At 55.4% G+C, this 230,686-nt stretch carries 167 protein-coding genes, 1 tRNA gene, 1 other RNA gene and 1 pseudogene (1 of these 170 only partly in view); 77 read left to right on the top strand and 93 right to left on the bottom strand.

The window, feature by feature from the left end; genetic code table 11:
- The 12 genes from AC5S26_RS07670 to allB form a co-directional block, all read right to left on the bottom strand.
- Positions 1-2,500 carry the 5' portion of a carboxypeptidase-like regulatory domain-containing protein gene (locus AC5S26_RS07670; RefSeq protein ID WP_494184257.1) on the bottom strand. 959 nt of this gene lie to the left of the window's left edge, so only the first 2,500 of its 3,459 coding nucleotides appear in the window; the start codon lies at positions 2,498-2,500; its stop codon lies off the left edge, out of view.
- Positions 2,501-3,082: 582 nt separating this feature from the next.
- Positions 3,083-6,154 (bottom strand): TonB-dependent receptor, encoded by a 3,072-nt coding sequence (locus AC5S26_RS07665; RefSeq protein WP_494184256.1) that lies wholly within the window; start codon positions 6,152-6,154, stop codon positions 3,083-3,085.
- Between the two features lie 444 nt (positions 6,155-6,598).
- Positions 6,599-7,846: a M20 family metallo-hydrolase gene (locus tag AC5S26_RS07660; RefSeq protein ID WP_494184255.1), complete on the bottom strand. Its 1,248-nt coding sequence runs from the start codon at positions 7,844-7,846 to the stop codon at positions 6,599-6,601.
- 1 nt (position 7,847) lies between these two features.
- The gene (gene allE / locus AC5S26_RS07655) at positions 7,848-8,582 is read right to left on the bottom strand and encodes a (S)-ureidoglycine aminohydrolase (protein WP_494184254.1); all 735 of its coding nucleotides are present in this window, start codon (positions 8,580-8,582) and stop codon (positions 7,848-7,850) included.
- Complete coding sequence (locus AC5S26_RS07650; protein ID WP_494184253.1) at positions 8,575-9,867, bottom strand: allantoate amidohydrolase; 1,293 nt, start codon at positions 9,865-9,867, stop codon at positions 8,575-8,577. The genes allE and AC5S26_RS07650 overlap by 8 nt, the downstream gene beginning before the upstream one ends.
- Complete coding sequence (gene pucL / locus AC5S26_RS07645; protein ID WP_494184252.1) at positions 9,864-10,712, bottom strand: factor-independent urate hydroxylase; 849 nt, start codon at positions 10,710-10,712, stop codon at positions 9,864-9,866. Before pucL ends, AC5S26_RS07650 begins: the two co-directional genes overlap by 4 nt.
- 6 nt (positions 10,713-10,718) lie before the next feature.
- Entirely contained in the window at positions 10,719-11,057 is a 339-nt protein-coding gene (gene uraH / locus AC5S26_RS07640) for a hydroxyisourate hydrolase (RefSeq protein ID WP_494184251.1), read from the bottom strand.
- Positions 11,054-11,572, bottom strand: a complete 519-nt coding sequence (uraD, locus tag AC5S26_RS07635) for a 2-oxo-4-hydroxy-4-carboxy-5-ureidoimidazoline decarboxylase (RefSeq protein WP_494184250.1) — start codon at positions 11,570-11,572, stop codon at positions 11,054-11,056. The genes uraH and uraD overlap by 4 nt, the downstream gene beginning before the upstream one ends.
- A complete protein-coding gene (locus AC5S26_RS07630; protein WP_494184249.1) occupies positions 11,569-12,447 on the bottom strand; it encodes an FAD binding domain-containing protein in 879 nt (292 codons plus the stop codon). Before AC5S26_RS07630 ends, uraD begins: the two co-directional genes overlap by 4 nt.
- Positions 12,444-12,920 (bottom strand): (2Fe-2S)-binding protein, encoded by a 477-nt coding sequence (locus tag AC5S26_RS07625; protein ID WP_494184248.1) that lies wholly within the window; start codon positions 12,918-12,920, stop codon positions 12,444-12,446. Before AC5S26_RS07625 ends, AC5S26_RS07630 begins: the two co-directional genes overlap by 4 nt.
- The gene (locus tag AC5S26_RS07620) at positions 12,917-15,169 is read right to left on the bottom strand and encodes a xanthine dehydrogenase family protein molybdopterin-binding subunit (protein WP_494184247.1); all 2,253 of its coding nucleotides are present in this window, start codon (positions 15,167-15,169) and stop codon (positions 12,917-12,919) included. The genes AC5S26_RS07625 and AC5S26_RS07620 overlap by 4 nt, the downstream gene beginning before the upstream one ends.
- Before the next feature lie 141 nt (positions 15,170-15,310).
- The gene (allB, locus tag AC5S26_RS07615) at positions 15,311-16,654 is read right to left on the bottom strand and encodes an allantoinase AllB (RefSeq protein ID WP_494184246.1); all 1,344 of its coding nucleotides are present in this window, start codon (positions 16,652-16,654) and stop codon (positions 15,311-15,313) included.
- 475 nt (positions 16,655-17,129) lie between these two features.
- On the opposite strand from allB, the gene AC5S26_RS07610 reads away from it, so the two are divergent.
- The 9 genes from AC5S26_RS07610 to AC5S26_RS07570 all read left to right on the top strand — a co-directional run bounded on the left by AC5S26_RS07610 (position 17,130) and on the right by AC5S26_RS07570 (position 30,109).
- Complete coding sequence (locus tag AC5S26_RS07610; protein ID WP_494184245.1) at positions 17,130-18,149, top strand: YncE family protein; 1,020 nt, start codon at positions 17,130-17,132, stop codon at positions 18,147-18,149.
- A 204-nt stretch (positions 18,150-18,353) separates the two neighbouring features.
- Complete coding sequence (locus AC5S26_RS07605; protein WP_494184244.1) at positions 18,354-19,031, top strand: response regulator transcription factor; 678 nt, start codon at positions 18,354-18,356, stop codon at positions 19,029-19,031.
- A gap of 3 nt (positions 19,032-19,034) precedes the next feature.
- Entirely contained in the window at positions 19,035-20,477 is a 1,443-nt protein-coding gene (locus AC5S26_RS07600; protein WP_494184243.1) for an ATP-binding protein, read from the top strand.
- A 412-nt stretch (positions 20,478-20,889) separates the two neighbouring features.
- The gene (locus AC5S26_RS07595) at positions 20,890-21,435 is read left to right on the top strand and encodes a phosphatase PAP2 family protein (protein WP_494184242.1); all 546 of its coding nucleotides are present in this window, start codon (positions 20,890-20,892) and stop codon (positions 21,433-21,435) included.
- 144 nt (positions 21,436-21,579) lie between these two features.
- On the top strand, positions 21,580-23,142 hold the full coding sequence (locus tag AC5S26_RS07590) for a carboxypeptidase regulatory-like domain-containing protein (protein ID WP_494184241.1): 1,563 nt from the start codon (positions 21,580-21,582) through the stop codon (positions 23,140-23,142).
- Positions 23,099-24,040 carry a TonB-dependent receptor domain-containing protein gene (locus tag AC5S26_RS07585; RefSeq protein ID WP_494184240.1) on the top strand — a complete coding sequence of 314 codons (942 nt, stop codon included), beginning with the start codon at positions 23,099-23,101 and terminating at the stop codon, positions 24,038-24,040. The genes AC5S26_RS07590 and AC5S26_RS07585 overlap by 44 nt, the downstream gene beginning before the upstream one ends.
- Before the next feature lie 329 nt (positions 24,041-24,369).
- The gene (locus AC5S26_RS07580) at positions 24,370-25,728 is read left to right on the top strand and encodes a TolC family protein (RefSeq protein ID WP_494184239.1); all 1,359 of its coding nucleotides are present in this window, start codon (positions 24,370-24,372) and stop codon (positions 25,726-25,728) included.
- A 176-nt stretch (positions 25,729-25,904) separates the two neighbouring features.
- Complete coding sequence (locus AC5S26_RS07575; RefSeq protein ID WP_494184238.1) at positions 25,905-27,014, top strand: efflux RND transporter periplasmic adaptor subunit; 1,110 nt, start codon at positions 25,905-25,907, stop codon at positions 27,012-27,014.
- Positions 27,014-30,109, top strand: a complete 3,096-nt coding sequence (locus AC5S26_RS07570; protein WP_494184237.1) for an efflux RND transporter permease subunit — start codon at positions 27,014-27,016, stop codon at positions 30,107-30,109. Before AC5S26_RS07575 ends, AC5S26_RS07570 begins: the two co-directional genes overlap by 1 nt.
- 44 nt (positions 30,110-30,153) lie before the next feature.
- Here AC5S26_RS07570 and AC5S26_RS07565 read toward each other — a convergent pair whose 3' ends face one another.
- The 4 genes from AC5S26_RS07565 to AC5S26_RS07550 form a co-directional block, all read right to left on the bottom strand.
- The gene (locus tag AC5S26_RS07565; protein WP_494184236.1) at positions 30,154-31,584 is read right to left on the bottom strand and encodes a sensor histidine kinase; all 1,431 of its coding nucleotides are present in this window, start codon (positions 31,582-31,584) and stop codon (positions 30,154-30,156) included.
- Positions 31,577-32,260, bottom strand: a complete 684-nt coding sequence (locus tag AC5S26_RS07560; protein WP_494184235.1) for a response regulator transcription factor — start codon at positions 32,258-32,260, stop codon at positions 31,577-31,579. Before AC5S26_RS07560 ends, AC5S26_RS07565 begins: the two co-directional genes overlap by 8 nt.
- A 717-nt stretch (positions 32,261-32,977) precedes the next feature.
- The gene (locus AC5S26_RS07555) at positions 32,978-33,619 is read right to left on the bottom strand and encodes a PEP-CTERM sorting domain-containing protein (protein WP_494184234.1); all 642 of its coding nucleotides are present in this window, start codon (positions 33,617-33,619) and stop codon (positions 32,978-32,980) included.
- Between the two features lie 221 nt (positions 33,620-33,840).
- The gene (locus AC5S26_RS07550) at positions 33,841-34,377 is read right to left on the bottom strand and encodes a DUF4136 domain-containing protein (RefSeq protein ID WP_494184233.1); all 537 of its coding nucleotides are present in this window, start codon (positions 34,375-34,377) and stop codon (positions 33,841-33,843) included.
- Positions 34,378-34,526: 149 nt separating this feature from the next.
- Between AC5S26_RS07550 and AC5S26_RS07545 the strand changes: the two genes are divergently transcribed.
- From AC5S26_RS07545 to AC5S26_RS07530, 4 genes are all read left to right on the top strand, one after another.
- Positions 34,527-36,377, top strand: coding sequence for an amidase (locus tag AC5S26_RS07545; protein ID WP_494184232.1), 1,851 nt, complete (start codon positions 34,527-34,529; stop codon positions 36,375-36,377).
- 156 nt (positions 36,378-36,533) lie between these two features.
- Positions 36,534-37,301 carry an ATP-binding cassette domain-containing protein gene (locus AC5S26_RS07540; protein WP_494184231.1) on the top strand — a complete coding sequence of 256 codons (768 nt, stop codon included), beginning with the start codon at positions 36,534-36,536 and terminating at the stop codon, positions 37,299-37,301.
- 47 nt (positions 37,302-37,348) lie between these two features.
- Positions 37,349-38,116 (top strand): sulfite exporter TauE/SafE family protein, encoded by a 768-nt coding sequence (locus AC5S26_RS07535; RefSeq protein ID WP_494184230.1) that lies wholly within the window; start codon positions 37,349-37,351, stop codon positions 38,114-38,116.
- A gap of 58 nt (positions 38,117-38,174) precedes the next feature.
- Positions 38,175-38,606: a gamma-butyrobetaine hydroxylase family protein gene (locus AC5S26_RS07530; RefSeq protein WP_494184229.1), complete on the top strand. Its 432-nt coding sequence runs from the start codon at positions 38,175-38,177 to the stop codon at positions 38,604-38,606.
- Positions 38,607-38,650: 44 nt separating this feature from the next.
- On the opposite strand, the gene AC5S26_RS07525 is transcribed toward AC5S26_RS07530, so the two are convergent.
- From AC5S26_RS07525 to AC5S26_RS07510, 4 genes are all read right to left on the bottom strand, one after another.
- Complete coding sequence (locus tag AC5S26_RS07525) at positions 38,651-39,085, bottom strand: RrF2 family transcriptional regulator (protein WP_494184228.1); 435 nt, start codon at positions 39,083-39,085, stop codon at positions 38,651-38,653.
- 20 nt (positions 39,086-39,105) lie between these two features.
- Positions 39,106-40,344, bottom strand: coding sequence for an NO-inducible flavohemoprotein (hmpA, locus tag AC5S26_RS07520; RefSeq protein ID WP_494184227.1), 1,239 nt, complete (start codon positions 40,342-40,344; stop codon positions 39,106-39,108).
- 99 nt (positions 40,345-40,443) lie between these two features.
- A complete protein-coding gene (locus AC5S26_RS07515) occupies positions 40,444-40,983 on the bottom strand; it encodes an LOG family protein (protein WP_494184226.1) in 540 nt (179 codons plus the stop codon).
- 129 nt (positions 40,984-41,112) lie between these two features.
- Entirely contained in the window at positions 41,113-41,451 is a 339-nt protein-coding gene (locus AC5S26_RS07510; protein ID WP_494184225.1) for a hypothetical protein, read from the bottom strand.
- Between the two features lie 225 nt (positions 41,452-41,676).
- Between AC5S26_RS07510 and AC5S26_RS07505 the strand changes: the two genes are divergently transcribed.
- The 4 genes from AC5S26_RS07505 (at position 41,677) to add (ending at position 47,505) form a co-directional block, all read left to right on the top strand.
- Positions 41,677-44,532 (top strand): ATP-dependent helicase, encoded by a 2,856-nt coding sequence (locus tag AC5S26_RS07505; RefSeq protein ID WP_494184619.1) that lies wholly within the window; start codon positions 41,677-41,679, stop codon positions 44,530-44,532.
- A 49-nt stretch (positions 44,533-44,581) separates the two neighbouring features.
- Positions 44,582-44,737, top strand: a complete 156-nt coding sequence (locus AC5S26_RS07500) for a hypothetical protein (protein WP_494184224.1) — start codon at positions 44,582-44,584, stop codon at positions 44,735-44,737.
- A gap of 149 nt (positions 44,738-44,886) precedes the next feature.
- Positions 44,887-46,458, top strand: coding sequence for an amino acid permease (locus tag AC5S26_RS07495; protein WP_494184223.1), 1,572 nt, complete (start codon positions 44,887-44,889; stop codon positions 46,456-46,458).
- A 9-nt stretch (positions 46,459-46,467) separates the two neighbouring features.
- Positions 46,468-47,505 (top strand): adenosine deaminase, encoded by a 1,038-nt coding sequence (gene add, locus AC5S26_RS07490; protein ID WP_494184222.1) that lies wholly within the window; start codon positions 46,468-46,470, stop codon positions 47,503-47,505.
- A 143-nt stretch (positions 47,506-47,648) separates the two neighbouring features.
- Here the strand turns inward: add and AC5S26_RS07485 are convergent, their stop codons facing one another.
- A complete protein-coding gene (locus tag AC5S26_RS07485; protein WP_494184221.1) occupies positions 47,649-48,524 on the bottom strand; it encodes a universal stress protein in 876 nt (291 codons plus the stop codon).
- A gap of 30 nt (positions 48,525-48,554) precedes the next feature.
- On the bottom strand, positions 48,555-49,508 hold the full coding sequence (locus tag AC5S26_RS07480; protein WP_494184220.1) for a bestrophin family protein: 954 nt from the start codon (positions 49,506-49,508) through the stop codon (positions 48,555-48,557).
- 105 nt (positions 49,509-49,613) lie between these two features.
- On the opposite strand from AC5S26_RS07480, the gene AC5S26_RS07475 reads away from it, so the two are divergent.
- Positions 49,614-51,110 carry a sensor histidine kinase gene (locus tag AC5S26_RS07475; protein ID WP_494184219.1) on the top strand — a complete coding sequence of 499 codons (1,497 nt, stop codon included), beginning with the start codon at positions 49,614-49,616 and terminating at the stop codon, positions 51,108-51,110.
- On the top strand, positions 51,107-51,751 hold the full coding sequence (locus AC5S26_RS07470) for a response regulator (RefSeq protein WP_494184218.1): 645 nt from the start codon (positions 51,107-51,109) through the stop codon (positions 51,749-51,751). The genes AC5S26_RS07475 and AC5S26_RS07470 overlap by 4 nt, the downstream gene beginning before the upstream one ends.
- A gap of 3 nt (positions 51,752-51,754) precedes the next feature.
- On the opposite strand, the gene AC5S26_RS07465 is transcribed toward AC5S26_RS07470, so the two are convergent.
- The 5 genes from AC5S26_RS07465 to AC5S26_RS07445 form a co-directional block, all read right to left on the bottom strand.
- Positions 51,755-52,885 (bottom strand): VWA domain-containing protein, encoded by a 1,131-nt coding sequence (locus tag AC5S26_RS07465; protein WP_494184217.1) that lies wholly within the window; start codon positions 52,883-52,885, stop codon positions 51,755-51,757.
- Positions 52,886-52,930: 45 nt separating this feature from the next.
- The gene (locus AC5S26_RS07460; protein ID WP_494184216.1) at positions 52,931-54,055 is read right to left on the bottom strand and encodes an RluA family pseudouridine synthase; all 1,125 of its coding nucleotides are present in this window, start codon (positions 54,053-54,055) and stop codon (positions 52,931-52,933) included.
- Entirely contained in the window at positions 54,045-54,791 is a 747-nt protein-coding gene (locus AC5S26_RS07455; RefSeq protein ID WP_494184215.1) for a prolipoprotein diacylglyceryl transferase, read from the bottom strand. Before AC5S26_RS07455 ends, AC5S26_RS07460 begins: the two co-directional genes overlap by 11 nt.
- A 137-nt stretch (positions 54,792-54,928) precedes the next feature.
- A non-coding RNA gene (ssrS, locus tag AC5S26_RS07450) (6S RNA) lies at positions 54,929-55,116 on the bottom strand.
- Between the two features lie 80 nt (positions 55,117-55,196).
- Entirely contained in the window at positions 55,197-55,832 is a 636-nt protein-coding gene (locus AC5S26_RS07445; RefSeq protein WP_494184214.1) for an FMN-binding negative transcriptional regulator, read from the bottom strand.
- A gap of 511 nt (positions 55,833-56,343) precedes the next feature.
- Here AC5S26_RS07445 and AC5S26_RS07440 point away from each other — a divergent pair.
- Positions 56,344-57,975 (top strand): ankyrin repeat domain-containing protein, encoded by a 1,632-nt coding sequence (locus AC5S26_RS07440; protein ID WP_494184213.1) that lies wholly within the window; start codon positions 56,344-56,346, stop codon positions 57,973-57,975.
- Positions 57,976-57,989: 14 nt separating this feature from the next.
- Here AC5S26_RS07440 and AC5S26_RS07435 read toward each other — a convergent pair whose 3' ends face one another.
- The 7 genes from AC5S26_RS07435 to pheT form a co-directional block, all read right to left on the bottom strand.
- Positions 57,990-58,733 carry a TonB-dependent receptor domain-containing protein gene (locus tag AC5S26_RS07435; RefSeq protein WP_494184618.1) on the bottom strand — a complete coding sequence of 248 codons (744 nt, stop codon included), beginning with the start codon at positions 58,731-58,733 and terminating at the stop codon, positions 57,990-57,992.
- 94 nt (positions 58,734-58,827) lie between these two features.
- The gene (locus AC5S26_RS07430; RefSeq protein ID WP_494184617.1) at positions 58,828-59,643 is read right to left on the bottom strand and encodes a class I SAM-dependent methyltransferase; all 816 of its coding nucleotides are present in this window, start codon (positions 59,641-59,643) and stop codon (positions 58,828-58,830) included.
- A 135-nt stretch (positions 59,644-59,778) separates the two neighbouring features.
- The gene (locus AC5S26_RS07425; RefSeq protein WP_494184212.1) at positions 59,779-60,174 is read right to left on the bottom strand and encodes a TlpA family protein disulfide reductase; all 396 of its coding nucleotides are present in this window, start codon (positions 60,172-60,174) and stop codon (positions 59,779-59,781) included.
- A complete protein-coding gene (locus AC5S26_RS07420; protein WP_494184211.1) occupies positions 60,119-60,553 on the bottom strand; it encodes a hypothetical protein in 435 nt (144 codons plus the stop codon). Before AC5S26_RS07420 ends, AC5S26_RS07425 begins: the two co-directional genes overlap by 56 nt.
- Positions 60,554-60,631: 78 nt before the next feature.
- Positions 60,632-61,000 (bottom strand): cell division protein ZapA, encoded by a 369-nt coding sequence (locus AC5S26_RS07415; protein ID WP_494184210.1) that lies wholly within the window; start codon positions 60,998-61,000, stop codon positions 60,632-60,634.
- Between the two features lie 17 nt (positions 61,001-61,017).
- On the bottom strand, positions 61,018-61,275 hold the full coding sequence (locus tag AC5S26_RS07410; protein WP_494184209.1) for a hypothetical protein: 258 nt from the start codon (positions 61,273-61,275) through the stop codon (positions 61,018-61,020).
- Positions 61,276-61,619: 344 nt separating this feature from the next.
- Positions 61,620-63,746 carry a phenylalanine--tRNA ligase subunit beta gene (gene pheT / locus AC5S26_RS07405; protein ID WP_494184208.1) on the bottom strand — a complete coding sequence of 709 codons (2,127 nt, stop codon included), beginning with the start codon at positions 63,744-63,746 and terminating at the stop codon, positions 61,620-61,622.
- 130 nt (positions 63,747-63,876) lie between these two features.
- Here pheT and AC5S26_RS07400 point away from each other — a divergent pair, with 130 nt between their 5' ends.
- The 3 genes from AC5S26_RS07400 to AC5S26_RS07390 all read left to right on the top strand — a co-directional run bounded on the left by AC5S26_RS07400 (position 63,877) and on the right by AC5S26_RS07390 (position 66,967).
- On the top strand, positions 63,877-65,490 hold the full coding sequence (locus tag AC5S26_RS07400) for an amidase (RefSeq protein ID WP_494184207.1): 1,614 nt from the start codon (positions 63,877-63,879) through the stop codon (positions 65,488-65,490).
- A 244-nt stretch (positions 65,491-65,734) separates the two neighbouring features.
- Positions 65,735-66,385, top strand: a complete 651-nt coding sequence (locus AC5S26_RS07395) for an FkbM family methyltransferase (protein WP_494184206.1) — start codon at positions 65,735-65,737, stop codon at positions 66,383-66,385.
- A gap of 87 nt (positions 66,386-66,472) precedes the next feature.
- A complete protein-coding gene (locus AC5S26_RS07390; RefSeq protein WP_494184205.1) occupies positions 66,473-66,967 on the top strand; it encodes a nuclear transport factor 2 family protein in 495 nt (164 codons plus the stop codon).
- Between the two features lie 145 nt (positions 66,968-67,112).
- On the opposite strand, the gene AC5S26_RS07385 is transcribed toward AC5S26_RS07390, so the two are convergent.
- Positions 67,113-67,658, bottom strand: coding sequence for a pyridoxamine 5'-phosphate oxidase family protein (locus tag AC5S26_RS07385; protein WP_494184204.1), 546 nt, complete (start codon positions 67,656-67,658; stop codon positions 67,113-67,115).
- Positions 67,659-67,801: 143 nt separating this feature from the next.
- On the opposite strand from AC5S26_RS07385, the gene AC5S26_RS07380 reads away from it, so the two are divergent.
- Together AC5S26_RS07380 and AC5S26_RS07375 are read left to right on the top strand one after the other, a co-directional pair.
- Positions 67,802-68,152, top strand: a complete 351-nt coding sequence (locus AC5S26_RS07380) for a phage holin family protein (protein ID WP_494184203.1) — start codon at positions 67,802-67,804, stop codon at positions 68,150-68,152.
- A 66-nt stretch (positions 68,153-68,218) separates the two neighbouring features.
- Complete coding sequence (locus AC5S26_RS07375; RefSeq protein ID WP_494184202.1) at positions 68,219-68,962, top strand: bestrophin-like domain; 744 nt, start codon at positions 68,219-68,221, stop codon at positions 68,960-68,962.
- 146 nt (positions 68,963-69,108) lie between these two features.
- Here AC5S26_RS07375 and pheS read toward each other — a convergent pair whose 3' ends face one another.
- Positions 69,109-70,227: a phenylalanine--tRNA ligase subunit alpha gene (pheS, locus tag AC5S26_RS07370; protein ID WP_494184201.1), complete on the bottom strand. Its 1,119-nt coding sequence runs from the start codon at positions 70,225-70,227 to the stop codon at positions 69,109-69,111.
- A gap of 87 nt (positions 70,228-70,314) precedes the next feature.
- The gene (locus AC5S26_RS07365; RefSeq protein WP_494184200.1) at positions 70,315-71,805 is read right to left on the bottom strand and encodes a UbiA family prenyltransferase; all 1,491 of its coding nucleotides are present in this window, start codon (positions 71,803-71,805) and stop codon (positions 70,315-70,317) included.
- 218 nt (positions 71,806-72,023) lie between these two features.
- Here AC5S26_RS07365 and AC5S26_RS07360 point away from each other — a divergent pair, with 218 nt between their 5' ends.
- From AC5S26_RS07360 to AC5S26_RS07350, 3 genes are read left to right on the top strand one after another with little or no spacing between them, the layout of a single operon-like run.
- Positions 72,024-73,493 carry an efflux RND transporter periplasmic adaptor subunit gene (locus AC5S26_RS07360; protein WP_494184199.1) on the top strand — a complete coding sequence of 490 codons (1,470 nt, stop codon included), beginning with the start codon at positions 72,024-72,026 and terminating at the stop codon, positions 73,491-73,493.
- Positions 73,490-76,675 (top strand): multidrug efflux RND transporter permease subunit, encoded by a 3,186-nt coding sequence (locus AC5S26_RS07355; protein WP_494184198.1) that lies wholly within the window; start codon positions 73,490-73,492, stop codon positions 76,673-76,675. The genes AC5S26_RS07360 and AC5S26_RS07355 overlap by 4 nt, the downstream gene beginning before the upstream one ends.
- Positions 76,676-76,731: 56 nt before the next feature.
- Complete coding sequence (locus AC5S26_RS07350; protein WP_494184616.1) at positions 76,732-80,028, top strand: efflux RND transporter permease subunit; 3,297 nt, start codon at positions 76,732-76,734, stop codon at positions 80,026-80,028.
- 127 nt (positions 80,029-80,155) lie between these two features.
- Here the strand turns inward: AC5S26_RS07350 and glgP are convergent, their stop codons facing one another.
- The 6 genes from glgP to AC5S26_RS07320 all read right to left on the bottom strand — a co-directional run bounded on the left by glgP (position 80,156) and on the right by AC5S26_RS07320 (position 87,315).
- Positions 80,156-81,949 carry an alpha-glucan family phosphorylase gene (gene glgP / locus AC5S26_RS07345; RefSeq protein WP_494184197.1) on the bottom strand — a complete coding sequence of 598 codons (1,794 nt, stop codon included), beginning with the start codon at positions 81,947-81,949 and terminating at the stop codon, positions 80,156-80,158.
- A 250-nt stretch (positions 81,950-82,199) separates the two neighbouring features.
- Positions 82,200-83,579, bottom strand: a complete 1,380-nt coding sequence (locus AC5S26_RS07340; RefSeq protein WP_494184196.1) for a pyridoxal phosphate-dependent decarboxylase family protein — start codon at positions 83,577-83,579, stop codon at positions 82,200-82,202.
- A 15-nt stretch (positions 83,580-83,594) separates the two neighbouring features.
- The gene (locus tag AC5S26_RS07335; RefSeq protein WP_494184195.1) at positions 83,595-83,891 is read right to left on the bottom strand and encodes a hypothetical protein; all 297 of its coding nucleotides are present in this window, start codon (positions 83,889-83,891) and stop codon (positions 83,595-83,597) included.
- Between the two features lie 29 nt (positions 83,892-83,920).
- Complete coding sequence (locus tag AC5S26_RS07330) at positions 83,921-84,817, bottom strand: alpha/beta hydrolase (RefSeq protein WP_494184194.1); 897 nt, start codon at positions 84,815-84,817, stop codon at positions 83,921-83,923.
- Positions 84,818-84,954: 137 nt separating this feature from the next.
- Complete coding sequence (locus AC5S26_RS07325; RefSeq protein WP_494184615.1) at positions 84,955-85,263, bottom strand: hypothetical protein; 309 nt, start codon at positions 85,261-85,263, stop codon at positions 84,955-84,957.
- Positions 85,264-85,656: 393 nt separating this feature from the next.
- Entirely contained in the window at positions 85,657-87,315 is a 1,659-nt protein-coding gene (locus AC5S26_RS07320) for an adenosine deaminase family protein (RefSeq protein ID WP_494184193.1), read from the bottom strand.
- A 209-nt stretch (positions 87,316-87,524) separates the two neighbouring features.
- Between AC5S26_RS07320 and AC5S26_RS07315 the strand changes: the two genes are divergently transcribed.
- A tRNA-Phe gene (locus AC5S26_RS07315) sits at positions 87,525-87,599 on the top strand.
- Between the two features lie 136 nt (positions 87,600-87,735).
- On the opposite strand, the gene glgX is transcribed toward AC5S26_RS07315, so the two are convergent.
- The 16 genes and pseudogenes from glgX to AC5S26_RS07235 all read right to left on the bottom strand — a co-directional run bounded on the left by glgX (position 87,736) and on the right by AC5S26_RS07235 (position 110,434).
- The gene (glgX, locus tag AC5S26_RS07310) at positions 87,736-89,856 is read right to left on the bottom strand and encodes a glycogen debranching protein GlgX (RefSeq protein ID WP_494184192.1); all 2,121 of its coding nucleotides are present in this window, start codon (positions 89,854-89,856) and stop codon (positions 87,736-87,738) included.
- A gap of 75 nt (positions 89,857-89,931) precedes the next feature.
- Complete coding sequence (gene pflA / locus AC5S26_RS07305) at positions 89,932-90,762, bottom strand: pyruvate formate-lyase-activating protein (RefSeq protein WP_494184191.1); 831 nt, start codon at positions 90,760-90,762, stop codon at positions 89,932-89,934.
- A gap of 17 nt (positions 90,763-90,779) precedes the next feature.
- Entirely contained in the window at positions 90,780-93,035 is a 2,256-nt protein-coding gene (gene pflB / locus AC5S26_RS07300; RefSeq protein ID WP_494184190.1) for a formate C-acetyltransferase, read from the bottom strand.
- A 33-nt stretch (positions 93,036-93,068) separates the two neighbouring features.
- Positions 93,069-94,256: an acetate/propionate family kinase gene (locus AC5S26_RS07295; RefSeq protein WP_494184189.1), complete on the bottom strand. Its 1,188-nt coding sequence runs from the start codon at positions 94,254-94,256 to the stop codon at positions 93,069-93,071.
- Positions 94,257-94,263: 7 nt separating this feature from the next.
- A complete protein-coding gene (locus AC5S26_RS07290) occupies positions 94,264-95,193 on the bottom strand; it encodes a phosphate acetyltransferase (protein ID WP_494184188.1) in 930 nt (309 codons plus the stop codon).
- Entirely contained in the window at positions 95,190-96,485 is a 1,296-nt protein-coding gene (locus AC5S26_RS07285) for an MFS transporter (protein WP_494184187.1), read from the bottom strand. The genes AC5S26_RS07290 and AC5S26_RS07285 overlap by 4 nt, the downstream gene beginning before the upstream one ends.
- A gap of 79 nt (positions 96,486-96,564) precedes the next feature.
- Entirely contained in the window at positions 96,565-98,202 is a 1,638-nt protein-coding gene (locus tag AC5S26_RS07280; protein ID WP_494184186.1) for an L-serine ammonia-lyase, read from the bottom strand.
- 251 nt (positions 98,203-98,453) lie between these two features.
- Positions 98,454-99,461: a glycogen/starch/alpha-glucan phosphorylase gene (locus AC5S26_RS07275; RefSeq protein WP_494184185.1), complete on the bottom strand. Its 1,008-nt coding sequence runs from the start codon at positions 99,459-99,461 to the stop codon at positions 98,454-98,456.
- A gap of 7 nt (positions 99,462-99,468) precedes the next feature.
- A pseudogene (locus AC5S26_RS07270) lies at positions 99,469-99,594 on the bottom strand (glycogen/starch/alpha-glucan phosphorylase); the annotation flags it as partial.
- Between the two features lie 20 nt (positions 99,595-99,614).
- A complete protein-coding gene (locus AC5S26_RS07265; RefSeq protein ID WP_494184184.1) occupies positions 99,615-99,839 on the bottom strand; it encodes a hypothetical protein in 225 nt (74 codons plus the stop codon).
- A gap of 136 nt (positions 99,840-99,975) precedes the next feature.
- Positions 99,976-102,459 (bottom strand): phosphoketolase family protein, encoded by a 2,484-nt coding sequence (locus tag AC5S26_RS07260; RefSeq protein WP_494184183.1) that lies wholly within the window; start codon positions 102,457-102,459, stop codon positions 99,976-99,978.
- A gap of 17 nt (positions 102,460-102,476) precedes the next feature.
- Entirely contained in the window at positions 102,477-103,289 is an 813-nt protein-coding gene (ppk2, locus tag AC5S26_RS07255; RefSeq protein WP_494184182.1) for a polyphosphate kinase 2, read from the bottom strand.
- A gap of 411 nt (positions 103,290-103,700) precedes the next feature.
- Entirely contained in the window at positions 103,701-104,825 is a 1,125-nt protein-coding gene (locus AC5S26_RS07250; protein WP_494184181.1) for an ABC transporter permease, read from the bottom strand.
- A 2-nt stretch (positions 104,826-104,827) separates the two neighbouring features.
- Positions 104,828-107,614 (bottom strand): ribosome-associated ATPase/putative transporter RbbA, encoded by a 2,787-nt coding sequence (gene rbbA / locus AC5S26_RS07245; protein WP_494184180.1) that lies wholly within the window; start codon positions 107,612-107,614, stop codon positions 104,828-104,830.
- Between the two features lie 8 nt (positions 107,615-107,622).
- The gene (locus AC5S26_RS07240; protein WP_494184179.1) at positions 107,623-108,834 is read right to left on the bottom strand and encodes an HlyD family secretion protein; all 1,212 of its coding nucleotides are present in this window, start codon (positions 108,832-108,834) and stop codon (positions 107,623-107,625) included.
- Between the two features lie 28 nt (positions 108,835-108,862).
- Positions 108,863-110,434, bottom strand: a complete 1,572-nt coding sequence (locus AC5S26_RS07235; RefSeq protein ID WP_494184178.1) for an efflux transporter outer membrane subunit — start codon at positions 110,432-110,434, stop codon at positions 108,863-108,865.
- Positions 110,435-111,064: 630 nt separating this feature from the next.
- On the opposite strand from AC5S26_RS07235, the gene AC5S26_RS07230 reads away from it, so the two are divergent.
- From AC5S26_RS07230 to AC5S26_RS07165, 14 genes are all read left to right on the top strand, one after another.
- On the top strand, positions 111,065-111,757 hold the full coding sequence (locus tag AC5S26_RS07230; RefSeq protein WP_494184177.1) for an alpha/beta hydrolase: 693 nt from the start codon (positions 111,065-111,067) through the stop codon (positions 111,755-111,757).
- A 293-nt stretch (positions 111,758-112,050) separates the two neighbouring features.
- Positions 112,051-112,425, top strand: coding sequence for an NADH-quinone oxidoreductase subunit A (gene ndhC / locus AC5S26_RS07225; RefSeq protein ID WP_494184176.1), 375 nt, complete (start codon positions 112,051-112,053; stop codon positions 112,423-112,425).
- A 14-nt stretch (positions 112,426-112,439) separates the two neighbouring features.
- A complete protein-coding gene (locus tag AC5S26_RS07220) occupies positions 112,440-113,075 on the top strand; it encodes a NuoB/complex I 20 kDa subunit family protein (protein ID WP_494184175.1) in 636 nt (211 codons plus the stop codon).
- A gap of 18 nt (positions 113,076-113,093) precedes the next feature.
- A complete protein-coding gene (gene nuoC / locus AC5S26_RS07215) occupies positions 113,094-114,836 on the top strand; it encodes an NADH-quinone oxidoreductase subunit C/D (RefSeq protein WP_494184174.1) in 1,743 nt (580 codons plus the stop codon).
- Between the two features lie 21 nt (positions 114,837-114,857).
- A complete protein-coding gene (nuoE, locus tag AC5S26_RS07210; RefSeq protein ID WP_494184173.1) occupies positions 114,858-115,322 on the top strand; it encodes an NADH-quinone oxidoreductase subunit NuoE in 465 nt (154 codons plus the stop codon).
- Between the two features lie 7 nt (positions 115,323-115,329).
- Positions 115,330-116,604: an NADH-quinone oxidoreductase subunit NuoF gene (gene nuoF, locus AC5S26_RS07205; protein WP_494184172.1), complete on the top strand. Its 1,275-nt coding sequence runs from the start codon at positions 115,330-115,332 to the stop codon at positions 116,602-116,604.
- Positions 116,601-119,318, top strand: coding sequence for an NADH-quinone oxidoreductase subunit NuoG (gene nuoG / locus AC5S26_RS07200; RefSeq protein WP_494184171.1), 2,718 nt, complete (start codon positions 116,601-116,603; stop codon positions 119,316-119,318). Before nuoF ends, nuoG begins: the two co-directional genes overlap by 4 nt.
- Entirely contained in the window at positions 119,315-120,268 is a 954-nt protein-coding gene (gene nuoH / locus AC5S26_RS07195; protein WP_494184170.1) for an NADH-quinone oxidoreductase subunit NuoH, read from the top strand. Before nuoG ends, nuoH begins: the two co-directional genes overlap by 4 nt.
- 13 nt (positions 120,269-120,281) lie before the next feature.
- Positions 120,282-120,797 carry an NADH-quinone oxidoreductase subunit NuoI gene (nuoI, locus tag AC5S26_RS07190; RefSeq protein ID WP_494184169.1) on the top strand — a complete coding sequence of 172 codons (516 nt, stop codon included), beginning with the start codon at positions 120,282-120,284 and terminating at the stop codon, positions 120,795-120,797.
- A gap of 9 nt (positions 120,798-120,806) precedes the next feature.
- Positions 120,807-121,400, top strand: coding sequence for an NADH-quinone oxidoreductase subunit J (nuoJ, locus tag AC5S26_RS07185; RefSeq protein ID WP_494184168.1), 594 nt, complete (start codon positions 120,807-120,809; stop codon positions 121,398-121,400).
- Complete coding sequence (gene nuoK / locus AC5S26_RS07180) at positions 121,288-121,623, top strand: NADH-quinone oxidoreductase subunit NuoK (protein ID WP_494184167.1); 336 nt, start codon at positions 121,288-121,290, stop codon at positions 121,621-121,623. The genes nuoJ and nuoK overlap by 113 nt, the downstream gene beginning before the upstream one ends.
- A 1-nt stretch (position 121,624) precedes the next feature.
- On the top strand, positions 121,625-123,499 hold the full coding sequence (gene nuoL, locus AC5S26_RS07175; RefSeq protein ID WP_494184166.1) for an NADH-quinone oxidoreductase subunit L: 1,875 nt from the start codon (positions 121,625-121,627) through the stop codon (positions 123,497-123,499).
- A gap of 9 nt (positions 123,500-123,508) precedes the next feature.
- On the top strand, positions 123,509-124,996 hold the full coding sequence (nuoM, locus tag AC5S26_RS07170; protein ID WP_494184165.1) for an NADH-quinone oxidoreductase subunit M: 1,488 nt from the start codon (positions 123,509-123,511) through the stop codon (positions 124,994-124,996).
- A 2-nt stretch (positions 124,997-124,998) separates the two neighbouring features.
- Positions 124,999-126,447 carry an NADH-quinone oxidoreductase subunit N gene (locus AC5S26_RS07165; RefSeq protein ID WP_494184164.1) on the top strand — a complete coding sequence of 483 codons (1,449 nt, stop codon included), beginning with the start codon at positions 124,999-125,001 and terminating at the stop codon, positions 126,445-126,447.
- Between the two features lie 57 nt (positions 126,448-126,504).
- On the opposite strand, the gene AC5S26_RS07160 is transcribed toward AC5S26_RS07165, so the two are convergent.
- Complete coding sequence (locus tag AC5S26_RS07160) at positions 126,505-126,954, bottom strand: CBS domain-containing protein (protein ID WP_494184163.1); 450 nt, start codon at positions 126,952-126,954, stop codon at positions 126,505-126,507.
- A gap of 560 nt (positions 126,955-127,514) precedes the next feature.
- Between AC5S26_RS07160 and sdhC the strand changes: the two genes are divergently transcribed.
- Genes sdhC through AC5S26_RS07140 form a run of 4 tightly spaced genes read left to right on the top strand, consistent with a single transcriptional unit; the run spans position 127,515 to position 131,288 of the window.
- Positions 127,515-128,273, top strand: a complete 759-nt coding sequence (gene sdhC / locus AC5S26_RS07155; protein ID WP_494184162.1) for a succinate dehydrogenase subunit SdhC — start codon at positions 127,515-127,517, stop codon at positions 128,271-128,273.
- The gene (locus AC5S26_RS07150; RefSeq protein ID WP_494184161.1) at positions 128,270-130,006 is read left to right on the top strand and encodes an FAD-binding protein; all 1,737 of its coding nucleotides are present in this window, start codon (positions 128,270-128,272) and stop codon (positions 130,004-130,006) included. The genes sdhC and AC5S26_RS07150 overlap by 4 nt, the downstream gene beginning before the upstream one ends.
- 3 nt (positions 130,007-130,009) lie before the next feature.
- Entirely contained in the window at positions 130,010-130,765 is a 756-nt protein-coding gene (locus AC5S26_RS07145) for a succinate dehydrogenase/fumarate reductase iron-sulfur subunit (protein WP_494184160.1), read from the top strand.
- A gap of 16 nt (positions 130,766-130,781) precedes the next feature.
- On the top strand, positions 130,782-131,288 hold the full coding sequence (locus tag AC5S26_RS07140; protein ID WP_494184159.1) for a hypothetical protein: 507 nt from the start codon (positions 130,782-130,784) through the stop codon (positions 131,286-131,288).
- A 56-nt stretch (positions 131,289-131,344) separates the two neighbouring features.
- Here AC5S26_RS07140 and AC5S26_RS07135 read toward each other — a convergent pair whose 3' ends face one another.
- Genes AC5S26_RS07135 through AC5S26_RS07125 form a run of 3 tightly spaced genes read right to left on the bottom strand, consistent with a single transcriptional unit; the run spans position 131,345 to position 137,141 of the window.
- On the bottom strand, positions 131,345-132,784 hold the full coding sequence (locus AC5S26_RS07135) for an efflux transporter outer membrane subunit (protein ID WP_494184158.1): 1,440 nt from the start codon (positions 132,782-132,784) through the stop codon (positions 131,345-131,347).
- Positions 132,777-135,941, bottom strand: a complete 3,165-nt coding sequence (locus AC5S26_RS07130; protein ID WP_494184157.1) for an efflux RND transporter permease subunit — start codon at positions 135,939-135,941, stop codon at positions 132,777-132,779. Before AC5S26_RS07130 ends, AC5S26_RS07135 begins: the two co-directional genes overlap by 8 nt.
- A gap of 12 nt (positions 135,942-135,953) precedes the next feature.
- On the bottom strand, positions 135,954-137,141 hold the full coding sequence (locus AC5S26_RS07125; protein ID WP_494184156.1) for an efflux RND transporter periplasmic adaptor subunit: 1,188 nt from the start codon (positions 137,139-137,141) through the stop codon (positions 135,954-135,956).
- A 204-nt stretch (positions 137,142-137,345) separates the two neighbouring features.
- On the opposite strand from AC5S26_RS07125, the gene AC5S26_RS07120 reads away from it, so the two are divergent.
- Complete coding sequence (locus AC5S26_RS07120; RefSeq protein WP_494184155.1) at positions 137,346-137,915, top strand: TetR/AcrR family transcriptional regulator; 570 nt, start codon at positions 137,346-137,348, stop codon at positions 137,913-137,915.
- A gap of 287 nt (positions 137,916-138,202) precedes the next feature.
- Positions 138,203-139,123, top strand: coding sequence for a LysR family transcriptional regulator (locus AC5S26_RS07115; protein ID WP_494184154.1), 921 nt, complete (start codon positions 138,203-138,205; stop codon positions 139,121-139,123).
- A gap of 413 nt (positions 139,124-139,536) precedes the next feature.
- Here AC5S26_RS07115 and AC5S26_RS07110 read toward each other — a convergent pair whose 3' ends face one another.
- From AC5S26_RS07110 to AC5S26_RS07080, 7 genes are all read right to left on the bottom strand, one after another.
- Positions 139,537-140,535: an aldo/keto reductase gene (locus tag AC5S26_RS07110; RefSeq protein ID WP_494184153.1), complete on the bottom strand. Its 999-nt coding sequence runs from the start codon at positions 140,533-140,535 to the stop codon at positions 139,537-139,539.
- 87 nt (positions 140,536-140,622) lie between these two features.
- On the bottom strand, positions 140,623-141,267 hold the full coding sequence (locus AC5S26_RS07105; RefSeq protein WP_494184152.1) for an HD domain-containing protein: 645 nt from the start codon (positions 141,265-141,267) through the stop codon (positions 140,623-140,625).
- Between the two features lie 111 nt (positions 141,268-141,378).
- Positions 141,379-141,936: an OsmC family protein gene (locus AC5S26_RS07100; protein WP_494184151.1), complete on the bottom strand. Its 558-nt coding sequence runs from the start codon at positions 141,934-141,936 to the stop codon at positions 141,379-141,381.
- Between the two features lie 121 nt (positions 141,937-142,057).
- The gene (locus AC5S26_RS07095; protein ID WP_494184150.1) at positions 142,058-143,779 is read right to left on the bottom strand and encodes a tetratricopeptide repeat protein; all 1,722 of its coding nucleotides are present in this window, start codon (positions 143,777-143,779) and stop codon (positions 142,058-142,060) included.
- Between the two features lie 396 nt (positions 143,780-144,175).
- The gene (locus AC5S26_RS07090) at positions 144,176-145,075 is read right to left on the bottom strand and encodes an MBL fold metallo-hydrolase (protein ID WP_494184149.1); all 900 of its coding nucleotides are present in this window, start codon (positions 145,073-145,075) and stop codon (positions 144,176-144,178) included.
- A 409-nt stretch (positions 145,076-145,484) separates the two neighbouring features.
- Positions 145,485-146,408 (bottom strand): oxidoreductase, encoded by a 924-nt coding sequence (locus AC5S26_RS07085; RefSeq protein ID WP_494184148.1) that lies wholly within the window; start codon positions 146,406-146,408, stop codon positions 145,485-145,487.
- A 914-nt stretch (positions 146,409-147,322) separates the two neighbouring features.
- Entirely contained in the window at positions 147,323-147,883 is a 561-nt protein-coding gene (locus AC5S26_RS07080; RefSeq protein ID WP_494184147.1) for a DUF4136 domain-containing protein, read from the bottom strand.
- 726 nt (positions 147,884-148,609) lie between these two features.
- Between AC5S26_RS07080 and AC5S26_RS07075 the strand changes: the two genes are divergently transcribed.
- Both AC5S26_RS07075 and AC5S26_RS07070 read left to right on the top strand, forming a co-directional pair.
- On the top strand, positions 148,610-150,142 hold the full coding sequence (locus tag AC5S26_RS07075) for a DUF3300 domain-containing protein (protein ID WP_494184146.1): 1,533 nt from the start codon (positions 148,610-148,612) through the stop codon (positions 150,140-150,142).
- Between the two features lie 77 nt (positions 150,143-150,219).
- Positions 150,220-151,161 carry a DUF2950 domain-containing protein gene (locus AC5S26_RS07070; RefSeq protein WP_494184145.1) on the top strand — a complete coding sequence of 314 codons (942 nt, stop codon included), beginning with the start codon at positions 150,220-150,222 and terminating at the stop codon, positions 151,159-151,161.
- A 350-nt stretch (positions 151,162-151,511) separates the two neighbouring features.
- Here AC5S26_RS07070 and AC5S26_RS07065 read toward each other — a convergent pair whose 3' ends face one another.
- The 4 genes from AC5S26_RS07065 to AC5S26_RS07050 form a co-directional block, all read right to left on the bottom strand.
- Positions 151,512-152,615 (bottom strand): amidohydrolase family protein, encoded by a 1,104-nt coding sequence (locus AC5S26_RS07065; protein ID WP_494184144.1) that lies wholly within the window; start codon positions 152,613-152,615, stop codon positions 151,512-151,514.
- Between the two features lie 162 nt (positions 152,616-152,777).
- A complete protein-coding gene (locus tag AC5S26_RS07060; RefSeq protein WP_494184143.1) occupies positions 152,778-154,247 on the bottom strand; it encodes a hypothetical protein in 1,470 nt (489 codons plus the stop codon).
- Between the two features lie 257 nt (positions 154,248-154,504).
- Positions 154,505-155,485: a glutaminase A gene (gene glsA / locus AC5S26_RS07055; RefSeq protein ID WP_494184142.1), complete on the bottom strand. Its 981-nt coding sequence runs from the start codon at positions 155,483-155,485 to the stop codon at positions 154,505-154,507.
- Positions 155,486-155,634: 149 nt separating this feature from the next.
- Positions 155,635-157,119: a DcaP family trimeric outer membrane transporter gene (locus AC5S26_RS07050; protein WP_494184141.1), complete on the bottom strand. Its 1,485-nt coding sequence runs from the start codon at positions 157,117-157,119 to the stop codon at positions 155,635-155,637.
- Between the two features lie 298 nt (positions 157,120-157,417).
- Between AC5S26_RS07050 and AC5S26_RS07045 the strand changes: the two genes are divergently transcribed.
- The 4 genes from AC5S26_RS07045 to AC5S26_RS07030 all read left to right on the top strand — a co-directional run bounded on the left by AC5S26_RS07045 (position 157,418) and on the right by AC5S26_RS07030 (position 163,052).
- Positions 157,418-157,810, top strand: coding sequence for a response regulator (locus AC5S26_RS07045; RefSeq protein ID WP_494184140.1), 393 nt, complete (start codon positions 157,418-157,420; stop codon positions 157,808-157,810).
- 511 nt (positions 157,811-158,321) lie between these two features.
- Entirely contained in the window at positions 158,322-160,190 is a 1,869-nt protein-coding gene (locus tag AC5S26_RS07040) for a sensor histidine kinase (protein WP_494184139.1), read from the top strand.
- A gap of 178 nt (positions 160,191-160,368) precedes the next feature.
- Positions 160,369-161,040 carry a response regulator gene (locus tag AC5S26_RS07035; protein WP_494184138.1) on the top strand — a complete coding sequence of 224 codons (672 nt, stop codon included), beginning with the start codon at positions 160,369-160,371 and terminating at the stop codon, positions 161,038-161,040.
- A gap of 404 nt (positions 161,041-161,444) precedes the next feature.
- On the top strand, positions 161,445-163,052 hold the full coding sequence (locus tag AC5S26_RS07030; RefSeq protein WP_494184137.1) for a carboxypeptidase regulatory-like domain-containing protein: 1,608 nt from the start codon (positions 161,445-161,447) through the stop codon (positions 163,050-163,052).
- 20 nt (positions 163,053-163,072) lie between these two features.
- Here the strand turns inward: AC5S26_RS07030 and AC5S26_RS07025 are convergent, their stop codons facing one another.
- Both AC5S26_RS07025 and AC5S26_RS07020 read right to left on the bottom strand, forming a co-directional pair.
- On the bottom strand, positions 163,073-164,857 hold the full coding sequence (locus AC5S26_RS07025) for a CRTAC1 family protein (protein ID WP_494184136.1): 1,785 nt from the start codon (positions 164,855-164,857) through the stop codon (positions 163,073-163,075).
- A 58-nt stretch (positions 164,858-164,915) separates the two neighbouring features.
- Positions 164,916-168,680, bottom strand: a complete 3,765-nt coding sequence (locus tag AC5S26_RS07020) for an FG-GAP-like repeat-containing protein (RefSeq protein ID WP_494184135.1) — start codon at positions 168,678-168,680, stop codon at positions 164,916-164,918.
- Positions 168,681-169,045: 365 nt separating this feature from the next.
- Between AC5S26_RS07020 and AC5S26_RS07015 the strand changes: the two genes are divergently transcribed.
- The 9 genes from AC5S26_RS07015 to AC5S26_RS06975 all read left to right on the top strand — a co-directional run bounded on the left by AC5S26_RS07015 (position 169,046) and on the right by AC5S26_RS06975 (position 182,706).
- Positions 169,046-172,747, top strand: coding sequence for a TonB-dependent receptor (locus AC5S26_RS07015; RefSeq protein ID WP_494184134.1), 3,702 nt, complete (start codon positions 169,046-169,048; stop codon positions 172,745-172,747).
- 223 nt (positions 172,748-172,970) lie between these two features.
- On the top strand, positions 172,971-174,266 hold the full coding sequence (locus tag AC5S26_RS07010) for a tetratricopeptide repeat protein (protein ID WP_494184133.1): 1,296 nt from the start codon (positions 172,971-172,973) through the stop codon (positions 174,264-174,266).
- A gap of 113 nt (positions 174,267-174,379) precedes the next feature.
- Positions 174,380-175,453: an alkaline phosphatase family protein gene (locus AC5S26_RS07005; RefSeq protein ID WP_494184132.1), complete on the top strand. Its 1,074-nt coding sequence runs from the start codon at positions 174,380-174,382 to the stop codon at positions 175,451-175,453.
- 4 nt (positions 175,454-175,457) lie between these two features.
- Complete coding sequence (locus tag AC5S26_RS07000) at positions 175,458-176,666, top strand: hypothetical protein (protein ID WP_494184131.1); 1,209 nt, start codon at positions 175,458-175,460, stop codon at positions 176,664-176,666.
- 1,087 nt (positions 176,667-177,753) lie between these two features.
- Positions 177,754-178,152, top strand: coding sequence for a hypothetical protein (locus AC5S26_RS06995; RefSeq protein ID WP_494184130.1), 399 nt, complete (start codon positions 177,754-177,756; stop codon positions 178,150-178,152).
- A gap of 575 nt (positions 178,153-178,727) precedes the next feature.
- Entirely contained in the window at positions 178,728-179,462 is a 735-nt protein-coding gene (locus AC5S26_RS06990; protein WP_494184129.1) for a hypothetical protein, read from the top strand.
- Positions 179,463-180,129: 667 nt separating this feature from the next.
- The gene (locus AC5S26_RS06985) at positions 180,130-180,702 is read left to right on the top strand and encodes a chorismate mutase (RefSeq protein ID WP_494184128.1); all 573 of its coding nucleotides are present in this window, start codon (positions 180,130-180,132) and stop codon (positions 180,700-180,702) included.
- Between the two features lie 337 nt (positions 180,703-181,039).
- On the top strand, positions 181,040-182,062 hold the full coding sequence (locus tag AC5S26_RS06980) for an LLM class flavin-dependent oxidoreductase (RefSeq protein WP_494184127.1): 1,023 nt from the start codon (positions 181,040-181,042) through the stop codon (positions 182,060-182,062).
- 167 nt (positions 182,063-182,229) lie between these two features.
- The gene (locus AC5S26_RS06975; protein ID WP_494184126.1) at positions 182,230-182,706 is read left to right on the top strand and encodes a hypothetical protein; all 477 of its coding nucleotides are present in this window, start codon (positions 182,230-182,232) and stop codon (positions 182,704-182,706) included.
- 785 nt (positions 182,707-183,491) lie between these two features.
- On the opposite strand, the gene AC5S26_RS06970 is transcribed toward AC5S26_RS06975, so the two are convergent.
- The 11 genes from AC5S26_RS06970 to AC5S26_RS06920 all read right to left on the bottom strand — a co-directional run bounded on the left by AC5S26_RS06970 (position 183,492) and on the right by AC5S26_RS06920 (position 197,554).
- A complete protein-coding gene (locus AC5S26_RS06970; RefSeq protein ID WP_494184125.1) occupies positions 183,492-184,106 on the bottom strand; it encodes a GntR family transcriptional regulator in 615 nt (204 codons plus the stop codon).
- 645 nt (positions 184,107-184,751) lie between these two features.
- Positions 184,752-185,054, bottom strand: coding sequence for a hypothetical protein (locus tag AC5S26_RS06965; RefSeq protein WP_494184614.1), 303 nt, complete (start codon positions 185,052-185,054; stop codon positions 184,752-184,754).
- Between the two features lie 328 nt (positions 185,055-185,382).
- On the bottom strand, positions 185,383-186,426 hold the full coding sequence (locus tag AC5S26_RS06960; RefSeq protein ID WP_494184124.1) for a radical SAM protein: 1,044 nt from the start codon (positions 186,424-186,426) through the stop codon (positions 185,383-185,385).
- Positions 186,410-188,326: a methyltransferase domain-containing protein gene (locus tag AC5S26_RS06955; RefSeq protein WP_494184123.1), complete on the bottom strand. Its 1,917-nt coding sequence runs from the start codon at positions 188,324-188,326 to the stop codon at positions 186,410-186,412. The genes AC5S26_RS06960 and AC5S26_RS06955 overlap by 17 nt, the downstream gene beginning before the upstream one ends.
- On the bottom strand, positions 188,323-189,792 hold the full coding sequence (locus AC5S26_RS06950; RefSeq protein WP_494184122.1) for a B12-binding domain-containing radical SAM protein: 1,470 nt from the start codon (positions 189,790-189,792) through the stop codon (positions 188,323-188,325). The genes AC5S26_RS06955 and AC5S26_RS06950 overlap by 4 nt, the downstream gene beginning before the upstream one ends.
- The gene (locus AC5S26_RS06945; protein WP_494184121.1) at positions 189,789-190,472 is read right to left on the bottom strand and encodes a class I SAM-dependent methyltransferase; all 684 of its coding nucleotides are present in this window, start codon (positions 190,470-190,472) and stop codon (positions 189,789-189,791) included. The genes AC5S26_RS06950 and AC5S26_RS06945 overlap by 4 nt, the downstream gene beginning before the upstream one ends.
- 311 nt (positions 190,473-190,783) lie before the next feature.
- A complete protein-coding gene (locus AC5S26_RS06940) occupies positions 190,784-191,608 on the bottom strand; it encodes a class I SAM-dependent methyltransferase (RefSeq protein ID WP_494184120.1) in 825 nt (274 codons plus the stop codon).
- Complete coding sequence (locus AC5S26_RS06935) at positions 191,605-193,014, bottom strand: B12-binding domain-containing radical SAM protein (protein WP_494184119.1); 1,410 nt, start codon at positions 193,012-193,014, stop codon at positions 191,605-191,607. Before AC5S26_RS06935 ends, AC5S26_RS06940 begins: the two co-directional genes overlap by 4 nt.
- On the bottom strand, positions 193,014-194,492 hold the full coding sequence (locus AC5S26_RS06930) for a B12-binding domain-containing radical SAM protein (protein WP_494184118.1): 1,479 nt from the start codon (positions 194,490-194,492) through the stop codon (positions 193,014-193,016). Before AC5S26_RS06930 ends, AC5S26_RS06935 begins: the two co-directional genes overlap by 1 nt.
- 36 nt (positions 194,493-194,528) lie before the next feature.
- Positions 194,529-196,034, bottom strand: a complete 1,506-nt coding sequence (locus tag AC5S26_RS06925; RefSeq protein WP_494184117.1) for a B12-binding domain-containing radical SAM protein — start codon at positions 196,032-196,034, stop codon at positions 194,529-194,531.
- Positions 196,028-197,554 carry a B12-binding domain-containing radical SAM protein gene (locus tag AC5S26_RS06920; RefSeq protein WP_494184116.1) on the bottom strand — a complete coding sequence of 509 codons (1,527 nt, stop codon included), beginning with the start codon at positions 197,552-197,554 and terminating at the stop codon, positions 196,028-196,030. The genes AC5S26_RS06925 and AC5S26_RS06920 overlap by 7 nt, the downstream gene beginning before the upstream one ends.
- Before the next feature lie 515 nt (positions 197,555-198,069).
- Here AC5S26_RS06920 and AC5S26_RS06915 point away from each other — a divergent pair.
- From AC5S26_RS06915 to AC5S26_RS06890, 6 genes are all read left to right on the top strand, one after another.
- Positions 198,070-198,609: a cupin domain-containing protein gene (locus AC5S26_RS06915; protein ID WP_494184115.1), complete on the top strand. Its 540-nt coding sequence runs from the start codon at positions 198,070-198,072 to the stop codon at positions 198,607-198,609.
- 270 nt (positions 198,610-198,879) lie between these two features.
- A complete protein-coding gene (locus tag AC5S26_RS06910; protein ID WP_494184114.1) occupies positions 198,880-200,124 on the top strand; it encodes an MFS transporter in 1,245 nt (414 codons plus the stop codon).
- A 1-nt stretch (position 200,125) separates the two neighbouring features.
- Positions 200,126-201,607 (top strand): FGGY family carbohydrate kinase, encoded by a 1,482-nt coding sequence (locus AC5S26_RS06905; protein WP_494184113.1) that lies wholly within the window; start codon positions 200,126-200,128, stop codon positions 201,605-201,607.
- On the top strand, positions 201,604-203,067 hold the full coding sequence (locus AC5S26_RS06900) for an FGGY-family carbohydrate kinase (RefSeq protein ID WP_494184112.1): 1,464 nt from the start codon (positions 201,604-201,606) through the stop codon (positions 203,065-203,067). Before AC5S26_RS06905 ends, AC5S26_RS06900 begins: the two co-directional genes overlap by 4 nt.
- Positions 203,064-203,696, top strand: coding sequence for a histidine phosphatase family protein (locus AC5S26_RS06895; protein ID WP_494184111.1), 633 nt, complete (start codon positions 203,064-203,066; stop codon positions 203,694-203,696). Before AC5S26_RS06900 ends, AC5S26_RS06895 begins: the two co-directional genes overlap by 4 nt.
- An 18-nt stretch (positions 203,697-203,714) precedes the next feature.
- Entirely contained in the window at positions 203,715-204,758 is a 1,044-nt protein-coding gene (locus AC5S26_RS06890) for a 2-hydroxyacid dehydrogenase (protein ID WP_494184110.1), read from the top strand.
- Here the strand turns inward: AC5S26_RS06890 and AC5S26_RS06885 are convergent.
- Together AC5S26_RS06885 and AC5S26_RS06880 are read right to left on the bottom strand one after the other, a co-directional pair.
- Positions 204,751-205,398, bottom strand: coding sequence for a glycerol-3-phosphate responsive antiterminator (locus AC5S26_RS06885; RefSeq protein ID WP_494184109.1), 648 nt, complete (start codon positions 205,396-205,398; stop codon positions 204,751-204,753). The two genes, AC5S26_RS06890 and AC5S26_RS06885, sit on opposite strands and share 8 nt — an antisense overlap.
- 305 nt (positions 205,399-205,703) lie before the next feature.
- The gene (locus AC5S26_RS06880; protein WP_494184108.1) at positions 205,704-206,762 is read right to left on the bottom strand and encodes an aldose epimerase family protein; all 1,059 of its coding nucleotides are present in this window, start codon (positions 206,760-206,762) and stop codon (positions 205,704-205,706) included.
- Between the two features lie 240 nt (positions 206,763-207,002).
- Here AC5S26_RS06880 and AC5S26_RS06875 point away from each other — a divergent pair, with 240 nt between their 5' ends.
- From AC5S26_RS06875 to AC5S26_RS06860, 4 genes are all read left to right on the top strand, one after another.
- Complete coding sequence (locus AC5S26_RS06875; protein ID WP_494184107.1) at positions 207,003-210,512, top strand: TonB-dependent receptor; 3,510 nt, start codon at positions 207,003-207,005, stop codon at positions 210,510-210,512.
- Positions 210,513-210,959: 447 nt separating this feature from the next.
- Positions 210,960-214,304 (top strand): DUF5107 domain-containing protein, encoded by a 3,345-nt coding sequence (locus AC5S26_RS06870; protein ID WP_494184106.1) that lies wholly within the window; start codon positions 210,960-210,962, stop codon positions 214,302-214,304.
- 2 nt (positions 214,305-214,306) lie between these two features.
- Positions 214,307-215,737 carry a sugar porter family MFS transporter gene (locus tag AC5S26_RS06865; protein ID WP_494184105.1) on the top strand — a complete coding sequence of 477 codons (1,431 nt, stop codon included), beginning with the start codon at positions 214,307-214,309 and terminating at the stop codon, positions 215,735-215,737.
- Between the two features lie 56 nt (positions 215,738-215,793).
- Positions 215,794-217,800, top strand: a complete 2,007-nt coding sequence (locus AC5S26_RS06860) for a glycoside hydrolase family 97 protein (protein WP_494184104.1) — start codon at positions 215,794-215,796, stop codon at positions 217,798-217,800.
- On the opposite strand, the gene AC5S26_RS06855 is transcribed toward AC5S26_RS06860, so the two are convergent.
- The gene (locus AC5S26_RS06855) at positions 217,797-218,891 is read right to left on the bottom strand and encodes a LacI family DNA-binding transcriptional regulator (RefSeq protein WP_494184103.1); all 1,095 of its coding nucleotides are present in this window, start codon (positions 218,889-218,891) and stop codon (positions 217,797-217,799) included. The two genes, AC5S26_RS06860 and AC5S26_RS06855, sit on opposite strands and share 4 nt — an antisense overlap.
- Positions 218,892-219,050: 159 nt before the next feature.
- Here AC5S26_RS06855 and AC5S26_RS06850 point away from each other — a divergent pair, with 159 nt between their 5' ends.
- On the top strand, positions 219,051-221,291 hold the full coding sequence (locus AC5S26_RS06850) for an alpha-galactosidase (protein WP_494184102.1): 2,241 nt from the start codon (positions 219,051-219,053) through the stop codon (positions 221,289-221,291).
- 94 nt (positions 221,292-221,385) lie between these two features.
- On the opposite strand, the gene fdhA is transcribed toward AC5S26_RS06850, so the two are convergent.
- The 3 genes from fdhA to AC5S26_RS06835 form a co-directional block, all read right to left on the bottom strand.
- Positions 221,386-222,585, bottom strand: a complete 1,200-nt coding sequence (gene fdhA, locus AC5S26_RS06845) for a formaldehyde dehydrogenase, glutathione-independent (protein ID WP_494184101.1) — start codon at positions 222,583-222,585, stop codon at positions 221,386-221,388.
- Positions 222,586-222,725: 140 nt separating this feature from the next.
- Positions 222,726-225,239, bottom strand: a complete 2,514-nt coding sequence (locus AC5S26_RS06840; protein WP_494184100.1) for an amylo-alpha-1,6-glucosidase — start codon at positions 225,237-225,239, stop codon at positions 222,726-222,728.
- A 103-nt stretch (positions 225,240-225,342) separates the two neighbouring features.
- Positions 225,343-228,852 (bottom strand): outer membrane beta-barrel protein, encoded by a 3,510-nt coding sequence (locus tag AC5S26_RS06835; protein ID WP_494184099.1) that lies wholly within the window; start codon positions 228,850-228,852, stop codon positions 225,343-225,345.
- A gap of 209 nt (positions 228,853-229,061) precedes the next feature.
- Here AC5S26_RS06835 and AC5S26_RS06830 point away from each other — a divergent pair, with 209 nt between their 5' ends.
- Both AC5S26_RS06830 and AC5S26_RS06825 read left to right on the top strand, forming a co-directional pair.
- Positions 229,062-230,276 carry a hypothetical protein gene (locus AC5S26_RS06830; RefSeq protein WP_494184098.1) on the top strand — a complete coding sequence of 405 codons (1,215 nt, stop codon included), beginning with the start codon at positions 229,062-229,064 and terminating at the stop codon, positions 230,274-230,276.
- A 119-nt stretch (positions 230,277-230,395) separates the two neighbouring features.
- Entirely contained in the window at positions 230,396-230,665 is a 270-nt protein-coding gene (locus AC5S26_RS06825) for an acyl carrier protein (RefSeq protein ID WP_494184097.1), read from the top strand.
- Positions 230,666-230,686: the final 21 nt, after the last annotated feature.

Below are 230,686 nucleotides of genomic sequence, written 5' to 3'. Positions count from 1 at the left end.
TGGGGTAGTTGTACTGATGCGAGGTGAAGTTAAGAGGCGATGCATTGGTTCCTACACCGCCTGGGGTGTCTACATTGCCGCGGGTAACCGTCGAGGAGGGTTGGAACGGCGCGTTGCCTCCGACCTGCACGTTGTCGCTGATGCCGAGGCGCTGAACGTAGCGTCCTGCGCCGCCGCGAATGACCGTACCCGGCTGAATCTGGTAGGCAAAGCCGAACCGGGGTTGGATGTCAGTCCAGATCGTAGGATGATACCCACGAGGCAGGTCGTGGAAGTTCGCGGCGTATCCGTTGGAAAGGATGGCAGCAGGAACATGTCCCTGCGCCACACTGGGAAAGCCGTTGCCGGGTATAACGACACCATTAAGCGGCGTGCCGCCGGTGGTGAATCCGGTGGTTGGATTCACCTGGGGGGCTGCCGTCGGGTTGTAGTAGGTCGGGTTGAAGAACGATTGGTTACCCCATATGGCGTAATAGGGCGTATTGACGCTGTAGCGTGCGCCATATTCCAGAACGAGCTTGGAGTTCACGCGCCACTGATCCTGTGCGAAGCCTTCAAACATGTTGCTGCGGAACAGGGTGTAGGAGCGGGTGCCGATCTCGGCGTAGGTATCGAAGAGGCCGACCGCTGCATTGGCGGCGGCGACGTTGGTAGTAGGAACGGGCGCTGCATTGGATCCGCCGCGAGCGTCGGAGAAGACGAAGAAGCCGTTTTGATTATTGGTCGATCCGGGAATCGTGCTGGAGACGTTGATCTGGTCGAAGTTGTTCTCGCCGGAATACTCCCAAAGGCCGCCGAACTTGAGGGTGTGGTTACCCCAGACCTTAGTAACACTGTCGCCGAGGTCATAGACGATACCGCCGGAGTGCGAGGGATAAGGTCCGCCGTCGAGAGTGGTGAAGTTGGCGATCTGAATGGTGGGAATCTTATTGGGAAGCACCTTCTCGGCGCCATCGTAAAGGTAGGGATAGTTGATACCGTACTTCGTGCGGTCATAGAGACCGCTCGAGGTATCGATGCCGATGGTGACGTGATCAGCGGCGCCCGAGACATAGACATCGTTGACGATTGTCGGACTGATCGTCCAGGTCCAGTGCACGACACCGATCTGGTTGGGGCGAGACCAGACCTGAGGCGTAAGGTTGAAGTTGCCGTAGTGCGGGCTGACGCTGTTGTAGTTGTAGTTCAGCATGCTGAACCGGAAGTGATGCTTGTCGGTAGGCACGAAGTCGACAGTGACGGAGTCCTTACGTTGACTCTCGGTGTAGAGCGCGGTGTCCGTCCAGTTGCCGGAAGGATTTCCGGTAAGATTTGGATCCGGATACGCATTAAGCAGACCGACACCATTGGGGCTGAGCTGCGATTTAGGAATAACGTTGCCTGGATATTCCGCACCAGTTTTCGGATCCACAAGCTGCACCGGCGCGCCATAGAAGATGTTCGGACCCAGCAGTTCGCCGAAGTCACCTTGACGCATGCGCAGGGTGGGTACCTTATTTGCGCCGCTTGACGTGGCACTGGACCCTGCCGTGTCGTCGTGGTTGTACTTGATCCACTCCTGTCCGACCAGAAAGAATAGCTTGTCGTGATTCTTATTAAAGCCGCCGAAGAAGACCGGGCCGTTCACGTTCCAGCCGAATTGGTTGAAACGAAAGGCTCCGCGCGGCAGGCCATTTAAGTTGCGACTCCAGGTGTTGGCGTTCAGGGCGTTGTTGCGGATGTACTCGAAGGCGCTTCCGTGGAACTCTGAGGTGCCACTCTTGGGGACCATGCGAATCTGGCCGCCGGAGGTGCGGCCGTACTCGGCAGGATAGCTGGTGGTCAGGACCTGTACCTGCGAGGTGGAATCGACGTCGGCAACACCGACGCTTGTGCCGTTGGAGCGCGTACGCACCATCGGGACACCATCGAAGGTGATGAGGCTCTCCTGCGAGCGGGCACCATTGACGTTGATGCCATTGTCGAGGCCGAAGGAGAAGGCGGCCATGGAGTTGCTGCGAACCACGCCGGGCTCGAGTTGCGAGAGGTAGATCGGATTACGCCCGTTAAGCTGGATGTTCTTAACCTGCTCCTGCGTAATGAGCTGACCGACCGCTCCGCTCTCCGTCTGTACGGTGTTCGCATTGGCTTCAACGGTGATGGAGGTGGTGGTATCTCCGATCTTCATCGTGACGTCGACACGTCGACCGATGTTCGGATCGACACGCACATCGTTAAGAGTCGTGGCCTGGAAGCCTTGCGCCTCGACGTGCACATTGTAGCTGCCAGAGGGAAGATTGGTGATGTTGTAGTTGCCGCTGTCGTCGGCGGTAATGTGCAGTTCCGAACGCGTGGCGTTATTGCCGAGCGTGATTTTAGCCTTCGGTACCACCGCTCCGGAGGAGTCTGTGACCGTGCCGGTGAGCGACGAGGTGTCCTGAGCACCTGCGTTCAAAGCGGTGAAGAACAGAACACACGCGTACGCCAACATCGCAAAGATGTGAAAACGTCTGATATTCAATACTGACCTCCAAAGAGTGTTGCAGCTACCCAGATTGTTTTTCTATTTCGTTATCAGTGACCAAGTCCTGTCGTGCAGGCACAAGGTGTGGAATCACACAATCATCCGCAGTGATCAGTACGTACTCGCGTGGCTTTCCTTCAGCTTCTTTTGCGAAAGAATGGAAACCCAATGAGGAAGATCACTCAACATTCAGAGCAGATGCCGAGCTAGGTGTGGAGCAGAAAAGAGATAGACGTACGCCCGTGAACAAGCAGATACGAAGACGAAGCGGACAATTCATTACCCCTCCCAGACGTCAAACTAAGAACTATGACCAGATATAAAACCCGGTAGGTCATCTCGGAAGGAAAAGCAAAAAATCCTGAATCTTGTATTTCGTCGTCTATCCGGCACGCTTATTGAGGCCAGAAGCCAATGTAACGATGTGCTTGATCGATGTCAACTTACGGAGTTCGTGACGCCTATACGCCGACGCAACTGGCGTGGCTCGTATGGTCACGGAATCGACTCTGAAAGCCACCGCTCATCGATCACAGCCAAAGAAAAGCGCGCACCCACCAGGGCGGCTTTCTTCCGCTATCAGAACGTAAACCGGAGCGACAACTGCGCCTGGAGGGGATCACCTACGCCGACGCGAAGGAAGCCGTTGAAATCGAACAGCGCTGGAGCCGTCAACGGGTTGACATTATTCGCATTGTTGAACGTGTTGAAGAGCTCCGCTTTGGGAATAAGCTCGAACCGGTCGTGGAAGCGAAATGGCCGCGCGATTCCAAAATCCAAAGTGAAATACTCGTTATTCTTCCGAAGATGGTTGCGACCGCAATCGATCCCGTTCACGAAGCGGGTAATCGAGTTATCGGGGCTACACGGGGCACCTGTCCCAGTGCCGTTCACGTTGTCGGTAATAGGTTGTGCCGAGTGAGCTTGCATTCGAATATTTCCGGTAAACCCCCAGGGCAGGCCATCACTCACCAGGTAGAAGTTGAACTTGTGTCGTTCGTCGCGATCCGAGTTCGAATATTCAGCCTTCAGGTTGTAGAGGTTCCCGTAGCGGAAGGTAAACGGATCGCGCTCATTTGAGTCATCGTCTTTGTCGACCGAGTACACGTAGTTTCCATCGAACAAAAAGTGATGGGTCATCCGCTTCCTGAAACCAACAGTGAAACCCCTGTAGAGAGACTTTGCATTGCTGATTGTGTTCGTAACTGCGCCAAGATTGGGAAAGGGCGGCGGTCCGGCATAGCTCACCGTATCTGCGTTCTGAGGAATCACCACCGTCGATCCAACATTGGGATTGAGAAACCGCGTTAGATAAACGCCCTTGGAAAGTGTGAAATCGAGATAGCCCACAAGGTCGCCAAACAATTGCTGCTGGTAGCCCACGTTGGTCGTGTAGATGCGCGGGTTCGAATAGTTCCGGTCGAAGACGGTGACGCCAATTCCCGGGGGAAACCCCGTCTGCGGGGGCAGCGGCAGGATGTTGGGATAGGTCGGATTAACACCGGCGAACTGGGTGATCTGCTGGTTCTGCACTCCATTCGTCGTAATCGCTCCCACCTGCGTCAACATGTTCTGCCGGGCATTGAAGATTCCCCAACTCGCTCGAAATACAGAGGTGCCATTGCCAGTTAAATCCCAGGCAAACCCCACTCTAGGCTGAAACAGCTTTGTCTGATTTCGAAGGTAGCCGTCGGAAGGAAATGCGGGGTTATTCAGATACTGCCCATAGGCTGTCAGTGCCGGCGGGGTCACCGGGTTCGGGAATAGCTGCGACTCCCATCGCAAACCGTAGTTCAAGGTAAATCGTTGCGTCAGCTTCCATGTATCCTGCGCAAACAATGAGTACTCATCGTTCACAATGTTTGAGTAACCAGCCTCCTCGTTGGTCTCGCCCGCCTTCGTCGGTCCATTCTGCAGGTACAGCAATAACGGACTGCTGCCGGTACCCACGCAGGGAACCGTAGAGCTGTAAGTGCCATTCGGGCACTGTACCGTGTTCGGTCCATATCCATTTCCCAAGGATGCGGGCGACGCATAATGCAGAAATCCGGTTACACTCCCGAAGATAAAGCGACCATTGAAAAATCCAGGAAAGACCTGCACATTCCTGCTATGCAGATACTCGCCGCCGAATTTTATCGTGTGTCGTCCTTGTACAAGGGTAAAGTTGTCCTTCACGTCGGAGCGCGTGAAGACTTCGGAAGCATTTGCTCCGAGAAAAAATGGTTGCCCAAAGCGGAAAGACGGCGCAAATCCTATCCCCGTATCTCCCATGGCCGTGGGGGCGATCGGAAAGCGCGGTCGAGGCTCTCTGGCATACGTATAGTGGGCTTCATTCAACCTCTCCGCCGAGATTGTAGCGATCCAGTTATAGTTGACGGTCTGAATCTTCGATGGCCCTTCAATCCCATTCGCGGAATTTCCATACGTAGCCACGTCGAAGGTCTGGTTTGGATTTCGCGACCGGTCGAAGGTATAAGAGCCGTACATCAAATTTTTCGCATTCAGGTTGTAGTCGACCCGCCCAAACACCGAGACGTTGTTGATCTTGCGGTCTACCTGCAACCCTTCCTCCTGGTTGAAGTTCGTCCTATAAAAATTCAGGAGTGTCTGACGCTGGCAGTCGCCACTCGCATCGATCTGTGCATCTGTAATATTGCTGCGAAACACCGGGTTCGTCACACTGCAAGGCGTCCCTATGACCGCGCTCAAATTGGGGCGCGTCAGGTTCTCGTTGATACCCTCGCTCGCTGCGAGGAAGAACAGCTTATTCTTCACAATCGCACCGCCGATGCTGCCTCCAAACTGCTCTCGCCTAAAGCCCTCCAACGGCAAGCCATTGGAGGTGTTTGCAGACAATGCCTGCAGCCGCTGATACTCAAACAAGCTTCCATGCAGACTGTTTGTCCCTGACTTTGTGATCACGTTCACAACGCCCCCTGCGGTACGTCCGAACTCTGCATTTGCACCGCTCGCGACGACCTGAAACTCCTTAACGGCTTCAAGAGTAATGTCGATTGCCGCGCGTTGGCCACCCATCTGCTCGCCAAAGAATCCGTTGTTATAGTCGCCGCCATCCAGGCTGATGTTATTGAAAATGCCCCGTTGACCGTTGATGTTGATCTCATCTCCATCCGGCCCCTGCGAGATGCTTACGCCTGGCGTCAGCGTCAGCATGTCTTCAAACTTGCGGCCCAAAACCGGCGTCGTCGCGATCGTTATCTCATTCAGTGTGGAAGCCGACGAGACCGTCGTTGTCTCCAGTTGCGGCACAGCATTCACAACGATCGTCTCCGCCACGGCAGAGATCGTTAGCGGGATCTTCAGTGAGATCGCCTGGCCGACCGTGAGCACAATATTCTTCTGCACCGTTGTGGCATAACCCGGCTTGCTTACCGAAAGTTCATAGTTGCCCGTCTGCATCGATAGAAACGAAAAACTTCCATTGCCGTCCGACCTGGCAGTGCGGGTTGCATTTGTATCCAGGCTCCTTACCTCAATCAATGCGTCAGGAACCACTCCTCCGGATCGATCCGACACCTCCCCCTGAATCGTTCCTGTTGTGCTTTGCACCTGCGCCCACCCGCTCAGAGATGACACCATCGCCATGCCTGCCGCCAGACAGCATAGGAAACCTATTGTTTTACGCATCTCACTACCTCCAAAGAAAAACAGTTCGTAAAGCTTGCCCTGTGAAGCAAGAGACCGTTTTACTGTAGGTATCGAAAGGCCCTGAGATTCGTTTGTGTTTCTTCTATTTGCAGTCGAACATGCAATCGGTCGGGCCGGCTCTCCTCCGGCTCCCAACTCGCGCAACAAAGTGCTCGCTCAATCCGTGCAAGTACGATTCGATGCAAGCCCCGGAGCTACACCAGATACTGCGTCGCTCAGTGTTGAATCAAAACATTTCGGGCGAAATAATGAAGTGAACAATACCATGAATTCTCAACGGTTGCGAAGTATATTTACTTCCCGGGCTATAGTTTGAATCAAATAAGGACACAGCTTCAGAGCCTGTCCTGAGCAAAGCCGAAGAATCTCGGCGGTGCCCTGCTTGCACCATGGCTTCAGCCGCTGAGATACAGCGCTCCGCGGTCAGTCACCTTCGCGGGATAAGTCAGCCACCGCTCGTGCCAGGACCTCTACGCCTGCAGCTATGTCGGAGATGGCGGCGAACTCGTCCGGGCGATGGCTTATGCCGTCACGACATGGAATAAAGATCATGGCTGTTGGAGCAATTCGCGACATGAAGAGGGAATCATGGTAGGCACGGCTAACGAGTTCTCGCAAACTGACCGAGGTCTTTTCACCTGCCGCGCGAATCGCCTTCAGTACACGAGGCGAGGAAGTTGCTGGAGCGTCTGCGTTAAGCATCTCAAACTGAATTTCAACTTGTCTTCGGCGTGTGATGTCGTTCGCTACATGCCTGATTTCTTCGAGGATACGGTCGCGTCGGTTACCGTCGATATCCCGCAGATCGACGCCTAGTTTCACTCGGCTGGGGATACTGTTGATGGCCCCGGGATAGACTTCACACGTTCCGACTGTGGCTACGGTGTCGATAGCTCCAGAACTTTGAGCAAGCTGCTCGATAGCAAGAGTCAACTCCGACGCGGCACAGAGAGCATCACGCCTTCCCGGCATGAGCGTGGCTCCGGCATGACCACCCTGACCTTCCAGAGTTATACGGAAGCTTGCGGGGGCGGCGATCTCGGTTACGACCCCGATTGTGGTCTTCTCTCGTTCAAGGATTGGGCCTTGCTCGATGTGTAGCTCGACGAACGCTGAGTAGAAGCCGGTGGGCAGACGAACCGACGCCAGATCGCCGGAGAAACCAGCCGCTGTACGTACCGTCTGCAAGGTCTTTCCATCAGGATCACGCAGATGAATGTCTGCTTCGGATGAGAGAGTTCCAGACAGGAGGCGACTCCCGAGGCAGCCTACTCCAAAACGTGTGGGCTCTTCCGAGGTGAAGTGGATCAGCTCGATCGAGCGAATGGGTCGAAACCCGCTTGCTTTGAGAGATCGAATGGCTTCAAGTCCGCCGAGAACGCCTACGACCCCGTCGAATTTACCTGCGTACGGGATCGCATCGATATGGGACCCTGTGGCCACGGCAGGCAAGTCGGGGCGCGATCCTTCCCATTGGGCGAAGGTATTCCCGACCGCATCCACTCGAACAGCGAGACCTGCTTCGCTTAACCGCTCGTTCAACCATTTCCGCGCGCGTAGATCCTGCTCGCTAAAGACGATTCGCGTGACTGCGGGAGGCTCAACCTCGGAGATGGCCGCGAGGGCTTCGATTTCTTGCGTGATGCGCGCTTGATCAACGTGAATATGCATATCAACTAAGGGGGTGACGATTCCAGTCTTTATAGATGAGATATTTTGCTGGAGATTTTCCTATGGCCCCAAACCATTGCGGACAGTAAGGCGCCATCCAGATAAAGTCTCCGGCGGTAACCGGATACCATTCGTCATCGAGCCTGTAGATGCCGCCGCCTTCGAGCATCAGGAGGCCGTGCTCCATGACGTGCATCTCAACCATGCTCAAGCTGGCGCCGGGAGCGTAGCTCATCGTATTTACCGCAAAGTCGAAGTCCATCGCGTCAGGAAGAAGAGGGCGTACCAAGAGGTCGGAGTCGCCCATTAGCGGCTGGGCCTGGATCGAAGGCTCGTGTCCTACGAGAAGCGTTGGTGGGGATGTGTTTTCAACGGTGCGGTACTTCTGTTCGATCACGGCCGCGCGGGCAGCTTGGGTGGCATAAAAGCGGTGAGCAGCATCCTGCGGGATATAAGCGTAGTCGTCTTTCGCAAGCGTGTATGTATCGGATCCGCACTCAAGTGCGACGGAGCCGTCCAGCACATAGAGGAAACGCTGTCCTTGCGACTTGCCTAGGCTGCCTCCTGGTTCAAGCTCCACGGAATACTGCGCAAAACCAGCGCCCATTGCTGGGGATACATGGACAATTACATTTGCCTTGAAGCTGCCGGGGATTTGCGTGCGAATAAAAGCATCCGGAGTGTGAAGGATATGACTCGAGCGGCGTACGCTGCGTGTAAGCCCGAGATTATGCACGTGGGTCGCTCTCTTTCTTTGTTACGAAGGTTGCAAATTCATCCAGAAAGCATAGTCCCGTGTGTATTGCTGCCTCGATATCTTCTATCAGGACACTCTCGTCGGGGTGATGGCTGATGCCGCCTGGGCTGCGCAGAAAAATCATTGCGGATGGTATGTACGGCGCGATCACCATCGCATCATGTCCGGCGCCACTCGTCATGCGAATAGACTCAAAGCCAGCTTTACGTGCGGCTTTCTCCGAAATGGCGATCATCCTGGAATCAAGGTGTACCGCAGGCTGCTTGTGATAAATGTGGGTTTCTACCGCGAGGCCGCGCGCATTTGCAATGGCATGAGCTTCGCCGAGGATATTCTCAACAGCGAGGTTGCGGACGACGTCGTCAGCGTGACGCACGTCAAGACTGCACCGGGCGACACCTGGAATTACATTTACTCCTCCGGGCTCAACCGATATCTGGCCAACTGTTGCCACTAAGCCGTCCATTTCGTTTGCAATGGTCTCACACCGCGTCATCCATGTAGCAGCCGCTGCGAGCGCGTCACGTCGCAGGCCCATGGGCGATGTACCCGCGTGACCTGAGTTTCCCTTAAACACCAGATGGCAGCGAGTTTGCCCCGCCACTGATTGCACTACGCCCAGGGAAAGATTCCGATTTTCTAATACCGGACCCTGTTCTATATGGAACTCAAGGTATCCCACCGTTTTCTGAGAAAAGACGCTTGGAGTTACTTCTGGATGAGCTTCCACGTATTGCGCCAAAGCTTCGCGAACAGTTATTCCTGATTTGTCCCTACTGTCTAGCAGGCGTTCCTCAGAAAGCGTGCCTGCAAGGGCCCGGCTGCCGATAAAGGGAACGCCGAAGCGCGTGCCCTCTTCATCAGAGAAACCAATCACCTCGATGGCGTAAGGCATACGTCGTCCGCGAAGTCCTTCCACCAACGCCAGCCCAATGAGTACTCCAAGGACGCCATCGTAGGCGCCGGCGTTTGGCACAGTATCGAGATGCGAGCTGATAAGCAAGACCGGCGACGCTTCGCCCAATTCGGATTTATACAAGCTACGCAGATTGCCAGCACTGTCGAGGTTTACCTGCATGCCGGCACCTTCGAGCCATGGCCGCAAATGCTGATGAACTTCTTCCATGGCGGCAGACAGGAATGTTCGCAGAATCTCACCTGGCTTATCTGTACACGAAGCCAATGTCGCGATGCGCTCCAGCAGATCCAGTGCCGCACTGCGCGATATCGCTATCCGTTCGGAGATCGCGGTTTCTGTGCTCAAGGTTCTCTCCGTACGCATGCTTCGATGGAACCGTGAGGCTCGTCGGTTGGAACGAAGATTACATTGGGATTGTCTTGCCCAAAGACTGACAGATCGACGAGATTGCAATGCTTATTCGGCATCTTCAAATAAATCTCGTTGACAGCAGATTCTGCATTAAGTGCGGCTTTCCCCATAGCGAAGAGTGTCTGCTGGACAGACATGCTGTCATGCAGCGCAAACGATTCAAGGAGTGCATCGGTAATGCTAGCCCGCGCCTCATTGAAGTTTGGAGGAGGCGATGCGTAGGTCCATTCAGCCGTCGCCAGGGTTCCTAACAGGCGATCGTTGGTTTCTTTCAGAGTTGTCAGCCTGTCGCGAATGTAACCAGCGAACGCTGATTTCGCCGTTTTAAGAATGGCGAGATCGGTGATTCCGGAGGTGACGGTCGTGGGTCCGTTACGCGGATATACGACGGTGGTGGTCTCAGCCGCCCGTCCGGATTGAACAAAGGCACTGCCGTGTTCTTTACCTCCGACAGTAATATGCGTCCAAGCGGCGCTGTGGATGCGCACACCTGCTTCTTCAACTTGAGGCTGATCCGCGATGAAGTTCGTCGCCAGGTCGGTTGCGAACTCTTCGATACTCTCGGCGCCGGATGAGCGAGCGAGGGAATAGACGGTATTTTTGATTGTGTCCGTGGGCAGGATTCGACTGTTATCACCTTTCTCGAAGCAATCGATGAAATCTCCCCTCAACCACACTTCGACGTTCCACTCATAGACCCGGTGTCGGGGATTACTTCGATCCACCTTCATCACCCGCACTCGAGATTTTCCGTAACGGTTGTCGCCTAGTGTGATCATCTCTCCTCAGCTTCCACGGTATGTTGAATAACTATGCGGCGTAATCAGGAGGGGGACGTGATAGTGCTCCTTCGGATTACGCACCTCGAAGACAATGTCAACGAAAGGATGAAAGCTCTCAAGCTCTTTCGTACGGAAATATGCTCGCGTACCAAACCGTAACCGGTAGAAACCATGCTGTAGTTCTTCTCCGGTTGATAATAGGTCGAGGATGCGGCCGTTATCGTCCGTCCGATGCGCAGCGATTGAGTGCCATGAGCCTTCCACGTGACGATGCAGCCGCACAATAAGCGCCGCTGCGGGGCGTCCAGACGAGAGATCAAGCACATGAGTTGAGAGTTTCATAGATCGAGCCATTTTCTCAGACGCAGACGCGTGATCTGTCTTTGCTGCTCCGCTGCTTCCTGCAACTCTGTCTCAACCTTATTGTGGAGGCGTCGCTGCAGGTCTGCGAGCATCTCTTCCGCGGACTTTCCTGTGGCGCACACAATGTAGATGCGTCCAAAGCGTTGCTCATAGAGTTGATTTCCTTGCTCGAGTGCCGCCCGAATTTCAGTGCTCGAACGAGCCATACTGCTTTGCTCGCTGCTTGACCACTCGACCGACTGCGCGGTTGCAGTTGCAGTCCTTCTTTCACCGATCCTGGGGTGACTTCGGAATGCCTCGTCCCAATCGTCTGGCGAGAGTGCCTTCCAGATGACATCAGAACGTTCCAACAATTCCGTTTCAGTATTGATGGGACGTGTTTCAACTAGTTCGCGAGCCCATCGTGCTGATCCACAGCAAGGCAGGATGCTGGCTACAGCCGACGCCTGATCGAGCTTGTTCCAATCGGCTAGAGTCTCGTTCACGATCGTCATCCCGCTTGCTCCGATGCCGAGAAGGAGGAGAGCAGGTCTTCCAACAGATTGGCGGCGACTTGCCTGCGGTATGCGACAGAGGAGCGAATGTCTTCGATTGGCGAGATCTCGCTTTCGAGCGCCTGAACGGCCTCGCTCATGGTCTTCTGAGTCAATGGGGAACCCAACAGAATCTGTTCGGTTTTGCGCAGGCGCAGTGGCGTCGGAGCCACTGCGCCGATACCGATGTTCAAGGCTTCAACGCGATTTCCGCGTAACTTGCCTACACCTGCAATGCAAACCTTAGAGATCGCCTGCGCATTTCGCGCACCTGTCTTTTGGGCGTAACTGAACCATCCCGCAAAGCGTTTGGGGAGATGGATCGCCAAGAGAAGTTCATTCGGCTGGAGCACAGTTTTTTTGTAACTCAGGTGAAAGTCGCTGTAAGGAATTCTTCGGGTTCCTGTGGCAGAGATCAGCTCCAACTCGGCCTCATATGCCAACAGGACAGGAGGGGAATCAGCTGCAGGCGATGCGTTTACGATATTTCCGGCGATAGTAGCTCGATTCTGATTTGCGATTCCCCCTGTCCATGCAGCGGCTGTAACCAGGAGTGGAAAGTGGTTTTGAACGGCCGAGCGCTCACGCAGCTGAGTGAAGGTACATCCTCCGCCGATGCGCAGTGAATCGTTGCTTTCTACGATCTCCTTCAGCTCTCGAAGATTCCAGAGATTCAACAGGCGCCGCGCTCCTAGTCGCCCAGCGCTGTATTGCACCATGATCTCGGTGCCCCCAGCGACAGGTTGCCAAGCTCCTGGCTCGCGATGCAACAGATCCAGCGCCCCGGCCAAATTGCTGGGAGAGACGAATTCATACTCCGCCGGGTTGGATCTCATCGGGACGTCCCCAGACTTGCGGCCTTTTCTACGGCTTCGAAGATGCGCATGTAACCCGTGCAACGGCATAGATTGCCATTCAAGCCTTCGCGTATTTGCTCGATCGTTGGCTTAGGATGCTTCTCTAGGAGATGCACCGTGGCAACGATCATGCCCGGCGTGCACATGCCACACTGAGCTCCGCCGCATTGGAGAAAGGCCTTTTGAGCGGGATGTAACTCTTCGCCGTCGGCGACTCCTTCGATTGTGACAATCTCAGTACCATTGGCTTGAGCGATAGGAACCAGGCAGCTGTTGACGAGCTCTCCATTGATGAGAACGCTGCAGGCTCCGCACTCTCCTTCACCGCAGCCTTCTTTGGTTCCCGTTAATCCGAGATGCTCCCGCAGAACATCAAGCAGACGTTCCATCGGATATGCTTCAATCTCCCGATACTGTCCGTTAATCCGTAGGGAAAACGTGTCTCGAGTCATGCGACAACAGCCTCCGCGGGAACAGGTTTGACTGCGAGACTGTGGCAGACGTCCTCAGGCATGAGTGGAATTGAATTGAAGTCTCTTCCAGCGGCGAAGGAGACCGCATTGAGAATTGCCGGCGCTGGTCCATCCATTGGCAATTCGCCAATTCCCTTGGCTCCATAGGCTCCGGACGCGACAGGCAGCTCTTCAAAATGAACTTGCATCGGCGGAATATCCTGCGACGTTGGAATGATGTAGTTCGTCATCTGTCCATTCGCCATGCGACCGTTCTGCCACTGCACCTTTTCGTAGAGCGCATAGCCAATTCCCTGCGCGATGCCACCTTCAATCTGGCCTGTTGCTAATACAGGATTGAGAACCCGGCCAACTTCCTGCACTGCGACGAAGTTATCCACGGTAACGCTGTAGGAGACGGTGTCTAGCGTTACTTCCGCAACGTATACCGCCCATGCGAACGCGGGATAAGCATCACCGTTGTATTTCTCGTCATCCCAATAGACATTCGGTGGAGCCTCATACCTGCTGTCCGAGCGTAGCGAACCATATTTTGCAACGTGAGCTTTCGCGGCCGCGCAAAACTGTTCCGTCGTCCACGCTTCCCCCAGCAATCCGCTCGCCTGCAGGGTTTGTTGGATGCCGAGAGCGGCTGAATGAACGAGCTTGCCGACGATCATTGTCGTGCGGGAGGCGACAGTTGGGCCGGAGTTAGGGACGATGCGAGTATCTGGCGGAGCTATCTCCACCGCGTCGTAGTCGATTCCTAATGTTTCCGCAGCTATCTGGCAGAGGATCGTATTTGTACCCTGACCGAACTCAGTGCTTGAAACTAAGACCCGCAGGCCACCTTCCGGTGTTGCATCCACTGCAGCGACAGAATTCAGATAGCGTTCGCCCGATCCGGTAAAGCCTGATCCGTGAAGAAAGGCAGCGAGACCAATCCCTTTCTTCTTTTTTGTCGTGGGATTTTCACGTTCGAAGCGCTCTCGCTTGGAGTCATAGTCGGAAAGTTTGAGGGCCTGGCTGAGCAGATGGTTCAAATCAACGTCCTCACGGATCTCCTGGCCGGTGGCGGTTGTCAGGCCCTTACGCAGAAAGTTGCGGCGGCGCAGCTCCTCCGGGGGTAGGCCGATAGCATTGGCAACACAATCCATGTGACGTTCCATCGCGAACAGGCTCTGCGGTGCCCCGAATCCGCGAAACGCTCCGTGCGGAGGACAGTTTGTCGCCAGAGCTTTGGAACGCACACGAATGTTTGGCCAAAAATAGGGACCACCGGCATGAATCGTTCCGCGTGAAAGGACGGTCTGAGATAGCGTCGAATATGCTCCACCATCCAGCGTGAATTCGATGTCGCCGCCGAGAAGTTTTCCTTCCTTTGTGACTGCGGTACGAATCCGGGTACGCGAGGGATGACGCTTGGTGGTTGCAACCATGTCTTCCATACGGTCGTAGACGATCTTTACAGGACGTTGCGCCTTCATTGCGAGCAAAGCCGCATGGGCGCCAATCATGGATGGATAGTCTTCTTTTCCGCCGAAGGCTCCTCCAGTCTCGACCTGGATGATGCGCACCTTGTCTTCCGGCAGGGCGGATACTGCCAGGAGCGACTTATGAACGTAGAAGGGACACTGCATGGATCCCCAGACGGTAAGCCCTTCGCTGGGAGTGAAGGACGCAATTACGCCGTTGTTTTCTATATATAGATGTTCCTGGGCGCCGGTTGTGTATTCCCCCTCAATGATGAAGTCAGCGTCGGCCCACGTCAGGTCAACGTTTCCCTTTTCGATTTGAAATTTCTTGAACACATTGTCGTCTCCCCAGACGACGACATCACCTTTTTCGCTCGCTTCGATAGAGTGAATCGAAGGCATTACCTCATATTCGATATGCACGGCTGCCACAGCTTTTGTCAGCAAATGCCTGTCCGAGTGCGCAAGAAGCAGAATCGGCTCCTCAGGATGATTGACGAATTTCTCGGCGAGGCAGGGCCAGTCCCGGTTGATTAGAGCGATCGTGTTTTCGCCGGGAATATCTTCTGCGCTGACAATGACGAACTCGTCCCAGGGAATGCCGTCGCCTAATTGAATGTCCAAAATTCGTCCGCGTGGAACTGTGCTTCGCACGGTAGCGCCGAAGAGCATGTCGGGGAACGATGTGTCGTCGATATAGCGCGCCGCCCCTCGCACCTTCGCGATACCTTCTTTGCGAAGTGCTGAGGTCCCGACGATCCGCTCCTTCTGCACAAAATCTCCGAATCTAGAAGGCTTCTTGCCGATGAACTGCGGTGGCAAGAAGTCACTTAAATTTACTTATGTTACTACGCGAGACCGTGGATGCAAGCCGCTAACTTGCGTTAGCCGGCCAGGACAGCAACGTGATGACTTTCAATGGACTTCCTGCCCTCCGCGAGTGCCCGTAAAAGTGCCTTCCTGAAAGACCTTCTGACCCCGCAGCCAAGTCGCCAGAACCTTTCCTCGCAGATTTTCACCCACGTAGGGAGATATTGGGTGACGGGTATGCAGGTCCGATGTCGCGACTACAAATTGTGCCTCGGGATCGAACACGACGAAATCCGCGTCGTAACCTTCTGCGATAGCCCCCTTACGATGATTAATACCTGCGAGCGCGGCAGGTTTGCTGCTCATCCAGCGGGCCAGGTCATCGATCGTAAGCCCACGTTTCAGAATGTCAGTCCATACGACGGAAAGGGCGACGGAGAGGCTGGCTATTCCGCCCCAGGCAGTCTGAAAACTTCCGGTATCGAGGTGTTTCCACGATCGCGGACAGGGCGAGTGATCGGTTGCGATCAAGTCAATTACGCCATCGCGCAATGCCTGCCACAATGCCTCGCGATTCTCGGCGTTACGAATTGGCGGAGCGCATTTGTGCAGTGTGCTGCCGTCGGGGATCGTCTCCGCGGCAAAGTGCAGATAGTGCGGGCAGGTTTCAACCGTAACGGGAAGGCCTCTCTCTCTTGCGGCGTGCAAGTCGGGAAGAGCCTTTGCAGTGGCCAGATGTACGATGTGCAACCGGAAGCGAAACTCATCGCAGAGCCGCAGCATCAGACGAATTGCTTCCACTTCGGCCTCGTCTGGACGCGAGGCCAGCCACGACGCATACTGTCGCCAGTCGGGCTGCAAGAGGGTTTTGCTCGCAGACCGAAGCGCTGACGGTAGTTCCGCGTGCGTGAGTAAAGGTAGCCCAGTAGCTGCGATGTGCGGTGCGGCGGCGCGCAACTCGTCTTCATCGACGAGTGCAAAGCCTTCGATACCCGGATCTGCCAGGAAGCATTTAAATCCGCGGACTCCAGCGGCAGCCAATGGCTCGAGGTGATCGGTGTTCCGCTCGGAGACACCTCCCCACGCTCCCCAGTCTATGGTGCATTTGCCGTTCGCTGCCGCACGCTTCGCCGCCAGGGCCGCGACAGTAGTGGTCGCGGGCAGGCAATTCAAGGGCATATCCATCAACGTTGTGAAGCCCCCGGCTGCTGCGGCGCGCGTCGCTGTCTCGAAACCTTCCCATTCGGTGCGGCCCGGTTCGTTAATGTGTGTGTGCGCATCCACTAATCCGGGCATCAGGACGTACTTTGAGCAATCGACTACTGATGCATCTGCGGGGATATCGGTTGCGGGACGCAGGGCTGTAATCTTGCCTTGCTCTACCAGGACAGCGGCAGGACGGGTACCGAATGGCGTAACGACCTGTTGGGAGACGAATACCTGCGGCATATGCCTCGATAATCTCATCTTGATTGATGAATGACTTGAGGTGCTCCAATGAAGTCTATTAGACCCGCTGACAGATTTTCGATTTGATTGGTCAGAACGGCTCACTTTAACTAGCGACATCACCGCCCTCAAATCCTGGCAACGACAACAATCTGAATAACTTGGCAAAGTTATCTATGCGGTTAGAGAGCGGGCGTAAAGCCAAGTTCTACCACCTTACCGCCTCCCACGGTCATCTCCGATACTCATCGCGGTGAGCTCTGCGTTCATAACGTCGGGGACCTGGGGACCACGTTTCAAATCTCATTTCGTCTCGCAGCCTAGAAAAACATGTGGCGGGAGCGCATTCAGCGGAGATTAAGGTTCAGAGCATTATCTTTCAAAAAAGATTGAGTTGGGTTGGCATTCGGCATAGCAGCAGGTGATGGAACCAACGGTAGACAGCGCTAGTTGTTTTTGACGATTAAGGAGTTTTATGCACTTTAAGACGCTTGTTTTTGCACTCGCAACCGCTTCCAGCCTGCTTGCACAGTCGACAGCCCGCTACCACGTCACACAGTCCTATCCCCTCGGCGGAAACGGTGGGTGGGATTACATCATTCCCGATCCGGCCAACCACCGCCTTTACATTGCACGTGAGACCCGGTTGGTGGTCGTCGATGAAGAGAGTGGGAAGCTGGTAGGAGAAGTCGGAGGAATTAACGGAGCCCATGGCACGGCGGTTGCTGCGAAGAGCGGTCATGGTTTTGCGACCGCCGGAGAAGACAAGGCAGTTGTGATGTTCGACCTTAAGACCTTGAAGGTTCTGGGCAAAATCCCGGCAGCAGATGATGCAGATGCCATCGTCTTCGACGACGTTTCGAACCGGGTTTTCACACTGAACGGAGATGCCAATTCTTCGACAGTCATTGATGCGACCGGAGGCAAACTCATCACCAACATTCCGCTCAAGGGTAAACCTGAATACGGTGTTTCAGCTGGCGACGGCAAGGTATATGCCAACCTCGTCGATACCAACGAGATCGTCGAGATTGATGCAAAAAAAGCAACCGTGACAAAACGCTGGTCGAGCGCTCCGTGCAAACAGCCTGTGGCGATGGCGATCGATAAGGCGAACCACCGTCTTTTCAGCGGTTGCAGGAGTGGCGTATTGGCGGTCTCCGACTACACGGCAGGGAAGATCATAACGGCTGTGCCTATCGGCACGGGCGTGGATGGTACTGCATATGACCCCAAAAGCCACGACATCTTTGCTTCGAACGCTGACGGAACGCTGACCGTTATCCATCAGGATAGCGCCGACAAGTATCAGGTTGCGCAGACCCTTACCACTCCAGTCGGTTCCCGCAATCTCGGTCTCGATCCCGTAAATCATCGACTCTACGTCGTGTCAGCAAAGTTCGGAACACGACCTCAGGGCAGCAAAGGCAAGAGGCCGTTATTGCCCGGAACGTTCACCTTGTTACGTATCGAAGCTGACCCCGCAGTTCACTAAACAACCTCAATTGGCCGGAATATGCAGGAGAATTCCGGCCAACTTTCTTCAGGACGGTAATCGCTTTGGACGAATCTTTAGCAATCGCAATCTACGGCGGGTCTGCCGTAGTATCGAACTTTCATACAGCATCCATTCATAGACGCTGGCCTTGGTCGAATTCGCACTTATCTAAGTGAAGTACGTGGAGAAGTCTCTCGTTCAATGAAAATCCTGGTAATCGAAGATGATAAAAGGATCGCGACTCTCGTGGAACGAGCATTCAACGATAGCGGCCATGATGTGACCCTGATCCACGATGGCCGCGATGGGGCTGAGGCTCTTTTAAAAGGCAGCTTCGATGTTGCCCTGCTCGATATCTATCTCCCCAGGATGGACGGTGTGGAGGTGTTGGAGCACGTGCGCGTACGAAACTGCCGAGTTCCTATCTTGATGCTGACCGCAGTCGATGCCGTGCCGCGGATTCTCAAATCCTTCGATCTGGGCGCCGACGACTATCTGGTAAAGCCATTCATCGTAGAGATTCTGTTGGCGCGAGTAGCCGCAATCGCCAGACGTGGAGCAAAGCCTGATCTCCGAACTTTAGATTCGTTCGGCGTCACACTGGACCCGACGCGTCGCATGGCCATCCGACATGGCAGAGAGATACCACTCACGCGCAAACAATTCGATTTGCTAGAAACGCTGATGCGACAAGCCGGACAGATTACATCGCGAGAGCAATTGATCGAGGCCGGCTGGGGACATGTCGCCCAGGTGAAACATAACACCCTGGACGTCTACATCCACGGCCTGCGTGTCAAACTGGAAGACACATCGGAGGAGCAAACTCCACTCATCCAGACCATTCATGGCACCGGTTACCGCTTCGGAGTAAGTTGACCCATGTATTCGTTATCCGTTCGCGCCCGGCTAATGCTGCTCTACTTCACGGTTACCTGTACCGGATTAATCTTCTTTGGCCTGATGTCCTACGCCGCGCTTCGCTATGCGCTTCTAGAGGGAAAGAAGACCCACCTTGAAGGACGCGAAAACAGGCTGAACCAATTGATTCGCGAGAACAAGTCTAAGGGCGTTTCGACCAACCTGGTAGAACAGCTGAACAACTACGCGATGGTAACGCACGAAGGAAACCTCTTTCGCGTTCACAACCCTGATGGGAGCTACTTGTTCCCGGCGAATGGAGTTCAAAAGGACTGGGCCCTTCCAGATCAGAAGAAGTGTAGACACCGTGAGTTCACCGAGACGGGACTTGATGGAATACCTGTATTGGTGATGTGCCATCAGACTAACCTCGATGGACACGAGGTTCTGCTGCATATCGGCGGAGCGCTGGATGAAGAAGCATCGATAATGCACAGGTACCGCGATGCGCTACTCCTGCTTCTGCCTGTGATGCTTTTTCTCTCTTCGGTTGGCGGATACTTTTTGAGCAGATTCGCACTCAGACCTGTTGACCGAATGACGCGCGCCGCTCTTGATATCGGCGTCGGCAATTTGTCGAAGCGCCTACCAGTTCCCACGGCGAAAGACGAGATCCAGGACCTTGCCGTGGCGTGGAACCAACTGCTGGCCAGGCTTGAAGATGCGGTTCTGCGCTTGAGCCGGTTTTCCGCTGACGCCTCGCATGACCTGAGGACCTCCATCACAATCATGCTCGCCACTGCTCAACTTTCTCTGCGTCGCGGAACAACAGTCGAGGAACACCGTGATGATCTTGGGAGGATTGCGACGGAGTGCCGCACCGCATCTACGCTGCTTGATGCTTTGCTCGCTTTGGCCCAGAGTGACAACTTTCTTCATGAGATGAATCTGAAGAAGATTGATCTCTGCGATCTGGTTGTGAACGGTTGTCGAAGAGTGGAAGACCTTGCCGAATCGAACGGAATTTTGCTGGACTGGCGACTGCCTGCGGAGAGTGTACAGATCGATGGCGATGAGCTTCTGTTACAACGATTACTAGGCATTCTGCTGGAGAATGCGATCCGCTATACGCCGGCAGAAGGAGAGATTTCCGCAGAGGTTTCTGTCGGAGGGAATAGAGCTGTAGTGACCATACGGGATTCTGGCGTCGGCATGTCGGATGAGGTGCGCAGCAGGGTCTTCGACCGTTTCTACCAGGCGGATCTGCGAGAGAGGAAGTCTCCGGCAGGAAATGGGCTCGGGCTTTCAATCGGGAAGTGGATCGCAGACGCTCATGGAGCCGAGCTGACTCTGGAAAGCACGCCCGCTCTCGGTTCGGTCTTTCAGATCCAATTTCCTCTAAGAAGTTCGGCGAATTCTTTCGAGGCTGAAGGCAAGACTTTCGAGAAAGAGACTTCGGCCTGATATTTCCCATCTATGGGACGTAGAAACACATGCTATAGCAGTCGCCTTCTCTATCAAATCCGCCTTTCAAGAGCCTCAATTCTGAACAAGCAGTGCTACTTCTTAAATTAAGCTGAAATTCCACTAAATTCGGCCTTCGGGGCGAGGGTTGTTCATCCGCCAATTACTCGAATGCAATCGCTTATTCATAGTTGGCCGATAACTTCGTCCCAACATGATCCATAAAACAATTGGAAACGCCCTAATTCTGTTAGCGCTTTCAGCTGGGATTTCTTCCTCGCTTGCGCAAGAAAACGAACCTAAGCATTCTCCGCAGCCATCGAGAGGACATTACCTAGCCTCGCAATCACTCACGATTACCTCAATTGTTCCCTCTCCACCAGAGCAGGACTCAGAGGCGACAAAAGACGAATTGACTGCACTTCATCGAATCCAGACAGAACGCACACCCGAGCAAGTGAAGGCAGCCCGCGCCGACGATGTGGAGGAAGATATATTCGTCTTTCGCGGTGTGATAGGCGACGCCTTCCGCGAGGATCGATTACCGTTGACTGCGGCTCTCTCGAAACATGTACATGGCGATGAATCTTTCATCAGCCTTCCGCTGAAGTCTCGCTTCCATCGCCCAAGACCCTACCAGTGGGATAAGAGCATGAACGCGGTGTGCAAGCTGTCTGAGGCACCGAACTCGTACCCAAGTGGACACGCGATCTCCGGATATCTTGAAGCGTTCACGCTGATCGCAATGTTCCCCGAAAAATCGACCGCAATCATGGCAAGAGCCGACGAGTACGCGCGCAACCGTCTTGTATGCGGTGTGCACTATCCTAGCGACCTTGCTGCGAGTCGTCTGGTCGCCTCCGCTGCCTTCGGATACATGCTGGCGAATCCGAAATTTGAAACAGATCTTGCCGCGGCAAGAGCCGAGATTCACCGCCAACTTGGAATGTCGGAATAGCACACAGCCTGCAAGGCTAACCGAGAACTTCATTATGGGTGTGTCTGCCTCGAGCGAGCGATACGAGAACGCGGCCACTTGTGTCAGAGCACACCCCCTTACCGAGGATTTTCGCCCAGGAATGAACGAGCTACGGAGGCAATTATGAAAAACTGGAAACGGAAAGCAGTGTTGTTACTCGCGATGACTTGCGGAATTATCGTGTCACCACTCGCCTGGTCGCAAGACGCCAGTTCGGTGCTGGACGGCACGATCGTCGACACACAAGGAACCGCGATACCGAATGCGGCTATCGTGATCCGCAACGAGGCAACGAATCAGGTGCAGGACGCAAAGGGAGATGCGATCGGCCACTTTATGGCATCGCACCTCACTGCCGGAGCCTACACAATTGAGGCTTCAGCACCCGGCTTTGCCCTCTCAACTCAAAAAGGCATCGTTGTAAGCGGAAGCCATCCACAGACGGTGACTTTGACCTTGAACGTGGGAAGCTTCGCCCAGCAGGTGACGGTCGAGGCTTCGACTTCGAACTCGATCGCAGCGCAGTATGCACCGATGGATGGACTGCTCGAAGCTCGTTCGGCACGAACGGAGATCAGTTCGCAGTTCATCCAGAACTTTACTTCGCCGATCGCAGACTACGCAGAATTAGTCCAAATGGCTCCGGGTACTTTCAGTGTTAACTCCAACGGTGTCGGGTTGGGCGATGCAAAGACTTACTTCCGGGGATTCCCGGACGGAAGCTACGACATCACCTTCGATGGGATTCCGTGGAACGACACCAACTCGCCTACGCATCACTCATGGGCATTCTTTCCTGGACCATGGATCGGAAGCGTGGACTATGATCGCAGTCCGGGTTCGGCATCGACAATCGGGCCTACTCCTTTTGGAGGCTCCATAAACCTGCTTTCGAAGGTTGTCCCAACACAGCAGACAATCCGTGGTGGCGTCAGCTATGGCTCGTTCAATACGCTACTCTATGATGGAAATTGGGATTCGGGAAATTTCCCCGGAAGGGACAGCAAGTCGAGCCTTTCGGTTGACGTTCACCGCATGACGTCGGATGGCTACCAGACCTTCAATCATCAGTCGCGCACTGCAGGAAATTTGAAGTACCAATACAAATTTTCTGAAAATACAGTGCTCACCGGTTTCAGCGGTGTCATCAGATTAAATGCAAATACACCAAATCAAAAAGGAGCGACTCGGGCTCAGATTGCACAGTTCGGTGACAACTTCTTGCTGACTAACAACCCAGCAGACCCTCTCTACTACAAATTTAATACCTACTATGTTCCTACTGATTTCGAATATGTCGGGCTAACAACGCAGCTTGGGCACAGTTGGAACCTCGACGTAAAACCTTACACTTATAGCTATTACAACGAGCAGTTCTACAACAATGGAACTAGCATCACGTCCACTAGCGCCACCGACAAGCTGAACAGCTACCGCAAGTATGGCGAAGTTTTCACAGCGAGCCAGGTTTCGCGCTTCGGCATTCTGCGCACAGGCCTATGGTATGAGTGGGCGACGACAAATCGCTATCAGGTTCCCTCGGACCCACGTACCCACGTCGATGCTGTTCTTCCGAATTTTCATGAGCGCTTCTACACCAACAGCTACCAACCTTTTGCAGAATACGAATATCACGGGAGGCATGAAATTCGCCCACTACACGATGGACCTGACGCAGTACGCTGACAACGGAAAAACAGTCGGCAATCTTGGCGGCAAACCTTTCGTCAACAACTCAGCAGGCTATACCTCTTATCTGCCTTCCTTCGATGCAAACTATCGCATTCGCGAGAACTGGTCGATCTATGCGCAGATTGCAACAGGAAGCATCATCCCGCCGAGCAGTGTCTTCGATGTGACCAGCGGAAGAGTGGTCGGTTTGCCGAAGCCGAGCAGCGCGATCACCTATCAGGGTGGTTCGGTGGCCAAGTTCCGCCGCATGACGCTAAACGGTGATTTTTACTATGTCCACTATGGCAATGCCTACTCAGCTTCGGCCGATCCGAACAACCCAATCTACACTTCGCAGGGTGACTCGGTTACGAAAGGTTTTGAGGGAGAAGGAAACTTCTACCTCTATCGAGGTCTGAGCTTTTATGCCAATGGAACCGTTGGCAGCGCTCGCTATGTCAGCCCGACAGTAGGAGGCCAGCCAAACCCGAACAACAACCTTTGGGTGGCCTTCACCCCCTCGAATACACAAACTTGGGGTTTGACCTATCAACAAAAGTATCTCGACTTCGGCATCCTAAACAAACGGGTTGGGCCGATGTGGAACGATGGTACGGCGGTCACCGCGAGCAATGCGGTTATCGGAGCCAATGCCAATCAGGTTGTCCCGATCGATCCATTTAGCGTGACCAACCTCTTCTTCAATTACACAGTTCGCAGCGGCTCGCGTTTCGATCAGACGAAGCTGAGGTTGAGCTTCAACAATCTCTTCGATTCGCACAACATTACCGGCGTGACTCCAGCGATCAAGGGTACAACCTTTGTTCCGAATGGAAGTGATGTCCTGCAGCTGCTCCCTGGCCGAAGCGTAATGCTCTCGATAGTTTTTGCATTCAATCCTAAAGAACGATAACTTCAACCATCGTACGAAGAGAGGCCCAGCATGATGCTGGGCCTCCCCTGTTTTATGCATAATGCATAGCCCGCGCTGACCGCAAGAGACGCTTGCAAGTCAACTCGGGAGCGCCAGGTAACTCCAAAGCCCTGTAGAAATCCCAGTGGTTTCCTACCTGCTCCAGCCGGCAAAAAGGCAGTCCGTCTGGAACTCCTACGCATCTACACGAAAAGAATCGATCTTCCTGGACCACAACGGGAGTCCATTCATATAAAGTCCTGATAACAAAAAGAAATTGCGACGCCGACATTAAGCCACATTTAAGGTTCGCTTTTTAGGGTAATGTTATGTGTCTGAATGTCAGGAACCTGCTCTACCCAAGGCTCTCATCCATCGCGGTGGCGGCTTTTATCATCAGCGCTCCCGCGACCTCATCAGGACAACAGGCTCAGACAGCTCCGATCCACATCCAGATCACGGAGGCGATCCAGCGCGCACAAGCGAATGAGCCGATATTCGCAGCCAGTGTAGCGGCGCAAAAGACCTCCGCTATCGACAGCTACCTCGCGAAAGCAGCTCTCCTGCCCTCGGTTACCTATCACAATCAGGTCCTGTACACGCAGCCCAACGGTCAGCAAAATAGTGGCGGCCAGGCTGGACTTCAGTCAGCGCCGATCTTTATCGCAAACAACGCAATTCACGAGTACACGAGCCAGGCCTCCATCAACGAGACCGTCGGACTTAAACAATTTGCCGATGCAAAGGTGGCAACAGCTATTGCCGCACGCGCCTCGGCGGAGCTGGAGATCGCTCGGCGCGGGCTAGTTGCCGCAGTCGTCGGTCTGTATTACCAAGTCGCTGATGCCGAGACCAAACGGCAGTTGCTGGCCGAAGCTCTTCAAGAAGCTACTTCATTCAGTGACCTGACGCAAAAGCGCGAAGCGGCACGTGAAGTGGCCCACGCCGACGTCATCAAAGCACAACTTCAACAACAACAGAGACAGCGTGATCTCAGCGATGCCGTTGTTCTCGCCGAGAAAGCTCGCCTTGAGCTTGCGGTACTGCTCTTTCCGGATCCCAGAACCCCCTACACCACCGACCCTCCCGGCACCACAGTGGCACTTCCTACGCGAGACGATATAGATCGTCTCGCGTCGAATAACAACCCGGAGATTCGGAGTGCCCTCGCCGATGTCAGAGCCAGCAATGCCGCAGTCGCATCTGCAAAAGCGGCTTACCTCCCTGATCTTGCGCTCAACTTCTCCTACGGAATCGACGCGCCTCAATTCGCCAAACACGGCCCCGACGATGTGAAAAACCTGGGTTACTCGATCACTGGAACGCTTGATATCCCTGTCTGGGATTGGTTCTCGACGCAGAAACGAGTTAAACAGAGCGAGATCCAACGAAATGTAGCCAAAGTGAACCTGACTGCCGCACAGCGGCGCTTGATTGCCAATCTCGAGGAGGCATACTCCGAAGCTGCGGCTGCGCAGAATCAGTTGACGCTTCTCTCTCAAAGCGTTCAAACGGCGGCAGAGAGTCTCCGCCTCACAAAAATGCGATACACCGCGGGCGAATCGACGGCGCTCGAAGTGGTGGATGCACAGACTTCCTACCTGACAGCGGAGACGTCTCAAGCCGATGGAATTCTTCGCTATCAGTCCGCCTTTGCGGCACTCCAACTTTTGATGGGAACCTTGTGAGCCAATCTATGAAGAACTTGATGCGTGTGGCACGTGGAAACGCGAAATGTACAACATGCCTATTGATTGGCATTTTCTTTTTGGGCGGCTGCAAGAAGGCAGATGAGAGCACCGCTGCGACTTTAGTTACAGTCCAGGCAGAAAAGCCGGAGATTGGGGAGATATCGGAGCGCATCATGGCCGATGCAACTCTTTCACCCCTGGCGCAGGCCGCGATTGCTCCGAAGATCACGGCTCCAGTCAGCAAGTTCTTCGTTCAACGCGGATCCAAAGTCAAGGAAGGAGACCTGCTGGCTGTCCTTGAAAACCGTGACCTCTCCGCCCTGGCCGTAGACAATAAGGGGCAACTCGACGCAGCCGAAGCGGCCTATAGCATGCAGACGAAGGCGCAGGTTCCAGAAGACTATACCAAGGCTGAACTGGATCTGGCGCAGGCAAAGGCCCAGCTTCAGCTCCAGGAAGAGATCGTTGCGTCAAGAAAGAAGCTCCTGGAGGAGGGCGCTATTGCAGGTCGTGACTATGACACCGCAGTTGCTGCATTGGTACAGGCACACGCTGCTTTTGACGTAGCGCAGAACCACTTCAACTCGCAGCAGAAGGTCAGCCGCGAAGCGACTCTAAAACAGGCGGAGGGTCAACTCGCATCCGCAAAGGGTAAATATATGGCGGCTACGGCTCAGGTCTCTTACTCCGAGATTCATAGCCCTATCTCGGGTGTAGTAACAGACCGCCCACTGTTCGCCGGTGAAACCGTGAGCTCCGGCAGCACATTAATTACTGTGATGGACACCTCCGCATTACTGGCAAAGGTTCACCTCGCACAGACCGTCGCCCAGCATCTGAGCCTTGGAGACGAGGCTTCCATCCTGGTGCCCGGAGTCAACGAGCCGCTTCCTGCCACGGTATCGCTCATCAGCCCAGCATTGGATCCTGGCAGCACGACGGTAGAAGTATGGCTCAAGCTGGATAACAAAGCAGGCAAATATAAAGCAGGCACACCCGTACGCACTTCGATCACAGGCCGCACCGCCACGAAAGCAGTCAAGATACCGCTCAGCGCGATCCTGACCGGCGAAGATGGTTCAAAGTCGGTCATGGTCGTTGGGACAGATAGCGTCGCTCACAAGAAAGCAGTCCAACTTGGAATCAATGACGGCGAGGACATTCAGATCACTGAGGGCCTGACCGGATCGGAGACGGTCATCACTACGGGTGGATACGGCCTTGACGATGGCACTAAGGTCAAGGTCGGCAAACCAGAAGAAGATGCCGGAGGCGATAAATAATGCCGCAGCCTCCAAATACTGTTCAACCACGCCCCTTCTGGCTCGTGCGATTTCGGGGTCCGATCTTCTTCTTCCTCATTGTCCTTTCCCTAGCCGGCATCTATGCCGCTCAACAGGTGCCGATCTCGGTATTCCCTGAGACCAACTTCCCTCGTGTCGTCATCGGCGTCGATAACGGCGTCATGCCGGTCGAACAGATGCAGGTCACGATCACAAAGCCCATCGAAGACGCCGTAAATTCCGTGCCGGGTCTGGTAACCGTCCGATCAACGACCAGTCGTGGATCTGCCGAAGTGAGTCTCTTCTTCGATTGGGGCGTCGATACGTTTCGTACGCTCCAGTTGGTAGATGCAGCGCTCAGCAAAGTACGTCAGACGCTTCCTGCAACAGCCGTCATTACTACGAATCGTCTAACCTTCGCCACCTTTCCGATTCTTGGCTATAGTCTTACGTCAGACAAGTTGCCTCAGACCCAGTTATGGGAGCTTGCAACCTATCAGTTGAAACCTCCTTTGAACCGGGTAACTGGCGTCAGTACGGTCACAGTTCAGGGCGGCAAAGTTCCGGAGTTCCACATTGTGCCGAATATGGCGCGCATGCAGACTGCCGGAGTTACAATTCTCGACCTCGCCAATGCCGTCCAGGCATCCAACATTATCGATTCACCCGGTCTTTATGAGGCGAACCACCAGTTGATCCTCGGTCTCGTCGGAGCGCAAGCTCACGATGGAGATCAGTTAGGTCGACTTGTCGTGAAGACCACTGCGAGCGGAACTCCTGTTCGGGTTGGCGACGTTGCAACAGTTCAGCCAGGCGTACTTCCCGTCTACACCGCAGTAACGGCCAACGGAAAGTCGGCTGTTCTCCTCAATATTGCCCGCCAGCCTTCAAGCAATACAGTTGCCGTAGCCGATGCGGTCGCGGTCAAGATCCAACAACTCAAGAAAGCTTTACCGCAAGGCGTCAACCTTGAACCTTACTACGATCAATCCGAGCTCGTGCGAGAGAGCATCCGCAGTGTGCGCGATGCAATTTTGATCGGACTCGTTCTCGCCTGTCTCATTCTCTTCCTGTTTCTAGGCGACTGGACCTCGTCCTTGGTCGCAGGTCTGGTCATTCCAGTTACGATTGCGATCACCATTCTGTTTCTCTGGGCGATCGGCGAAAGCTTCAATCTAATGACCCTCGGTGGCCTGGCCGCTGCAATCGGACTGGTCATCGACGACGCTATCGTCGTAGTCGAAAATATCGTGCTCCATCGAGATCACGGTGAAACTCGCTCCCAGGCCGCACGGCTTGCGCTCAAGGAGATCGCAGTTCCTCTGGTCGGTTCGACCATCACTCCCGTCGTTGTGTTTCTTCCTCTCGTCTCGGTAACTGGCGTCACAGGAAGTTTCTTCCGGGCCCTCGCCATTACGATGACGGTCGCATTGCTGACTTCTCTTTTGCTGGCCGTCACCTGGACGCCAGCCTTGAGTCTCGTCCTGCTTCGTGAGCGCCGTGAAGGCGAAAGCCGGTCCCATGAAGACCATGGCAAACTAATGCGGTCGATCCTTGGATGGCACGAGAAAGGTCTTGGATGGTCGCTTAACCGACCGTTCGTCCTGCTTGGCCTCTGTGTCCTTCTAGTGGGCGGAACCTGGCTGTCTTATAACGCTCTTGGTTCGGACCTTCTCCCCGAGATGGATGAGGGCGGCTTCATTCTCGACTACATCATGCCGGCCGGCAGCTCGTTGACCGAGACAAATCGCGTCCTCGACCACGTGCAACGGATCCTTCGTGACCTGCCAGAAGTCGAGAGCACATCACGCCGCACCGGTCTTCAAATGGGCCTGGCCGCAGTTACCGAGGCAAACACTGGTGACATCACAGTAAAACTGAAGACAAAACGTGATCGGGGCATCGATGAAGTCATCGCCGACGCTCGTGCTGAAATCAAAAAAACCGAACCCGAGCTTGACGTAGAGTTTACTCAGGTCTTGCAAGATATGATCGGCGATCTTTCAAATGCACCTGAACCGATCCAGATCAAGGTATTTGCCAACAATCGTACCCTTCTGAATGATCTCGGTCCGCGCATTGGAGCTGCGATCAGCAAAATCGGCGGTGTCGTGGATGTGCAGAATGGCATCGACAATACAATCAGTGGACCTGCGACAAACTTCCAGATCGATCCCAGCGTCGCAGCCAGGCTGGGCTTTACTCCAACGGAGGTGGCAGAAGACGCGACTTCGATCCTCGACGGCGTAACAACAACGGATCCATTGATCGCCAATGGACGGCCGTACACGGTACGCGTCAGGCTGGGCGACGAAACACGTCAATCGCTCGATACGATCCAAAACACGGTCTTCAACAGTGCAGGCGGCAGGTTAGCCACTCTCGGCTCCCTTGCCCAGATCACACAACTTCCTCCTCAGAACGAAATCAAGAGAGAGAATCTGCAACAATTGATTACCGTCACGGCCCGTCTCGAAGGATCGGACCTCGGGACAGCAATCTCGAAGGTCCAGCAAACGATTCAAGCGATGCACTTACCATCCACCGTTCGCATTGAATATGGCGGGACCTACCAGGAACAACAGCAGTCCTTTCACGAGCTTCTTCGCGTGCTCCTGCTCTCTCTTGTTCTTGTCTTCGGAGTTCTACTCATCGAATTCCGCAACTTTTATGCTCCCACAGCCATTTTGGTCTCCTCTATCTTGTCGATTGCCGGTGTAGTCTTCGCTCTGATGATCACTGGCACAACCTTCAATGTGGCATCGTTTATGGGCCTCATCATGGTCATCGGCATCGTAGCCAAAAATGGCATATTGCTACTCGATGCCGATGAGCGTTACAGGAAAGAAGGAGTTTCTGCGCGTGATGCGATGATCCATGCAGCACAGCGTCGTCTCCGTCCGATCCTCATGACGGCGACCGCCGCTATCTGCGGCATGTTGCCTTTGGCTTTCGCCCTGGGCTCTGGATCACAGATGCTTCAACCCCTCGCAATCGCCGTAATCGGTGGACTCACGATTTCCATGGTGCTCAGCCTGATCGTGACACCTGTCGTCTATTACCTCTTAACCCGTCAGCTTTCCGAGACGGCTTAAACCAAGAGGGAATGGCCTGCCGGCCGGGCCCGCTGCGCGCGGAGCTATCTGAATATCGAGGTCGGAAGGTGCGCTGGCAAAACGGCGACCACCACGGCGCCGCCTTCGTCGTGATTCATAATATCAATCGAACCCCCGGTCCTGGAGCAGATCGCCTTGCAGATAGAAAGCCCTAAGCCTGTTCCTCCACTCTTTCGGCTTCGTGAGGTATCGCTCCGATAGAACGGATTGAACACAAATGGCCGGTCTTCTTCTGAGATCCCTTCGCCCCAGTCTTTGCATTCAAGGACCACTTCCGCATCCCGGCGCGTGAGGGAGATATGGATCTTGCCTCGATTGTGAGTATGTTGCACCGCATTCACCAACACATTCGAACAAAGCAGGAGCGCGTCGCGCAGATCGAGAGGAACTACCGTGTTCTCATCGAGAGATGCCGTAACCTCAATCTCCTTCAACTTCGCGAAGGCCGCACTTTGATGCAAGGCCTCTTCCACCGCTTTCTTAAGCGAACAGACGCGGGAAGCTGCCAATATATCTTCTCTTGTAATCGGCTGCTCCAGTCTGGCAAGGGTCAATAGTCTTTCGACGGTAGTTTCAAGGCGAGTGAAGTCATCGAGGCTTAGGGCCAACCCCTGGCCATACTCTTCGACGGTGCGCTTCTTCATGGCGAGAAGTTGCAACGACGACTTCACGATTGCAACATCGGTCTTCAATTCATGGGCCGCATCACTTGTAAACCGCTTCTGTTGCGCGAAGGAAAGCTGAACCCGCGCCAACGCCGATTCGAGCGCTCGAGACAGCGGGCGCAACTCAACTGTCCGCTTTGCGCTTTCAGGAGAATCGAACTTCCAGTTCACGACGCTGACCCTATTTGCTTCCTCGGCCAGCTGATGGATTGGAGCCAGGTACTTACGAATGAGTAAGACCATTAGCAACGCGGTGAGACCAAGGAGAAGGCCGGTTGTAATCGCAATGAATCGTATGGCCTCAAAGACCTCATGCCAAACCCTGCCAACCGGGCTGCCATAGATCACAGTCACTTCATGCCGAACGCCTCCGCCTGGAGTCTCAGGATCGATGACGCGAATAGAATGAAAAACGACGAAACGGAATCGATGGTCTCCAATTGCAATCTCATGGAACCCGTCCTTCGCAGTCAGAAGTTCACCAAGAGCCGCGCGATTCCCTGACGAACCAAGTACATGTCCATTCTTCTCCTCGACCTGATAGATCGCCTTTTTATCCAAAGACATGCCTTGCATATCGAAGCTCAGGCTGTCAGAGACATCGTCGGCGTCCTGGACCGCTCCCATCAGGGCCTGCGCCGTTCCCATGAGCGAGGCGTCGAAGGCCTGCAGCTGCACGTGGTACTCGTGCACAGTCACGGCACCAATAAGGATCAGGGCAGAGAGACATTCCAGGATGAGGACTGCCGCAACAAGGCGGCGCGTGATGGATATCGACTGATTAGTCACGTTGTGTGCCGCTGAAAAGACGATATCCGCGATGACGTAAGGTCATGATGAGGGGCTCTTCGCCAACCGAGTTCAGCTTTCTACGCAGATTTGAGATATGGGCCTCCACCACGTTGGAATGATGTTCCCATGCGAAGTCATAGAGATGTTCTAATAACTCTCTTTTGGAAACTACAGCCCGTGGTCGATGGACAAAGTATTCCAATATCCTGTATTCCGTTGGCGAAAGGTCGATCGTCTCGCTGCACCGGGTCACTGTCTGGTGAATCGTATCCACCTCGACATCGGCAACTGTCAGCTTCGAGTGGGCGACCCCCTTTCCTCTCCGAATGACAGCTTTGACCCTTGCGATGAGCTCTCCAAGATCGAAAGGCTTGCTGAGGTAGTCATCGGCCCCGGCGTTAAGTAATTCGATGATGGATTGTTTCCCTTCCTGAGCCGTTAGGATCAACACCGGCGTCCGAAGGTGTTTTCGTCTTAGATCACTCAAAACCATTTGTCCACTTTTTCCCGGCAGCATGAGGTCGAGAATGATCGCGTCGTAGATCCCCTGCTCCGCCATATGCGACCCATCTTCCCCGTCGAGCGCATGGTCCACCACCAATCCAGTTTCACGTAGTGCGGCGACGATGTTCTCCGCTAACCTGATCTCGTCTTCCACCAACAAAACCCGCATGTCAGATGCCTCATATTAATTGTTGCAATCGTTACTTAAACTCGCCTGAAGATGGCAGCTTCTCCGTTGTCCCGCCGTAAGGTGAGCTCAAGATCGGCGTTGGAACATCGTATGCCCATCTCGTTCAAGCACCGCTCCCTGCAAAAATTACCAAAGAGTTTCCCCATGACTTCTTTGGGCTCTTCTATCAGCGGTCTTCGCCGCCGCCACCGACGTTATTTGAAGAGTGAGTCGGCGGACCATCCGCAAGGGAAAACTCGATGACCGGTGGTCCTCGTCTTGTAATACCGGGACTTACCGATTTACCCGGTAAACCAGCAGTAGATATCGGTCTTCGGATGCCGAATAGATTGAGGGCCAGGAGCGTTCCCCGGCCCTCAACAATCTACATCTTGAACTCTGTGGTGACTTTCACGATACGAGCAAGGTTTCATTGACGAAGAAACGCACGCCTTCGACTTCGATAGGCTTCAGTTTCAAAAGAGAGATCCTGTAATTCAGTTGCAAATAACGTTTGTTTTTCCAGAAAGATACTCTTGGATGATTAATGGAGCGACTCTGTAGGACATTGAAAATAAATAACTTATAGAGCTATTTAATCATTTCTGGCAAACTGTTTCATTTATTTCAGCAACCTACACCGTCAAGCACAACTTTCAAATACGACATGGGGCTGGGTCTGAAAAATGCGACCCAGCCCTTTGCGCAGAGACGTTTTTAGCGCTTGAAGACGCGGCGGCGGAGAGCCCCGGCGGCTCCCAGCATGCCCGTGCCCAGGAGAAGCAATGTGCCGGGCTCCGGTGCGTGGGCAACGGAGACTACCGGAGGAGTCGGCGTGGCGATGATGATGTTATTGAAGAGAACCGTATCATCGTTGTAGTCCATATCCGATCTACCGAAGGGAAGATCTTCCAAACCGACATAGATACCGGCGGGCAGCGTGACCCCATTGATGACTCCGCCGGTGAACTGAGCGGCATAGCCGTGATTTACACCATCGATGCTACGAGAAGGATCCGTACTAAAGGTCTGGTTGTTGGTCTGGTTGTAGATATCGATGGCGATGAGATCGCCTGCGTTGAACTGGCCGAAGTTTTGCATGGTCCCGGTTGCAGTCGTGTGGTTGTTGAAGAAATAGCCACTGGCCGAACCGGTGGTCAAATTGATGAGGCGAAGGAAGTCCGTCCCACCAGCGTTGGAGAAGACGAAGGTGCCGGTAAGATCTCCGGTTGTTGCCACGGTGAAGGTTGTTGTGGTCGCGATCGAGCCTGCGTGGGCATAGCTGATGGGATCAGCAAGCAACGCAGAAGAACCTGCAACCAGAGAGGCAAAAGCAAGTACAACAGAAAAGCGGGCCATGAATTTCTCCTAGACAATTGCATGCAATGCATTGCTGCTAAGGAAGAAAGCACATTACCGGCCAAATCTGACGCTTACTTAAGTAGCTTATTTTCAGTAAATTTTAGGCAATTGCCTCCTTAAATAACGCAAAGACTTGCGATTATTGTTCGATTAAAGTGGTAATTCGCAAGTATTGCGAGTACGTCGTTCTACGTTCGAAGACTCTCTGTTATAAGGCTTCACTTCTTGGGCGGGTACTTGGCGAACATCTTTGCCGTGGCCTTCTGAATCTGTTGGGTGACCTTCTCAGGCTTGTCCTTGAGGGTCTCCGAGGCGGTTCCTCGCCACACAAGCTTGTGGGTCTTGTTGTCCCCGATGCGGACGGAGAGGGCTCCTACGGGGATGTAGTCGACCGTCGTGGTGGCCATCTGGCCTCCCATGCCCCATCCGCGGCCCCAGCCTCCCATGCCCATGGTGTTGAGCTGGGCCTGCTGTCCTACTGCGGCGTCATACGCGACGAGGACGTCGGCCTGCTCGGGATCGCCGACCTTCTGATAGCCCTTGGAGGCAAGCTGCTGTTCGATGTTGTCGTGGATGCGCTGATCCATGAGCTGGTCTTTGACGGGAGTTCCCTTGGTCCAGGCGTAGGTGTGGTAGTCGGAGAAGTTGGCCCCGTGATCGTAGTCGGTGGTGATCTTCTGCGCGAACACTGCGCCGGAGAGTAGAAGGAACGCGAAGAGGGATAGCGTAAGGCGGAGGGGCGTGAAGATTCGCATGCAGCTTCCTTTCCTAAACGAATTAGGTCTGCCGCGAGCGTGGCTTTCACATAGGCTCCTGGCAGGAACCTCGAACGAGAGAAATGTACCACCTCACTCGCGAAGGGGCCAGTTGAAGTACGGTGTAAGGCAAATGCAATAATGCCGGAATGAGCGGACAATCTGGCGGGTTGGATCGGCGGCGGTTTCTGGGAGTGTGTTCGGCGATGGGTCTGGGGCAGACGCTGCTGCCAGGAGTGCTGTGGGGAATGGCGGCGCAGACTTCCCCTGAAGCTGCGACTGGCGCGGGCGTGGGTCATGATGCCCTGGCGGCGATTACGCCGGAGATGATCGATGCGGCTGCGGCGATCGCGGCGGTGAAGCTGACTACCGAGCAAAAGGCCATGATGCTGGAGGGTCTGAAGAAGCAGCGCGATTCGGTGCTGGTGATTCGGAGCATGAAGATTCCAAACCATGTTGCTCCGGCGTTTATCTTCGATCCGGTCCCTGCCGGGATGAAGCTGGAGACGGAGCGAAGGCCGATGCGGATGAGCAAGGCTCCGGAGGTGAAGGGGCTGGTTTCGAGCGGGGAGGGCTCGCTGGCGTTTGCTTCGGTCCGTGAGATGGCGGAGCTGGTAAAGACGCGAAAGGTGAGCTCGGTGGAGCTGACGAAGATGTACCTGGCGCGCCTGAAGAAGTACGACCCTCGACTCCATTTCGTGATTACGCTGACGGAGGAGCGTGCTCTGAAGCAGGCCGCGGATGCGGACAGGGAGATTGCGGCAGGCAAGTATCGTGGGCCGCTGCACGGGATTCCCTGGGGAGCAAAAGATCTGTTGGCGGTAAAGGGATATCGCACGACGTGGGGCGCGGGAGGGTTTGAGCAGCAGCAGTTCGACTATGACGCCACCATAGTGCAGCGGCTGGACACAGCGGGGGCGGTGCTGGTGGCGAAGCTGAGCATGGGAGCCTTGGCAAGCGGCCCGATCTGGTTTGGCGGAATGACGCGGAGTCCGTGGAATACGAATCAGCCTTCGGGGGGATCATCGGCTGGATCGGCCTCGGCAGTCGGCGCGGGATGTGTCGGGTTTGCGATTGGGACGGAGACACTGGGGTCGATCTCGTCGCCTTCGACGAGATGTGGAGCAACAGGGTTGCGGCCAACATTCGGATTTATTCCGAGGACCGGGGCCATGGCGCTGACCTGGACAATGGACAAGCTCGGGCCGATTTGCCGATCGGTGGAAGACTGCGCTCTGGTGATGAGCGCGATCTATGGGCCGGATGGACAGGACCGCAGCGTCCAGAATGCGGCCTTCAATTGGGACGCAGAGTTCAACTGGAAGAAGCTGCGGGTCGGCTATCTGAAGAGCGAGTTCGACTCACCGGAGATACCGAAAAACGCTACGGAGGAACAGGCGAGAGACTATGCGCGTCAGACGTATGACGCAAAATACGCGCAGGCGGCTTTGCCATCTCTGCAAAAGATGGGTGCGAAGCTGGTTGAGGTGAAGCTGCCAAAGGGATATCACTTCGGGGATATACAACCGGTGCTTGAGGCGGAGGCAGCGGCTGCATTCGATGAGCTGACCCTGAGCGGGAAAGACGCGCTGCTTACAGAGCAAGGGGCGAACGAATGGCCGAATACCTTTCGCGTGGCGCGTTTCTATTCTGCCGTTGACTATATTCAGGCACAGCGGGCACGGACGCTTGCGATGGAGGCGATGGAGAAGATTTTTGCCGAGGTGGATGTGGTTGTAACGCCATCGTTCGGTACGCAGTTGACGGCCACGAACCTTACCGGGCACCCCGCAGTAATTGTGCCGAATGGAGTACGAGGAGAGGATGCTCCGCCGCCCGACCATAGGGACGATGGTCATCCGCAGAATGTGGGTGGGCCGGGAACACCGGTCTCACTGACGTTTCTGGGCGGGTTATACAGCGACGCACGCCTGGCAGCGTTCGCGCGGGCTTACCAGGAGGCGACGAGGTTCCATCGGCTTCACCCGAAGCTGGATTGAGGGTTTGGGTCGGGGGAGACTATGTACCCGTTCGAGCGAAATACAGGGGTTCCCCGGCTTCGCTCGGAATGACGATTTCGTCGGTCAGAGATGACGATTGAGATGTTGGCATGGCCGTTGAGGTGGTTAGGTGAAGGTTGAAATTGTTAGGGTTCGATGATGAAGAGCGCTGAGGTGCTGGTTGACGTGCGGGGGCTGGTGAAGGAGTATGGCGCGGGGCTGCGCGTGGTGGACGACGTATCGTTCACGATCCAGCGGGGAGAGACGCTGGGGCTGGTGGGGGAGTCAGGGTCAGGAAAGAGTACGGTTGCCCGGATGCTGCTGCGCCTGATTGAGCCTACGGCAGGCGCAGTGGAATATGACGGGCGCGATCTGCTGGCGGCAAATGCGGGCGAACTACGGACGTTGCGGCGGCGAATGCAGATCGTGTTTCAGGATCCCTACGCAGCCTTGAATCCGCGCATGACGGTGAAGGAGATCCTGGCAGAGCCGTTTGCGATCCACGGAGAAGCTTACGGAAAGAATCGGCTCGCCGAGATGCTGGCCGAGGTGGGACTGGAGACCGGCGCCCTTGGGCGATATCCGCATGAGTTTAGCGGAGGGCAGCGGCAAAGGATCAATATTGCGCGCGCGCTGGCGCTGCGGCCGGAGTTTGTAGTGCTGGATGAGCCCGTGAGCGCGCTGGACGTAAGCGTGGGAGCACAGGTGGTGAACCTGCTGCGCGATCTGCAGAGAAAGTACGGCCTTACGTACCTCTTTATCTCGCATTCAATGCCACTGGTACGGTATCTGTGCGACCGCGTGGCGGTTATGCAGAAGGGACAGCTGGTGGAACTGGGCGGGGCCCAACAGATCTGCGACTCGCCCACAGAGGCCTATACCCGCGAGTTGATTGGAGCAACCCCGGAGATTTGGCTTCCTTAAGACCGGCTCACCCCAGTCGATACAATGGTAGATGGATGTTCTCCGAATTGAGTTCGCACTGGCCCTATATTCGATTGGTCGCTGCCTCGCTCGTCGCAGGGGTGATGAATGCGATGGCGGGGGGCGGATCGTTTCTCTCCTTTCCTGCCATGCTTGGGATAGGTGTGCTTCCTATTCAGGCGAATGCGACGAATACCGTCGCGTTATGGCCGGGACAGTTAACTTCTGTAGCAGCTCTGCGTAACGATTTAAGGCGAGATCTGCTTCCTGTGGTTTGCGGAGCCTCTGTTCTCGGTGGCGTAAGCGGCGCGGTCGTCCTTTTGCACACGCGCCAGGTTACCTTCCTGCGGTTGGTGCCGTGGCTGCTGCTGACCGCTTCCCTACTGTTCGGTCTGAGCGGGCCGGTATCGCGATGGCTCCGGCGACGGTCCACGGTTCCGCATGCGGAGAGAAAGATTGCGCCGCTGCCACTGCTGCTTGCGCTGTTTCCGGTGTGCTTCTACATCGGCTATTTCGGGGCAGGTGCCGGATTCCTGATTATGACGGCACTGGCCTTGTTCGGCGTGGAAGAGATGCATGCGCTGAACTCCCTCAAGGTGCTGGCCGCATGTCTTTCGAATCTCTGCGCCGTATTGACGTTTGTCGCGACCGGAGCCGTGGTGTGGCGCTACTGCGTCGTCTCCATGCTGTTTGCAGGCGCAGGGGGCTATGTAGGGGCGCAGTACGCGCGAAAGATGAATGCAGGCGTGCTCAGAGCAATCGTCGTGGTGACAGGCTGTACGATGGCCGCGTACTTCTTCTGGAGGAACGGGTGAAACGATGGACGGCATGGACGGTTCAGCAGGCAAGATGGACGGAATAAGAAGGTGAAGCATGAGTCATGAAGGAATCAGGTTTGTGAACGCGGAACAGGCCGCGCGCGAGGCAGCGATGGAGCAGAAGCTGCCGGCGGACGCGGTGACTCCGGCCAAGGTGCGGGTGCACAAGACAGAAGGCACTGGAGTCGAGATTGAATGGAAGGATGGGCACACCAGCGAGTGGAACTTCGCGTGGTTGAGACTTGCCTGTCCCTGTGCAACCTGCCACGAGGAGCGCGAACAGTCCGGGCGAAAGCCGGGCGAGGCGAAGCCGAAACCGCAGACACTGCTGCCGATGTATGAGGCTCCGGTGAGGCCGACCGAGGTGACTCCGGTGGGCAAGTATGCGATGAAATTTAAATGGAGCGATGGCCACGAGAGCGGAATCTATTCGTGGGAGTACCTGCGACGTGTGTGTCAGTGCGAAGCCTGCAGAATACATGCCTGAGGACTCGCTCTTGAGTTCTTATTTTCGAGGTATCCGCTGTTTGATTAAGTCTTAAGTGCTACGAGCTTCTGGAGTCGCGGAGTACGTGCGACTTCGGCAAGCGTGTACCGGTCCAGTGTGTCGAGGAAAGCGGCGTAGGCGCTGTCGAGAGCCCCTTTGAGGAGACACGCTCCGGCGAGCGGGCAGGGCTGTGTGACGCAATCGATCACAGCGTCGGAAGGCTCGGTGATGCGGAGGATCTCGCCAAGCCGGATGGATTCGGCGGAACGGGCGAGGCGAAGACCGCCGCCGGCGCCCTTCGTAGTAATGAGGAATCCCTGTTGCCCAAGCTGGTATGCGACCTTGACGAGGTGAGCGTAAGGAACGTTGAAGAGAGTGGCCACCTCCCGGACCGTGACCGTGGCCTGCATGGGTTCGGCACGACTGCCGAGGTACATCAGAAGGCGCAGGGCAAGGTCCGAGAAGCGGGTGATATTCATGGGTACGGATACTCCTTCTGCTACGCCCGAGCGATCTCGGTCGCGAAGGAGGGATCGGGGGCGAAAGCTTCACTATAACGACAGTCCAAGGGGATGTTAAGCGAGTCGAGAAGGTTGTCGACGGCGTTCATAAACCCGACGGGCCCGCAGTAGTAGAAGTCCGCCGGCTGTTGCGGCAGATGGGGAAGAAGGGTCTCGGCAGAGATGCGACCGGCGTTGTCGTAGTCGATGCCGGAACGATCCGTGGAGGAGGGCTTCTCATAGAAGGTCAGCGTACGGAGATGAGAGCGCGTCCCGGTCAACGTTCGAACCTCATCGCGGAAGGCATGATGACTTCCCTGCATGGTGGCGTGGACGAAGAGAACGGGGCGATGCGGCGCATGGAGAGCAAGGTGATGCAGCATGGAGATGGCCGGGGTAACGCCGACGCCTCCGCTGAGAAGCACAACAGGCCGATCGCTGTCGCGGAGAACGAAGTCTCCCTGCGGAACGTGCGCGTGGATGGTGTCTCCCTCCTGAACGTCGTCGTGAAGATGATTGGAGATGAGACCGTTGTTGGCCGCGGCGATGTGTGCGGGAGCAAGCTCACGCTTGACGCTGATGCGGTAGGTGCGTCCATCACTGATGCCGGAGAGGCTGTATTGACGGATCTGCTGGAAGGGAGCATCGGCCACATGCGCGCGCACGGCGAGGTACTGGCCGGGAAGAAACGGGGGAAGAGGCTGCTCGGTCTGCGAAGCAAGGTGGAATGATGTGATGGTCTCACTCTCCGGGACTTTGCGAACGACGGTGAGTGGCTGATAACCGGCCCATCCTCCGGGCTGTGAACGGCCATCGGCATAAAGCTTCTGCTCGTGGCCGGTCATGATGGTGGCCAGCTGCTGATAAGCGGCTTCCCAGGCGTCGAGGATCTCGGGGGTCGCGGCCTCTCCGAGGACGGAATGGATGGCGCGAAGCAGATGATCGCCGACGATGGGGTAGTGCTCGGGCTGCACTTCGAGGCTGGCGTGCTTGTGCCCGATGCGGCTGACCATTCCTCCTAATTGATCCATCTTGTCGATGTGAGAAGCGTAGGCGAGGATGGACGCGGCGAGACTGCGGGCCTGGCCGCCATTTTGCTGATTGGCAGGATTGAAGGCATTGAGCAGAGCGGGATGCTCTTCAAAGAGCGTCTTGTAGAAGACGCCGGTAATGGCTTCTCCATGTCGCTGAAGCGCGGGAATAGTTGCTTTGACGATGTCCTTCTGCTGTTGCAGCATGCTTCCTCCGGGAAATATGTATTTTAAATACATATTTACGGACCTGCCCGATTAACACAAGAAATGCGCGGTAATCGATCTTGTCTAGGGACTGTGAGGTCAGAGATTCAACAGGGCGAGAGCATCTTCGACATTATTGGCGACGAGGAGGAGCTCACGCGCCCGCGGCTTGAGGACACCCTCTGTGGCACAGTGATCGAGAAAGCCCAGCAGCTTGTCATAGAAGCCATTGATGTTGATCAGTACGGTCGGCTTCTGGTGCAGGCGCAGATACTGCCAGGTGAGTACCTCGAACATCTCCTCGAGGGTTCCGAAGCCGCCGGGCAGGATGAGGAAGGCATCGGCGAGCTCGGCCATCTTGGCCTTGCGAGTGTGCATGGTCGTGGTGATGTGCAATTCGGTCAGGCCGCGATGAGCGACCTCGGTATCGACGAGCACTTCGGGGATGACGCCAACGACACGGCCCTGGCAGGCAAGACAGGATTCCGCAACCGCCTTCATGAGGCCAACGTTGGCTCCGCCGTAGATGACGCCGATGTTCTGTTCGGCGAGGGCGCGGCCGAGTGCGATGGCAGATTGAAGGTACAGGGGGTTCGCACCGTCGGAGGAGGCGCAGAAGATGGCTGCATTGCGGATCACACCTTGAGAATATCAAGGCTTACAAAATGGCAGTATGAAATTTGAAAGGGATGGGTTGAATTGCGGCCCTTGAGGCGATGTCCTGATCAGGACGCCGCCTCAAAGGCCGGGTTGCTATTGTTTTCGATGTTATTTGATGTGAATGATTGCGCCATTCAGCGAGCTGGTGACCTCAGCGATGAGCGAGCCGGCCTCGTGCGTTGAGGTTGCGGTGGTAGAGACGATGCGGGTTCCTGGAGTGAGATTCACAACCGTAGGCTTGCCCGCTTCGAGCTTGATGACTTCTTCACCAGCTTTTAATTCAATGGGAGACCCGGAGTCATTCATGAAGGTGAGCTTGATGGTCTTCGTTTTTCCGAACATCGCTTGAACAGGCGAATGCACGCTGGTTGCGGCATAGACAGCGGGCGATGCGAGCAGAGAAGACGCGACGACGACAGTAGCTGCAACAAATTTACGGTAGTTCATTTTATAGCTCCCGGTTTTTTACGTTAAGAACGATGGGCTTGCTGCCATGGTTCAGAAGCCCTTCGTATGTCTATACGCATTGGACTCACAGAAGTTCCGTTAGATTTGGCTAAGTGACGAAGCGTGTGGAAATGGTGACGGAAAGCTTGTGCAAGGTGTGAATGTCTCGGGAAGGTTAAAATTGAATGTGGAGCGTGTACCAGATTGAGTCGTCTTTTAGAGAATATGAATCCTCAGCAGCAAGAGGGGATTCGCACGGTGGATGGTCCTGTGCTGCTGCTTGCGGGTGCGGGCAGCGGCAAGACAAGAGTGGTCACGCACCGAATCGCCTATTTAATTGAAGAGCGCGGCGTGCCTGCCGATGGCATCCTCGCGGTGACCTTCACCAATAAAGCCGCCAAAGAGATGGCCGAGCGAGTGGACAAGATCCTTGGCCACTCGTCGCTGGCAAAGCCGACGCTTGCGACTTTCCACAGCTTCTGCGTTCGCGTGCTGCGGCGCGACATCGAGGCTCTGCGCGTGAATGGCGTTGGGTTGACGAAGACCTTCGCGATCTATGACGAGCAGGACCAGCAGGCAGTAGTGAAGACCGCGCTGAAGCGGCTCGGCATCGACGACAAGAGCCTGAAGCCACGTGTGGCGCTTGGAAGAATCAGTTGGGCAAAGAACCACATGATCGATCCGCAGGAGTATTTCCTTGCCTCGACCAACCCCATCGAGGAAAAGATCGCGCACATCTTCGAGATCTACCGCAAGGAACTGGCGAAGGCGAATGCGATGGACTTCGACGATCTTCTGCTGGAGACGGTGCGGTTGCTGAAGTCTTCTTCCGAGGTACGCGAGCGCTACAACCGGCGCTATCGCTACGTCATGATCGACGAGTATCAGGACACGAACCGTCCCCAGTATGAGCTGATGAAGCTGCTGGCAGGGCCGGAGAAGAATATCTGCGTGGTGGGCGATGAGGACCAGTCGATCTATAGCTGGCGCGGCGCAGACATCAAGAACATCCTGGACTTTGAAAAAGACTTTCCGAACGCGAAGACGATTCGGCTGGAGCAGAACTACCGCTCTACTCAGGTGATCCTTGAGGGCGCAAGCGCTGTGGTCGCGCAGAACACCCAGCGCAAGGGGAAGAATCTGTGGACCTCGCGCGACGGCGGCTCACTGATTGGGTACTACGAGGCTCCCGATGGCGAGAACGAGGCGCTGTTTATCGCAGATCGGATTCAGCGGTATTTGCGCGAGGCGGGTCAACAAGAAGACGAGCCGCGATGCGCGGTGCTGTATCGGACGAACTCTCAGTCGCGACTGGTGGAAGAGGCGCTGCGGCGCTACCAGATTCAGTACCACATGGTGGGCGGTTTCAGCTTCTATGACCGTTCCGAAGTGAAGGACCTGCTGAGCTACCTGAAGCTGGTGCAGAATCCGCATGATTCCGTCGCGCTTCAGCGCGTGGTGAACTCGCCTGCGCGCGGCATCGGCAAGACAACGATGGAGACGCTGGAGCGGATGGCGTTGAGCACGGGGCTAAGCACGTGGGATGCAATCGCTCGGGCGGTAGAGGAACGGCTGCTGCCGCAGCGAACGCTGAACGCGCTGGAGGGATTTCGCAGGCTGATCGAAGATGCGCGCGCGATGCTGGGGCCGGGTTTCGCGGAGAAGCTGGCGGAGGATGTGCAGGGAGATGAAGGCGGCGATGTGTCGTTTGACGTCTCGGAGCTCGCGGCAGAACAGGAAGAAGATATACCTGAGATTTCGGAGCCGGAGGAGGATGAGGGGGACGGCGAAGAGTTTGACACCAGCTTCAATTTCGCCTTCGACTTTGGACCGAGTGAAGAGATCTCGACGATCGCGGCGGAGAACGCCAGGGATTCAGATGAGCGGCATGGGATCGATTCTGCGAGCTTCAATCCGTTTGCTCCCGTGGTGTTGAAGGAAGGTCGGGGCGGCAAACCCACCTTGGCGGCAGAAAGCCGCCGCGAAGATGGGGCACCCGGAAAGAACGCAGATTCTTCGACTCCGTTGCGCTCCGCTCAGGATGACACTCCTTTTTCCAGCTCAGGAAGAGAGCGCCCGGCATTTCGCTCTCCCGGGGACAAGGCGACTTTGCCTGAGCTGATCAAGTTTTTGAACGACCGGAGCGGATATATTCGTGCGCTCGAAGACGAAGGGACCCCGGAGAGCTTTTCGAGGATCGAGAACCTGAAAGAACTCGCCAACGCCGCTCAGGACGCCGAGGAGCGTGGCGAAACCCTGGATGAGTTTCTGGATCACGCGGCGCTGTCGAGCGACGCCGATCAGTACTCGGCTGAGGCGAAGGTGACGCTGATGACCCTGCATGCGGCCAAAGGACTGGAGTTTCCCCTCGTGTTCCTCTCGGGCATGGAGGAGGGACTGTTTCCGAACGCGCGTACGATGATGGATCCGGCGGGGATGGAGGAAGAGCGACGGCTGTGCTACGTAGGGATGACTCGGGCGATGGATACCCTGGTGATGACGCGGGCGCGGTATCGGCGGCGCTACGGCAATGATTCCCCGGAAGCGAGCGTAGCGTCACGGTTTCTGGAGGAGGTCCCGTCGCGGCTGGTGGAAGACCTGGGAAGCCCTCCGGCAAGGCCACAGTTCAGCGGAGACTACAGCGGGCTGTATTCGACGCCCTATCCGAAGGCGAACCGGTTCCGTGGCGGGCAGGAGGAAGGCGAGCGCCATTGGAGCTATGAGGATGAGGACCAGAGCGGCGGTCATGAGGGATCGCGCGCCAGTCGGCCAGGGGGTTCTGGGCGGGGAATAACCGGTGGTTCGGGGTCGCTGGACAATATAGCCAGCTTCTTTGCAGGGCGGGGACAGAGGCCCGGAGGGAAACCTGAAGCCAGGCCAGGCCGTTCAAAACTGGACATTCCAGAGCCAACGGGCAAGACCGGGCTGAAACAGGGGACACGGGTGCGTCACCCGAAGTATGGCGAAGGAACGGTGTTTCGTCGCGAAGGAGATGGGGATGACGCCAAGATTACAGTACAATTTCAACAGCATGGCGTGAAGAAGCTGGTGGAGAAGTTTGCCCAGCTGGAGCGCCTCTAAAGTTTCGTTTCCTTGAAACTACCCTTAAAGAGAGATTGGCAAGAGACTGATGGCAAATACCAAGAGCATTACAGACAAGGCAGAACGCAAGCAGGTAAAGCGGGCGGCACGCAAGAAGGCAGCTCCGAAGGCAAAGCGGACGACACCTCGCGGTTCGAACAAGGCGAAGGTCCGCAAGCTCGCGCGCGGCGCGTCGAAGCGCTAGTTCCATCCACGAAGCCTTCCGGGCTGGCTGCATTTCTGAATGCGGTTCAGCCTGGAAGGTAGCTCCTCCCCGATGAGTTTAAAGGTTGAATGGTGTAACTCGGGTGAGTCCGGGACGACTCTGCCGGACAATTCTGTTTGAGGAGCAGGGTGCTGGCCAGGCAAATCTTTAAAACCAAATCGATCGACAAGCTGATCTCGGAATCGGAGCGGCCGGAGCACGCGTTGAAGAAGACGCTGGGTCCGGTAAGCCTGACGGCGCTGGGAATCGGAGCAGTGATCGGGTCCGGCATCTTCACGGTGATCGGCACGGCGATCGGGGGAAACCCGGCTTCCGAGGTCAAACTGGCGGATTCGCCCGTCATCGACCTCATCATCGGGATGCTGCACCACACCAGCGGCGCGGTTGCAGGAAGGCCGGGTGCAGGACCGGCGCTGGCGATCTCGCTAGTGCTGGTGGCGATCGTCTGCGCGCTAACGGGGCTCTGTTATGCCGAGCTCGCAAGCATGATCCCAATTGCGGGATCTGCGTATACCTACACCTACGCAACGCTGGGCGAGCTGGTGGCGTGGGTGATCGGATGGGACCTGATCCTGGAGTATGCCTTCAGCAATATGAGCGTCAGCGTCGGCTTTGCTGCCCATGTCGTCGATCTGCTGGATTGGCTGGGCCTGAGAATCTCTCCGCAATGGCTTTCGCCCGCGTATCTGCCGCTGGGACTGCAGGATCTCCAGGGACACAACATCTACAATCCGGGCTGGCATGCTGGATTTAATATTCCGGCATTTCTGATCGTGCTGCTGCTGACGATTGTGCTGGTTCGCGGGATTCGAGAGTCGGCGCGGACGAACAACATCATGGTGCTGGTGAAGATCCTGGCGATTCTGGTCTTCGTCTTCTTCGGGATCAGCTTCATTCATCCGGGCAACTATGTTCCGTTTTCACCGAACGGCTGGAGCGGGGTCCTGGCGGGCGGTTCCATCATCTTCTTTACCTACATCGGCTTCGATTCTGTCTCCACAGCAAGCGAAGAGTGCAACTGCCCGCAAAAGGATGTCCCAATAGGAATTCTGGCTACCCTGGTGGTTTGCTCGATCCTGTATATCGGTGTTGCAGTCGTCCTTACGGGCATGGTGCCCTGGAGAACGGTGGCGGGAGATGCGGCGCCGGTGGTGAATGCTTTGAAGCGGGTCTCGCTGATGCCAGGCGGTCACAACCTGCACTGGGTAAGGCTGGCGGTTCTATTGGGCGCAATCGTCGGGATGATCTCGTCGATCCTCGTCTTCCAGCTCGGGCAGGCTCGCGTGTGGTTCGCGATGTCCCGCGATGGGCTGCTGCCGAAGGCGTTCAGCAGGGTGCACCCACGGTTCAGGACACCGGCGTTTGCAACCTGGGTTGCGGGATTTCTAGTGGCAATTCCAGCGGGCTTGTTCGATGTAGGAACCTTCGCGGAGATGTCGAATATCGGGACTCTGTTCGCCTTTGTTCTGGTCTCCATCGGCGTCCTCGTGCTGCGCGCGCGACAACCGGAGAGGCACCGTGGATTCAGGGTGCCGTTTGGGCCGGTCATTCCGGTCCTGAGCGTGGCTTTCTGCGTTCTATTGATGGCGGGACTGCCGGTGAAGACGTGGCTGCGGTTCTTCGTGTGGCTGATCGTAGGTCTAATAGTTTATGTGCTCTACAGCCGAAAGCGAAGTGAGTTTTACTCGCCCGAAGCCTAAGATAGAGAGATGGCTCGAAAGCTGGCAAAGCAGAACTTTGAGATCGACATTGTGGAATGGTTACGCGGTCTGCCGAAGGCGGAGCTGCATCTTCATCTAGAAGGCACCATCAAGCCAGAGACCCTTGTGGAGCTGAGCAAACGCCATGACGAAGAGCCCCTGACGCTCAAAGGCGCACGCGCTCTTTACGAGTATGAGAACTTTCTCGGGTTCCTGATGTCGTTCAAGGCGGTGACGGAACGACTGAAGGCGCCGGCAGACTACGAACTGATTACGTACAACATGATTCGAGAACTCGCCAGCCAGGGCGTAGTCCACGCAGAGGTGTATGTCTCTTTCGGGATCATCTACTACTGGAAGAAGGCCGAGGTAGAACCCTACGTCGAGGCGATCGAGCGCGGACGCGAACGCGGTGAGAGAGACTTCGGAACGACCGTGCTGTGGATCGTCGATGCAGTTCGCCACTTCGGCGTGGAAGAGGGCGCGCGAGTCTTTCGCAAGGCCGCGGAGCTGCGGGAGAAGTATCCGAGTATCGTCGGCATCGGGATTGGGGGCGACGAAGCTCGTGGACCCGCCGATCAATTTCGTGAGCTCTACAAACAGGCCGGGGCTGCGGGCCTACGGCTGACGGCGCACGCAGGTGAGTCCGTCGGGCCGGAAAGCATCTGGTCCGCCATCAATATCGGCGCTGAGCGCATTGGGCATGCGCTGACCGCTCAGCACGATGCCGAATTGATCGAAGTGCTGGCGCGGAAGCAGATCCCGCTGGAGATCAACATCACCAGCAACATACAAACGGGGTGTTGCAAATGCTTCGAAGAACATCCTGTGCGGGAGTATTTCGACTCGGGCCTGATGATTACGCTGAACTCGGACGATCCGCCGATGTTCGGGAGCGATCTTCTGGGCGAGTACATCCTGGCGCAGGAAAAGTATGGTTTCAGCATGGAGCAGATGCGCGAGCTTGCGGCGAACGCCGTGGAGGCGAGCTTCCTTGATCCGACAAGAAAGCTCGCGCTGCTGCAGCGAGTAGAACAGTACGGATGAAATCGCCTCGTGAAGAAAGATCGTGGGCTGCGCAGGCGCAATACAGGATTCTTCGCCTTCGGCTCAGAATGACGACAAGAGAGAGCAATGAAGCGCAGGGAGATCCGATCGCACAGAACCTCCCTGCCTCCGGATAAATCGGGTTACGCAGCCGACTCTGCCACCTGCCGGTGAAGATCCTCGAGCTTCGAGTAGTAAGGCACACAGACGAGGCTGATCGCGCACTGCTTGAATACTGGATTGATCTCCGGCCCGATCCAGCTGTTATGCACCGCGCCATACTGGCTGAGAACCAACATATCCGCACCGCTACGGCGAATGAGCCGGGGCAGCTCCCGGGACATCCTTCCCTGCGCAACGTGCACCTCGACATCGCAATCGAGGTCGAGCGTATCGGCCATGTCCCGAAGCCATGCATCGGCACTCTCTTCTCCCATGGGCGCAGCTGACAGCAGAGGCTTCAGGAGCGAGCCTTCATTGATTTCATCGACCACGTGCAGCAGGTGCAGCGTACCGCCTGTCTCCGAAGCATACTGGGCCGCCTGTCGCAGGTGAGAGGTTCCCTCTTCGGGATCGCCCAGCCACACTCCTATATGACGATCCGCAGAGGGTGAGCTGTCGCCGACGTTGATCTTTCCAAGCGTCCATATCGGAACCGAGAGTCGCTTGATGAGCCGCGCGCGCAACGAGCGATGCCAGGGACGCCACAGTCCTGTGAGATCGCTGGGAGGGAGCATCAGCAGCACATTCGGTCGCCGCTCGCAGTAAGCGGCGATCCCCTCGGTGGGGTCGCCGCTTACAAGGACCCGGTCGCAGTGCTGATAATTGTCCGCTTCCGCGAAGAAAGACCTGAGGAGTGCCTCGGCCTCGCGGTACAGCGTCTTCTTCGAGTCATAGACATGAAGTATGGTCAGCTTTGCGCCCAGCGTGTCCACCCACTGGGCCACCGTCGGAATGACAGCATGGCTTGAATCGGAAAAGTCCGTGGCGAATACGATCTCTGTTGCTTTTTGCAGCATAAGTGCTCCTTTCCGGGGCAAAAATATTTCCTAAAATACGAAGCCATCCACAGGCAGGACGTCAGAGACAGGCCGCAACCGACGATGCTTTGTGCTTCCCTGCCATCCACGCTCGCGGTTAATCTCTTCCATCTGCTCACGAAGATTGAGTTCGATCGTGCGTGACAGAGCAGTCATCGGTATGTCATGAATGGTGTTCTCGAACGGGTTCGATATCTCACGGCTCATGAGGTCTGCCGCTATAAAGGTGAAACTGATCAACACACTCGCAATGGGTGTCATCAGTCCGAGATCCTCCACCAGGACTAAAGGCAACAACCAGCAGAATGCATTGACGAGAACGCTAGGCAAATAGTCAAACTGACGGGGCAGCGGTGTATTTTTAATGCGCTCGCAGGCACCCTGGACATTCGTTAATACTGTGAGGTTTTCATTGATTGCGGCCCAGCGAAAGCTGTCGAGCATGCCTTCATTGCGAGCCTGTCGGAGGAGGCTTCCCATTCTCAAGACAAGTCCCGCGGGAAGATTCTTATAGACACTCAACTCACGTGCAACGCTTTCTCCGAGAAATGTTTGGACTTCAGGGAGCGCGGTCTGTTTACGCAGGTGGCAACGCAGCGCATGAGTGAAGGTAATGTGATGGAGAACCAAGTTGTTTCTGAGGGGAATACGATGTGTATCCTCCGTTTCATCATCGAGCATGGTGAGAAATTGCACGGCAAGCGCACGAGAGGTATTGACCAGTTGTCCCCAAAGCTGGCGAGCCTCCCACCATCGACCGTACGCAGCGTTAGTGCGAAAGGCGAGAAAGATGGTCAGTGCCGAGGCCAGAGGAGCGACAGGAAGCCCATTTAACGAGATCCACTTGTGATGCAACACGGAATAGACGATGGCGACCGTGCAATCAAAGATAAGCAGGACAAGAAGCCGTTTCCACGCCTGGGGCCAGATTCTGTTTAGCGGTAGTCGGTCTCGAACAATCATTCAGCGGGCTCCAATAGTCTGATTAGACTGCGAGCCGCATGTGGGAACGTGCTATCTTCCAGCCGGTCTTTGGGTGCTGCCGCAGGATGGAGCCTAGCCTATCTTTTGGTTATTCCCCTCCCATCCTTTCACCAGACCGCGTCTAATAGTTGCGTGAACACCTTCTACCGACGTTTCGTTCGAATGCGTATTGCCGATGGTCGAGGTCAGATTCTCCTGATCGCGTCGGGGCTGGTGTTAGTCCTCGTCCTGCTGGAGTGGTATTTCGACTTCGACTTCTCGCTGGGGATTCTTTACATCTTTCCGGTCATGATCGCCGCGTCCATTCTGACGCGATGGCAGATCGTGATCGCGGCTGCCTTTTGCGCCTACACGCGCGGCCTGTTTACAGCGGATGAGACGCACCTGGAGCATCTCCTGCGCTTTTGTATGGCCACCATTGCCTATACCGGCTGCGGTTTGTGGATCTATCAAATCGCCGATTCGCGTCGCGTGGTGTTGAAGCATTACTCGCGGCTGCGCTATGAGCAGAACATGCGGCGACACGCACAGGAGCAGCTAAGGCTGTTGGCCGAGAGCAGTCCCGCGGCAATTCTTACGATGGACGGCAATGGGACAATCGTCGCTGCCAACCGGGCGGCGGGGACCATGCTGCAAATGGAACAAGCTTTGCCCGGGCAGGAGATTCGCAAATTCATGCCGCTGTTTCATGAGGCATTGAAGCTGCCCTCGGGAATCGGGAATATCAGCACATCCGCAAGCGCATGGGCGCGCCGCAAGGACGGAACTCTGGTTCCGACGACGACATGGTTTTCCATCTATGAGGAAGGAAACAAGCGCTATCTGGCTGCCATTGTCGTGGATATATCGAACGAAGTGCGAGAGCGGGAGCACGCGCAATACGAGCAGATCGTCAGCCACGACAGGATTCTGGCAAGCGCCGTCTCCCATGAGATACGAAACCTCTGCTCCGCCATCTTCGTCGTCGCTTCCAATATGGAGAGGAGCAGCGCCATCGCCCGGGATCCAGACTTTGCCGCGCTGAAGAATCTGGCGACGGGGTTAAGGGATCTCGCTTCGGTCGATCTGCGCAAGAAAACCCGCGTGAAGCTTTCCCCCGTTCGATTGCAGGAGATCGCCCCGGATGTGAACGTCATTATCGGACAGGACTGGATGGAGATTGGAGGCGAATTCGAATGGCGTATCCCTGAAGATCTCCCTGCTGTTCGCGCAAACCGTCAGGGTTTGATCCAGACGCTCCTCAATCTCTCCCAGAACTCGCTCCGTGCGGTCAATGGCTCCTCGCAGCCCAGGTTCACCATCGAAACCTCGATCGAGGAAGGGCGGGTCTTTCTGCGAGTCTGCGATACCGGACCTGGCATGAGGACGACCGAGCACCTGTTTCAGCCGTTTCGACCGGAGTCCGACGGCTCGGGACTGGGACTTTATGTCTCCCGCGCGCTGATTGAGAGCTTCGGAGGCGCGCTTCGCTTTGAGCCCACCGACGCCGGCTGCTGCTTTGTCATCACCCTGCTCGCCGCGCATAATGAAGATCAGCCGACGGAACTCGACCCGGCAGAGACAGAACAGGAGCACGCATGAATTCAACGATGACGAGCGCCATTCGAATCTATCTGCTCGATGACCATATGTTGTTTCGCGAGGGCCTGCGACGGCTCCTGGATTCGGATGAGCGTTTCCTGATCGCTGGTCATAGCGGCGATTCTGAACTGGCGCTGGCAGAGTTGCAGAAGACAGAGGTAGATGTCCTGGTCCTGGACTACGATCTCGGCAAAGAGAATGCGCTCGCACTTCTGGAGCCGCTCCGCGCCATGAACTTTCCGGGAAAAGTTCTGATCGTTACAGCTGGATTGCCCGACAAGGACGCGCTCACCCTGATCAAGGCCGGCATCTCCGGAATCTTCCACAAGCAGGAGTCGCCGGAAGAGTTGCAGCGTGCGATTGTTGAGGTAGCGCAGGGACGTGTGCTGATCGACCAGCAGTATCTTCAGGCTGTGGTTGCCGCTGCACAGCCGCAGGAATCGATCCGCTTTACCGAACGGGAACGTATCACGCTGCGATATCTGTTGCAGGGTCTCGCCAACAAGGAGATCGCCGGAAACCTGAACATCTCGGAGAGCGCGGTGAAAGCCACCTTGCAGCAGCTCTTCTCAAAGACAGGTGTGCGAACGCGATCGCAACTGGTTCTGCTGGCAATCGAGAAGTATCGGGATCAGCTTTGAAGCCTACGGCGTAGGCCGCGGAGCGAAGTAGCCTTTGCTGGCACGAACCTTGTAGCGCGGATCGAGAGCCTGAAGATAGATAGTGCGGAATGCACCGTCCTGCTTGAAGTCCGCTGGACGATAAACCAGCGAGTATTGGCTGCGCAGCTCTTCCTGGATATTCCTGAAGCCTGTAGCCACATCCTCAATCTTCACGGGGAAAAACGCCATGCCTCCGGTAGCTTCGGAGATGGTGCGAAGAACATCGTCGCCCTTGTCTTTACTTGGGCTCACGTTGGTGCTGATCGTGTAGACGATGGTCTCGGCGCGCTGACACATCTTGATGGCATCGGATTGCTGGGCGCGGCTGTAATTGTCGTCGCCGTCGGAGACGACGATAAGGGCTCGTCGCACCGCTTCATCCGGCTGAAGCGTCAGCATCTGATCGCGGCAGGTCTTGTACAGCGCATCATAGAGCGCGGTGCCACCGCCCGGACGCAGCTTGCGGATACCCTGGTTCAGCAGATCGATGTTGTTGGTGAAACCCTGGGCCATGTCGCTCTGGATATCGAAGCCCTGGACGAAGGCACGATCATTGCGATGCAGGATCTGCAGAAGAAACTCGATAGCGGAGTCCTGCTCGAACTGGAAGCGCTGGCGAATGGAGCTCGAAGTATCGAGCATGATGCCGACCCGAAGAGGCAGGTTGGTCTGCTGGCTGAAGCGGAGCACGGCAACCGGAGGACGGCCATCGTCGAGCAGGCCAAAGTTCTGCCGCTGCAGGCCGGTGATAAAGCGACCCTTTTTATCCGTAACCGTAAAGATCAGGTTGACCTCATTAACCTGCACCTTGATGGTCGTGATGGGCTCACCGGTTTCCCTAGGCTGATCGGCCGGAGGCGGACTCGCGGGTTGCTGCTGCGATGCAGCAGGAGTTGTCTGCTGAGCAGGAGCGGGTGCCGATGGAGCTGGCGTGGTTTGAGGAGCAGGAGCAGCGGATGTTGCTGGAGTCTGAGCGGGTGATTTCGGAGTCGCGCTCGGCGCGGGGGGAAGGTTCTGGGCCGAAGGCGCCGCCGAGGTCTGCGCGCAGAGAGGCACTGCGATGAATGCGGCAGAGAGGGAGAGAGCAGTCAGGAGCCGGAAAATACAGTTCATTCGTGTCGGGACGGTCACTGAAATCATTCTACTCAAAACTGGCCGCTAATCGGCGCGAAGAACGGCTAGCAGGCTCTCCAGTTGTTGTGGAAGAGGAGACTCCATCGCCAACATCTTACCGCTTTTGGGATGTTGGAAGACGAGACGCGCGGCGTGCAGAAAGTTACGGTCGAGAGAAAGGGTATCCGGCTGTCGGCCAAAGTGATGGGGAGCGCCGTAGAGGGTGTCGCCGACGACGGGATACCCGAGAGCCTGCAAATGCACTCGAATCTGGTGTGTGCGCCCGGTTTCGATGCTCACTTCGACCAAAGTGAACTGGCCGTACCGCGCGGATTGAATCCGCTGAAGCACCTTTACATGAGAGACCGCAGAACGAACCCCTTCACTCTCCAGGGAACGCCGCGTGGTCATACGGGTGCGACGAACCAGATCGCGTCCGATGGGAAGATTGACCGTGGTGTTCTCGCGGGTCACGGCGCCGTGGACAAGCGCCACATAGGTCTTCTCCAACTCGCGAGCCGCGAACATCTCTCCTAATTTGCGATGCGTGCTGTCGTCCTTGGCAACAACGATGATGCCGCTGGTCTGCTTGTCGAGACGATGTACGATGCCGGGGCGCAGATCGCCACCTACATGAGAGAGCTTGTTGAAGTGGTGCAGCAAGGCGTTGACCAGGGTTCCATGATTGCGTTCGTCCTGCTCCTCGCCCGGCGCCGCCACTCCTGCTCCAGCATGGACCATCATCCCTGCTGGCTTGTCGATGACGGCGAGATGATCGTCCTCATACAGAATGGTGAGTGGAATGTCCTCCGGAAAGGCATGAAGCGGAGGCGGGTGAGGAGCGCCCTCGATTTCTACTGACTCGGCGCCCTGGAGTTTGAGCTTCGCTTTGGCGGGTTGTCCGTTGACGCGAACCTGACCGTGGTCGATCAGCATCTGGACACGAGACCGGCTTATGTCCGGGATGGCCTGGGCGAGGTATTGGTCCAGCCGCAGTCCGGCAGCCTCAGGGGCGGCGGTGAACGTGTGCAGACGATCCTCGCCATCGTCCTCCATCTCGAGAATGGGGATGACGGGCGGAGGCGCAGCCTCAACGCCGCGGGTGGCTCGATACTCCGGCTTGACCGTCCGGCGTCGCTGCCCCTTGGGAAGCATGTTTTTAGACGGCATAGGCGATCTCCTTACGCGGCTGCTGCCAGAGAAGTGCCGCAAGCACGATCATACCGAGCGCTAACCACTGAACCGGGTCAAGCAGGTTACCCAGTTTCGTGTCGTAAAACGTAGGCTCGCGGAAGAAACTGAGGAGAAACTGGGCCAGTCCGGTGAGCGCAAGACCGAGGGCTGCGGTGTCGCCTGCATGACGGCGGCGCGGCAGATGGATCAGAAGCACGATGGTCAGGATGACGGCAAGAATGGCAGCGTAGATCCCTACCGGGTGTTCACGCAGGGATGTGCCTGTGACTCGGGCAGCCCAGGGCAGCGTGCTGGGCAGGCCGGGATCGCTGCCCTCGGCAAAGTGCCCCAGAGCCAGAAAGGTCCAGATAAGGGTTGCGCAGGGAGCCCAGGCATCCAAGGTCGCCAGCATTGGGATGGCGCGCGTGCGGAGATAGATGAGCAGGGTGATTGCGGTCAGGAGGAGTCCAGTCGGCGTGAGCGACGGAACCATCAGCAGAAGGATGGGATAGGTGACGAAGGTGTGGAGATTGGTTGCGACCAGGAGGAGGCGGGAGAGGAGGAAGGCCGCGAAGATGGCGAAGAGTCCGGCGTTCCAGACGCGATCGGGGCTCAGCGCGGCGGTGCGTGCGGTACGGACACTGAGCGAGAGTGCGAGCATCAGGCCGATGGCGGCCAGAGCACCGTAGGTTGGGATGGTAAGGAAGCCTAGATGGAGGAGACTGGGATGCATTTGCTAGATTTCAGACCGCAGATCCTTCCACTGCGACGCCTCGAGCGTGTGTTCGCTCGGGATAACACTTTGTTAGAGGTGGTCAAGGCGGCGGTGGAGCTCCATGCAAGGCATGGCGAGCTGCCGAGGTGCAAGAAAACCGACCCACGGGGCCGTGCGCAGATGCGCTGGTGAACCCGTCCTAAGACGGCGGGACCCTGCCGTGGTTCTTTAGGCATTCCGGACTGGCGGACGTTGCACACCGAACCATGTATACGAGCCAGGCCCCTGTTCAATGAATGTTGGTTCAACCAGCGTGGATCGCGCACCTGCTTTGCAGGCCGGTCTCTTGAGTTGGATGCTACCTCTGGGACGGTACCTTTGCAAGTTGACTCGGCAGCGTAGAATATATGGATTTTTCTGCGCTCAGGGGCGTTTGCCTTCGACCAGATCGCGCATGGCGAGGCTGGCTTCGGTACCGAGCCCCTTGAGTCCCTGCTCGACGGAGGCGCGGGTTTGCGCGTTCTGGTTCTGGCTGACCTTCCACTTCCCTTCCAGCCGCTCGATCTTCAGCTCCAGGCCGACGATGCCCCGGGCGATGGCAGTGACGAAGTCTTTGGGAGCATCGGCCACGCTCCACGGAGTTGACCGCGAGGCCTCGTGGGTGTCCGTGAGGGTGTTGAGGTGAGTGAGGAGCCAGTCGGGGTCTTCGATGACCTGGAGCGGACCGTAAGCGTGGACGACGGCGTAGTTCCAGGTGGGGACGACCTTGCCGGTCTCGGCCTTTTCCGGATACCAGACGGGCGTGATGTAGTGCTCCGGACCGGAGAAGATGGCCAGCGCCTGGATCTCCGGCGAGAACTCCTTCCATTGCCGGTTGGCGCGGGAGAGATGGCCGCGCAGAACGGCATGCTCTTCGCCGGTGCGATGGAGGACCATCGGCAGGTGGGTGGCAAAGAGGCCGGAGCTTCCCATAGTGACGAGGGAGGCCAGAGAATGCGCCCGGATGAGACGGTCTATTACGTCGATGCGGGTCTCTTCGTTGTGCTTCGGAATGTACATGGCCTATCGCTTACCCCTCCCCATGGATTTTGTGCAAAGTCTTGATTTTATTCAACTTACGCTGGTACTTGCTCGCTAAAGTCTTCCAAAATCAAGGGTTACGCGTAAAGTGTTCCATTGAAAACGACTTAACTAGAGAACCCCGGAGTTTCTGCTCCGGGGTTCCTTTTCTTCTACTGCCTCTATTCTAGCAGGTGGGCCAGGGTGAATCGGCAAATAGATCTTGTTTGGTTTGTGTGAGTTGTGTGGCTTCTGACTTGACAGCTTGCTGTGTCTGACGGTCGAGGTTCGTTGTTAAACTCAGTTCAGAAGATCATGCGCTGACGGATGACCAGATACGGCAGCCGGGTTTGACACCAATTTCGCCGCCTTATACCGTATTTTCTAGCGCGAAGGGCGCATCCAGTCCGCGGAAAGGGCAGTGCCCACCTTTGTTGTCCACAATCTGACGAGACTTCTTTCTTGCCTGATTTATGCGGACGCTCCAGGCGAAATTTGAAAGGAGCTTCGTATGCCAGACCGTACTCTTCCCGACCACCCCAACCTCGAACAATACAAAAAGCAAGCCAAAGAACTCGGTCGCGACGTAGCGACAGGCCTGCCGTCGGCGCTTGCGCGCATGCACAGGCACCATCCGCGCCTGCGAAATCCTGCATCGGATCGCCCAGACGCGATCACGCTTGCGGATGCTCAATTTGTACTTGCCCGCGAACACGGATACGAGTCGTGGCCGAAGTTCGCAAAACATATCGAGACTTTGCGCATGATTCGCTCTCTCGAAAAGTTGGATGATCCAGTCAGCACCTTTATCGAGGTCGCCTGTGTCGATCGCCAGGGCTGGCACGGCTCCGGGACACTCGAGCATGCCGAGATGATTCTGTCGCGCTACCCGGAAGCAGGCGCGGCGAACATCTACAGCGCGGCAGTGCTCGGCGATGCGGCGGCCGTCCGTGTCCATCTCGCCCGCGCCAGTTCGCTGGCTACCGCCAAAGGTGGGCCGCACAAGTGGGACGCGCTCACTTACCTCTGCTTCTCGCGCTACCTTCGTATCGACAAGACGCGGTCGGAATCTTTCGTGCATGCAGCACGAGCCCTGCTCGAAGCCGGAGCCAACTCCAATACTGGCTGGACGGAATATATCGACGAGCCACCGCGGCCGGTCCCCGAAGCCGTAATCTATGGTGCCGCGGGAATTGCCCAGAATTCCGGCTTAACCAAGCTGTTGCTTGATTTCGGCGCCGATCCTAACGATGAGGAGACGCCGTACCATGTTCCTGAAACGTACGACAACACGGTCCTGCAGATCCTGCTCGACTCGCGAAAACTCAGCGAGACCAGCCTCGCTACGGTTGCCACGCGCAAATGCGACTGGCACGACGAAAAAGGGCTGAAGCTCGCTCTCGAGCATGGCGCCAATCCTAATTACCAGACAGTCTGGAGATACTCGCCCTTCCTGCATTCGATCCGCCGGGACAATGGACTCATCATGATCGAGATGTTTCTGGATCACGGGGCTGACCCACACCTTGCGAATCAAGCCGATGGGCGCAACGCGATTCAGATGGCTGCATACCACGGCCGCGGCGATATCCTGGCCACCTTCGAACGGCGCGGCGTAGAGATGCAGCTCAATGGCCTCGATGCCCTCGTTGCAGCCTGTGCGCGTGCCGATCTCGATTTTGCGCGTGCCATGACTGTGCGTGATCCTGACCTGCTCGCGCAGCTTCTCTCGATGGGTGGAACGCTGCTGGCGCGGTTTTCCGGCGCAGACAACGCCGCGGGCGTCCGTTGCCTGCTTGCCCTTGGCATCTCGCCCGGCGCGCTGTGGCCTGAAGGCGATGGCTACTGGGAGCTAACCAAAGACTCCACGGCGCTGCATGCAGCGGCCTGGCGCGCCCATCATGAAGTAGTCCGGACGTTGATTGCCTCCGGCACGCCTGTCGATGCTCGAGACGCGCGCAACCGCACTGCGATCCAACTCGCCGTAAAGGCCTGTACCGATTCGTACTGGAAGTACCGCCGCCAGCCCGACTCGGTCGCCGCGCTGCTGGCGGCTGGTGCCGATGCAAACGGCATCGATCTCCCCACCGGGTACGATGCAATCGATGAGCTACTCCTTGCTCATCGGACGCACCCGGTGTGACACAGGGACAGACCTTAGTGTCTGGCCCCGAATTGAAGTTGCACTTTCCCGAAGTAGGAACGAGCTTCGCCTACAAATCCTCCGGCACCGTTTGCTGCGGTGAAGTAGCGGGCATCTGTGAGATTGCGCACGCCGAATGCGCCGGTCCAGATGCGTGCATGAAAGTTGGCTACAACATCGGCCGTTGTATAGGAAGGAATGGAGTTGGTATTGAGCAGATCGGCAAACATGCTGCTGCGATTGGTGAATCCACCGGAGAGCGTGAAGGTTTCATGGCTGCCATACTGGAGATCGTAGCTGGTCCAGAGGTTGACGATGCGGTTGGGGACACCCTGTGGACGTCGACCGGTTGCTGCGGGGTTGGAGGGATTGTCCGTCAGCGATGCGTGCATACCGGTGGCGTTGGTATTCAGTTTCCAACGACGGTTCAAGGCCAATTCCACTGTGCCTTCACCTCCCTGCGTACGTTGATCGTTGAAGACAGGGATATCACTGACCAGCGAAAAGACGTTGTTGCGCATGACGTGGAAGGCTGCGGCCGTAATGAGAACGCGATTGTTGAATGCGGCGACTTTCACACCAGCCTCATACTGCATGCCCGACTCCGGCGCCTGCACACCATTTTGTGTGGCTTCGGAGTTGAAGTTGGCAAGGTTGCTGCGGGCGACTCCAAAGAACGGCGAGACGCCAGGCAGGATGCGATAGACCGTGCCGACGTTGTCAAGAAATGTCTGGGAAGTGTCGCTTTTTGATTGAATTAGGGCAGAGCTGATGTCTGTGGCGGGAGAGAAGAGGTGACCGCCAGACAGACTGGAACGTAATCCCAGTGCGAAGGGATCGACTGAAAGGGTGTCAGGCCTGCGACTCCGGCTTTCTCGCGATCAACTGATGCATCCGGCAATGCGCAACCAAGGTGGTTGGAGACGCGTCCGCCTCGGCCATTCCTGCCACCAACTCCTCCAGGTGGCCTGCCGACAAGCTTCCTTCTCGCACCATTCCCAGACCCACCGCTTGCAGCGTCCAGTTCCAGAATCCTTTGTGTTTGCCGGCGACGTAGTGCGGGTGATAGGCGTCCACGTGGACAAGGTCAAAGCCCGCCTCCCTAGCCCACAAATGGGTACGGCGACCTCCCGAGTAATCCACTCCGCGGCTGCGGGCTCCTTCCATACAGATGTCGCGAAGTTCGGTATAAGCGGCTGAGCTTGGTTCGGTGTAAACCGCGCTGACGTCCGCTTCCTCGCAGACCATGACACCGCCTGGCTTCAGCGCCGCGTAGATGGCGCGCATCGCATCAACCGGCTTGTTCAGATGGACCATCAGCCACCGCGAATACGCCACGTTGACACTCTCGGGCTCAAGTCCGGGCTCGTAGATGTTGGCGGAGATAAATCGCGCATTCTCCTGGCCTGTCTCTTTCGCCAACTGGGCAGCTACGGCAAGGTTGTCGACGTTCAAATCGATTCCGGTGGCATCAGCTCCCAGGCTGGCTGCCCAACGGGTAACGTATCCCAGCCCGCATCCGAACTCCACAAAACGATGTCTCGATGCGAGTCCGGCGCGCAGCAGTAACTCGCGCGTCCGGCCATCGTGAATTTCGCTTATGACCCTGAGCCGGTCGTGATCGCTTCGTCCGGTCCCAAGTAAATACTTGTCGCCGATCGTTTCCATCACGGAAGCATACGCTCACACCCGAGGCGCAGACTTCCTATGGATCGCGGCAGGATAGCCTGGCGAACCGGAAGTATGCGAGGGCCCTCGCTTCCCTCGGAAGAAAAATTTTCTCGAGAGGACTCCGGATCGGTGTTAGTCGCCGGTTGAGGCTGTTACCGTCTGGACTTTTTCGCGGTCGGCTTTCGCTTTTGCGATCAACTTTTTAAGCTTGCCTTCTACGTTGGAGCCTTCGCCGAGCATCTCGGCGGTGAGGACACCGTCGGAGTCGATGGTGAAGTAGTGGGGGATGGCATTGATCCCGAAGTCGTTAGAGAGGGAGTGATCCGCGTCGCGGTACTGGACCCAGGTCATACCGTTTTTGGCGATGAAGTCTTTCCACTTGGTCTCGTCGGCGTCCCAGGAGACGCTGATGATGACGAAGGGCTCGTTTGCGAACTCCTGGGCGATCTTCTTCAGATGGGGAAGCTCGCGGTTACAGGGGCCGCACCATGTGGCCCAAAAGTCGACGAGGACGACGCGGCCCCCCATCTCCCTTGTCGCCGGCCTGCAGGAGGAGCGCGAGGCCGCGGTTGCTCTCGCTGATGGAGCGGTCTGAGGGGTTAGCAGCAATGGCAAGCATGGAGGAGGCGGTCTGGGCTGCGTCCTTGTAGTTGGTTATCTTGAACTGCAGGTTGTAGAGGTCGTTGAGGCAGAGTATGTCCTTGCCCCCAGCGATTTTGCTGGCCTTTTTGTAGGCGTCTACAGCGAAGCCGTATTGGTGCGTGCGCTCGAGCTTTTTAGCTTCGGCGATGGCGTTCTGAAATTTGGGATCGGATTTATAGGCGGCAGGTGACTGCGCGGCGCAGAAAGACGCCGCACACAGTACGAGGGAAAGGAAGGCAGAGGGCAGAAAGGCCAGACGGCGCATGGGAGACTCCCGTGAAGTTGTGCTGAGACAGCATCGATGATTCACGGAAATGAGCGTTGAGGCAAGAAAAAATCGTCTTCAGCCGACCTTGCGGTCTTCGAGGATTTCGTCGAGCATGCCGACGAGGGAACCGGTGCGGGAGCGCAGGGCGACCTGAGAGACGGTGAGGCTGCCGGCGAGGGCGTCATAGCGATTGCGCAGACTCTCGAGCTCGTCGGAGATGTTGAGTGCGGCGAGTACGGCGACGCGGAGCGAGTCGACGGTGTTGCCGTGGGCCGAGACGGCACGCATCTTGGTGTCGACGATATGGGCCAGCTGCTCGATGTAGGCCGGGTCGGTTCCGCGAAGATGGTAGATCTGATCGTAGATCTCAACAGCAATGGCCTTGCTCTCAGCCGGGCTTGCGGGCTGGGAGGGAGGGGCGGTCAGGGTGGAGTTAACATCCATCGTTTCTCCTCAGGCTGCTAGAGCAGCTCATCCATCTGATGCAACATTTTCTCAACGCGCTGGCGAACGTTGTCACGATCCTTGGTCAGCGCGTTGACGGCGGCCTGGGCCTCTTGCCCAACCAGCGTCTGGAACTCAAGCTGCTCGCGAAGGTTGCTAATTTCGGTCTCGGCTTTGGCGCGAGCCTCGCGCTCCTGCTTGATGATTTCGACGGCGCGAAGCACCTTCTGTTCGAGTGCCTGGAATTCGTCAACACTGACCGTTGCTGTGCTCATTGGACATCTACCTCTGCTTCAAAAAGAATCTTCTGTGAAGTATAGATGCCGTGAAGGTGGATATTCACAGGGGGAACCCAGGTGGGTGCACCTGATTGTGCACAGGTTCCGGAAGTAATGATGGCGTCACCTCAGCGGCTGAAGCCGCATGAATGGGGTACCCGGCCCCGTCTTTTGGGTGATGGGATGAGGTGTGGTTTATTTCGGCATCCTGCAAAGAAATACAGGGATTCCTCAACTCGCTGCGCTCGCTCGGAATGACGCTTCTTTAAGAATTGGCTGCGTTCAGGACGGTACTTTCCCCATAAAAGTAACCTCGCAACGGCTTTTCTGAAAAACTTTCTTTAGGCGCGGAGGGTTCCTCCGAGTGCGGTGAGTGTGTCGATGATGCGGCTGGACCAGGTGGTGAGCTCTTCGTCGCGCAGGGTGCGGTCGTGCGACTGGAAGACGGTGCGGAGGAGGAGCGAGTAGACGCCGGGGTATTTCTTCGGGTCACGCCAGATCTCTACCGGCTTGCGGCTTTGCAGCTCGGGGATGGTGAGGGCATCGATGGCGGAAGCGATGGTGTGGAATTGGACCGCATCGGGGAGCACGAAGGAGAAGTCGCGCTCAACGGCCTGGTAACGCGAGATGTCGTGCGCGGTGGTCCGCTTGAGAGGAAGTTGATAAAGCAGAGCAAGGTCGAGTTGGGCGAGATAGACAGGTTGACGCAGCTTGCGGGTCTCGCGCTCGGAGGTGGAAAGCTCGCCGAAGCTAGCGAGCGGCTGGTTGTCGAGCAGAGCAACGGCGGAACGTCCAGATTCGAGCCATGCAGGAGAGCCGGTTGCGGTGAAGGTGAGGGCTGCGGGGCCGCCGGGCGGAGTGAAGAGCGAGACCAGCGATTCGATGATGCCTTTGAGCTCGAAGATGGGTGCGTCGGCGTTTGGGTAGAGGTTGCTTGGAGAGGGTGAGGCCGTGGTGATGCCGAGCGAGAGCTGTGGTGTTTCGTGGACTTCAGAGATATAGCCGGCATCGGGTGTGGCGGTTCCGGTGAAGATCTCGCCCTGTTCGAAGAGCCGGGCCTCGCGAACGTCGCGATTGAGATTATGGGCGAGCATGTTCAACATGCCGGGCATGAGGGAGGGACGCAGGAGAGAGGCTTCCTCGGAGAGAGGGTTCTCCATAGCGACGGTCTTGTAGCAGGACTTCGCGGCGTTGGCTTCGTAGAAGAGCGCGGAGTCGGATTGTCCGGCGAAGGTGCTGGAGACGGCCTCGCTGAAGCCGAGCTCGAGGAGGCGTCGACGCACGGCGCGCTGAGCTGGAGCGGCGGAGGAATCGGTTACGGGAAGGGCCGTGGGCAGGGTGTTGGCGAAGCGGTTGTAGCCGTAGACGCGGGCGACCTCTTCGATGAGGTCGATCTCGCGCTCGAGATCGAGGCGCCAGGAGGGCAGATTTACCGAGTAGACGTCGAGACCGTGAAGCAGAAGGCCGCAACCGAGGGAGGTGAGGAAGCGGGAGACGATCTCTCCAGTGAGTCCTTCGGCATCGACAGTAGTTCCGAGGTGACGCTGGACCTGCGGGATGGAGAGCTCGATGGAAGGGCGAGCGGAGGTACGGGCGGCTACTTCGGAGTCGACGAGATCGATGAGCTCGCCTTCGATGGAGCCACCGCTCTCGAGGATGAGCTGGGTGACGAGGGCATTGGCGACGGGAGCGGCATTGAAGTCGGCTCCGCGCTCGAAGCGATGGCTGGCGTCGGTGTGGAGAAGATGGCGGCGCGAGCTGCGGCGGACGCTGGCGGGGTCGAACCAAGCGGCTTCGACGAGGATGTTCTTCGTCTCGGGGGTGATCATGGAGTCCCAGCCGCCCATGACTCCGGCGAGGCCGAGGGCCTTCTTTTCGTCGGCGACGACGAGGTCGTCGGCCTCGAGGGTGCGCTCGGTGCCGTCGAGCAGGCGGAGCTTTTCGCCTTTGCGGGCGAGGCGGACGACGATGCCGCCTTCAATCTTGTCGAGGTCGAAGGCGTGGGTGGGATGGCCCATGCCGAGCAGGACGAAGTTCGAGGCATCGACCGCGTTCGAGATCTGCTTCTGGCCGAGGAGGGCGAAGAACTCAGCAACCTGGCCGGAGCTGGGCGCGATGGTAACGTTGTGCAGGATCTGGGCGGTGAAGCGGCCGCAGAGTCCTCGGGCGTCGTCGGCGATGCGGACGGGAAAAGGCTGGTCGACGAGCGTACCGATGGGGAGCTTTGGGTGTAGTGGCTCGAGAGGGAGATCGTAGATCGTGGCGGCCTCGCGGGCGATGCCGTAGTGGTTCATGGCGTCTACGCGATTGGTGGTGATGTCCATCTCGAAGAGGTGCCCGTTGCCATCGCCGAGGGGATGCACACCTTCAACGGCGATGCCGCGGAGGGTGAGGTCGTCGGCGAGCTGCCGATCGGTGACGGTGAGAGTGGGGAGATAGTGGCGCAGCCAGCTTGTAAGAACTTTCATGATGAACAGCTTCCAGTCTAAACGCTGCGGCTGTGCATGGCCGAGGGGAGGGTCTCTGATAGGGTGGTGCACAAAAGTACAGTTTGTGGAGGCGTGGATGAGGCGAGGCAGCCGGATATGCGTGTGTGCGATGGCCGTTTTGGTGTGCGCGGTTTCGTTGAAGGCCCAGACTTCTGCTGGAGATGCGGGTGTTGCGATGGATCGCGACCTGATGGAGATTTCGGTGTCGAAGCTGGAGACCCTCTATTCGGCTCACAGATATACGGTGACGCAGGTTACGCACTGGTACCTGGACCGGATCGCGCGTTATGACGGCACGTACCGGGCCTTGCTGCATGTGGATCGCGAGGGAGCGCTTCGTCGGGCCGCGGAGGAGGATGCGGAGGGCAAGGGGACGAAGCATGGCGCGTTGTGGGGCGTGCCCATCCTGGTCAAGGCGAATACGAGCATCAAGGGCCTGGTGACCAGCGCGGGGTGGGAGGGATATCTGAAGCCGGGCGAGGAGCTGGTGGCTCCACGCGATGCCGTGGTGGTGGAGCGGCTGCGAGAGGCCGGGGCGGTGATCCTGGGCCAGACGAACATGCCGGACTTCGCGGCGAGTGACACGAATTTGAGTACGGCGGGAGGCAGGACGGGGGACGCGTACGATGCACGGTACTCGCCGGGCGGATCTTCAGGAGGGACGGCAGCGGGGCTGGCGGCGAACTTTGCGGTAGTGGGAACGGGGACGGATACGGCGAACTCGATTCGACAGCCGGCGGCAAACAATAGCCTGGTGGGATTTCTGCCGACGCGTGGGGTGACCAGCATTGCAGGGATTCATCCTCTGGACTGGCTGCGCGATAATACCGGGCCACTGGCTCGCGATGTGACCAGCGCCGCGATTGCTCTCGATGTGATGCAGGCCGAGGATCCACTGGACAAGTGGACGGAGGGCGCGACGAAGAAGGCACAGGCACGGCCGTATACGAAGTATCTGAAGAAGAATGCGCTGAAGGGGAAGCGGTTCGCGGTGCCGTGGTTTGTGCTGGAGGGATCGCCGACGGTGTATGGCACGGGGCCGGATGCTCCGCCGAACCATGGGGCCGTATCGCCGGAGACGCGGGCGGCGTTTATGAAGGCGGTGGAGCAGCTGAAGGCCGCGGGGGCGACGGTAATTATCGACAAGGAGATTCTGCCGGAGAGCTTCTTTGTGGTGGTGCGTTCGGTGAACACGCGGCCGTATCGGAGGGAAGGCGTGGACAACTTCCTGCACGACTTCGGGCCGCCGCAGTATCACTCAGTCGCCGAGTACGAGAAGGCTACCGGGGATAAGTTTCCGGCCTACATGGTCGGTGGCCAGCGAACGGGCGATGAGGTGATGCCGCAGAAGCTGCTGGAGAGCGATCCGGAGGCCGATGCGAACTACTACGGGCCGCAGCGCAAGGCGCTGGAGCTGTATGAGGAGGCCCGAAAGAAGTGGAAGCTGGATGGCTTTGTTTATCCGGCGCTGCAGATTCCTACATACGACGAGACCGTGCCCGGGGCTTCGAAAGCAGGGCCTTACAGCGAGACGGGATGGGTGAACCGGATCGGGGTTCCGGCGGTGTCGATGCCGGGAGGTTTTTATGCCAACGGGCTGCCCTTCGGGCTGGAGATCTCCGGGGTTCGCTGGAGGGATGGGGACCTGTTCGGCTACGCCTATGCGTATGAGCAGGCGACGCACAATCGGAGACTGCCGAAGCTGGTGGACGGAGCGAAGTAGTCGCTCCAGACCTGCGAGGAGATATCACCAGAATGTAATTTTTTCAGTCCACTTTGCGCGCTTCGGAGGCTCAAACCCTACAATCACTGCTGTTCGCGAAGAAATTATGTTGGCGGCCTTTAACTCGAGACTCAAGAGACACGCGCCGAAACTGCACCGGTTCCTCAAACAAACTCTGGCGAGAACGAAATTGCCCGTTCCCAGGTTGCTTTTGGGTAAACCGGTATGGATTCACTATCGGCTCTTGAGTTCCGGACATAATGAGCCTCATGTCCTGCGCTGGATCGTCAAGACTCTTCGTCCCGGCGATGTTTGTTTCGATGTTGGCGCTCACCAGGGCTGGATGTCGATGGTTGCTGCTCGACAGACTGGACACAAGGGCAGGGTGGTTGCCTTTGAACCGGCACCTGCTCTGGTGGAGTTTCTTTCGTATCACAAGCGCTTGAACCGGCTGTCGCAGATGGACATCGTTCCGAAGGCGGTCTCCCATAGCGATGGATCGGAGATGCCTTTCCACCTGATTGGGGATGGAAATTCGTTCATGAATTATCTTTCGGGTTTGAATATCCCGGAGAATTCTCTACGAGGCGAGTCTTCGATCGAGGTCGAGACTGTTACGCTCGATACGTTTTCGAGGCTGTCGGGACTTATCCCCAACTTGATCAAAATCGACACCGAGGGAGCGGAGTTGTGGGTCTGCCAAGGGGCAAGACACCTTCTCGCCACGCATCGCCCTGCGTTGATCATTGCAACCCATCCCCTATGGCTTCCGGAAGGCCAACGGATAGAAGAACTGTTTGAACTGCTGACTGAGTGCGGCTATCGAATCGTCGATTCGGTTGTCTACGAGTATGGCAACGCGGATTTTGGAGATTATCTGTTTGTCGCTGACTGAAACGGCAAACGGTTGCGGCGTTTCTGAAGGAACTTTTTCGGGAAGGCTGCCGTAACAGAGAAGGTTGTCTCTCGAAGGAGGCGTTCTGTGGGAAGACTCTCGATGGTTGGAGCACTTGTCTTTGCGGCAGGGTTTTCGGTGCCGTTGCATGCACAGTCTGTCCCTCCGCTTGAGGCTATCAAGACTGAGGACGAACTTACGCGCGCGGTCACGGAGCTCGATAAGCAACTCTTCGACGCTTACAACACCTGCAACCTGGAGAAGTTCAACTCGTTTTTTACGGACGACGTGGAGTTTTATCACGACCAGGGCGGGCTGACGCTCGGCAATAAGGCGCTGACGGAGAGTATCAAAAAGAATATCTGCGGTACGACGCAGCGGGTGCTGGTTCCGGGGACGCTTACGGTGTATCCGATGAAAGGATATGGGGCGGTGGAGATGGGAGTGCATCGCTTCACGCATCCGTGGAAGCAGGACCATGGCGTGGTGGGCGAAGGGAGATTTATTACGCTATGGCAGTACAAGGATGGAGCGTGGAAGATTACGCGCGCGATCAGCTACGACCATCACTTAGCCAAGTGATGGTCGTAGCGATGACTTGCGAGACCACGGGGAGAGAAACGCAGGTCCTTCGACTCCGCTGCGCTTCGCTCAGGATGACACTTCTTATTGGGTGACTTCTTTTTATTCAGGATGCCAGTCGTTTTCTCTACTTCAAGACGGCCTGTTAGAGGCCGGTGGGAAAGCCGTCGATGCTGTAGGTGTTCTTCTGGCGGCGATAGTCTTCCAGCGTGGCTTCGCCTTTGACTTCGGCCCAGCGATGGAGCTGGTCGCGCTCGCTTACGTAGTCGTAGAAAGGGACGTTCATACCGCAGGAGGTCTGGACGAGATCGACGGCAAGATGCACCATCTGCCGGGCTCCTGGCGGCTCGATGTTGTCGTAGTGCGAGGCGAGCAGGGCGACGTATTCCGGGCTGTGGCGCGGAAGGATGCGGCCTCGGCCGTAGAGACGCAGGATCAGCGGGGCACCTTCAAAGGCGCAGAACATGAACGTGAGGCGGCCATCGGCGAGCATATGTGCGGCGGTTTCATTGCCGCTGCCGGTAAGGTCGAGGTACACGACTGCGTTCGGATCGAGAATTCGCAGCGCAGCTACATCCCGAGGGGAGACGTTGACTCGCCCCTCGGATGCGGCGGAGGCATTAAAGAAGATGTGCTGGCGCTCGATGAACTCACGATGTGACGGCTCCATGGAGGGGAACTGTTTGCCCATGAAGACAGTTTAAGGTGAGCCTGCACACTGGAGCGACTGCAAAAGTTTCGATAGCGGGCAGAGGTCGCCTCGGGTATGCTCTTTGGGAAGTCACGGCATGAGGCCTGGACTGGCTGCAAAGGACGGTAAGGAAAGGAAATAGCATGCGCTGGTTACTACACTGGATTCTCAATGCAGTGGCACTGCTGGTGGTCTCTCATTTTGTTCAGGGGTTCGAGGTCAGTGGATTCATCTCAGCATTAATTGCGGTGGTCGTGATCGGTCTGTTCAACGCGACTCTGGGGTTGTTGCTGAAGTTCATCACGCTGCCGCTGGGAATCATTACCTTCGGGTTGTTCTTCCTGGTGATCAATGCGGTGGTCCTTTGGTTTTCGAGCAAATTCGTTCCCGGATTTGCCGTGACGAGCTTCAAGGCGGCATTTCTGGGCGCACTGGCGCTGGCGCTGATCCAGATCCTGATTGGCTTTCTGGGAGTCAACAAGGATCGTCCCTAGCGTGCGGCGAGGATGCGCTGGCGGAGTGGTTCGTAATCTCCAGCGAAAGGTACTATGGCGGTCTTTTTGAACTATCCACGACTCGTCTTTGTGATTTCGTTTGTGGTCCTTTGGCTGGCCGCATGGGGCGGCGCGACGCTGGGACGGCGACGGCCCAAGCTCGACGAGGGTAGCCGAGCCGATTTTGGCGTGGTCCAGGGGGCTACGCTCACGCTGCTTGGCCTGATTATCGGCTTCAGCTTCTCGATGGCGATTGGCCGATACGACCAGCGCAAGACCTACGAAGAGGCTGAGGCCAACGCCATTGGAACTGAATATGTTCGCGCCGATCTGCTGCCAGCAACAGAGGGAGCGCGCGTACGCGATCTTCTACGGAGTTATACGGATCTGCGGATCTCGTTCTACACGACTCGCGATAAAGAAGAGCTCGAAAGGATCGGCTCGAAGACTTCGGCGTTGCAGAGCGAGCTTTGGGCAGCTGTAAAGCAACCCGCGATCGCCCAGCCTTCACCGTTGATCGCTCTTGCCGTTTCGGGAATGAACGATGTGTTGAACTCGCAGGGCTATACACAGGCTGCCTGGTGGAACCGGATTCCGGAGGCGGCGTGGGGACTGATGTTCGTGATTGCGATCTTCGCCAACGTGCTGCTTGGCTTTGGAGAGCGGCGTATGCGGCCCATGCTGCTTGTTATCCTGCCGCTTTTGATCTCGATCTCATTTTTTTTGATCGCCGATATCGATAGTCCGCGCAGGGGAGTGATTCGGGTGCATCCGCAGAATCTGGAGAGTATGCAGCGGGGACTGCGGTAGGACAGAGGGGCTCAGAACACCAACATTCCCTGAATATTTGTGGCTGCACAGACAAAATACAGGGATTCTTCGACTCCGCTGCGCTCCGCTCAGAATGACGTATGGGAGGGGACGGGGCTTTGCTCCGGATGATGTCTTTTAAGGCGTCAGGCGAACTGTTCGAGGAAGCGCATGTCTCCGGAGTAGAACTGGCCGATGTCGGAGACGCCGTGGAGCATCATGGCGATGCGCTCGACACCCATGCCGAAGGCGAAGCCGGAGATCTGCTCGGGATTGTAGGCATCGTCGGCGGGGTCGATCTTCCGACGTTCTTCGGTGACCGAGGCGAAGACAGCGGGGTCGACCATGCCGCAGCCGAGGAGCTCGATCCAGCCAGAGTGCTTGCACTTGCGGCAGCCTGTCCCCCCGCAGAAGATGCAGGAGATCTGCACGTCGGCCGAGGGCTCGGTGAAGGGAAAGAAGCTGGGAAAGAAACGGGTTTTGACGGCCGATCCGAAGAGCGCCTTCATGGCGTGGTCGAGCGTTCCCTTGAGGTCGGAGAAGGTGATGTTGGTGTCGACGCAGAGGCCTTCGATCTGGTGGAAGATGGGCGAGTGGGTAGCGTCGGCGGCGTCGTTGCGATGGACCTTGCCCGGAATGACGATGCGGATGGGAGGAGCCTGCGCGATCATGGTGCGAATCTGCACCGGCGAGGTGTGGGTGCGCATGAGCAGGCGATCGCGGGAAGGGCGCGCCTGCTGGCCTGCGATCTGGAGCGTGTCCTGGGTGTCGCGGGCGGGATGGTTGGGAGGGAAGTTAAGCGCCTCGAAGTTGTAGAAGTCGCTCTCGACCTGCGGGCCGAGGTTGGTGGAGTAGCCGAGATGATGGAAGACGCTGACGACCTCGTGCATGGTGCTGAGCAGAGGGTGCGGGATTCCGGGGCGGCGAGTAAGACCGGGCAGGGAGATGTCGATCCCCTGCACTGTCGCGGCTGCAGAGGCGGCGGCTGCGGGAGCTTCGAGGGCCTGCTCGATCTGCCGCTTGAGCTGGTTGAAGCGCATGCCGAGGGGCTTGCGAGCCTCGGCGGGGGCGGACTTGAGCCAGGCGTCTGAGATCAGCTTGAGTCGTCCTTGTTTGCGACCCAACCAGTTGAGACGGAAGTTTTCCTGCGCCTCAGAGTTGGACAGGGAGGCGGACTGCTGGCGAACCTCGCCGGCGAGAGTGGCGAAGGCGGCGTCGAGGGAGGAATCGTCGTAGCTGTTCAGCTGGGGGAAGGTATCGGTCATGGCTCTGGTACAGGATAAATGCTTCGCCGGTATGCGTTGTCGCATACCGGCGAAGGAGGGCTTCCGATATTCCTATCTGTTCCCTGTTTATAACGCCGACAGCACGATCAGCAGAACGATCACGCCCAACATCAAGCTGCGGCTGTCAGTGATGGCGTAGATGACGGGATCTTCATCGAGCTGGCCGCGCGAGGCCCTGAGCCAGAGACGGCTGATCCAGAGCAGGAGCACGGGGATAAGCAGCCAGAGCCGCTTGGTGTGGGTATAAAGCTGGGCGGCGTCGAGGTTGGAGATGTAGAGCGTGAGCACCGCTACCGAGACGTAGCCGGAGGCCGAACCGAAGCTGCGAAGCTGTTCCAGGTCACTGATATGGTAGCCACGGCCCTTGGCGATCTCTCCTCCACGCTCGCGGAGGTTTTCGAGCTCGGCGAAGCGCTTTACGAAGGCGAGGGAGAGAAAGAAGAAGATGCTGAAGCTGCCGAGCCAGGTGGAGGCTTCGACGCCGGTCGCGGCAGAGCCTGCAAGGATGCGGATGGTGTAGAGGCCGGAGAGGACGATGACATCCACCAGCACGGCGCGCTTGAGGCGGAGCGAATAGGCCAGGGTCGTGACGGCATAGATTCCCAGCCAGAGCAGGAACCGGTAAGGCCTTCTAAGGGCCAGTTTCGGCGCAACGCTCTCCAAGATATGGGGAAGAGCGATCGCGAGAGCCGCCGAAGCGATTAGAAAGGCGATGACGACCCCGATGCCGGCAAGTGCCGAGAGGTCGCCGGAGGCAAATGGGCGGCGGCGTTTGCGCGGATGTTGGCGGTCCGCTTCTATATCGAGCAGATCGTTGACGATGTAAGTCGCTGAAGCACAAAGGCCAAAGGAGAGGAATGCTATCAGCGACGCGAGCACGAGCCCGGGTTTGAGGGCGTGGCCCAGCAACATTGGCAGAAAGAGAAGAACGTTTTTCGCCCACTGATGAATCCGGATGGCTTTGAACCAGGCCTTGGAGGGCGAGACCTTTTCGGTAAAGGTCCGGGCAGGGGAGATATGGGCCTTCTGGAGCGCGGCACTCAGTTTTCGGGTGGGATTGGCCACCATGGGGTGCTGGCAGTTTTCGAGCAGGGGAAGGTCGGCCAGGGCATTCCCGATATAGCAGAAATTTTCGCCGAAGGCCTGCCGAAAGGCCGCAAGTTTATTAGGCCCAGCAAGATTCAGGGTTCCGTCGGAGGCGAGAACGCCGTCGAAGAGTCCGAGATGGTCGGAAACTCGCTTCGCGAGGGCGGCATCGGCTGCGGTCGCTAAATAGAGAGGCCTGCCTTCGGCGTGTTGCTGCTCAAGAAATTGAAGAAGTTCACGGTTGTAAGGCAGGTGAACGACGTCTAACGAGACAGCGGAGGTGATATGGCGTTTGAGTGCAGCCTTGCCTTGAAGAAGCCAACCCGGGATCTGGAGGAGCATGGCCGGGTGATAGCGTGCAAGGGCAAGCGCGGAGTCGACTAGTGTGTCTGACTTCACCAAAGTGCCGTCGAGATCGACACATAATGCGGGGAGGACGGTGGAGTCGAGGGTCGAAGAGGAATTGGGCAAAAGTCGAGTCCTTCCTTCAGCAGCGGCGATTACCGGACTTCAAAAAAGCGATATCCGAAGAGAAGTCTTTTTTATTGAGCTCAGGAGGCGAAACCTTCGGTTCTCCTTCTACGTCATTATTAATTATTCTGAAGGCTCTGCAGTAACCCACAGAGCTTCGTTTTCTACATTTCTTCACAATCTGGATCCGTAATTTTGAGAGCACGGTGAGCGCGCCAATGTCATCAGCCCCGATCAGCGAACACGAGACCAAACCGGCCCTATCTGCCGCAAAGCCGCGTCCTGCCCTACCCGAGCCGGAGAAACCGCAAGGTTCCGGCTTGAAGAAGTGGTTTATTTTGCTGGTGATTGCCCTCGTAGTGGGGGCCGCCGTGTGGAAGATCCGGAAAAATACCGAGGAGCAGACGGCCCAGGGGCAGAAGATGTCGGCAATGGCTGACCGTGCGACCCCGGTCCAGACAGTCAAAGTCCAGCAGAAGACGATGCCTATCTATCTGACGGCGCTGGGGACTGTGACCGCCTACAACACGGTAACCCTTAAATCCCGCGTGGACGGCCAACTGATCCGCGTCAATGTACGGGAAGGACAGCGGGTAAAGCAGGGCGAGCTGTTGGCGGAGATCGATCCTGCCCCCTATATGGCAGCGCTTGCCCAGGCCCAGGGGCAACTGGCCCGCGATCAGGCTCAGCATGTCAACGATCAGGCGCAGTCGAGCCGCTACAGCGCGCTCTTTGAAGCAGGGGTCGTCTCCCGTGAGAGCGCCCAGGCCCAGGAGGCGCTGGCCGGACAGTCCAGTGGGGCGATTCAGGCCGACCAGGCAGCGATCCAGGCTGCAAAGGTCAATGTGAACTACACGAAAATCACCTCACCGATCAACGGCGTAGTGGGCCTGCGGCAGGTGGATCCAGGCAACATCGTGCATGCCTCCGACACCAACGGGCTGCTCGTGGTCACACAGCTGGAACCAATCAGTGTCATCTTCACGCTTCCCGAGGATCACCTGCCCGAGGTGCTGGACCTGACCCGCAAGGGTACGAAGCTTGCTGTCGAGGCCTATGACCGTTCGGGCGTAACGCATCTCGCAACCGGAAGCGTTCTGACCGTCGACAACCAGATCGATACCACCACAGGCACTGTGAAGGTGAAGGCCGTCTTCGACAACAAAGACGGTGCCCTGTTCCCGAACCAGTTCGTCAATGTCCGGCTGGTGCTGCAGCAGAGGCCGAATGCGATCGTGGTTCCAACCGCTGCAATCCTGACTGGCTCCCAAGGCAACTATGTGTATCTGGTGAAGCCGGGCGATCCCCCGGCGGAACTGCAGGATCAGAATCCGCCAGCGTCGCAGCGTAAATCGAAGGCAGGCCGTACAGGCGCGGGCTCCGGACCGGCACAGAATCAACCACATTTTTACGTGGAGGCTCAGACCGTAAAGGTTGATTTGACGGAGGGAGCACAGGTGATTCTCTCCAGTGGCGTGAAGCCGGGCGATCCGGTGGTCATCGACGGGCAGGAGAAGCTTCGGAACGGCAGCCGCGTGATTCCACGCCAGGCGACGAATCCGAACGGACCGCGCGCGGTGAATCCGAATCGCGCGGATACTGGTGTCGGGGCAGACTCGGAGAAGCAGAGTAGCCCTGATCAGCCGCAAGGCCGCAAGGCTCGCCCGACGGGAGGCCAGCAGCCATGAGTCCATCACGGCCATTTATCCTCCGGCCGGTGGCCACCTCGCTTTTGATGGTGGCCATTTTGCTTGCCGGCTGGGTTGCCTATCTTCAGCTTCCGGTCTCAGCTCTGCCGCAGGTCGACTACCCGACCATTCAGGTGATGACGTTTTATCCCGGCGCAAGCCCGGAGGTGATGGCGTCTTCCGTCACGGCACCTCTGGAGCGCCAGTTCGGCCAGATTCCCGGCCTGACCCAGATGACCTCGACCAGCTCGGGCGGCGGCAGCGTGATTACGCTGCAGTTCGATCTTGCCGAGTCGATCGATGTGGCCCAGCAGGACGTGCAGGCGGCGATCAATGCGGCTTTCAGCTATCTGCCGAAGGACCTTCCCAATCCCCCGGTTTATAGCAAGGTAAATCCGGCGGATGCTCCGATTCTCACGCTGGCCCTGTCGAGCGATTCCCTGCCGCTGGTCAAAGTAGAGGACCTTGCCGACACGGTATTGGCGCAGAAGATCTCCCAGCTCACGGGCGTCGGCCTTGTCTCCATTAATGGTGGCCAGAAGCCTGCAGTCCGCATCCAGGCGAACCCGATGGCGATGGCCAATTACGGGTTGAGCCTTGAAGATCTGCGATCGGCTCTTGGAACCGCCAACGTCGATCAGGCTAAAGGAAACCTGAACGGGACCCACCAGGCTTACACGATCGGCGCCAACGACCAGCTGCTTTCGAGCGTGGACTACGCGAAGGTCATCATCGCTTATCGCAACGGCTCACCGGTGCGGCTCTCCGATGTGGCTAATGCCGTCGACAGTGCGGAGAATCTTTACCAGGCGGCGTGGATGGGCACCTCCGCTCGGCCGGCGGGGAAGGACGCCGACGGCAAGGATGTTCCCGCACGCGAGCTGAACCTGAAGCCCGCAGTCATCGTCAATATTCAGCGTCAGCCGGGAGCGAATATCATCGGCGTCGTCGATGAGGTGCAGAAGCTGCTGCCGCAACTCAGGACGACCCTTCCGGCCAGCGTAAACCTGGAGGTCCTGACCGACCGAACCAACACCATCCGGGCTTCGGTGAAAGACGTACAGTTCGAGCTGATGCTGACCATCGCGCTGGTCGTGATGGTGATCTTCCTCTTCCTGCGGTCTGTGGCGGCAACGATCATCCCTTCGGTTGCGGTGCCACTGTCGATCATCGGCACCTTCGGGGTGATGTACCTGCTGGGTTACAGCCTCAATAACCTGAGTCTGATGGCATTGACGATTTCGACCGGATTCGTCGTCGATGACGCCATCGTGATGATCGAAAACATCTCCCGCTATCTCGAGGAGGGTGACGATCCTCTGGAGGCAGCGCTCAAGGGCTCCGAGCAGATCGGCTTCACGATTCTCTCGCTGACGATCTCGCTGATCGCCGTGCTGATTCCGCTGCTGTTCATGGGGGATATTGTCGGCAGGCTGTTCCGCGAGTTCGCCGTGACGCTGTCGGTGACCATCCTGGTCTCCGCCGTCGTCTCGCTGACGCTGACGCCGATGATGTGCGCCAAGCTGCTGCGACACAAGCCAGAGAGCCAGCAGAGCGCTTTGTACCATAAGAGCGAGCAGTTCTTCGAGTACGTCATCGCCCAGTACGCCGTTGGGGTGCGCTGGGTGCTGCGCCACCAGACGCTCACGCTGCTTGTAACACTCGCCACCTTCATCCTGACGGTCTATCTGTACATTATTGTGCCGAAGGGCTTCTTCCCGGTGCAGGACACCGGGGTACTACTAGCCATCACCGAAGCTCCGCAAACAATCAGCTTCAAAGCGATGAGCACCCGGCAACAGCAGCTTGCCCGCGTGATTCTGGAAGATCCAGATGTGGAAAGCGTCTCGTCGTTTATTGGAATCGACGGAACGAATTCCACGCTTAATAGCGGGCGCATCCAGATCAACCTTCGCGACCGCGAAGTGCGAAACAATTCCGCGACCGAGGTGATCCAGCATCTGGGACCGAGACTCGCTCAGGTCGAAGGCATCCAGGCGTACCTGCAACCGCTGCAGGACCTGACTGTAGAAGATCGCGTGAGCCGCACCCAGTATCAATACACCCTGGAGGATGCGAACGCCGAGGAGCTGGCCACCGCCACGAACCGGATGGTCGAGAAGTTGAAGCAGGTTCCGGAGCTGACGGATGTAGCGAGCGATCAACAGCTGGAAGGGCTGGAAGCTCACCTTGTGATCGACCGCGACACGGCGTCAAGGCTAGGGATTACGCCGCAGAACATCGACGACACGCTGGACGACGCCTTCGGGCAGCGACAGGTCTCGACAATCTTTACCCAGCTGAACCAGTACCATGTCGTCCTTGAAGTGGATCCGAAGTTCCAACTGAACCCGCGAGCGCTGGACAATATCTATGTCAAGAGCTCGAACGGGACCCAGGTTCCCCTTTCGACGTTCACTCAATTTGAGGAACGGCGCGCGACGCTGGCGATCAATCACCAGGGGCAGTTTCCTGCGGTGACGATCTCCTTCAACCTGGCTCCGGGCAAATCGATCGGGGATGCGGTCGATGCCGTCAATAAGGCGAAGGCGGAGCTGAACCTGCCTCCGAGCGTCAATGCGGAGTTCCAGGGAACGGCTCGGGCCTTCGTGGCCTCCCTGAGCAATGAGCCCATCCTGATTCTTGCGGCCCTGATCGTCGTGTATATCGTTCTGGGCGTGCTGTACGAGAGCTATATCCACCCCATCACGATCCTGTCGACGCTTCCTTCGGCCGGCGTCGGAGCGATTCTGGCTCTGCTGATCTTCCACGTCAACCTCAGCGTGATCGCGCTGATCGGTATCATCCTTCTAATCGGCATCGTGAAGAAGAACGCCATCATGATGATCGACTTCGCCCTCGAAGCCGAGCGCGAGCACAACATGGAGCCGGAAGAGGCTATCTACCAGGCCTGCCTGCTGCGCTTCCGTCCCATCATGATGACGACGATGGCGGCCCTGCTGGGCGGCGTGCCACTGGCGATGGGTACCGGAACCGGAAGCGAACTCCGCCGTCCGCTGGGTATCGCGATTGTCGGTGGCCTGATCGTCTCGCAGGTTTTGACCTTGTATACCACCCCGGTCGTCTATCTGTTCTTTGACCGGATCGGGCGGAAGTATCTGCACACGGCGGAGGCGGATGCCGAATTCCGTGAGCATGAACATGCGGTGAGCGCCGACTGATGGAACCACGCAACGACGATCGCGATCTGATGAAGGCCCGCAAAGACGCGGCAAAGATGCCGAAGGGGGCAGACGTCCACTTTTCTGCGCCCTTCATTAAACGCCCTGTGGCGACGACGCTGCTCTCGATCGCGGTGATTCTGGCGGGAGCGGTGGCTTACAACATGCTTCCGGTAGCGAGTCTTCCTCAGATCGAGTTCCCCACAATATCCATAGGCGCGGGGCTGCCGGGAGCAGATCCGGAGACGGTGGCCTCCGCGATCGTGACTCCCCTTGAGCGACAGTTTGCAAGGATCGCAGGCATCAATGAGATGACCTCCAGCTCAGGGCTGGGAAATGGCTCTATTGTTCTGCAGTTCGACTTAAGCCGCGATATCAATGGGGCGGCGCGCGATGTGCAAGCAGCAATCAATGCGGCACGCAGTCAGCTTCCTTCAAACCTTCCACAGAATCCTTCCTACCGGAAGATCAACCCCGCCGATTCGCCGATCCTGATCCTTGCACTGACCTCCGACACACTGTCGGTACCTCAAATCTATGACGCCTGCGATAGCATTCTGGCGCAGAAGATCGCTCAGGTAGAAGGCGTTGGCCAGACGTTCTGCGGCGGCAGCGCGAAGCCTGCGGTGCGTATCGAGGCCAATCCTACACAACTCTCGAACTATGGTCTGGGCCTGGAGGCACTACGCGGCGCGATTGGGACCGTCAATGTGAACCAGCCGAAGGGCTATCTGCAGAACGATACCCGGCGATGGAGCATCAGCACGACGGACCAGTTGTTTGGATCAGCCGCCTATGCTCCGCTGATCGTTGCAACCGATCGTGGCCCCGTAAGCTCGGCAGCGGCGTCGAATGGTCTTCCAGTCTCTCTTCAGAGCGCAATCAGTAGCTCGACAGCGACTTCGCCGGCATCCACCACAACGGCACAGCCTGCAACTTCGAGTGCAAGCCCTGCCGCGGCAGCGCATGGAATTGTGCGTATCCAAGATGTTGCGCAGGTGATTGATTCCGTCGAAGACATCCATACGGGTGGCTTCTTCAACGGGAAACCTGCCATCCTGGTGATTGTTTTCAAGACTTCCACCGCAAATGTCATTGATACGGTAGACAACGTCATGAAGCTGTTGCCTTCGCTTCAGGCGGCTATACCACCTTCGGTGCAGCTCCATGTGGCTCTCGACCGGACCACCACGATCAGGGCTTCCATCAAAGATGTGACACGAACGCTTGTTATCTCCGTCCTGCTGGTTATTCTGGTGGTTTTTCTGTTCCTGCGAGAGGTTCCCGCGACGTTGATTCCAAGTGTTTCGGTTCCACTAAGCCTGTTGGGGACCTGCGGGGTCATGTATCTATTGGGCTATACGCTGGATAACCTGAGCTTGATGGCGTTGACGATCTCGACCGGGTTCGTAGTGGATGACGCGATTGTCGTAATCGAAAACATCTCACGCCACCTGGAGAGCGGCAAGTCTCCGTTCCAGGCAGCAATGGACGGTTCCAGAGAGATTGGCTTCACGGTGATTTCGATGAGCACCTCGTTGATCGCGGTGTTCATTCCCATCCTGCTGATGGGCGGAATCGTCGGCAGGCTCTTCCGCGAGTTCGCGGTGACGTTGTCTGCGGCCATCATGGTTTCGCTGGTGGTTTCGCTGACCACGACTCCGATGCTGAGCGCGAAGTTCCTGCAAGCACATGACAAACGCAAGCATGGACTCTTCTATCGGTGGGGAGAGCGGGCCTTAAACTGGCTTACTGAAGAATACGAACTCGGCCTGAAGTGGGTGCTTCGGCATCAGGGACTGGTGCTCACGATTACGCTCGTGACCTTCGCTCTGAATATCTACCTCTATGTTTTGATTCCGAAGGGCTTCTTTCCACAGCAGGATACGGGACGTATCGGCGGCATGATTCGCGGGCAGCAAGATATCTCGTTTGATGCGATGAAGCCAAAGGTTGCTCAGCTGGCTGCAATCGTTCAGCAGGATCCAGGTGTCGAGAACGTGATGTCGTTCGTGGGCGGTGGAGGCCCCGGAGGCGGCGGATCGAACTCGGGCAATATGTTCGTATCGCTAAAGGCAGATGAGCAGCGACTGAAGCGCGGCGACGGCGCTGAAGTGATCATCAATCGGCTTCGGTCCAAAACGTCCGGCGTTCCGGGAGCTACGCTCTATTTACAGTCAAATCAGGAGCTGCGGATTGGCGGGCGCGGATCGGCAACCCAGTATCAGTACTCTTTGACCGCGGACAATCTAAAAGATCTGGACGAGTGGTCTCCCAAGCTGATGGCGGCGATGCAGAAGCTGCCGGAGCTGAAAGACGTCGCCACCGACCAGCAGGACCAGGGACTGCGGGCACAACTGGTAATCGATCGTGATACCGCATCGCGGCTGGGAGTTTCGCCGCTGACCATCGACTCGACGCTTTCGGATGCGTTCGGACAGCGGCAGGTTTCGACGACCTATCGTCCGCTGAATCAGTACCACGTGGTGATGGAAGTCGCGCCGGAGTACCAGCGCAATCCGGACTCGCTCAAGAACATTTATGTGAAGAGCACGACTGGGGCGATGGTTCCTCTATCGGCGATCACGCATTTCGAATCACAGCGCATTCCGTTGACGGTCAATCACCAGTCGCAGTCTCCAGCGACCACGCTGAGCTTCAACCTGACTCCCGGGGTTTCGCTGAGCCAGGCTACTGTGGCCATCGAGCAGGCCCGCGTCAACATTGGAATGCCCTCAACGATTCAAGGCGGGTTCCAGGGTACGGCACAGGCTTTTCAGGCTTCTCTGTCGAGCGAGCCTATCCTGATCCTGCTGGCGCTGGTTGCCGTCTATATCGTGCTGGGAATGCTGTATGAGAGCTTCATCCATCCTCTGACGATCCTTTCCACGTTACCTTCCGCAGGCGTGGGAGCGATCGTTGCCCTGCTCCTGTTCAATGTGGAGTTGAGCGTGATCGCGATGATCGGCATCATCCTCTTAATCGGCATCGTGAAGAAGAACGCGATTATGATGATCGACTTCGCCCTGGCAGCCGAGAGACTGGAGGGGAAGGCGCCGGAAGAGGCGATCTATCAAGCCTGCCTGCTGCGTTTCCGCCCGATCATGATGACCACCATGGCCGCGCTGCTGGGCGGACTGCCGCTGGCCCTGGGACAGGGGACGGGGAGCGAGCTGCGGAGGCCGCTGGGCATCACCATTGTCGGAGGCCTAATCGTTTCCCAGTGCCTTACGCTGTTTACGACTCCAGTGGTTTATCTCTTCTTCGACCGGCTGCGGCTACGATTCAAGAAGGCGGCGGCATCGACGCAAAAGAAGCCCGTCGCGCATGCCCAGACCGTTGCCGGAGACTAGAGCAGATTTCGGGGCTGGTTTATTCCAGCCCCGATTCTCGTTTGCAGTTGCGGCGCAGAAATACACGCCATTCGACTTCACTCTGGGCAGGCTTACGGCTCAGAAATGAGTCTTGTGCGCCAGTTCCTTATTTGACCCGGACGAATGAGGGTTCGCTAACGCTATAGCCTTCCTCGGAGTCCGATGTGGGACTCGTCTGAAACTTGCTGGGACCCGATGGGAAATAAGCATTGGCGAAGTACTGGCTGAGCATGCGCTGCGTATTGAAGAAGGTTCCGTTGATGCCTATACAGTGCTGCCGAATGCGTGCCCAGGCGTTGGGATTCGCCCAAAGCGGAGCGACGACCCTTTCCAGTTTGTTGTACAGACTGTTGGCCTCGATCTCCTCTGTCTCGCCATTTTCAATGGCCCAGCCAGTCGTGTTTTCAGCACACCCTTCAATCCACCAGCCATCCAGGATGGAGAGCGAGGGGACACCGTTGAGAGCGGCCTTCATACCCGAGGTTCCAGAGGCTTCATAGGGACGGCGTGGAGTGTTGACCCAGACGTCGACGCCCTGGGTGAGAAGAGCTCCAAGTTCCCAGTCGTAGTTTTCAATGTAATAAATCTTGAGAAACTCAGAGTTAAGTTTGACCGCCGCAGAGAACACATCGCGAATCAAAGCCTTGGCGGCGTTGTCAGCAGGATGAGCCTTGCCGGCATAGAGAATTTGAAGGCCACCGATTTTTTCAGCCAATGAGCAGAGACGTTCCGGATCCTGGAGGAGAAGACCGGCGCGCTTATAGGTGGCAACACGACGCGCGAAACCCAGGGTAAGGACCGAGGGATTGAAGTAATGACCGGTGCGGTTGGCCAGCCAGGCGAAGAGGCGCTGTTTGCTCTCGAGATGACAGGCCGAGATGCGAGCGGGATCGATGCCATAGATGGAGCGGAAGTAGCGGTTATCGGTGCGCCAGGCTGGGATCTCGGAGTCGAGAAGCTCCTGGAATGCCGGAGCCATCCAGGTAGCGGCGTGAACGCCGTTGGTAATGGAATGAACCTTATACTCCGGAAACATGTACTGGGAGACCTTGCCGTGTTGCATCGCTACGCCATTGACATAGCGGGAGAGGCAGAGGGCGAGATAGGTCATGTTGAGCAGGCCATTGTGAAGGCCTCCGGCGGCCTCGATGGCAGCACCGCGATCATGACCGAGAACCTGATTCATCTGATCGAGGCCAAACTGGTCGTGCCCGGCTGGAACCGGTGTGTGCGTGGTAAAGACACACTGCTGGCGGATGGCCTCTCTATCGGCATCGGTGGCCTCGCTTAGGGAGCGGCCGTTGACACGCTCTTCGAGCAGGCCGATGGTGAGCAAGGAGGCGTGACCTTCATTCATATGGTAGACCTCGGGCTTGACACCGAGTGCCTGAAGAAGCGCGATGCCGCCAAGGCCGAGAATGGCCTCCTGGCAGAGGCGGTAGTATGTATCGCCGCCATAAAGATGGTCGGTCAGCTTGCGGTCCCAAGGATCGTTTCCTTCGATATCACTGTCTAGCAGGAAGACGGGGACGATGTGGCCCGTGGTTCCGATTACGTCATATCGCCAGGCGCGAAGCTGGATCTGCCGGTCCTGTATGTTGAGGGTGAAGGTATGACCAGCGGACGGAAGGCGCTCCGGGGACCAGGGGACATCGGCTTCTGTCTGCTGTCCAACATCCGAAAGCTGTTGCCGAAAGTATCCTCGACGGTAAACCAGAGAGATCGCGATCATCGGAGCCGATGTATCGGCAGCGGATCGCAGTGTGTCGCCAGCCAGCATCCCGAGTCCGCCGCTATAGGTGGGTATCTGTGGGGAAAGAGCGATCTCCATCGAAAAATACGCGATGGTGCGATTGGAAAGATCGAAGTCGGCGGACGGGGTAGCTTCGCTAATGTTCATGCAGTAGAGATCCTCTTTTATGACCGGAGGCGTGATACCGGATCGTCTGGGTTTCCGGCACTTTAATGACCTGCGGCGTAAAGGCGGATCCAGGCGCGCTTTGCGAGAGTTTATCAAACTGGCACGTGCCCAACTGTGCAATACGGGGGCATCTCGACTGGTTCAGCTGGGGGATTGACAGGTTCTTCACGAAAATAGCGAAAAGTTTTGCCGCAAACCAAGCTAATAGAGCAACTTCCACCAAGCTGCTTCAAAGTGACGATTTCAACGTTGCAGCCGTGGCTTCATCAAGACGCTGCCAGATTCGGTCCATCCATTCCAGATGTTCGGGCTTCATCATGACAGAGCGCAGGCAGGTAACGTCGCCTGAGCTTTGACCGGGGAAAGTAGCGGGCGGGAAAAAGCGCAGAGGAAGTGTGGCCAGCGCGAGGTGGAGATTGAGGCGGGCGGCCTCGTCGAAGACTCGTTTTGCCAGCGCGGAAGAAGCTTCTGGGGTTTGCTCCGGACTGCGCACCGCATAGAAGACGATATCCAATTGCGGCGGCGTATTGGGGGCGAAGAAACGCGGATCGGCCGCGATGCGGCGATTGAACTTGAGAGCAGCCTCACGACCGGTGCTGATGTTTTTGGCGAACTGCCCATCGCGGGTATAGGGGAGCAGTCGCTGGGTTGCCCAGAGGGCTACGGCAGAGGCGCCAGCGCGGGAGCATTCGAGGGAGATCTCGCCAAGGTGGAGGTCTTTGGAGGTGAAGTAGGTGTAGGGGGAGCCGTGTTTATAGAAGCGGCCGATGCTGGGGTCGCGGAAGAGGACGGCTCCGCAGCCGTAGGGCTGGAGGCCGTGCTTGTGCGGATCGACGACGATGGAGTCGGCGTGGGAGATGAGGTCGAAGGCGGCGCGGGCTTCAGCGCCGAGATTGTTGGCGAGCGTGAAGTAACCGCCGTATGCGGAGTCGATATGGATACGGAAGTTGTACTTCTTCTGGAGCTCGAGGATCTGGGGGAGCGGATCGACGGCTCCTACAGCAGTCGTGCCTAAGGTTGCGACGACGGTGCCGATGTCATTGGCCTGGAGGGCCTGTTCGAGGGCCTGCATATCCATTCGGCCGGTGCGGTCGGAGGGAATTTCGGTAAAGGGCAGGCCGAGGACACTGCTGATGCGGGTGTGGGTGTAGTGAGCCTGGTCGGAGGCGGCGATACCGCGGCCAGGGAGAGTTTGTCCGGAGACCCACAGAGCTTCGAGGTTGGCAAAGGTTCCGCTGGAGGAGAGGTGGCCAAGATGTTGCGTAAAGCCGAACATCTTCGCGAGCTCGGCTACGGTTTCGAGCTCCATGGCGGAGCTGGCGCGGCCTCCATCAAGGGCATGGTTGTTGGGATTAACCGCCATCGTGAGCGCGTATGCGGCCCGGGCGATGGGATGCGGCGGCTTGAGCATTTGCCCGGCGTAGAGAGGGTGCCCATACGGGTAGTTATCGTGAAGACGGGTGGCCGCTTCATTAAGGATGGCCGCCGCCTCGCTCCCGAGTGGAGAAGACGGTGCAGGCGGGAGATCGGAGAAGCCAGCGTCTAGCTGATGCTGGGCCTCGCTGAGGAGCGCGAAGAGCTCGTCGGTGGGATGGGCAGTCGGTGGCATGGGGTAAGGACGTCTCTAGAGATCCTGAGTGATGAAGCCAAACTTGAGGGCATAGCCGATCGCGACTGCGAGGAGGAAGGCAACGACGGTCCACGTGGTGTCGCACATGCGCCGGCGAATAGCCTGAACTACAAGGATGGCGAAGAAGACTCCAAGACTGAGAAGGAGGCCGTCGGGAATGAAGTAGCGCGTGGATCCAGGAGCGAGGGCAGTGGTGGCCCAATGCAGATTAAAAGGGTGCAGGAAGCTACCGACCGCGAAGACGGCCAGAAAGAGCAGGAACTGGGCGAAGGTAGAGAGGGCTTTCTTCATGGGGTGTGATGTGGTGAAGACTGTTCGAGTTAGTTCATCTTAGCGGCTGGATCGAGAATGTGGATGGTGTGCAGCCAGGTTTCAACCAACGCAGGCCAATGGGTGACGGGAAGCGCCGACGGGCGGAGGCCATAGCCGTGGCCACCTTCGGCGTAGACGTGTAGCTCTGCTGGAACTTTCAACTGCTTGAGGGCCTGGAAGTACACCAACACATTTTCCTCGTGGACGGGGTCGTCCTCGGCCTGGAGGAGGAAGGTTGGCGGAGTGTCTGCAGAGGGGTCGATGCCGCGGGAGAGCTGGGTGAGCGCTGGAGGCTCAGCAAGGTAACCAGGGTAAATAGCGACTACAAAATTCGGACGGGCGCTGACAGCCGCTTCCGCAGTTGGTTCGTCGGGGCGTTTGAAGTCAGAGTGATTGCCGAGAACAACGACAAGATGACCTCCTGCCGAAAAGCCGAGGACTCCTATACGCTGAGGATCGAGGTGCCACTCGGTGGCATGGGAGCGGGTGATGCGCATAGCCTGCTGCGCGTCTTCAAGGTCGGAGGTGGTATCGGGATAGCGCTTTTCCATGGGAACGCGGTATTTAACCAGTGCGCAGTTCACATGAATAGAGTTGAGCCAGGTGCAGACTTCCGTGCCTTCGAGATCGTAGGCGAGGATACGATAGCCTCCGCCGGGGAAGACCACAACAGTGGCGCCGTTACTCTTGGGGGCCGGATAGAAAGCAAGGGTTGGCTTGCTGATGTTGGTCAGGTGCTGGAGAGGCTTACCTTCGACGAGGCGATCGGTCGTTTTGGTGATGTCCGTTTCGGGATCACCGCTGTAGGATTCGGGATTGCCATTGGGCCATAAAGGAAGAGTCGTTTGCTGGGCATGGAGCGGCAGGACAAGAAAAGCGAGAGTGAGGAGATGAAGGATTCGCACGGCAACATATTACCCGGTGCCCTGCTTCACTCGCGCTTTCGGGAGAGGAATAGATACTGGGTTCGAGATTTTGAAGATCGGCCCGGGGACGGTCAAGACCTGAGCCCGACCGACCACCGAGCCGCGATTGTAAAGGGTTAACCCGCTGTCTGCTGACCGAGGAATTGCTTGGCCTTGCCTACCTCAGCGTCCCACATTTTGAGTTGATCTGGGTTGAAGAAGTTCACGGCGCGCTGACGGATCTCATCACGGCGGCTGGACACTTCTTTGGCGATGTCAGAACGCGAGATTCCGGGGTGCTCTGCCATATAGTCGCCCAACTTTCCACGAGCAGCCTGAAAAGCAGTTTGCAGCTTTTCCTGCTGTTCAGGGGTGAGGTGCAGATCCGATGCGAATCTCTTCACTTCGGTAACGACTTGCTCACGTTGTTCTTGAGTCAGATTCATCACATACTCCTATTCCCGTCTGATCGAGCGATGCTGAAAACACGGACTGGAATTGTGCAGATTGGATGGCCTCTGAAAAGCCCGGATTCGATCGAGGGGAGGGTTCGTTCATCCTGAGTGAGCACGTCCACGAACGACGTACACAGATGAAGACAAGTCGTGAACGGTTCAGGTACTACAGGCGGGGGCCGATGTCATCGAACCGTTCCTTACTCAGATGACAGGCGAACTATAGGCCTAGGGGGACGTTGTTGGCAATGGGCTGTCAGTGCGTTTTGGCGGATCAAATAAGATGGATTCGCCTCAACAATTATTGTGTTCTAGACACACGTCTTACCGGGTTTTAGATCCAGAAAGGATCTAAAACCCCGAAACTTTTCCACAAATCTGCGGCTAGCGGACGTTGGATTCAAAGAGCTGGTAGCGATGTTCGAGTTGCCATTGCTCGGAGGCTTTTTCGTTAGCTTGCAAAAAAACAGCACACTTTGATGTGGGCTTGTCTGAACCGAGCGGTTGAGAGGCGCATGCAGGATTTACAGAGGTGAATTGATCAGGCCCAGTCCAGAGGCTGGTTCCGGGGAGGAAGCTGTGCTCGAGGGAGGTGCGGGCCATGCGCTTGAGATCGAGATAGCTGAGGTGGAAGTCGAGGACGGCCCGCGCGTATTCATGCGTGATGTCGATGCGGGAGACTCCTTCGTCATCGGTTGAGAGTGCGACAGGAACATCCGCAGAGCGATAGAGGGGCAACGGGTGCCACTGCTTCTCGACTCCGAGAATGACAGCGTTTGAAGTGAGATTGATTTCGGTCATGATGTGGCGTGTGGCCATCTCCTTAAGAAGATCCTGTGGATGGTCCTCGTACATGACGTCAACGCCGTGACCGATGCGCTCGGCGTGACCAAGCTCCACGGCCTCGCGGATGTGAAAGCGGAGACCATCGGGAGGAACGAGCCCGGGAGCGATTTCGCCGGCGTGAAGGGTGATGTGTACACGCGGGTAGACGCTGTGCAGGTAGTCAAGCATCAGCATCTGGCGGTGGTATTCGAACATCGAGAGGTAGCCATCTTCAGGCATGACAAAGTTGATGCCGATGACGCGGGGATGGCCCGAATCGAGTTCAGCCTGGATGGTCTCAAAGCCGAGCAGGGTCTGCGCAAAAACCTGCTGTGGCGGGAAACCGCGGAGAATCTGATAGAGAAAGCGGATCTTTACAGTACAGGCTCGTGTCGCAGCGGGAGCGTCACACCGCTCGATACGATTGCGAGCATCGAGGGCGTCGGAGAATTCCTTGCGATCTGCGGCAGCCATGTCGCGAATGCCGCCGGCGAGAAGCTGGTCGCGGAGCCTGGCTAGATCGGCATGAGAGGTACCTGTAGCATCGCCGGTGCGATTGGAGGCGGGGTCGGCCGGGGTCGTCGGCCACGGAATGGAGTAGCCGAGCTTTGCGGCAGCGAGAAAATCCGGGGTATGCATGACCTCGAGATATTGCTCGTTCTGAGCAGCAGCGCGGCTGGCAACTTCGTCAAGCCATTCTCCGATGTGATTGTGGCTTATGGCGCCAAACCGGGCGAAGGTGGCGAAGAATTGATCATGCCCGCTCACCCCCGCGCTTGGAACAAAGCTGCGCATGGAGAAGTCATCGACGAGCGTGTCATAGAGGACCTGGTCTTTAAGAGCATCTTCAGCGCGACGGTTCCCTTCTCCGCAGACGGGTTGAGGCGGCATGCTGCGCGTGGTTGCGGATGGCTTGAACAGGCGACGGGTCGCAGGACTATAGCAGAGTCCATCGGAGGTGGCGTCCCGGATAAAACTCTCTGCATAGACGGCCCCGGTAAGATGCATATGAAGATCGCCACCTTTCGGCATCTCGGCGAGAAACGCGGTCAGCTGCAATGGATTCTGGGCGGCTCCATCGAAGGCTCGGATGACACGTTGCTCTGAGGCAGAGGATGCAGCAGCCGCAGGGCGAGTAGTAGATCGAGTCTGCGCATGGGAAGCGGCGAGAAGACAAAGCGACAAAGGAAGAGCCAGACGTATGGGGGAACGAAACATAAGATGTCCTTGATTTTAAGAGAAAGGATAACTCTTGCCACTAAAGAAACTTATGAGTTTGGAGAGAAGGGCCCGGGGTTGCTATACTTGATCTGCGTTTGAGTTGCTGGCTGCGCCGGCAACGAAGCTCCCTTGAAAAGGCTGATGCGACAGACGTACGCCCGGGCGTTCTTGGCGATCCCCGATGAGGCGTTTTGCTTGATTGCCAAGGCCAGATAGCTCAGTGGTAGAGCGCGGCCCTGAAAAGGCCGGCGTCGGCGGTTCGATCCCGTCTCTGGCCACCACTTAGAATCAATAACTTGCAAGGCCGAGACGACCCCCTCCCTATTCGGTAGGCTATCTTGCGTTCGTCGAAGAATGAGCGACACCAGCCGTTCAAGATTTGGGCCATCCACAATCTTGCCCAATTCCGCGTGGCCGTTAGTCAACGGTGCTGTCATCGCCTCTTCCCCAAAGAACGACTACAGATCGCGGTCCAGTCCGATAGGTGAAGGCTGGAACTGCAGGAGCTTTCTGCCAGTCGACAATGTCCTGGGGAGAATCCAAAGAGGTGTCGATCCATCGGTGCCACAGTCTTGCATCGCAATTGCGGGGGGAAGGCAATTCAAATTCAAGAGGCTCCCAGTAGGCATTGAATATGAAGTAGATGAGGAGATTTTCGCTTGTAAGATGAGCACCGAACGCGATGCTGTGTGAATAACTGCTCCAGTCCGGTTCGTTGAGTTTCACCCCATGCCAGCCTTTGCTCGCCCCCGCGATTCGCTGCGCCAAGGTCATCCTCTGCTGCTCTGGCGCAACATCTCGCAACAGTCGTCTCGCGATGAGCAATTGTACGAACCGACGTACATCTGCGTGCTTTTCAAGCTGCGTCCAATCAAACCAGGAAATCTCGCTGTCCTGGCAATAGGCGTTGTTGTTTCCTTGTTGTGTCCGCCGGACTTCATCCCCCATCCCAATCATGGGCATACCTAGCGAGAGCAGAGTGATCGTCAGGAAGTTCTTTACCTGCCTGTTTCGCAGCCTCTCAATCGCGGGATCATCGTTCGGCCCCTCGAAGCCGCAGTTCCAACTCCGGTTATCGTCCCCGCCATCGCGGTTGTCTTCACGGTTGGCTTCATTATGTTTCCCGTTAAAAGACACGAGGTCGTTGAGTGTAAAGCCGTCATGACATGTTACGAAATTGACACTTTGTTCGGCTTCGCGTTTTTTGTGTTCGTAAATCTCATGGCTACCCAGGAACCGATCAGCAAAGCGCCACACGGAGCCCTCTTCGCCACGCAGGAAGCTCCGGGTCTCATCACGAAAGCGTCCATTCCATTCTTTCCAGGCATCTCCGATAAAGCTACCAACTTGATAGAGTCCAGCCGCATCCCAGGCTTCAGCGATCATCTTCGCTCCGGCAAGTACCGGATCCGACTCTATGTCCCACAGAACAGGAGGATCGGACATGAGAGCACCGCTCGAATCGCGCGCGAGGATGGACGCCAGATCGAAGCGGAACCCATCCACGTGCATCTCTTCGACCCAGTAGCGGAGGCTGTCAACAATCATGCGCCGGACGGTGGGATTATTAGCATTGAGCGTGTTCCCGGTGCCACTAAAGTTAGCGTAGCGCGAGCGGTCGTTTTCAAGCACGTAGTAGGCACTGTTATCGATTCCACGAAAACAGAGTGTAGGCCCATTGTGATCACCCTCCGCTGTGTGATTGAAGACAACGTCGAGGATGACTTCGATCCCTGCTCGATGGAAAGCCTTGACCATGTCACGGAACTCATCGATCGGTCCGAGAGGATCCTGACGCGAGCTGTAGGCACAGTGCGGGGCGAAGAAACAGATCGGAGCGTAACCCCAGTAATTAACGAGTCCGGGTGGGCAATCCTGGGCGTCGAATTGGAAGACCGGAAGAAGTTCCACGGCGGTAATCCCGAGTTCCTGAAGATACGGGATCTTATCCATGAGCCCACGATAGGTTCCGCGAGTCTCTTCGGAGACGCCTGAGCTGGGATGGCGTGTGAAGCCCCGCACTTGCAACTCGTAGACAATTGTCTGTGTCGAGGGTCGACTGAGTGGTTTGTCACCCTGCCAGTCGTAGGTTCCCGGATCGACTACAACGCTCTTCATCGCAGTTGCTGTATTGTCCCCTTGTTTGCACGCGGCGTTCCGGTCGTAGTTCCTGGGAATGATTACTCCGCGACCGTATGGATCAAGAAGGATCTTGGCTGGATCAAAGCGCAGACCATTCGCCGGATCAAGTGGTCCCTGGATTCGATATGCGTAGATCTGTCCTGCACCTACGCCTGGCACAAATACATGCCAGTAATGATAGGTGCGATTGATGGCGGGATCGATGGAGATGGAACGGGCAGGCTTCGCATCGTCCTCTCGGTCGAAAAGCAGCAGTTCAATCGCCGTGGCCCCGCGGGAAAAGATGCTGAAGTTCACACCCTTATCAGAGACTGTTGCGCCGAGGGGAGCGGCTCTCCCAATTGCTCGAGTTTCGTGACTGAAATGCGAGGTGCGAGGCGACGAAATCGTGGCCATAGGCATGGTGCTCCTCTGTTCAGCAACAGCTCCCTCCTCATTTGCCTTCACGTTCTGTAGATCGAAGCCGCCTGATCAGAAGGCTTTGAGTCCCTCAGCGTGAAATTGCATGCGGGCTCTTTCCACCATTTCGACGCTTGGAGGCTGAACGTCGTCGAGAGTGTAGTTGTATTTCAGTTCCTTCCATTTGAATCGGCCCATCTGATGAAAGGGCAGGACGTCAACTCGCTCCACGTTCCTCAGGCCCGCAGAAAACGCCGCAATTTGAGAGATATCCTCATCCCGGTCTGTCAGTCCGGGGACCAGTACGAAGCGTAGCCAGATCGGCTTTCTGCAGTATGCCAACCTGCGCGCGAAATCCAGAACTGGACCGATATCCATTCCGGTAAGGCGACGATGGCGCTCTGGATCCCACCCTTTAATATCCAACAACACCAGGTCAATTTGCTCCAACTCTGCATTGGTGAGACGGCTACCGAGCGCACCGTTGGTGTCTAGCGCCGTATGAATCCCCATCGATTTCGCGGCGGTAAGAAGCTTGATGGCAAAACGGTCTTGCAGGAGAGGTTCACCACCGCTCAAGGTAAATCCGCCCGACATTATTTTCAGGCCATGACGATATTTTCGTAGCTCCTCTGTGGCGTGGGCCAATGTCACGGGAATGCCGTTGCTAAGAGTCCAAGTGTCGGGATTATGGCAATAGAGGCAACGAAACTGGCAACCCGTCGTCCATCCCACAAGGCGTACCCCTGGCCCATCGACGGTCGAACCTGTGGTGAATGAATGAAGGAAACCTATATCACCTGTAGCCAGTGCCGTCCGCACGTCCGACTCAGGCATGCCTTCGCCCAGGTTAACCCGCAGATCAAAGGGGCTCTTCGCCTCTAACGGAACAAGTTGTTTCATTTCACTCACGATGACTCCTACGCGCCGTGGAAGGTACGGTTGATTACATCCATCTGCTGTTCACGAGTGAGGCGAACGAAGTTCACGGCATATCCTGAGACGCGGATCGTCAGGTTCGGGTACTTCTCCGGATGATCCATAGCATCCATAAGGGTGTCGCGATTCAACACATTCACGTTCATGTGGTAACCCGTAACGCCGAAGAAGGCGTCGAGCATACCTCGCAAATTTGTAACCCGGTCCTCTGCAACTCTTCCGAGTCCCCCCGGGACCAACGTGGAAGTGAGAGAGATGCCATCGGCGGCATCACGGAACGGAATTTTGGCAACCGAAGCAGCCGAGGCGTGAATACCATGCGTGTCGCGCCCATGCATCGGATTAGCTCCCGGCGCGAACGGCTCGCCTTGACGCCTTCCATCAGGGGTGTTCCCGGTGCTCTTGCCGTACACGACATTCGAGGTGATGGTCAGGATCGATTGGGTGTGAACGGCATTCCGATAGGTGGGATATTTCCGCAGCTTGCTCATGAAGGTGCTGACAAGCCAGGAAGCGATTTCATCGACTCGATTATCGTTATTGCCGAACTGAGGAAAATCGCCCTCAATTTGATAGTCGGTCACAAGCCCGGTTTTATCCCGAATGACGCGGACTTTTGCATATCGGATTGCAGAGAGGCTATCGGCAACGACAGACATACCGGCCATGCCGAAGGCCATGGTCCGCAAGGGAGCATAATCATGAAGTGCCATTTCAAGACGCTCATAAGCGTACTTGTCGTGCATGTAGTGAATGATGTTCATGGCGTTGACATAGACGCCGGCCAGCCATCCCATCATCTTCTCGAACCTGTCTACTACGTCGTCGAAGTCAAGGTACTCGTACGCAACGGCAACGGTAGTCGGCCCCACCTGCTCCCCTGTAATTTCGTCCCTGCCACCGTTGATGGCATACAGGAGGCACTTGGCCAGATTCGCTCGCGCGCCGAAGAACTGCATTTGCTTTCCCAGAAGCATCGGTGACACGCAACAAGCGACGGCTCCGTCATCCCCCAGCGAGCGGCGCATGATTTCGTCGCTTTCGAATTGAATGGAGCTTGTGTCTATGGCCACCTTCGTTGCGAAACTGCGAAACTCTTCGGGCAGTCGCGGGGAATACCAGATGGTCAGATTGGGTTCCGGTGCGGGACCGAGGTTGTAAAGGGTCTGAAGAAACCGGAAGCTGGTCTTGGTTACGAGGGGTCGGCCGTCGTCTCCCATGCCGGCGATCGATTCGGTGACCCACGTCGGATCGCCTGCGAAAAGATCATCGTATTCCGGCGTTCGAAGGAATCGAACAATGCGCAGCTTGATAACGAAGTCGTCGACAATCTCCTGGACTTGCGACTCACTAATCTGACCAGTTGCTAAATCCCGTTGAAAATAGATGTCCAGGAAAGTGGATGTCCGCCCCAAAGACATGGCAGCTCCGTTTTGCTCTTTGACAGCAGCGAGGTAGCCGAAATAAAGCCACTGTACGGCCTCATGCGCGTTTTTGGCCGGACCGGAGATATCAAACCCATAGCTTAACGCCATCTGTTTCAGCTCGCTCAGAGAACGAATCTGTTCACTAAGCTCCTCGCGGTCGCGGATGATGTCGTCGGTCGACATTGCCGAATCGAGACGGCGCTTCTCCTCTGTTTTTTCCTCGATGAGCCGTTCCACGCCATACAACGCCACTCGGCGGTAGTCGCCGATAATTCGGCCCCGACCGTATGCATCAGGGAGACCGGTGAGGATGTGAGATTTGCGACACCGTCTTACGTCCGCGGTGTAAGCATCAAAGACCCCTTCGTTGTGCGTCTTCCGGTACTTCGAGAAGATCTCGGCGACGTTTGGATCCGGCGTGTACCCGTAGGCTTTGAGGGCACTCAGGACCATGCGGAAGCCCCCGTTCGGCATAATAGCCCGTTTCAGGGGCGCCTCGGTTTGCAAGCCGACGATGACTTCGTTCTCTCGATCGATGTAGCCGGGCCCATGGGCTGTGATCGAACTAGGAATTTGAGAGATGTCCAGCACGCCTTTTTTGCGTTCCTCCACAAAGAGCTGGTTCAATCGATTCCAAAGCTTCTTGGTCCGCTCTGTTGTGGGTGCTAGGAAGGACTGATCTCCCTCGTAGGGCTCGTAGTTCTGCTGAATGAAATCACGAACATTGATTTCCCTCTGCCAGAAACCCTCCTTGAATCCCTGCCATGGAGCTGTTGTTGCTGCGATTTCGTGCGATACGGTAGTAGCCATTTCGGTTCTCCTTGTATCCGTAGCGAGGACGCTTTATCTCAATCCAAGTAACGTCCCCGTATGCCGCGCGATCATGAGTTCTTCGTTCGTTGGGATCACCCATACTGAGACCTTGCTTTGCCGAGTGGAGATTCGCGGACCACCTGAGGTATTTGCCTTTTCGTCGATCGCGAGGCCTAACCATGAACTTGCCTCGCAGATGCGGCGCCTGATTTCGGCAGAGTTCTCTCCGATGCCGGCAGTGAACACAACGCCGTCAATGCCGCCCAGCACCGCGGTCAGGGCTCCGATCTCTTTGGCAGCGCGGTAGACGAAGTAATCCACTGCGAGGAGGGCGCCTGGTTCGCTACTGCCAAGTAGTTCGCGCATGTCGCTGCTGATAGCCGAAATACCAAGCAGGCCAGATTTCTTGTAGAGGATCGACTCCACCTCTTTTGCGGACAAACCCAGTACCTGAAAGAGATACAGCACGACACCAGGATCGAGCGCGCCCGGCCTCGTCCCCATGCAAAGTCCACCCAGCGCGGTGAAGCCGAGTGTGTTGTCGATGCTCTTCCCCTCACTTAGCGCGCAAAGACTGGCACCGCTTCCGAGATGGGCAATGATGACGTGACCACGTGCGATCTCCGGCGCCACGTCGGGCAGAACGGAGGCGATGTATTCGTAGGACAAACCGTGAAACCCATACTGCCGCAGGCCTGACTCGCACAGCTCCTTCGGCAGTGGAACGAGGTCCGCAACTCGCGGGTGCGAACGGTGAAAGCTCGTGTCGAAGCAGGCAACCTGCGGGACACCGGGTAGGCGTTCGAAGGCCGTTTCGATAGCGGCCAGATTGTACGGCTGGTGCAAAGGGGCTAGAGGAATCAGCTCATGAAGCTCGGCCAGAATCTCCGGGGTCACAATCGTCGGACCGGAGAAGCGCGCCCCACCATGAACAACACGGTGGCCAACGCCTAGCACACGCCCTCCACCATACCTGGCCCGAAGCCAGACGGTAAGCACATTCAGCGCAGACCGCCCGTCGGAGACTGGCTCAGTCAAATAGTCATCCACGAGCTCGTCGTTGTGGGCGCCTTTTGCGCGAAACCGTGGTGCTACTCCGAAGCCTTCAATCTGGCCCCGCACCTCCAAGCTCCATCTTGCAGGATCAGCAAGCCGGTACACACAGAACTTCAGGCTCGATGAGCCTGCGTTAAGAACGAGAGCGAAATCGTTTGCCACAGTACCCTCACCGCGCCATTCGCGCGTGAGCCACCATCATGGCGACTGCGCAACTGGCAATTCGGGACCGCACACTGTCGGCCCGGCTCGTGAGAATCACAGGCACTCTTGCGCCAAGGACCATGCCTGCGCTGTCTGCCCTGGCGAGGAAGCTGAGTTGCTTTGCGAGTATGTTGCCGGCCTCGAGATCGGGTGCTAAAAGAATGTCTGGATCGCCAGCCACATCGGAGTGGATTCCCTTCGTCTCCGCAGCCTGCTTGCTGATCGCGTTGTCAAACGCCAGAGGTCCATCCAGAATTCCGCCGGTGATCTGTCTTCGCTCAGCCATCTTGCAAAGTGCGGCTGCATCAACGGTGGCTGGCATCTTCGACGTTACGGTTTCGACCGCGGCGAGTATCGCAACTTTAGGTTTTTCGCGCCCCAGTGCGATAGCCAAATCGATGGCGTTCTGGCAAATGTCCACCTTATCTTCCAATGCAGGAGCGATGTTGATTGCGCCGTCCGTGACGATCAGCACCTTGTGATAAGTGGGAACATCCATGATGAACGCGTGGCTGATACGACGGCCCGTGCGCAAGCCGGTTTCGCGGGCTACAATCGCCGACATCAGCTCGTCAGTATGCAGGCTGCCCTTCATGAGAATTTGCGCATTGCCGTTGCGAATGATCTCTACGGCCTTTGATGCGGAGGCATTACTGTGCGGAGTGTCTACGATTTGAAACTTACTGAGATCTATTCCCGACGCCTTCGCAATGTCAGTTATTTTCGCGACGGGCCCAACCAGAATCGGCACAATCAAGCCTTTTGCCGCCGCCTCGACTGCGCCGGCTAATGCCGAGGCCTCACATGGATGCGCCACAGCAGTTGGCACCGGAGCTAAATTCTTGCACCGGAGAAGCAACTGCTCGTATTTTCCCGACCCGGTCTCTTGACTCATTCGGCACCTACCCATCCCTTCGACGGCCAATATTTGGTCGCAGGTCCGGTTTCCTTTAGCAGAAAAGAGAGCAGGATCGCAGCACCGACGCCGAACAAGAGCGGCAGAAAAGCCGCCTGGTAATGCGCGAGTTCCGGTCGCTCCGCGCCGGCGGAGATGTGCTGAAGGAGCCATCCAAAGACCGGCCCGAGCAAAGCGCTAAAGGTGAAATTCAGAAAATTGATTACTCCTGTCGCCGTACCGCCGAACTGTGGAGGATTCGCTTCCTTAATCACGGTGTATGGCAACATCGCGGCGCCCGAAGCGAGTCCGGCAACCAGGCCGATTGAGTATGGGGGAAAGACATCGGTCGGACCGAAGAGGATCCATACCAGGCAGACCAGAAGTACTAACGCGCCTGCGATGATCACCGGCTTCCGTCGCCCTATACGGTCCGAAATAAAACCAAGAAGGGGACAGCCAATTATCCATCCCAGTGGGACGGTTGCAGAACGCATCACTGCAGAGCCATAGTCGAAGCCGTGGGCTTCTTGTAGGTAGCGGACGCCCCAAATCATGTCGAAGATTGTGGTGGGGATGAACAGAAACCCCGCGATTAAACCACACAAAATCGATTGCGGGTTTTTGAATACGGCGCTGAAAGCTGTGGCCGTGCTCTTCAACCAGTTGTCAGATCTTTTGGTTCGCTCGTCCTTTGGCAGAAGAACAAAGAGAACGGCGCCAATCGCCAGACCAACGATACCCATTCCGATCCACAAGACCTTCCAGCTAAAGCCTCTACTGATCAACGGGCCAACCGCGAACTGTCCAGCCGATCCGCCAGCCATGCCGAACATTTGAGTCGCACCAATCAATGTCGCCGCTCGGGATGCCGGAAAGTTCTCAGTCGCGATATAAACTGCGCCCACCAGCGCAAAGACACCTCCCGCACCTTGAAGCAGTCTTCCAACGCTCGCAGCCTCTCTGCTTCCCAAACCGAATAGCAGGGCGCCAATACCAACCGCTGCAGCAGCAATCGGGAGCACTTTTTTCGGTCCGAGACGGTCCATGGCCGCACCTGCGACGAGACTGAAGGGTGAATACCCGTAGTAAAACAGCCCTACCATGGAAGCAACACCGAGCGAACTGAGGCCGAAGGCTTCCGACAACTGTGGCATCATAACGGATGGTGCCGAACGGAGCACGTATTGATAGAAGTAATAGATCGCCGTCAGCATCCACGCGACGGCAGCCATCTTAAGACTCTTATCGGTCTCGAGACCGCTCCCCGAATGTGCAGTTCGCTCCGACATGTAGGTCCTCTAAGTTTGACCTTGCTGTTCGTGTCCCGCATGGCGTTGGCGTAACGTTGAGTTCTATAGTCTGGCTCAATCAGCAGAGGGTTACGGAGAGCGCAAGTCCGGCTTCACTGGTTTCCTTGTACTTACTGTTCATGTCTTTGGCGGTTTGAGCCATGGCCGTTATGGTCTGGTCCAAGCCAATTCTGTGTCTGGATTCGATTTCATTACTGGCAATGGCCCACGCTGTCCAGGCCTTGACAGCACCGAATGCGCATCTCTCGATGCATGGGACCTGCACAAATCCTGCGACAGGATCACAGGTCATTCCCAGATGATGCTCCAGTGCCGACTCAGCCGCGTTTTCTAAGACGCGGGGAGAGGAATCGTATGCCGCCGCGATCAACGCTGCGGCCATCGCCGATGCCACGCCAATCTCGGCCTGGCAGCCGCCCTCGGCAGCAGATAGCGTGGCGTTGTGCTTGCAGAGGTACCCGATACCGGCCGCTGCGAGCATCCCCTGGCGAATCTTGTCTTGGGAAAGTTTGCGTCCACCTTCACCTAGTCCATAAACAATGGCGGGAAGAACACCGGCTGAACCACCTGTCGGGGCGGTGACTACCAGGTGTCCGCGCCCGTTTTCCTCCGATCCTGCGAGAGCATACGCCGCCAGAGCGCCAATTCCGCGGTCCGACTGGAACGAGTCATCCTGAGCACGTTTGTAAACGGTGGAGGCTTTGGAGTGAAGCTTGATGGGCCCGGGTAAGACGTCGTCCGATATGCTGAGCCCTGATTTCACGATTGCCACCATTGCGCCCGTGATCTTGTCGATGAAGGTGTAAACTTCCTCTTCACTTCTGCCCGGAATCGACATCTCATTTGCCAGAATCACTTGCGGAATCGTTAGATTGTTTTGTTCGGCGTGTTGCCGCAATTCCTTCATCGTTGCGAACGGGTACTTCGGCGGGTTCTTGGTAGGAGGGGTATATCCTTTCCATTCGATGAACCCACCACCCACCGAGTAATACTCCTGCTCGAGAAGAACCTTGTCTCCGCTCATGAGCATCACCCTCATTGTGTTTGGGTGTGGAAAGTCACCTTTCGTCGAGTCGAAGATAATGTCCTTGAGCGAGACGTCCACTGATTTTGAACCGAGCTTCACTGGAAACGTCTGGTCAGGTTTGTCGCGCATACTGTCGAGAAACAAGGGATCAACCGTTGCGGGTTCTTTTCCAATTAGCCCTGCGAGCGATGCACGCTCAGTTCCGTGTCCCTTCCCAGTAGCACTCAGGCTGCCGTACAAATGAACTTTGAGCGCTGTCGCGTTATCGAGTTCAGCCGGTGGGAGTTTCGTACAACGTTGATAGAAGTCGTACGTGATCCTCATGGGACCGATCGTGTGGGAGCTCGATGGGCCAGGCCCCACCTTGTAGAACTCATCGAGGACAGTCAGCACAGGTCCTTTTTGCTCCTTCACGACATATAAGCTAGGAGAAAGCGGTGGGTCAGGCGGCCCTCCCGAAACACCCTTCGGTTCTTGACTCACTGGTATCTGTGCTGACGCTTTGCGCCCTGTGATGATCCCCATGGCGCCGACCATTGCGCTTCGCATCATAAAGGCTCGGCGATCCACACCCGACGGTACCTCCCGCGTGATCAGGCTCTCCAGAGAAGAACTGAGTGGGTCTTTCCCGTTGGCTTCTGAGAGTCGATTGTCTGACTTGTTTGACATGTCGGATACCTTCCTTTCGAAGCAACGAAGACATCTCTCCGCGTGCGCGCACCGCTGTATTTGTCTGATCAGCCTGACAGAATCGATTGATTTCCGACAATTGGGGAAAACCCTAGGTCGCAGGATCGATGGTGCAATCCACAAATAGCCAGATCAGATCAAATGCAGAGCTGGCGGCACCAAGATGGAAGAAGTAAATACTGTCGCATCAGTCCGCGACACAGGCGCTCTGCGACTTAGCGACGCGAATTTCACGGCACGGGACATGGTTTCGCCCCCCAAATGTCCGTCGCATATTCCCGTATCGTGCGGTCACTTGAAAACTTGCCCGAAGCGGCAATATTTAAGATTGCTTTGCGCGCCCATTCCTCCGGCCGATCATACAGCTCGACTAACCGCCGGTCGGTCTCGAGATAGGCTTTCAAGTCTGCCAGATGCATGTAGAAGTCTCCATGCGTTAGGAGTATGTCGCGGAGTGGCCCGAAAATCCCTGGTTCGTTGCGGCTGAAGTGGTCCGAGAAGATCAGGTCCAGGGACGCTCGAGTTTCCGGCTCGTTTTCGTAGTGCCAGTGCGGGCTATACGATCTCCGCCCGCCGGCGACTTGGTCGGCGGTCAAGCCAAACAGGAAAAAGTTTCCCTCGCCTGCTGCTTCGGCCATCTCGATGGTTGCGCCGTCACGCGTACCGATCGTTAGTGCGCCATTCATCGTGAACTTCATGTTGCTGGTACCACTGGCCTCGTAGCCCGCAGTGGAGATTTGATTGGACACATCACTGGCTGGAATCAGGCGCTCTGCGAGGGAAACGCAATACTCAGGTAGAAACATCACCTTAAGACGCCCGCGCACTGCTGGATCCCCGTCGATCGTGCCGGCAAGGTTGTTGATGAACTTAACGATCAGTTTGGCTAATTGGTAGGCGGGCGCCGCCTTCCCCGCAAAGAAGAATATGCGCGGAGTCATCTCAAGGCTTGGATTCTCCCGCAGCCGGTTGTAAAGCACTACTACACGCAGCGCATTGAGCAGTTGCCGCTTGTATTCGTGAATTCGCTTGACCTGCGAATCGAAGATGGCATCCGGGGCCACTACCTGGCCCAACGTGGTCTTGAGCCAGTTGGGAAATTGACACTTGGCCTTACGCTTTGCGTTGCGGACAGCATGACGGAATGCTTCGTCGTCCGCGAGCGGTTGAAGTTTTTTTAAGTTGATCGAGATCCCGGATCCAGGCGTCGCTGATTGCCTCGGTAATCGTCTGGGCAAGGACGGGATTCGCGAGCAGCAGACAGCGCCGCGGCGTGACGCCGTTGGTCTTGTTATTGAAACGCGCAGGAAAAAGCTCAGCCAGTTCTTTTACCGTCGTTGTTCTTAACAACTCAGAGTGAATTCCAGCCACCCCATTGGTGCTATGCGATCCTACGATTGCGGAGAGAGAACGTCTCGTACGGAGCGAGCAAAGGCTTCGTATTGCTCACGGACGCGGACCGCATCAAGATCTCTTACGTTGTCAAAGACCAGATGCCGCTCGTAGAGTCCGTCCGCTCCCACAAACTTAATAGGGCCACAACCGTATTGTTTGAGAAGTTCCGTCGGGCTTATGGGTGCATTTTCCCCCATCGCGGTAACACTTTTTGTACTCATGGGAGTCTACCTTTTGCTTGAAGAGTCTCGACGCATCTTGCGACGCAGCTGTCGTCTTGATGGGAACAATAGATCTTGCATCCATCGGAATCTGTCCCTCCAAAGCGCCGATTCGCTCCTTATCCAATCGCTCCAACTAGGCGGTTTTACGCCCTTTTTCGTGCGGCCACCTCCAACCGGTAATATCGGGTCTGTCAATACCGTGCTGAAACGCGTAGTCTCGGCAAGCAATCTGCTCGTTGCGGAATCTATCAGACGCCGCGCCTCCGATTTGTTGCAACCTGGGAACGTACTTGATCGCGTCCATGGCCAAGGTATAGCGGTCGATCTCATTCTCGATCGCCAGCTCAAGAGGAGTATTGATGTTGCCTTTTTCCCGATAGCCGTGGACGTGCAGGTTTTGATGATTGGTACGACTGTAAGTCAGGCGATGAACGAGCCAGGGATACCCGTGAAAATTAAAAATGATTGGCTTATCCATGGTGAAGAGCAAATCGAAATCTATATCCGATAGTCCGTGAGGATGTTCCGTTCTGGGTTGCAACTTCAAAAGATCAACCACATTGATGTATCGGATCTTGAGGTCAGGAAACGCTTCACGCAACATCATGATCGCTGCCAGAGTTTCCTGCGTGGGGATGTCGCCCGCTGAGGCCATTACCACGTCTGGGACGACGCCTTGGTCATTGCACGCCGGTTCCCATCTGCCTATTCCCTTTGTGCAATGCGTGATCGCCTGATCCATGTTGAGGAATTGAAGGTGCTTTTGCTTGTCGCAGACTATGACGTTGACGTAGTTCTCACTTCTCAAGCAATGGTCGGCGACCGACAAGAGACAGTTGACGTCAGGAGGCAGGTAAATTCGCGTCACCGCGGAGCTCTTGTTCAGAACCACATCTAAGAAGCCGGGATCTTGATGAGTGAAGCCATTATGGTCTTGCCGCCACACGGTGGAGGTGACCAGGATGTTCAGAGATGCGATCTTGTCGCGCCATGGGAGATGGTTGGCGATGGTAATCCACTTTGCGTGCTGGTTGAACATGGAATCGATGACATGGATAAAGGCTTCATAGGATGAAATGAAACCATGTCGTCCTGTAAGCAGATAGCCCTCGAGCATTCCCTCCACAGTGTGCTCACTCAGCATTTCTAAGACGCGACCGTCAGGACTGAGCTCGCCGCCGTCTGCGTCTTCGGTGAAGTAGTCTTCAATCCAGAATTTCTTGCTTACCTCGTAGATGTCCTGCAACCTATTCGATGAATTCTCATCTGGCCCGAAGACCCGGAAGTTTTTCATGTTGAGCTTCATTACATCTCTGAGGAACGCGCCCAACGGGCGAGTATTTTCTGCTTCGATGGTTCCGGGGGTATCAAACTTTAGGGCGTAATCACGGAAGTCTGGGAGACGCAGAGCTTTTTTGATATACCCTCCGTTCGTGTGAGGGTTAGATCCCATGCGCCGAACTCCTGTCGGTGCAAGTTCCTTAAGCTCTGGGATCAGAGTTCCGCTTTTATCAAAAAGCTTCTCTGGTTTGTAGCTGCGCATCCATGTCTCGAGTTCATGCAACCGCTTTGGGTTACTCTTGACGTCTGCCATCGGCACTTGATGAGAACGCCAGAAACCTTCTAGCTTGTGGCCGTTAACTTCCCCAGGAGCGGTCCATCCTTTGGGAGTGCGTAAAACAATCATCGGCCACCGGAAACGTTCAGCCTTTCCCGTCTTTCGGGCCATCTGCTGATGCTTGCGAATCTCCGAAATGCAATGCTCCACTGTGGCCGCCATCGCCTGGTGCATGCTTTCCGGTTCCGACCCTTCCACAAAGTACGGTATCCACCCGCAGCCGCGGAAAAATTCTTCCAGTTCCTGGTGACTGATTCGTGCAAGCAAAGTTGGATTGTTGATCTTGTAGCCGTTAAGATGCAGCACCGGCAACACAGCTCCATCCCTGATGGGGTTCAGAAATTTGTTAATGTGCCACGATGTCGCGAGTGCTCCGGTTTCTGCTTCACCGTCTCCCACAACAGCGGCGACAATCAGATCTGGATTGTCAAACGCCGCGCCGCAAGCATGCGAAAGAACGTATCCGAGTTCGCCGCCTTCGTGAATAGAACCGGGAGTCTCAGGCGTGCAATGACTACCGATGCCCCCCGGAAACGAGAATTGCTTAAAGAAGGCACGCATGCCTTGTTCGTCTTCGCTCTTGTCGGTATAGATCTCCGAATAGGAGCCTTCCAGATAGACCGGTCCGAGAACTCCTGGTGCGCCGTGCCCGGGTCCGGCAAGAAAAATCATGTCTAAGTCGCGCTTTTTGATGAGCCGGTTGAGGTGAAGATAGATGAACGCCAATCCCGGACTCGAGCCCCAATGGCCCAGAAGTCTATTCTTGATTTGCTCTGCCTTTAGGGGTTCCCTGAGAAGGGGGTTATCCTGGAGATAGATCATACCGAGCGTCAGGTAGTTACAAGCGTTCCAATAAGCATGTATCTTGCGCAATTCGTCGGCGCTGAGCGGCTTTCCTGACACTGTGGCTCTGGCTTGTCCGTATGCGCTCAGAGTCTTGCTCGTGGTTTCGCTCTTGACGGCTTTCTTTACAGGTTTCGCTTCTGCGACGGGCGTCATAAGATACATGTCTCCTTTCAAAATTTTTCGGGGACGAATCTTCTTCCCCGGAGTGTCGCCTGATCATCGTAAGCTTGCTTCATAGAGCGCTTAGGCAGTTTGATCTTCTCGCGCGGGAACCTCTTATACGGGATAAGGCTCAGGAGGTGTGCGATGCAGTTGAGGCGTACCCGTTTCTTGTCGTCGGATCGAGCAATATACCAAGGGGCAGCCCGGGTATCGGTAGCTTTCAGCATCTGGTCACGCGCACGCGAGTAGTCATACCAGCGTTCACGAGAAGGTAAATCCATCGGGCTGAGCTTCCATTGACGCAGCGGATCCTCTATGCGAGCCTCAAACCGTCGCTCCTGTTCCTCGTTGCTCACTTCTAACCAAAACTTGATTAATATCAGTCCGGTTTCTACAAAATACTTTTCAACAAGTGGGCATACTTCGAGAAATCTGCTGTGCTGCTCCTTGGAGCAAAAATCCATTACATATTCCACACCGGCACGGTTGTACCAACTGCGGTCAAAGATCACAATTTCGCCGGCTGCCGGAAAATGCGTGATATAGCGCTGCATATAAAGTTGAGTCTTCTCGCGATCTGAAGGGGCCGGAAGGGCTACAACACGGAAGACACGCGGGCTTACTCGCTCTGTAATGGCACGTATCGTGCCTCCTTTACCTGCGCCGTCGCGTCCTTCAAAGATGATGACAACGCGCTGCCCGCGGTGTTTCACCGACTCCTGGAGCACGCAGAGTTGAGCCTGGAGACGGCGCAATTCTTTCTCGTATTCTTTTCCGGTCAGCTTCGAAGTCCGAGTGCCGGTCCGTTTCTTCGTAGCCATAAAAATCTCCTCTACTGTTTGCGAAATCTCCAGGCGTTGAACGCGAATAGCGCAGGTGAAGATGCAAGCGCCGCAAGCAGGTTCGGCCACAGCTCGTCCCACTCTGGGAGGGATGATTCGATATCATTTGACCGTCCGCTCTGAAGGGTCAAGTGATCGTGAGGTTCTCACACAACGTGGAGTATTCGACCCATTCCGAACAGCTCTGGCCCACCCGTCTCCGTTTTCAACCCAAAAATTATGCCTGCCTCTGCGGATCCGCAACTGGGGAAATCCCTAGTTGGAACTGATGACATGGGTCGGGACATCATCTTGCTTGAGCGAGATGACGTTCTCAAATTGATGGGAGCCGTAAGTCCAGAGAGTGTCACGTACGGTTTTGAGAGGGCGTCGGCGTTAAATTCCCCAGGTCTATTTCGTCACTGCGATTGACTTGCGAAAAAGCATAACGCTGTAGGAGAAGAACGCCAGCCCGATCACAGCGACCATTGTGAAATTGCGCCACACGGCGGCCAGTCCGCCACCGCGGTAGATGATGATCTGCGAGAAACTGACGAAGTGCCGTGATGGAAGGAAATACGTGATCGCCTGCAGCCAGCCAGGCTGACTCTCGACGGGGGTCGATCCGCCCGAAAGGAGCTGCAACACCATAACCACAAGGACGATCAGCAGCGCGAACTGCGCCATCGATCGTGAGATGGTCCCGAGAAACACGCCGAGTGCTGTCGCAAAGAACAAATACAGCAGTACACCGACGAACCAAAGGACCACGGATCCCTGGACCGGCACATCAAGGATCATTCGGACAACAAGGAACAGCGAAAGCATCGTGGCGATGAGAATCACGAGACCGTTCGCCACGACCTTCGCCATCGCGATCTCGAAGGGAGTGAGCGGCATCACCAGGAGGTGCTCAAGCGTACCGTGTTCGCGCTCGCGGATCACCGCTGCTCCCGTGAGCACGATCGTGAGCAGGGAAAGTTGGTTGATGATGGCCATGATGCTTGAGAACCATGCCGAGACTCCATTCGGGTTGAACATCTTGCGCTCAACCAGGTTCACAGACCCGCCTGTGTCGAGATCCGTTCGCTTGAGATAGGTCGAGAGGCGCTGAGTGATGATGTTGTGGATGTAGCCCGCGCCGATGCCTGCCTGCTGCATGGCGGTCGCGTCGATGTTCACCTGGAGGTCCGGCTGACGTCCGGCAAGCATATCTCGTTCGAACCGGGGCGGAATTACGACGACGAACATAAAGCGACCCTCGTCCATGGATCGCTCGATTTCGTTGGTTCGAATCCTCACCGGATACTGAAAGCGAGGGGGATAGAACGCATTGATCAGCTCCTCCGACAGCGCGGATTGGTCCTCATCCGCAAAAGCGATAGAGGCATTGTTGACCTCGTTCGACGTACCGCTCGCCTGTTGGTAGATCGTCCACGTGAAGGCGTAGAGCACGAACAGCACCAGTACCTTATCGCTCAGGACGCTACGGAGTTCTTTGATCGCAAGCCAGAAGATGTTCTTGAGAGAGTCCATCCCTACTTCTCCTGCTTCTTCAGCCCGAGCATGCTTACGAACAGGAGCACGGGGATCCAGCAGAGGAGAATGAGCATGTCGTTCCACATGAGATCGGCTCCTAGCCCTTTCGTGTAGGCGCCCAGGCTTGAGTGCATGTAGTACGTTGTGGGCCAGATGGAGCCCACAACGCGCGCACTCCCCTCCAGTGTCGATATCGGCTGCAACATCCCTGAGAACTGGATCGATGGCTGAATCGTGAGAATAGCTGTGACAAACACGGCCGCGACTTGAGTGCTTGTGAATGTCGAAGTCGCCATTCCAATTCCTGTTGTGACAATGACATAGATCAGTGTGCAAAGCGTCAGAAGCAGAAAGCTGCCCTTTATCGGGACACCGAACACGATCAAGGCAAGCGTCACAAGAATGAAGAAGTTGATCATGGAGATGACAAGATACGGCAGTTGCTTACCGAGCAGATATTCGAGCCGTCCTGTTGGAGTGACATAGAAATTGATGATCGAACCCAGCTCCTTCTCGCGCACGATGCTGACCGTCATCAGGACTGCTGGAATCAGGATGAGGAGTATCGCCGGCACACTAGGGACGATCGAGTAGATGCTCTCGAACGTGGGGTTGTAGATGTAACGGTCCTGGAACTTCGCAGTGTACTTGGTTGGTTCTTGATAGAGCCGATTGTCCGGGTCTGCAAGCAGTGTGTTCTGGACCCCCTCCATGTACCCCCTGATTGTCTCGGCGCGGAAGGGGTTCGCTCCATCGATCTGAACGAAGACGTCGGGAGTATTGCCGCGACGCAGGTCGCGGCTGAAGTTCGGGGGAATCTCGACCACGGCTGCGACTTCGTCCGCCTGCATGCGATTCAACGCATCCTTGTCGGAGAATGTTGGACGTTCCCACCTGAAATATCGGGGGATCGATCTGAACTGCTCGAGGTATATCCGACTGTCCTGCGATTGATCGCGATCCAATGCGGCTATTTTAATGTGCTCGACATCGCTCGTAATGCCGAAGCCGCAGGCCAGCATCATGAGGGCCGATCCCAGAAAGGCAAATGTCAGCCGAATGGGATCACGCATGATCTGAATCGCCTCGTTACGAGCATAGGCCAACATCCGACGTAGCGGCAGGGGAAGCGCCGCCTTTTCGTGTGCCATCGCGAGGGTGGACACTGGGGCCGCAGATACACCGGTCGTAACCTTAGCCTGCGTCGAACCTTTCGACTCCTGCGCGATCGCGTCTTCCATGTAGCCGATGAACGCCTCCTCTAGACTTGTGGCGGCGCGTGCGTCGATCAACTTCTGCGGTGCATCGCACGCGAGCACCTTGCCGGCATTCATCAGCGAGATGCGATCGCAGCGCATTCCTTCGTTCATAAAGTGGGTCGTAACGAAAATCGTCACGCCTTGATTACGAGAAAGGTCGACCAGCAGCTCCCAGAAACTGTCGCGAGCAACCGGATCGACCCCCGAGGTGGGTTCGTCGAGGATCAGCAACATAGGATCGTGAAGCACCGCGACCGCCAGCGAGAGCCGTTGCCGCAAACCCATAGGCAGCGAATCGGCCAGCGCATCGAGATGTGGCCCCAAGCCGAATCGTTCGACCAGCTCATCGATGCGCGCGGTGGCTTTGTCAGGCGGAATGTGAAAGAGGCGCGCGTCTAATACGAGGTTCTCCCGCACCGTGAGCTCGCCCCAAAGAGAGAAGGCCTGAGTCATGTACCCGATGTTGCGACGAACCTCCATACTGCCGGCTTCAACCGATTTACCAAAGATCTTCGCTGTACCTTCGGTGGGAGGCAAGAGCCCGACGAGCATCTTCATCGTCGTCGATTTGCCGCAGCCGTTGGAGCCGAGAAAACCAAAAATCTCTCCGCGCTCGATCTGCAGGCTTACGTGATCGACGGCTGTGAAGCTGCCAAAGCGCTTGGTCAGGCCGTACGCCTCGATGGCGATTTCGGGTTCTTCGCTTACGGCGAGTGGCGGAATCACAAGCTCCACATGGCCCTTGCGCTTTTCTTCAGGGAGTAGACCGACGAAGCAGCGCTCAAGATCGTTGGAACCCGTTCGCTTCATGAGCTCAGCCGGCGTTCCTGTAGCGAGGACCTTTCCCTCGTCCATCGCGACGATCCAATCCCATTGCTGTGCCTCGTCCATATAAGCCGTCGCGATGACGACGCTCATGGTTGGCTGACTCTTGCGAATATCGTTGATGAGCGCCCAGAACTGGCGCCGTGAGAGCGGATCTACGCCTGTGGTCGGCTCATCGAGGATGAGGAGATCCGGCTCATGGACCAGGGCTCCACAGAGTCCTACCTTCTGCTTCATGCCTCCCGAGAGCTTTCCTGCTGGACGTTCGGGAAACGGACCTAGCCCGGTGGCATCGAGAAGTTCTTTGACACGGCGGGGGCGCTCAATCGGAGATAAGCCAAAAAGCTGCGCCATGAAGTCTACGTTGTCGCGGACACTCAGTTCCAGATACAGATTCTTGCCGAGACCCTGCGGCATGTAAGCGATCTTCGGGCACACGGCGCGGCGGTGTCGCGCCTGCCTCATGTCGCCACCGAGCACGTCGATCTCTCCCACCTGCATCTTCTTCGATCCCGCCATCAACCCTAAAAGGGTCGACTTGCCGGCGCCGTCCGGACCGATGACGCCGACCATGATCCCCGTTGGGATATCAACGGAAATTCGATCGAGCGCGAGCACCTTGCCGTAGTGGTGCGTGACATCTCGAATCGAAGCGACCGGCTTGACTTGCGAGGGCGGCGGGTTTGCAACCTCTGTTGCCATAGGACACCTTAATTGGGCCTAACCGAAGTATGAAGTGGCTCCAACGCAGAGGTCTTCGTCGTTGGGTTGATGAGGCCCTTCTCTAACCAGTCCGGCCACCGGGCGTCGGAATTCACCTTCACATAGCCGACCCCGCGCACGCCCGTCTTAATACGTTCGATGTAGTGCGTGACAACCTCGGGAGGGATCTGAAGCTTGACGCGAAACATCAGCTTCTCGCGCTCGCTCTTCGTCTCGACCTGCTTGGGCGTAAATTGTGCCTCGGGTGACACGAAGCTTACATACGCCGCAGCGGCAGCGTTTGGTTCGTAATCGACGGTAATGCGTGCGGGCTCGCCGGTTTTCAATCGGGCAGCCTGATCGGATGGCAGGAAGATCTCCATATAAACGTCGCTCAGGTCCACGAGAGTCAATGCCTTGCCGCCGGGACCAAGAACTTCGCCTGGTTCGACCAAACGATAGAGCACACGCCCGGTTACAGGCGATACCAGGGTCGCATCCTTAATACGGCTTTTGGTCACTTCTACCTGGGCCAAAGCGACTCGGATCTCTTGCTGTGCAGCGTCCGCTCGCGCCCGCGCGGTGGTCTGCCGCGCTTGTGCGGCTCCCGTCTTGGCTTGTGCGGCACCCACCCGTGCCTGCGCTGCCTCCGTCCGCGCTTCTACGTCCTTGAGCGTCGCCTTTGTCGTCAGCACTGCGGTCTGGCGGACGTCAAACAAGGCCTTCGAGGTTGCATTCTCCGCTAGCATTCTTGTCTGGCGGTCCGCTTCAGTCTGCGCGAGTAGAACCTCACCCTTCTGCTGCTCGACGGCGGCGTTGGCCGAGGCGACGTCCGCGTTGGCCCCAGCAACGTTCGCGTTGGCCTGAGCAATATCTGCGTTGGCTTCGGCGATGCCAGAATTAGCGGCGGCAAATTCCTCCTTGGCGGATGCGACGGCGGCATTGTTCTTTGCCAGTTCCTCGTCGAGCGTTGATGTGTCTAGTTGCACTAACACTTGGCCTGGTCTCACCAGGTCGCCCTCGTTCACCAGGATTTTTTGGACCCTGAGGGGCTCCTTCGCCGAGGCATCAGAGAGCTTGGCTTCGATACGACCGTTCCCGGACACGATACCCGCCGGCAAACCGGACCGCTTTGACATCCAATATTTGTAGGCCAGGATGCCAACGGCCACGATGACGACTGAGATGATGATCCACTTCTTGGAAATTTTGCTGGCCATGATGTTCCTACCTCACGGGTGGTGCCGATTACTTTTTGGCGGGCTCCGACGTCATCTGCTTCGAGAACAAATTGCCCCAATTCGTGCGATTCTCCATCTCGCCCCTGATAGTGTTGGGCACGAATGGCTGACCGATGCTCATCTCCCAGCCGCCACCAAGCGCCTTGTATAAACTGATCACGTTCGTCGCGGCGTTCGAGCGCAGATTGACCAGATTGTTCTCCTCCTGCAACAGCGTTCGTTCGGAATCGAGCACTCGCTGATAATCCACCGCGCCTTCCCTATACTGGAGGGAGGACAGTTCGACCGACCGACGTGCGGCTGTCACGGCGATTTGCTGGGAAGAGGTCGCCTCGAGTGTTTTGATGAACCCTGTAATACCGTCCTCTACCTCTTGCGACGCCCTTAGCACTTTGTCCTGATACGTCGTGAGGGCTTGCTGGAACCGCGCATCCTCGACGCGCACTTGATTCCTGATGCGGCCGAAATCGAAGGGTTGCCAATAGACGCGCGGACCCACTGCATAGAAGAAGCTTGCGGGGTCCAGAAAGTTAAAGGGCGGCACAGTGGGATCAGTCGAGTGAACGCCCAGTGCACCTGAGAGAACGAAGTGCGGATAGAGCCCCGTCTTTGCGATACCAATACGTTCCGATTGTGCCATGGCGACGAATTCAGCACTCCGAATATCCGGGCGACGCCGCAGCATATCTGCGGGAATACTCACTGCCACTTGCGCTGGCGCTGCCGGGATCGTTTGCGGGCCTTGCAACAGGTTCTGGAGCGAGCCTGTGGGCTGACCGAGCAAGGTGGAGAGGGCGTTTTGCGATTGAACGAGACTGATCTCGAGCTGAGGAATTGATGCCCGGGTGCTCTCGAGCAGCTGCCGTGCCTGCGTAACGTCTAATTCTGACGTAGCCCCATTACGGAAACGCGAATCAGAGATGCGTAGCGATTCTTCCTGGATGCGCACATTCCGGCGACCTTGCTCGATCAGCTCTTCAAAGGTGCGAATCGCCACGTAAGTCCGCGCGACTTCGGCGCACAAAGAGACGAGTGCGTTCTGGTAGTCGTCAACGGAGCTCACATAAGTGGCCTTCTGCTCTTTGACGGCTCTGCGGTACTTACCCCAGAAGTCCGCTTCCCACGATGCATCGAAACCGAGCTGCTGGTTCCAGTAATCTCGGGTGAAACCCGGTGGTCGGTTGACCGTATTATTGCTGAGACCTATCCGGTTTACGCCCGCAGAAACCTCATTCTGCGGAAACTGATTGCCGACCGCTATACCGAGCGCGGCACGGGCTTCCATGATCCGTAGTCCAGCAACCTGAAGCGTCAGGTTCTGGCTGTAGGCGAGCTGGATCAGCTGTTCGAGCGTTGGATCGTTGAAGGCTTTCCACCATGCGTTGTCCGCGACCGGCTGCGCAGAGATCTGTGAGCTCTTCACGGTCCAATTGTCATTTACCTTTAGCACCGGTTTCTTGTAGTTCGGGCCAACCGAGCAACTCGTCAGCGTCAGCACCGCGCCCACGAGCATAACGGCGGAACTGGCACTTAGGCATCGATGAGTAGTGTCGGATTCAAATTTACGGCCAATCGGCATGACGCGGTCCTCATCTGTCTGGCTGACGAGCGTACATCAACCTAGCCCTCTGAGAATTCCTGGGAATACATCGCGCCATCCCACGATGTGTCATGAAAAAGATCGTGGTGGCGCCGGCCTGAATGGAAACCCTTTAGATCTCCGAGAGTCCTCGTCGTGGCGTCGATTTTTCGCGACTGTTAGGAGTCCGGACGCTCTTCTCACAGACGGAAAGCAAAACTATGCATGCAACAAACATCCTGTTTTTCATGAATGTCCTCATGGTCCGGGAAAACGTGATTCCTCCAATGCACAGATATTTCTTGGCTTGGTCATCGCTATTCACCCCAAAAAATAACGCAGCCCCTGCGTATCTGCAATTAGGGAAATCCCTAGGGTGGCGCGACCATTCATTTTGGAGCCACCGCCTAATTGTTTTCCTTAGCCGGATCCTTCATCTGAACAAAACCATCTTGATACCGGCGGCGTGTAGGGTGTCGTCGAACTCTCAAACTGCATCGACTGCGGTGACGCCGACGCTGGTCGATCAATTGGATCTCGGCCATATTTCGCTTGTCGTCACGGAAGATGGGATAAGCTTGCACCTGCTTGACAATGCATTGCACTTAAGATTTGCAGGGAGGTTTTGAAATGGCAAAGCCGACTATCGTACTAGTGCATGGATTTTGGGGTGGGGCGGCACACTGGAGCAAAGTGATTCCGCGACTGAACAAAAAAGGTTACACGTCGATTTTTGCGGTCGAGAATCCGTTGACCTCTTTGGATGACGATGCTGAACGGACACGCAAGATGATTGCGCAGCGAAAAGGGCCAGTGCTGCTGGTGGGCCACTCGTATGGCGGAGCGGTGATTACTGAGGCGGGCAATCAACCGAACGTTGTTGGGCTGGTCTATATTGCGGCTTTCGCTCCGGAGGTAGGGGAGACCTTGTCTTCGATCTCGAAAGCCCTTGCTGCGCCGGGGGTTGGGAACCTGCTTCCAGATAGCTATGGGTATCTGTGGATCAAGCAGGACAAGTTTCATGAGAGTTTTTGCCAGGACCTGACGGCGGAGGAAGCGCTTGTGATGGCTGTAACCCAGAAAGCGCCGCTTGTGAGTCTGTTTGGCGACAAGATTACAGCTGCGGCGTGGAAAAACAAGCCGTCGTGGTATCAGATTTCGAGTAGCGACCGGATGCTTGCGCCGGAGACGGAGAAGATGATGTCCGAGAGGCTGGGCGCGAAGAAGGTGATCACGCTGGATGCGAGCCACGCGTCGCTGGCATCTCGGCCGGATGAGGTGACTGCACTGATCGACGAAGCTGCCAACGCGACGCAATGTTGACGACGGCTCCTTTGATGCAAACGTGAACTTCACCTTGCCACTCTGGATGTGGAGACACCGCATCTATCGGATCGCCCCGCGAGAAAACGGATGCGTCGGATCGGTGCTGTCGCCTAGTCTTTCCATCTGTAAGTTGTGCCTGATCAGCTACAAGTGATCAGATAGTCATCGCCCGCAGCAATGCGCTTTTCGCTTCGATGAAATCTTGCTGGTGCGGATAGTTGCGAATCTTATTGATCTAATTCATACTGTTGACGATGCGACGCTGACGGTTGCATCGAGGCGAAGGACATATGGACCTTTGGCCGCTGGCAGTTTATCTCGTCATCGTTAGCACGCTCGTTGTCGCTATGCTTGGCCTGTCTTTCATACTGGGTGAGCGGCACCACAATCGGGCAACGGGCACCCCCTATGAATCAGGCATCCTCTCGCAGGGTTCTGCGCGAGTGCGGTTGTCGGCCAAATTTTATCTGGTCGCAATGTTCTTCGTAATCTTCGACCTCGAATCAGTCTTCATCTTTGCCTGGGCGATCGCCGTCCGTGAAGCTGGATGGACCGGCTACGCCGAGGCCACACTCTTTATAACGGTCTTGCTTGCAACCCTTGTCTATCTATGGCGCGTAGGTGCGCTGGATTGGAGACAAGGAAGCAGGCGGACAGTGAGTTGAAACGGTGGTGCGTTATGCGCTGGTCGATCAGTCGGCCTGGTGCTCCTCAGGCTGAGAAAACCGTTGAATCTACTGATGAAGCGATCCGCCGTACTCTGATCTTGTCCCGCGTCGAAGACCTTGTTGCGTGGGGACGCAAGAACTCCGTCTGGCCCTTCAACTTTGGTCTCTCCTGTTGTTTTGTAGAGATGGCTACGAGCATTACCAGCAAATATGACATCTCGAGGTTCGGCGCTGAAGTGATACGCGGCACACCGCGTGAAGCGGACCTCATGGTGATCGCCGGTACGGTCTTTATCAAGATGGCTCCTGTCATCCAACGCCTTTATGAACAGATGATGGAGCCGCGCTGGGTGATCTCCATGGGCTCGTGTGCGAATTCAGGCGGCATGTATGACATCTACAGCGTTGTGCAGGGGGTGGATAAATTTCTGCCCGTAGACGTATATGTGCCTGGCTGTCCGCCTCGTCCGGATGCATTTCTCGAAGGTGTTTTGTTGTTGCGTGATGCTGTAGGAAAAGAAAAGCGGCCGCTGAGTTGGGTGATTGGGCCGCAGGGCGTGGAACGGCCTGAGATGCCTTCGATGCGAGACCAGAAGCGACCTCAGCGGCAGTTGCTGACCGTGCTCAGGACTCCCGATAGCGTTTAGTGGCACCGGTGGTGTTGTATGGCGAGCGGTCTTATCCTCGATCAGGAACTACGGCATGAATTGGGTGTTCCCAGTGTGCCTCAGTCAACCTGCGATGATATCCCTACATTCTGGATTTCGAAGGATGACATTCACGAAGCGGTGCGCTCGCTTCGCTCCGCCCCCGACCCATATGCGATGCTGTATGATCTGACGGCGATCGACGAGCGCGGACGTGCGCACCGCAAGGATCAACCGCCGAGCGACTTCTCGGTGGTCTACCACCTCTACTCGTTTGAGCGAAATGCGTATGTCCGGCTAAAGGTCGCGCTCAACGAAGGCCAAATCGCACTGCCGACGATCACCGACATTTGCCCTGCGGCCAACTGGTATGAGCGCGAGGTGTGGGACATGTTCGGCATCGTCTTTGAACGGCATCCACATTTGGTGCGTATTCTCATGCCGCGGACATGGTCGGGACATCCTTTGCGCAAGGACCATCCAGCCCGTGCGACGGAGATGGGGCCTTTCCGTCTTTCTGAAGAAAAGGAGGACGTCGAACAGGAGGCGTTGCAGTTCCATCCTGAAGAGTGGGGCATGTCGCGGGAGCATGACGGTCTGGACTTTCTCTTCTTGAACGTAGGGCCGCAGCATCCGGGTACACATGGCGTTCTGCGCATCGCTCTCCAGCTTGATGGCGAAGTCATCGTCGATGCCGTGCCAGACATAGGATTTCATCATCGCGGCGCAGAGAAGATGGGCGAGCGCCAGACTTGGCACACCTATATCCCTTACACCGACCGGGTGGACTATTTGGGCGGTGTGATGAATAACCTCGCCTACCTGACAGCAGTCGAAAAACTCGCAGGCATTACGGTGCCGCCACGGGGTCAGATGATTCGCGTGATGATGGTAGAGCTCTTTCGCATCATCAGCCATCTGGTCTGGTACGGCACCTTCGCACAGGATCTCGGCCAAATGTCGCCGGTGTTTTATCTCTTCAATGACCGCGAACGAGCCTTTGGCATCGTCCAAGCGATCTGCGGCGCGCGCATGCATCCGAACTGGTTTCGCATCGGCGGTGTTGCACAAGACCTCCCGAATGGGTGGGACGGACTATTCCGTGAATTCCTGCAATACCTACCAAGCCGGCTCGATGAATACGATCGCACCGTCATGCACAACGGCCTTTTCAAGGCGCGCACAAAGGGGGTCGGCGGCTGCACAGTTCGTGAAGCGATAGATTGGGGCGTGACGGGCCCAAACCTGCGCGCCTGCGGACTCGAATGGGATTTTCGAAAGAAGCAGCCTTACGCCTGTTACAGCCAACTCGACTTTGATATACCAGTGGGTCGTTCTGGCGATTGTTATGACCGCGCAGTGGTACACATTGAGGAGATGCGTCAGAGTCTTCGCATCATCCAGCAGTGTGTCGACGACATGCCGGGAGGCCTATATAACGCAGAGCATCCCCTTACTACGCCGCCACCCAAGGCACGTACCATGCAAGACATCGAGACACTGATCCATCATTTTCTTGGCGTGAGCTGGGGTCCAGTCATTCCAGCGGGGGAAGCGATGACCGCAATCGAAGGAACCAAAGGCAATAACGGTTACTACCTGATCAGCGACGGAGGCACTGGCTCGTACAGGACGCGCATCCGCACACCGTCATTCCCGCATATGCAGATGCTTCCGGTGCTTTGCCGGGGACTTATGATTCCAGACCTGCTGGCGATTCTTGGAAGTCTGGACTATGTACTCGCCGATATCGACCGGTAATACGGAGTAGGAAGTGAAGCGATGCTGACCACCGAGGAACGAACAGCGATTGAGACGAAGCTTGCGGACTATCCGAACAAGCAGGCCATGAGCATTGAGGCTATGCTGCTTGTCCAGCGACATCGCGGATGGGTCTCGGAGGAAAGCTTGCGCGACATCTCGGAGCTTCTTGGGCTTTCAGTTGCTGATCTGGATGGGGTCGCGACGTTTTACAACCTGATTCGGCGCAAACCTGTGGGGCGGCATGTCGCGCTGGTTTGCGACAGTGTCTCATGTTGGATCATGGGCTGTGAGCGCGTGACTGATCATCTTTGCAGCAGCCTGGGTACAACGCTCGGTGGGACGACAGCAGACGGACGCTTCACCCTGTTGCCCATCGTCTGCCTGGGTGCGTGTGATCACGCACCCGCCATGATGGTCGACGGGAAGTTGTACGAAGATCTTGACGAGCAGCGGATCGAGGAAGTCGTAGCACAGTACGAGTAGGTGTTCTATGGAGAAACCACTGACTGGTAACTTCCGAACCGACGGAGAGGCAGTACGCCTCAAAGAATATGAACTCAGTGGAGGGTATCAAGGCCTTCGCAAAGCGCTTCTCAAAACGCCAGCTGAGGTCACCGACTCGGTGAAGCAGTCGAAGCTTCGCGGGCGGGGAGGTGCGGGTTTTCTCACCGCCATGAAGTGGAGCTTCGTACCCATTGGAAAAGAAGCACCTCATCCGAAGTATCTGGTTGCAAATGCCGACGAGATGGAGCCAGGCACGTTCAAAGATCGCGCGCTGATGGAACGCGATCCGCATCAGTTGATCGAGGGCATGATCGTCGCCGCCTATGCGATCGAGGCCGACCTCGGTTATATCTTTCTGCGGGGAGAGTACGAGCGGTGCTACGAGCGCCTTGCCCGGGCGATCGTCGAGGCGCAAGCGAGCAACTACCTCGGGCGCAACATCCTTGGGTCGGGCTATAGCTTCGAGATTCATCTTCACGCCAGCGCTGGCCGCTACATCTGTGGCGAGGAGACCGCACTGCTCAATGCGCTCGAAGGCAAGCGGGCGCACCCGAGAACGAAGCCTCCATTCCCACAGATCTCAGGACTCTGGGGAAAACCGACCATCGTCCAGAACGTAGAGACGCTTTGCAACGTTCATCACATCGTGAACCATGGGGCCGGTTGGTTCCGAGACCTGAGTCGCACCGAAGACGGTGGTACGAAGCTCTATGGCGTCAGTGGCAAAGTCAAACGGCCGGGCCTCTGGGAGCTTCCAATGGGGACTCCGATGCGGGAGATCCTTGAGGATTATGCAGGGGGAATGCGCGATGGCTTGCACTTTCGCGGGGCCTTGCCCGGCGGAGCGTCTACGGACTTTCTGGTGGAGGAACACCTAGACACCCCCATGGACTATGACAGTGTGCAGAAAGCGGGAAGCCGGTTAGGCACCGGAACGATGGTTGTGCTGGATGACCAGACGTGTCCGGTAGGCATGGTCTGGAACCTCGAGCATTTCTTCGCGCAGGAATCGTGCGGCTGGTGCACGCCATGCTGGAGCGGGCTGGCGTGGACGGAAAAAATTCTGTTGGCGATGGAACAAGGCAAGGGCAGCGCTTGCGATCTCGAAACGCTAAGGTTCCAGACGAGATTTCTTGCTCCTGGCAATACATTCTGCGCTTTTGCTCCCGGAGCAATGGAACCACTTCAGAGCGCGCTGAAATACTTCGCCGATGATTTCCGTCGGCACGTCGATGAACACCGGTGTCCTTGGAGGACATGACCGTGGCGACTATTTTGATCGACAATGAACCCGGGCAGGCCAACCACAAACAGAACCTCCTTCACGCCTGCCTTTCGCTGGGCTATGACCTGCCCTATTTCTGTTGGCATCCAGCGCTAGGATCGGTGGGGGCGTGCCGCCAGTGTGCAGTCAAACAATTCCGCGATGAGCACGACACCACAGGAAAACTCGTGATGGCCTGCATGACGCCGGTCGCAGAAAATACTCGTATCTCGATTGTCGATCCTGAAGCCGTAGCTTTTCGGGCGGCGGTAATTCAGGGCTTGATGCAGAACCATCCGCACGACTGCCCGGTCTGTGACGAAGGCGGCGAGTGCCATCTTCAAGACATGACTGTGATGACCGGTCACCGACTGCGCGGTTATAGCTTTGGTAAAAGAACGTTTCGCAATCAGTATCTCGGCCCGCTGGTGAATCATGAGATGAACCGCTGCATTCAGTGCCAGCGCTGCGTACGTTTTTATCGCGAATACGCGGGCGGGCATGATCTGAATGCCTTTCACCTGCGCGACTCCATCTACTATGGCCGGCACGAAAACGGCGTTTTAGAGAGCGAATTCAGCGGCAATCTGGTGGAGATCTGCCCTACAGGTGTCTTCACGGATGCGACTCTCAAGCGTCACTACACGCGCAAATGGGACCTTCAGATGGCACCTTCGATCTGCGTACTTTGCGGACTGGGTTGCACCACTACAGCCGGCGAGCGATACGGCACGCTTCGCCGCGTAGTGAATCGCTACAACCACGAGGTGAATGGCTATTTTCTTTGTGATCGCGGACGGTTCGGCTATGAATTCGTCGAGAGCAGTTTGCGCATTCGCCACCCACTCGTGGACGGGAAAGCAGCCACAAAGGACGAGGCATTGGAACGATTTGCCGCCGTCCTTCGCGAAGGCAATGTAATCGGCATCGGGTCGCCACGAGCCTCTTTGGAAGCCAATTTTGCGCTGCGTGGACTCGTCGGCCCAGATCGTTTCTTCGCCGGAGTCCCCGACGAAGAAACGCATTTGTTCTCGGCCATGATCCGTATCCTGCGTGAGGGTGCGGCGCGGTCTCCCTCGCTCAATGAAGTGGAGCATTCGGATGCCGTGTTAGTTCTTGGCGAGGATTTAACTAATGTTGCGCCGATCATGGCCCTGCGGCTGCGCCAGTCCGTGCGTCAAGCTCCCATGCGGATCGCCGCAGGTCTACACATCCCTGAATGGCTGGACCACGCGGTACGAGAGGTGGTGCAGGACGCGAAGGGGCCGCTCTTCATTGCCTCTCCTTATGCAACAAAGCTTGATGACATCGCGACAGCTACCTATCACGCCGCGCCGGACGATCTGGCGCGGCTGGGCTTCGCCATCGCACATGCGATCGATGTTTCCGCGCCAGCGGTGACAGGGCTTTCGCCAGAGCTGGAAGCAATGGCCGCTGATATCGCTGCAGCGTTGCTGGGAGCTCAACGTCCTCTGGTAGTCTCCGGTGCAAGCTGCCGCAGTCAAAGTGTCATTAAAGCTGCGGCACAGATTAGCTGGGCTCTCTGCAAAGTAGGGCTACCGGCAAGCCTCAGCTTCACCACGCCGGAGTGCAATAGCTTCGGCCTCTCGTTGCTGGAGCCCCACCCGCTTTCCGAGGCGTTCCGGACGATCAAGAGCGAACCGGCAGGTACGTTGATCGTCCTTGAAAACAATTTATTCCGCCGTGCCTCTGCAAACGAGTTAGCGTCGTTATTGCATGGCGTCCGGCATCTGGTCGTGCTCGATCATCTTGTTAACGCCACGACGGAAGCAGCAGAACTTGTGCTGTCCGCTGGCACGTTTGCCGAATCGGATGGCACACTCGTGAACAGCGAAGGACGTGCGCAACGATTCTTCCAGGCTCTCGACCCCAGCACCGACGTGCAGGCAAGTTGGCGATGGTTGCGTGAGGGCTCCGTGGCAGCGGGTTATAGGAGCGAGACACAATGGGATGGCCTTGACGACCTCACATCAGCGATGGCTGCAGAGATACCGGCATTCAGAACTCTCCCGAAGGTCGCTCCCCCACGAAGCGCTGTTGGCAAGGTCGCTCGCGAACCGAGCCGGTACAGCGGCCGCACAGCGATGCTCGCCAACATCAGCGTGCACGAGCCCAGGCCGCCCAACGATCCCGATTCCGCACTGGCCTTCTCGATGGAATCTGGTCCGGAATCGGTCCCGTCTTCGTTGCGTCCTTTCTTCTGGGCGCCCGGATGGAACTCTGTGCAGGCGGTTAACAAATTTCAAAGCGAGATTGGGGGACCACTACGCGGTGGCGATTCTGGAGTTCGTTTGCTCGAACCGTCGCAGGAATCAGGTTGGCAGTACTTCTCTACAATTCCTCCTGGTTTCAAATTGCAGTCCGGAAAATGGCTTATCATTCCTATCTTTCAGATCTTCGGTTCGGAGGAGCTCAGCCGGCACGCGCAGGGTATCTCGCAACTATTGCCGCGCCCCTGTCTCGCATTAAACCCAGTGGAAGCTTCGTGGGTGGGCGTGAAGGCGGGCGAGCTGATCAAGATAGTCGTTGAAGACTCCCAATTAGAACTCGAGGTCATGTTGCGCGCCGACCTACCTCGCGGTCTAGCCGGCCTGCCTGCAGGTCTGCCTGCGTTTGACGGGGTACAACTCCCCGCCTTCTGCAAGCTCGCCTCCGTTGGAGCTGAACTCTCGTCGAGAGGTGTTCTATGAGATCGAGCCTCTTTCCTCTGGTGATCATCGTCGTGGTGTTATTCGTAGTACTTAATTTGTCAGCCGGGTTGATTTGGGTCGAACGTCGTCTGCTTGCACTGTGGCAAGACCGGTATGGTCCAAACCGCGTCGGGCCTTTCGGTCTGGGACAGATCGTTGCAGACTCGATCAAGCTCTTTACCAAGGAAGACTGGGTTCCACCTTTCGCCGACAAGCCAGTCTTTATCCTTGCACCTGCGATTGTTGTGGCTACCGCGCTGATATCGTTCGCAGTCGTACCGTTTGCTCCGGGATTCGTGATCGCCGATCTCAATATCGGCGTTCTCTTCCTTCTGGCGATGTCATCACTGGGCGTTTACAGCGTGGTCCTCGCGGGTTGGTCTTCCAATAACAAATACTCGCTTCTCGGAGGAATCCGTGCCGCTGCGCAGATGATGAGCTATGAAGTCTTCATGGGGCTGTCGCTCCTTGGCGCCGTCATGCTGGCCGGCTCATTCCGTCTTACCGACATCGTCGAAGCGCAGCGGGGACTGTGGTTCGTGGTTCCTCAATTCCTCGCCTTCATCCTGTTTCTCATCGCGGGCGTTGCCGAAACGCGGAGGCTGCCCTTTGACCTTGCCGAAGCGGAGAGCGAATTGGTTGCGGGCTTTCACTCGGAATATTCAGGGATGAAGTTCGGGATGTTTTTCGTCGGCGAATACATTGGTGTCATCCTCGTCTCGGCAACGATTACTTTGTTGTTTTTTGGCGGTTGGCTTGGCCCCTGGCTTCCTCCGGCAGTCTGGTTTGCCGTGAAGACGATGTTTTTTATCTGCTTATTCATCCTGTTTCGTGCGGCGCTTCCCCGGCCGCGGTTTGATCAGCTCATGTCCTGGGGCTGGAAGGTGATGCTGCCCCTCACATTGGTGAATCTTCTGGTGACGGGAGCTATCGTGTTGGTCCGTAGCTGAAGGGAGGCGTTTTGTGCTCAGCCTGGTGCGCTCTCTGTGGGAGGTCTTCCGGCACACATTTGCACGGCGTGTCACCGTTCAGTATCCCGAACAAAAAGCTTATCTCGCGCCTCGATACAGGGGACGAATTGTTCTCACCCGCGACCCCGACGGCGGAGAACGTTGCGTCGCCTGCAACCTTTGTGCCGTGGCATGTCCTGTGGCGTGCATCTCGCTCCAGGCAACTGAAGATGAGCATGGGAGAAGATATCCGGAGTTTTTCCGCATCAATTTTTCTCGCTGCATATTTTGTGGTTACTGCGAAGAAGCGTGCCCCACATATGCCATTCAGTTGACTCCCGATACGGAGATGGGCGAGTACAAGCGACAAAATCTTGTGTATGAGAAAGCAGATCTGATGATCGACGGTCCTGGAAAGTATCCCGACTACAACTTCTGGCGCGTCGCCGGAGTTGCTATCGGCGGTAAGGACAAGGGGCAGGCGGAGAACGAACTGGCGCCTGTCGATATCCACAATCTGATGCCTTGAGAAGACGCCATGGCCTTACTCTTCTATCTCGCAGGATTTCTCGCCATCGTCGCTACACTTCTTGCCATCACGCAGCGTCATGCAGTTCACGCGCTGCTTTATCTCATCGTGTCGTTACTGGCTGTCGCAGTGGATTTCTATGCGCTGGGAGCGCCGTTTGTAGCGGCGCTCGAAATCATGATCTATGCGGGAGCCATCATGGTGCTCTTCGTCTTTGTCGTCATGATGCTCAATCTGGCAGAGCACGCAATGGAGGTAGAACGTGAGTGGCTGAAGCCAAAGAACTGGTTCTGGCCCACTCTTCTTGCCCTGATTCTGTTGGGAGAACTGGTTTACTGCACCGTCACATCGCCCATCACGACTTCTCTCGCGAACGCCGTGAGTCCAAAGCAGGTTGGCATATCGCTCTTCAGTGAGTACTGGATTGGAGTGGAACTCGCGTCGTTGTTGCTGATGGCGGGATTGGTCGGTGCATTTCATATGGGACGCCATGCCATTGCGGGAGAGGAGAGAAAATATGTCACCGATACCGATGCAGCACGCACTGATTCTCGCGGCGATCTTGTTCATACTGGGTCTCGCGGGACTTCTCACGCGGCGTAACCTTATCTTCACGCTCATGTGCATTGAGATCATGCTCAACGCAAGTGGTCTGGCATTCGTCGCGGCAGGGTCGCGGTGGGCACAGCCAGACGGCCAGGTTATGTTCCTATTCATTCTCGCCATGGCGGCCTCCGAGGTGTCGGTCGGACTGGCATTCGTACTCCTCTACCACAAGCGGCAACTCGCTTTGGATGTGGACGCTGCCAACGAGTTGAAAGGTTGATATGTTCCAACTGCTATGGCTTATCGTGACTATCCCATTCGCTAGTGCTGCCTTGCTCGCCCTATTCGGTTCCCGCCTGCCACGCCGTGCGGTCGCAGTCATGGGCGCCGGTTCTATCGGACTTATTGCGGTCGTTACCTTACTAGTTGGCGCCGAGTTCATCTCATCTCCGCCCGCTGGCAACATTTATGTACAGCACTTGTGGACGTGGATGGAAAGCGGCGGATTTCAGCCTGAGATCGCCTTCTATCTCGATCCGGTTTCCTTGATTATGTTGTTCGTAATTACCTTCGTCGGCTTCCTCATTCATCTCTACTCGGTTGAGTACATGCGCGACGATGAAGGGTACGCTCGATTCTTTGCCTACATGAATCTCTTTGTGGCGTCGATGCTCACCCTCGTGCTGGCGAATAACCTCCTGTTGCTCTATCTGGGATGGGAGGGCGTCGGACTCTGCAGCTTCCTGCTGATTGGCTTCTGGTATCGCGAGCCGCAGAACGTGCGTGCTGCCAGCAAGGCCTTTATCGTAACCCGCTGCGGCGATACTGCCTTCGCACTCGGACTGTTTCTCCTGTTCACCCGGCTGGGAACGCTGGACATCCAGCAAGTCATGCATCGAGCCGCAGCGCAGTGGAGCCCCGGCAGCAGCATTGCATTGATGGCAGCAGCGCTATTACTGGGCGGTGCGGTCGGTAAATCCGCGCAGTTACCCCTCCAGACCTGGTTGCCGGACGCCATGGCTGGTCCTACTCCCACCAGCGCGCTGATTCACGCCGCGACCATGGTGACTGCAGGCGTCTATCTGATTGCGCGCACGCATACGCTCTTCTCCCTGGCGCCCGTCGTTCAATTCGCAGTAGCAATCATTGGGACCGTCACCATGTTGCTTGCCGCCTTCAGTGCACTTGCCCAGCGCGACATGAAGCGAGTGCTGGCTTACTCCACGATAAGCCAGATCGGTTATATGTTCCTCGCGCTTGGATTGGGGGCGTGGTCGGCAGCCATGTTCCATCTCATGACCCATGCCTTCTTCAAGGCCCTTCTCTTTCTGGCTGCCGGAGTGGTCATCCATGCCGTGCATGAGCAGGACCTGTATCGTATGGGCGGACTCCGCTCCGAGTTGCGGCTTGTCTTCTGGTCATTCGTGATTGGCGGTTCGGCGCTGGCGGGCCTGCCACTTATCACTGCAGGATTCTTTAGCAAGGACCTCATCTTGTGGCAATCGTGGGCAGGCCCGAATGGAAATGCCTGGTTCTGGACCGCCGGCATGACCGGTGCTCTGCTCACATCGCTCTACACCTTCAGGATGATCCTGTTGGCCTTCTATGGTCCACAGCAGTCGCACGTTAGATCAAAGAGCGGTCTCGCGGTGTGCCTCTCGCTGACGGTGCTTTGCCTTCTGTCGCTTGTGGGCGGATATGTGGATACGCCGCCGCACTTTGGCGGATCCCCTGCATTCTCCAACTTCCTAAGCAGTGCATTGCCGCCGCTCGAAGAGGTGCACATAGGACCGATCACCGAGACCATCACCGCGCTCTGCGCGAGTACTGTATTTGCATTCGGCCTCGGCTTTGCATACCTGCTCTTTGGGCCGCAGCGTGCGCGACACCCCGTCACAAATATCTTCGAACAACTTTGGCTCGCCGGCTGGGGATTCGATTGGATGTACGACCGGTTGTTGGTCCGGCCGTTCCAGTGGCTCGTCCGCAAGTGCGCAAGCGATCCGGTGAACGTTCCGGTCAACGGCATAGCGCAGATGACCGTGCTGGGTTACCGTGCATTACGGTTGACACAAACCGGACGCCTGCGCTGGTACGCAACCGGTCTTGCAATGGGCACCGTCGTGATCCTGGCTATTGCATTGTTCACACGTTGAGGTGCTGGCATGATTCTTCCGAGTCTCATCGTGATTCTGATTGTCGGTGGCATCGCGTCCTGGATCGTTGCGCGTCGAAGCCCAGATGCAGCACGTTGGATTGCCCTCATGAGCGTGATGGTAGATCTGGCAATGTGCCTCGGAATTTGGATCGTGGAGCCAGGCCAGACACCGGAACGCTGGCTTATGGAATGTAACTTCGCCTGGATTCCGCAGTTCGGCATACGCTTTCATCTCGCTATCGACGGGCTAAGTCTGACATTGCTGCTGCTGACCTACTTTCTTGGCGTCATGGCGGTCCTCTCTTCATGGACCGAGATCCGGGAAAAAGTCGGCTTCTTCCACTTCAACCTGCTTTGGGTACTGGCCGGGATCACGGGCGTCTTTTTGGCTGTGGATCTCTTCGTCTTTTATTTGTTCTGGGAGTTGATGCTGGTGCCGATGTACTTCCTGATCGGCATATGGGGGCACGAACGACGCATCTACGCCGCGACAAAATTCTTCCTCTTTACCCAGTTGAGCGGTCTACTGATGTTGATTGCCATCGTTGCGCTCGCCGTTCTCCATCACCAGTCAACCGGTGTCTACACCTTCGACTATCAGCAGTTACTTCACACGTCGCTATCGCCCCGCGCGGCGCGCCTGCTGATGCTCGGATTTCTCATCGCCTTCGCCGTGAAGCTGCCTGCGCTCCCCTTCCACACCTGGCTTCCCGATGCACACACTGAAGCTCCCACCGCAGGTAGCGTCGTACTGGCAGGGCTCTTGCTGAAGACAGGAGCTTATGGCCTGATTCGTTTTGTGTTGCCGCTTTTTCCCGGCCCATCGCGTGAGTTGGCCCCCCTTATGATGACCATTGGAGTAATAGGAATTCTTTATGGTGCGGTGCTTGCCGTCGGCCAGACCGATCTCAAGCGCCTCGTTGCCTACACCAGCGTGAGCCATATGGGGTTTGTGCTGCTCGGTATCTTCGCCGGAAATCAAATCGCGCTGGAAGGCGCCGTGGTCCAGATGGTCAGCCATGGAATCAGTACCGGCGCCCTGTTCATCCTCGCGGGCCTGCTTCAGGAAAGACTGCACACGCGCGAGCTCTCACAGATGGGAGGCCTGTGGGAGACCATGCCAGCATTGAGCGGGGCAGGTCTTGTGTTCGCCATGGCCTCACTTGGGCTTCCAGGACTTGGGGACTTCGTGGGTGAATTTCTCGTCCTGCTAGGAACCTATCGGGCGAACGCTCGTCTCGCCATTTTCGCCACTCTGGGTCTTCTTGCTGCCACTCTCTACGGTTTGAGGTTTGCGCAAGGCGCGTTTCAAGGGCCCAACCGTCATCATTGGAAACTGCCGGATATGAGACCTCGCGAATGGGCAGTCCTTGGTCTGATGATGATCTGTCTTGTTTGGATAGGCCTCTATCCGCATCCGGTGCTGCACACCATACGCCCGGGCTTAGCTGCCGCGCAGCAAATCGCATTTTCACAGGAGATAGTCAGGAGATAGAGATGAGCCACGCTGACTTTGTCGCATTGTTTCCGCTGATGATAGTTTCGACGACCGCAGTTCTTTTAATGCTCTCAATTGCAATCCGGCGTAATCATAGGACTGCTGCCGCAATTTCGCTCATCGGCCTGGCCGCCGGACTCGGAAGCCTCCCCTTTGCATCGTCCGTCGCGCCGCAACAGGTCACTGGTTCCCTGATTCTCGATTCCTACTCATTTCTCTATATGGCGATCCTCCTTATCGCCTCAGTATTTGTATTCCTGTTCGCCTACGATTACTTGAATCGCCGTCAAGAACATCGTGAGGAGTTTTACCTCCTTGTACTCTTGGCAACCACAGGCGCAATGGTGCTTGCCGCCAGCGGTAATTTCGCTTCCTTCTTTCTTGGGCTGGAATTGTTGAGCGTGTCGCTCTACGCGTTGATCGCATACATTCGCACAGAACGAGTGGCTATCGAGGCGGGGATCAAGTATCTGGTTCTGGCCGCGTCGTCATCAGCCGTTCTGTTGTTCGGTCTTGCTCTCATTTATTCGGAATCAGGATCCATGAAGCTCTCCCAACTCACTGCGATAACTAGCTCAACCGGCCAGGCGAGCTCGGCTCTTCTTTTGACAGGCCTGATGCTCACTCTCACGGGGATCGGTTTCAAGCTCGCGGTTGTTCCGTTTCACCTCTGGACGCCGGACGTCTATGAGGGCGCGCCCTTGCCGGTCACTGCGTTCATCGCCACCGTATCAAAAGGTGGAATGTTTGCGCTGCTCCTGCGCTGGTTTTACTCGCAGGGAGAGGGACTGGCAGGAGCGCCGGGCCTGGTCCTCTCGATCATCGCTATAGCCTCCATGCTGACTGGCAATCTTCTTGCACTGCGACAAACCAACGTCAAGAGGATCCTTGCATACTCGTCCATTGCGCACATGGGCTATTTGCTGGTTGCGCTGCTCGCTGGTGGAACACTCGGCGCTCCGGCAGCCACCTATTACCTCATGTCCTACCTGGTGACCATCCTAGGAGCCTTCGGTACGATGACGATCCTCTCCGGCTCGCGATCGGAAGCTTCTTCGCTCAACAACTATCGAGGGCTCTTCTGGCGTAGACCGCTTGTCGCGTCCGCGTTCACCACCATGCTTCTCTCGCTCGCAGGAATGCCGCTCACCGCGGGATTCCTCGGCAAGTTCTATATCCTTACCGCCGGTGCTTCCCAATCTCAATGGGTACTTCTCTTTACTCTCGTCGTCAGCAGCACGATCGGTTTGTTTTACTATCTGCGCATCCTTGTCGTCATGTATGCCCAACCGGTAGAGCCTGCTACAGCAAAAGACTCCAGCACGCAGCCTCTGCCTCTTCCGGCGACTCTGGCGCTGGCGGCTCTTACTGGTCTCGTGTTCCTGCTTGGCATAGTTCCGACGCCTTTCTGGAACGTCATCGTGGCGGCGGCACACAACCTCAGCTAATCATGGAAGGATCAGCCAGCACCAGCCCAAAAAACAATCAACCGGAGTCAGAACGGTCTAGCAGGGATATTTCCCTTCGATGTAATGCTCGAGTTGTTCGATGGTATGATCCTGCGCGAAGGAGATCCACTGCACCAGGTCTCCAATCGAGATCACCCCCTGGACCTTGCCCTCGGAGACCACCGGAAGGTGGCGGATCCGATTCGTCGTGATCAGCCGCATGGCCTCATCCACAGAACACTCGGGGGTGATGGTAATCAGCGGCTCAGACATGATTTCGCGCACCGGGGTTTCCCTCGACGAACGCCCCTGAAGGATCACCTTTCGGGCATAATCCCTCTCCGAAACGAGGCCTCCCAGGTGCTCGCCATCCATAACCAGCAACGCACCCACGTCTTTGTCCGCCATCACCTTCATGGCATCATAGACAGTCGCATCAGAAGGTACACGCCATACCTCTGTACCCTTCTTCCGTAGAATCAAACACACCGGATCGAAGACTCTCATAGCAACTCCTGACACGCAGTTGCGTCATAGAGTGGCCTTCAAAAGGAGGAACGAGGCAGGCGCACCGAACACCAGTAGCTATGTGTCGGGGCTCTGGGTCGCGGCGCTCTCTACTGAAAGACAGAACCTTCGTAGTTTCACCCCGCACGACCCAATGAAGAAGACCGTCACTCGGTCCGAAATCATACGCCCAAATCTGGTTCTCTCGCTACTCGACCTCCACTATTACTTTGAACAGGTCGGTCCATCAGCTCTAAGACAAGACCGGCTTGGACTTGAAGATGCGCCGCGTCTCGCTATCCCTGTCATTTCTGTTCGATCAAGACCGCAGGTATGTTCATTATCGACGCGATTCATCGTGGCAACCTGAGCAGGATCTTTGGGTTCCGTCAAGGAATTCGCCGACGTCGCAGGGATTTCAGTTCCCATGCCCAATTGCGTTTATTGCGTGCGAGAACTGTTCTGCGTCAAGACCGGCCTTCTACCCAAGCCAGAGTCATAAATTTCTGATTTGCAAAAGGTTCTTTTGTGGCTAGTATATGACCGACGTGGGGGAACCCATGGCGAAGCCTTCTGTACTTGTTCAGATCGACGGTTTCGGCAGCACGCAGCGGCGCGATGCGTGGTGGGTTGAAGTTGTGCCGGTTGCCATGCTCCTGGGCGCGTTCGGCATCTACGCTACCCTCCGAGCCTTCGAAGGGAAGTTCTATGAGTGGGGCCCTTACATCTCTCCGTTTTATTCTCCGCTGATCGACCCTAACCACCACTGGTGGCGGTTTTCTCCGGCACTTTTGATTCTGGCGGGGCCGCTCGGATTCCGCACAACCTGCTACTACTATCGGAAGGCGTATTATCGCGCGTTCTTTTTGGATCCGCCGGCTTGCGCGGTAGGCGAAGGAAGCAAAGGGGCGTACCGCGGCGAGACTCGTTTTCCGTTTATTCTGCAAAACCTGCATCGCTGGTTCCTTTATCTTGCATTTGTATTTCTCGCGTTCCTGTGGTGGGACGCAATTCGCGCGTTCTTTTTCCCGGACGGATTTGGAATCGGAGTGGGCTCACTTGTCCTGCTGGCAAATATCGTCTTGCTGACCCTTTACACTTTTTCGTGCCACTCCCTGCGTCATCTAGCTGGAGGAAAGCTCGATTGCTTCTCTTGCACGTCGTTTGGTCCCACGCGTCACACTGCGTGGCGATGGCTCAGCAGTTTGAATGGACGCCACATGCTCTATGCATGGATGAGTCTCATTTCAGTGGGCCTGGCCGATCTCTACGTGCGCATGGTCTCCTCGGGTTTCTTAAAGGATATTCGCCTCCAGTGACTACCGCCTACGAAACCCACGAGCACGACGTACTCATCATCGGCGCGGGTGGCGCGGGCCTCAGGGCTGCGATCGAAGCTCTGGCCCAAGGCGTACGCGTCGGGGTCGTGTGCAAGTCGCTGCTTGGCAAAGCGCATACGGTTATGGCAGAAGGGGGGATCGCGGCTGCGATGGCGAATGTGGATACGTCGGATGACTGGCGTGCGCACTTTCGCGACACCATGCGCGGAGGGAAGCTCCTTAACAACTGGCGCATGGCCCAGCTTCATGCTCAGGAGGCCCCTGAACGCGTGCGAGAGCTGGAGCAATGGGGCGCCCTCTTCGATCGCACCGAGGATGGCGAGATTCTGCAACGCGCCTTCGGCGGCCACACCTTCAAACGACTGTGTCACGTCGGTGATCGCACCGGGTTGGAGATGATCCGCACGTTGCAGGATCGCGGTGTGCATATGGGCATCGACGTATATATGGAGTGCGCCATTACGCGACTGCTCAAGGATGGTGACCGCATCGCCGGCGCTTTCGGCTACTGGCGTGAGCAAGGCCGCTTCGTCATTTTCAAGGCCAAGTCTGTTGTCATTTGCACGGGTGGCATCGGCAAAGCCTGGAAGATCACTTCGAACTCCTGGGAGTACACAGGGGACGGTATGGCGCTCGCCTATGACGCCGGCGCCGATCTGACGGATATGGAGTTCGTCCAGTTTCATCCGACCGGGATGGTGTGGCCACCGGGCGTGCAAGGCATTCTGGTGACCGAAGCGGTGCGCGGCGAGGGTGGCGTTCTGCGCAACAAGAATGGGGAACGATTCATGGAGCGCTACGACCCCAAGAGGCTCGACCTTTCCACCCGAGACGTTGTCGCTCGTTCGATCTACACCGAAGTGCGTGAGGGGCGCGGCACCGAGCACGGGGGCGCGTTTCTCGATATCTCTCACAAGCCGGCCGAGTACGTAAAGCGAAAGCTGCCGAGCATGTATCACCAGTTTCTGGAACTGGCGGATGTGGACATCACGAAAGGCCCTATGGAGGTAGGCCCAACGTGTCACTACATGATGGGAGGTATCCGTGTGGATGCGGAGACGGCACAGAGTTCAATCTCGGGACTCTTTGCGGCAGGAGAAGCAGCCGCCGGTTTGCACGGTGCAAACCGGCTGGGTGGCAATTCACTTTCTGATCTGTTGGTTTTTGGCAGGCGAGCGGGACTGGCAGCCGCGGAACATGCCAAACGAAGCTCAGCCCCTGCGATCGATTCTTCGCAAATTGAGGATGCGGAACGACAGATGCTCTTGCCTTTTGAGCGCTCCGGCGGCGAAAGCCCTTACGCCATACATGCTGATTTGCAGGGCTTCATGCAACGTCTAGTTGGCATCTTTCGTAACGAAGAAGACTTGCGCGGGGCTCTATCGGAGATCGACAAACTGAAAGAGCGCACGGCTCGCGTATATGTGGAAGGCTCACGGCTCTTCAACCCGGGCTGGCATCTGGCGCAGGATCTGCAAAGCATGTTGACGGTCGCAGAAGCGGTCACACGCAGCGCGCTGGCGCGCCGCGAGAGCCGAGGCGCCCATAGTCGCATCGATTACCCCCATCTGGATGATGCCTGGGGGAAGATGCATAATGTCGTGGTGAAGAATGGGGACAACATGATGCTCTTCGAATCCCCCGTCCTAGATATGCCGGATGATCTGAAGCAATTGCTCCTAGAAGACAGTGGAGTTACCAAAGTAGGCTAAGTCATGGCTGAGGTGCCGTTGGCAGAGGCGACGTTACAGATCTTCCGGGGTGACCGGGAAGGTGGCGAAACCGTTGACTATCGAGTACCGCTCGTTCCGGGAATGGTGGTGCTCGACGCACTGCACTCAGTTCAAGCACACCATGCACCCGACCTCGCCGTTCGCTGGAATTGCAAGGCAGGTAAATGCGGCTCGTGCTCAGCTGAGGTCAACGGTCGTCCGCGGCTCACTTGCAAGACGCGCATGGACGCTCTTCCCCTTGACGAGCCCATCACGATCTTGCCCATGAAATCATTCCCGGTCATCAAGGATCTCGTGACCGATGTCTCCTGGAACTTCAAAGTGAATAAGAAGATCCCGCCTTTTCAGCCAAAACCATACGTTGAGTGGAAGATGTACCAGCGGGATGTGGATCGCGTCCAGGAGTTTCGCAAATGCATCGAGTGCTTTCTTTGCCAGAATGTCTGCCACGTTCTTCGCGAGCACGACAAACAGGAAGAGTTTGGCGGTCCCCGCTTCTTCGTACGTACGGCTTCGCTTGACATGCATCCGCTGGACGGCATCTCGCGGGCAAATGTGCTGAAGGAGCAGCTGGGCCTGGGCCTCTGCAACATCACCAAGTGCTGCACTGAGGTGTGCCCCGAAGATATTCACATCACCGACAACGCCATCATCCCGCTCAAGGAGCGGGTAGTCGATGAATACTATGATCCACTGCTCATGCTAGTCCGCAAGATCCGGAGCGCCGGAAAAGCCTAGCAGTAAAGGAGGCGCCATGACATACGAACTGAAACGCATCTCAACCGCGGGCATCACCGAGGCCCTCGCAAAGGCGCAACTCTACCGCAGCCTAAACGAACCGGAAGAAGCAGAGTCGATCTGTCGCGATATCCTGGCCATCGAACCGCAGCATCAACTTGCATTGCGGTTACTCGGACTCGCGCTCACGGATCAGTTCGCGGGTGGTTCGTCCGATCGGGACCGCGAGGCGGAACAAACCTTTCTTCAGCTCAATGATCGCTACGAGCAGCTCTACTACACAGGGATTGCGTATGAACGGCGTGCGAAAGCGCAGCTCCGCGCCGGACAGCCACCTTATATGGTGCTGCCTCTCTTCGAGCACGCGATGCGCTCGCTTGGAGAGGCAGAAAAGGTCCGTCCCGCAGGAAACGACGATGCTATCCTTCGCTGGAATCGCTGTGTACGTTTGTTGCAAACCACGGCCTACGTATGGGAACAGGAACCCACCCCGTTCGAGGTGCAGGACGCACCTCCTACGTAGGCCGGCCTCAGTGACAGCCAATCAGGATTTTGAGGAGCGGCAAGAATGAATGCCCTTCAAGGGTTTCTGTTTCCTACCGGCTGCGGAGCCCGTTGTGGCCAACCACCAGCTAGCGACTTATAGAGAATGATTGCCGCGCTTGCGCTGTCAAGGTGGCTGGTTGCGTAGGCATCTTCCGATTGAAGCTGGACGCGTTGGGCGTCCAGAAGATCGAGCAGCCCGGTGGCTCCCTCTTTGAATCGAACATTTGCGAGGTCCGCGGCGCGTTTACTATCGAATGCAGCCTGACGAAGTTGGTCGCTTTGCTCCCGGGAGCGGGCATATCGTACGAGTGCGTTATCAACATCTTCAAGGGCCAACAAGACCGTCTGCTGGTATTGAGCGAGTTGGGCATCGCCGTCCGCTCGGCTGGCGGCGATCCTTGCACGCACTCTGCCTCGATCCAGGAACGACCAGTCGATGTTGAGCGCCGCCAGATTCGTCGGACTGACACCATCGAAAATCGTATCGGAATGGAATTGAGCTATCCCGAGAAGGCCGGCAAAGTTAACTCGAGGAAACAGGTCGGCAGTATTGATACCGATCTGTTCGGTTGCCGCATGGAGGCGCTCCTCGGAGGCATTTACATCGGGACGTCGCCGAACAAGATCCGCAGGCGTACCAGGGTCGATCCGCTCCGGAAGGTCCGGCAATGGCTTCTGCGCGTCAAGTTCGCTGACCAATGTATCGGGTGATTGACCGCACAAGACGGCTAAGCGATGTTCGTCGAGAGCGATCGCTGATAGCAAGCCGGGGATGCGAGCGGTCGTGCTTTCGTAGAGTGAGCGCGCTCGGGCGGTATCAAACTGCGTCCCTCGCCCCGCCGCATACGTCGCTTCAACCAGCTTGACCGTGCGTTGTTCATTGTCGGCATTCTGCTGGGCGACACGAAGCCGTTCCTGCTGTCCTCGAAGATCGATGTAGGTTGCAGCGAGTTCTCCTACAATCGCGACCTGCATTGCGGCGAGGTCATTGGCGGTTGCGAGTAATTGTTGGTGCTGCAGTTCCACGTTATGTCGAATGCGCCCGAAGAAGTCGAGCTCCCAGCTGGCGTTGATAGTGGAGTTGGAATATCGATAGTTCCTCGGGTAGCCGAATGCCTGGTTCGCAGCGAGCCTCTGGCGGCCCACGTCTTCGCTCGCGGTTACCGTGGGATAGCGATCGAACTTGCTCAAACGCCACAAGGCATTCGCAGCATCGTAGTGAGCAAGAGCAGATCGTAGATCGTTGTTGGCGGCCAAGGCGCGCTCTACGAGCGCTGTCATCTCTGGGTCCCGGAAGCTGTGCCAAAACTCCGCATCGGAAGTCGTGGCTTGGCCTGTAGCATCCGGTGAAATCCGCGTAGATGGCGCCGTGAACTGCGTAGGAAGCGCAACACTCGGACGCTGGTAGTGGGGGCCGACTGAGCAACCGACCGTGCCTACCGTGATGATCGCAGCGAAAAAAATGTTAGACAAGCGCATCGACGGTCTCCTCCTTTTCCTCATGGAGGGCCACTCCACTCCATTTGCGCAAGACGACATAAAACACAGGAGTCAGAAACAATCCAAACAGGGTGACGCCGAGCATTCCCGAAAACACCGTGATGCCAGTGGCCTTTCTTACCTCGCTCCCGGCCCCGTGTCCAAGAAGCAGCGGAACAGAGCCAGCGATGAAGGCGATCGAAGTCATGATGATGGGACGGAGGCGGAGGTGGCAGGCTTCAAGGGCGGCTTCGATCGTGCCCTTGCCATGGATTTCAAGTTCGCGGGCAAACTCGACGATGAGAATTGCGTTCTTACAGGCAAGTCCCATGAGCACCACCAAGCCTACCTGAACGAAGATGTTGTTGTCGCCGCCCGAAAGCCAAACCCCAAAGAGAGCAGCGAAGATGCAGACCGGAACGATCAGGATGACCGCCAGGGGGAGGGTCCAGCTCTCATATAGAGCAGCCAGAACGAGGAACACAAGCAGGATCGCCAGTGGGAAGACGACAGCTGCGGCGCCGCTCTGATTGGTCTGCTGATACGTGAGATCTGTCCACTCGAGAACCATACCGGGAGGAAGTACCTTTTTTGAGATCTCGGTGAGTTTCTCGACGACCTGTCCTGAAGAAAGAACTCGTGGGTCCGCGTCACCGATCAGGTCCGCGGCGGGGTAGTTGTTGTAACGCATCACGGGATCAGGGCCAAAGGTTTGAGTGATCGTCGCGACCGAACCGATCGGCACCATCTCTCCGCTGCCGTTACGCACGCGAAGATTGGTAATGTCTTCAGGGCGCTGGCGGTGTTGGCTGTCTGCCTGAACCATTACGCGGTAGACCCTGCCGAAGGTGTTGAAGTCATTGACATATACAGAGCCGAGATAGGTCTGAAGAGTGTCAAAGACATCCGTTAAGGCGATACCTTGCGCCTTCGCCTTTTCGCGGTCTACCTGCACTTCAAGCTGTCGAATATTCGATTGATAGGAAGATACCGGAAATGTCATACCGGGGGTCTGTGCCACGGTGGCCTGGAATGCGGAGACCGCATTCTGGAGAGCTCCGTAACCAAGACCTGCACGATCTTCGATGTAAAGCGAGTAGCCTGACCCGTTGCCGAGCCCTTGTATTGGTGGAGGCAACAAGGCGAAGGTGATGGCACCCGGAATTTGGGAGTACTTCTGGTTGATCTCACCTACGATCTGCTGCGCGGACTTATGGCGCTCCTCGAATCCCGTGAGGCGGATATACGACGTTGCGAGGTTGGGTGTGTTCGTAACCTGCAGCGCGTTATAGCCGGACATCGCAGGCAGCATATCGACTCCCTCTACCTCGTGAGCGGCATGGACCATCTGCTTCAGGACGGCGTCGGTACGAGCGAGCGAAGCCCCTTCCGGCAATTTCGCGCCGGCAAATAGGTAGAGCTTGTCCTGAGTCGGGATAAAGCCTCCAGGTACGCGATTGAACAGAAAGAAGATCGATCCGACGAGTACGGCATAGACGAGGAATACGAGGCCACGAGTATGGAAGCTTCGTCCAACGGTTCCTTGATAGGCAACGGAGCTCCGCTGAAAGAAGCGGTTGAAGGGGCGAAAGAACCAGCCAAGGCTGCGATCCATAGCCCGCGCAAACCAGTCCTTTGGCGTCCCATGGCCCTGAAGAAGCTTCGCAGCCAAAGCTGGAGAAAGGGTCAACGAGTTGATTGCAGAGATGACAGTCGATATCGCGATGGTCACTGCAAACTGCTTATAGAACTGGCCGGTGATACCCGTGAGGAATGCCATCGGAACGAAGACGGCACAGAGTACGAGAGCGATCGCGATGATTGGACCCGAAACCTCCTTCATGGCGCGATGGGCGGCGTCACGGGGGCTCAACCCGTGCTCGATGAACCTCTCAACGTTTTCGACTACCACGATGGCATCGTCCACCACGATGCCAATGGCAAGTACGAGTCCAAAGAGCGTCAGGGTATTGATGGAGTACCCCAGAACGTAGAGCCAGGAGAACGTACCAATGATTGAGACAGGTACGGCGACAAGAGGAATGATGGAGGCTCGCCACGTTTGCAGGAAGACGATGACGACAAGGACGACGAGGATAACCGCTTCGATCAATGTATGCTCGACAGCACGCACCGATTCGCGAACAAAGACGGTCGGGTCCCATACCATCTTGTATTCGACGCCAGGCGGAAACTGCTTAGAAAGCTCGTCGAATTTGGCGTAAACGGTCTTCGCCACTCCGAGCGCATTTGCGCCTGGCGAAAGAAAGATACCGATGATCGCTGTATCTCGTGTGTCGATATAGGTGTGGAGCGTATAGTCACTCGAGCCGAGTTCAATACGAGCTACATCCGACAGGTGCACAATCTGGCCATTCTGGCCGGACTTGAGAACAATATTTCCAAATTCTTCCGGGGTCGTCAGACGTCCGCGGACATTGATCGAGGTGAGAAAGTCAGGTTTGTTGGGCGACGGCTCCGCGCCAAGCTGACCAGCAGAGACCTGAACGTTCTGTTCTCTGATCGCATTGACGACATCGTCCGAGGTCATACTGCGAGAAGCCAAACGATTCGGGTCGAGCCAAATGCGCATGGCATAATCACCAGATCCGAGCAGTTGGACATCGCCGATACCCGTCAAACGCGATAATTCATCTTTGACATGAAGTACTCCGTAGTTACGGAGATAGAGTGAGTCAGCCTTGCCGTCTTTCGAGACAAGAGCAACGTACATTAGCGGAGTCGGTGACTGCTTTTGCGTTGTGACACCGAACTGTCTTACTTGATCGGGCAAGCGGGACAGGGCCTGGCTGACCCGGTTCTGTACGCGGACAGCTGCCGTGTCCGGATCCACATCCGAACGGAAGGTGACGATCACCTGGAGGCTGCCGTCAGACGCGGAGACCGACTTCATATACATGATGCCTTCGACGCCGTTGATGGCTTCTTCGAGTGGCTCTGCAACGGTCTCAGCAATCGCTTTCGGGTTCGCTCCCGGGTAGTTGGTGCGAACCACCACGCTGGGGGGCACAACCTCAGGATATTCGCCCGAAGGCAGAATAGGGATCGCGATCAGTCCTAGGCTGAAGATGATGACAGACAGCACAATCGCAAAGATAGGACGGTCAATAAAAAACTTTGAGAAATCCATGGTCCCAATCTCCTACTTGATCCCAGCCGCAGCGGGTTTGGCCGATTCCGCGACTAGGGATTCCATCGTCGCCGTCTTCGCCTTGATGGGAGCCCCTGGGAAGTAGATTTGCTGGAGACCTCCGACGATGACCTTGTCGTCAGAAGACAATCCAGACTTCACTACACGGAGTCCGTCTACAGATCCGCCAAGTACGATGTCTTTCCGCTGCGCCTTATCACCCGGACCGACAACATAGACATACTTCCGGTCTTGATCGGTAAGAACCGCTTTGTCATCGATCAGGATAGCTTGCTTAGGTTCCGCACTCTGCAATTGCACGCGGGCAAACAGGCCGGGAGTCAACGTATGGTTGGGATTCGGGAGTACAACGCGCGCACGGATAGTACCGGTGGATGGATTGAGCGCATTATCGACAAAATCGATGTGTCCGACGTGCGGGAAGCCCTCTTCATCCGCGAGAGCAACGCGCACGGGGTTGTCAGAACCAACAGCACTACCGCGACGAGCACTCTGCTGAAAGCGCAGATAGCTCTGTTCATCGCAATCAAAGTAAACCCACACTGGGTCCACTGAAACGATCGTGGTCAGCACGGTTTGGTCTGCCTGAGCGAGATTTCCCAAGGTCAACTGGGTACGGCTAGTTCGGCCGTTAATGGGAGAGCGTACTTCCGTATACGAGAGATTGAGCTCCGCGGAGGCGACAGCAGCCTCTGCCGCTTTGACCCGTGCTCCGCTCTGGAGAAGATCTGAATCCCGGTTTTGCTGCTCTTCCTGAGAGACTGCATCGGACAGCTTGAGCCGTTCCGCACGGTCCGACTGGATTTTGGCAAAATCAGCAGCTGCGTGCTGTCGGGCCAGTTCGGCCGTTGCACTGTCGGCAGCATCTTTGTACGGGCGCGGATCGATCACGAACAGAAGGTCGCCTTTCCGAACCATCTGGCCTTCGCGGAACGCGATCCGGTCGACGTATCCGGTAACCCTCGGCCGAATATCCACGTAATCCGTCGCCCAGACGCGGCCATTGAACTCGTCGGACACGCGGATAGGCCTCGTAATTACTGGCGCCGCTTCGACAGAGGCGACAGCCAGTGCAGGCGTTGCGTTGGGGGCCTGCTTGCAACCAACGGCCGCAGATGAGGCGCTCAAAATGGCCAACAGTAGCGCTTGTGATGACTTTTCCTTTATAAATGCCTGCATCAGTTCTCCGGTACGGGGGACGTGCTCGCGTCTCGCTTGGGGTATCTCAAAACCTGTTTTTAGAACGGGCGTTACAGAATAGATGAAGATCTGTCTTGTTTCGATTCTGACTCGTGCAACTTTTTTGATGTGTGCTCCAATACTGCATAAAGGAAATGCATGACACAGCGGGGCCGCCCAAAGACTTTTGATAGAGACCATGCATTGGAAGCCGCGATGATGCTCTTTTGGAATCGCGGCTTTGAACAAACCAGCGTCGATGAGTTGGCAGCGGGGATGGGTATCCAGACTTCAAGCCTCTATTCTTCGTTCGGAGACAAAGAGTCGCTCTATCTCGAAGCGGTCGATCATTATCTACGTGGTAGAGGGCGTATCTACGAAACTGCGATTAGCAAGGGCAAAACTGCTAAGGAAGGATTTGCAAACCTGCTTAAAGTAGCAGCATCTGAGATGACGCGCCGCGATCAGCCCAAGGGCTCCATGCTCTCCCTTGCTCTCCCGACCTGTTCGCCTAAATATGAGAAATTGCAGGAAGAGGTAAACAGGCTGCGCGACTTCTCAGAAGCAATCTGGATGGAACGGCTCCGAGGCGCCGTACGGAATAAGGAGCTTCCTAAATCCGCGGACCTCCAAGTGCTGCAATTGTTCTTCAGAAATACGCTTTTCGGGATGTCGCTTCTGGCGCGGGCAGGGGAAAACAGGGATACCCTCATGGAAATCGGCAAACTAGCGCTTCGGGTGTGGCCAAGCTCGGAACGGGCTTCCACTTCGTAAGATTTCGCCTGTTCCTGTTCTGGCGGACTAAGCGTCTGAACAGATTTAGCGTTTAAAGTCTGCGAAAGGCTTCGAGCACGGAACGTTCAATCGGCGCCATAACGATACGATTTTTGAGGCGGATAGGGACAAGATCATAAGGGGCAACTAAGAACGGCATTGCAACGCAACTCCTATCGATTATGCATATTGCAGCAACATTGGAACTCATACTAATCGCGGTAAAAACGCTTGACAAGGGCCCTTCGCTGCGACTCATAGTTGCGCCATAAGCTACAATAATCTTGATGAATATGCAGTTCGACGGCATCGCAGAATTCGTCGCTGTTGCGCAGTTAGGCAGTTTCACCGCCGCCGCTGACCAGCTCGGCATTACCAAATCCGCGGTTGGACGCGCTGTATCACGCCTCGAAGCAAGGCTCGGAGCGAAACTACTTCATCGCACGACTCGGCGACTGACGTTGACTTCTCAGGGGGAGGCGTGGCTGGAGAACAGTACCGCCGCTTTGGCTCAACTCGACCGCGGCGAGAGCATTCTCAAACTTTCGCAAAACACACCAGCAGGTCAGGTTCGCATCGACCTGCCCACCGCTTTCGGGCGACTATTCGTGATGCCGGTATTACTCGAGCTGGCGTCGCGGTGTCCTGCGATTTTGCTCAAGGTCAGCTTCTCCGATGGCCGACCGGACCTTATAAGTGAAGGCATCGATCTTGCGGTTAGAATTGGCGCGCTTGATGACACAGCGGACCTGATTGCGCGCCGACTGGGTGCGCAGCAGTTGGTGATTTGTGCTGCACCGGACTATCTGGCGGAGCGTGGAATCCCGTTGAATCCTTCTGATCTTGCAGAGCATGATTGCATCGTCGGATGGCAGCTGTCCCGCCATGCCACATGGCTGTTGCGTCGGGCTGACGGCGCTTTTGCTCCTCACTTTGTTCCGGCCAAACACGAATTTTGCGACCTGGAGATCGTGCTGGCTGCTGTCAAGGCAGGACGAGGCCTTGCGCAGTTGCCGCTTTGGATGGTTCAAAATGACATCCAGAGCGGAAAACTCATCACTGTACTTGACGGTATGTCTGGCGGAGAAATGCCAATTACCTTATTGTGGCCGCGAACGCGAACGTTACCTGCAAAGATCCGCGTGATTGTGGACGAACTTCTCAAGAATGCTCACCGATTTGTTGGCTCTGCGCCGTCCGAGGAATAAGGCGGAACAACGACCTGCGTGAATCCTACGAACGTAGAATGGTGATCCACAATGTTACTGACATCGGCGGGCCACCGCTTAGGGAGAGCTCCTGTTGTAATTGCAAGCCATTCATTTATGGGAGCTGAAGGTCGAGGATCAAACAGGCAGGAGTTTCAGGTTTGAGAAAGTTCAAATACTCCGTCGCGCTCCAGAACGTTATGACGTGATTGCTAGCGGACGAAAGCATAGCAGTCAGGGATTCTCGAATTCGCTTGTCATCGTCCACCCACATAAATAATTGATCGGTCCGCGTTCACTTTGCACCTTTCTTAGGACAACGGGAGAGTGAAGAAAAGACGGTTCCCGAGCCCGCCCCCCGGCTTGCACTACAGACGATGTGCGAAAAGTGAATGATGCTCAGGTCTGTGACGCTAGCGATCCGCATCACCGCGGCGATACTCCGCCGTGAGACCGTCAAGCTGTTCCTTCAGCTCCGGATCGATAGCGTAATTCGCAGCAGCCAGTGAGTCATCTAGCTGTTCGAGCCGGCTCGCGCCAAGAATGGCAGCGGTGATGATTGGATTCGCAAGGACCCAGGCCACCGAGAGTGTTGTTAGCGGAACGCCTCGCGTCTTTGCAATTTCACCGAGTTGGGAAACGGTCTCAAATTGCCGGTTGTGCCAGTACCGCTGCTGGTATAGGGCTCCGAAATTATTGCTAATTGCCCCAGAGAACCGGCCCTCTGTTGGCGTCTCGTTCTTGTTGTATTTGCCGGTCAGCAAGCCGCCTGCCAGCGGATTGAACGGAATCACGGCGACTCCTTCTTCTTGAGCAAGTGGCAATAGCTCACGTTCAATCTCACGGAAGAGCAAATTATAGCGAGGTTGAACAGAGACGTAGCGTGAGATCTTCAAAGTGTCGGAACACCCGAACGCGCGCGCGAGCCGATATGCGAGGATGTTCGACGCCCCGATATAGCGTGCCTTGCCGGAGCGCACGATTGTGTCGAGAGCCTCAAGGGTTTCGTCGAGCGGCGTTGCACGATCATCGAAATGCACCTGATAGAGGTCAACGTAGTCAGTTCTTAATCGCTTGAGAGAGCCATCGATAGCGTCCAGAAGATGCTTGCGTGAGGCTCCCTGGTTCCACGGCTCTGGCCCCATCGGAAGTCCTCCCTTGGTCGCAAGAACAAATTGCTGGCGTTTGTTCTTGAGCCAGCGACCAACGATTTGTTCGGTCCGGCCGGCAAGCGTGAAATCCGCTCCCATCGGATATCCATCTGCAGTGTCAATGAAGTTGATTCCGGCGTCTGCGACTCTATCGAGAATCTTGAAGGCCGTCTTTTCTTCTGTCTGCTTCCCTAAAGTTGCGGTACCGAAACACAGCCGGGAAACCGTCAAGCCTGTTTCTCCAAATTTTGTAGTCTGCACGTAACTATCCTCTTCACCTCACTCAGTGAGGTCTTTTCGACAAGCTGAGTCCTGATGTTCAGTTTTCTTACTTTTACGTTGAGCTTGCTATTCGGAATCCGGGAAGGGAGATGCCGCAAGCACGTCGCAGGAATTGGGGAACTTATAACCGGGGATGAAGCGTTCACAGATGCTGGCGTTCACGGTGCCAAACGTGGTGGCGGGCTTGTGCGCAAAACCGGCAAAGTACTCCTGGATGAAGCCTTCCCTGAAGTGTTTGCGAGGGTACCTAGCAACGATTTTCTCGCGCAACTCCGAGGGAAACTGATCGAAGCCTTTCCCCAGCACATCGAGACCAACTCCCGAAAAGAGAAGAGCTACTTCAGGACGCATATACTGGGTTACCCCGGGCGTGGTGTGCAGAGCAATGGCCGCCCATGCAGTTTGTATCTGTTCTTCCGGAACGTTATGTGCAGTGAGGAACTGATGGGCCGCGTTTGCGCCATCGACTTCGAATCGTTCGTCTGGGCTCGAGAATTTCTTGATGAGACCGAAGTCGTGAAATGCGGCCGCGACATAGAGAAGTTCAGGGTCGAAACGAAGCTTTTGTTGACGGCCCTGCTCGGCCGCGAACAAGTAGACCCGGATCGAGTGATTAAAGAGCAGATCCGTGGAATGCTCACGCAAGAGATCAGCGGCCTCTTTCGCAAGCAAAGAGTCGGGGATGACGAGGGAGAGAGAGAAATGTGACATCTTTGTATCCTTTGTGCGTCCTTCAGTATCCGAAGGAGGTTTATCGAAAAAGTTTTTTAGCCAAGCACGTGCAAGGCACTAATGTCCTAGCCTGCAGCAGATGCAAGTCTGTTACGGGTTGTCCACAACAAGATTGGGAATCATACGGATCGATGTCGCGAAATTGGAAAAATTCGGGGATGTCTTCATGATCAGGTGATGCAGTTCATCGAGCTTCTCCTGTGGAGCCGACGATTTTACGACGACTGTGTAACGGATCTCTTCGTAGCCCGGCTTGACGGTCGAATCGAGTCCCAGAAAGCCCCGTAGGTCCAACTGGCCTTCGGTTTCGATCTCCAGCTTTTCCAGCTTGATTCCCATGGCCGCCGCGTTCGCTGCATACCCGACCGACAAACAGGCGTTCAGGGCTGCCATCAGAAGTTCCTGCGGATTCGGCGCTGTGTTTCCGCCAAGAAGTTCATTAGGCTCGTCAGCGTGAATCTTAAAATCGCGACTAAATTTCTTATCTCCGAGCCCGTAGTCCGATATCGAGGTGATCGTTTTTGTTTGCCCTTTCCATTCTGTCTTGACTTTGAATGAAGCCGTTCTCTGATCGGGGTCAGTCTTTACGCGATCCACAAAAGCCTTGAGCGCAGGTACATCGATGCCGTTCATACCGTCGACTGTCATTAAGCTTTTCCTTTCATGCATTGAAACGTGGTGTGTGCCACATGTGACACGAGTGAACAGATTTAGTGTTTGAAGTCTGCAAAGGATCAGAGGAGAAGTCCCAGAAGTTGCAGGGCGGTTGTTACAACCCGCTTGCTTGTCGTTTTTGGATGTAGTTGCGCGCGTAGCTGACTTCAGGTCGCTGCGTCTTCACGCCGTTATGGGTCACTTTCAGAAGCTGACTGTAATACTTCGTGGCCTCGTCAGATTTACCGATCGCTTCGGCTGCATGACCTGCGTTGTAAAGTCCGTTGTAACGATTGGGACTAAGTTGCAAGGCGGTGCCGTATTGTGTCAGAGCTTCAACGGGGCGATGAAGCAGGAAGAGCATGTCGCCATACATTTCGCGCACTGGAATGTCCACCTCATTCTGCCCCCTGCGGTCCTGTTGATCTGCAGCTTCGCGGATTTCCCGAAGGGCCTGCTCGTCTTGCTTATGAGCAAAACTTTGCCAGGCCTTAACAGTGGCCAGGGTTGCAGCGATTTCCCGGCCAATCGGGGTGTACTCCTCATATGCCGCCTTGGCATACTGTTGCGCACTTGCGGTGGCCTTGTCGGATGCTTCGGCATCGCGAAGATGTCCGGCGGCGATGGCCTGCGCCCAGGCATGGTAATACTTGGCCGAAGCAGTAGCGTTCCCTGGTTCAGGGATAGCCAGAACTGACTTCCAGTCATGCATCTCGAGGTAGTAAATGCTGGGGTATTCAACTTGGATATAGGTGATACGGCGACCCATGCCGTCGTTGGCGATACCAGGCAGGGCGCTCAGATGTGCGGCTAACGGATCCGTATTATTCAGGATGGCCTTCGCGTTTGCATCGTCGGCCTGCTGCAGGTAGGCATAAAGAAGAAATTCGTAGGCGTGCATCTCATGCGTAACTCCGCCTAGTTGATGCTTCTCCGCATACTCCGAGGCGACGACGGATGCTTTGTTGGATTCGATATCCTCCGGCCACATACCGAGCCGCGCGAAGATGTGTCCGGGCATATGAAGGGCGTGGGCGGAGGCTGGTGCTATCGATGCATATCTCTTGGCAGCGGCCAAGCCTTCGCGGGCAATCTGCGGGTTGTCGCAGGTATGAATGATGTAGTGCGCGAAGCCGGGATGATCGGGATGAGCCTCAAAGCCTGGTTCGAGAATAGCGAGCGCCTTGTGGGCATCGCCGATCGGGTCTGCCGATCCAATGCCTGCGGCCAGACCTAAACCATAAAATGCCAGCGCCTCTATATCGTCGGGATAAGCTTTGCTCAAGGCCCCCATGGCGTCACTGTAAGCATGCACCGCCTGATCGTGTTGGGACGGGTCGGCATCCAAGTAGCCTCTGAGAGCTGCGATGTAACGCTGCTCGCGATCTGTTTTGGGGTGGAGTGTTGCGGCTTTTTCGACTTCCGCGATGCCCATCTTGCGTCGTTCTTCCGGCATGCCATCCCAAAACGGACGCCATTCGGTCATCGCAAGAGCCCACTGGGCCATGGCACACTGTGGATCTGCTACCGCGACTGCTTGAAACTGTCTATTCGCTTCCTCATACCAAAACGAATGAATCAGCGCGATTCCGCGCTCGAAGGGTACCTGTACAGAAACGTCACAGGAGATGGGCATGTGGACGGAGCCGAACTTTTCGACGAGAGCTTCGGGATCACCATCTGCTCCACCATGATCATGATGAGATTGCGCTATGACAATTGTGGATGATGCGAGAAGAGTGATAAGGCAGACAGCACCGAATCTGCGGAAGCAATGCTTCTTGCGATTGAGGACGACAGTAAAGCGAAAACGTGCGGGTCTAGCAGAAATGACCATTGAAACCTCTCAGAAAATACTTATCGTTTGACAGCGCGACGGATAGCTCATTTCACCGGAAAACAAATCCGACAGGTTAATAATTCCAAGCCTTCAATACTGTCCGCCGTAACATACCTCTAGCTGAATGTGGCCCCGGTGTATTCGCTCGCAATCCGTCCTTTTCCCCGAATTCCGAAATAATTCCCATCCATGGATGGTCCGTAACACATCTTTCGTCGATGTATTACTTGTGCAGAATTTTTAGCGATCGCACAGAGATCGGCGGCTACTTACCGGATCGGTCTGGATTCGGTAAGTCATTATGTAGTCGAAATCGAAACGGAGTACGCGCGATTAATCGGCCGCTCCAAACTTTTATTTAGGATCTCGACGATTGATTGACAGTGGTCTCACTTAGATGAATGGAGGATTCCATCGAATCAGCTCCGGGAAATAACGGAAGCCCTCGCCCTCTTTAGCTATATGTCCCAGTCCTGGCCATGGGAAGTGATAGCCCAAAAGGGCCATTCTGGATTCAGCCAACATATCGAAAACCTTCATTCGAGTTTCGGATGCCAGTTGTGGATCCTCGTCGAAGACAATATGGGCCTTCGGGAGTTCCAACAAAAGAGCATGATGATGCGACAGGTCGCCTATCAGAAAGAGCGAATGATTACCTGACGTCAAGGTGAAAGCCGCGTGCCCCGCTGTGTGTCCGGGTGCGAACATCGCATGTACCCCAGGTAGAAACTCCTCATGATCTCGAAAGAAAACGATCCGATCCCGGACGGGAAGAAGATTCTTGCGAGCGATCATAGTCATCTCACGGTTAAATGATGAGAGCAAGTTTTCGTTGGTCCAAAAATTGAAGTCCGTTTCGGTTATGAAAACCTGCGCGTTCGGAAAAAGCGGGTGGCCGTCCTTTGTGCAGATACCGCCAACATGATCGAGATGGGCATGGGAACAAACGATCGCATCAATCGTGTTGGGGTCGATTCCGGCGTGCGATAAATTCTGCTGAAGACGACCCGCATTGGGGCCGAGCATCTGAACTACCCCCATTCCAGTCTCAAATAAGATCTTCTTCCCCCCCGAGAGAAAGACGACAATATTCTCATCCAATACCGTTCTATCCGTGGCCAGAAAATGATGATGCAAACGAGCTTTAATGTGTTCCTTCGATATGCCAACAAACAGGTCACTGGGACTCCCAGGATCAACCAAGCCGTCTGAAAGAATCACAATCTCAGCGTCCCCGAACGGAATTCTCAATGGGGGAGCACTTTGATACTTGAGTGTTGCCGCTGCGTTCATACCCCTCACCTCCACTCTCCGTTGCTTATTTTCGGTTCGACTCACAGGTGTCTTTCATAATCACGTCGGATTACCGGTCACCTGCAATGGCATACAGTGGTACTGCAGATTCAATTTCGACGATCTCGCCTCGGTAAGCATGATGCCAACAACAGCTGCATTTAGTTCGAGATATGTTCGGCGTTTCGTTGCCAGGAACCGGGACCATGTCTCACCCTTTGCAAGTACCCAAGCAAGTGCCAACTGCCCGGGTATAGGTTTTGTTTCCGGTCGGCGATCGAGCGCAAGTCGCTCGGTTTGCCAATGGCTCCTCTCCCTTTATGGCTGCTTTGAAAGCAGAGTCATCAGCCGAACGATGGAAAATATGTTTCACATCACGCATTCGGTCTCATAAACCGGATAGTCGGTATTATCCCTTGGGCCCCCGGGTGTAGAACGTGGTTGAGTCCCACTCGTTCAACGGCAGACGATGGCGCAGCCGCTCGACCAGGTCGGGGTTGGCAACGAAAGGTTTCCCGATCGCAATGAGATCGGTCTCGTTCGCATCGATCGCGGCTTGGCCATTTTCTCGGAGATAGCCGCCGGCAAGGATAAAGGTGCCACCAAAAGCTTGGCGTAACTCTTTGAGATAGTTTTTGGTGACGGGGATAGTGCCGTGCTCGCCCATCGTAGTTTGATCGCTGATATGCACATAGGCGAGCTTGCGAAGAGACAACTCCTTCGCGAGTATCAGATATGTCTCGGCCTCATCGCGGAAAGGTGGCATCTCGTTATAGCGGCCAAAGGGAGACAGGCGGATACCGGTACGATCACCGCCTATGGCATCGACTACCGCATCGACCGCCTCCAGCGTGAAGCGAATGCGATTGGCGATCGAACCACCGTAGCGGTCGCCGCGGGTGTTGAGCGTCCCGTTGATGAACTGATCATTGAGATATCCGTTGGCACCGTGTATTTCAACGCCGTCCAGGCCACCTTCACGTGCATTGCGTGCTGCCACTCCGAACTCGGAAGCGATGCGGGACACCTCCTCTGTCCTCAACGCGCGAGGTTTGCTTTGCACCAGGAATGCTGGCCTACCATCCGCATCGAAGGCCATGGAGATCGCTTTCGTCGCCCCAGTCTCGGTGGAGCTGACTGTAGCCTGACCCTTCGGCTGATGCGAGACATGGCTCGCGCGGCCGCCATGTCGGAGTTGCCCAAAGATCACCCCTCCATGGTCATGCACCTCTCGGGTCACACGTTGCCAACCTTCGATCTGTGACGTGGTGTAGAGACCTGGCTCAAATGCCCAAGTGCGGGCCCATTCACTGATGGCGATGCTACCGGTCACGATCAGACCCAGCCCCAGTCCGCTGCGAGAAATAGCGCGCGGTCTCAGCCTCAGGCACCCAATCGAGGTTGCGAGCCCGGGAACGCTCCATCGGCGCCATCACAATACGATTTTTCAGGTGGATTGGACCCAGGTCATAGGAATCAAATAACGATGACATTGGAAAACAACTCCTTCCGATTGCGCATGCTTCAGCAACAATGAATTCATGCTATCCCCTAAATATCCAGGAATAAAGGGCCTTTGACTCGACTCAGAGTTGCGCTGAGAGCTCCAATAACCTGGATGAATATGCAGTTCGACGGCATCGCAGAATGAACATCGGGGCGAGGTCCTGCTTCTTTTCGCCCAGTTCGCGGAACATGACTGACCAACATGAGTGCAACCTTTAAAAGGTGGGCGCCGGCCGTTCTAGGCCTTCGTATCTTGCTCAATGCAATAGCGTTGAAAGGTTGTTTAATCGGCAGAAAGGTAGTGCACGACCAATACGCGACTACATCCGATACGGGCTGCATTGTTCAAGCTGCAGGTCGCGTTGGATGGCCGTCACCGCAATGCACACTCTGTCCATATACGTAATAGAGGCCAACGCGACAGTCATCCCTAAGACGTGCGACTGACGGGTTTCGGAAGTTCAGTCGAGATCGATCCCGACTTAGTGGAGTGGAATTACAGACGATGCGAAGAGTGCAGAGCGTGGGCATCCATGCCGAGCGGCCAGATTGGACGCGCTTCGCGATGGTTGCCCCGTGGGGCGAAACGCCGGCAGAGGTGAGCGCCCGCGTGGACCGTAATCATGTCCGGTGCCGTGAAGTGATCCAACATTACGCAGAGTCTGCCGTCTGATGATGAGTCCGCTGAATTCGACGGCGATGAAACGAATAAGTGCTGGACATTTCCTTGCCAGCAACACTCTATTTTGCCTTCGGCGGATAGTTCTTTAAGAGTTTCTTAATGGCCTTCGCGAGGTTCTTTTGCTGCTTTTCGGGTTTCGCCTTCGGATCAATGGTTTTGCTAGCGGTGCCTCGCCAGACCAAATCCTTCTTAGCTGGTTCGTACATATCAACAACCAACTGCCCAATGTAGATCGTTGACGTTGTGCCTGTGGTCATGCCGGTATTCATGCCTCCCCCATACCAACCACCGCCCCACCCTGGACCATAGCCCCAGCCTGTGTTGTAGGACGTGAACTGCTTCTCTGAACCGATGGCAGTTTGGTAGGCAATGTAGAGGTCAGCTGAGTCCGAGTCGGTCTTCTCCAGGCCTTTTGTCGATAGTTCGGCATCCAAAGCATCTCGAATCTGCTTTTCTACCAATTGATTCGGATGATCGGCCCCTTTAATGTCAACCCACTTATAAGTCTTGAATGCCGCGAAGTTGGCTTTGCTGTCGAAGTTATAACGCACATCTTGCGCCGGCACCCGACTGGTGCTCATTAGCAATGTAACGAACGCCAACAGAATTAGCCTCTTCATTCGTTGTTCTCCTCTCTCGATTGCTGTAACTAACGTCCCATCACGCCTCCCGTTGCTGCGGCTGGGTCTAATCGAGCTCCGCAACCTTTCTTCAGCGCGTAAGCGCGAGTGGCGAACTGCGCGCCTATGCTTGCTTACTGTGTGCGTCCAATAGGTTCCGAAGGCCACTCATCTTCTGTCCGCCTCCACGCAGAATCGGGGTTATAGATCCTGTCTCGCGGGTTGAAGTAATAAGTCTGAATTGTTTTCTAAAGTAAACAACCCGGAGCTACAACTAGGGAAATCCCTAGCGCGACTCGCTGCCCCTCTAACTCGCCCTGCTAGTTTTGATCTCACAAGGGATCCCTAGTTCCGGAGATATGCAGTCCTCCCTGAGCTCGGCGTTTAGAACAGCGTGACAAGGTACCGACTCCAGCATATGGACATTGATCAGAACTTGCTGCTCCACCGGATCCAACCCCAATCCTGAAGACACCTGAAGGGCACTGATTGCCGCCACAGACACTGCGTCTGCGAACGATCAGCCGGGCGGCATTGACCTAAGATTTCCCGAGATTCAAGGGTTTTCCCTAGTATCGGATCCTCTTTGCCCTGAGATAGGCTCCCTGACAATCACAAACTTGCGATTCCGGGAGAGAGGAAACGCGACACGCGCCAAGCCGATGTTGACACGCTCTGGGGCCTCAAGGGATTCGCGGAAGAGTGCAAGACGGAGGGAAGTCACCCATGAATCCGAAGCCAGAAACATTAGCAGCAGGACTTCGACGTCTGATGGTAGTCCTCTGCGCCATCGTTATCATGCCAGGTGACTCGCTGGCAGAGTTGCGGCCTCCTGCTCCGGAGCAATCCCCTTCCCCGCAGAAAACGGCGACAACACCGCCTGCCCCGACTACCAAGATTCCTGCGGATCAACTGGATTCCCTTGTTGCACCCATCGCACTATTTCCGGATCCAATGTTGGCCCAAACCCTTGCCGCCTCCACGTATCCGCTTGAGATTATTCAACTCCAACAGTGGCTTGCGAAGAATCCGGGGCTGAAAGATAAAGCCCTTGCTGATGCTGTCACTAAGCAGACGTGGGATCCAAGCGTCCAGGCCCTTGCCGGCCTGCCCGACATAGTCAAGCGCCTGGCAGACGATATCCAGTGGACAACTGATCTGGGCAATGCGTTTCTGGCGCAGCAAAGCGACGTCATGGATGCCGTACAACGAATGCGAAAAAAAGCCCAGAGCGCCGGCAATCTGAAATCAAATGAACAGCAAAAAGTAGAAACCAAGGTTATCGAAAGCAAGAGCACTATCATTGTTGAGCAGGCAAATCCCCAGGTCATCTATGTCCCTTCCTACAATCCAACTGTGGTGTACGGGCCGCCAGTCTACCCCTATCCGCCGATTTACTATCCTCCTCCGGGGTACTACGCGGCAGGGATGGCAATCTCTTTTGGCGTTGGTGTTGCTATGGGTGCATTTTGGGGCGGCGGCGGTTGGGGCTATGGCTGCGGCTGGGGCGGTAACAACGACATCACGATCAACCGCAACAATAATTTCAACCGCAACACGAACGTTGGCGGCGGCAACCGAGCTTCCCAACTACCCGCTCGCGGTGGTGCCGGAGGAGTAGGCGGCGTCGGAGGTGCAGGTGGTGCTGGCGGTGTTGGAGGAGTTGGCGGTGCTGGCGGTGTTGGAGGTGCTGGCCGTCCAGGTGGTGCTGGCGGCGTAGGTGGCGTTGGTGGTGTTGGAGGGACGGGCAACCGGCCGTCGCAGCTACCTTCCGGTGGCAATTCATGGCAACACAACCCGCAGCACCGCGGGGGCGCTCCCTATGGAGATCGTGGAACGGCGGACCGATTTGGCGGTTCGGCTCGGGGAGACTCGCTGGCTAATCGTCAAGCGGGCGCGAGGGAGCAGGTTGGCAGACAGGGCGGCAATCTAGCCAGCAGTCGTGCTGGAGGCAGCGGCTTGGGGGATCGATCGGGAGGCCTTAGCGGAGGCGATCGATCGGGAGGCCTTGGAGGAAGCAATCGATCTGGAGGCCTTGGCGGAAGCAATCGATCCGGAGGACCTAGTGGAAGCAATCGATCCGGAGGACCTAGTGGAGGCGCCGCAGGTGGTGGAAACCGGGGTGCATTTGGGAGTGGGTCCGGAGGATTCAACGGATCAAGCGCACGCGCCAACAGCAGCCGAGGTGCCTCCAGCATGGGCTCTCGAGGAGGCGGCTTCAGTGGTGGCGGCGGCCGTGGCGGTGGAAGGCGGAGGTAGGCATGGAAGGCAAACATAGGAGCACGGCAATGAAACCAACGTCTACGAATAGAAATCACTCCCTATGTGCCTGGATTATGAGCGTCATGGCTTTGCCATGCTTGTTCGTGCCGGTGCTTTGCGCTGCTCAGCAGTCACCGGCAACGGCTTCGGCTACCACAAGGAGCATTCCGGCCGGCATAAAGGCCTTTGACACCTCGCAACAAGCTGCCGATGCGCTGGTCCGCGCAGCCGACCCATTCGACGAGACTGCACTTGCCCAGATTTTTGGCCCAGATGGACACGACATTGCGTTCACTGGAGATGTCGTACAGGATCGTCAGCGTGCTGCTGATTTCGCAGCGGAGGCCCGCGAGAAGACGAAAGTTTCCGTTGAGCCGAAGAAGGGGCAACGGGCCTACCTTCTTGTGGGAAACGAGGACTGGCCGTTTCCTGTGCCGATCGTCAAGAGGAGCAATCGATGGTTTTTCGATAGCAGGGCGGGCAGACAGGAGATTTTAAATCGCCGCATCGGCTCAAATGAGCTCGATGCAATCAATATCTGTCATAGCTACGTAGAGGCACAAAATGAATACGCTTTACAGAAGCGCGAAGGTTACGCTGTAAATCAATACGCCCAACGTATTATCAGCACCCGTGGCAAACAGGATGGTCTGACGTGGCGAAACGAAGACGGTACCCCAGGCGGCCCGATCGGTGAAGAGATTGCTGATGCAATCGTACAGGGCTACACCAGCAAAGCGGAGCCTTACCATGGCTACTTCTTCAAAGTGTTAAAGGGGCAGGGTCCCGCCGCGCCGTTGGGGGAGTTGGACTACGTTATTGAAGGCGCGATGATCGGGGGCTTCGCCCTTGTGGCTTCCCCAGCCGAGTACCGCGTCACCGGGGTGAAGACGTTCATCGTGAGCAACGACGGTGTTGTGTACGAAAAGGATTTAGGGGTGTCTACGCTCGATGAATTCAAGAAGATGGAACGTTTCAATCCGGATAAAACCTGGACTCCAGTGGAAGAAGACTAAAAAATTAGTAATGATTCGCAGTTGGCAACCAAAGAGACTGACTGGGAAAAACCTTGCGATGACTCCGCTCCATTCGTAGTAGCGACGCTCTCAATTCTTGAGACGTCAGGATTTACCTCAAGACGCCTTTCCTTTTTATTCACGCGACTGGCTGAAGGGTGCCAACGGCGAAATCGTTGCTATCGGGCTGAACTCGGTGTTGGTGGACAAACGTAACGCTGCCGATTCGAAAGTTACGCTTGGGCGTTAAGTATTTTCGAGAATTCTCAGGCAACTTAACTCTACAGAGATCCGCGCTACAGATCTCGGGCGCCGTCTCCTTCCAGGGCAACTGCACAATGGTCGTAATTTTATTTTGCCCCAGCGTGTGCGCTTTCCCACGCCCGCACTTTGGGTCGCGCTTCGTCGAAAAGACGCGCGAAGTTTCCTTTACGCACTTTTTCGCTGGCCTCACTGGTAAGCAGATTCCACAAGAGTTCATACTGGTAGAAGATTTTGAGGTAGCTCTGCTGACTAGTGGGTGCAACTTCGTCAGTACCGAATAGAAAGCGATCCGGGAAGCGATTGATTAAGTCCACGGTGATCTTTGTCGCTTCAGGGCTCGCAACAATGTACTTAGCTACCTCATCCCACGAGATGTCAAAATAGACGTTCTTCATCGCGGGATCGCTTAGGATGACCGCAAGATTGGCTGCGTGATCTTTTATCGGACGAACGATGCGGCCCAGCCCTGTGTGCGCCCAGATGATTGTCGCATTAGGGTGCCGCTTCAAAAGAGCTTTCATCTGTTCCAGATACGCCGGTGGCGCGTCCTGCTTCGGGAATGGAACATCCATATCGTTGTGGATGATAACGACCAGCCCAACCTCCCCAGCGAAGTCGAGAACCTTGTCCAACGCACGGTTTTGAAGATTCGCTGTCTCTCCTGCAATCTTGGCGGAGACAAACTCCTTGTGGATCGTGAACTCTCCAATACCTGAGAACACGCCCGGAAATGTTTGAAGCACACGCCGTATGTGCTCCGCGGCGTACATGTCGGTCGGATTGAAGCCCGTGATCATCGGTTCAAAGCGCGCCTGTTCTTCCTTGGAAAGTGATCGGTACGCCATCGCGATGTACGCATCCGTAAACGAGTAGTAGTAGAGTGGCGAGTCGGTCTGCAGGTAGTAGGTTGGCGCAAAGTCGCCTGAGTTCTGATACGACCATTGCTGCTGCAGCGGGATTCCGAACAGAGCGACACGACCGACCTTCGTACCCATGATCTTCAGAAAATCATGGATTTCGACGCCTTCTTGAATGTAGTTGGTGAGATGGAAGTGTGAATCATTTGCAATAGGATCTTTCATCGACGTACGGGCCTGCGCCATCGCTAACCCGCACGAGCACCACAACACACTCGCAACCACCAACGTTACGCTTCCCTTCCTTCGGAGCAACGTCGAAAAATTCCTCATGGCGACCTTTCACTTCTCCGAGCCAATGGTCTGCTCAGGAACACTCAATCAACGGCCACCGTCCCCAAACAAACTCGCATCACTACGGATGCAACACAAGCACTGCAAATAGGCCCAAGCCCACTCGCTCCCGCCCGCGCGGTGTCAGTTCATCGTTCATGTTTAGAAAGCCAGCTCTAGAGTCGTGTGGAATATCATGCCTTTGCCGCCCAGTGCAAACGGGACTGATGTATAACCCACAGGCGACCGGAATAGATACAGTGCCTCCGTGTTCCAGCGCAGCACACGGTTCTTATGCGGGAACCAGTTCATTCCGATGCGCGCATCATAAGGATTGCCGTACTGACCGAAGATGTGCGAGCCCCCCGAGTACAACTGTAGCTTCTTCTGAATTGGCATCATCGAGAGCTGGAACTGGTAGCCCGTGTCGTAGCGCGGCTTAATCGCCAATGTCCCCGGACCCGCGAAGTCATTAAGCCACCGCCAGAAGCCCTCGCTCTCGAATGCCCACCCGCGATATTTGAATCCGCCATCAATGGAAAGCATTTGGTAGCGTAGCGAATTCACCGTGATTCCCGGTCCAAACAAGTTCGGTGTAAAGATCACGGTGCCGTCTGAGAGCCGAATCTGCGTGTTTTCAAACGAGTCTTGGCCCGGCTGTTCCTGCGCGGTCTCCGTGCTGGTCGTATAGTGACCTCCAAATCGCGTCGCCAGCTTCTGATGATTTTCAAAGTCACCAAACCCCAACCCGAACTCCCCTGTCGTTGGCTCCCACACGAGCGCCGTGCTAACGGTATTAAACAGGTTGTCCAGTTGTGCCGCACTCACACCGAGTGTACTCAGGTTATTGCCCACCATCGCCTGATATCGCAGCGTCTTCGTAATATCGCCTCGCGCCCAGATCCCCGACGTATACGATGGCCGGAAGAACTCGTCCGCAATGAGCCGGGTATCAACTCCCAACCAGAATGGAAAGTTGCCCTCAACGCTGCGCGTGCCCGGCAACGAGGTAATTCCGGCCGCCAAGTTGAAATGCCTGTTGAAGGTATAGTTCACATTGCCGGCCAGCACCACCTGCGCGGCGCCCCCCTGCGTCGCATTCGACGTCCAGGCATACAAGAAGTAGCGCAGCTTTGGGTTCAGCATCCAACCCAGAAACTTAATCTGCACCTTGTTAATTTGCACATCCTGGCGTCTCTGGAGAGCACTCGTCAAACCAAAGTAGTTCGTATACGTTGAGGCCAGATTCTTCTGGTTAAGATAACGAACATAACTGTAGATGCTGATGCTCATATCCCCCAGTTCGGTGTTCGCTACCTTGTAACCGAGATTTGGAGTGTAGGTTCCCCATGTCTTTGGTTGCTCCTGCCCGCCACTCATACCATCGAACGGATTGACGGTTGAAGTCGGACTAACGGTGGCGTTCATTCTCGGATGGAAAGTCGGAACCACTTCGGTAGCCGTACCTGCGGCCTTCTCGGCATGCACTGCCGGCGGAGAGACAATCGAGGTCTCCAGCAGCCGGGTCTGCGAACTCTCCTGCGCTGCTGCTTGCACGCCGCCCGCCTCAGATCCACTCCGGGCCTCTAGGATGGCTACACGATCCTGGAGGCTCTTGATGAGTCGCAACATCTCCTCTTCGCGTGCAGTCAGGGGAGGTTCGCTAGCCAAAGGAGCTAAGGTATCGTTGCCTACACCATGTCGTGACTCGTTCTCCCTATCTGTCGTCTGCCCAAAACCAAACCCCGCAGAAAGTAAGCTTACCCCTAAGCCAACTTCGAAAAAAACTCTCCGGCACTTCCGCAGGCCTCGAAAACATAAGATTACAGAATTCATAAGTTCCCGCCTGTAACCTGGAATTTACCGCTCGCCGCGAAGGCGTCACGCAATTACTTGAACCCCACGGAACTCGGGGAAAAGATGTTGTAGTTTAGCTTTTCGGCGACGTACCGGATGACTTTCTGTGCCTTTACGCTGTTTCCCGCCTCATCCAGCGGCGGGGCAAACACCGCAATCGCGCCCTTGCCCGGAGCAATCGCAACAATCCCGCCGCCGACGCCGCTCTTCGCCGGCAAACCCACATTCCATGCCCAGGTACCCGAGCCGTCATAGAGCCCTGCCTCCATCATCGTGCTCAAAATGTGTGGAATATCTTCGACTTTGATCACGCGCTCGCCCGTTGATGGATTCACTCCGTTGTTCGCAAGTGTCGCGCCCATCCGCGCTAGTTGCGTCGCATTCACACCCACTGAGCACTGCTTCGTGTACACGTCCACCGACTCAAACGGATCGGCATAGATTCGGTCATACTTAGCAAGCAGGTAAGACAGCGCCTTATTACCCGTATTCGTAGCCGCCTCAGACTTGTAGACTTCATCAATCAGAACCAGCTTCTCTCCTGCAGCCTTACTGTAGAAATTCAGAATCTTATTCCACTTCTCATCCTCCGAGCTGCCGGAGATCATGCTCACCGTCGCAATCGCACCAGCATTGACAAATGGGTTTCCACTATGGGACGGCATATCGACTACGGCGACTGGCGAATTGAACGGACGCCCTGTAGGTTCAGAGCCGATCTTTTCGAGTACTTTCTCCGGCCCCTGCTCTTCCATCGCAAGCGCCATTGAATAAACCTTCGAAATCGACTGTATGGAGAACGAGTAGGTCACATCCCCCATCGTCAAAACCTGGTTGTCGGTCGTAACGATAGCTATCCCGAATAGATTCGAATCCACCTTTGCAAGATAAGGGATGTAATCAGCGTTCTTTCCATTGGTGTCATTTCTAAATTTCTCGTAAGCTTCTTTGACGACCGCCTCGACCACCTCCCGTCGTGGGGCAACCGGGCTAACCTTCGTGTTTTGAGCCATCGCAGAAACTGCGCAAAAGTATTCGATAAATAGCGAAGTTGCCATCAAGACCAAAGTCGAAATTCGGCGTGCGTTCACAGTAGATCTCCTTTCCGCTCTCGAGTGCCTATGATCCTTTTCGAACAAGATCGAGCAACAGCTCTTCTTACTCAGAAAACAAACGTCTTGCCATACGAATACTTGAAGGAAAACTGCACTCGATAGTCGTTGAAGTTATAGCCGTTCTGGAAATTCACTCGCCGGCCATACTGAAACTCGCCGCCCGCCATGACGTTCTTGACTGGGTAGTACAGCAGATTCGTAAGCGCGTAATATCCCTGGTGGAAATCGCTAGGGGACTCAGCATCCGAGTTCCAGATGTTCACCATCGATCCTCCAAACGTGCTGCTAAATTTTGGGCTCCAGTTGTGATCAACAAACGCGACCGCTCCAAGAATCGGCAGAGGAACTCCCTTGATCGGTCTTACGGGATTGGAAAAGTTATTCTGGATGCCAATGTCAACCGGTGCGTCGTTCATGTAGTTCTGAATACCGTGGCCATAGACCAGTTGGAGCTTCCCTGTGGTCTTCTCTCCGAACTTGATGTTTGAACTTGCATTAATACCCCAGCCAAACGCTGAACCGCCAAGATTGAGCTGGGGCGTTGCTTTGTTGTCCACCCACGCTATTCTCCGGAACATGCTCGCAATCTGAAAATATCCCCACTTTCGCTCGAAGTGACCCTGCATCGAAAGGTCAGGAAGAATGAACTGCGGTGTAATGTTCGAGAGCTCGATGCGGCCGCTGTACACGCCTTGATCTGCGCTAGCTCCGGGACGTTCGGCCGCAATCATAAACGTGTTATGCGCTGTCTTAATCGGCGTCCACCGAAATTGCACATTCCGGAAGAAAACCATCCCGTTAGGGCCCCAGTATTCAAGCGAGTTCGGGAAGACATTAGGATCCATAAACGGACTCCACGTCTGCCCCGCGCCGAAGTGGCCCATCTCCCCCCAGGCATGGCGCAAGCGAAATGTGGTCTGTCCGGCATCGACACCTGTGCCGAAAAGTTCAAACTCGAAGATTGTCTTCAGGTCGCCATAAGACGTTGGTGTGGACGTCTTCACCCCAAATCGCGTCTGTCGGACACTGAAATAGGTCTGTCCGTTTTGCCCGAACTGATTCGCAAAAGCCGGTAACTTCGTCGGCCGCATCACATCAAACCAACTCGGATCGATTTGTCCGAAGTCGTAGCCGGAATCCATCTGAGCGTACCCATAGATATCGATCGTGCTTTCTGTCCCAGACTTCTTTTCGTCAGCCTGCGCACTAGGTGGCGGCGATGCAGCGCCGGTTCCGTGATTGTCAGGCGAGGTAACGACCGAACTGTGAAGGGTATTGCTTGGCCCACTCTTACTCTCCCCGACACCAGTCGCTGAATCTCGTGCGCCAGGCTGATTTTCCAGTGCAGTGATCTGCCCCTTCACCTCTCCCATCATTTGTTCCAATTGCTGAAGCTTGTCCTTGAGCTGCTGGATATCCTGCGTCCGGGTGTTCTGGGACTGCGCTTGAACCGGTGGGATCCAGATAACGGAAAGGAAGAGTAGCGCGATAAGAGAGATATTGCCCCAGGCATTCTTCTGGTTTAATCTCATAATCTTTCTACCTCCATGGATCCCCGCAGGTCGTTGCCGTAAGGTCCCAAGTACTTGTATGACTTTGGACCAGCGTCAACAACTAGGAGAATCCCTAGGTAACCTGTTCACTCCGTGTCGCGGAGAGAACGCAATGAAATGAACTGTCCAGGAATGTCATCTCGGCGAGGCAATAGCGAGCATTCGGGGAAGGAACATCCACCTAGGCGTTTCCCCAGTTGCTGAGGGACATCGCACACCCTATATATTGGGTTTTGCGACTTGTGCCAGATCGACGCTACATGCATCAGGCCTGCGTATGAAAACCACAGTTTTGTTAGCTGATGATCATCTCCCGTTGCTCGAAGCTGCTACCGCCATCTTGAGACCCCACTTCGATGTAGTGGGGACTGCAACTGACGGCGCAATGCTTGTGTCGGAGGCTCTTCGCCTTCGTCCAGATGTCGTTGTGACTGACATTACGATGCCTGTTTTGAACGGCATTGAGGCTGTCAGTCAACTGCGGGACTCTAATTTCCCCGCTACCTTTGTGTTCTTAACAGTCCATGCGAATGAAGAATTCCTTAAGGCGTCCCTGGCAGAAGGAGCGTTAGGATATGTCCTCAAGTCCCAGATGAAAACCCACCTCGTTGCTGCGATACATTCCGCACTCAAAGGCGAATCCTACGTTTCTCCATTTGTTTCCCGGTGATGTAACTGTCCTGAGAATCAGGGCCCGGATGAGATGTATCTTAGCGAATACCGACGATAGGCCATCGCCTGCTGGACAACGTTGGTGCGATTCTTTCTTCGTGAACGAGTTCCCCAACCAACATTTCTCCAACATTGAACACACCTACAACCACATCGGCAGTGACAGAGATACGGGCAGGTTTCGTAGAGGTGTAGAAACACTGGTACGCACAACAGCGATTGCATTCAAACCACTGATAAGAATCAATATGTAGCTGACGAACTCCTTCCAGCAGTCGTTTATTGGTGGCCTCGAGGAGGGGCGCTCGTCTCTCGTGCCACACCTTCGACCCGTTTCGTTTGTCAGTTAGTGATGAAATTACCACTAGCCGGACCTGCAACTTGCCAGTATTATGGTCGCCACCTCCCGGGTCGAACTTTCCATTAGGACCAACTAGGCTTGGGGAGCATTCTCTCGGCGGCGACAGTGGTTAGGCCTTCAAAGCTTGAGAACCACTTTGGAGATTCCCTTGTCCCCAGCAATGGAATACCCGATCACAAGCGAACAGGCCCTCGGGCAGGATTCTCGAGGGGGCTATGCCCATCGTGGAAGGCAGGCTCGAGTCTTAATTGCGGCTGCAATCCTTTTTTTTTCACAATTGCTTTCGGCGCATGCTGATAAATCTGTTCGACGCGTCCTCATATTCAATGACTTTAATTCTATTTCTTCGCCTGGTATTGCAATCCTGGATCAAGCCATTGCATCTGGTTTAGCAAAGTCCGCATACCAAGTTGAGTTGTACAACGAAACTCTCGAATCAACTCTGTTTTCAGATGATGCCACCCAACACCGTTTTCGCGATTGGTATATTCGCAAGTATTTGGACCGCAAACCAGACCTGATTATTACTGTGGGGCCGGCTTCCCTCAGATTTATGATCGAATCGCACGAGAGTTCATTTCCGAACATTCCGATCATCTTCTGCGGAACCACCGAAGAAATGCTGGAGCAGTTGAAACCCTCTGTTCATTTTACTGGTGTTTGGGCGGTAGCAGATCCAGAGAAGACCCTGATCGCGGCATTGCGAATGCTACCCAGCACGAAGCATGTGATCGTCGTAGGGGGTGTCGGAACGTTTGACCGAGTGCTTGTAGCAACGGCCCGGGCAAGCTTCCATAACTACGAATCGAGATACGAGTTCGCCTATCTCACTGACCTGGACATGCCTTCGTTGCTTGAGCGCCTGAAGCTCCTGCCACGTGACAGCATCATCTATCACACTTCGATCATGCAGGACGCCGCAGGAAATCACTTCGTTGACGCGTCTCAATCAGTCCCCCTGATCGTTGGCGCCGCTAACGCGCCGGTATTTGTTACCGATGATGTAGACCTCGGTCCCGGTACGGTGGGCGGGTATCTGGTTAGTTGGGCCGAAGACGGCCGAGTTGCGGCCACGATGGCTTTGAGGGTTCTCAACGGGGAGAGACCCCAAGACATCCCCTTTGTTAAGAACAAGAACATCTACCTCTTCGATTGGCGAGCCCTGAATCGCTGGGGGATCAAAGAAAAGAACCTTCCACCCGGCAGTACGGTACTTTTCCGTGGGCCGTCCCCATGGACGCGCGCCAAAGGGGTCTGGCTCACGGTCATTCCGATCATTCTCGGTCTCTCTATCCTTGCTGCTTACCTGCACTTCAGCCGAAAGCAAATCGAGTTCGCAAAAGACGCGCAGTTACACCTCAGTGGGCTATTGATCAATGCTCAGGAGAAAGAACGAAGCCGGATTGCATCCGAACTCCATGACGATTTTAGCCAACGCCTTGCGCTACTCTCACTCGGGTTGGAAAATGCCGCAGACGAATTGCCGGATTCGTCCGTGACGGTGAAGCGGCAGTTACAAAAGCTTTTCGATTCGGCTAGTGAGCTTGGGGCCGACATTCATACCGTATCCCATCGCCTTCATTCATCTACGCTTGAGAGTCTTGGACTTGTACCGGGAGTGAGCGCTCTGTGCAAAGAGTTTACTGATCGGTATGGAAGTGACATTGATTTCTGCGCTGACAATATTCCACGCCGCATTCATCAGGATGTGGCGCTATGTTTATTCCGCATTATCCAGGAAGGGCTTCAGAATTTTAGAAAGCATAGTGGCACAGCAAAAGCTCAAGTCAAGTTGTGGACGGCGGGCGACAAAATACTTATGTCCGTGTGCGACAAAGGCAGAGGATTCGATCTTAAGGAGATCACCAATAACGGAGGAATTGGCATTCGAAGTATGGAAGAACGCGTACGCCTTCTGGGTGGACGATTCTCTATTTACTCAGAACTTACGAGGGGAACCAGAATCGAGGCCTGTGTCCCGCTCCGACCGGTCACCGAAATGTTAAATGAGGGTTGAGATGAATCATCTCCTTGTTGGGCACTGCGCAACAGCACGCGCTAAATAGTTCTCGGATAACGTTTTATCGCTATAGCGTTGGAGACGCTAACTATCTGTTACTAAATTGAATGCCGGAAACTAGTGTATGATGGTGCGCATTTAACGGGCTCTCTGACCGTCGAAAGGTTGGCATGTCATGGAGAGGATTCCCACGAACCGGGCCCGTCCACGATGCCTGATCGCGGATGACCACGTGATTTTTTCCGATGCCTTGAGGGTTTATTTGAGTACGGCGCTCGAAATTGTAGGAGTGGTTTCGGATGGCAGGACTCTTGTCGTCGAAGCAATCAGGCTGAAGCCGGAAATAGTTATTGTCGACATAGGCATGCCGCTCTTAAATGGATTAGACGCGGCCCGCAGAATCAAGGAACTGGCACCCCAAGTAAAGTTGATCTTCTTGACGATGCGGGACGACCCGAATCTTGCTGCCGCGGCGCTTGAACTCGGCCCAATCGCGTTTGTTCTCAAACATTCCGCCGGTTCAGAGTTGCTACAAGCGATTGACCAGGTATTGCGCGGCCGACCTTATCTGACACCCAAACTGAAGGCAGACGATTGGGTTGAAGCGAAGACCCGTGCGAGGCAGTTCTCAACAGAAATGACGTCGCGACAGAAAGATATCGTTCAACTGCTCGCCGAGGGCAGGTCCATGAAAGAGATCGCCGGACTTCTCCAGCTTAGTCAGAAAACCGTAGAATTCCACAAACATCACATCATGATGTCGTTCAACTTCAAAAGCAACGCCGACTTGGTCCTGTTTGCGTTGCACCGAGGTCTGATTGCCCCAAGCCCTCGAACTGGTGATTGACGGGCAACAATGTTCTCCCGCGCTATCTAAGACTCAAGCGATCAATAAAACGCTCGCCCTGACGGCGGGATAGACGACCTTGGATGAAGGCAATACGACGATGAAGCGCGACCCGATCGAGATATTTCTCGTGATCAGGCGGGTTTTTCCAGTGTTTAAAATACGATGGGCGTTTCGTTTGCCAAGCATCGACTAGCTCAGGATCCATCTCCGATGGTCATATCCGATGGTCATAATGGATACGCTGGCCACATTACGCTCGAGCATGCGGCGAACGTATTGCTCCATACGCTCCGGATGATAAACAGTGCTTTGATCAGTTGAGCGTTTGCACTGACCCTCGGGACCTTATTGACGGAAATCCGAGTCTGGTTCGATAGGCACCGAGTACAATTCCGACTGTAATGGCTGCTAACTTTATTCTCGTGAGATCAGGTTTCTTTCCCAGAGCCGGTATCATTAGCTTGGTACAAGCGTTGCTCATCTGTGCGCTGTTCGCTGGCGATTTTTGCGTACGAGCGCAACATCTGGCGGCGGTTGCAATTCGCGGCGTAGTGACCGACCAAAGCGGCAATCCGGTTCCTGATGTCATCGTAACGTTGCAACAAATTGGCGTGGTGACGCGAACGGATGCTCACGGTGGCTTTTCGTTTACTAATGTCCGGTCAGGCAAATATTCAGTGCGCGCGGAAAAAGCCGATATGCGTGGCTCGGCGGAGATTTCTACGGGCGACGCAGCGTCGCAAATCACTCTGATTCTTTCCGCAAACGCTGCACGCACTAAAGGTATGGAATTTACCGATAAACCAAACTTTACGGTAGCTGGCATTACCGATTGGACTGCGGTCGGCGGTCATGGGTCAGATGCAAGCCTGCGGACGAGCGAGACTCTCGCACGAGAAGCGGCGACGCTTAAGCCCGATGGAACAATTCAGGTTGGTCATACAAGCGATACAGAGAGGGCGCTACGTGCCGCTGCGTCAGCATCGCCTGAGAGTTTTGTCGCGAATCGCGAACTTGGCAAATTTTGCCTGCAAGAAAGGAACTATCGAGAAGCGGTGGTTCGATTAGAAATCGCTTTCCACATCGATCCGACAAATAGCAGTAATGAATATGATCTCGCATTTGTCTACAGGGAAGCCGGCGATCTGAAGCGGGCACATGAGCATATACACCACCTGCTAGCTAAAGAAAACGCTGCAAAGTTCCATCGGCTTGCGGGCGATGTGGATGAGGCAATGGGCGATGCGCTATCTGCTGAACGTGAGTACGAGGCAGCTGTGCATCTAGATCCAAGCGAGGCGAATGAATTTACGTGGGGCGCAGAGCTATTGTTACATCGCGCCGTGTGGCCGGCGATCGAGGTCTTCAGGAAAGGGGCGGCTGCCTATCCGAAATCGGCGAGGATGTTGTCTGCGTTGGGTGTTGCACTTTTCGCCAGTGCGCAGTATGAAGAGGCAGCTCAGCGTTTGTGTGAAGCCACGGGGTTGAATCCAGAGGATGCAGCACCCTACACTTTCCTCGGCGAGATCGAGATAGCCTCACCTGCTCCTTTGGGTTGTGCGGAGCAGAAACTTGCTCGATTTACGCAGACAGAGCCGGGGAATGCTCGCGCAAAGTATTACTACGCGATGGCAATCCTTAAGCGCCAGAGCATCCCTGCGAATAGGCTGGACGTCGAGAATGCCCGCGCTCTTCTAGCCAAAGCGGTAGAGCTCGATCCGAAGTTTGGAGAGGCATATCTCCAGTTGGGAATTCTGAGTATGGACAAGAAGGATTATCGACAGTCCATTGACTTTTTCACCAAGGCCGTTGAAGCGAATCCACAGCTTGGTGATGCCCATTACAGGCTTGGAATCGCCTATCAGCGTATCGGTTTGGCGGGGAAGGCCAAGGAGGAGTTTGAGCGGCATGACACGATTGAGAAGGCACAGGCGGAAGCCGTTGAGCAGCAGAGGACCAAGGTCAAGCAGTTTATGGTTGTGCTGCAGGAATCAGCAGACGTGAAGTAATGTCTGTAGGGGGGTGACTCTCAAGCCTTCTTGGGTTTGTAGGTTGCAACGATCCCTTCTCCTTCACGGATTGTGAGTATCTGATTGGCTTGGACATTCGTGAATCGCTCAATCTTTTGAGTCGTCGGCCATTTCACTTCAACGGCATCAACAATCTCGGATCTCCCAAGTCCGAAGTGCAGACGCAGATCGCCCTGCGACATAACACTGGTGCCGCTGTGAACTTCGTCCATCTGCACGTGCTTGCCCGTGATGACGCGCGCACGCGCGCCGATTGCTGTGCGATTACATCGGGTCCCGATGAGCTTGAGTTTGATCCAGTTTTGCTGATTACCGCCATCGTTGCGCAGCAGCGAGGGTGTGTCGTTCATGTTAAGAATCAGGACATCGATATCGCCGTCGTTGTCATAGTCGCCGAAGGCTGCGCCGCGACTGGAATATCGTTCGGCGATCCCAGAACCCATCTCCGCCGAAACGTCCTTGAAGCGGCCATTGCCCAGGTTCCTGTAGACGAGACGCGGATTCTTGAAGGTCTGGCCGAAGTGGTATTTGTCGATTTCGGGATAGACATGACCATTGATCTGAAGGATGTCAGTCCACCCATCGTTGTCGTAATCAACAAAGCCGCAGCCCCACGCAACATAACCGTTATTCACCGCAGTGCCTGCTGTAGTAGTGAGGTCCGTGAAGGTGCCGTCGCCGTTGTTGTGGTACAGATTGCAGGTATCGTCGGCGAAGTTTGTTTTGAAGATATCGAAATAGCCGTCGCAGTCATAATCGGCGACGGCGACACCCATTCCTGCCTGCTCGTGCCCGTCGTCGTTATAAGCGCAGCCTGCCATCACGGCAACGTCCGTAAAGGTGCCGTCGTGATTGTTTTTCAGCAGAACGCTTGGCTGTGAGTCTACGGCAACGTAGATGTCTGGCCACCCATCATTGTCGAAGTCATAGGAGACTGCGGTGATGGAATAGCGCGGGCCGACTTTGTAAATGCCGGATTTTTCAGAGACATCAGTAAATGTACCGTCGCCATTGTTGTGGTACAGGATGTTGGTGTCGCCAGGGAGGCCGCGCGGACCACACATAATGGGTACGCCCTTCCACTGACAGAATTTGGTGTCTGTTTCAGGTGGGATGTCCTTGGGATCAAGTTTGAGGTAGTTGCAGACGAAGAGGTCGAGGTATCCGTCGCGATCGTAGTCAAGGAAGGTGCATCCTGCGCCTAGCCGTACTTGCGGTTGTGAGAGGCCAGCTTTCTGGGTGACATCGGTGAATGTGCCGTCACCATTATTGTGGAAGAGCACATTGTGTCCCCAGAAGGTGCAGAAGAGATCGTCCCATCCGTCGTTGTTGTAGTCGCCGACACAGACACCGGTCTGCCAGCCTGTCCTTGCAAGTCCTGATTTTGCCGTGACATCGGTGAATGTGCCGTCGCGGTTGTTTTTATACAGGTGAGTCGTAGGAGCGTGGCCAGAAGGCCACTGCACATCGAAACGGTTGCCGTTTGTGAGATAGATGTCCAGCCAACCGTCATTATCGTGATCGAAGAAAGCGATCCCACAGCCCTTCGCTTCGACGATGGAGCGTTTGTGATCGACTCCTCCCCAGACATTCGGAACGGCGAGCCCAGCCTCCGTGGCGACATTGGTGAACTGCACAGGTGAGGTTGGCGCGGTAGTAGCCGCGTGAACCAGGTCGGGATTACGCCACTTCCATAGAGGTGTCGTCAGGGTTTCAAGGAGCGTACCGCTGAGCAGAAAGAGCGATGAGTTGAGAAAGCGCCGACGGGGAACGATCACGTTCATAGAGTCTAATGCGGTTGAGATACCTGGTAAACATCAGGTCTGGGTTTTGGAGCCACTGCTAAGGGCGCGACAGCATCTCCAAGGCACGTTGTGCTGTCTGATTCTGCGGTTGCAATACTAATAGCTGTTGCAGGGTCTGGATTGCCTGCTGCTTCTCGTGGCGAATCGCATAGAGTTGTGCAAGGTTTAGATAGGACTGATCGAAGGAAGGTGTGAGGCGGATGCAGGTCTTGAACTGCTCTTCCGCACGATTGTAGTCTCCAGTGCGGACATAGACGACTCCGAGATTGTTCAAGGCTTCAGGGTAGCCCGGGCGCAGATCTGCGGCCTTCTGCAGATAATCAGATGCCAGTTTCAATTGATTTTGTTGAGCGTAAAGCATGCCCTGACTGTAGTTAGCTTCCGGATCATCCGGCTGAAGCTGCAAAGCGTGGGTGAGTAGGTCCTGTGCCTTGCCGAATGTGCCCTGACGGCGATACAGATTGCCAAGATTGAGAATGGCGATGGTGTAACTGGGGCGAAGATCGAGCGACTGCTGAAAATCGCGGATGGCTTCGTCCGCCAGGCCCTGTCGCGCCGCGATCATGCCAAGGTTGTTCCATGCCTCGGGGTAGTCTGGACGCAGCTTTATAGTCTGTTCGAGATGCCGACGCGCTGTAGGGAGATCGTTCTGATGCAGGCTTAACGTACCTAGATTGTAGTAGGCCTCCGGGTCGTTTGGCTTTTGAACGACGACCTGTCGGAACGATTCCGCTGCAGTATCGAGGTAGCCATGCTGAAAGAACGCGACACCGTAGGTGAAATCGTTGCGGTGAAACGCATCTTGATAGACCGTGCCGGGAAAGGGGAGAGCACGCGACAGGCGTTCGGCTGCAGAGGCTGGTGCTAGTCTCACGTCCTGGAGGATTTGTTCGGTGTCTATTCCCTGATAGACCTTCACGATCATTCCTTCAGCGTTCACCAGGAACGAAACTGGAAGGACTAGATCGCGGCGGCGATCGTAGAGATAGCGAAAAATGATGTTGTAAATTCCCGTAGTCTCAGCGTTTGCAAAGAGGATCGGAAGGTCAAGTCCGAGTTGTGCTGCCAGCGACTTCCCCGCTCCAGCATTCTCGTCCGTGTTAATGGTAAGAATCTTCAGACGGGCCAGACCGAATGCGGAGCGATGCTGATGCAGATGCGTCAACACTGTCCGACATTGTGGCGCCTGGGCTGTCCAAAAAATCAGAAGCGTGAAACCTCCGCGGAGGGAACGCAGGCTGTGTTCTTTGCCATCGAGGCCGGGAAGCGAAAATTCAGGGGCTTTCATAGGCTCAATGAGCCATGTCCCGAACGATGCGGGTGTCTGATCGGTTGCAGGTGCAGGGCTAAGATTAGAAGAGATAGCCGGCGGGGCAGCGAAGGGCTTGGCTACGAAATTCGTTGAGCCTTCCTCGATTTCAATGCGATGGCCGATGGGGATGTTGTCAAAAGTTTGTTTGTGTCCTGAGGGCCACTGAATCGTTGCGCGAACGGGACCAGAATGGTTTGCTATGCCGAAAAAGATTTCTTTGGAATGCTGTGCGAGGAAGCCGGAGCCGGCTTGAATTGATTTCGTCTGCCTCAGGGGACCTGCCTCGAGCGCAATCGTGGATCCAATAGCATCACGGTTGCTTTTCGTGCCACGCAAGCGGAAGGAGACGGAGTGACCGATATCCTGTAATGCATTACGGACAATGCGGAGCTGAGGAGCGTTGCGATTTTTCAGGATGATCTCCAGCCGACCGTCATGATCGATGTCGGCGAGGGCAAACGAGCGGCTGTCTTCGATGAAGTCGAGGCCGACGGCTCCTGAAATCTCTGTGAATGTTCCATCGTGATTATTTGCGAACATCACATTTCGCTCATACCCGCTCCAGGAGTTATCCGACCGGATAAGTTCGTTGAGAGCGTTCCATCCACGCTCATAAGCTTGTGACGGAGTCGAGTCTTCAGGAGATTTGCCAACAATCTGGCGCCAGAAGAAGCTGGCAAGGTCGTTATGCTCGAGACCAGAGATGTAGCCATTGGTGACGTAGAGATCCGCATAACCGTCGTGATCGAAGTCCCAGAAATCCGAACTCCACGACCACCGTCCCATCCCAACGCCTGCTTGCTCACTTACGTTTTGAAATGTGCCGTTGTCCAGATTGCGATAGAGAGAGTTGCCACGTGCGTGGCGGCGATAAAGAGCGCGTATGTTTTCCGGCGCCCCTTTGTGAAAGAGCATTTGTTCGGTGATTCTTTGACCCGCGGCTGACCACATATTGGCGGCATAAACATCGGGTTCTCCGTCATTGTCGATATCGGACCAGGACGCGCTCATGCCGGCTCCGACATCTTCTACATGGGCTTCAGTTGAAACGTCCGTAAAGGTGCCGTCGCCGTTGTTGCGATAGAGATTGCTGCGGCCAAAGTCGTTTGCGATATAAATGTCAGGGAAGCCGCTGGAACGAAAATCTTGCCATGCACACGCAAAGCTATAACGGTTGTTATTTTTGTTGAGCCCGGCAGCTTCTGTGCGGTCTGTGAATCTGCCATCGCCTTCGTTATGCAAAAGGAAGTTTGGCGGGCCGTTCCTCGCATCGAAGTAGGGCACAGGATAGTGATACTGTTCGAGACCGAGATAATAGCTGTAGAGGCAGAAATAGATATCCAGCCTTCCGTCTCGATCGTAGTCTGCCACAGCCGCATGGGTAAAAGTTCCCTGCGGATTTTGTGTGAATGTGAAGGCGTCGCGCTTAATTTGAAAAGTGCCATCGCCCTGATTCAGGAAGAGTAGCGGTCCAGTGCCACAAACGACGAGCAGGTCCTGGTGTCCACTATTACGAAAGTCCGCGAAGATCGCGCAGGCAGTATTGTCGAGCGCTCCTACTCCTGCGCGTTCGGTGACATCCTCAAATGTTCCATCACCACGGTTTCGATAGAGTCGATTCGGCAGCCCTCCTGGTTGACAGATATAGAGATCGTCGAATCCATCGTTATCAAAATCACCGACGGCTATGCCGTTGTTACCGTAGACGTCAATCCCGCAGGCACCATCGAGAACGGTTCGCCAGTAATCGGTTCCGTGTAGTAATTGAGAGCGGTACGAGTCGATGGACCCGAGTGCATGCTCGGTGATATCGACAAAGGCTGGCGAGGATACGATGCTGCGCGATTCTTCTCCGGCCACCCAGTGGTGAATCCTCCACGTGTTCGTGGAATCAAGGGCCCATTTGGTCTGCCAGTGTCCGATGCGTTCTTCGCGGCGTGTGCCTTCGGTTTCAAATACAAAGTTGTACCGAATGCCGACTTGCAGGTCCAAGGAGTTTACGGATGTCTCTTCGAGGTTGACCACATCAAACTGCGCAGTCAGGATGCGTGACGCCGGCTGAAAATAACCGCGAAGTTGTTTTAAGAATTCATCGCGTCCCACAACCGTTCCCGATGCGAACTCTATCTTGAGTGTCTCAATTCCTTGCGTATTGCGTAACGTTTTTTGCCGAAGAGGCACGAAAGATGTAGCAGCAATTGAGTGATCAAGCAGCTTTGCGAGTGAATCGAGATCGCGAACAGAGCGGGTGATTGAGGTACTCCATTGCCTCAACTCCTGCTCAATTTCGAAGGCATATTTTTCGGTGACAAATTGATCCGACCCCATTGCTACAAGCCGGAGAATATCTTCCAGAGGTGACTTCGCCGGGTAGTTGGCTTTGAGATGAAACTCGCCCAGAGGTAAGGGCAGATAGCCGGGCTGTGATGAGGAGATGTGGAAGAGCGACCAGTTGTCGAAGGGTGCCACGCGTAGGAGGACTGGCGCCATCCCCATCTTCTGCAGGAAAGTGCGGCGAGAGAGGAGCGGGCTGGGCACGTGTCGGGAGAACTTCCTTGAAATATTTCGATTGATGGCGAGACGTTTCGCAAGCAGCAAATGCATGCTAGCACCAATGCGGAACCTGCCGAAGAAGGCGGACCAACGAAAGAAGCGGCTTCGTAAGGCTCAAATATTTTTGTTTGACAAAAGGGATTTCCGAAGAATAGTCTGCGCCCCAGATAAAAAGTAACCGGTTACCTAACTGCGAGCTGTCGGTACCAACCATTTGAAGCATTTTGGAGAGTGACGGGATGAGCTCAGGATGCAGTGCGTTTGGACGTGTGCGTACCCTCAAGTTGAGAACTTTCACATGTGTGTACTTTCTACTTGTGCTGAGCCCGGGCCTGTTTGGCCAGGTAGACCAAGGGGCCATAACCGGGGTCATTTCGGATCCATCCGGCGCGGTCGTCCCGAATGCTCACGTTACGCTTCGCAACACTGATATTGGCCTGACGCTGGAAACCGTAACGAGTAGCAACGGGCAGTACACTTTCTCGCCCGTCAGAATTGGACACTACTCCGTCACGGCTTCAGCACAAGGGTTTTCGTCAACAACCCAGGAAAATCTGCAGGTGAATGTGCAAGAGCGCCTGCAAGCCAACATTCAGCTGCAACTTGGGTCCGCGACCGAGACAGTTACTGTTACCGGAACTCCTCCGCAACTGCAGACGACGGAAGCGTCCGTCGGCCAGGTTATAGACGGTACCACACTCAACAATTTGCCTTTGAATGGCCGCAATTTTACATTTCTGGCTCAGCTCTCGGCCGGAGTCAATACGCCTCAAGCTGATACCCGAGGTAACGCGGCATCTGGCGCATTCTCCGCGAATGGGCTGCGTCCGGCGCAGAACAACTACCTGCTTGATGGCATCGATAACAACTCGAATGCTGTCGACTTTCTGAACGGTACGAATTTCGTCATTCTTCCTCCGTTGGATGCGATTCAGGAATTCAAGGTTCAGACATCTCAGTTCAGTGCCGAACAGGGGCGTTCAGCGGGAGCGGTTCTGAATGCGACGATCAAATCCGGAACCAACAGCATTCATGGCGCCGTCTGGGAGTTCTTCCGCAACGACAAGCTGGATGCGGCCGACTGGTTTGAGAACCACAACGGCGTGAAGAAGGGCGCACTGCGATGGAATCAGTTTGGTGCCTCGATCGGTGGTCCTATTGTCAAGAATAAGCTGTTCTATTTTGGCGACTATCAAGGCTTCCGACGCGTACAGGGAACGGTTTTGAACGGTTCGGTTCCGACGCTAACTGAGCGCAACAGCAATTTCACGGATCTCTCCGACCTCATTACCGGTCAAAACGGCTCCCCGCGCATAGATGCGATTGGAAGGTCGATTCCATACGGAACGATCATGGATCCGGCAACGACACGACAAATTCCTGCCAATGGAATCGATCCTCTGACAGGAATTGCTGGAACACCCCTTGCATATGTACGCGATCCGTTCGGTACGTGTGGGCCCGGGACGACGAATTTTACGCTTGGTGGCTGCAACCTGAATCACTTGCCGGCGAATCGTCTTGATCCGAATGCCGTAAAGCTTCTCAATCTTTACCCAGCTCCGATCAACAATTCATTCACGAATAATTACACCGCAAGCCCTGCACTTTATGAACACAGCAATGCCTTCGACGTTCGCGGTGACTACACTATAAGCGATAAAAATCAGGTCTTCGTACGCTTCAGCTACGTGGATGATCCGCAGTTTATTCCCGGTATCTTCGGGGGTGTTGCTGACGGCGGTAGCTTCCAGAACGGCATTCAGGGCGCGACATCCGAACAGGCTGTTGCTGCCTGGACGCACGTGTTTACGCCAAGCACCATCAATGTTGGTCGTGTCGGGCTAAACCATCTTCATACCACTCGTTTCGGCCCCCAAGGAAATACGATGGGAATTCCTGAACAGTATGGCATTCAGGGGATTCCACAGGTACCACAGAATGGCGGATTACCGCAGATTGTAATCAGCGGCTTGCAAAACCTGGGCAGTAACGACTACCTCCCCTCGGATGAGGTTAGCCAGACTCTTCAAGTGACGGATGACTTCACGAAGATCTACGGGAAGCACAGCTTCAAAACCGGCATCGAGTTCCAGAACGTTCACTTTAACACACTGCAACCTGCTTATTCGCGCGGTGAGTTTGATTTCAATAACAACTATGCGGGTGTTCCAGGTCAGAGCGGAGATCAGACTGGTCGTGCGCAGCTGCTGCTTATCCCTACGGCCGCGACTGTGCCGAATGGTGTCAGCTACGTTGGAGGTGCTAATCAGGTTCTTGCTTCCAATATCAACAAGACGTATGACACCCGAGTCTATTTTGCCGGATACTTACAAGACGACTGGAAGGTTACTCCTAACTTGACCCTTAATCTTGGTATCCGCTGGGATTATTTCAGTCCTATCTCCGAAGCGAATGGAGGTCAGGCAAACTTCATCCAGAGTGGTCCACCATATAACACTCCGACCTTTCTGGTCCCAGCAAGCGGCAAAGCGGATCGTTCTCTCTCGACAAGTTTCCAGGCCTTGCTCCAGAAAAATGGAATTGCACTTCAGGTAACGGACAAGTATGCGAAGGCACTTGTTCAGACGCAAAAGACTAATATTGCGCCAAGATTAGGATTTGCCTACCAGGTGTCGCCACGCCTCGTAGTGCGAGGCGGTACAGGGATATTCTTCAACGCGTTTGAAAATCAGGGCTATGGTCCTAACATTGGAGAAAATTATCCCTTTGTCTATAACTTCACCTTCGCCGGTGGAGCAGATACCGCACCGTTTAGCACAGGATCCAATCCGTATGGAACTTGCGCGACAGCCGGTCCAGGCGGCAGTGCGACGATTGGTTCAGGTTTGACCTGCGCTCAGTTCACTCCTTTGGCGGTGAACGGCGCGGGGCTTAACTTGCAAGGATTGCAGTTCGACTACAGCACGCCTCGCACTCTCAGTGCAAATCTCACGGTTCAATACGCCATCACACATAACATCTCGGCACAGGCCGCTTATGTCATGACATCGGGAAGTTCTCTGCAGACCGGTATTGGTAATAACAGGGTCTCCCAGATACTGCCCGCAAACACCAATACAAAGCCATATAGGCCATTCCCTGATTTCAACGAGAACGCTAGCTATCAACGTACGCTCGGACGAAGTGTTTACAACGGGCTGCAGACAAAACTAGAACGACAGTCTGCGAACGGCGTGAGCTTCCTGTTTACCTACACCTTCGCCAAGACCATGTCTGACGCCGGTGATCTGTTGAACGGTGGCAGCGTCAGTGGATACCGTGCTGCATGGGTTCCCAATTTCGGACCACACTTTGACTGGGGCCCGGCCAATTTCGATATCCGACATGTCTTCCACCTCAGTGGTAGTTATGAGTTGCCGTTCGGCAAAAACAAGATGTTCCTGGCCAACTCTGGTAAGGTAACCAACGCCGTGCTGGGAGGGTGGGCCGTCAATGGTATCGCTACGCTTCAAGGTGGCCAGCCGATCTCCTTGAGTTGCCCGTCTTCGACTACTTCAGGTACAAGCTGCAACGTATTGAAGGTAGCTGGACAGAGTCAGAAGCTGGGCCTGTATAAGCACTCGAACGGAAATCTTGCTTGGTTTGGCAATCCTGCGGCATTCAATCAACCGTGCGTACTTGGCGCGAATGGCCCAATCTTGGGTAGCCCCGCCGGCTGTATGCCGATTGCGGCTAACAGCCCGCTCATTCTTGGTAGTGCGGGCTCGGGGAGCACAGTTGGACCAGGATTCCACCGGTTTGATTTCTCAACTTTCAAGAACTTCCCGATTCATGAGGCCATTTCGCTCCAGTTCCGGGCAGAGTTCTTCAACATCTTCAACCATCCGAACTTCAACGCACCGAACTTCGGAGGCAATGGTGTCACTCCAATTGGAAACTCGGGCAACTACCTCAGTTCCACATTCGGTGAAATCGGATCGACCCGTGACGCTCCGTTTGATCCAAGGCAAATCCAGTTTGCCCTGAAACTGTATTACTAGGCTAAGATGAAGGCACTGTGGATCGCAGTGCCTTCATTGCTATTGCCGAGGAGTTTCTGAGTAACATTTACGGGGCAATCCATAAGGACAGGCCGTGAATAACGGTTATCCATCTCGATGGATCCTTGCGACGGTGTTCCTGTGCTTGTGCTCGGTGGCCATTGCCGCCGCTCAAGCCAGGCCTGAACGAAGCCAGGAACCAAATCGGGAGTTTCAGGCCGCCATGAATCACTATAACGCCGGTCAGTTTGACGCAGCCGCTTCTGAGCTTGAAACGCTTCTGCCTAAAACTCCGAAGAGCTTCGAGGTTCACGAGCTTCTTGGTCTGGTCTATGCTGCCCAATTGAAGGAAGCGCAGGCTCTGGAGCAGTTTCAGACTGCCGTAGCACTCAAGCCCGGCGCTGCGGCAGCCAGGACCAACCTGGCGGCGTCTCTGCTTCGTGCCGGAAAGCTGCCGTTGGCAGAAGAGCAGTTGCGCAAGGCGATTGATCTCGACCCAAAGAGCTATGAAGCAAACCATAATCTGGGTCAGCTCTATACCCAATCGGGGAGACTGGCAGTGGCGATTCCTTATCTGAAGACCGCGCAGTCGATTCGGCCATCGTACGACAACGGGTATAACCTCGCGCTCGCATACTTTTTAACTGGGGAATTGGCTCCAGCGAGTGACCTGGCCCATACATTGGTGCGAGAAAAGAATACGGGCGAACTGCATAACCTCCTCGGACAAATTGATGAGAAGAAGGAACAGTTTGTCGATGCTGCAAATGAGTTTGCCATAGCCGCGCAGATGGATCCGAGCGAGGACAACCTGTTCTCCTGGGGCGGCGAGATGTTGCTGCATCGCGCTTATGAGCCTGCAATCGATATCTTCGTGCAGGCTACAGCGCGTTATCCTAAATCGGCGCGACTGTTTATAGGGCTGGGGATGGCATTGTATTCGCGTGCCAGGTATGACGAAGCTGTGAAAGCTCTATTGACGGCCGCCGATTTAAAACCCGATGATCCTCGGTGTTATTTTTTTCTATCGAAAGCTTTTGCGAACACTCCCATTCAGGCAGACGACGTGATCGCTCGTTTCAAGCGTTATGCCGAGTTGGAACCGAACAATGCTAGTAGCGCTTACTTTTACGCCGTGGCGCTTAGGAAGGGGAAGCGTGCGGCTGATTCGGAGAAAGTCCTTCCTCAGGTTGAAAGTCTTCTGCAACGGGCGATTGCTCTCGATCCGAAGATGGCAGATGCACACTTGCAGCTAGGGACCCTGTACGCAGAGCAACGTGAATATAGCAAGTCTATTGCGGAGTATCAGAGTGCGCTCACGCTGAATCCTGACCTGCCAGATGCGCACTATCGCCTGGGACAGGACTATATTCATTCCGGACAGAAGGACCGTGCGCAAACTGAGATCGAGATCTATCAGAAACAGCGCACACAGCACCTGGCCGAAACGGACAAAGAACGCGCAGAGGTAAAGCAATTCGTTTATTCAACGAGGGATTCTATTCCTCAGAAGCAGTAAGGACGACCGTGACGGGACCATTCATAAACGATGCATTTTCCAGGCCTGCCTTACGCGGCATAGGTGAGGGTCTTAGTTGCAGCCGCCGTGACTTTCTCCGATCTTCTGCAGGCATGATTCTGGGTGGGACACTGGCGGGAGCTAGTCCATTTCTCTATGCGGGACCGGTGAAGAAGAGAAAGATGATTGTTGTCACCTTTGGTGGCGGCGCTCGCGACCAGGAAACATTCGCGCCTCAGGGGCAGGAGAACATTCCGCACCTGCTTAAGGAGCTGATTCCTCAGGCCAGTTTCTTTACGCAGGTCGTGAATCATGGAATCCTCGGACACTATGTTGCTACAGCGAGCCTTGCTACAGGCGTCTATGAGACGTTGAACAACTTCGCGTCAGTTCCGCCACAGCATCCTACGGTCTTCGAATATTTCCGAAAGGACCTCAAGCGGCCCCCGACGGATGCCTGGGTTGTTGCACCAAGTAACGGGTTTAGCCATATCGGCGAGAGCGATTCCCGGCCATACGGACCGGGCTGGGGCGCGCAAGTTGTTCTGCCAAAGCATTTGCTGATGGCAGCAATGTCACAAGGAACAACCGACTATGAGCACCTGCTGCGCGATAACTATGAAACTCCGCTGTTTGCGCCACAGTTAGGAGGCAACGAATTTGAGCTCCAGCAGCTTGAGACGATGCTGAAATTATCAGTTACGGACTTTAAGTCCCAAGCGAAGACGATCTCGAGCCCGGATGAACTTTCTATCTATGTTGCGCAGCAACTGATGCGGCAGCAGGCGCCAAGCCTGATATGGATTACGATGCACGACATCGACGTAGCGCACACCGGCGCGTATTCGCTCTATGTTGAAGCTATCCGAAGGACAGATCGACTCTGCGCCGAACTGTGGAAGATTGTCCAGAGCAACCCTGAATATGCAGGCAACACGACGATGGTCATCCTGCCTGACTTTGGCCGGGACTCCGATGGGGAAGCGGGCGGGAACGGCTTTCAACACCATCGCACGGGTGACCCTTCATCGCGAACCACATGGATGATGGCATTGGGGGCAGGGGTTCGCGAAGGCGTCATCTACGATCACCCGCTGCAATCGACAGATCTGGTACCAACGCTTGGATCCATCATGGGATTCCAGGCGACGCTCTCCCAGGGGCGGCCGATTCAGGACTTACTTTAATCTCATGCTTCCTCACGATCTCAAACCCGAACAGTTCCTCGGCTATCCTCCGGAGGCACGAAAGCTCGCGGTGAATAACCTGACGACTCTGCAACAGTTGCCGCTGAGTTTTCTGCCCAGTTTGCTTCGCGAGCTAATTGAATACGACTACAAGTTTCCCATAGAGGGCCAAGAGATCAGCAGAGAGATTGCCCAGCTCGGATCGCTCTCACCGGCGCAGATGCAGGAGTGGTTCCGATCGTTTCGGGAGCTATCACTTTCCAAGAAGTTCGAAGAATTCAATTGGCTCAATCAGCCAGCTCAGTTTGTAGAGCAGCTTTCAGCATATCTGTGGTCGACGCACCAGCTCGATAAGTTTCGCAAAGCTGCCATGGAATACGGTGACCGGATGCGAGCAACGGTAACCCCGGGGCAACTGCCGACCTCAAGACTTGGAATTGCGATCATCGGGCAAGGACTAAGCACCTACGATCGTCTTTTGTTCCGCAATCTCCGCGAACATGGGACATACTTCAGTCGTGTCAATCCTGAGAACGGTGTACTGGAACTTCTGAAGGCGGCGGCCGCGCGCGCACAGGCTTATTCGCTTCCGTATGGGCATTGGTATGTCGAGGGCGGGCAGGCCATCGAACACAGCCCAATGCTCACATGCGTGTCGTATCAAGCGATGGAGCCCGTACGCCTTGCGCTCCTGCGCACTATGCAAGCGGAGATCAAGCGTCCGGGAATGGGGCCGGAGGAACTGCGAACAAACCTAGCTGCATTACAACCCGCAGACGTCGGACTCGACAATCAGGGCGATACGGTGATGAACCACTTTCAGTTGAAACTGCTGACAGAAGGCTCCGGCACACAGATATTCAGCACTACGTTTGCGCAATGGACAGCACGGGAGGCGCTACGTCGTGCACAGCCGCTCACCCTACTTGTGCGATTCGGACCCCGTCAGCGAGAGCGTTCAATGAACGAATTACTGTCCAGCACCGACAGCCGCTCGGAGCCGGACTTGAAGGGATCCTTGATCGATGCAGACATGGGAGCGTACTACAACTGGATCAATCAACAAAGGCTGTCGGGTGCTGACCGATCCTCATTCATCGCCTGGTTCGAAGGCAGTCCCCAAGCCGTTGCGATAGGGCCATCGTTTGCCCGTGGAGCATCATCGAATTCCGTTGCCAGACTAGAAGAAATCGTCACCTGGGCCGTCAGATAGTTCAATTGTTCACGTACGATAAATCGCCAATGCACTTATGTGAAGTCACAACCCACAAGAATTCCGATTATCGAAAAGCTGAGGATTGTTGAGGTGTGTCTTGGTAGGTCGTCCAACCTCGCAACTTTGGGACCGGTAGTTGGGCGCTTACCGTAGTCTCCATAGACGCCTCTGACAAGGCTATTTTTCATACGCTCGTTTCAAGGTGTCAAGAATTCACGCATCGTCAACTCCGGTCCACTTTTGTGTGTACAGGGTCGATGAACTTGATGTTGTGATAGACAAAGTCCAGGTCGGGCAGTATTTTCTTGCAGAAGCGGAAGGAGCCGGTGCTTTGCCGTCACAATCGCCGCATTGATGCCGCAATTGTGAGCTTCGCAGAATAGTGCTGCTACAAAATCGTGCTGCAATTGGCACTCACCCCCGGAGGCCGTAACGTCTCCGCCGGACTCAGCAAAGAATTTACCTTCAGGTCACCGAGACTCTTCGTACTGAACGCAAAGCAAAAGCTCGCGTTCGACAGTGTCGCCTTTGGCTCTGATGATGGCCTATAACTTATTACTCATCATTGAGCTAGCTTGGTTGCCCTTTACGTTCGGGTCGCACGATCCTGAGGAACCTCGCACCGCACCGTTCGCAGCGAAAGGGGAAAAGAGAGAACAATGACAACAACCTCTCGAATCCTCTGGGGCGCGTGCGGTGGTTCGCCGTGCTTCTGCATTTGCGACACTCCATTCAGAACTCCTGATCAATCGTCCTAGTTGTTTGCCAATTTTCCAACAACGACACCTACATAGGAATTGGGAGCAGGCCGAGGCCGGAACTATTCAGGCAAGGGGCAGATAGAGCGTACGGACCCGCCGATATCGACTCTGGCTTTCCCTATGCTCGCTTTCCAAGACCAGGAAAGGCAAAGCGACATTCAGTCTTTAAAGATGGCCGGGTGACGTGCCGGGCTCCGAAGGAGAGGGAGCAACGGCGTAAGGGGACCCACGAATCCAGCGGGAAAGATGTGAGCGAATCGCGGGACAATACAACATGCGCTGCAACCAGCTCACACCGCTCGGTAACATTATAGACCCTGACTATGGAAAAGAATGCTTATCGGCTGGCCACGCGCACCACGGACCGGAACTCGGGGACTCGGCGGCGGCCAGCCCCTCTCCTGTTCTCTTCGCGCCACCATAATCTTCCCGATGGTCTGAGAGTTGTTTCTTTACGCATCCGTCCCACCGCCATCGACAGAGTTCCAGGCAATGTCGTGACCGGCGCCTACGACGCCTCCCCCTCTGAGTTCGCGACTCTCCAGATCTCAGTCCCAAAAGCGATCTTCGGATATCCATCGATTCTGTTTCTGAGCCTAAGCTCGTCAGCACCGTTCTGGTGCTTTCAACGTACCCGTTCAATCCGTTTGACATCGCGCTGCAATCTTTATCCCTGGCACCTCGGTCTCGCCGCAATCACGCCATCAGGCGCAGTCGCATAGAGCTGGTTCGGTCAATGTGACGACGAGACAGAGAGGTCTACATAGCTCAACCCAGGCCAACTCATACTTAATAATATTGGTGTCATTGGAAGCTGCGATGAGCCAAGATAGTTAACATGAATGCGCGAACTTCACTCGTTACAATTGTTTCTCGCAGTTTCATTGATGCTTTGCGTTATCGCGTGGATAATCGGGCATCGACATCAACCAGGAAATCACCTGCATGACGGCATTATGTTTCTGGGTGTCGCCTTCAGTTGAGTGATCCTGCGAATCGGCACCCTCTTACGAATGCCCAGTGAACTCTCAGAGCTCATGATGAAGTTCACGATGACTGCCAGGCTGTTCCCGACGAACTACTTGCTAATATCTGCGGAAATAGGAAAGCACGGTCACAGACTAGCCAGTGGGATGGCGCGCGGAGCTCTCCGGGTCGAATATTGGCATAGCAACACGGTTGTCGCTGCTGAAATTTTGACCTATCCTTTTCGCAGCAATAACAACAGAAGGAACCCACGCTCACTCGCATGATCCTCCTCTACTCTCATATGCGCATCCAGCGCCATAGGATTTTCGTGACTGCTTACAAATGCCTTCTTTTTATTCCAAAAACCTTTCTTCCGCTACTTCTCTGCGTCTTCTGTTTCACGGGATGCAAGAGCAAGCAGCCCGCTGAAGCCGACACTGCGTCCGCGAGCGGATCGTCGAATCAAAGCTCGACCACGGGCACCCCCAAATCTCTCACTGCCGATATCTCAGGCGATGTGAGCCAGCACTTTGTCGCTGCCAACGATGAAATCAACGTGGCCTTTCTTCCCACCAATACAAAGGGTGAATTCAGGTTCGGTATCGATGCGAATAAAGAGAGCGGTGCTCAGACGTATGAGCTGAGTACCGGCCTTGATGGAAGCTTCCACTTCACTCCCGGCCTTGACCAACTTCCGGGAGGTGCGCGCTTCTCCATCGTCACCGACAATGCAAAGACCGATTACGTCGACATGGCCTATCCCCAGTACTTCGCGACATCTGACGATGGGAAGGACGACGCGCACATCGTTCTGTCGAAGGTAGAGAAGCTTAACTCAAAGAATGCTTTGCTTGTGCGTTACCGCCTCGTAGGCACCTTTCGCTTCAAAGGCGCTAATACGCCTGAACCCCTTGACGAGGCATGCGCCAAAGAGGCAGGGATGTATGCAGGCCAGCACGGAAAACGTAACCCGCCTTTCAGAGCAGATCTCTGCAAATCTAAGCAGATTCAGGTCAACGGCTCATTCGATATCGTGCAGGACTTCCTGGCACGTGCGTTCTAGCGCAGAGCCGAGGTCGGGCGCGTCGCCACCCGAAGCGATGGAACGACTCTATTGCCACCACGCGATCCCCTCGCTAAATCGATCTATCGAGCAATCTGGACGTAAAAACGTGTGTGGTGTTTGCTGAGACGAACCCGCCGTCGATGTTTCGAACGCTGAATCGATGTCATCTTGTCTTTTCGGCTATACGACGACTGTAAGGCAATTCGATCTAGAAAGAGGACCAGATCTTAGAGAAGATCCAGCTCAGATCTGGACATTATAGGTAATGTTGATCCTGCTTCATTGCACCACGGACACTTGTTTTAGTGGCAACAAGAGCCTCAGCTTACACAAGCCGGGTCGTCAGAATTTTGGGAACCATGAGCTCCAAATGTGGGATCAGACACTGCCCAACGGTGAAGTGGAACCAAGCCTGTCTCGCAGGCTGGTGGATCGAAGTCCTAGCCGGGTTTGAGAGTGAGCCATCGCGCATTGAATTCGCGAGGCCTCACTTGGATATAGTGATCAGAATCATCGAGAATGAAGCCACGTTAAATATACCGAATCTACTTGGAGCTCCCATGAAGATTTCTTCGTGACGAGGGACCAGCCTGCGCTTTGAACTCTTCTCAAGATTCGTTTTCTTAGGCGATTCGAGACATACTGGAGGTAACAGGGGTAAACAATGCACTTTAATAGTTGGAAATTAGCGGTTGTAGCCGCTTTCACACTTGGCGAGATGGGCGCGGCATACGCGCAGAATACCGTAGAGCAGCTTCAACCGCTGATCGAAACAACAGCGCGGCGACTCATGATTGGAGAACAGGTAGCATTGGCGAAGTGGGATAGCGGTAAGGCCGTGGAAGATGCGCCACGAGAGGCACAGGTGATTCGAGCCGCAGCGAAGGATGGCGTGGCAAAGGGGCTGGATGAAGCGTCGATATCGAACTTTTTCAATGCGCAGATCGAAGCCAATAAATTTGTGCAGTACGCTCTACTGGCGGACTGGTATCGGGCGGGTAAAGCACCGGAGCATGCGCCTGTCGATTTGGTGAAGAATATCCGTCCGCAGTTGGACGAGGTGCAGAAGTCCCTGATCACGGAACTGGTGGACACGGTAGAGATTCGTAAAACTAAGACGTGCCGCACGGACATGGCTAGGGCTGTTGGGAAGTATGTATCTACGCATGCGCAAGGCAGCAGCCCGATTACTGCGGCGACGCTTGACCGAGCTCTAGCTGGCGCGTGCATGCCGTGAATCATTTGTGCGAGAAATCGTTCTGGCAAACGCCGTATTCAGCAATGGTTCAACAAGAATGCATTTGCTGCGCTTCCCCTCTTTACGCTGCCAACAGCTCCATGGAGCTTCGCGGCGTTGTGTGCCGCTGCGGTCAATCATTGGGATCTTAGCTTTTTAGAGATACCCGTACGGATGCGTCTGCAGCTGGATATATCGAGTCTTGTCTTGTCAATCGTAAGCAGTTTGGCCTACCAAATGTGAATCCGACAATATCTCAGGACGGCACCATCCGAACTGCCGAGGCTTGCATTCCTCTCTCGAGGCAGACGTCGTTTCTTTTGTAAACTTGCATTCTATGAAGAAAATCGGCTTCCTCTCTTTTGGCCACTGGACACCTTCACCTCAGTCACAGACGCAGTCTGCAGCGGACGTGCTCCTGCAGTCGATTGACCTTGCGGTGGAGGCCGAACGCATGGGAATGGATGGAGCCTACTTTCGGGTTCATCACTTCGCGCGTCAACTGGCATCGCCGTTCCCCCTGCTTGCAGCGATAGGTGCTAGGACGCGAAAGATTGAGATCGGTACCGCCGTCATCGACATGAGGTACGAGAACCCTCATTACATGGCGGAGGATGCTGGTGCTGCGGACCTCATCGCTGGCTCGCGCCTGGAGTTAGGCATCAGCCGTGGTTCACCTGAGCAAGTGATCGATGGTTGGCGTCATTTTGGCTATCGTCCGGCCGAAGGCGAGGACGATGCCGACATGGGCCGTCGACATGCCGAAGAGTTTCTTGAGTTGCTGCGCGGCAAGGGCTTCGCTCAGCCCAACCCTCGTCCAATGTTCGCGAATCCGCCAGGCCTTCTACGTCTTGAGCCATACTCTGAAGGATTGCGTGACCGTATCTGGTGGGGGGCAGGTTCGAACGCAACAGCCATTTGGGCCGCCAAGCTCGGAATGAACCTTCAAAGCTCAACCCTCAAAAACGATGAGACCGGGGAGCCGTTTCACATTCAACAAGCAGCCCAGATCCGCGCCTTTCGCGCAGCATCGAAGAAGGCCGGCCACACTCGCACTCCACGCATCTCCGTCAGCCGCAGTATTTTCGCGTTGGTAAACGACCGTGATCGCGCCTATTTCGGACGAGGGGGCAAAGAAGAGGACTCGATCGGCTTCCTGGACACAACCACACGGGCGATCTTCGGCCGCAGCTACGCTGCCGAGCCGGATGTCCTCATCGAGCAGCTCAGAAAAGACGAGGCGATTGCAGAGGCCGACACGCTTTTACTTACCATCCCGAACCAGCTAGGCGTTGCTTACAATGCCCACGTAATGGAGGCAATTCTGACTCTGGTCGCCCCTGCTCTAGGCTGGCGTTAATTAGCAAAAGCACCGAGGGGAATCTACCTCAATACTATACGCGGCCAACCTGTAACCAACGTTTGACGCTCCATTCTTAACACAACAGCCACCATGGAAGCATGTTCCCACGGCATTCTCCCTTTCTGAAGCAAGCCATTATCTACTGGAACTGGAAGTGTGCTCTGATGAGCGCCACCGCCCGCTCGCTCGTCTACCTCGCGGCCATGGCCCACACTGGTCTTCATGGCACACTGCCCGTCGTTCTTGTTGAGGTCGGATATGTGACGCTTACCGCCGGGGTATATGCGGGCCTTCAGCAAAACGCTCTCCGGATTCGTTCACGATTGCTTGGAAACCTGATCGTGGTTCTAGGCGTTCCCTGTCTAGCCCAGCTATTGGATTGGTTCACCCATCGCTTCACCCATACCGTCGCCACGGGCAGAACAATAGTGGCCGTCAGCTTCTTCGCTGCGCTTTCTGCGCTCTTTCATTTGCACGTCATGCGCAATGGTGGATTCCTCACCGGCCAAGGCCGTTCGTTGCTCGACGACTTTCGCCGCGTGCCTCGGTTCGTTGCCGGATTCGTTCTCCGGCCGGTCGATCTCTTCACTGCTCGGATCTCGCGTCCCGCCCACAGCGTCGAACCGGAAGCCGGGCTTTAACCCGCGTCACCATTGTCGCCGCTTTTTGACGTAAGCGCGAAGGATTCCGCCTTCTCGCCCATGCTGGTCGAACCGCGGGTTTTCGGTATCGGGGACCGGCGTATTCAGCCGTTCGGAGCAATTTATTCTGGGCGCGATCATCTCCTCGTCCGTAACGAACTGATTGCCGCGTCCAAGCCTTTACGGCAATTATCTGGGGCACGCGGTGCGTGCGTCATGACGGAACTGATGTTGCTGTCAAGGTTGCCGAGGATTTCTGTGCGAAGACCTACTCATCGCTCAGGTTACGATCTGCGCCGTGCTGGTCACCGCTTCGATCGTCGCAGTTTGCGGATTGGCGCGCTCACGGCATAAAAACTTTGGCTTCCAGTTGCGGAACACATTGCTGATAGAGACGAAACTCAATATGGCAGGTTACAGAGACGATACGGTGCCACCAATGCAGAACACATGGTCGATGCTGTAGGGGGCGATTCCCGGCGTCGAGCCTGTGGAGTTGGCCGATCAGTGCCGTTGGGATGTGTCAAGTCCAACTCGAATGTCTTCACCCAGAATTGCCGGACATTGGAGAGCGCATCGCGCTGCGGCACACCTGATGCACCATACCAGTGGGCTTCGCGATCAGGGGCGCTGCTCACGCTGGCGGCACTCGCAGGACGAAACCTCTATGGTTACCAAGTCCTGGCGAATCAAAAAATTGCCGCTTCCCATTTTATGGGTCATTATTCGGATGCGCTATTCCGCGATGGATGATGGGATTACGGCATCAGGTGCAAGGTGTTCAATCACTCTGGCACGAATGCACTCCGGATCACCCGAAGCAGAGCATTCAGAAGCAACTTGTGCGAGCGAACTGCTGATTTCATCGTCTCACCCGCCGCATGACGCTTCAGGCTTACGAAGGCATAGACCGCAATGCACAGGCGCTCAAGCGTCTTCTCCAATACATCGTTGCCGGAGGCCTTCCATACTGTGCGATGAAAGCCGAAATCTTCTTCCGCTACGCCGAAGTGATCTTTTTTTAGTACCAAATCTTGCATCCTCGTCAAATGGCATCGCAGAATTGCCTCTGCCTCCTTAGTGATGCGCGGAGCTGCGAGCTGGAACGCAAGCTCCTCCAAATGACGACGAACTTCCATCATCTGCAAAATTTCAGTACGAGTCAGCTTTGTGACAGTCGTACCCCGGTCTGGCACCCGCACCACAAGTCCTAAATGCTCCAACTGCAAGAGAGCTTCGCGTACTGGAACCTGACTCACGTTCAATTGCTTCGCCAGATGAGATTCACGAATTGGTGTCCCCGGAGCAAGGTCTCCCGACCAGATGGCATCGCGCAGACGCTCAAAAACTTCACGCGATTTGCTGAGAGAACGAAGCGGGAGGAGTTCTTTTGTAGCCACGCGGCTATCTTATCGAACAGAAATCAGGGGCACAATGCAAATCGAATACCTACGGTAATCAAGCTTCCACGCAGCCCAAATTGGCGTTCTCTTTTCGTAAGATCACGATCCCTCTCAAGGAGAGCTGGCTTTGCTGCGTGTAAATATCTGCCATGTGCGTTCAAGAGCGCTTCGAACGTTCGTCACCCTATCTACGAACGTGTTCGCGATCTGCCGCGGATGGAACGCTGTCGTTTGCAGGACTCATGCTGCACCCAGCGTTCCATGAGATCGATCTCTTCCGAAACGCTTTGCAAAACAAATTTATTTTCTGGTAACGCTTACGCCTCCAGGAAATCTTTCAAAATACAGTTGACAAATATATGAACGATTATCAATTATCCATATGCTCTTCAAATCTATCACTGTGCCAAATCGAAAACAACGGCGATTTGCGGCCCGAGCCCATATCTCGTTTGTTGCATCTGGGGAGTTCGGGCTATAGTGATGTCGCCGTTGCGCCAGATAAAACTATCTACGTACTTTATGAGAGCACGCTAGATCCTTCCATCAAGGCAAACAGCATTACGATGCTACGATTCAATCTCTCTTGGTTACAAGACCCTGCTCATCGCCATCTACGACAGATTTCATCGTAAAGCATCTTTAAGGTGTGACATGGAGATTATCGAATTGAACGCCACTCCAGTCACTACCGATTCCAAACATACCGGCTACATGTGTGGCGTCCTGTACCGAGGTAATCTGACGTCCATCCAACAGGCCTTGAATTGTAGTTCCCTCGAGATGTAACTCAACGTGATGCCACTTCTGTTCTATCTGTATTTGACCGGAGGCGAGGATTCGGGTTGGCTGCTTATATTGCGTGCTCAGCAGAGACCATCCCCCATGCGCATCTATACGAAAAATATAGCCACTCGGGTAAAGGACTTTGTGATCTTTGAAGATATCCGAAGAATCTATAAAAAATAGGCTTACAGTTCATCTTCAATCATCAAATTTGCGTGTAGGTTCACGTAAGCAAAATAACCCCATTGTCCAACTCCAATGTTGTCAAGAGCATTCAATCTGACTTTTTTTGCAATGCCGGAAATCTGTCGTACTGTTAGACAAAAATTTCTCCGAACATTGTCAGTGGAAACTGTCGATTGACATAAGTGACATCAGTCTCATGCCTGCCGGTGTCGATCGCCTGACAGAGAGTCGTCCGATTGAATCAAGCCTTATTTCTTTGTCGCTAACATTGCCGAAGTTCCAGGAAGATCCCGATTACGAGTCATGCTTGCAATTCAGAAGCGCGGTAGTTTAGCGAGCAGACACAGTTGCGGCAAGTCGAATTGGTGGCGACATCCAGCTTTGCTCGAAATGCCACAGCGGATTGGCTGTTCAAAGCCTCTTCAAGGGTAGAGACGTGTGTCGAGGCGGTTGGAGGGTGGAAGAAACAGGGACGAAGGCTTCCATCCACCTCCATAACCGCCGAGACCCATGGGGCGTTACAGGTTGGCGCCTGAGGTGGAATATTCTCCAGATGTTCACGAAAGCGCACGGCGAGACGCCGCAACTTGGACTCGTTTTCACGAATAAATTGGGACGCTAGATCGGATGAATGCGTTGCAATCAGACGCTCGATTTCCGATTCAAGCGCGAGGAGTTCAGAAGAGGTGAGAGCGATCTCGCTTTGGCGCGGTACTTCCCAACGGGCTTGTCGATTGAACGCCGTTGAAGTGATGTCGGCAGGTAAAAAGGAGATCCCATTAAGCTGGATGGCACGAACTGCATCTACTGTGGCACAGAGGTGCGTGTGGTTCAGTTTCTGGACCGTGGTACGACAGGAGACAGGAAGCGCAGGGTTGAGAGTTCGTATAGCTTGCACCCCGCGAGCGATGGTTTCGAAGGCGCGCGGGATCTGGCGAATCGCGTTGTGGACGTCTGGTGGACCATCTATTGAAAGTATGATCTCATCTATGTTTCCGACGACCAGAGTGGCTCTCTTGTGAAGAAGCAGGCCGGTAGTAAGAAGGGTAATGCGGATGCCCAGTTCGTGGAAGAAATCGCATAGACTCGAAAGGTCGCGGTGAAAGAGAGGCTCGCCGCCGGAGATAACTACATTACGTACGCCGAGGGAGATCATCGAAGCGCGGTGGCGTTCGAGGGCCGCAACCGGGAGTTCACGACCTTCGGTACGCTTCCAAATATCGCACATGACGCAGCGGCAATTGCACAATGTGTGAATGTTGAGCAGTAGGATCGGAAGATGGCTCAGGCGATGTCGGGCTAACTCAGATGACGCCGCTGGCTGAATCTCATAGAGCTGCGACACGATGCACCTCCTTGCCACCGAGACGGAGCGCATTGCGGCCCAGAGTTGCTTCCGCGATGTCGATAAGTGAAGCGATGGGCGCGCGAAGCCAGCGGACGTGTCCAGATACAACCAACGGATGGAGACCGGTGCGAAGAGATTTGGGGAGGCGTTCGTAGAGTTGTTGGGAGGCTAACTGGATACGACCCGCGACGAGAACGAGTTCGATTTCGGCGAAGCTTATTGCGCAGAGAGTATCAGCAGGCGTTGTAAAGCAGTCGCGAATGGCTATCAGATCTGCCGATCCGGCGGGCTGAATGCAGCCTGCGTCGTCAGGCAAATGGAGAATCTCAGCTGCACTGGTCGTGACGAAGCTGTAAAGGAGGTCTGCCGCCAACATCTCCTGTGTAGAGAACGAGTGGACTTCTTCAAGGAGATCTCCGACCGCCGTGATTGGAGAATCACTTCCAATGGCTGCACGCGCAATGGAAGTGATGAGATTTTTATCCATTGTGCGGCCAAAGAGGAACCGATTTGACGTTGGGCATAGGATGACGGCAGCACCACGATGGTTCAACAGCCCGATGTCAGACGCAGTAAGCGCGAGGCCGTGGACGAGTACGGTGCGATCCGTGAGCAGACGCAGACGATCAAGCTGGAGCAGCTCTTCGCGGCCTCGCTCGTCAGTACCTTCTGCAGCATGAAGAATGAAAGGTTGATCGGCCGACGTATCGGAATAACGCTGTGAGAGCTGCGGATCGAAAGCGAGTGAGTGAGCCCATCCGAAGCGAGAGACTACACGGATGGGGAACTCCGACGTTAATAACTCGGGATGGAGTGGATTGTGATGGCAAACTGTCGTAACGCCGCAGAGGAGGTTGCGAATCGCTCCCCACCAGAGGCGTGTGACGAGGGGAATCTGTCGGTGCTGCTCGATCGTAGATGCGTGGGTTAGATGGATCTCGCGAGCCCATTCGGTTGCATTGCGGTATGGCGCGGCATCGGTAGAACGACCGAGGTTTGGATAGAGCGCGAACTCAAGGTGGTCGTGGGCATTGATCAGCCCCGGGAGCAGGACGTATCCCGAAAGGTCGATGTATTCTGCGTTCTGGATACGATTGGGTGCCGAGTCAGAGATTCGTGTTCCCTCGAGGACAAGAGGGGTATGGTTCCATGTAGCTGCATCGGTGCTCCATGGAGCGTGCTGCAGAGTCAGACACATCGTCGGCTTTTCAAATTTCAAAATATAGATAGCCGGTACCGCCGTCATCGTTTCAAAGTGGGCGAGTTTTCCAGCTTCCGCAAAAACCTGTCGTTCAGCAAGACCGAAGGCCGGCTCTTCTAGAATCTTGAGGACAAATCCTTGGTCGCAAAAAATGGAAAGGATCTCCTGCAACGTGCGAGCATGTGGGACGATGCGGATCATTTCCCCATCGACTGCGAAGCTGCGAGTCCACCCACGTGTGGCTTCCGTATGGGGATGCATGTCCGAGAGTAGAACAGAGCCACCATCGGCGAGAACGCGAAAACACTCTGCTGCGAAACATGAAAGATCCTCAATATAACTGAGGACGAAAGAGGAAAAGACTAGTTGTTGAGAACAATCCGGGACGGGAAGCGCGGAGGAATCGGCATGGATGAGAGTTGTCGCGAGCGACAGCTTTTCTCGGGCACGGATCAACATCGCAGGAGAGCTATCGGTGCCAGTGAGGGCTGCCGGAGAAAGAGCTTCTAACCAGCGAAGCCAACGTCCAGTGCCACAGCCTACATCCAGTATACGAGCCCCTTTGACCTCGGGCAGGAATCGAGGAATGAGGCGCTCCTCAAGGCGCAGCAGTGGATTGCGATCGGTGTCGTACACCGTAGCCCAGCGATCGAAGAGCGATTGCTTGAGTTCGTCGACTTGGGCACAAGAGGTCACAGGCTCTCCCGCTTTGGCTTGCGCAGAGCGATGAACTGATTGGCAAGATGGAGCTCGAACGGGAAACTATAGATATGGAGAGCATAACGCCAGGCACTCAGAACCTGGAGGAAAAGCCGGCTCCAACGCGGCGCGCGGATATCCTGGACGGTAGGCCAGCGCGAGCCGACGACAATCTCGAAGTTGTCGATAAGCTTCTTCGTCTTTCTCCTGAGCCAAGGAGCGTTGGTATCGATGCGCAAAGTAAAATTCATCCACTCTTCTGTGGCCCACCCCGCAGGAGTGTCAGGAAAAGGTACTGCTATGTTGCCGTACATCTCGCCGCCGGCTTTGTGGGTCTGCGGAGTAGGAGTGTAGTGCTGAATGATGATTTCGGAGTTTGGGTTTATGCGTTTGATCTTCCTAATAAATTTGAGGGTTTCGCGGGTATCACGGTCAGGATCGTTTGGATTGCCAATGACAAAGGAGAACTCTGGAATGATGTCGAACTCATAGGTGCGACGGGCGATCTCCAGCGTCTGGGCGGTAGATATGCCCTTTTGCATCTCCTCGAGAACCCAGTCCGAGCCAGACTCCGCGCCGAAGAAGATCATGGCGCAGCCGGCGCGCTTAATGGCGGCCCAGGTCTCATCGGAGTAGCGGGACATGATGTCGACACGTGCCTCGCACCACCAGCGTAGATTGAGGTGCGCCATGCGATCGCAGAGCTCGCGCGCTTTGTCTTCCCTGAGGAAGAAGTTCATGTCGTAAAACTGAACTGAATCCGCTCCGTAAGCTTCAACAAGATGAGTGAGGATAGCAACAGTGCGCTCGGGAGATTCAAACTTCTCCTTGTTCCCATAGGCCGCATGAACTCCGCAGAAGCTGCAGTTGAAAGGGCAACCGATGCTGGCGTGATGAACGGCGGTGCGCTTCCCGAAGAAGGACGGACGCAGATACTTCTCTACCGGTAGTCGATGGAATGGCGACCAGGGGAATTCATCCGGGCCCTTCATAGGGCGTTCGCCGTTATCCCGACGCAGGCCGAAGAGATCTTTGTAAAGAAGGCCCTTGATGGTCTCGAAACCACGGTGACCACGCAGTGCTTGGAGCAGTTCGAGCAAGGTATCTTCTCCCTGTCCCCGGACGACATAGTCAACATACCGAGCATTGAGAGCAGCATCAGGATAGATAGAGGGGAAGTAGCCTCCCCAGCAGATGGGGACTTCCGGACGAAGGCGACGGATCTCACGCGAGGTCTCCATCGCAGCGACCATCTGGGGACCTGGCATAGCGGACACCCCGAGCACTTCGACATTGTGCTGATCGATGAGTTGGAGGATACGCTCTGTCGCATTCTCTTCGAGGTTACCGTCGACAATCTCGTATTCCTCTTTGCCTTCAAGGGCGGCAGCAAGGGCGAGAACGGCAAGCGGAAGGCGACGATTGCGCGGACGCGTAGCGCGAGGGTGATAGAGGATGATCATGTTGGAACCTCCACCACGAAGACTCGGAATTGAGAGGGAGTACGCCGTTGCCGAATCCAGGCGAGAAGAGGCCGCAGCGTCCATTGAAGACCGTAGAAAGGCATATGAGGCCGAAGCTCGATTTTGAGAGCCGTCTCCAGGCCACGAATGCGCGAGGGCGTCAGGAACTCGAGGCTTGCAATCGAATTCGAGGCAAAGCCATAATTACGCTGAAAGCGGCTTTGTTTCTCCGCGACCATTTGATCTCCGCTCCGCTGTCGTGCGTACCAAGGAGTATCCATGATGATGACTGCGCCGCCGGGCCTGACGCAACGCAGAGCCTCCCCGAGAGTTTGCGTGTAGTCCTGCGAGTAGTGGAAGGATGCGTTAAAGATGGCCAGATCGAAGGTTGAAGACGAGAACGGCAGCATATCAAGGCTCGCGTGCACTCGCGGGAACAGGTTAGGAAGAACTCCTCTGTAATGTGCCGAGGCACCAAGTCCATCCTGTCCGTTGGTCAGAAGATCGACGGCGACTGGAGCGTGTCCGAGTAGAGCAAGGCGGTAGCTGAGCCACCCATTACCCGCACCTAGATCGAGTATTTGGAGAGTGCGCGCTTCATCTGCGGCACGAGGTCTGAGCAATAGACGCTTAACATACAGAAAAGTCTTTGCGCGAATCTTCCATTGGCTGCTGTTCATCTTGGAATCGAAGAAGGGCAATTTTAGGTAATAGGCAGAATCGCTGCTTCCCCTGCCTTCGGAAGCACGAATGCTTTCGTATTCACGTATGAAACGTTCGTAGAAAAGCGCCTGATCAGGAGAGAGACAACGCCAGATGCCCTCTCGGCGCAGCGTAGTTGTGCCACATTGGAGACAGCGAAGGTTATCAGACTCTCCGTTCCTGGGAAGGTTCACCGCAGTCAATGGAGCTGCGCACTTCCAGCAGAGCAACTTTGGCTCCGCCTTGCCAGATACCCGTTCTGATGTCGCTAGAAGCGCTGAAGAATGACTCATGGCGATACTCTCTCAAAGAGCAAGAGCATATGGTCTCCGGTGACGCGAAGCAGAGGCAAACACGCGAAGATGGGCTCCAGACGGCATAGCAGGCGAAACAGTAAGGGGTGGCCACACGCCCAGGATTCGAGATACGAAGGCGGAATCGCTACGCCAATGCCTCGCACCGAGCGAATTCGGAAATGCGGAGAGAAGCTTCTACGGAGTTGCCGAAGAGTGGGGTAGAAGATGGTCAGATCTGCCCCTTTGAGGGTTGCCTGGGCTTGGCCGCGGCATCGGCGAAGCCCCTTCTTCCACTGGCCTTTCGCGCAATGATAAAGGATTTCGATAAGGGCGAAGCGTGAGGAGAGGCAGAAGACGAGAGTTCCACCAGTCTTAACCAAATTGGAAAGGTTGGTTGCGGCCGATTCAAGATCCGAAACGCAGTTAAGGCCAGAGAAGTTGGAGAAAGCACCGTCGAAGTGATGTACAGGATGCAACTCCCCAATACGTTCCGTCGGAAGATGGAGAAAGACGACGGACCCCGACGCCTGATGATTCTCCAGGCGCTGCTCGGCGTGCGCGATCATATGGTGCGAGGCATCGCAGCAGAAGACAGAAACACCTTGACTTGAGAGGAAAAAGGCGTCTTCGCCGGTGCCGCAGTTAAGCTCGAGTACATTGTCGCCACGCTGAAATGCGGCGCTGAGAATTTTCCATACTGCGTTCCGCTGCGCACGCCCAATGAGGGAGTCAGTAAAACTACGATCGTAAGTAGCTGCGAGTCGATCGAAGGCCTCACCTGCCGCGGCGCCAGCAAGTTCGAGATTTGCGGCGCTCATGCTTCGACCTCGCTCTGCGTAGCGAGAAGACCACTGCGAGCTATGCTGATCTTGGTATTTAGTTCGGCTAAGAGCGCTTGATCGCCCGTGCCCACACTGTTCAGACGGGCAAGTTGGACCTCATTGCGCAGCAAGCTGTCAGCATGGGCATAATAGGCGCGCGAGTGCCGCCCGCGTATTTTGATCTCCCGATCAGAACTTTGTCCCCAAGGCTGGAGTTGAACCAACTTGCTGTGAATCTGCTGGTAGTACGGTGTACCCTTAATCGGATACGAAACGGTGGTAAAGAAGATATCTGGCTGGGCAGTGCGGACGTGTTGGATGGTTGCTTCAATATCTTCCATCTCCTCGCCCTCATATCCCCACATCAGGAACATGCCGCTTTGAATATTGCGCGCACGGCTCAGCTGGACAGCGCGTTGAACTTGTTCTACCTTGACGCCACGATCCATGGAATCGAGTAATCGCTGCGAACCGCTCTCGGAACCGATCCAAATACGGAAGCAACCAAGTTCTGCGAGGAGGTCAAGCATCTCTTCATTCAGTCGGTCGGCACGCGATATGCACTCGAAAGGAACGTGCAAATTGCGGCGACGCATTTCGGCAGCGTATTGGCGAATCCACTCGTGGTTGATCGTGAAGACATCGTCGGAGACCCAGGCAATATCGGGTCTGTATTCTTCAAGCAGCCATTCAACCTCATCGACTACTTTGAACGGGTTGCGTCGGCGATGTGTCTGTCCGTAAACCTGGTGGCTACACCAACGGCATTTGTACGGACAGCCGCGAGCTGTGATGAAATTCACCGAGCCCTGCTGATGATGGGTTCGCCATGTGTTCACATAGCGGTGAAGGTCGACCGCACGGCGCGCAGGCCAGGGCTGCGCATCGAGATCGGCAATTTGAGCGCGTGGTGGATTCTGCCAAAGGTGTCCCGATTCATCGAGATAAGCTACCCCAGCGATCTTCGATCGCCACGCAGGATCCGTTTTGTCTGCGCGATTCCTGCGTGCGGTAAGTAGCTCCTGAGTCGTGGCTTCGCCCTCACCGAATACCACGAAATCTGCACCGGCTTCAAGATACTCCTGCGCATAGGCTCCGGGCTCCGGGCCACCGACGATTACCTGCCAGCCCGCTTCGTGAGCGACGGACATGATCTCGATGGCGTTGCCACGGGTCATGAGGTTCGCATAGATGCCGAGGATGGACGGCGTTTCGGTGCGAAGGTGGTGGAAAAGAGCGCTCCGGCTTGAGAATGTGGTATCGAACACATCAACGTCGAAGCCCTGCTGTCGCAAGTGAGAACAGAGGTAAAGGATGCCCAATGGAGCATAGGGCTTCATAATCTGCATTTCCTTTGGATCTTCATAAAGGAAATAGCCATGAGTCAGGAGCAGATCTGGCATCAAGCCCTCCTCGGTCCCAACAATAAGTCCGCAAGCGGAAGAAATGCAGCTTCCTCTGCGGTACCGAACGGAAGCACATTCGCATTTCTACTATTCGGCTCCATCTCGTGCACACGCTGCCACAGAGCCTTACAACCTTCCTCTGTCGTACCGGGTGCGCGTGTTGCGTTCACCTCGGCATGCATCGCATCGCGCAACGCAAGGTAAAATTCATCACGATACGCGGCTGTATGCATCGTGCAGAGATCATCGCTGTCAATCCAATTGCGCTTGTCGCCCATTTGCTGTTGAACGCGCTCAAAGAATGCTGTTCCGGGAAGAGGATATGAGAGGGAGACCCCGATATCGTCGGGTTGCGTTTCTCGAACGAGGCGTATGGTCTCTGTGATTTCAGGCCACTCCTCTCCCGGGTAGCCAAACTGCAGGAAATAGCAGGCCCGAATGCCTGCATCGGCGAGACGTTGACGCGCAGCATGGATAGCGGAGACCTTGAGGCCCTTGCTCATGGCGTTGAGGATTTTTTGTGATCCAGATTCCGCTCCGAGCCAGACCTCCGCACACCCTGCACGTTTAAGTGCAATAACGGTTGACTCAGACATCAGGTCGGCGCGTGATTGAATCTTGAAAGGTACAGGTGATCCAAGAGCTTCAACGGAGCAGGCAAATGAATCCACCCAGTGCCGGTCAAGGGCAAAGACATCATCACTGAACCAAACGTGCTCTACGCCATAGGTCTTCTTGACGAAGTGCAGCTCTGCCGCCACGTCTTCCGGTGCACGGAGCTGATAGCGATCTCCGGAGATAGGCTTTGCGCACCAATTGCATTGATAGGGACATCCTCGGCTAGAGACGACATTGATAGAGAAGTAACCGTGCTTTTCCGTCCATGCTTGACGGTAAGGCTCAAGATCAATAAGCATCCGCATAGGAGCCGGAAGATTGGCCCAGGATAAATTCCTCGGTGCGGGTGAAGAAACGCTCAAGGTTCGGGCTGTGCCATCATAGTGAACGAGGCCGGGCAGTGGCTTGGCATGACCTGTCTGAAGCAGCGAGGTGCAGAGTTCGATGAGTGTTTGCTCCGCCTCCCCGTTTAGCACATAAGAGATGCCGTAATCGAGATAGACAGCAGGATGGTCAGTGGCATCGGAGCCATGGGCAATGACGGGAATGCCATATTGCTGTGCAATCTGCGCTAGGCGGCAGGCAAGTTCCCGCATGTGAAGCAGGCACATCTTGGTGACGAAGTTGAAGTCATCCTCATAGATAACAACGAGCTTCGGCCTATTCTGCTCAAGTGCTTGCTGAAAACCCACAATAGGCTCAGAGAACATCGAGTCGAATACTGCGACCGAAAGACCCGCGCCTTGCAGAGCAGTTGCAGCATAGAGGGTTCCGAGCGGCGGATAGGGCTGCATCTTGCGCCATTGCTTTGCGTCGGATGGAAGGTGGTAAGAGTGTGTGAGAAGGACGTCGATCACAGGCAGCCTCCCTCCTCGCCGAACGATTTCGGGTAGTTAGCATGCATTGGCAGACTCCACGGGAGGTAACTCTCGCCCCGTAACGAGGGAACGGCGCTTGATGAGGTGCTCAGTGAGCCGCGAAAGCCAGAGCTCCCAAGGAAAGGAAAAAAGGCTGGAGTTGATACGCCAGCGTATGGGCTCACTCACAAGCAGGCGGGTGAGGCGGCGAAGGATAGAGGATTGAGAGGAGAGGCGTCGCACCTGATTCAGCAGGAGAAAATATTCGAGCATACGATCAAGGCGTGCGAGTTCACTGCCACGGAGCCAGGGAAGAAGATTGGCACCGAGAGGCATGGTCATCCAATCCTCAAGAGTCTGAGGCTCGATCACGCCGAGCTCTCGAAGCTGCGGCCAGATGGGAATGCCGGGATAAGGGGTAAAGATGTTTGGGGAGAAACGAACGTTCGAGAACTGACGACCGATGTCGCTCATGGTGCGAAAGGTGATGAGACGGTCGGCCTCGGTTTCGCCGGGGTAGCCGAGGATTAGATTGAAGGTAATGCGGATGCCGGCGAGACTGGCCTTGCGTGCCGTCTCGTACATCTCATCAACGCGTTGATGGCGCTTGTTCATCATCTTGAGGACGCTTTTCGACGTAGATTCAGTACCGAAACCCATGTAACTGACGCCGCTATCCGCCAAGAGCTGTACCTCCTCCTGGCTCATACGACAGATGAAGTCCGTGGAAGCCTGGAAAGTCCAGGTGAACTTTACTCCGGAGTCGTAAATTCCCTTCGCGATGGCGATGGCACGTCGCAGATCGACAGGAAAGTTGGAGTCCAGCAGAGCGACATTCGTGATGCGATACTTGCGGACCAGGCCAACCAGCTCTTCGACAACGTGTTCTGCGGCATATGCATTAAAGCGACGCTTGTAGACGACCATGTCGGTACAGTAGTTGCAGGCATAGGGACAACCGATGCTTGTGGCATAGGCGAGTTCGCGTTTTCCAGAGGCCCGTTCGTAGGCATCAAAGTCGATGAGGTCAAAAGCAGGAGGGGCGAAGGTATCGACTGGCTGAACCCTACGGTCGAAGTTATTGATCAACCGTCCGTCTTTCTTCCAGGAAATACCAGGGATAAGATCGAGAGGATTCCGCGTCGCGAGCGCAGCGGTAAGCTCAACGATCGTAATCTCTCCCTGGCCACGAACAACGACATCCACGTACGGCTCGCTCAGAGTAGACTCCGGGCAGAGCGTCGGGTGCCAGCCGCCGAACACAACGCATGTAGAGGGCGTATATCTTTTAACCTCCTTGGCCACCTCAATCGCACCTCGGATCATTGGGCCGGTAAGAACAGAGATTCCAATGCAGAGCGCGGAGGCACACTCCTGGCGAACGCGTTCAAGATAGTTGGGCGTGATCGCTGCATCTATCAGAACAACCTCGAAGTTCGCCGCATGCAGTGTACCGGCGAGCGCCAGTAACGAGAGAGGCGCACCTAGAGGCGGCCCATCGTAGGGTGGATAGAAGAGCACGACTTTGCCGCGATTCAGCATGCCGCCTCCGCAGGCGTGTTTGCAAGTCGCTTCGCATCGACTGCAGGTTTATAGGCGTTGGCCATTCTCCTTTTCAATTTGTTGTTAAGCCAGATTTCTACGGGGTACTTGTAGACATCATGGTCGAGGCGCCAGCGAGCCGGTAGAGACATCGTTTTTTGTGCGATCCGCGTGATGGGTCCACGTGTATCGGTAGCGATGGGAATGCGATCGAATGCAATACGGAGATACTCTCGGGTGACCTGAAGGCGCGTATGCTCTTTACCCTTGAGCCACGGTAGCGTGGTGTAACGGGGGAAGTAGTCTGCCCAACCTTCGAGGGTCGTAGGGACCTCGATGCCCATTTCCTGCGCGCGTTTCATGATTGGAGAACCTGGGTAAGGGGTAAAGATGTTGGTCCAGAACTCCGCGCCGGGAAAACGACGACAGACGTCCATCATGAATTCGATCGTTTCCCTGCGCTCCTTGGCCCCTTCACCCGGGAAGGCAAAGATAATGTTAAAAGACGGACGGATGTTTGCGGCAATGCACCGCGCGGCGCTCTCATAGATTTGATCGAAATCCTGGAAGGTCTTATTCATCAACTGCAGAACCTTCGGAGAGCCAGAATCGACTCCTTGACAGATCTGCTGTAGACCCGCGCGACGCAGAAGTGTCAAGTCTTCATGAGTGAGTCTGGCTACCATGTTGGTAGTCGCCTGCACGCTCCACTTGAACTGCGACTCCGCCTTGACCAGGCCTTCAGCGATACCGCGAACTCGATCGAGATCGACCATGAAATTGTCGTCGACCACCCAAAGCATTTCAAGACGATAACGACGGGTGAGATCGACCGTTTCCTCAACGAACTGCTCGGGAGGAAGCGCGTTCCACTTGCGGCCATATACGCCTGCGTTGGTGCAGTAGCCACAGTTGAATGGACAAGCGAGCGAGGATGTGTACATGGCCCATCGCTTGCCGCAGCCACGTTCGTAGGCGTCGAAGTCAGCAATGTGATATGCCTTTGGAGGCATATCGACGAGCGGCCTGAGAGCACGCTCGGGATTCAAGATCAGCTTGCCGTCACGCTTGAAGCCGATGCCTGCGATAAGGTCTGGAGCGGACTTGCTCTCAAGATGCTGAACCAGCTCGAGGAGCGCATCCTCACCCTGCCCGCGAACAACATAATCGATGCACGCAGCCTGAAGCGTCTGGTCTGGTAGTAGCGAAGGGTGCCAGCCGCCGAGGATGATGGGGAAATCGGGATTCCAAGCCTTGACAGCGGTCGCAATCTCGACCGTCTCGCGGATCATAGGACCGGTAACAAGCGAGATGCCCAGGCAAACAGCGTCGCGTACCTCTTCGAGGACACGCTTCTTATAGTCGGGTGTAATCGTCGAATCGATAAGAGTGACGCTGTAACCAGCCCGCATAAGTGGCGTCGCGACAGCTAAAATTCCTAGCGGAGCAGTCGCCTCTGAACTCGCAAACGAAGGGAAAAAGAAGACTATCTTTTTCGACGTCTTGGGGGATTTGGACATAGTTTCGGCACTCTCTCCTACTAAGTGTGCCGCCAAAGGGCCCAGATGCTTGTCAGACTAATGTCAGCAAATTGTCATGCCTTTGTTGCATTAGCGTGTTGTCCGAGCATTTTCTACATGTTGCGAGGCCCGATAACCTCTAAACAGAGGGATGAATTGTATTCCGAACCGGCAAAAGCCGTCAAATGAAGGGGCTGGTTTAGAGCCAAAGCGATCCCTTTCATACCAGGAAGAGCAGCCGGCTGGATTGCCTTCGATCTGCGCATGATGTTCCAGGGATACTTCGACCAGGGCTTTGCGCCTACCGAGACAGAGGTCGCTAGTCTCACAAGACATTGGGCCACTCACCGCGCAGCTATGAAGACTTTGCAGCAGAACGGCCGCCTGTGGGGGCCTAAACCGCTCAGCCTCAAACTCAACGCTGCTCGTACCATCGAGAAATATATCTTTAAGGTGTACCGATTTTCACCCATGAATCATTCGGAAGACCGGAGTGCAACTCGAGGAGAAACAGCATGCCTAATGAGACATTGGAGTACCCACCTATTCCGTCCGACGATCCCAGTCGCAGGTTAACCATCTTTCAATCCGATCGGGATGAAGAGGTTCTGCACATAGGTCTGGTAGGCGACACATATACGATCGCCGTTGCCGGAAAAGACACCGACAATCGCTTCTGCGTGATCGACATGCATATTCCTCCAGGGGGCGGTCCTGGTCCGCATCGCCATGACTTCGAAGAGACCTTCCTTCTACTTGAAGGTGAGATCTCTGTAACCTTTCGAGGCCAGAAATCTGTCGCTCAGGCAGGCTATACAGTCAACATTCCATCCAACGCCCCGCATCAATTCCAAAATGCTTCCTCCAGGCCAGCTCGTATGATCTGCATTTGCTCGCCCGCGGGAATGGAAGACTTCTTCGTGGAAGTTGGAATACCGGTTGCCACGCGAACAACGCCCCCACCAAAATTGAACGAAAAACAGATGGCCGAATTCCTGGAGAAGGCACGCACTCTCGCCCCAAAATATCGTACAGAGCTTTTGAAAGAAGCCTAGCAAGGTCTACTTCCAAGCCGCATGGTTCAATTGTGAGAACTTTACATTTTCAGTTCTACGCTCTGATGTTTCGAGAATTAGCTTGTTCAAAGCGGATTCGAAGAATTAGAGTTGACATATAGGTTTTACCCAAGGCAAGATTTCATCTTAGCGGCAGAGACCAGAGGGCCGCCCCAAAAAGCTGCGAGCAGATGCGCAGATATGGGGCGGCCCTTTTGTTTGGAATATCAAGGATGTGGGAGCAAAAATGCCTTCTTTCGGTACGAGCAGATGAGAAGAACGGATACGTTCCTGGACAGAATAGGGATCCCATCCGTCTTGATATGGGGATTCGTTGGCTTATTGCTCTTTATGGTAGGAGATGGCGTAGAGTCCGGCTATTTGGCTCCCTATCTTGTCAGCCGAGGGCTTACGCTCAATGATGTAGCAACCATCTCAACTTTTTATGGCGCAATGGCAGCTCTGGCCGGATGGTTTTCCGGTGCCCTCTCTGACGTTTGGGGTCCTCGACGCGTGATCGCTCTTGGTCTGGGTATCTGGCTGGTCTTCCAAGTACTCTTTCTTAAGATAGGGCTCTATCACGTTGCTTATCCCGCAATTCTGATCACCTATGGATTGCGGGGGCTGGGATATCCTCTCTTTGCCTTTGGCTTTCTGGTTTGGATTACAGTAGCAGCTCCTAAATACCGGCTGGCATCGGCAATGGGTTGGTTTTGGTTTGCATTTACTGGTGGCCTTCCCACGCTTGGATCTCAGATCGCTAGATTTTCCATTCCACGCATCGGCGCATACCAAACCTTTTGGCTCGCTACTATTTTGGTCTTGACCGGTGGAGTGGTGTTGTTAGCAGGGGTGAAAGAAAAGCGTGGAGCTGCGCGACTAGTAGCAAAAGAAGAAAAGCCAATAGGAGCTCTCCTGCGGTCTATATCACTTGCATGGAGAAAGCCGAAAACCGGGATTGCCTGTATCGTGCGGGTAATTAACACCGCTCCTGAGTTTGGCTTCTTCATAATATTGCCAGACTTCTTCCAAAACACTATTGGTTTCTCGCAAACGCAGTTTCTTACATTATTAAGTGCGATTTTCCTTTCAAATATTCTTTGGAACCTGTTATTTGGCCTCATCGGCGATCGTTTTGGGTGGCGAAAGACAATTGCGTTATGCGGTGGCCTCGGCTGCACGATAAGCACGCTTGCCCTTTATTACGTCCCGCTCACCACTCATAATTACGAGTTGAGTCTTATAGTGGGCATGCTGTATGGAGCAACCCTGGCAGGATATGTTCCCCTCTCTGCACTTACACCAATGCTTGCTCCCGATCACCGCGGCGAGGCTCTTTCGCTACTTAGCCTCGGAGCAGGCGCGGCGATGTTAGTGGGCCCGGGACTTGTACGTCTCGTTCTTTATCCCGTTGGTATTGCTGGTTTGATGTGGATCTTCGCACTGCTATATCTTTTGAGCGGATGCTTGGCCTGGACACTACGAAATCCAACAGACACAATGGCGGGCGTTTGATATGGCATGGATTGCGATTGATGCAGGAACTACAGTTATCAAAGCCGTTGCGTTTGGCCGAAATGGCGAAGAGTTGGCATTGGCACGTGAAAAGACAACATTGCTGAATCCTCGACCCAACCATTCTGAACAGAGCATGGACAGCGTCTGGCGGTCCATTGTCTCTACTGTGCGCCAAGTCACAGAGCAATGCGGTGAATCAATTGAAGGAGTTGTTTCAACGGCACAGGGCGATGGATGTTGGATGATTGACGCTGCTGGTAGTCCCGTAAGAAATGCTGTGCTCTGGAACGACGGTCGAGCTAACAGTATCGTAGAGCAGTGGCAGGAGCGTGACGTATTGGAGAGAGCCTTCCGCATCAGCGGATCGGTTTCATACCCTGGCTTGCCAAACGCGATCATCTCCTGGCTTCAGAAATATGAGCCGCAGTCCATAGCTCGTGCACGGTGGATATTGACCTGCAATGGCTGGATATTCTCTTGCATGACTGGCCACATTGCAGCCGACCTTTCGGACGCTTCTAATCCATTCTCCGATATAAGTGCTAGGACATATTCCTACGCATTGATGCAATCCTTCGAGCTTGAAGATATAGCGGAAATATTACCCCGAATCGCGCGGAACGACGAGGTTTCAGCTCCTCTTCTACCGAACGCCGCGGAGCAAATGGGCCTTCAGGCTGGCATCCCGGTTGTAATGGCCCCCTACGACATTGTGACCACAGCATTCGGCAGCGGCGCCGCTCTTCCTGGCCAGGCATGCGTAATTCTCGGGACCACAATATGCGCCGAAATGATCACTTCTTCCCCACATCTCACAGGCCATATTTCAGGAACAACCATCGCTCTCGAAAAAGGCCTCTATCTCCGCGCGATGCCTACTCTCACAGGATGTGAAGCCCAGGAGTGGGCAGCCAGGATATTCGCTCAAGGCGATCTCGAAAAACTGGGACGACTCGCTTCGGAAACAAAGCCTTCCATGCAGGTTCCATTCTTTTTTCCCTACCTATCTTCAGCAGGAGAACGCTCCCCTTTTCTAGCGCCACAGGCGAGTGGGAGCTTTCATGGTCTCTCGTTCTTTTCCTCGTTATCGCAGATTGCCCACGCCGTATATGAAGGTCTCTCGTTTGTGATTCGAGAATGTCTTGGAACTGCAACGAAGGAACCTGTGCACGAGGTAAGGGTTGCCGGCGGAGGAGCTCGGAATGACTTCTGGTGCCAGATGATGGCAAATGTAATTGGTGTAAAGGTCATCCGTACGTCGGGCAACGAACACGGCGCACGAGGAGCCTTTTTGTTCGCGCTTACAGTGACAGGTCAGATCGAGAGCATCGCAGCAGGTCTACGCCGCTATGAATGCAAGGCGCGCGTTTTCGAGCCTTGCGATGAGATGCATGCCGTTTACTCAAATCGTTACAATCTGTGGCTCACCCTACGAGAGACTGCAAGCAGACAATGGTCGCTGCTAAGAGGTGCACAATGAGTTCTCCCGTCTACTTGGGGATCGATCTCGGCACCCAAAGCGTCCGCGTTATGGCTGTAACGGAAGATGGCCACGTAGCCGCATCGGCGTCAACGCCACTCACCAGCAACAGGAATGGCCGACGACATGAACAGAACCCAGAGCCGTGGTGGAACGCCACGGCATACTCCTGCCAAAGCGTTATGCGACAGCTCGATAATGCGTCGGTTCTCGGTCTCGCTGTGGATGCAACCTCAGGCACCGTAGTTGTCATGGATTCGCGGCTTCATGCTCGCGGACCAGCACTAATGTACGACGACAGCCGTGCAGTTGAAGAAGCCGTGGAAGTGGATCATATTGGGTCCTTTCGCTGGCGAGAGATGAGCTATCGTATGCAGCCGTCGTGGGCACTCCCAAAGATTGTTTGGCTCTTTCGAAATGGATTTGTATCTCGCGGAACGAGGCTGTTACACCAGAACGACTTTATCAATGCACGCTTAGCTGGGCGGATGCTGGCAACCGATTCGAGCAATGCCTTAAAAACTGGGTATGACCTGATCCGTAATGAATGGCCTACAGAGGTTATGAATGGTTTGCAGATTGATTCCTCGCTCTTGCCTGAGGTAGTCGCCCCCGGAACTCTTATAGGAGAGACAAGCATAGGCGCGCAAAAAGAGACGGGCATTCCAGCCGGGGTCCCAATCTATGCCGGCATGACGGATGGATGTGCCGCGCAGATTGCCTCTGGAGCTATCACTCTTGGGAGTTGGAACTCCGTTATTGGCACGACGCTGGTGATGAAGGGCGTCACGCGCAATCTTCTGCGCGATCCACTCGGTGTCATATACTCTCATCGTTCCGTTGACGGCATGTGGCTTCCAGGTGGAGCGTCCAGCACCGGTGCAGGAATTATTGCCAGGGAATTTAATTCTGATGACCTTCCTCGCCTCAACGAAGCGGCTCTTCAACGTGGCCCCACCGGAGTAGTTACATACCCACTCCTTGGGTTGGGCGAGCGCTTCCCTTTTGCGGCCCCTCAAGCGCAGGGCTTTATACTTGGTGAAACTCCTTCGCAGGCAATACGCTATCGCGCAATTCTTGAAGGAATTGCATGCGTCGAACGGCTTGCGCTTGATGTGCTGCTTGCCCATGGCGCTCCCACTCATGGAAGCTTCACCATCTCCGGCGGCGCCACGAAGAGCGAAGCATTCAATCGGATACGAGCTGAGGTTCTCCAACGGCCGCTTGCAATCCCTTCGACTTCCGAGAGTGCTTTTGGAATGGCTATACTGGCCGCGGCATCCAACTCATCCCTCACACATGCTGTCCAAAATATGGTTCACATCGATCGCGTTATCGAACCACAACAATCCTTCGCTGCCTACACAGAACAATACGTCACGCTGATAACAGCGTTGCAACAGCGAAATTGGCTCCCCCAAACAATTGCAGCAGCCGCATTGCAAGGTGTGCACTCATGAGTCGAATCGTCCTGGTCCGCCACGGAGAAACAATATGGCACAAGGAGAATCGCTATGCCGGGCGGAGCGATATTGCCTTGAACGAGAAGGGCTACGCGCAAGCGGATCAGCTCGCCACCTGGACCGCCACCGCCAGTATTACTGGTGTTTGGAGTTCGACGTTATCGCGCGCCTGCAATACAGCGTCTCCTATTGCAAAAGCTTTAGGGCTCCCGCTTCAAACCGATGCGCGTCTAGTGGAGTTAGACTTCGGACAGGGAGAGGGTCTCACCAGTGCAGAGATGTCTCGCCAAATGCCGGAGGAATTCGCGGCGTTTCGCGTTGACCCAGTGAAAAACTTTCTTCCCGGGGGAGAAGATCCGATACACGCCGTCGAGCGTGCTCTCGCCGCACTCTATGAAGTTGCCGAGCGCACCGATTCGGGTGGACGTGCGTTGATAGTAGCCCATAATACGCTGCTGCGATTGGTGCTCTGTCGTCTGCTCGAAATCTCGCTCTCGCGCTATCGGACGGTCTTTCCTGTATTTGATAATTGCTCACTTACAGAGATAGAGCTCGCTCCTGGTGTAGCTTCCAGCCTGCTTTGTTTCAATGTGCCACTTTCCATACCTCAAAACGTAAATCAATGATCGGAGATTCATTCGAGAATGGATAGACAGAAACTTCTCGTCATCGGTGACCATTTCATTCTTCCCAGCCTTATGCGCACCAGTCTTGGAAGTCTCGCCGAACGGTTTAGCATCGTGGAGGCTTCTACCCCATTTCCTCTTGAGCCCTTTCGCGATATCGCAGAAGTTCGTGAAGCCTCCGGCTCGGAAGAACAGATGATCGAGGCGCTGCGCGGTGTCGCGATCTGCATTGCGCACCATGCTCCCCTGACGAAGTACGTTATCGAGAACGCTCCCGATTTGCGGCTCTTCATTGTCTGCCGCGGAGGTCCGGTCAATGTCAATGTCTCTGCAGCAACCGAACATGGCATTGTCGTGGCCTATACACCTGCGCGGAATGCAACGGCAACCGCAGAACATACCATCGCCATGATGCTCAGCGCGATGCGCCTGATACCCGACGCGGATGCGGCCATCCGCAAAGGACAGTGGAAGGGAGACTACACATGGGCGACCGTTGGCTTCGAGCTTGAGAGTGCAACGGCGGGATTGATTGGTTACGGAGCCATCGGCCACATCGTAGCCCATATCTTGAAGAGCTTCGGTGCAAACGTTCTCGTCTATGATCCCTACGCAGAAATCGGTGAAGAAGAAGGAGTGAAACAAGTAGAACTGGCTGAACTTCTGGACCGGTCGAACATAGTCTCGCTCCATGCACGTGAGACTCCGGAATCACGAGGCATTCTTGGAGCAGAGCAAATCGCCCGTTTACAACAAGGATCTATTATGGTGAACTGTGCGCGTGGATCGTTAATGGATTATGAGGCCGTAGCCGACGCTCTGCGTTCTGGGCACTTGTTTGCCGCGGCGGCTGATGTCTTCCCCTCCGAGCCCCTCGCATCCAACTCCCCCCTGCTTCAACTCCCCAACTTCATCATGACACCGCATATTGCAGGGGGGACGCAGCAAGCCGCTATCAAAGCCACCCGCATTGCCGCTGAAGAATTGAATCGATATCTCAATGGATATAACCTGCGGTATTGCGCAAATCCACAAGTACAAGAAGGATTAGGCCTCAAATAAGCCAAAGACGGGAATTGCTAGTGGTAACGGCATGAATCCCCGCAGCTAACAACTCCTCGATCTCTTTTAAATTCTCAATCAATCCTCCACCAATAGTGGTGAGATCGGAGTAAGTTTCACGCAGGCACTTCCCTACGCGTGGCGCAACCATGGCGGGTAGAACCTCTATTGCATTCGGTCTGAACTGAGCAAGCGATTTTTTTGCCGCCATGACGGCGGCCGTATCGATAGCAAAAGTACGTAGCACCGTCATCAGTCCCAACCCTTGCGCAAATTTGAGTGCCTCGGACCGAGTAGAAACGATTCCAGCCACACCGTTTGCAGCCAGAAATTCAACGGCAAAACGATCCCGCGAAAGTCCATCGAGGAAATCTATGTTCACCATGCAGAGTTTGCCATGATCGTTTGCACGCTGGAGCAGGTTGGGCAACGTAAGCGGATTGCCCGTGAGAATGAACAGACAACGCGTGGGAGCCAACAATGCTGTTTCAAACGCTTCAAGTGAATTGACCGATGCAATGAGAGGACCAGTCATGAGCTTCGGCGGGTCCGAAAGATCAGCTTTTGCCTTGCCAACACTGTAAGCACCTGGACGTGAAGGCTTGCTTTCTTTCGGCCCAAACTTTACTTGGATCGCCATAATTCCCTCGTTGTCATCATATTCGAAGAGTCCGACACTCTGCTTCGCGGACAGTACCGACACACCCTTCAAAGATTTTGCATGAATGAATTACTAGATCTTCTATATCTCCGCAGCGTTGTGGCAATGTATCTATCAGCCCGACGTGGTAGTAGCCATAGGCGCCTCCAGGCGAAACGTGAAAATCCTCAAGACTGGCCAGGTAATTCAGTTCACCCAAACTGAACCACATCGAGATTGATGGGATCCCGGTAAACTCTCCTGACGACTAGCCAGGCTCCTGGAAGAGTCGAGGGCTAAGCAAGTCATCGGTTGCCGAATCTATAGATCGTCTTCGAAAAAAATCGTTCACCAACATGAAGAACTGTAGATGGGAAATGCGGGTGATGGGGGGAGTCTGGAAAGTGCTGTGTCTCCAGGCAGAATCCCGTGTGCCGCGTATAAGGTTTTCCGTGTCGCCCTTTGATTCCATTGAGCGCGTTCCCGCTATAAAACTGCAGCCCCGGTTGCGATGTCTCTACCAAAAGGGTCCGTCCAGAAACCGGTTCATGGACCTCTGCAGCTGGCCTGACCTTGCTCTCGACACCATCGAGAACAAAATTGTGATTAAAACCCTCTCCTAACTCGATTTGGCCATCAGAACTACTAATCTGGTCCCCGATCCTCTTCGACCGTCGCAGATCGAGAGAAGTCCCGTGAACCGTTGTAATTTTTCCTGTCGGAATTGCCTCGCGATCAATTGGGGTAAAGGTGTTCGCAAAAATCCTGATCTCATGCGAGAGAATATCGTCGTGATCATTGCCTGTTAGGTTGAAATAGGCATGATTTGTGAGATTTACAACCGTAGCTTTGTCTGTAATTGCTTCCAGAATGATGTGGAGCTCACTTCCGTACAGCACGTAGCGAACCTCCACCTCCATCCTGCCGGGAAACCCCATGTCATCATGTGGCGACGTAAGCTGCATGCGAACTCCCGACGGAATGATTTGCGGCGTCCACAATCTTCGATCGAATCCCTCAGCCCCTCCATGGAGAGCGTGTTTCATACCTGGCTCTAACTGGATCGCATATTTCTCTCCATCTAGCTCGAAAGCTCCATTGGCAATCCTGTTAGCGAAACGCCCGACGATAGCCCCCATATAGGAAATGTCCTTGATGTAGCCTTCGAGCGTGTCAAATCCTAGAACAACGTCTTCCCGCAACCCACTTCTATCTGGGACTCTTACGCGGACCAGCCTTGCACCATAGTCGCTAAGGCTTACGTCAAGTACATCGTTTTTTAGATGAAAGAGGTGGGCGTAGCTTCCGTCTAAGCTCTTACCCAGCCGCTCCTCTTGGACATGAACTGTTCGCTCTGATTGCATGAAGATTCTCGATCTGTTCATCGCCCGGAGAAGCCAGGCAGGTTTTTCTTTCAAAAAATTATAATTGACATTCGTTCACGTAGTGGATTAGTTTCGCTTTCGTTTCAATATAGCGACAATTTACGTGAACGAACACGGTCAAATCTACACACTGTTCTTTTCGACCTCATCGCCTTTCAGAATCGCACTTTGAGAAGCGGGGAGCAGGTTTTTATTCCGATGTTACTAAGGCAGGCCAGCATGTCTTCATTCAAGAAATTTACGCATCGTTTTGCACTTCTCGCATTCCATGGGACGCTTTGCGTTCTAGCGACTGCATTTTTCGTCACACAGTCACATGCGCAGATGGATCAAGGAACCGTCACTGGCGTAGTCACCGATGCGAGTGGAGCCTCTGTCCCCAATGCAAAGGTCACACTCACTTCTTCCGATACAGGTTTAGTTTTCGAGCGGCTCACCAATGAGAGCGGCATCTATACTTTTTCTCCCGTAAAGATCGGACGCTACAGCGTTACCGCCGGAGCAGCTGGCTTCCAAACGACAACGCGAGAAAACCTGATACTCAATGTCCAGGGCCGCCTGGGCGTTAATTTCTCACTGAAGCCGGGCGAGATAACTCAAAACGTCGTTGTAAGCACGGCACCACCTCTGCTCGAGACGCAAACAAGCGCAATCGGGCAAGTCATGGATTCAAAAACAATCAATGAAACTCCGTTGAATGGACGCAATTGGGTCTTTATCGCGCAGCTCGCCGCAGGCATCGCACCTCCGCAAGGCCAGACACGCGGATCCGGCAAGGGCGACTTTGTAGCGAATGGCCAGCGCGCGGAGCAGAACAATTTCATTCTCGATGGCGTCGATAACAACACGAATCTTGTGGACTTTCTGAATGGATCAACCTTCGTGCAACGCCCCCCGCCGGATGCGCTGGCTGAATTCAACCTGCAAACCAGCAACTATAGCGCCGAGTTTGGCCACTCTGCGGGTGCCGTCCTTAACGCCAGTATCAAGTCAGGAACGAACCGGATTCATGGGGACGTCTGGGAATACTTTCGCAGCGACAAATTGAATGCCCGGAACTGGAACTCACTTACGATTCCTCCATTCCATCAGAACCAATTCGGCGCTACTCTTGGATTTCCGATATGGAAGGACAAGATATTTTATTTCGGCGATATCGAGGCGAACCGTCTTTCTATCGGACAGACAAGCAACTATTCCGTACCTACGGCCAAGATGCGTAGCGGTGACTTTACCGAATTGCTCGATCCGAATCTCACGGGCTATACCGGTCCGATCAACCTTTACCAGCCTCTCAGTCGAGGAACTGTACGCCTCGGGGCTCCATGCGGTAGGGCTCAGAATGTCTTCTGCCCTGCTGATATCAATCCGGTGGCTCAGAACATCCTCAACATGTATCCGCTTCCGAATACGAATGGTGGAAAAACCTTCAACAATTTCACAACAAACGTAGGCAAGAAGGACAACACCATTCAGTGGGATCAGCGAGTCGACTGGAACATCAGTCAGAAAGATCAGATCTTTGGTCGCTTCAGCTATCTCCACCAAATCATCACGAATGAACTCCCCTTCGGCCCGATCCTCGACGGCAGTGATTACGGTGGAGCGCAGGATACCAATCTCGCCGAAAACGGGATGTTCAGCGAGACGCATACCTTCAGTCCATCCATGACGAACGAGTTCCGCTTCGGATACAACTGGGGTGTCTTCAATTTCCTTCAGCCGAATGCGACTAATTTCACACTCGCCGGTGATCTCGGACTTGGCAACGTTCCATTCTCTCCATTACAAGGCGGTTTACCGCAAGGTCAACTCCAAGGCACAGTAGGGGCTCGTTTCTGGGGCTCCTCTGGAACCTCTAACGAATCACAAAACGTGTATCAGATTCTCGACAACGTTACCAAAATCATCGGCAACCACTCACTCAAATTCGGAGTTGCCATCCAAAACATCCGTTTCTATTACACCTACGCACAGAATCCCCGCGGCCAGTACAGCTTCAACGGATCCTATACCAGTGTCCCTGGATCAAGCGCTACCAGCGGTACCGCGGATTTCCTGGCAAACAAGATGTCTTCTGCCTACATCACGAACAATCCCGGCGTCCACGACCAGCAGTGGTACGACTCAGGATACGGGCAGGACGACTGGCGAATCAGCTCGAAACTCACTCTCAACCTGGGCCTTCGCTACGATTGGTACCAACCTTATGCGGAATCAAGAGACAAACAGGCGAACTTCGTTCTCACGGGTCCAGTAAGCATCGCACACGGGACGGGAGTTTATCAGCTCCCAAAGGGGGCGCAACAATACGCGCTTGCACCCGCCTTCCTCTCGCTGTTGGCCGCAAACAATGTTTCAGTTCAATATGTGGATAACACCAGGCTGCTTGAATCCCAGAAGACGAACTTCGCACCCCGCGTGGGATTCGCCTATCAGCTCGATTCCAACTCAGTCATCCGCGGCGGCTACGGCATCTTCTATGGCGGACTGCAAAGCCATGGCAACGGAAATCTGGGAGCCAACTATCCCTTCAACCTGACCGCGACCTACAACCAGCCAACCTGCAACGCGGCTGACTGCTCCCCGCTGCCTTACACGTTGGAATCCGGCCTGCCTGCACTCACGACGGATGCTTCTCCATCGCAACCAGGCTTCCACTCTACCGACGCTCGCATCAAGACTCCCTATACACAGAACTACAGCCTTTCTTTCCAGCGTGCCTTCACCTCCGATCTGGTTGCTTCAATAGCCTATGTGGGAAATGTATCGCGGCACCTTTCGACATACTGGGCACCTAACTCCGCACTTGCCCTTACGCGAGCAAGTACAAATACGCAGAATCTGCAACCCTTTCCGGGCCTCGGCGGTACGGGGCAGATTCTGTACTCCGGCATCAGCTCGTACAACTCTCTTCAGGCCAAACTCGAGAAGCGTTTCTCGCAAGGACTTTCGTTCCTTGCGACATATACCTGGGCTCACGCGCTGGATAATTCCAGCTCCGCAGGCGGTCTGTCTACAGGCATCGGAGTTCGATCCTATTACCTGCTGGGCCTGAACTCGGAATACACAAATTCCTCATACGACATCCGTAATAGATTCACCTTCAATGGAAACTACCAGTTGCCATTCGGTCATGGCAGAGCCTATCTCCATGATTCCCGCCTGATGGATTTGGCGGTAGGTGGATGGTCGTTGAGCGGCACCCTTACTGCACAGTCCGGAATTCCCCTTGGTGGTATTTCGCCAATCGGGTCTACGGTAGCTGGCGGGTCCGCACGTGCTGTCAAGATCCGAGACCCTTTCGCTCCAGGTGGAACTCCACTCCCCGGAGGCGCTGCAAGCTGTCCAACTCAGACTCGTACGAAGGAAAACTGGTATAACCCGTGCTCTTTTGCAAATCCTCTCGCGGGAGATAGCATCCCGGCAGGTACGCTGATCACGGATCCCGCGGTGGCGCTCGCCTATCTTGGTGATAAACAGAACATCGTCTACGGCCCAGGATACTGGCGCGCGGATACTTCGCTCTTCAAGAACTTCCCCACCTTCCGCGAGCAGTATCTGCAATTTCGAGTCGATGCCTTCAATGTATTCAACCATCCAACCCTCGACAAACCTTCCACGACTAACAACGGCTCTGGTGGAGGTCAGATCACAGGCCCGAAAAACCTCCAGGCGAACGCGCCGGACGCCCGCTTCCTTCAACTTTCTCTCAAGTATGTCTTCTAAACCGCTGAGCATATTCCTCGGGACAGCGGTAGCCTGCTACCCTGTCCTGGAAGGCTTGCTTCAGACCTGTGAATGATCGCGCAAGTAACGGCTTCAACTACATTGGCGAAAGTTAACACCCGCTTTACGGACGGATTAGGAGCTAATGTCGTTCTGCCCTAGCGATTATTGGGTGATGCACGCTGAAGAAGGAGGGTATGAGCGCCCCTTCGCGACTCCGACGAATATCCTCTCCAATTGCCTGCGAAGGATGCGCTAACGCCTAGCGAGATGCTGCAGCTTTCGCTTGCGGACCTAAAGCCCTTTTTCCCTTGAAATAACTTGACATCTCTATTTCTAGAAACATAGATTTGGCAATGATCGGTAACGTACACGAGATAGATTCTCAACGATATTCGAGAGAGACCACATTCCAGGGGCAGAATGCAAAGCGAAGCGATTGATCACGTGAAACTCATCTTGCCTGAAGCACCGACCAACGAATCGGGACAGGTCAAGGCATGGGAAGAAGACGTGACAATGCGAACCTATCTTCCCGCCGTGGCTGACCGTAATCCACTTTTTCTGGAGAAGCGGGTCTACCAGGGCAGCAGCGGTCGCGTATATCCGCTGCCTGTCATCGATCGTATCGACACCGTCCCGACGCTCCAAAAATGGAAGGCAATCCATATTGAAAATCGATATCTACGGCTGATGGTGCTTCCACAGATCGGGGGCCGTATTCATGTCGGTATGGATAAGCTCAACGGCTACGATTTTTTTTACAGGCAAAATGTTATAAAACCTGCCCTTGTTGGTTTGGCAGGACCGTGGATCTCAGGTGGCGTAGAGTTCAATTGGCCACAGCATCATCGTCCTGCAACTTACATGCCCGTAGACACTACGATTGAGCGGGAAAAAGATGGCGCTGTCACGATCTGGTGTAGTGATCATGACCCGATGACCCGCATGAAAGGCATGCATGGTATCCGCCTGCATCCTGAAAAGGCGTACATCGAAGTTCGCGTCCGTCTGTACAACCGTACACAGCAAACACAAACGTTCCTTTGGTGGGCAAATGTAGCTACCCACGTTCATGAGCAGTACCAGTCCTTTTTTCCCAGGGATGTCCGCTTTGCGGCTGATCACGCCAAACGTGCCATTACCCATTATCCGTTTAGTCAGGGAAACTACTATGGCATAGATTATGGCGAAAGGGCACGGCACGGCGTTCCGGCAGAAGAGGCCCCCCCTCACTTCGTACCGGATGGCTCCTATCCGCCTAATGATCTGAGCTGGTACGCCAATATCCCCGTTCCCACCAGCTACATGATCGACGGTTCCAAAGGTGATTTTGCCGGAGGATACGATCACAAACGACAGGCAGGAGTCGTGTCCTTTGCCAACCATTACATCTCTCCGGGGAAAAAGCAGTGGACATGGGGAAATCACGATTTCGGCTATGCGTGGGACCGTAGCCTGACAGACGAGGACGGCCCCTACATCGAGTTGATGGCCGGCGTTTATACCGATAACCAACCGGACTTCTCATTTCTCGCACCGGGGGAAACCAAGTCCTTCAGCCAGTTCTGGTATCCCATTCGGGAGATCGGAGTACCCGATCTCGCAAACTTGGCTGCAGCCGTGCGGGTCGAGATTACTCCCGGCGGACTCAACGTTCACCTTCAGGTGACCAGCGACCGTCCCCAAAGCACGTTGGCGGTGCGGGTAAGTGGCCATGAGATTGCCCGGTGGTGCGGGGATCTTCTGGCTGAGCACCCTTTGCATTACATCTTCGCTACTGAGAAACTGACCGATTTTGAAGTTGTCCTTGAACAAGGAAAGAAGACTCTGCTCTGCTATGCGCCGGCGAAGATTGGAGAAGCCGATCCTCCAGAGGTAGCGACCGAGCCTGCCTCCCCCGAGGAGACCGGCTCATTGGATGAGCTCTATCTGACCGGTCTTCACCTTGAGCAATATCGCCACCCCACGCGCTACCCCGAGTTTTACTGGCGAGAAGCGCTGCGTCGAGATCCAGGAGATAGCCGATGCAATAACGCGCTTGGTCGATGGCACCTGCGTCGAGGCGAACTCGAATGCGCTGAGCGTCATCTCCGAGCTTCGATTCAACGTCTCACACAGCGCAATCCCAATCCCTATGATGGAGAGCCTCTGTATAACCTCGGTCTCGTACTCCTGGCGCAGCAGCGCATCTCCGACGCCTATAGTGCCTTCTATAAAGCGGCTTGGAACGCGGCCTGGCGTGCTCCGGCGTATCATCGCCTTGCAGAGATCGATTGCATCCATCATCAGTGGAATACTGCGCTCGATCATCTCGACCGCTCCCTGGGCGCAGAAACTGAGAACCTTAACGCACTCAATCTAAAAGCTATCGTTCTTCGCAAGCTGGGCCGGAATGCCGAGGCGGATCAATTGCTTCAGGCAACACTGGAACTCGACCCACTCGACGTTTTCTCTCAATTTCTAAGAAATGGCGCTATTCCCGAAGATGGGCAGCAGTGTCTCGACCTTGCATTTAGCCTCTGTCAGGCTAATCTGCTTGACCTAGCTCAGGAAATTCTTCCCGAAGATAGGACCAGCCTGAATGGACCTTGCGCCTTATTGCTCTATGTCAAGGCAGACGTACTCGCACGCCTCGGTCGTGCGAAGGACGCTGAAAAGACCTATCGTGAAGCCGCAGCAGCAGATCCTGCCTATGTTTTTCCCAGCCGTATCGAAGAGATGCTGCTGCTTGAGCAGGCGATACGCTTATATCCCGATGACGCACGAGCCCGGTATTACCTCGGCAACTTCTTATACGACCGGAAACGACATACAGAAGCAATCGCGCAATGGGAACGTGCTGCGGAACTCGATCCCGAGTTTCCAACGGTCTGGAGAAATCTTGGCTTGGGTTACTTCAATATGCAGCAGCAGCCGGAGAAGGCGCTGGATGCCTTCCGTCGCGCTCGCAAGGTTGCCCCAAAAGATGCACGTATCTTCTACGAATACGACCAGCTCCTGAAACATACGGGCGAGGAACCTAGGAAACGGCTTCAACAACTAAGGAATCATTCTGACCTGGTATCTCTTCGAGATGACCTCTCGATCGAACTTGCATCGCTTCTTAATAGCGAGGGAGAGTATCAACAGGCACTCGACCTGATCCTCGACCAGCACTTTCAGCCCTGGGAAGGCGGCGAAGGACAAGTGCTCGCGCAATATGTAAGAGCACACGTCCTTCTGGCGCAAAGTACGCTTTCACACGGCGATGCCAGCACAGCCCTCAAACATCTGCGTCTGGCAGAACATCCACCGGAAAGTCTGAGCGAAGCGCGACACCTTCTCCAAAATCGAAGTGTTATCGATTACTGGCTGGGAGTAAGCCTGCGCATGGCCGGTAATTTCGAAGCCTCGCTTCATGTATTCTCACGAGCAGCTCAATCCATGGGCGACTTCCAGCAAATGCAGGTGCAGGAGATCTCAGAGATGACCTATTGGAGCGCACAGGCGCTGAAAGAACTGGGAGAAACTGAAAATGCCCGCTTACTCTTTGAGAAAATCCGAGATTATGCTCGAAGGCTACGTCAGCAGGTTCCCAGGATCGATTATTTTGCGACCTCGCTTCCAGCAATGCTTCTCTTTGACGAAGATCTTCAGAAACGCCAGAGCATCACTGCAAATTTTCTTGAGGCACAATCCTTGCTGGGTCTTGGAGACACGCCTCTCGCCATTCAACTGCTGCGTCAGGTCTTGGCCGAAGACCGCAATCACATTGGCGCGATAGACCTGTCGCGAGCCTTGGGGATCTGAGAATGCAGGGACCCTTCACAATTGATTCTGCATCAGGCACGCAAACACCGCCGTTACAAACCGGCTATGTGTGGTGGATCGCCATCTCTGCCGCGCTGGGTGGACTGCTCTTTGGATATGACTGGGTTGTAATCGGAGGAGCGCGCCAGTTTTACGAGGTTTATTTCCATCTTAATGCTTCGGCCCAAGTTGGCTGGGCGAACAGCTGTGCGCTTCTCGGATGTCTCCTTGGCTCACTTGCCGCCGGCTACTTTACAGAACGATATGGCAGAAAACCACTGCTTCTTGTCTCTGCCGTTCTCTTCGCTGTCTCTTCCGCACTCACAGGATGGTCCTTCTCCTTCTCCAGCTTCATCATTTGGCGAATTATCGGTGGCATCGCAATCGGCCTGGCTTCCAATGTGTCTCCGCTTTACATTGCCGAGATCAGTCCTGCCGCGCTTCGAGGGCGTCTTGTGAGTCTCAATCAATTTGCCATTGTCGCAGGCATCCTATTGGCACAAATCGTCAACTGGCTCCTGGCACGCCCTGTCTCTCAAGGCATGTCACAGCAGGTCTTCTTTCAGAGCTGGAATGTACAGTATGGCTGGCGCTGGATGTTTACTGCTGTCGTTGTCCCGGCGACATTCTTCGCAATAGCATCCGTCTCCCTTCCAGAGAGTCCACGATGGCTCGTCAGCAGAAATCGTGAGTCAGAGGCCGTTTCCGTTCTAACTCGCATCGGCGGCCCTGCATATGCTGCCTCCGAAGTTGCGAGCATAGAACACTCGCTCAATGCCGACGTGACGGCTTCATCATGGGGCGATCTCTTGCGTCCAGGCGTTCGCCGCATTCTTTTCGTGGCAATAGCGCTGGCAGTTCTGCAACAGTGGACCGGCATCAACATTCTGTTTAACTATGCTGCAGAAATTTATCGAAGTGCTGGTTACGGATCGAACGACATCTTCCTCAATATCGTCATCACAGGTTCGATCAATCTTGTCTTTACGATTCTGGCGATGTTTCTTGTTGATTCTCTCGGTCGCCGTCGTTTGATGCTTGCAGGCTGCATCAGCATTGCACTTTCGCACCTCCTATGTGCATGGGCTTATAGCCACGGCAAGCTGGGAACACCAGTACTCATCCTCACTCTCAGCGCGATTGGTTGCTATGCTCTTACGCTGGCGCCAGTCACGTGGGTTCTTATCTCTGAAATCTTCCCGAACCGCGTCCGCTCGCATGGCGTCTCGGCTTCCGTCAGCGCTCTCTGGATCGCATCCTTTTTACTCACCTACACCTTCCCTTTCCTCAATAACCGCTTGGGAACAGGAGGAGTATTTGTCAGCTACGGTGCTATCTGCCTGGCTGGCGCACTTTTGGTCGCTTTCGGCGTTACAGAAACTCGTGGATACACTTTGGAACAAATCGAAGCCGCATCTCGGGCAAAAAATTGATCGATAGAGAATTCCTAGCGCCCGGGAAAAATAAACGAACCCTTTGAGGTGATCTCATGCTGTCTCGACTATCCGCCCTATCTTCCGCCTTCGTCTTCTTTTTGGTGTTCTCCCCTTTGTTGCAGGCGCAGGAGGTGGCCCCGTCAGTATCCTCGCCTGATGGCAGACTGACGATGACATTCGGAATCAGGAAGACACCGACGTCAGCAGGCGAAGCGGGACAACTCATTTATTCCGCCACATTCCGCGGCAAGCCAATCGTTGATGCTTCTTCTTTGGGCCTCGATCTGGAAGGTGGCGCAGTATTAGGTTCCGACGTTCATGTAGTGGAAACTAAACAGTCCTCCGGAATTGATGACTATCCTTTGAGAAACACTAAAGTCAGCAAGGTCCATGATGCTTATAACATGATTACCTTGCAGGTTGCGGAGCTGGGACAACACCCCCGTATGCTCCTGGTAGATGCTCGTGCTTACAACGATGGCCTTTGTTTCCGCTATCGCATACCATCGCAACCTTCTGTTCGCGATCTTCGCCTTCGCTCCGAAGCAACCGAGTTTCGATTCAGCCAGGATGCGACCGCATGGATGCTCGCGCTTCCCAACTATCGCAGCAGCTACGAGAGTGAATATGTAAAACTCAATCTCTCCGCACTCAGCAATCAAGGAGGAGTACCCAGTCACTTCCTCATTGGTACCCCTGTCCTCCTGCATGAACCCGGCGTTGCGTGGTTATCGCTGATGGAATCTGACCTTGAAAGCAATAGTTCCATGTACCTGACCAATCCATCTGGAAGTTGGGCGGGCCATTACTTCACGGTCAAACTATCTCCTCGATGGGATGATCCACAGTATGCTGCAATTGACAATCTTCCTCATCATTCTGCCTGGAGGATCCTCGCTGTAGCGGATGAGCCAGGAAAATTGATCGAGTCCAATCTGCTCACCGATCTCAATCCTGCGAATCGCATCTCCGATACAAGCTGGATTCAAGGTGGAAAGGCCTCCTGGAACTGGTGGGTAGACAACGTCAGCGTTACAGACAAAAGCGGTTTTACCACGGAGGTAATGAAGGAATATATCGATTTCGCCGCGGAAAATGGCTTGCCCTACTTCATGCTGGATGCCGGATGGTCCAGGCCCGGCGATATTACGCAACTGAACGGAAAGGTTGATGTTCCGGAACTCGTTCGCTATGGCGCGACCAAACATGTAAAAGTTTGGGTTTGGCTATACTCTGAGGCTGTCGCTAAGCAGATGCGCGAAGCCTTCCCTCTTTATGAGAAGTGGGGGGTCGCCGGGCTCAAAATTGACTTCATCAATCGCGATGATCAAGAAGGAATTCAGTTTTACTATGACGTTGCGAAGCATGCCGCAGAGCATCACCTGATGGTCGACTTCCACGGTTCGCGAACACCATGGGGCCTGCTTCGCACTTATCCCAACGTCATGAGCTACGAGGCTGTTCTCGGTCTCGAAAATAACAAGGTCGGTCGCCGTGACAGTCCGGTAGACCGCACAACCTTTGCCTCGACCAGGCTCCTCGCCGGGCCTATGGACTTCACGGCTGGCGCCTTCGACAATGCAACCGAAGATGGTTTCATCCCGCGAAATGAGGCCCCGATGGCGATGGGAACCCGAGCCCAGCAGCTCGCGCTTTATGTCATCTATGAGACGCCAATTCCCATGCTCTCCGATAGTCCACGGAACTATGTGAAGCAACCTGGCCTGGAGTTCTTGAAAGATGTTCCTGTTGAATGGGACGAGACGCACGTCGTCGACAGCGATCCCGGGGAATATACAGCTATTGCACGGCGTCATGGCGCAGAGTGGTATCTCGGCAGCATGACAAACTGGACACCACGCACATTGCGCATCCCGCTTCGCTTCCTGGGCTCCGGAACATACACTGCTGAAGCCTACGAAGATGCGCCAGATGCCGACAAACAGCCGAAGCACCTGCTCATATCGAAGAAATCGGTTACAAGCGCAGATACCATCACCTTACATCTCGCTCCAGGTGGGGGTGCAGCTATCCGTCTTGTGCCAGGAAACAGGAACTAAAAATTCAGCTGCTCTTCTTCGACTCGCGCCACCCTCTCAGGGGCGTCGTCGGAGAAGAGTGAGAGATTGCTCCGGAGAACAACATGGGGTGCCAATCGAATGTACCGATGTCGCTCATCCTTCTGCAGCAGATAGGCTACGAGATTTTCGAAAGCCAGCTTCCCCTGCGTGAAGGGGCGCTGGTAAATCGTCGCGAGGATCTTTCCATACTCAATCAATGGAACCAGGTCTTTGTACAAGTCCGTCGTAACAATATGTACCTTATCCAGAAGATTCAGCTCGTCCAGCGCTTGCAGCACAGGTTGGCTGTTCGCGGTGCTCAGGTACAGCCCTTCAGGACGTGTTCGTTTCTTCATAAGGTCCATGGTCTGACGGTAGGCCTCTTTGGGCCTCTCATGGCTCTCAAGCGCTGGCAGCAACGTCAAGTGCGGTGCCTGCACGGCGATTGTGGCAGCAAATCCCCTCAGTTTCTCCGCATGGTCCATCAGGGAGAGTTCCCCGCTGAACACTGCGACATTCGCCTTCTGAGCCAATCGAAAGGAAAGCAGCTCAGCCGCGATTGCGCCACTCACATACGCATCCACTCCTACGGATCCGATACGCTCACTGGTTGGCGCGTCCGAACCCACGCACATCATGGCAGTGCCGCCATGCGAGAGTTTACGAATCATCGAATCATATCGCTGCATATTGCCCGGCAAAAAGATGATCCCGTCATAGCCTCGATGAATCGCTTTCTGCAGGGCCTCTTCGTCCCCCACGCCAAGTCTGGGATACTCAATAAAATCCACTGCGACCTGGCCCCGCACCGCAACAGCGGCCGCCGAAGCGATCCCTGCGCGCAGCGGGTCGAAAAAGTACGAGATGTGTTTCGGCAATACCGCCGCTATCGAAATGCGCCGGTTCAGCTTCAAGGCCTGTGCTGCAAGATTGGGCCGATATCCCAGTTTGCTCGCCATCTGCAGCACACGGCTCTTCGTCCTCTCGCTCACGCCCGAACGATTGTGAAGTGCCCTGTCTACCGTACCGATAGAGATTTTGAGGGCTCGCGCAATCTCTTTAATTCCAACTTGCTTGGATTCAAGTTCCATGGCTGATAAAAATAATCCTACTCATAGAAACAACCTTCAATTGACGCATTCTCTCATAGCGAAGGCCCGACTGGATTGGGGATACGATGAATGACTGTCCGGCGCGAATTTGCTCAAATGTTTGTCAATCGTCCTGTACATTTTCTCGAGGAGTTCCGAATGCAATTCTCATCTATCGTCCGGCGTCTCTTTTTGCCCCTGCTCACTCTTTGCATCCTCGCATCGGCGCTACCGAAGAGAGCTTATGCTTCAGCACTGTTCGACGCAAAGACAAATGTCTTTCGCCTCGATGGCGGAGATGTGACTTACGTCCTTGGCATCAATACCCAGGGCGAGGTGCAGACGATTTACTGGGGAAAACATCTACCGGCAAGCGAACACTTCGACGCGGCACGCTCTGCGGACGGAGCCGCATCCTTTGACATGCCCGTCAATACAACACCGCAGGAATTCATCGGCTGGGGCGGAGCGCTCTACGTCGAGCCCGACCTGAAAATTACATTCCCCGACGGCAATCGCGACCTCGTTCTCAAATACGTCTCGAATAAGGTTGACGGAAATGAGGTCGATATCCTCATGAAAGACATCTCGCGCGAGGTGTATGTCACCCTTCAATACCGCATCGATACGGAGTCTGGGATTCTGCGCCGTTCCGCGAATATCGAAAACAAGACCTCTGCTTCCTTCAATATTGAACAGATCGCATCAGGAACGTGGAATCTGCCCCGCGGAACTGACTATCGTTTGCACTATGTCACAGGCCGATGGGCAGCAGAGTGGAATCTTCAGGAGCAGCCCATTCACGGTGGAAAGACGGTTCTGGAAAGCCGCCGAGGGACAACCGGCGCACAGAACAATCCCTGGTTCATGATTGACCATGCATCCGAGAAAGATCAGGATCGCGGAGACGTATGGTTTGGCGCACTCGGCTGGAGCGGTTCCTGGAAGCTCGCCGTCGAACAAAACGCGCTTCAGGATATCCGCGTCACCGGCGGCCCAAACTCTTTCGATTTTGCATACTTTCTCAAAAAGGGCGAGCATTTCCAAACTCCCTTCTTTTATGGTGGCTACTCTGACCACGGCCTCGGCGGAGCATCACGCCTTCTGCATCGTTTCGAGATCGACACCCTTCTTCCGCACGCCCCCACGCCTAAATTGCGGCCTGTCCTTTACAACTCTTGGGAGGCAACGACTTTTAACGTGGACGAAGCTGGCCAGATCGCACTTGCAGAAAAAGCTGCCAGCCTGGGCGTTGAACGTTTCGTGATGGACGACGGCTGGTTCGGGCAGCGCAAAACCGACCATGCTGGTCTTGGCGACTGGTATGTCAACCCGCAAAAGTTTCCCCACGGATTGAAGCCTCTCATCGACAAAGTCCACTCTCTCAAGATGGACTTTGGCCTTTGGGTGGAACCGGAGATGGTAAATCCCGATAGCGATCTCTATCGCAAACATCCGGACTGGGTTCTCAATTTTCCAGGCCGCCCTCAAACAGAAGGTCGCAATCAATTAGTGCTTAACCTCGCTCGTCCTGACGTTCACGCCTATGTTCTGCAATGGCTCGATAAGCTCCTCACCGAGAACGACATCTCCTTTATCAAGTGGGACTACAACCGGAACTGGTCCGAGCCCGGTTGGGCTGCGATTCCAGTAGAAGAGCAGAAGAACGTCTATATCAACTTCACGCGCAACTTCTACGACATCCTCGCCCAGTTACGGATAAAGCATCCAAACGTCGAATTCGAGAGCTGCTCTGGCGGCGGCGGTCGCGTTGACCTTGGCGTGATGCACCTCACAGATGAGGTCTGGCCATCCGACAATACCGATGCTTATGATCGCTTATCACTTCAGGATGGATTCACCTACGCCTACACTCCGGGAATCATGATGGCATGGGTCACCGACTCACCCACCTGGGTGAATCACCGTACGCTCTCGCTGGAATATCGCTTTCTCTCTTCCATGCAAGGTTCGTTAGGCGTAGGGGCGAATCTCAACAAGTGGTCTCCAGAGGATTTCCAGGTGGCGACGAAGATGATTGCGAGCTATAAATCCATTCGAGAGACGGTTCAACGTGGTTCGCTCTATCGGTTGATGTCGCCGCGCGAGGGAGAAGAATCCGTCACGGAAAGTGTCTCCCGCGATGGACGCCACGCAGTTGCCTTCGCATTTTTGCATTCCAGCACACAGAACTATCCATTTCCCCGCATCCATCTGCGCGGCCTGGATGAAAATGCCATCTATAAGATTCAACCCCTCAATGGCAAAGTCAACTCAGAAACTCCCGCCTCTGCAAGTGGAGCTTACTGGATGCATCGCGGAATCGACGTGGAGTTGCGCGGAGACTTCCAGGCGATGGCCTTCACACTTGAACGGCAGGAATCTGTCGCGGGTAAATGATGTGGCGGATGAAGAGCCAGTGCCGAAGCCATGACCGTACCTCAAGATGCGAAGAGAGGGGAATACCGGAATCCCCTTTCCCTCTGCATAAAGATCACGCTGTCTTTTGAAGTAGCCCGTGTGGATCGAGCACGAACTTCTTTGCTACACCCGAGTCGAAGTCACGGTAACCCTGGGGCGCTTCGTCAAGAGAGATCACCGTGGCGTTCACAATCTTTGCGATGGGCAGTCGATCATGCAGAATCGCCTGCATCAACGCGCGGTTATATTTGAGAACCGGAGTCTGTCCTGTGGAGAAGCGATGCGACTTCGCCCATCCCAGGCCAAACCGCATGCTCAAGGCTCCCTGTTGTGCAGCTTTGTCCTTCGAACCCGGATCTTCAGTCACATAAAGACCGGGAATTCCTATCCCTCCGGCCGCGCGGGTAATGGCCATCAGGGAATTCAGCACCGTTGCAGGAGCCTCGACCGCATGCTGCGCTCCATGTCCCTTTGCCTCAAAACCCACCGCGTCGATGGACGCGTCCACTTCGGGAACCCCAAGCACAGCTTCAATCAGCTCTTCTAACTTGTCGCTCTTGCTCAGATCAATGGGTTGAAAGCCCACAGACGCAGCATGCTTCAGCCGAGCCGGATTCATATCGCCTACCAGCACAACAGCAGCCCCTAAAATCTGTGCCGATGCCGCCGCCGCCATGCCAACTGGACCCGCGCCTGCGACATACACGGTCGAGCCCACTCCGACACCGGCTGTGACTGCGCCGTGGAACCCCGTAGGCAGAATGTCGGAAAGCATTGTCAGATCGCGAATCTTTTCAAGTGCCTGTGCTTTGTCCGGGAACTTGATTAGATTGAAGTCGGCATAAGGAACCATGACATATTCAGCCTGTCCCCCGACCCACCCACCCATGTCCACATAACCATACGCACCGCCAGCTCTGCTGGGATTGACGTTTAGACATACTCCCGTTTGTTCTTCTCTGCAGGTGCGGCATCGGCCGCAGGCAACATTGAATGGCACGGTTACCAGATCGCCGACATCAATATATTCAACGTCTTTACCTTTCTCAATCACCTCACCAGTAATCTCGTGGCCAAGTACCAGCCCTTTGGGAGCGGTCGTTCGACCGCGAACCATGTGCTGATCCGATCCGCAGATATTGGTGGAGACAACCTTGAGAATCACAGCATGTTCGATCTTCCTGCCCGCAGGATTTTCAAACTTGGGATCATCGATTGCCTGAACCTCTACATGGTTTGGTCCAAGATATACGACACCGCGATTGCCAGCCATAGCTCTTACTCCTTTTCTCGAAAGCCCGCCTGAGGACAACGCTGCTTTCTCTTCATAAGACGATGGCTTTCACTGCCCCTTTGCCTGACTTCTGCAATGTATTCCAGAAAAAGCAGTCATCGACGTTTCTAGGCATACGTCTACCAGCTGATCTGGATCGTTTTTTCTGAATATCCTCCGGTGGCGTTGCCGGCGATAATCAGCCAATCCCCGTCGCGTCGCGCTCCCGTCACCTTCAGATTGCGAACCGTGCCATTGGTCCGTAGGTAAATCCTTGAATCGCGCCCAGCAGGTATATCCAGCCTGACACTCAGGGAGTGCGGCCCATATTCCTGGTGGATAAACTTCAGCTGCTCAGTACTGGCCCCCGGCTGCACACTCTTCGGCTCCAATCCCACCTCCACCGTCGGAAGTGGGATTCGCAGGCGATGGCTGGTCGCCTCAGTTGCATCGCACGATGCCTCTGCGAAAAACTCGCGAGAGCTTTGGAGACAGAGCCTGACCGGCTTTTGCGAGACCGCCTCAACTTCGAGATTTGCATCGACTCGGTGCATCTCTAGATTGAGCCGCGTCATTCCAAACGGCACATTCTGCAACGAAGCTTCAGACCACTGCGCAGGCAGCTGAGGATCTACCCGCAGCCGTCCCGTCATCGCATCTGCCTCGAGACCGAACAGGCCGCGCACTGCCGGGCTCAACACCATCGCCGAAGACCACAGCTGATGCGAGCTGCTTCTGCCCAGGGGCTGATAGAACTGCCCTGACAGAAGCTCGGTAACCGCACCCGGATCCTGAAGCCACGTAAGCTGTGCGTTCTGTTCGAGACTGGCAAATCCAGCTTGCGGACGTCTAACGCGATACTCCGCAAGCGAGGCCCAGCCTGTATAGAGCGGCCACACAGAACCGTGATGATAGCTAAGAGGATCATAGGCAGCCTCACCCTCTCCCATCGAACGTGTTCCCCAATCGGTGGAAAAGCGCGGCGACGCCCAGGCGTCAAACATCTTGTCTTCTTGCGGAAGCATGAGTGAGCCACTCCACCACGCGACCGCAGGGAAGATCGTATGCCGCGTATCGAAGGAGTCTCCATCATGGCTGAAGCTGTAAAAGCCATATTGGCTGCGGTATGTGGCAAGATAATCGCGAATCGTCCTCGCCTGCTGCGCTGCCGTCGATGCGAGCGTGTCATCTTTCATCCACCTCGCCAGCTTCGCCATCGCCTCCGATGACTGCTGGTCGAGAGCTGCCAGATAGATCTCCTGCTGCGGCATCTTTGGAAGCCATTCTTCCACCCATCCCGTGCCCTGAGAGTTGTCGTAGACGCCATGGGTCGTGTGGGCTCGGGTGAAAGCATAAGCGCGTTTCACGTTGTCCCAATGCGCTCGCAGATATTCGATATCTCCACTGGAGAGAACATAATCGGCCATCTGCATCACAAACAGAGGCGTGGAATCTGCGGCCGCGTAGAGGTACGGAAGATGGACCCAGTCGACAAGTTCCGCCGTCTGCGAATACTCGTGCATCATCTTGCCGTCCGCACGCTGATGAGCTAACAGGAAGTCCATCGCTTCACGACTCAGCTGAAAATCGCCATAGCTGTTCACGGCATAGAGAGTCCACAATGTGTCGCGTCCGAAAAACCAGCCAAACCCAGGACGCGCCGAATCCCCTGACGTGTACCATCCACCGGCCAGCCCGGATCCAATGGGAGATAGAACCCTTGCCTGCTCAATGGAGATCTCCGCCCATTGCAGCGACTCGTCCAACCTCGCGTCAGGCGTGTGCGTCGTCAGCCTCGTATCAAAGAAATGATCGAAGAACTCCGCTGTGGATTGATAAAGCGCAGGCACCCCTTGTGCAGCTTCCAGCAAACGTCTCTGAAGTTGATCCACACTCAACTCCGGTTTGCCGTCAACACCGGTAACAGCTGCCAGCAGAGGAAAAAACCTTCCATCATCTCGAGCCGGATCGTAATGGATGTTGAACTCCAGGGGCAGCGTCTGCGCCCGTTCTTGATAAGGGCGAAGTGGGCCGCGCTCACTGCCTGGCATCGCGACGGCTCCGAAAAAATTCGGGTTGTCCGTTGCCAGCGTATAGATCCCGCCAGTGTCGACGCTGGTCCAGGACGCGTTTGGCCGTCCGAAGTTGGGAGCCGGCCATTGACGCTCCATCGAAGGCTCGAACTGCAGCGTAACCACAGCTGGGCGAATCGCGTGAATCTCAAATAGGACCACCGCCGTGGCAACGCCCGCATTCGCTGATCGCGGAATAAACATATGCTGCTTCACCGTAATCGCGGCATGGGAATAGGTGATGGTCGTGTGATCCGGTCGCACTTCGATCTGCGAGGCGTGTTTGTTCAGATCGATCGTAGTTTCATAACCCTCCAATCGAGCTGTGAGGCGCGCATTGTGCAGAATCTTCACGGGAAGCAGCCATAGCTCGAAGCTTCCATCCTGCTGGCCGAGAATGGCGCCACGTTGGCCCGTCACGCTGAACGGACGATTAGCTTGTGCAGCTTGCCTAATAAGCAGTTTGTTGCTGTCCAACGGAAAGCTTGAGACGGGTGCGAACCGCGCCTGTCCCGCGGCAATGCAAGCGGGGGAAAGCAGAAAAGCGCAAAATAGACGCATTCTGTACGAGAAGTGTCGCACGTGTCCTCTTCTTGTCACTCGGGATTCTAGTTGATGATGACTTGCGGAGGTAAGGCAAAACAGGAGCTGCCGTAAGACAGCTCCTGTCAAGGTTCATCTTGCGTCAGAAGGTGATGCGGCCAGCGAATTGCAGCTGACGCATGCTGGAGTTTCCTTCCAGGCTGGTAATGACGCCGCCACCCACAGTGCAGTCGACGCAGCGTGCATTCGACGCTGTTGGAATATCAAGCGCAGTATGGTTGAAGACATTAAAGGCCTGGAACTGGAACTGGGCCTTCACGCGTTCGGTGATTGGAATATCCTTGATGAGAGCAGCATCTGCGTAATAGTCGCGAGGCCCCACCAGGGAGTTACGGCCGATATTGCCAATTGTGCCAAAGGCGGGCCGGGCAAACGCACCCGCAGTGTCTCCATGCGCCGTCAGCGGAGCGACCGGCGTGAAGTACTGCCGTGAGTGCGTCACCGGATCAAGCGAGCTCACCTGGGTTGTAAAGCCACCACCGGCGCTGTCAGGACGACAATCGCTGCTGACACCGGGCCCACCGAAGTTGTTGTCCAGGTCCTGATCAGCTCCGCACTCCGCATAGGTAGGCGTGAACGGGCGTCCACTCTCCCATGTTGTGCTGCCACTCAGGGTCCAACCACCAATCGCATAATCGACCATGTGGTTGACGTTGCTTGCGAACATACGATCTCTGCCGAAAGGCAGTGCATACACTCCACTCATCACGAAAACATGCGTGCGATTTGTGTCGTTGCGTCCGCGGCTAAGCTCCGGATAGTTCGCAAATGCTGCATCGTTGGCATAGTTGATCGCCTTGGACCAGGTGTAGTTCGCATTGAATTGCAGGCCGTTGCTGAACCGCTTATCCAGCTTCGTCTGCAGAGCATGGTAATTGGCATTCGCCGACGGCGCGGCAGATGTCAGACCATTCGAGCAGCAGATGACCGCAGCACCCTGGTAGGTCCCGGCGAACTGATTGAAGTAAGGCCGCCGCGCCGCGCTATTACCAAGCTGGGCAGGCGACGTAGGAAGAAGCGGCGAGTTGAAGTCATACCCGTAGGTCTCACCCGGATAGATGCGTTCTGCGTGATTTCCCACATACGCGATCTCAGCCGTAAAGGTATTCGTGAACTGTTGTTGCAGCGTCAGGTTCCACTGATCCGCCTTCGGCAGCTGAATACGGTCACCACGGAACTGCGGGCTGGAGCTGTTGGAAAAAGGAATAATCCCATTGCTGGGAATCGTGGGAGCCGCCGGTTTTGCAGGCAGCGTTGTCAAGGTAGCAAAGTATTGCCCCGTCGCGCTCGTCGAGCCCTGGTCTTCGTTGTTCACAACCGGTAGATTGTGGGTCAGGATCGAACCGAAGAGCGTGCCGAAGAATCCCACGCTGTCATAGACCTGGCCAAAGCCGCCACGGATAACTGTATTAGGATGAACTTGGTACGCAAAGCCGAACCGGCCGGCAAGGTTCGTATAGTCCATCTTCTGACCACCGTTGGTTCCAGTCCCGCCTGCACCGGCAACTCGGATTCCACCCGCATTGATATCGGCGAAGCCGCCATTTCCCGGGCTATTGACGGTTTCCGGAAAGATGATGTCCCAGCGAACGCCATAGTTAACCTGCAGCTTGTTGGTAACGCGCCACGAATCCTGCGCATAGAACGCGCCGCGCTTCTGGCGGTTAGAGGCGTCCTGCGAATACACATCGAATCGCTGGAAGCGAGCCACCTGCCCGAACAGCAGCGATCCGAGCGCATTGCCGCTCGATGCAACCGGATCCAGAGGACCGGCAGCGGTCGAAGCCGATGCAAAGTTCAGGACGCCGGCGCGGTCGTTGTCGCTCGCATTGCGCAGGTTCAGAGCATAGCGAATATCACCACCGAACTTGATCGAATGATTACCAAGAATCTTGGTCCAGTTATTCGCAAGCTGAAACACCTGCTCGCTCTCCTGAAGGGGGCAATTGCATCCCTGGGTGCCAAAGTTGCTGATCGTATCCGTCATCGTAAAGTTCGGCAGGCCACTGCTGTCCGGCGCGGTATTCAGGTTAGGAATGCCCGCATTCAACGCAGGCGTCTGGCCCGCGGTGAGTTTATTCTCCGAAACGTGGTAGCTCAGAAAACCGAAGCGAAGATCTGTCAGCAGCGACGGGCTCACAGCCCAGTCCATGCCCAGGGCCGCACTCTGATTCTGAACCGTAGACCGCCCAGTCGTTCCTCCGATGCCGAAGCCCGGCCCGCCTGCCGGCCCGAACGCTGCATCTCCAAATAGACGGAAAAGCGCGTAATCGTAGCGGCCAAAGGCATGGATCTTGCTATTGACCTGGTGGTCGAGTCGCACATCTGCCTGGTCGGCATCGTTGCTGCCATTGCCCGATGCGGCGAAGTTATTCGTAACTGAAGTGCCGTTCGTATTCGGAGCCGGCAGCTGCTTCAACAAGGCGATTGCCTGCGGAGACAGCGCGGAACGCGGAATCGCATTGCTGGCATATTGCTGTCCCGGAACACCGTTACCGGCAACATGGTTATAGATGGGCTGCGAACCGAGATACTGGCTCAGATCGCAAGCCGCTCCGCTCGTCTGATCGATACAGGTATTGCGAACCTGCTGGGTCGGAACCGACAACAACTGGCTCGCGCCTAGCCGTTGACGCGTTCCCTGGTAGTCCATAAAGAAAAACGTGCGATCTTTGATGATCGGTCCCGAAAGCGATCCGCCAAATTGGCCGAAGACCTGATTGGGAATAAACTTCCCCGTCACCGGGTCAGGTGAGGACTGCGAGAAAGGATTGCGGGCCAACTGTTCGCCGCTGTGGCGGAAGAAAAAGGCATCTCCATGAAACTGGTTTCCACCGGACTTCGTCTGCGCGCTGACGATTCCGCCGATCGCGCCTCCAAATTCAGCATCATAGTTCGACGACGTTACCTTTAGTTCCCCTACCGAATCGAGGGTTGGATTGATGACGATAATTCCAAGCACCGGCTCACGGTTGTCCGTGCCATCCAGCAACCAGCCCTGAACACCGTAGCTCGATCCATTCGTCGTGACCGAAGTTGTGCCCTGCGGATTCTCGGGGCCATTGATGTTGAACGTCGAATGCTGCACTCCTGGCGTCAAAAGCGTAAACTGGGTGAAGTTGCGATTCAGGTTCGGAAGATTTTGAACCGCCCGCTCGTCCAGAATCTGGGCGACATCGGCTCGGTCTGTCTTCAACGCCGGAATGTCATTCGCCGAGACATTTATTGTCTCGCTCGATCCAGCGCCCAGCTTTACATCGACTAGCTGAGCTACGTCTGCGTGAACCACCACTCCCTTCGATTCGGTTGACTCAAACGAAGGAGCCTCCACTTTCACATCGTAGCTATCGGGAATAAGGTGAGCGACGCTCCACGCTCCGCTCTCGTTCGTTTGCGCGCTTTGCGTGATCCCTTTCGCCGCATTCGTGACTGTAACCGTAGCGCCTTTAACCACTGCCCCCGAAGTATCGGTCACGGTTCCGTACAACGAACCGTAGACCGCTTGTGCATGCATGCCTCGCGAGCCGGACAGCAGCAGACACACTGCTACTAACCCAAGCCATAAGCGGGCCGCTCTTTTTTGATTCAACATCTGGTCCTCCTAATTAGTGAGGCAAATACAAATTGCCTGTCGAAGAGATGAGCATCTTTACGCAACAGTCACAAACATTCGGCGTCTAAGTACATGAATGTCACCGTATTCACGGTGCGCACCCCGTTTGACGGGTGAAATTTGAGCGTGAAATACTGATGAATATTGTGAGTGGAACTGTCGTCAGCCATTCATTCATTGGAGGAACGATGAATGATCCGCGTTGGGCCTTAGCTCAACGTGTCATAGCAAGTCCTCACCTCAGCTCTTCTCCCAAACTGGTTGAGTTCTTCCTCTATGTAGTCGACTGCAGTTTGCGCGAAGCTCCCGAAGAAGCCACCGAGCAGCAGATCGGCGTTCACGTCTTTCATCGCATACCGGGATACAACTCCAGCGACGACAGCATCGTGCGTTCTCAGGCACGGCTCCTCCGTCTGAAGCTGGCCGCTTATTTCTCTAGCGAGGGAAACAACGAAGAGCTCCTCGTCGAGATCCCCAAAGGCCACTACCTCCCCGTCTTTCGCCCAACGAATCACACCGCATTTGCCCCACCGCTACATGCAGCATCCCTCTCCCTCGAGGACCCGTTGCTCGAAACAGTAGCCGATCCGCCGCCTTCATCCAGCCGCCAGCACCTCTGGAAAGGGATCGCCGGTGCTTTGCTCTGTCTCCTCATCGGGGGCTTGGGCGGTCTTCTGCTGGAGCGCCGTCTTTCAGCCGTACCCCGGTCTGATGTCGATACCTTCTGGAAGCCTTTCTTCGTGGGCGACTCGCCCCTGATCATCTACAGCAACCCTCTCTTCAAAGGCACACCGTATACGGGACTCAAGCTGGTTCCTAACGCGGATATGGCGGACTCACTGGAATATCCCGGAACTCCCGATGAGACCTACACCGGGACCGGCGAGGCCACTGCCATCCACGAGCTGACCCGGGTATTCGATACCCATCATGCCGACTTCACCCTGAAACGCAGCCGCCTGGTCACCTGGGACGAAGCCAAATTACGCAATCTTGTCTTCGTCGGAGCCCCCAGCCAGAACGGCGCCCTGCAGGACCTTTCCACCACATCCGACTTCGCGATTGAACTGGATGGCAACGACAAGGGTTACATCCTTAACCGCCACCCGCATTCTGGCGAACCCCAAAGATTTGTCCCTGCTTCGCCCAATGACGAGTACGCCATCATCGCATCGATTCCCGGAATTGAAGCCAACCGCCGCATCGCAATCTTCACCGGGCTCACCACCAACGGTACTCAGGCAGCCGTCGAATTCGCCTGCACCCCCGAGAACGTGCGCCAGATCACCGATCGCGTTGGGAAAACCAGTGGAGTTATCAAGCCGTTCGAAGCTGTTTTGCACATCAAGCTGAGCGGCGGGGTTCCCCTCCAGTCCGCTCTCGAAACCATTCATTCTCACTGAAATCTCAACCCGTTAATCGCCCAGGAAGGAATCTCTCGGATACCTCTATGTCGGTAGCTGCTTTACACTAACAAAGCATCCCTGTAACTTTGAGCATCCAGACAGAAAGGGGGAGCCTCATGGACGACACCACACAACGCTGTATCGCAATCATCGCCAAGGCCAAGAACATCCCCACTGACACCATCACCCCCGATACCACCTTCGAAGAACTTAATATTGACTCCCTCGATAAGATCAATATCTCCTTCGAGGTCGAAGAGGCCTTCGATATCGCCATTCCGGACGAATCTCTCGGCTCTCTCAAGACAGTTGGCGACGTCGTTCGCGGTGTCGACCAACTCGTAGCCGCTAAGAAAACGCCGCCGGCCACAGCCGCCACGCCGTAACGCACAGGGAGCCCTCTTTTT

The sequence above is a fragment of the Edaphobacter sp. FHG110511_03 genome, from assembly GCF_059115365.1.
This window is presented reverse-complemented; position numbering and strand designations above follow the sequence as displayed.

What these genes read in the sequence shown, in the direction of transcription:
- AC5S26_RS07665 (WP_494184256.1), bottom strand. Translation starts at nt 6,154, where the DNA reads ATGCGTAAAACAATAGGTTTCCTATGCTGTCTGGCGGCAGGCATGGCG.
- AC5S26_RS07660 (WP_494184255.1), bottom strand. Translation starts at nt 7,846, where the DNA reads ATGCATATTCACGTTGATCAAGCGCGCATCACGCAAGAAATCGAAGCC.
- pucL (WP_494184252.1), bottom strand. Translation starts at nt 10,712, where the DNA reads ATGATCACACTAGGCGACAACCGTTACGGAAAATCTCGAGTGCGGGTG.
- uraH (WP_494184251.1), bottom strand. Translation starts at nt 11,057, where the DNA reads ATGAAACTCTCAACTCATGTGCTTGATCTCTCGTCTGGACGCCCCGCA.
- uraD (WP_494184250.1), bottom strand. Translation starts at nt 11,572, where the DNA reads ATGACGATCGTGAACGAGACTCTAGCCGATTGGAACAAGCTCGATCAG.
- AC5S26_RS07630 (WP_494184249.1), bottom strand. Translation starts at nt 12,447, where the DNA reads ATGAGATCCAACCCGGCGGAGTATGAATTCGTCTCTCCCAGCAATTTG.
- AC5S26_RS07625 (WP_494184248.1), bottom strand. Translation starts at nt 12,920, where the DNA reads ATGACTCGAGACACGTTTTCCCTACGGATTAACGGACAGTATCGGGAG.
- allB (WP_494184246.1), bottom strand. Translation starts at nt 16,654, where the DNA reads ATGCCGCAGGTATTCGTCTCCCAACAGGTCGTTACGCCATTCGGTACC.
- AC5S26_RS07610 (WP_494184245.1), top strand. Translation starts at nt 17,130, where the DNA reads ATGCACTTTAAGACGCTTGTTTTTGCACTCGCAACCGCTTCCAGCCTG.
- AC5S26_RS07605 (WP_494184244.1), top strand. Translation starts at nt 18,354, where the DNA reads ATGAAAATCCTGGTAATCGAAGATGATAAAAGGATCGCGACTCTCGTG.
- AC5S26_RS07600 (WP_494184243.1), top strand. Translation starts at nt 19,035, where the DNA reads ATGTATTCGTTATCCGTTCGCGCCCGGCTAATGCTGCTCTACTTCACG.
- AC5S26_RS07590 (WP_494184241.1), top strand. Translation starts at nt 21,580, where the DNA reads ATGAAAAACTGGAAACGGAAAGCAGTGTTGTTACTCGCGATGACTTGC.
- AC5S26_RS07585 (WP_494184240.1), top strand. Translation starts at nt 23,099, where the DNA reads ATGAAATTCGCCCACTACACGATGGACCTGACGCAGTACGCTGACAAC.
- AC5S26_RS07580 (WP_494184239.1), top strand. Translation starts at nt 24,370, where the DNA reads ATGTGTCTGAATGTCAGGAACCTGCTCTACCCAAGGCTCTCATCCATC.
- AC5S26_RS07575 (WP_494184238.1), top strand. Translation starts at nt 25,905, where the DNA reads ATGGCCGATGCAACTCTTTCACCCCTGGCGCAGGCCGCGATTGCTCCG.
- AC5S26_RS07570 (WP_494184237.1), top strand. Translation starts at nt 27,014, where the DNA reads ATGCCGCAGCCTCCAAATACTGTTCAACCACGCCCCTTCTGGCTCGTG.
- AC5S26_RS07560 (WP_494184235.1), bottom strand. Translation starts at nt 32,260, where the DNA reads ATGCGGGTTTTGTTGGTGGAAGACGAGATCAGGTTAGCGGAGAACATC.
- AC5S26_RS07555 (WP_494184234.1), bottom strand. Translation starts at nt 33,619, where the DNA reads ATGGCCCGCTTTTCTGTTGTACTTGCTTTTGCCTCTCTGGTTGCAGGT.
- AC5S26_RS07550 (WP_494184233.1), bottom strand. Translation starts at nt 34,377, where the DNA reads ATGCGAATCTTCACGCCCCTCCGCCTTACGCTATCCCTCTTCGCGTTC.
- AC5S26_RS07545 (WP_494184232.1), top strand. Translation starts at nt 34,527, where the DNA reads ATGAGCGGACAATCTGGCGGGTTGGATCGGCGGCGGTTTCTGGGAGTG.
- AC5S26_RS07540 (WP_494184231.1), top strand. Translation starts at nt 36,534, where the DNA reads ATGATGAAGAGCGCTGAGGTGCTGGTTGACGTGCGGGGGCTGGTGAAG.
- AC5S26_RS07530 (WP_494184229.1), top strand. Translation starts at nt 38,175, where the DNA reads ATGAGTCATGAAGGAATCAGGTTTGTGAACGCGGAACAGGCCGCGCGC.
- AC5S26_RS07525 (WP_494184228.1), bottom strand. Translation starts at nt 39,085, where the DNA reads ATGAATATCACCCGCTTCTCGGACCTTGCCCTGCGCCTTCTGATGTAC.
- hmpA (WP_494184227.1), bottom strand. Translation starts at nt 40,344, where the DNA reads ATGCTGCAACAGCAGAAGGACATCGTCAAAGCAACTATTCCCGCGCTT.
- AC5S26_RS07510 (WP_494184225.1), bottom strand. Translation starts at nt 41,451, where the DNA reads ATGAACTACCGTAAATTTGTTGCAGCTACTGTCGTCGTCGCGTCTTCT.
- AC5S26_RS07505 (WP_494184619.1), top strand. Translation starts at nt 41,677, where the DNA reads ATGAATCCTCAGCAGCAAGAGGGGATTCGCACGGTGGATGGTCCTGTG.
- AC5S26_RS07500 (WP_494184224.1), top strand. Translation starts at nt 44,582, where the DNA reads ATGGCAAATACCAAGAGCATTACAGACAAGGCAGAACGCAAGCAGGTA.
- add (WP_494184222.1), top strand. Translation starts at nt 46,468, where the DNA reads ATGGCTCGAAAGCTGGCAAAGCAGAACTTTGAGATCGACATTGTGGAA.
- AC5S26_RS07485 (WP_494184221.1), bottom strand. Translation starts at nt 48,524, where the DNA reads ATGCTGCAAAAAGCAACAGAGATCGTATTCGCCACGGACTTTTCCGAT.
- AC5S26_RS07480 (WP_494184220.1), bottom strand. Translation starts at nt 49,508, where the DNA reads ATGATTGTTCGAGACCGACTACCGCTAAACAGAATCTGGCCCCAGGCG.
- AC5S26_RS07470 (WP_494184218.1), top strand. Translation starts at nt 51,107, where the DNA reads ATGAATTCAACGATGACGAGCGCCATTCGAATCTATCTGCTCGATGAC.
- AC5S26_RS07465 (WP_494184217.1), bottom strand. Translation starts at nt 52,885, where the DNA reads ATGAACTGTATTTTCCGGCTCCTGACTGCTCTCTCCCTCTCTGCCGCA.
- AC5S26_RS07460 (WP_494184216.1), bottom strand. Translation starts at nt 54,055, where the DNA reads ATGCCGTCTAAAAACATGCTTCCCAAGGGGCAGCGACGCCGGACGGTC.
- AC5S26_RS07455 (WP_494184215.1), bottom strand. Translation starts at nt 54,791, where the DNA reads ATGCATCCCAGTCTCCTCCATCTAGGCTTCCTTACCATCCCAACCTAC.
- AC5S26_RS07445 (WP_494184214.1), bottom strand. Translation starts at nt 55,832, where the DNA reads ATGTACATTCCGAAGCACAACGAAGAGACCCGCATCGACGTAATAGAC.
- AC5S26_RS07440 (WP_494184213.1), top strand. Translation starts at nt 56,344, where the DNA reads ATGCCAGACCGTACTCTTCCCGACCACCCCAACCTCGAACAATACAAA.
- AC5S26_RS07430 (WP_494184617.1), bottom strand. Translation starts at nt 59,643, where the DNA reads ATGGAAACGATCGGCGACAAGTATTTACTTGGGACCGGACGAAGCGAT.
- AC5S26_RS07425 (WP_494184212.1), bottom strand. Translation starts at nt 60,174, where the DNA reads ATGGGGGGCCGCGTCGTCCTCGTCGACTTTTGGGCCACATGGTGCGGC.
- AC5S26_RS07420 (WP_494184211.1), bottom strand. Translation starts at nt 60,553, where the DNA reads ATGCGCCGTCTGGCCTTTCTGCCCTCTGCCTTCCTTTCCCTCGTACTG.
- AC5S26_RS07415 (WP_494184210.1), bottom strand. Translation starts at nt 61,000, where the DNA reads ATGGATGTTAACTCCACCCTGACCGCCCCTCCCTCCCAGCCCGCAAGC.
- AC5S26_RS07410 (WP_494184209.1), bottom strand. Translation starts at nt 61,275, where the DNA reads ATGAGCACAGCAACGGTCAGTGTTGACGAATTCCAGGCACTCGAACAG.
- pheT (WP_494184208.1), bottom strand. Translation starts at nt 63,746, where the DNA reads ATGAAAGTTCTTACAAGCTGGCTGCGCCACTATCTCCCCACTCTCACC.
- AC5S26_RS07400 (WP_494184207.1), top strand. Translation starts at nt 63,877, where the DNA reads ATGGCCGTTTTGGTGTGCGCGGTTTCGTTGAAGGCCCAGACTTCTGCT.
- AC5S26_RS07385 (WP_494184204.1), bottom strand. Translation starts at nt 67,658, where the DNA reads ATGGGCAAACAGTTCCCCTCCATGGAGCCGTCACATCGTGAGTTCATC.
- AC5S26_RS07380 (WP_494184203.1), top strand. Translation starts at nt 67,802, where the DNA reads ATGCGCTGGTTACTACACTGGATTCTCAATGCAGTGGCACTGCTGGTG.
- pheS (WP_494184201.1), bottom strand. Translation starts at nt 70,227, where the DNA reads ATGACCGATACCTTCCCCCAGCTGAACAGCTACGACGATTCCTCCCTC.
- AC5S26_RS07360 (WP_494184199.1), top strand. Translation starts at nt 72,024, where the DNA reads ATGTCATCAGCCCCGATCAGCGAACACGAGACCAAACCGGCCCTATCT.
- AC5S26_RS07355 (WP_494184198.1), top strand. Translation starts at nt 73,490, where the DNA reads ATGAGTCCATCACGGCCATTTATCCTCCGGCCGGTGGCCACCTCGCTT.
- AC5S26_RS07350 (WP_494184616.1), top strand. Translation starts at nt 76,732, where the DNA reads ATGCCGAAGGGGGCAGACGTCCACTTTTCTGCGCCCTTCATTAAACGC.
- glgP (WP_494184197.1), bottom strand. Translation starts at nt 81,949, where the DNA reads ATGAACATTAGCGAAGCTACCCCGTCCGCCGACTTCGATCTTTCCAAT.
- AC5S26_RS07340 (WP_494184196.1), bottom strand. Translation starts at nt 83,579, where the DNA reads ATGCCACCGACTGCCCATCCCACCGACGAGCTCTTCGCGCTCCTCAGC.
- AC5S26_RS07335 (WP_494184195.1), bottom strand. Translation starts at nt 83,891, where the DNA reads ATGAAGAAAGCCCTCTCTACCTTCGCCCAGTTCCTGCTCTTTCTGGCC.
- AC5S26_RS07325 (WP_494184615.1), bottom strand. Translation starts at nt 85,263, where the DNA reads ATGAATCTGACTCAAGAACAACGTGAGCAAGTCGTTACCGAAGTGAAG.
- AC5S26_RS07320 (WP_494184193.1), bottom strand. Translation starts at nt 87,315, where the DNA reads ATGTTTCGTTCCCCCATACGTCTGGCTCTTCCTTTGTCGCTTTGTCTT.
- glgX (WP_494184192.1), bottom strand. Translation starts at nt 89,856, where the DNA reads ATGGCCACGATTTCGTCGCCTCGCACCTCGCATTTCAGTCACGAAACT.
- pflA (WP_494184191.1), bottom strand. Translation starts at nt 90,762, where the DNA reads ATGAAACAACTTGTTCCGTTAGAGGCGAAGAGCCCCTTTGATCTGCGG.
- pflB (WP_494184190.1), bottom strand. Translation starts at nt 93,035, where the DNA reads ATGGCTACTACCGTATCGCACGAAATCGCAGCAACAACAGCTCCATGG.
- AC5S26_RS07290 (WP_494184188.1), bottom strand. Translation starts at nt 95,193, where the DNA reads ATGAGTCAAGAGACCGGGTCGGGAAAATACGAGCAGTTGCTTCTCCGG.
- AC5S26_RS07285 (WP_494184187.1), bottom strand. Translation starts at nt 96,485, where the DNA reads ATGTCGGAGCGAACTGCACATTCGGGGAGCGGTCTCGAGACCGATAAG.
- AC5S26_RS07280 (WP_494184186.1), bottom strand. Translation starts at nt 98,202, where the DNA reads ATGTCAAACAAGTCAGACAATCGACTCTCAGAAGCCAACGGGAAAGAC.
- AC5S26_RS07265 (WP_494184184.1), bottom strand. Translation starts at nt 99,839, where the DNA reads ATGAGTACAAAAAGTGTTACCGCGATGGGGGAAAATGCACCCATAAGC.
- AC5S26_RS07260 (WP_494184183.1), bottom strand. Translation starts at nt 102,459, where the DNA reads ATGACGCCCGTCGCAGAAGCGAAACCTGTAAAGAAAGCCGTCAAGAGC.
- ppk2 (WP_494184182.1), bottom strand. Translation starts at nt 103,289, where the DNA reads ATGGCTACGAAGAAACGGACCGGCACTCGGACTTCGAAGCTGACCGGA.
- AC5S26_RS07250 (WP_494184181.1), bottom strand. Translation starts at nt 104,825, where the DNA reads ATGGACTCTCTCAAGAACATCTTCTGGCTTGCGATCAAAGAACTCCGT.
- rbbA (WP_494184180.1), bottom strand. Translation starts at nt 107,614, where the DNA reads ATGGCAACAGAGGTTGCAAACCCGCCGCCCTCGCAAGTCAAGCCGGTC.
- AC5S26_RS07240 (WP_494184179.1), bottom strand. Translation starts at nt 108,834, where the DNA reads ATGGCCAGCAAAATTTCCAAGAAGTGGATCATCATCTCAGTCGTCATC.
- AC5S26_RS07235 (WP_494184178.1), bottom strand. Translation starts at nt 110,434, where the DNA reads ATGCCGATTGGCCGTAAATTTGAATCCGACACTACTCATCGATGCCTA.
- AC5S26_RS07230 (WP_494184177.1), top strand. Translation starts at nt 111,065, where the DNA reads ATGGCAAAGCCGACTATCGTACTAGTGCATGGATTTTGGGGTGGGGCG.
- ndhC (WP_494184176.1), top strand. Translation starts at nt 112,051, where the DNA reads ATGGACCTTTGGCCGCTGGCAGTTTATCTCGTCATCGTTAGCACGCTC.
- AC5S26_RS07220 (WP_494184175.1), top strand. Translation starts at nt 112,440, where the DNA reads ATGCGCTGGTCGATCAGTCGGCCTGGTGCTCCTCAGGCTGAGAAAACC.
- nuoC (WP_494184174.1), top strand. Translation starts at nt 113,094, where the DNA reads ATGGCGAGCGGTCTTATCCTCGATCAGGAACTACGGCATGAATTGGGT.
- nuoE (WP_494184173.1), top strand. Translation starts at nt 114,858, where the DNA reads ATGCTGACCACCGAGGAACGAACAGCGATTGAGACGAAGCTTGCGGAC.
- nuoF (WP_494184172.1), top strand. Translation starts at nt 115,330, where the DNA reads ATGGAGAAACCACTGACTGGTAACTTCCGAACCGACGGAGAGGCAGTA.
- nuoG (WP_494184171.1), top strand. Translation starts at nt 116,601, where the DNA reads ATGACCGTGGCGACTATTTTGATCGACAATGAACCCGGGCAGGCCAAC.
- nuoH (WP_494184170.1), top strand. Translation starts at nt 119,315, where the DNA reads ATGAGATCGAGCCTCTTTCCTCTGGTGATCATCGTCGTGGTGTTATTC.
- nuoJ (WP_494184168.1), top strand. Translation starts at nt 120,807, where the DNA reads ATGGCCTTACTCTTCTATCTCGCAGGATTTCTCGCCATCGTCGCTACA.
- nuoK (WP_494184167.1), top strand. Translation starts at nt 121,288, where the DNA reads ATGCCATTGCGGGAGAGGAGAGAAAATATGTCACCGATACCGATGCAG.
- nuoL (WP_494184166.1), top strand. Translation starts at nt 121,625, where the DNA reads ATGTTCCAACTGCTATGGCTTATCGTGACTATCCCATTCGCTAGTGCT.
- nuoM (WP_494184165.1), top strand. Translation starts at nt 123,509, where the DNA reads ATGATTCTTCCGAGTCTCATCGTGATTCTGATTGTCGGTGGCATCGCG.
- AC5S26_RS07165 (WP_494184164.1), top strand. Translation starts at nt 124,999, where the DNA reads ATGAGCCACGCTGACTTTGTCGCATTGTTTCCGCTGATGATAGTTTCG.
- AC5S26_RS07160 (WP_494184163.1), bottom strand. Translation starts at nt 126,954, where the DNA reads ATGAGAGTCTTCGATCCGGTGTGTTTGATTCTACGGAAGAAGGGTACA.
- sdhC (WP_494184162.1), top strand. Translation starts at nt 127,515, where the DNA reads ATGGCGAAGCCTTCTGTACTTGTTCAGATCGACGGTTTCGGCAGCACG.
- AC5S26_RS07145 (WP_494184160.1), top strand. Translation starts at nt 130,010, where the DNA reads ATGGCTGAGGTGCCGTTGGCAGAGGCGACGTTACAGATCTTCCGGGGT.
- AC5S26_RS07140 (WP_494184159.1), top strand. Translation starts at nt 130,782, where the DNA reads ATGACATACGAACTGAAACGCATCTCAACCGCGGGCATCACCGAGGCC.
- AC5S26_RS07130 (WP_494184157.1), bottom strand. Translation starts at nt 135,941, where the DNA reads ATGGATTTCTCAAAGTTTTTTATTGACCGTCCTATCTTTGCGATTGTG.
- AC5S26_RS07125 (WP_494184156.1), bottom strand. Translation starts at nt 137,141, where the DNA reads ATGCAGGCATTTATAAAGGAAAAGTCATCACAAGCGCTACTGTTGGCC.
- AC5S26_RS07115 (WP_494184154.1), top strand. Translation starts at nt 138,203, where the DNA reads ATGAATATGCAGTTCGACGGCATCGCAGAATTCGTCGCTGTTGCGCAG.
- AC5S26_RS07105 (WP_494184152.1), bottom strand. Translation starts at nt 141,267, where the DNA reads ATGTCACATTTCTCTCTCTCCCTCGTCATCCCCGACTCTTTGCTTGCG.
- AC5S26_RS07100 (WP_494184151.1), bottom strand. Translation starts at nt 141,936, where the DNA reads ATGACAGTCGACGGTATGAACGGCATCGATGTACCTGCGCTCAAGGCT.
- AC5S26_RS07095 (WP_494184150.1), bottom strand. Translation starts at nt 143,779, where the DNA reads ATGGTCATTTCTGCTAGACCCGCACGTTTTCGCTTTACTGTCGTCCTC.
- AC5S26_RS07090 (WP_494184149.1), bottom strand. Translation starts at nt 145,075, where the DNA reads ATGAACGCAGCGGCAACACTCAAGTATCAAAGTGCTCCCCCATTGAGA.
- AC5S26_RS07080 (WP_494184147.1), bottom strand. Translation starts at nt 147,883, where the DNA reads ATGAAGAGGCTAATTCTGTTGGCGTTCGTTACATTGCTAATGAGCACC.
- AC5S26_RS07075 (WP_494184146.1), top strand. Translation starts at nt 148,610, where the DNA reads ATGAATCCGAAGCCAGAAACATTAGCAGCAGGACTTCGACGTCTGATG.
- AC5S26_RS07070 (WP_494184145.1), top strand. Translation starts at nt 150,220, where the DNA reads ATGAGCGTCATGGCTTTGCCATGCTTGTTCGTGCCGGTGCTTTGCGCT.
- AC5S26_RS07065 (WP_494184144.1), bottom strand. Translation starts at nt 152,615, where the DNA reads ATGAGGAATTTTTCGACGTTGCTCCGAAGGAAGGGAAGCGTAACGTTG.
- AC5S26_RS07060 (WP_494184143.1), bottom strand. Translation starts at nt 154,247, where the DNA reads ATGTTGCGACTCATCAAGAGCCTCCAGGATCGTGTAGCCATCCTAGAG.
- glsA (WP_494184142.1), bottom strand. Translation starts at nt 155,485, where the DNA reads ATGGCTCAAAACACGAAGGTTAGCCCGGTTGCCCCACGACGGGAGGTG.
- AC5S26_RS07050 (WP_494184141.1), bottom strand. Translation starts at nt 157,119, where the DNA reads ATGAGATTAAACCAGAAGAATGCCTGGGGCAATATCTCTCTTATCGCG.
- AC5S26_RS07045 (WP_494184140.1), top strand. Translation starts at nt 157,418, where the DNA reads ATGAAAACCACAGTTTTGTTAGCTGATGATCATCTCCCGTTGCTCGAA.
- AC5S26_RS07035 (WP_494184138.1), top strand. Translation starts at nt 160,369, where the DNA reads ATGGAGAGGATTCCCACGAACCGGGCCCGTCCACGATGCCTGATCGCG.
- AC5S26_RS07030 (WP_494184137.1), top strand. Translation starts at nt 161,445, where the DNA reads ATGGCTGCTAACTTTATTCTCGTGAGATCAGGTTTCTTTCCCAGAGCC.
- AC5S26_RS07025 (WP_494184136.1), bottom strand. Translation starts at nt 164,857, where the DNA reads ATGAACGTGATCGTTCCCCGTCGGCGCTTTCTCAACTCATCGCTCTTT.
- AC5S26_RS07020 (WP_494184135.1), bottom strand. Translation starts at nt 168,680, where the DNA reads ATGGCGCCAGTCCTCCTACGCGTGGCACCCTTCGACAACTGGTCGCTC.
- AC5S26_RS07010 (WP_494184133.1), top strand. Translation starts at nt 172,971, where the DNA reads ATGAATCACTATAACGCCGGTCAGTTTGACGCAGCCGCTTCTGAGCTT.
- AC5S26_RS07005 (WP_494184132.1), top strand. Translation starts at nt 174,380, where the DNA reads ATGATTCTGGGTGGGACACTGGCGGGAGCTAGTCCATTTCTCTATGCG.
- AC5S26_RS07000 (WP_494184131.1), top strand. Translation starts at nt 175,458, where the DNA reads ATGCTTCCTCACGATCTCAAACCCGAACAGTTCCTCGGCTATCCTCCG.
- AC5S26_RS06995 (WP_494184130.1), top strand. Translation starts at nt 177,754, where the DNA reads ATGGAAAAGAATGCTTATCGGCTGGCCACGCGCACCACGGACCGGAAC.
- AC5S26_RS06985 (WP_494184128.1), top strand. Translation starts at nt 180,130, where the DNA reads ATGCACTTTAATAGTTGGAAATTAGCGGTTGTAGCCGCTTTCACACTT.
- AC5S26_RS06980 (WP_494184127.1), top strand. Translation starts at nt 181,040, where the DNA reads ATGAAGAAAATCGGCTTCCTCTCTTTTGGCCACTGGACACCTTCACCT.
- AC5S26_RS06975 (WP_494184126.1), top strand. Translation starts at nt 182,230, where the DNA reads ATGAGCGCCACCGCCCGCTCGCTCGTCTACCTCGCGGCCATGGCCCAC.
- AC5S26_RS06950 (WP_494184122.1), bottom strand. Translation starts at nt 189,792, where the DNA reads ATGATCATCCTCTATCACCCTCGCGCTACGCGTCCGCGCAATCGTCGC.
- AC5S26_RS06945 (WP_494184121.1), bottom strand. Translation starts at nt 190,472, where the DNA reads ATGAACAGCAGCCAATGGAAGATTCGCGCAAAGACTTTTCTGTATGTT.
- AC5S26_RS06940 (WP_494184120.1), bottom strand. Translation starts at nt 191,608, where the DNA reads ATGAGCGCCGCAAATCTCGAACTTGCTGGCGCCGCGGCAGGTGAGGCC.
- AC5S26_RS06935 (WP_494184119.1), bottom strand. Translation starts at nt 193,014, where the DNA reads ATGCCAGATCTGCTCCTGACTCATGGCTATTTCCTTTATGAAGATCCA.
- AC5S26_RS06925 (WP_494184117.1), bottom strand. Translation starts at nt 196,034, where the DNA reads ATGCTGAATCGCGGCAAAGTCGTGCTCTTCTATCCACCCTACGATGGG.
- AC5S26_RS06920 (WP_494184116.1), bottom strand. Translation starts at nt 197,554, where the DNA reads ATGTCCAAATCCCCCAAGACGTCGAAAAAGATAGTCTTCTTTTTCCCT.
- AC5S26_RS06915 (WP_494184115.1), top strand. Translation starts at nt 198,070, where the DNA reads ATGCCTAATGAGACATTGGAGTACCCACCTATTCCGTCCGACGATCCC.
- AC5S26_RS06910 (WP_494184114.1), top strand. Translation starts at nt 198,880, where the DNA reads ATGAGAAGAACGGATACGTTCCTGGACAGAATAGGGATCCCATCCGTC.
- AC5S26_RS06905 (WP_494184113.1), top strand. Translation starts at nt 200,126, where the DNA reads ATGGCATGGATTGCGATTGATGCAGGAACTACAGTTATCAAAGCCGTT.
- AC5S26_RS06900 (WP_494184112.1), top strand. Translation starts at nt 201,604, where the DNA reads ATGAGTTCTCCCGTCTACTTGGGGATCGATCTCGGCACCCAAAGCGTC.
- AC5S26_RS06895 (WP_494184111.1), top strand. Translation starts at nt 203,064, where the DNA reads ATGAGTCGAATCGTCCTGGTCCGCCACGGAGAAACAATATGGCACAAG.
- AC5S26_RS06890 (WP_494184110.1), top strand. Translation starts at nt 203,715, where the DNA reads ATGGATAGACAGAAACTTCTCGTCATCGGTGACCATTTCATTCTTCCC.
- AC5S26_RS06885 (WP_494184109.1), bottom strand. Translation starts at nt 205,398, where the DNA reads ATGGCGATCCAAGTAAAGTTTGGGCCGAAAGAAAGCAAGCCTTCACGT.
- AC5S26_RS06880 (WP_494184108.1), bottom strand. Translation starts at nt 206,762, where the DNA reads ATGCAATCAGAGCGAACAGTTCATGTCCAAGAGGAGCGGCTGGGTAAG.
- AC5S26_RS06875 (WP_494184107.1), top strand. Translation starts at nt 207,003, where the DNA reads ATGTCTTCATTCAAGAAATTTACGCATCGTTTTGCACTTCTCGCATTC.
- AC5S26_RS06865 (WP_494184105.1), top strand. Translation starts at nt 214,307, where the DNA reads ATGCAGGGACCCTTCACAATTGATTCTGCATCAGGCACGCAAACACCG.
- AC5S26_RS06860 (WP_494184104.1), top strand. Translation starts at nt 215,794, where the DNA reads ATGCTGTCTCGACTATCCGCCCTATCTTCCGCCTTCGTCTTCTTTTTG.
- AC5S26_RS06855 (WP_494184103.1), bottom strand. Translation starts at nt 218,891, where the DNA reads ATGGAACTTGAATCCAAGCAAGTTGGAATTAAAGAGATTGCGCGAGCC.
- AC5S26_RS06850 (WP_494184102.1), top strand. Translation starts at nt 219,051, where the DNA reads ATGCAATTCTCATCTATCGTCCGGCGTCTCTTTTTGCCCCTGCTCACT.
- fdhA (WP_494184101.1), bottom strand. Translation starts at nt 222,585, where the DNA reads ATGGCTGGCAATCGCGGTGTCGTATATCTTGGACCAAACCATGTAGAG.
- AC5S26_RS06835 (WP_494184099.1), bottom strand. Translation starts at nt 228,852, where the DNA reads ATGTTGAATCAAAAAAGAGCGGCCCGCTTATGGCTTGGGTTAGTAGCA.
- AC5S26_RS06830 (WP_494184098.1), top strand. Translation starts at nt 229,062, where the DNA reads ATGAATGATCCGCGTTGGGCCTTAGCTCAACGTGTCATAGCAAGTCCT.
- AC5S26_RS06825 (WP_494184097.1), top strand. Translation starts at nt 230,396, where the DNA reads ATGGACGACACCACACAACGCTGTATCGCAATCATCGCCAAGGCCAAG.